A 230,686-nucleotide genomic window follows, 5' to 3' on the forward strand; every position below is an offset into this window, starting at 1 on the left:
CTGCGGAGCCAGTGTCGCCCGCAGATGATCGACCCCCATGATATCTCCGAAAGAGACATTCGCAGGGCCACCCAGCCGGATATACTCTTCCTTGGCCATGGCCGTCAGACGGTCCACGCGCMCCGTCTTTTTGGGCAAGTTGAGCAGAACCGCCGCATCCACGTTGGCCGGAGAACCCATGACGTTCTGAAAAGCGCCATTCAAAGTCACCGCCATGGCGGACTGAGGACCTTTGACTGTGGCATGAGCCTTGCCGGTGATGCCCTGAGAGCGGACACCCGTTAGATCCAGCGTCAGATCTGGAGCGGGATCGTCAATCGGGTTGGAAATCGTTCCTTTTAGATTGAGAGCCTGCACGCTGGCCTGAGCCATGGTGAGTGCACCGTCCAGCCCCAGCCTGACCTGCGGTGGCGCGCCCTGCGGTTCAGTCGTATGGATGGCCAGCGCCAGGTGACCTTTGATGGCCTGCCCGATCAGTCGCTGGAAATCCGAAAGATTTTTGATGCTGACGTCCAGATCACCCAGCGGCACTTTCGCGCCATTCGGGAGGCGGAGTTTCCCCTGCCCCGTCAGGCTGTTCCAGCTCAATTTGTTCAAATCGAGATGGAAAGCACCGTCATCCGTTTTCTGAACAGCCGTATCCAGCGCCAGCGGGGCATGATCCAGTGTTCCATGTGCAGTCAGGGTACCTTGCGGCCGGCCGGGCAAATGCTGGAAATCTGCATCCAGTGCGACTGGGCCCTTGGCGACATCCTTGGTGCCGAACTCACCCTCAAGCCCTGCTTTGACAGCCAGATCATCGGTAGGACCATCGGCCGTTGCCGTCAGGGTCATGTTGCCCAGAAGTGCTGGGCTGGCCTGCCGCAGATCAGGAAGAGCAACCGTTGCTTTGGTTTGCATCGTGTTGCCATGCGCCAGATCGACAACGGCAGACACCAGTAAATGAAGCGCCTGACCGTCCAGACCAAAACTCTTCACCGTCAGAACATTGGCGGGTGACTTGCTGAGCTGAAGCGCCAGATGACCATCCTTGCCAATCAGATGGAGAGCCTGTGGCTGGCCACCCGTAACAGAGATCGTACCTGAGCTCTCAAGTGTCAGATCATCATGATCGGTCACTGGCATGGCAAAATCAGCCGCGAGGGCCGCGCTACCACTCAGATCCGTACTTCCGATCGCGGCCAGAGGATGCAGATCTGGCAGCGCCAGTGTCACATGACCCTTGGCCGCTGGCTTGACATCAACATTGGCTGCGACGTGCATCAAAGGATGATCAATCCTAGCGACAACCGGAAGTGTCGCTGCCAAAGGGTGAGCCGTCACATCCAGCGTCAGAGGCGCCGAAGCCAGAAGCGTTGGCTGGCTTCCGGGAATCCGCAGGCCATCCAGAGCAGCTTGCAGATGTGCAACGGTATCTTCTGGCTTTGCGGCTTCCGTGCCATCGAACGTCGCGTGCAGATGGCCGATGGATGCGCCACCAGCCGTCAGTGCATCAATATCCAGCAGCCCCTGTCCGGCAGGTGCCTTGATCGGACCATGTAGATCCGTGTTCAGAGCTATCGCGTTCCAGCCAATGCCCGGCTTCAATGTCATCGCAGGGGCATTGGCCTTGACGTGCAGGTTCGCGACGTTCGTGTAGAGATTGATCTGCCCTGTAGAAGATGCCGTAATCGGTCCAGCACTCAGGCCGAAATCAAGGACCGCTGCCGTGCGGGGGCCTGCAAGGTTCAGATGCATGTCCACAGGATCAAGCTGCGGAAGCTGTCCGAGTGTGGTTGCAAAGCCGTTGACACCTTCCTTGAAGGTAACGGCGAGAGCCAAACGATCTTTCGGCGTCTGGGCTGAAAGCGTAAGTCCCCCGGCCGCATCCAGACGGGCCAGTTGCAGGGCAATGTCCATCTTGGGCAGTGTCTGCATCGTCACGCCATTCAGGAATGGCGCGATAGACGCAATATGAGCGTGACCATTCAGGCTGAACAGCGTTGCCTTGCCCGTGAAATCAGGACCAATTTCGATCCGACTGACTTTCAGGACATCCAGATCAACCTGAATATTCAGCTTTGATGGGCTGGAACTGGCTTGGGTTTCAGTCGTCTCTGCCGTTGTGTCAGAAATTGGTTTGCGCAGAAGAGCGAGGCGCTCAGCGCTCAGAACCTTGACGTGTGCATCCATGCCCACAAGGGACAGGGGCGACCAGCGAAGTTCAAAATTATCCAGTTCGAGCCAGACGCCCTTGCTGTCCTTCACTGCAAGCCGCGCAAGCTTCAGATGCTGCGGAAGCGCACCGGACAGACCGGAGATCTGCACCATTCCACCCGTGAGTGGACTGACCTTCTGTTCAATCAGGCGCTGGCCCGGACCGATATTGATCCCGATAAGGACGACAACGAGCGCCAGGACAACCAGCCCGAGCGGAACGCCAATGACGAGAGAGACGATCCAGAGAATAATCCTGCGGGCGCGCATCAGAACGTCTCTCCAAGACCAATATACAGTTCCCATTTGTCGCCGTAGGCCGGTCTGTTCATCGGCAGCGCGACATCGACACGAATTGGCCCAATAGGGGTGAAATAGCGCACCCCTCCGCCATAACCCACGCGAAGTGTTCCCTGTCCGGGGCGGGAACCTGTCCCGACCTGTCCGGCGTCCACGAATCCTGCCAAACCGAGGTTCATGGGCAGTCTCTGCCTGAACTCAACTGTCCCGGCATCCAGAGACGTGCCGCCGATGGCGTACTTGGTGCGACCATATTGCGGGCCTACACCCTGATATCGGAAACCACGCACTGTCGCCGGTCCACCGGCATAAAGCCGTTGATCTGGCGGGATCTGATACGTCGAAGCGCCCTGCACGGACCCGACTGTGCCGCGAACCGCTATAACGCTCTTGCCAGGCTTCGTCAGGCCGATCTTAGCCAGATCGAAATAGGTAGAGACCTGCGCGGACAGTAGTGTGAAAAACGATGTTCCGTTCTCCAGCGACACTGAAGGTGTGGCAGATAGAGAGGCCCGAACACCATGTGTGGCCGGATCAATCGGATTTTCCAACTGGGTGCTATCATAGGCCGCACTGAGAGGCGCCGATACGATGAAGTAACTTCGCGTATCTCCGAACTGCTGGATTTGTTCCTGCATACCCATCAGGCCGCCGGAGACATACCAGAACTTGCCGAGACGACGTCCGATGCCACCACGAATGAGGAAGGCGGTCTGATGATAGGAGTACAGAAGCTGACGAATAGCTTCGACACGCAGACTCAGGTTTTGGTTCTTATGCAGGAAGTCCGGTTTGCTGAAATCAGCGTAAACGTCATACCCCAGCCCCTGCTGCGCTGACCCTCCAAGACCCGTAATAAGAGCTGTGAGCTTTAGCTGCTCTGCATTGCCCAGCAGATTATGGTGCGTCCAGGTTGCACCGGCACGCCCACCGAGATCCGTCGAGTACCCGGCCTGCACCGCAACAGTGCGTCTTTTTGCTTCCTTGAAGCTGAAATTGACCGGCATGGCCTGAAGAACGCCAGGCATGAGCGTCTGGCTTGCGGGAAGTGTGATGATGGGCGGCGCATTATGCACCTGAACAGAAGAGAACACGCCGACTGCTGCCAGATCCTGACGGGCAGATTCAATCTTGGAGGGCTGGTAAAGCTGCCCTTCCCGGATCGTCAGACGCCGCCGCAGAAAAGACTGATGCACACGCTTGAGGTCATCCATCCCGATCGGACCAATGACAACCTTCGGCCCTTTCCCCACACGGAAAACGATATCAAGGGTTTCATCATGCGGCTGGAGATAGGCCAGCGGCGTAGAAACATCCGCGACGGCGTAACCCTCTTCCTGCAACTGAGTCAGCAGGTTGCCTTGCGCAGCCAGAACGTCCGAAGCAATCGCAGGTTGACCCGCCTTAAGCTTAAAGGCCTTCTGTTCGTCAGACGTAAGCTCAACCGGCACTCCCTGCCCCGCAGCCTGCCCGGAGGTATCAACCGCTCCCATTTTGTCGGCAGTCTGAGCTTTACTCGAGACCGGGGCCGCACTTCCTTTGGGGGACGGCGCTGTTTTCGGAGCGCCAGAAACGTCTGGTTGAGGTTCTGCTTTCGGTGGCGGTGTCGTCAGGATAATTTTTCCAAGGCGGAACTGGTTCCCCTTGCTGACGGAAATCGTGATGGTGACTTTGGCGTCTTTGGGAAGAGTGTTCAGCACGTCCGGTACGGCCGGATCACGTCCGTCTAGCTCTCGTGCTCCTGCCTTGATAAGAATTGTAACCGTCCCGGCATAATACCCCTGAGACTGCAGTGCCGTGTCCACACGGTCATAATCTGACCTGATACGGCCAGCGAGGGCATAGGGCCCGACGGCATGCGTATTCTGAAGCGATTGCAGCTGGGAGGACGCATTTACAGCGGCATCAAGGTCAGCATTTTTCGTTGGCTGTATCGTGACCTTGTAGGGAACAGCCTGTTCAGCAGTTTCGCCGGCGACAGGCGCCGTATCAGCCTTGGCCCTGGGCGCATGGCAGCAGACTGCCATTGCCCCAATGGCAAGAGAAAGGGAAACAGCAGATGAGCGACCGCGTGACTTCACCGGAGGTCCTGATAATCCGTTTTGAGAAATGATCGACCCCGAAGAGGCCGAACCACGAAAAGCGAACCGATCGGATGTGGCCGCATACCCTTGTGGCAGTACCCCACGACGCACTGTCAAGTCCATGACAGAAAGACCTTTCGAGGCAGGTATACAATGTTCGTAAGACAAACGAGATTGTCTCCAGCGCCTGAAATCCTTATCACTCAGCACCCATGCCCCATCCTGATGCTCAGCCACCACTCGGCCGCCGTCGCCATAACCGACCGATCATTGACGAAAGTGTCAATTTTCCGGACGAACAGGCAACGACCCAGTTCTCTGCTTTCAGTCGCACCGCTTGCGTGACGAGGCTTGCGGCCGTGCTGATCTGGGCATTCTGGGTTTCTGTCATCCAGTTTGTACTCATCCGTCTTCCAGGCTCCGGCAAGGTTCGGGTGCCCCGGATATTCTGGCGCATGATCTGCCGCATTCTTGGCTTGCAGGTCCGCATCGTGGGAACGAGAGCCGGAAAAATCCTTAACGCCAAGGGTGTGCAACAGGGCGAGCGCCCCATCATCTATGTCGCGAACCATTGCTCGTGGCTGGATATTCCTGTTGTCGGTGGCGCACTTCACACGGTCTTTGTCGCAAAGGGTGAAGTGGGATCCTGGCCGTTGATCGGAACCATCTCCCGGCTGGGGAGGACAATTTTCGTCAGTCGCAACCGTCAGAATACGGGCAAAGAACTACAGGAAATGACCGAACGCCTATGGGACGGGGACGACATCGTCCTGTTCCCTGAAGGGACATCTACTGACGGCTCCCGCGTTCTGCCTTTTCTTTCCTCGTTCTTTGCTGTCGCGAAGCCGGGACGGCTGGATCAGGTTGGCACGCCGAAACCCCCTTCAACCCTCGTTCAGCCAGTGTCCATTGTTTATGATCGCTTGGAAGGGTTACCTGTTGGCCGTAGCCGTCGATCCGTCTTTTCCTGGTACGGAGACATGGATCTGACACCTCATCTGTGGTCCTTCTGCCAGTGGCGCTCTATGCGCGCGACAATTCTGCTGCATCCCCCGCTGGACCCGGAAAATTTTCGCTCACGGAAAGAGCTGGCGAACGCCACCTTCAAGGCCGTCAGCGAGGGCGCGGCAAAGCTCCGGCAGGGACTTGTTCCTGACGACCAGAACTAAACCTCATTATCTTTGGATCAAACCAAGGTTTGTCTTGACTTGCAGGCTGGCCCCGCGTCACTTTCAGTTCCATCGATGGGAGCAATTCAGCGTCCATCCGGAGATGGTGATGCCGCTTCAGGCCAGTCTGACATGTCGGTTCAGTCTCATGTTTGACCTTTCCTCTGTCGGGGCGGGCTTGACCCCGCAGCCTCCAGCCCTGATGTGTGTGCCTGATATTGCCAGCCCCGGATTGAAACCTTGACCACCGAGACTTCCGCCTCCGCGCCCGCCCCTGCCGAACGTGCCCGTCATGGCCTGCATGTCATTACATGGGGCTGTCAGATGAACGTCTATGATAGCGCGCGCATGGCCGATGTCCTGCGCCCTCTGGGATATGGCCCTGTCGACACGCCTGAGGCTGCTGACATGGTGATTCTCAACACCTGTCACATCCGTGAACGGGCTACGGAAAAGGTTTTCTCCGAGCTCGGACGACTGCGCAAAATCCGTGATGAGCGGATTGAGAATGGTCAGGATCGCAGCATCATTGCTGTCGCCGGATGCGTGGCGCAGGCCGAAGGGGAAGAAATCCTTCGCCGTGCGCCGTATGTCGATCTGGTGCTTGGGCCACAGACGTACCATCGCCTTCCGGAAATGGTCGCCCGTGCGGCACGCGCCGGTGGTGCTGTCATTGAAACGGACTTCCCAGCGGAACAGAAGTTTGACTTCCTGCCTGCCGAAGCCGCACCGCAGTCCTCGGGAAATCTGACTGCCTTTCTGACCATTCAGGAAGGCTGCGACAAATTCTGCTCTTTCTGTGTCGTTCCCTACACGCGGGGCGCTGAAACCAGCCGCCCTGTCGCATCGGTCATGGCAGAAGCCCGACGTATGGTTGCTGCGGGCGTGCGCGAAATCACCCTGCTGGGCCAAAACGTCAATGCCTATCATGGTGATAACGGCCAAGGCGGGAGCGCTACTCTGGCAGAGCTGGCTGCCGAACTGGGTCAACTGGATGGGCTGGACCGCATCCGGTATATGACCTCACACCCGCGCGATGTGGATCAGAGCCTCATTGACGCGCACCGTGATAACCGTGCCTTGATGCCTTTCCTCCATCTGCCGGTTCAAAGTGGTTCGGATCGCATCCTGAAAGCCATGAACCGTGGCCACACGGCGGATGAATATCGCGAGAGCGTCCGTCGCCTGAGGGAAGCTCGTCCAGATCTGGCACTGTCTTCTGATTTCATCGTGGGGCATCCCGGTGAGACAGAAGAAGACTTTGAAGCGACAATGCAGCTTGTCCGCGATATCGGCTTCGCCATGGCCTACAGCTTCACATATTCCCCCCGTCCCGGCACCCCAGCCGCTGGCCAGCCTTTTCAGGTGGCCGAAGACGTGAAGACCCGTCGTCTGGCAGAGCTTCAGGCCCTTCTGCGTGAACAGCAGGATGCGTTCAATGCAGACATGGTCGGCACGGTTCAGGATATTCTCATTACGGGGAAAGGCCGCAAGCCAGGACAGCTCTCCGGCCGGTCTCCGTATCTCCAGCCCGTTCATTTCGAAGGGCCGGACCATTTGATTGGCACCATCGCCAAGGTGGCCATCACCACTCGCATGACCAACTCACTTGGTGGAACCCTCATCCGGGAGACAGCCTCCGCTTGCTGACAACACCCCCGACGCGCTCCGTCGCCGCCCCTGGTGGCACCGAAGGCAATCGCACCGTCGCATTGCGCTTCAATGACAATATTCTCCTTCAGAGACTTCTGGGAGATCATGACAGGCACCTCGTCCAACTTGAGGAGGGGTTCAATGTCAGGCTTTCATGCCGCGGCAACAAAATCGCCATTTCAGGCGAAACGGATGCCGTAGGCCGCGCTCAGGCGGCTATCGTTGCGCTGTACAATCAGCTCGAACAGGGCGGCACCATCGACAGTTCTCAGGTTGATGGTGTGGTCCGGATGACTGCGCTGCCTACACGGCATCACGAACGCCAACGCGCTGCTGTTCCCCCGGCCCCACCCTCCAGGCAGCAACAGCCTCGTCGCGAAGCAGGTCAGCACAAACCTGCCCCTCAAAATTTCCAGACCTCTCCGACGTCTGCTCCTCTGACCGATCTTCCGGCCATTCGCACCAAACGCGGTGTTATTGCTCCCCGCTCTCATGGGCAGGCCGCTTACATGGAAATGCTGGCCCGCACTGATCTGGTTTTTGGAATCGGCCCTGCCGGAACCGGCAAAACCTATCTGGCTGTTGCTCAGGGCGTTGCCATGCTTCTTGCCGGACAGGTGGACCGGATCATTCTTTCCCGCCCGGCTGTTGAAGCAGGCGAGCGTCTGGGCTTCCTGCCCGGCGATATGCGAGAAAAGATCGACCCTTATCTGCGCCCGCTTTACGATGCCCTGAATGACATGATGCCTGGGGATCAGGTCGTGCGCAGAATGGGCACCGGCGAGATCGAAGTTGCACCGCTGGCTTTCATGCGCGGCAGAACGCTTGCCCATTCTTTCGTCATTCTGGATGAAGCCCAGAACACGACCCCAGCCCAGATGAAGATGTTCCTGACCCGCATGGGTGAAGGCACACGCATGGCTGTTACAGGCGACCTGAGTCAGATTGATCTGCCCAACGGGGTATCATCTGGGCTAAGGGAAGCCGTCGAGACCTTGGAAGGTATCAAGGGAATCGGCATCACTCGCTTTACATCCGTCGATGTGGTGCGCCATCCGCTGGTCGCCCGTATCGTCGATGCCTATGAACAGAAAGCGCCTGCCCCCCTGGATAATTTCCGGGATCGGCCGCGCCGGGATAACAATGGAACCTCCAAGTCGTCACGCCGGTACTGACATCATCATCGAGGACGCCAGATGGCGCTCCTCGGTCTCTGATACCGAGCGCACAATCCGTCGTGCGCTCACCGCCGTCGCCCGTCAGGGTGGCCCGGATTTCAGCCGGTCTCCTGCTCCGTCGATTCTTCTCTCGACAGATCGGATCGTAAAGCGGCTCAATGCCCGCTTCCGTAACAAGAACAAACCCACGAATGTCCTGACGTTCGAACCGGTCTCTCCCTTGCACGGCGGAGACATCATTCTGGGTTACGAGACAGTTCGGAAGGAAGCGGATGCGGCCCACCGCAGCATGCGCGCCCATCTGTCCCATCTCGTTGTTCATGGAGCCCTGCATCTTGCAGGATACGATCATTATCTCCCCGGTGAGGCCCGGGACATGGAAGGGGTTGAAACCCGCACGATGCGCCAGCTCGGTTTTGGCGATCCATGGCGACAGGCAGGAAGACGGGCATGAGCGAAGACACTACGGACCGTTCAGACGACGGTAAAAAGAACTCTCGCGGATTGTTCGGACTATTCGGCCGACGCAACCGCGATCAGGGTCTGCGTGAGTCGATCGCGACACTTGTCCACGAAGCCGCCCAGCCTTTCGAGGAAACGGGAGACGAGCCGGAACTGGACAGACAGGAACGTGCCCTCATCATGAATGTCCTGCGCTTGCGGGACATCACGGCAGATGACGTGATGATCCCGCGCGCAGATATCATTGCCATGTCAGAGAGCATCTCTTTCAACGATGCCCTGGATCACATGCGTCGGGAAAACCATTCCCGCATGCCAGTCTATCGCGGCCAGCTCGACGATATCGCTGGCATGATCCATGTGAAGGATCTGGTGGCGTATGTTGATGACCCTGAGGCGTTCGACATCCGCCCGCTTCTTCGTCAGCCCCTGATGATTGCCCCGACCATTCCGGTGCTTGATCTGCTTCTGCAGATGCGCCAGCGCCGGATGCACATGGCCCTTGTCATTGATGAATACGGCAGCATCGATGGCCTCGTCACGATCGAAGATCTGATCGAGACGATTGTGGGTGATATCTCGGACGAACACGACGACCCTGTAACGACCCCGTGGGTAGAACGCGCGGATGGCTCTTTCGATATTGATGCCCGTCTGCCCGTCCGCCAGCTTGAGGAACGCTTGGGGGCCGTTCTCACCGATGCTGAGCGCGAAGCCGAGATTGAGACGGTTGGTGGGCTTGTCTTCCGTCTGGCAGAGCATGTTCCGGCAAAAGACGAGGTTCTGACCCATGAGAGCGGGCTGGAATTCCGCGTTCTGGATGCGGATGCGCGCCATATTCGAGCTTTGCGGATGCGGGTGCCGGAAGGCTGGGAAAAGAAGCCCCTGCCTGATACAGGACAGCAGGATGACGAACGCGGGTCTTGACGTCTGAGCCAGATCAGCGTTGTGAGTAGGACATCTTGTCCGTAGTGGAGCCTTGTCCATGACCCTTGGCCGTCGTGCATTTCTCGTTGCTGGGCCTGCCCTTGCGGCAGTTGCGTCATTTTCTTCCGCCCATGCGGAAGAAAATGGACTTCCCTCGACTGATCCCCGGATGGGTCCGCGCGTTCTGGGGTCGCCAGATGCCAAGGTTCAGGTCGATGAGTGGTTTTCGCTCACCTGTTCTCACTGCGCTCACTTCGCACAGACCATCTTTCCACAGATCAAGACTAACCTGATCGATACCGGAAAAATCCGGTATCGCTATCATGACTTCCCCTTGGATCAGGTCGCACTTCTGGCCTCAATGCTAGCCCGGTCTCTTCCTGCTGATCGCTACGCCCCTTTTGTGGACGATCTTCTGCGCACACAGGATCAGTGGGCATTCGCTCAAAACATCGATCCCATACAGGAACTGAAAAAGCGCGCCGCCATGGCAGGCGTCTCATCGGCTGAGTTCGACAAGATCAATGCCGATAATGCCCTGCGCGAGGCTATCGTGAACCGGCAGGACCGCGATGGTGCTTTCCTTCAGATCCAGGGTACCCCTTATTTCCGCATCAATGACGCTCCGGCACCGGATGTCGTTTCCAGCTATGATGCGTTCGCCAAGGCAGTTGCAAAGGCTTCCTGAATGACCCGCCCCATGATTTCCCGCCGCTTCATTCTCTCCGCAGCCCCGGCTCTTGCCGTGGCTGGTACGGCAGCCCGTGCGGCAGATGCGCCGCCAGCCCTTCCCGCCAATGACCCGCGCATGGGACCGCGCATCATCGGCAATCCGAATGCCAAGGTGCTGGTACAGGAATGGTTTTCCCTGACCTGCACGCATTGCGCCCATTTCGGAACAGAAGAGTTCCCGAAGATCAAGGAACAGCTCATTGATACGGGCAAAATCCGCTATCAGTTCCATGATTTCTGTGGTGACCGCGTTGGTCTGACTGCCGCCATGGTAGCTCGTTCACTGCCGGAAGACCGTTACGTACCTTTCATTGGTGCGCTGCTCTCCAGCCAGATGCAGTGGGCCTTCGCTTCGGGTGGCGACCCCATGCAACGTCTTCAACAGATGTCAGCTCTTGCTGGTGTCTCCGCTGCCCAGTTCAAGAGCATCAGCGAAGACACGGCGTTCATGCAGGCCATGTTCAATCAGGTGCAGAAGGATGCGGACACTTACAGCATTCAGGGTACGCCGTATTTCCGCTTTAACAACACGCATTACGATCAGGATCCGGAAACCTACGAGAAGTTTGCCGATCTGGTCTCCAAGGCCTCCTGATCTCTTTCAGGGCGTTTCATAAACACCGATGTCAACGCACACCACGACGATCAGCCGCCTGACGATCGGCGGCTTCAAAAGCTTCGCCGATGAGGTGCGCGTTGACATTCTTCCGGGCCTGACGGGCATTATTGGCCCGAACGGCTGCGGCAAATCCAATGTCGTCGAAGGCCTGCGCTGGGCTATGGGGGAAACCTCTGCCCGCGCCCTTCGGGGTGGCGAGCTGGACGATCTGATCTTTGCCGGAACAGGCGCACGTTCCGCCCGGAACATTGCTCAGGTCACGCTTCATCTGACCGGCGCCAAGGGTCTTGCCCCTGCTCCGTTTCAGGATGCTGAAGACCTCGAAATCACCCGTCGTGCAGAGCGTGGCTCCGGTAGCGAATACCGCATCAATGGCCGTGTCATGCGCGCGCGTGACGTGCAGACGCTTTTTGCCGATCTGGCGTCCGGTGCACGTAGTTCCGCCATCGTCAGCCAGAACCGTGTCGGCCAGCTTATCGCGGCCAAGCCGGAAGAGCGCCGCCTCCTGCTGGAAGAAGCTGCTGGCATCACGGGCCTTCATGCTCGCCGCCATGACGCGGAACTGAAACTTCGTCAGACCGAGACAAACCTCTCCCGTGCGGAAGATCTGCGCCTTCAGATTGAAGAGCGGCTCGGCAGTCTCGAAGAGCAGACCGTTCAGGCCCGGAAATATCGTGAGCTCTCCGAGAAGTTGCGTGAAGCCGAGGTTCAGCTTCATGCCCTCCTGCACGCCCGCGCCAATCTTGCCGTACAGCGCAACAAAGATGATCTGGCCAAAGCCCGAGAGGCCCTCCGCAAAGCCGAGCAGGAAGCCGAACACGCCACCATTGCGGAGTTCGAAGCCCGCAAGGCCACCCCACAGGCCAGAGAAGAAACAGACCGTCTTCGCAGCGCTCTGGAACGTCTGAAAGTTCAGTCCGAAACGGCACGAGTGGACGTCACACGTGCGCGGGAAGCAGAGGCCGACGCACTGGCACGCTTCCAGCAGGCCGAAGCAGATTTTACCCGAAGCACTGAACGGCTCTCGCAGGATCGAGCCGCCCAGGCGGCCGCTCTTGCAGATTTGGAAGCGCAGGAAAAGGAACACGCCCAGCTTCCTGAACAGCGCGCTCAAGCCACCGAAGAGCAGAACCGGCTCGCAGCACTTGAGCGAACGCAGGCAGCGTCTCTGGAAGACGCAGTCCGTCTGCGAGACGCAGAAGCGATCCGTCGCGATGGGCTGAAAAGCGCTCTGGATGCTCTGACAACGCGACTTGATGCCGAAACAGGCGCTCTTCAGGCACTTGAAGCAGAACTGACTGCGCTGGAGAAAGATCGGCCGGACGATGATGCCCTGGAAAGCCTGCGCCAACAGGTCGATGTCGCCATCAATGAGGCTGAAGACGCCCGACAGATCGAAGCTGCTACTCTCGCCACGCTTCAGGATGCGCGTCTGGCAATGGAATTGCAGGGCCGTACCCTCGAAGACGGACGGCAACGCCTGACTGTTTTGGAAAAGACCGAGGCGGATCTGAAGCGTCGCCTTCAGGCGGCGACAGACCGCCTGTCTCAGGACCGGAGCGCCCATGCCCAGACAGCAACCGCTCTTCTGACGGATGCAAAGCGCGCCGAGCTTCATGCTCAGAGGGAAAAGACCCTGCAGGCATTGGAAGATATTTCCGCTCGGGAACGCGTAGCGCGACAGGCTCTGGATGAGGCCAATAGCGCATGGCTGGAAGCACGCGCGAAGGCTGAGGAAGGCGTTCAGCGCCATAAGGGTCTTCTGCGTGCGAAAGACAACGCCCAGCAGGTCGCCAGTCAGGCAGCGCAACGCGCAGAAATGGCTCTGCGGGAGCGGGATACCGCCGCGAAAGCTCTCGTACCGGACACTGACGTAGCAGGCCTTCGAGCAGCCGTCACAGGTCTGGAAACGAGACTGGATGCCCTTCAAGGTGCTCTTTCCGAGGCCGAAAAGGCCCTTTCGTCCGCGTCCGAAGCGGAGAGCGCTACCCGTGAGGCTTTGACCCGCACAGAAAGCACGATCCTGCGCCTTCGTTCGGAATGTGAGGGGCTGGAACAGACACTCGCCGCCGTCGCCGCGCAGCCGGACCCGTTGGAAAACAGACTTGATATTCCGGCGGATCTGGCACGGGCCGTCGCTGCGGCATTGGCGGACGGGCTCGATGCCTCGCTCGCGCCCATGACCGTCGCAGCCGACCGTCGGTGGCTTGCTCTCACAGCACTAGCCAGCCCACAGATTGATTCCTGCCCGCCCCTCTCGTCTCTGGTTGCGGCGCCTGACGCTATTAAACGCTGCCTAGACGCCATTTTTCTGTTGGACGATCCCAGGAGAGGAGCCACTCTTCAAACGCATCTCAAGCCCGGTCAGGCGCTTGTCTGCCGGAATGGTGCTCTGTGGAGATGGGACGGTTTCATTCGCTCTGGAGACGCGCCTGATGCCGGAGCTGCCCGTCTGGAGCAGAGACAACGTCTGACACAGGCCCGCGCCCTTCTCACTGAGCAGGAAAAAGGACTTCCGGCCGTACAGAGCGCTTTCCAAGAAGCCCAGCGCACTCGCGTCGAAACGGAACAGACCTTGCAACGTCTTCGGTCGGAACGTTCGGGGCTGGAGCCTGAACTGAGCAAGGCCCGCACGCAGCTCTCGTCACGCGAACAGCAGGCTGCGCTGGCAAAAGGTCGATGGGAAGAAGCGGAACGTCGGCTGTCGGATGCAGAGGCCGCTGCAAAAAGTACACGCTCGGACGCTGACAAAGCGGCAGCCAATTATGACGCCCATCCTTCTCCGGCAGATCTGACGCACACGGCTGAACAGGCGGCTCAGGTCGTGGAGGAGGCTCGAACAGCTCTCACGGCACTGACGCGGGATCTCCAGACAGCCCGGACAGAAACTGAACAGGCTGATCGCACGTTGGATCAGGCCGTTCTGCGTCATGAGACAGCGCAGACACGTCTTCAGGAACTGGAAGACGCTCTGACGCGGCTGGAGCGGGACATCGACGCTCTTCAGACTGAGCTTGAAACCGCAAGAACCACGACAGACCGGCCGGACCTTCCGGATCTGGAGCGCCGTGAAGCCGTAGCTCGTCAGCAGCATCAGGACGCCCGGCAGAAGCTTGAAACCGCGAGCAAGACCACGAGCGACCTCCGCCAGAAGGCAGATCGCCTTTCGGCCGAACTGCAAACTTTGGATCAGTCCGCCACGGCAGCCCTCGCCCGGCGCACGGCGCTTGCTCCACGTGCAGCGGAACTTAAGGCGCTCGTCGAAAAGCTCACGAAAGACCATCAGGCGCAGGCCGCCGCCATTGCAGAACGTCCAGACCCCGCGCTTCTGGAACAAAACGTACTAGAAGGCACGGCGGAACTGGAAGAAACCCGGAAGACACTTCAGACGGTCCGGGAGACTCTGTCTCACCTCGCGCTGGAAGATATGCGCTTAAACGGGAGTATCGCGGCGCTCAGAGGACGGCTATCCGACCTTGCGGGACAGATTTCTCTGGCCGTTCAATCCCATGCGGAACTGGAAGAACGCCGGAATACGCTGGAATACGCTTGGAATAAAGCAGCCCATAGTCCAGTTCGTCTCGAAGCCGCACTGAAGCAGCAGGATCTGGATCTTGAGAAAACCCAGACAGCTTATGATGAAGCCCGCGCCAAAGACGAAGCCACCGATCAGGCCGGGCAGGCTGCGCAGGAGCGTCGTCGGGAGGCTGATCTGGCTCTGTCCTCCGCACGCGAGGCCATTGCCCGCCACACGGAACGCGCTGAACAGGCCGTGGCAGCGCGTGAGCGTCTGTTGACGGAAAGCGACCCGCCAGAAGGCGGCGTTTATCCGTCTGATCTGTCAGAGCAAGCTGAAACGTCCACGCGCCGTCGTCTCTCCCGTCTCACCCGGGAACGGGATGATCTGGGGGCCGTCAATCTGCGGGCCGAGACAGAGTATCAGGACGCCAAGCAGACCGCCGAGACCATCGCCCGCGAGCATGAAGAACTGACGGCCGCCATCAACCGCCTGCGTGGCGGCATTGGGACCATCAATCGTGAAGGACGCGAGAGACTTCTGGCCGTCTTCACGGAAGTAGACCGGCATTTCCAGTCACTGTTCTCACGGATGTTCGGAGGCGGTCGCGCGCATCTGGGTATGGTCGGGAGTGATGATCCACTGGAAGCCGGTCTGGAAATCTTTGCCCAGCCGCCGGGGAAAAAGCTTTCCACCCTTTCCCTGCTGTCCGGCGGCGAGCAGGCCCTGACGGCACTTTCTCTCATTTTTGCGACGTTCCGCTGCAACCCCGCACCGATCTGCGTGCTCGATGAAGTCGATGCCCCCCTGGATGATGCCAATGTGGAACGCTTCTGTTCCCTTCTGGCAGATATGACCAAGGAAGCGGGCACGCGCTTCCTTGTCGTGACCCATCATCAGCTCACCATGGCGCATATGGACAGGCTCTATGGTGTCACAATGCAGGAACGTGGTGTAAGCCGGGTATTGTCGGTTGATCTGGGGCGTGCTGCCGCTCTTGTCGAAGGCTGAAGTCTTTTTTCTTCAATCGAAAATTGACGTTAAGGCGTTGAAGCCTTTTGATAGACAAAACGCCTTGAAAGATCGAACCCATTTTCGTCGAACCACCTCTCCCCGCCCCGATCATGACGCGAATCCGTGACCACGGTATTCGTGTGGTGGGAGACGTGCATGGTGATCTGAACGCATTCCGTCACGCGACTGCGACTGAACGCTTCGTCATCCAGCTGGGAGATCTGGTCGATCACGGCCCAGACAGTGCCGGCGTGATGGAGCTGATGCTTGATCTGCTGGAAACAGATCGCGGGCTTTTTATTCTCGGCAATCATGACCGCAAGCTGGGGCGCGCGCTGGAAGGTCGTCGCCTCAGGCGTGATCCGCCCCTTGAAGAAACACTTCGGCAGTTTTCCCTGCCGGAATATGAAGGGCTGCAGCAGCGCACCTATGAGGCGATTGCTGCAGCTCCGACATGGCTCCGACTTGGACGGGCGCTATTCGTGCATGGCGGGTTCCATACCGCCATGCTGTCCGAAGCGCCTGTTCCGGGTCTGGGCGAAATGTCTGCCCCCCTCTCTCGCGCCCTTTTTGGTGAAACCACCGGCCGCATGCAGCCGGACGGATATCCTGAACGCCGCCTCACCTGGATCAACCGCATTCCGGACGGAATGACGGTCTATGTCGGCCATGACCGCCGCTCGACTGACGGACGCCCCTGGCGCCGGACCGGGCGCCTTGGCGGCACGGCTGTCTTTACAGATCTGGGTGCTGGAAAAGGCGGCCACCTTGCATGGATCGATATCAATGACTTCTGACAGCTCTTCCGCCCTCGCAGAACTTGAGCGCCTGCGTGCCAGCATCGACAATATTGACGCCGCCCTGATTCACATGCTGGCAGAGCGGTTCCGCTGCACAAAAGCCGTTGGCGAACTCAAGGCACGTTCCAGCCTTCCTGCCGCGGACCCCAACCGTGAAGCCCGGCAGATCGAACGCCTGCGCCAGCTTGCGCGGGACGCACATCTGGACCCTGATTTTGCTGAAAAATTTCTGGCATTCGTTATCAGGGAGGTCATTAGACATCACGAAGCGATTGCCGCCCAAGCCCACCACGGTACACGCTGAATGGCCGAACGCCTGCTCCTCGTCCTGCGGCACGCTGAAGCTGGCCCCCATCTTTATTCGGGAGCGGGTGATATCGAGCGGCCACTGACTGCGACGGGCCATCAACAGGCGGCAAGAATTGGTGCTCAGCTTGCGGGGCTGGAGCTACCTCATCCCTTTCAGGTGATTTGCAGTTCTGCCCGTCGAACACAGGAAACGGCAAAGGGCGTTCTTTCCGCTCTGCCTGATACGATTATTCCGCAGATTGAAGGCAACCTCTACGGAGCAGGTCTCGACACCCTTTACGGTTTCATTCACGCGACATCGGATGATATCCGGACGTTGCTCCTCATCGGGCACAATCCTGCCATAGGAACATTGGCTCATGATCTTGCAGGAGCCGCTCTCAAGAATGATGCCTTTGCCGCACTGAGATACGGGTATGCACCAGCAACCCTGACAGTCTTTCAGACAGCAGAAGGCTGGGTCAATGTCCGACCTTCCACTGTTCAAGCCAGTCAGGTTCTTACGCCCTGACTGGCTTAATCAACTACATTCAGGCGCAGAGAAGAGTAAGGCGCCTTTCGGCAGGTTCAGGCTTTACATAAGGTCCAGCCTCAACCACCTCAATTTCGAGCACTCCGGCTTCCGTCGCTGAACGCAGCCCAAGTTCAAGGAGAGCACTGCCGTTCGTCCACCGCATGCCGGACGGATCTGCGGCATACCAACCGTCAGCTTGTTCAGGTTGCAGTAGCATAAGCTCGCGCATGCCCTGCCCATCCCAGAGACGGATTGCTCTCGTCAGAACACCAAGCACCCGCCTGTCATCCAGATAGGGGCCAACCGAATCACACAACCGAGATGCCTGTGACACCAGACGGACAGCACGCGCGCCCCTCGGTAGCGAAAACAGGAAGCGTCCTTCAACCTGCCGCATGGGAGCAATGCGCTGGCCTGCTTGCGTTTCAAGGTGCAAATCATGTGCACGCGTTGTTTCAACTGCGCACGCAACAGTGAGGCCAAGCTGTTCAGAGCGCTGAGCCAGACGGGCATGAACAGGCTCTACGACTGCCCGACCCGTCACCAATGGCGCAGAAGCGTCATGCACCCAGCTTTTCGTAACAGTTGAGAAGTGAGCAATGCTCCCTGGCTGAGCAAAGCTGTTGCGATTTCCTGTGTCGAGATAGCTCTCTGTGTTCAGACCGTTTGCCACGATCACATCATGATGGGCTGTCTCAACATGGTAGTAGTCATAGGACGTAATGTCTGTTGCGTAAGCAATGCTGCCGCCATTTACGAGCATACGCACTGGAATGAACACATCATCCAGATAGAGGCAATGCTCTGGCGTCAGAAGCAGATCCGTATGGGGGGTACCTTCGGCCACAGCACCTGCACAAATGCGGACCGGATATCCTGCCATATCAAGATGTGGCCCTTGGCGAACCTGCGCTTTCTTACTGCCAACCCAACTCAGACGCTCAACCTGCTCGGCACCATCCCGAATGACCACAACATCATCTCCGGCACGCAGGTCTTCAACAGCGACCTCACCAGCCGGTGTCTGGATCAGGCTTCCTCCAAGAAAGCAAACCGGCCCAAGCGCAGCGATTGTTGAACCGTCATCATCTTTTGTCAGGGTTACACCATTGCTGCTGTAATCGCCCTGCATCCGTGTGGAATAAATGGTGTTTCCAGCAGATGTGACGTTCAGATAATAAGCGCCCCCACTGCTGACAAACGTCGCCGTCTCTCCGTCCGAATAGCTCAGTCCGTCTAGATCAATCCGTCCACCTGACAACAAAATCGTCTCACTCAGGGTGCCTCCGCTTTGCAGTGTCAGCACCGCACCTGAGGAAATGACTGTTGTATCGGCAATTGCTCCCGACGCGACATAGAACGAGGCTCCGCTGCGGACCTCAGCATGATCGACAATAGACCCTGGCAGAGCCGACAGAGTAGCGCCCGGGTTCAGCTGTGTATGGGTCAACTGGCCGCCTGAAGACGTAACCTGCATTCCGCCGCTGCTGACGGCTACATTGTAGGCATGGCCGCCGTTCGTAATGGCCTGGAGCCCCCCGGACAGAACAGTCGCATTGTAGGACCTACCTGCGGAGCCGACTGTCAGGGTTCCACCATTACTGATGGTAAGAAAACGATCTTCTCCCCTGTCAGAAACAGTACCCCCACTCACAACAGTCACCCTCTGAACAGAACCACCATTTTCAACGGTCAGAATGTTACCCTCTCCGCTGACGATACCCCCGGAGATTGCCTGACCTGAAGAAACTATCTGAGACATGAAGATCCTGTTTTGATGGAAAAGGAAATCGCAGATTTTCTAAACCTGACGATGTGAAGAGCGCGGGTTGTAGCGGAAACGCATTCAAAAACACAATTTTATTAACAAAAACTTTAAGGCGCGCGGTTTCACGCCGTTTTTAGGTTTCCCTGCTTTTTTTGAGCCCTTCGACGGCCCGACAGGTAGTGTCTCTGGACAGGGAAAACCCCTACACCCTAAACTTTGACTCTTCCCGTCACTCTGCCAGACAGGCGCTTGTTCCATGCACGATCCAAAGTCCGAAACTGCTACCCTTCATGCTGGCGGCGCTTCCATGCAAGCCCCTCTTCTGAAGGGCACCATGGGACCGGACGTCGCGGATCTGCGTGGAATCCAACAGCAGCTTGGTATATTTTCCTTTGATCCCGGCCTGACGGGAACGGCAACCTGCACCAGCAAGATCACATTCATTGACGGGGATGAGGGAACGCTTCTCCACCGTGGCTATCCCATTGAAGACCTGGCTCTCAATGCCAGCTTCACGGAAACTGCTTATCTGCTGCTTTACGGAGAGCTGCCGACAACGGCGCAATATCAGGCTTTTCAGGCTGATATGAACACCCACCGGCTGCTTAACGAGCAGATCCGGAATTTCTTCAACGGTTTCCGCCGCGACGCTCACCCGATGGCGATCCTGTGCGGCACCGTCGGCGCGCTATCAGCATTTTATCATGATGGTCTGGATATTTCACAGGCCGAAGACCGCGATCTCTCTGCCCGCCGCCTGATTGCCAAAGTGCCCACCATCGCCGCATGGGCTTATAAATACTCCATCGGAGAGCCCTTCATCTATCCGGATGAAGAGATGTCGTTCTCCGAGAATTTCCTGCACATGCTTTTCGCCAGACCAGGCAACCACTACCGGGTCAACCCGGTCCTGGCACGCGCCATGGATCGGATCCTGCTTCTACACGCCGATCATGAGCAGAACGCATCAACCACAACGGTTCGACTGGTTGGTTCTACCGGCGCCAATCCATACGCCTGCATCTCTGCCGGCATTGCTGCGCTCTGGGGGCCTGCCCATGGAGGGGCCAATGAAGCTGCCCTAAACATGCTTCAGTCCATCGGAACCCGTGAAGGCATCCCTGCCTTTCTGGAGCAGGTCAAAGACAAAAATTCCAGTGTTCGTCTGATGGGCTTTGGCCATCGCGTCTACAAGAGTTTCGATCCGCGCGCGAAAATCCTACAGGCGACGTGCCATGAAGTGATTTCCGAGCTTGGCCTGGAGCGCGATCCGCTGCTCGACCTTGCCAAGGAACTGGAAAGAGTGGCCACAGAAGACGATTATTTCGTCAGCCGTAAGCTCTATCCGAATGTGGATTTCTACTCAGGTCTGATCCTGAAAGCTCTCGGAATTCCGACAAGCATGTTCACTGTTCTATTCGCGGTTGCGCGGACAGTGGGCTGGGTCAGCCAATGGAAAGAAATGATTGAAGATCCGGCCGGGCGGATTACACGCCCTCGCCAGCTTTACGTAGGGGAAACAAAACGGGAGTTTGTTTCCATGGGTGACCGGGGCTGAAAGGCCCCTACCACACGGGCTGGATTAGCAATCGCAGCCCGGAGTCTGACCATCGGCCTTGCGGACGACATGATGGTCAATCCATTCCGCAACAAGGCGGCGTGCTTCCGTGATGGAAGATTCGGGGTGATGGATACGGTAAAGCGTCGTGCATGCGGCAAAGGCCTGCATGTCCGGCTGACCGACCTCACGCAGTTCCTGATAGGCGGTGACAACTGCACGTTCGCATTTCCGGCCGATCCGGCTGGTTTCGATGCTCACTTTTGATCCTGCTTCAGAAGAGGAAAAACGGTCTTACTCCTTAGGGGGCAAGGCCTGACTGCGCAAGCATAGATTGGGTCCCCCTATAACAGCAACAAGTGCATACGAATTTGGCACTACCCTTTGCGTCTTGTGGCCGGTAAACCACAGAAAACGACGTCAGTGGAGACCATCATGACACAACATGGAGAGAGCCCGATCGCGGGTCGCACCCAGTGGGACCGGGACGCAGCCCTGACCACCGCCCGCATCCTTCTGGAGATCAAGGCCGTCAACTTCCGTCCGGAAGAGCCTTACACCCTGACGTCAGGCTGGAAGTCCCCGGTCTATATCGACTGCCGCAAGATCATCTTCTTCCCGCGTGCCCGCACCAAAATCATGGAGTTGGCTGTTGAGAAGATCGGACGTCACATCGGCTATGAAAGCATCGATGCGGTTGTCGGCGGCGAGACGGCAGGTATTCCGTTCGCTGCGTGGATCGCGGACCGCATGATGACGCCGATGGCGTATGTCCGCAAAAAGCCGAAGGGCTTTGGCCGCAATGCGCAGATCGAAGGTGATGTGCCCGATGGCATGCGCACCCTGCTGGTCGAAGACCTGACGACAGACGGCGCGTCCAAAATCCGATTCGCCAATGCCCTGCGCGATGCAGGCGCCATCGTGAACCATACCTTCGTCGTGTTCTTCTACGGTGTCTTCCCCGGCGCTCACAAAACGCTGGCAGAGATGGACATCTCCCTGCACGCCCTGTGCACGTGGTGGGATGTTCTTGAAGCCTGTGCAGGCGGCGATTATTTCTCTGAAAAGGACAGTGCCGAGGTTCGTCGCTTCCTTGAAGATCCCTGTGGCTGGTCCCGCAAGCATGGCGGTGTTGGCAGCGCCGAAGAAGCGCTGGCGCTCAAGGCCAAAGCAGAAGGCTGACGCCCGTGGGCTCTCCTGCCCTTTTGTCCCGATGCCTTGTTTTTGACTCGGGCATCGGGGGGATGGGTGTCGTTCAGGCTCTGCGCGACATCCTCCCCGCCCTCACGATCGACTATCTGGCCGACACCGCGCTGTTTCCGTATGGGGAACAACCTGATGATCGCCTGACCGGCCGCATCGTCAGCCTGCTCGAAGCGGCCTGCCGTGACGTCCAGCCAGACGTTCTGGTGATTGCTTGCAACACGGCGAGCACTATCGCCCTGCCGGCGCTCCGGGAACGTCTCTCCATCCCCGTTGTCGGATGCGTCCCCCCTATCCGCTGGGCTGGACGTGTTTCCACGACCCGGACCGTTGGTCTGCTGTCCACGTCAGCAACAGCCCGGCGCCCCTATGTGCTGGAACTGCATCGGGAGTTTGCCTCGGATTGTCGTCTCATCACCCATGGTGCGCGTGGACTGGCTGATCTGGCCGAACGCGCCTTTCTGGGCGATGACATTCCGGATGCAGACGTCGAACGCGAACTGACGTGCCTGTTCGAACAGCCTCATGGCGAGGACATCGATACCGTCGGGCTTGGCTGCACGCATTACACATTCCTGATGCCAGCGTTTCAACGCCTTGCACGCCCCAATCTGAACTGGCTTGACCCGGCACCAGCCGTCGCCCGTCAGGTGCGGACTGTGCTTGAGACCTTAGCACCCATCACAACAGACAACGCTGCAGCACCGCCCCGGCTTTTTATGACAAGCGCACCATTCAATGCGCTACGCCTGGAAGCCGCCGTAAGCCGTTTAGGTTTTTCGGAATGGTCTCTTTTCAGCCCGCTCGCACTGACGGCCTGAGAGCAAAGTCTGCGTCAGCCCTGAGCGGACTCACGCAGAACAGAGTTTTTTAGCGCGCCCGATTCACCGTGAACTGAACAGTCTCAATCAGGAGGCGACGCAATTCGCTATCCGGGAAAATGGACAGGGCTTCAACAGCCGCATCCGCATAGACCTGCGCCCGGGCGATCGTCGTATTGATTGCACCGGTTTTCGCAATCAGGTTCAGCGCGTGAGGCAGATCTTCCTCGGTCTGCTCACCTTCCCCGATAACGCGCTCCCAGAACACACGCTCTTCCGGTGATCCGGCCTCGTAGGCGGCCAAGACTGGCAGGGTGATCTTGCCTTCGCGCATATCATCGCCAACGGTCTTGCCCAGAACCTGCTGGTCTGCGGCATAATCCAGCGCGTCATCAACAAGCTGGAACGCCATGCCCAGATTGGTCCCAAACTGCTCCAGAGCATCCTCTTCGGCATCCGGACGCTCGGCCACAACAGCACCGACGCGGCAGGCCGCCGCAAACAGTGCGGCCGTCTTGCCGTGAATGACTTCGAGATACCGTTCAACAGGCGTCGTGAGGTCGTTCTGCACAACCATCTGAAGGACTTCGCCCTCAGCAATCGTTGCAGACGCATCTGACAGGATCGCCATGACCTTCAGGGAGCCGTCTGCCGTCATAAGCTGGAACGAACGGGCGAACAGGAAGTCCCCCACCAGAACGGACGCCTTGTTGCCGAACACGGCATTGGCCGAAGCCAGACCGCGACGCAGGGTGCTCTCGTCCACCACATCATCATGCAGCAGAGTTGCGGTGTGAATGAACTCCACGCAGGCTGCGAGCCCGACATGACGCTGATGGTCAGGGCCTGGCTGATAACCACACAGCCGTGCTGAAGCGAGCGTCAGAAGGGGGCGAAGGCGCTTGCCGCCAGCAGCCACCAGGTGAGCGCCAAGCTGCGGGATCAGGGGGACAGGGCTCTCCATCCGCGCGATAATGGCGCGGTTGCAAGCCAGCATGTCCTCTTCGAGATAGGCTGACAGCGCTGACAGTGCGCTTTCGCCACCTGTACCCTGAACCACAGCTTTATCAACGGTCACGGCAGCATCCGGTGCGGCAGAATCCAAGGGTCTTTACTCCAGTTCCTGCACACTATCCCAGGACTGCCCAGGACCGTGCAGGCACGATATGATGTGGCGTATCCCTGCTCGTTCTTCCTGTCTGGAAAAGCGACCAGGCCATATTAACGCCGGACGACAGGTTGGAATGACCATATGAGCGGCAGCAGGAAGGTGGTCAACCCATTGCAGCCCCCTAAGGCCCATCTGAAGAGCACTTCCCCCCTTTCTGAAAACGAAAGGGACGGAACATTGCTCAACGGACGACTCCACTACCGACAATTTCGGAAGGGCTATCGCACGGGGCTTGAGCCCGTCCTGATGGCGGCAGCGGTCCCTGCACGAGCCGGAGAGACTGTTCTGGAGGCAGGATGCGGTGCAGGAGCAGGCTTGCTATGCCTTGCAGCACGGGTTGCTGGCGTGAGCGGCATTGGGCTAGAGGCCGATGCGGATACAGTACAATTGGCAGCTCACAATTTCCTGAACAACCCATTTCCAGACTCGCGAACATCGCTTTCGGCTCTTCAGGCCGTGCTCCCGACGATCCCATCATCTTTGCGAGCTCTGGCTCCGACAGCCAATGGTCGCTTCCATCACGTGATGGCCAATCCTCCTTGGCACAGCGCGCATGGTACGCCCTCCCCCGACGAACGGCGGCGGTTGGCTCTCAGCGCAGAAGACACCGACCCACAGGCCTGGATCCGCAGCCTCACCCGCTGGGTTCTGCCCGGTGGAACACTGACGTTCATCATATCCGCAGCGATCACGGACAGAGCCTGCCAGACGCTTTTGGAAAACGGGAGCGGTTCAATCCAGCTCTACCCCTTCTGGCCCAAACAGGGGCGGGAAGCGAAGCTGGTGCTAATCCAGGCCATCCACGGCGGCAAAGGCATCTTTCGCCTGCGTCCGGGACTGATTTTGCATGAAGAGGATGGCCGCTTTACCGATGCGGCCGAACGGGTTCTGCGACGGGGAGAGAGCCTGCCCGAAAGCTGACTCTTCCCTATCCGCAGATTATTCGAAGACGCTGCCTTCGAAGGCTTCTTCCCAGGTGCCGGACGTAGAGGCACGGGAGTATTCCGTGGAACGGTTTTCGAAGAAGTTGGCGTGCTCAACAGCGTTCAGCATGTCATCAATCCACGGGAGCGGATTTTCTTCCTCACCATAAACCGGATCAAGACCAAGCTGCGTCAGACGACGATCCGCAATGAAGCGGATGTAACGCTTGACGTCTTCCGAGGACATTCCCTCAACCGGGCCCATTTCAAAAGCCAGATCAATGAACGCGTCTTCATGCTCAACGGTCGTGCGGCAGATTTCCTTCAATTCTTCACGGAAATCTTCCGTCCACAGTTCCGGATTCTCACGAATAAACGTGCGGAACAGACGGATCATGGACAGGCAGTGCAGCGTTTCATCACGCACGGACCAAGAGACAATCTGCCCCATGCCCTTGAGCTTGTTGAAGCGCGGGAAGTTCAGCAGGATCGCGAACGATGCGAAAAGCTGAAGCCCTTCCATGAAGGCGCCGAAGGCCGCCATGGTCTTCGCGATCTCACGCTTGTTGTCGATGTTAAACGACTGCATGAAATCGTATTTGTCCTTCATCTCCTTGTACTTCAGGAAGGCCGAATATTCTGTTTCGGGCATCCCGATGGTATCGAGAAGATGGGAATAGGCCGCAATGTGGATCGTCTCGATGTTCGAGAACGACGACAGCATCATCAGCACTTCGGTCGGCTTGAAGACCTGGCTGTAATATTTCATGTACGCGGAATTCACTTCCACGTCCGCCTGCGTGAAGAAGCGGAAAATCTGCGTCACGAGATGCTGCTCGGCTTCCGTCAACGTACGGTGCCAATCTTTCACGTCATCAGCCAGCGGAACTTCTTCCGGGAGCCAGTGAACGCGCTGCTGGGTTAGCCAGGCATCATAGGCCCACGGGTAGCGAAACGGTTTGTACACCGGGTTCGCAGTCATCAGGTCATAATGCTGCTCGGTCGCTGGCGTTTCGCCAGCATTCGGGGTCGTGTTGCTCATGACCTTACTTTCCTCAAAGACACGTTTTCAGTGCACCTTACCTCTCCTTACGGAAAAGCCACAGACGCACGAATAACGTGTTTTCTCAATATCTTAACCAGGACAAAGGCTTTCCATCAAAGGGCGCTAAGGTACGCAGCCTGTCTGGCCTTTGGGTTTCCTGCTGCTCCAAGCATAGCTTCGGATGCGATCATAGTCACGCGTCACAGCGCAATCTCTTGAAGGACCGGAAGGCTGTAGTTATGCAAAGAACACAATCCTCCCGGCGGAGCTTCCATGCCCCAGAAAACGCGTCGCTTCTGGCCGCGCTCTCACCTTCTCGCGCTGATCCTCCTGCCAATCTGCATCTACCTGCCGGAGTGGCTCGGATTACGCTCCAGCGACCCAATGATGACGACGTCACTAATGGTGCAGAACTCTGCGAATGCCGCGAAGGGACTAATCCCGGGACATCCAGGCTGGATCGACGGTTGCGCAGGCGTTTTCGTAGAAGCCCTCGGCCGACTTGTGGCGCACGACTGGGTGCATGGTGTCATTCCTTGGTGGAATCCCTACAGCGGTGTCGGCATGCCTTTGGCGGGCGAATACCAGCCTGCCGCATTTTTTCTACCATTCGTGCTGTTTCTGGGGCTGCCGAATGGTCTCCTGATGATGAAGTGCACTCTGCAAATCATCGCGGGCCTGTCCACATATGCATTTTTGAAACAGCTGCGCCTCGATCCGCGCGCCGCGCTGATCGGTGGCCTGCTCTATGCTTTCAACGGCACCTATGCATGGGCTTCGGACGGCCCGTCTGAACCCCTCGCCTTTCTGCCTCTCGCTCTCTATGGCGTGGAACGTGCCCGAACCGGGAATTGGGGCTGGCTTGCTCTAAGCCTGACCTATCTCCTGTTGGCAGGCTTTCCCGAAACTGCCTTTCTTTTAGGACTGATCGCGCTCGGGCTTGCAGTTCTACGCTTTTTCCAGACTGCTCCTGGCAGCAGATCCCGCTTTGCCCTTCACATCTGCCTTGGGGGCCTCACGGCTGGTTTGATTGCCGCCCCGCAACTCCTCGCTTTTCTGACATTCCTACCCCATGCTGACATCGGTGTTCACGGCGGCATCAATGATGAGACCCTGCCGCATCAGGCATGGTCGATGCTGCTATTCCCCTACATCAACGGTCCCATATTCTACGGCTCCGAATTGGATGCATGGTATGCCCTAGGAGGCTATTGCGGGCTTACTCTTCCGTTTCTGGCTTTATGCGCCATTGGGGGCAACAACGAGCGAGGGCTGCGCTTCCTGCTGCTCGGCATTTTCCTTGCTGTAGTAGGAAAACAAGCCGGTGTTCCGGGGCTTACTCAACTCGTCGATCTGGTGCCAGGACTTGGACACACCGTATTCTTTCGCCTTTGCGAACCCATGGTGGAAAGCTGTCTGATCCTTCTTGCAGCCTTCGCCCTCGATGACATGTTCCGTGGTGTGTGGCGCCGCAGAGCAATCATCCTGTCTGCTTGTGTGATGAGCGCCCTGATTGTCACGACCTATGGTCTGGATCATCAGTTCCTGACTAAACTTCGTTCGGTTTCCGAAGGAGCAGTTTCCTCCCACATCTATGCAGTAGGATCGCTGACTTTTGGCAGCCTCTGCTTGGCTGTTGTGGTTTTTCTTGCAGTGAGCCGGAAACATCCGAAAATTATTGGAACGGTTCTCTTTTGTGAGACCCTTTTATTGTTCGGATTTCCTCTTCTAAGCGCCTATCCGGAACAACCCCATCCAGACCAACGCCTTATTACGGCACTACAGGGTGAAACCGGCCTACAGCGCTTCGTGACCATTGGCCCGATTGAGCCAAATTATGGCGCTTATCTGCGGATCGCCTCTATCAATCACAACGCCATTCCCACGCCGAAAGCATGGATCGAGCGCCTGAAACAGGACTTCGGCTCAAAAGTCGACGCCGTAACCTTTAATGGCTCCTATCCTTTTGCTGAAAACGGGGATGCCTTTCTGGAAGCCTCTTTAGCCCGGCATCCTGATCTATTTGCCAAACTCGGCGTGTCAGCCCTGCTGGTTCCTCCGGGTCATGGCATACCAAGCATTGCGCCCTACCCCCTAGAAAACCGCCAGCCAAACGGCTTTCCTCTGACGCCAAACGCCCCAGAAGTCACAATCAATATTTCATCATGGGAAAAGCCGGTCAGCCGCCTGGCAACGCTGCAACTGGGCACTTACGCTGGCAACTCGAATGGAATTCTGATCCTGTCCGTTTGTTCCAACACGCAATGCGCAACGGGTCAGACACGGCTGAAAGAGGCCACAGACAACGGCCTGACGTCGATCGAACTGGATAAAATCATTCCAGCCGATGCCCACACCCTGACATTGAGCCTCAAAGAGGCCACCACAGACGTTATGATCTGGTCCACCGTGAAGGATCATGTGGCTTGGCCGCGCATCCGCTTTGAGACAGATGCTGTGCGCGAAGCCATGATGCCCATCCTACACACGGGAACCGGAGATCTCATCCGACTGAAGAGCGCTGCCCCCTATTTTGAGACTGAAGCAGCCTGCACCCTTACTCTGAAAGACCGGGAGACGCTTGCCGCAAACTGCCCGGCGCCGACTTATCTTATCCGTCGCGAGGTCATGCTGCCGGGATGGACGGCCGAGGTGAATGGCACTGCCATCGTCCCGGAAGTGTGGGACGGGTTATTTGAACGTATCCCGCTTCCTGCAGGACCGACCCGGATCCACTTTCATTTTGCACCTCCAGGCGCAACATTCGGATGGATCGCTACAGCACTGGGGCTCATCCTGCTCTGGCTGGGTTTCCGTCGCGTCAGAGCGTCTGACACGCCCTGAGAACATAAAGAAACCCGGCTCCCCAAACGAGGAGCCGGGCTTTTCAAACCGATAGTACCAACCTGCCTTACTGACAGGCGAGGCACTCGTCGTAATCGCCACTGCTCATTTTGCCACGCGGAGCAGCCTGCACGGTAGCTTCGTACTTCTCGTCGTCCAGAATGTCGCTCTTCACGGCCAGCGTGGAGACCGCATCGGCCCGCTGCACTGACAGGGAACGGCAGTAATACAGAGACTTCAGGCCTTTCTTCCAGGCCTGGAAGTGGATCTGATGCAGGTCGCGCTTATGCACATCCGCCGGCAGGAAGAGGTTGACCGACTGTGCCTGACAGATGAACGGCGCACGGTCTGCGGCATGCTCGACAACCCAGCGCTGATCCAGTTCGAAGGCCGTCTTGAAGACGTCCTTCTCATCTTGCGTCAGGAAGTCCAGATGCTGAACGGAGCCTTTGCTCAGGGTGATGTCAGACCACACCTTGTCCGTGTTCTGGCCGCGCTCTTCAAGGATCGTGGTCAGATGACGGTTACGGACCGAGAACGAGCCGGACAGGGTCTTCTGAAGGAAGACGTTGGCACTGATCGGCTCAATACCTGGGCTGGCATTACCCGTGATGATGGAAATGGATGCCGTCGGAGCAATCGCCAGCTTGTGCGAGAAACGCTCCATGAAGCCGTATTCCTCGGCATCCGGGCACGGGCCACGCAGTTCCGCCAGCTTCTTTGACGCCGCATCGGCCTGAGCGCGGATATGCTGGAAGATCTTTTTGTTCCAGACCTTCGCCATCACGCTCTCGAACGGGATCATCCGGGCCTGAAGGAAGGAATGGTATCCCATCACGCCAAGACCGACAGAGCGCTCCCGGGCAGCGGCATACTTGGCACGCGCCATGTCGTCCGGCGCACGGTCAATGAAATCCTGCAGAACGTTGTCGAGGAACAGCATGACGTCCTCGATGAACTGCGGATCGTCCTTCCACTCGTCCCACGTTTCCAGGTTTAGGGAAGACAGGCAGCAGACAGCCGTCCGGTTCTTACCATGATGATCGATACCAGTTGGCAGCGTGATCTCGGCGCAGAGATTGGAGGTCTTGACCTCAAGCCCGGCCAGCTTGTGATGCTCGGGGCGGGCGCGGTTCACATGATCCGAGTAGATGACGTACGGCTCGCCCTGCTCCATACGGGCCGTCAGGATGCGAATCCAAAGCCCACGCGCGGAAACCTTGCGGATGATGCTGTGATCCTTTGGAGACAGCAGGGGCCATTCTTCGTCAGCCTCAACAGCCCGCATAAAGGCATCTGTGACCAGAACGCCATGATGCAGGTTCAAAGCCTTACGGTTTGGGTCACCACCCGTCGGGCGGCGCATTTCCGTGAATTCTTCGATTTCAGGATGCCAGACCGGCAGATACACAGCCGCAGACCCACGCCGCAGGGACCCCTGCGAAATGGCCAGTGTCAGGCTGTCCATCACGCGGATGAACGGAATGACGCCGGACGTCTTGCCGTTACGACCGATGTTCTCGCCGATTGAGCGCAGATTGCCCCAATAGGAGCCAATCCCGCCGCCCTTGGACGCCAGCCAGACATTCTCGTTCCAGAGACCGACAATACCCTCAAGGCTGTCTTCCGCTTCGTTCAGGAAGCAGGAAATCGGCAAACCGCGGGACGTTCCACCGTTAGATAGAATCGGTGTAGCTGGCATGAACCAGTGGCGCGAAATGTAATCATAAATACGCTGGGCATGGCCCTGATCCGCCCCGTAATAGGACGCAACACGCGCAAACAGATCCTGATAATGCTCGCCCGGCAGAAGGTAGCGGTTGTTCAGAGTCGCCTTGCCAAAATCCGTCAGAAGCGAATCACGTGAACGATCCACACGGACGGCATGATGACCCGGAAGCTGCACGACATCATCGAACATGTCCGGCGTTTCTTCCCCCTCCCCAACGGCACGCTCGCCAACAGGATGGTCAACAGGCGGAAGCACGTCATGCGGGCGGTCGGCCGTATGTGGCGTGTCCATCGTCACGTCATGAAGTGTCATTGCGCTCTGCTCCGGCAGTCTAATTTTTTCGATTTGATGCCCCTCCAATTCCACACCCGCGCCCGTCACTGCAAGCGAACTCTTCTCTTGCAAATTGGAAAGAGCTGTGAATTTGGAGTCATCCATATCTAGGGGCATAAACGATCCACACCCCTATATATTGGGGCAATCGCAGAAAACCGCCATAGGTTCCCATTCATCCCCAAGGAGGCTTTTCCTGAGTGGCATCACAACCACACCACACGGCTTTTTCACGGCAACGTTTCCTGTCTGGTCACGTTGGAGACAGCATCCCCCAACACGCGGAGAGCGTCTCATGACCATCAACAAGAAAGCTTCGGCCCACTGGAGCGGCACCATTAAGGAAGGCAAGGGCACCATCTCGACGCAGAGCGGCGCCCTTCAAGATCAGCCTTATGGTTTCAACACGCGATTCGAAGACAAGCCCGGCACCAACCCGGAAGAACTGCTCGGCGCGGCTCACGCCAGCTGCTTCACAATGGCGCTCTCTCTGATCCTTGGTGATGCAGGCTTTACAGCCGACTCCCTCGATACGGAGTCGACAATTTCCCTGGATAAGGTTGGCGATGGCTTTGCCGTCACGAAGGCCCATCTGACGCTTCGTGGCGTGGTGCCGAACGCGACTGAGGCCGACTTTCTCGATGCCGCCAACAAGGCGAAGATCGGCTGTCCGATGTCCAAGGTTCTCAATACAGAGATCACCCTGGACGCCAAGCTCGCCAGCTAAAGTTTAAAGGCTGGGATCAGTTGTCCCAGCCACACTGCGCATAATTACGCAGCAGGTGATCTGCCAGAACGCAGGCCATCATGGCTTCCGCCACAGGCACGGCACGGATACCGATGCACGGATCGTGTCGTCCCTTGGTGCGAACTTCCACCGAATCCCCTGCACTATTGATGCTCGGCACGGGCGTCAGGATTGAACTGGTTGGCTTGATGGCAAAGCGAGCCACGATCGGTTGCCCCGTGGAGATGCCTCCCAAGATGCCACCGGCATGGTTGGATGCGAACTGCGGCCCGGGCGCAATCGGATCAGCATTCTGCTCACCACGAAGAGCCGCGACAGCAAAACCATCGCCGATCTCAACGCCCTTCACGCCATTGATGCCCATCAAAGCACCAGCAAGGTCTGCGTCCAGCTTGCCATAGACTGGCGCACCGAGGCCCGGCGGCAAGCCTTCCGCGACAACTTCAACAGTGGCCCCGATGGACGATCCATCCTTACGGACAGAGTCGAGTAGCTCTTCCCATGGACCAACGCTCGCAGCATCCGGGCACCAGAGCGGGTTGCGCTCCACTTCGTCCCAGTCCCAGCGGGAGAGATCAATAGTCTGACCGCCGATCCCTGTCAGAGCTGCGCGAATCTTCAAGCCTTCCCCAACCAACGTTTTCAGCAGCACACGAGCGACAGCACCCGCTGCGACACGCATGGCCGTTTCACGAGCGGACGAGCGACCACCCCCCCGATAATCACGTATGCCATATTTCAAATCATAAGCAATGTCGGCATGACCCGGACGATAGCTCTGGGCAATCTCACCATAGTCTTTCGACCGCTGATCGGTGTTCTCGATCATCAGCGAGATCGGCGTGCCAGTCGTCTGGCCTTCAAACACCCCCGACAGGATCCGGACCTGATCCGGTTCCCGACGCTGGGTCGTGAAGCGGGACTGTCCCGGTCGACGGCGGTCGAGCCAAGGCTGAATGTCCGCTTCGGACAGCTTCAGGCGGGGTGGACAGCCATCTACGACACAGCCAATGGCCGGCCCGTGGCTTTCACCCCAGGTGGTGACACGAAAGAGTTGCCCGAAGCTGTTGTCTGACATGTCAGTCCCCGGAGCTGACAGCAGCAATGTCCGGAGCTGCCGGGTTCTTCATGCCAACCGTATGGTATCCGCAATCCACATGATGGATTTCGCCCGTCACGCCGCTGGAGAGGTCGGAGAGCAGGTACATGCCCGAACCGCCAACGTCCTTCAGGGTCACGTTACGCTCCATCGGGGCGTTGAGCTGGTTCCACCGCAGGATGTAGCGGAAGTCGCTGATGCCATTGGCCGCCAGCGTCATGATCGGGCCTGCGGAAATACCGTTCACGCGGATATCGTCACGACCCAGATCAGCAGCCATGTAACGCACCGATGCTTCAAGAGCAGCCTTGGCAACGCCCATGACGTTGTAGTGCGGCATGACGCGCTCGGCGCCGAGATAGGTCATGCTCAGGAATGACCCGCCAGCGTTCATCATGGCAGACGCACGACGTGCGACGGACACGAAGGAGTAGCAGGAAATATCCATGGCTTGGAGGAAGGCATCACGCGGCGTGTCGATGTAACGACCACGCAGGTACTGCTTATCTGCAAAAGCAATGGCGTGAAGCACGAAATCAATCTTGCCCCACTTCTTTTCGATCTCGTCGAACGTGGCGTCGATTGCGGCATCATCGCTGACATCACAGGGCAGGACCAGATCAGAGCCAACGCTTTCTGCCAGCGGACGAACGCGCTTGCCAAGAGCCTCACCCTGATAGGTGAAGGCCAGTTCCGCACCCTGTGCAGCACAGGCGCTGGCGATTGCCCACGCGATGGAGTGCTTGTTGGCAACACCCATAATGACACCGCGCTTACCCTTCATGAGGGTGCCGGTCACTGGTGCCGGGATGTTGTCTTCTGTTTCAGACATTGTGGTTTCCTGAATCGCGTTGGCGTGTTAGCGCCGTGGTCGCACAAGAGATGCCAGCAAACAAGAGTAACACGACACTCAATGCCCCTTCGACGGCAGTTTCCAGCCGTAGTGTGGATTTCAGGCCCATGAGGCAGGTCAAGGCATTTGCTCTTCCTTTCTCTATATAGTGCACCCAACGTCATAATTCAGAACCAGAACCTGACAGGGTCTGTTCCGGGTCCCGGACGGAACCGCTATGGTTCTTAAATCGCCCTTTCGGGCCGGCAACGCTGCTTCAGGAGACTTCCATGTCCTCTCTGCCTCTCATCGATCTGACTGCTGATCCGTTCGTACTGTTCGCAGCATGGATGTCAGATGCTGAAGCGTCTGAGCCTAATGATCCCAACGCCATGGCCGTTGCGACATCAACGCCAGACGGTCGCCCTTCCGTCCGCATGCTTCTTCTCAAAGGGGCAGATGAACGCGGGTTTGTCTTCTATACCAACGTGGAGAGCCGCAAGGGTGGCGATCTGCTGGCCAATCCGCATGTCGCCCTGCTGTTCCACTGGAAGTCCCTGCGTCGGCAGATCCGGATCGAAGGACCGGTTACGCAGGTCAGTGACGAAGAAGCAGATGCTTATTTCGCCAGCCGGTCGCCGATGTCCCGTTTGGGAGCCATTGCGTCTGACCAGTCTCGCCCACTGGACGACAGAAGCACTTTTGAAGAACGCCTGAAGGCGGCTGAAGAAAAATACGGCAATGGCCCAATCCCGCGCCCGAACAACTGGACAGGTTTCCGCGTTGCTCCAGACGCCATAGAGTTCTGGCAGGACCGGCCTTTCCGCCTCCATGACCGAGCATTATGGACTCGTGATGGATCTGAATGGAACGTCACGCGTCTTTATCCGTAAAGATAGAGAACACCCTTTTCCCAAGGTGGGGAGCCTTACGTTATGCTTATCGAAATCAAGAACATCCTTCTCCCCCTCACCGGGGCCGACGATCTGGATTCAGTCATGTCGGTGGCCCTGGATTTTGCCCGTCGTTTTGATGCACACCTGTCTGCTGTCGTTGTCGGATCAGACCCGACCGAAGTTGCCACACTCGCTGGCGAAGGCATTTCTGCCGGAATGGTGACGGAAATGATTGATGCGGCGGCCACGGAAGCCCACCGCCGCGCCATCAGGATCCGACACAGCTTCGACAGCTTCGTGCATAATAACGGACTTCGCCGCGTCGAAGCCTCCAAGATCGGCATGTCCATTGGCGGCGGTGTCAGTGCCAGCCTCGAAGTGCTGGACGGCACGGAACATGATGCTCTGACATGGCGCTCACGTCTGGCAGACATGACGCTCGTGCCCAATCTCATTTCAGCCACTGACCCGCGCGCATCAGAAACACTGCATGCCATTCTTTTTGACAGCGGGCGTCCTCTGGTCATTGCTCCGCCCATTGCTCCGAAAACAGTAGGCAGCCGCATTGCCATTGCCTGGAACGGAACACCCGAGTCTTCGCTTGCACTCCGCTGCATCCTGCCATGGGCGCATACCGCGGAAGGCGTTCAGGTTTTGACATGCCAGGAATATCAGCGTCGTGGCCCTACAGGCGACGATGTTGTCCGTTATCTGCGTCTGCACGGCATTTCCGCTACGACACGCGCCTGCGACCCCATCAATAAGGATGTCGGTGCGGGCCTGTTGAAGGGGGCTGAAGATTTTGGCGCCGATATGCTGAGCATGGGGGCCTACTCCCACTCCCGTCTTCGCCAAATGATTCTGGGGGGCGTGACCCGTCATATCCTTGAGAACATGAAACTCACGGTTCTCATGAGCCGCTAATCATGCGTCCTTTTCGGGAGTTCTGCGTTGAAACAGTCATCTGACGTCACAACCAGAACCCCGGAAGGACACATTATGATCTCCCGACTTGCTGGCCCAGCTTTTTGCCTGAGTGCTCTGATCGCCATGCCGGTGCATGCCATGGATGTCCCGCAAGCGCCGGACATTTCGGCTTTTACACTCCAGGAGCCTGCCAAGCGTCTGGGCCTGCATCTTGTTCCGTCCACGACACTCGGCTCTGGCTACAACACAGCTTTTTATTCCCGCGATCAACAGACAGGTGCCCTGACGCTCACGACTGACGGCCTCCAGCCAGTCATTCGTGGAAAGGTCGCTCCGGAGACGCTTTTGCGAGAAAATACCGCATGGTATTTTCAGCAAACGAATTCTGACATGACGGCGACCGTGCACATTGATCAGCTTCCGCGAAATGGAAAAGTGGTCATTGGCCGCCTGGCGAGCACACAGCATCCAGTGGCAGAACTAAATGTTCAGGGCGACCGGGTCTTTGCACTTGTGGATAATGGTACATCCAAGCAGAGCGTTGTGGTCGGCACGGTTTATCCGCATCAGACCATTCGCTATGAAATTCACACGTCTCCGAATGGTCTGATGCACATCATCGTCAACGGAACAGAAAATCACTTCTCATTGCCCTCTGCCGCGATAGCACAGGGTGTATGGTTTGAAGCCGTGGTCGGCGAACAGGGTTGGCATGCGCCAAGTCACGACGATATGGCCCGGGTAACCTTCACCGGCCTTCAGGTTCATCACGAAGCAGCCTGACAGTCTGTCACAAAGTTTTGCGAGCGCCATCTGACCATGCTACCCGACTGCTCATGATATCGCCCGCTCGCATGATCCATGTCTGGTTAGGTGCCTGTCTGCGCTCCACCCACTGGGATGTCGGAGGAACCATCCAGTCCAGAGCGCTTCTGACACAGGCTAATGAGGGAGTCGTCGTTGCTTTCTGGCACCGCTCCCTGACACTGGCGCCCGCGCTCTGGTTCTGGGCCCGCGAAACTGAACCGAGAATAAAACTGCGGGTCCTGATTTCGCGAAATGCCGATGGCCGCCTGATCGCGGACGCCGTCCGCCCATGGGATATCATCGCCATCCACGGGTCCACATCCCGCAAGGGCAAGGACAAAGGTGGCGCCGCCGCCCTAAGGAGCGCCCTGCAGGAATTGAAGCAGGGCGCATTTATCGCCATCACACCGGACGGCCCCCGAGGCCCTGCGGAGAAGGTTCAGCCAGGGATACTGGCACTTTCGCGCATTTCCCGACGTCCCATCATTCCTCTGGGTCTGGCCTGTAACAGCGTTCGCCTGCCCTCATGGGACGGTCTAGCCTTTCCCCTTCCTTTCGGACGAGGATCTCTTGTTGTGGGTGAACCACTTCTCGAACCGGATCCGGAAACGCTCCGTGTTGCCCTCAACACGGTCGCTCGCCAAGCCGAGGACCACGTCCGCCACCAGAACCTGTCTGTAATGGATCGCATCTGGGGGACGGTCGGCACCCTTCTGGCTCCTGCTCTGACAATCATGCTGCGCATCCGCCTGAAACGGGGCCGGGAATTGCCTGATCGTTTGCGTGAAAGAATGGGTCTGGGAGGTGGTCGTCGTCCGGAAGGTGCGCTGCTCTGGATTCATGCAGCAAGCGTAGGCGAAACCCTCTGTGCCCGACCTTTGCTTGATGATCTTCTGGAAAAGCGTCCGGATCTGGCTGTCCTCTTCACAACCGCAACGGTGACTGGCGCGGAAATTATCAGTCGTCACCCCGAATTTGGACATCGCGTCCTGCATCGTTTCATTCCCCACGATGTACCGCGCTGGTTTGGCCGGTTTCTCAAGCGTTGGAGACCAGATGGTGCCGTCTTCGTAGAAAGTGAGCTCTGGCCCGGCATCATTGCAGCCTGCTACCGCCAGACTGTTCCTGTCATGGTGGTGAACGGTCGTCTTTCGGATCGCTCTGCCCGCCGATGGAAAAAAGCTGCCCGCCTCACCCGAAGGATGTTTTCCCGCCTCTCCTGGGTCGCAGCGCGTGGCCCGGAAGATGCTGCACACTTCCGATCTTTGGGTACAAGATCAGTGTATGAAGATGGGGATCTCAAGCAGGACGCCCCCCCTCTCTCATGTGATTTGCATGAGCTAGAACGGCTACAGCGCGTCATCGGAGATCGACCGGTCTTCGTCGCGGCATCCACTCATCCAGGCGAGGAAGAACTGGTACTTGAAGCAGCAGTACTTGCCCGAGAGAAACACCCCGACCTTCTGACCATTCTCATTCCGCGACACCCCAAGCGCGGGGAAGAACTGGCTGCTCGCTTCAATCTGCCCCGGCGATCAGCTGGTCAGGAACCGGGCACCAAAGATCATGGCTGGATTGCCGACACATTGGGGGAACTGGGCCTGTTCTACAGACTCGCGAATTGCTGCTTCCTGGGCAACTCTCTCGCGGGGAAAGGCGGTGGCCATAATCCTTTTGAGCCACTTCGCCTGGGCATTCCAACGGCAACCGGCCCTCTTATGGAAAACTGGCGGGAAGCGGTTAGCCTGCTGCACGATTATCTTCACATCGTTAAGGATATCGATAGTCTGAGCCAGTGGATCACTGAACCTCATGTCACGCCTTCACCCGCAGTGCTTCAGCGCTCCGTGGTGTCCAGACTAAGCCCCCGCATTCTGGAGACACTTGAACGATGAGACTACGGGCTCCGCGATTCTGGTCCGTCCCGAGGGTAGGCCCTGCGGCATTCATGCTGCGCCCTTTGGCAGGAATCGCGACCCGTCTGACCCGTCGCCGCATGACCCGGGAAGGCTATCGAGCCATAGTCCCGGTACTATGTTGCGGCAACGTGACTGCTGGGGGCACGGGAAAAACACCCCTGACACTGGATCTGGTCCAAAGACTGAAAGATCGTGGACATTCTCCGCATATTCTCAGCCGCGGTCATGGTGGCAGAGAGAAAGGGCCGCTGGAGGTTAATCCGGGGCGTTCGAGCGCCCGCGATGTCGGCGATGAGCCTCTTCTTCTGGCAAAAGCCGCGCCAACATGGGTCGGAGCAGACCGTGCCCAGACCGCGAGATTAGCCATTGGCCAAGGCGCAGACTGCCTTGTCATGGATGATGGCTTTCAGAACCCTGGCCTTCACAAAGACCTCTCCGTTCTGGTTGTGGACGGCGTCGTAGGATTTGGCAATGGGCAGGTTATGCCCGCCGGTCCTCTACGTGAACCGGTGCTGGATGCTCTGAAGCGCGCGCAGTGCGTGGTCATCATTGGGGAAGACCGTCACGGGCTGCTGCTCACCCTTCCCCCATTTCTCTTCAAAGCTCAGGCCAGACTGGTTCCCGGCCCTGAAATCCGCGGTCTGCAAGGCCGGAGAGTTGTCGCTTTCGCGGGGATCGGCCGCCCCGATAAATTCTTCACCATGCTGCAGGATGCAGGAGTCTCTCCTGTTCGCTGCCTTCCCTTTCCGGATCATCATGCCTACTCGGCCAATGACATCCAGCGCCTTGAAACGCTGCGTCGGGAATCCGGAACCACGCTCGTGACCACAGCCAAGGATGCGGTCAAACTTCCTCCCGCTTTCCGGGCGCAGGTCACCGTCATCAACGTTGAGCTTCTTTGGGCGGACCCAAAAGCGCCGGACCATATTCTGGATCTTCTGTTCCCTCACTCATGACTTCAATTCCACATCGGGCGGAAGCCCTGCTTGTGCGCGTCCTGCTGGGCTGGCTGCGCATTCTCCCCCCTGCGGCAGCGTCCACACTGGGTGGCTCCGTCGCACGCCATATCGGACCTCTTATTCCCGTTTCCAGAGTTGCCGACCGAAACCTGCAACTGGCCATGCCACAACTGACCCGGGAAGAACGGGGCAGTATCGTCAAAGACTGCTGGGAAAACCTGGGGCGCACCGTGGCGGAGTTTCCGCATGTAGGCCGATTGAAACAGAACACGCCGACGGGCCCAGGATGGCGTGTTGAAGGATCAGAATATCTGGAAGCCACTCGCGCAACGGGGCGCCCGGTCATTTTCTTTTCCGGCCATATTGGTAACTGGGAACTCATGCCCCCGGTTGTCGCGCGATTCGGAATGCCCTTTGCTTCCTTCTATCGGGCAGCCAGCAATCCGATTGTAGATTCCATCATTCATGCCCTCCGCCGCCAAGCTATGCGCATGGATGTTCCGATGTTCCCCAAAGGAGCCCGTGGAGCTCGCTCTGCGCTGAAGCACCTGTCTCACGGCGGGCATTTAGGCGTGCTTGGCGATCAGAAAATGAATGATGGCATCGAGGCCAGTCTTTTCGGTCGTCCCGCCATGACAGCCTCTGCAACCGCCGTGTTTGCCCTGCGGCATAAAGCCTTGATTGTAACCGGACATGTGCGCCGTGAAGGGCCTGCCAGACTGGTACTCGTTGTGGATCCCCCCATTGATCCACAGCCTACCGAGAATCGTCAGGCAGATGTCCTGAAGCTGACACAGCAACTCAATGATCGCCTTCAGGAGTGGATAGAGCAGGAGCCCGGCTCATGGCTCTGGCTTCACCGGAGATGGGACAAGGCGCTGTATCGGAATATGACAACAACATGTTGAGCCATGCAATTTTTGCATGGCAGATTTGTCACAGTGGGGAAAGTTTATGTCGCGGAAAGGGGTTTTGGCGTCATTTTAGATTGTGAAAGGGGCCGTTTGGATTTTAGCCTGACCTTATCGCAATCCACGGGCTCCCCCGCCCCGCTCTGATGAGGACTTTCCTGATGGCGCAGGCAACTCCCCTATACGATCTTTCACCCGTTTCGATGGGCGGTAATGTCGTGACGTTGAGGCAGGGCGTTCTCCCTCGTCACCGCGAATATCTGTCGCGGTGGCTGGAAGCCGGAATGCGGATGGGTCTCTTCGATGCAGAAATCACACCGACGGATTCCGGGGTCACGAATTTCGATGGAACAACGCCCATTGAGCATGTTCTGGTCTGGGTCCGTGAGAACCCGGATCCAGCCTACATGCTCCGCCCGCAAGGGATGCGCTGGGTCCTGATCGATCATCTACGCAATCATGAACTGGGCAGCTACGCCAGCTTCGAACTGGCTCTTCACACCATTCGCCCGGTTCTGCCGCTGGCCGAGACCTACGCAGCCTGATCTGCGCGGTCAGGATCGCCCCTGACACGCCAGTTGGCTTTCAAGAAAAGCCATAAAAAAACACGCGCCAATCGCCATGGACGCGTGTTTCTGTTTCTGAACCAGCAGTATTTTCTCAGCTTGGACGGACCGCAATGTCCCGCGATGCTGGAACAACGATGCGGGCACCACCGCCGCGCTGAATCTGGAAAATAGCCAGCGCGCGCGTGACATGACCGTCGGCGCGCAGACGGAACAGGCCATCCACACCCATATAGCCGTCCGGACGGGTCAACGCCTGAACAGTCGGGCCTCCCTGCTTCATCAGGTTGCCGGCAAGAGCGGCTGCATCATAGGCGAAATCCGTCACAGGTGATGGCGCCTGATGATAAACCGCTTTGTATTGGGCAACGTACCCATTGCGATCCTTGGCATCGGGCGCAGCATACCAGGCACCATGCAGGGCACTGAGCTTGCCGTCGAACGCCTTCCAGAGTGCTGGTCCCATGATCTGCACCTGGTCTGACGTCACTTGGTCAGCATGTAGCGCAGTGATGATGCGCCCTAGCTCCACACCGGTATCTGCCAGCAGAAGAGCGTCAAACGGAGGGGGCGGCACCACTGGCGCAGCAACTGGAGTTGCTGGTGGCTGCGCAGGCGTTGTCGAGTCGGCAGGCGAATCGGCGGTAGGATCAACAGCCGATGGACCGGTCGGCGTCGAAACCACAGGTGTCGGCGGCTGGCGATTGGCAATATCTGAAAGGGATTTCAGGCCATCGTCGATGGTTTGCGCATCCATGGAGTGGAAAACGATCTGCGGATCTTTCAGGCCGTCATCCCGGCAGGCCCGCTGTAGTCCTTCCGCCATCGCATGCCCCAGCGCGCTATCAGGCAAAAAGGCCGCAAAGTTCTTGCGGCCTGTTGCACGCGCAGCGTCCACCATCCGGCGAACCTGCTGCTCCGGGGTCAGTCCCATGACCCAGACGCCGGGTCGGGCCTGCGTGGAGTCGCTGGTAAACGCCAGCACAGGCTTGCCTGCTTCAACAGCCAGCGGCGCGAGAGCCGCAGTTTCTGTAGCCGTTAGCGGCCCAAGGAGCATGGCGTCGCCACGCGTCAGGGCGTCATGGGCAGCCTGAGCTGCGCCACCAGCAGCATTGCTGTCATGAACGTCCAGCACAGGCGAGCCTTGTGAAGACAGAGCCAGCTTGGCTGCATCACGCATTCGCGCACCGATGGCACTGTAGCGTCCCGTCAGGGGAAGGATAAGGCCAACGTCATGCGCACCAGGAGCCTGGCCAGAGCCGGGAATTCCACCCACGCCAGATGTCAAAGAGGAGTTTCCGCCGGAGCAGGCGGCCAGCGTCAGGAAGGTTCCTGCGGCCAGCCCAGTGCTTACACCCTTGCGCAGACGGCTCATCGGTCCAGAATAGGCCCTTGAGTTCGTCACCGAGGATGCAGATGTCCGAAAAGTCATGTTCCGCTGAAACTCCCTTGAGCGATACGGCTGAAACGTTAACGGCCGCCCCGCCTTCGGAGCATGGCCCGAGAGTGGGGGGACAACTGATATTGGTTGCGACGCCGATCGGCAACCTGGCCGATATCAGCGAGCGCGCGATTGAAGCCTTGAACAGTGTTGAAGCTATTTTATGCGAAGATACACGCGTTACGGCAAAATTATTGATGTCGCGCAACATCTCCACTCCCACACGAACGCTTCACGATCATAACGAACAGGATCGCGCACCGTTTTTTGTGGAAAAAATGGTGGCTGGTGCCAGCTTGGCCGTGGTGTCAGACGCAGGTACTCCGCTTGTCTCGGACCCGGGCTATCGGCTCGTCCGGGCAGCGATCGCGGCTGGTGTTCATGTTACGGCCATCCCGGGCCCGAACGCTGTCATCACGGCTCTGACCCTTTCAGGCCTCCCCCCTCTTCCCTTCATGTTTCTCGGCTTTCCAGCGCCACGAAGCGAAGCCCGTAAGACAGGCTTCGCGACGCTTCGGGCCGCAGAACAGGCTGGCGTTCGTTCCACTCTGATCTGGTATGAGGGGCCGCACCGCCTCGTCGAGACACTGGAAGACCTGATCACTGTCTTCGGCCCTGACCGTGAAGCAGCGGTTGGCAGAGAACTGACAAAACGCTTCGAAGAGATGGTGCGGGGAACGTTGGCGGAAGTGCTCGCCCATTTCCAGGAAACTGCACCACGGGGTGAGATTACACTCCTGATCGGCCCCTCAGCAGAGGACGACAGCGGGGCAGACGATCTGGATACGCATCTCCGCGAAGCGCTGACCAGTCATTCGGTGAAGGATGCGGCCACTCTCGTGGCGGGAATTATCAAACTGCCCAAGCGCACGGTTTATGCCCGCGCACTGGAGCTTTCCCGCGAAACAAAGGACTGAACGTCAGTCCTCAGACTTCGGGAGCGTGAACAGAGACTGGGATACGCTCCCGCCCGTCCTGATATCTGACAGTGCGATGCGCGTTGTTCGGCCCTGAGCATCCACGACTTCCCACCCCAAAAGAGCAAGTGGCGCTTCGGAGAACATGAGGGTCAGATTCCCCTCACCGGGGCTTTCTGTTTTTTCGACCTGAAGGTTGATCTGACCGTTCTTACGCTCGAATCCTGTCACCGTGACATCGCCCGAGAGCTTCAGATCAGGCCGTAGCAGCAAACCGAGGGGAGTACGGTCCAGCGGCATAACCGTTACCTGTCCGACGCTCCGGTCCTGAAAAACGACCTTGCCATCATTGGCGACAAGAAGAAGCGGGCTAGGACTGTCATAGTCGAAGCGCATCCGCCCCGGACGATCAAGCGTGGCTGTCCCGGCAACAGCTTTCCCATCTGGTGCAATTTGTTGAAACCGCGCCTGAAGCGTTGTGATCTGCGCCAGCGTATCCTGAACGCGCGCAACCCAACCCTGATCCACAGGACGGAGTTGTGCGGGAACGGCCTGAGCCATGGCAGGCAGCGGAAGGGCTGCTAGGGATATGAAAGCGCTGGCTACAGCCGCGCGGAAGAAAAGACGGTTCATCATGCCTCTGGAACTGCCGATCAGGTCACGGGTTGCAAAAAGCTTCGCACCTGCATTCCATAACGTGTTCCTGCACAAACCGGAAACTGATCGCAGCAGGGCTTAACGCCCTGCGGTGATGCGTCATGACTTCAGATCGATGCTTCTCGGAACAGCGGCTTCACATTTCCGCCCCATGCGCCTTCATACAGGGCAAGCCAGTACTCAGCCTGGTTTGGGCCACCATCTGCAATCAGATGCAGCGGATCCAGGAACTGTGCTTCGTTGCGAACACGGGCGCGAAGTCCCTGCTCCGCAAGAGCCACAACGCGCTTTGCCAGCGCTTTCAGGCCACCGGGGAAGTCAGCCTGCATGCCTTTGGCAGGAACATCCGCACGGAGTTGCTGATAAACCTCCCAAGGCTGTTCCAATACCAGCTTTTCAGCGGCTTCCAATGTTGCGGCATCGTAGAACAGGCCAACCCAGAGCGCAGACTGGGCAACCATCATCTCCGGACGACCGGCGTCCGCGCCACGCATCTCAAGGAACTGCTTGAGCCGCACGTCAGGGAAAACAGTCGTGAGGTGATCCTCAAAATCACCAATAGTCGGCGTCAGACCTTCCAGAGCAGGCTGCGCACTGCCTTCCAGCCAACGCCGGAAAGAGCAGCCACTGGCGTCAATGTTTTTCCCGTCCCGAGCGACGAAATACATTGGCACGTCCAGTGCCCAGTCTACATACTTTTCGAAGCTGAAATCTTCTGCGAAGAACAGCGATGGCTGGCCTGAACGCTGATTATCGGTATCCGTCCAGATACGGGCGCGATTGGAAAGGAAGCCGTTTGCTTTGCCTTCCACAAAAGGCGAGTTCGCAAACAGAGCCGTGGCCAATGGCTGAAGCGCCAGCGACACACGCATCTTGCGAGCCATATCGGCTTCATCACCGAAGTCCAGATTGACCTGCACAGTACAGGTCCGCGTCATCATATCCAGGCCCAGCGTGCCAACCTTGGGCATATAACTGCGCATGATGGCGTAGCGACTCTTGGGCATCCACGGCATCTCGTCGCGCGCCCAGAGCGGCTGGAAACCAAATGGCAGAAAGCCCAATCCGAGTTCAGCAGCAGGACCGCGGATCAGATCGAAATGCTCCTGCATCTCGCTTTGCGTTTCCTGCAAGGAGACAACAGGCGCACCGGAAAGCTCGAACTGTCCAGCGGGCTCCAGAGAAATGGACCGCCCTTTCTGGCTGTTCTGCCCTGCCAGACCGATCAGCGCCTCACCGTCGTGGATCGGAGCCCAGTCCGGCCCCTCCAGTTTCCGCAGCAGCGCACCAATACCTTTGGGTTCATAAGGCGGCGCTGACAACGGTGTACGCCCATCATCCTGCCCCGGCAGTACAAAGCCGAACTTCTCGTGTTCGGTTCCGATCTTCCATTCGGACCGCGGCTTGGAGCCCCGTTCCAGAACCTCGACGAGCTGCGCCCGATTCTCGATCGTTGCGCTATTAGACGTGCCGGGATTGGACATGGCGGTTTTGCCTCGATTTGCGATCGTTGTTCGATATTGATTGAACTTGTAGCACCTCAGACTGTCCTGTCACCCTCAGGCGCCACGACGCAGTGCAAGTCGCGCCAGTCCGGCGCAGACAGCCGTCTCTGCGCGCAGCACCAACGGCCCCAGTGTCAGTGCATGAACAGCAGGATGCTTCTGAAGCATCGCCACCTCTGCATCGGAAAAGCCACCTTCAGGCCCAATGAGAAGAGCAGACGCGACCAAAGGACCATCCGCCCCGGGACGTCGCTCAAGAGCCGCAAACAGCGGCTTGTCCTCAGGCCATTCCGCAAGAACGGATTTCAAGGGCTCCAGCGGCTGGATTTCGGGAATATCCAGCCGCTCGCATTGTTCAGCAGCTTCACTGGCAATCAGGGCAAGACGGTCGAGGTTCAGGCGGTGCGTGTTGGTTCGTTCGGTTACGACGGGCCGAAAACACGTCACCCCGAGTTCAGTCCCCATTCGGATAACGAGTTCTGTCGCATCACGTTTGAGGGGCGCAAACAGGAGTTCCACACCCTCTGTGACCTGAGGGGGGCGCTCTCGCGTTCCCAGCCGCACTGTTCCCTTGTCTTTTCGTAAGGTCTGGATGATGGCATTCCACTCTCCATCTCGCGCATTGAAGACACGTACCGGATCTCCAGTACTCTGCCGCATGACATTGCCAAGATAGTGGGCCTGACTGGCGGGAAGAGGAAGTTCCAGTCCTTCCGTAAAGGGAACATCCGGCACTTCAAGATAAAGACGGGGATCAGATCGGCTCATCCTTTCCCGATAGCGCGCAACAGCCATTGACGGAAGCGCATCTGCCCCTCATCACGTGCTTTGATGAGTGAAACCCGCCCCCATACCGATATCAGCCTGACAGGCTGGACCGGCCGCCTGCCTGAACCATGGCGGTCCTACGCACTTTTGGCCCGACTGGATCGCCCGGTTGGAACATGGCTGCTGTTTCTCCCTGGGGTTTGGGGATTGTTCCTTGCGCCGGATGCCCCACTCGGACTCCGCGTTCTCTACACAGCGCTGTTCGCGTTCGGCTCACTCGTTATGCGCTCTGCCGGATGTGTGGTGAATGACATCTGGGACCGCGATATTGATGCCAAGGTTGCTCGAACCGCGGGCCGTCCGCTTGCCAGCGGTGCGCTCTCCCTGAAGCAGGGCCTTAAGCTGCTGGCCGTTTTACTTCTGTGTGGTCTGGGCGTTCTGGTGTGCCTGCCCCGCGCATGCTGGCTTCTGGCGCCCTTTGCTTTGCTGCTTGTGGCGCTTTACCCTGCGGCAAAGCGTGTGACGTGGTGGCCACAACTCGTCATGGGCTTCACGTTCGGTTTTGGTGCGCCCATGGGCTATGCCGCAGCAGGAGGCGGCCTGGATGGAAATGGTGCGCTGCTGTATGGCGCCGTCATCCTTTGGCAGCTCGGCTTTGATACCATCTATGGCTTCCAGGACATGGAAGATGACGCCCGCATCGGTGTTCGCTCCACATCTCGCCTTATGGAAAAGCGCGCTCAGCCCTTTATTGCCACCTGCTACAGCCTGATGCTTCTGGCGCTGGGACTCGTCGCCATTCATGCCCATCTGCATCTGGGGTTCTGGCTGTTCTTCCTGATCGCCGGTGGACTCCTTCTTCAGCAGGCTCGCACGCTGAACCCATACGATGCGCCAAACTGCCTGCGACAATTCAAGCAGAACGTTCCAATAGGTTTCCTTCTGGCTCTGGCCTTTATCTGCGGAAGACTTTGAACATCATGTCAGTCAGACTGCAGGACCCCGCGGCATTTATCCGCGAGAATACGGCGGTCGAGACCGCCAGACTTGTTCCCGAAATTCCCCTGCATCTGGCAACAGACATCACCCCCATCTGGCAGGCCAGCGAAGCCTTCCTCGAAGCGCATGGTATCGAGCCCCCGTTCTGGGCATTTGCATGGCCGGGTAGTCAGCTTATTGCGCGATATATTCTGGATAATCCGCAGCGCGTTGAAGGCAGAAGAGTTCTGGACGTAGCCTGTGGATGCGGATTAGCCGCCATTGCCGCCGTAAAAGCGGGTGCGTCCACTGCTGCGGCCAATGATATTGATCCCATGGCTCTGGAAGCAACAGCCCTGAACGCTACGCTCAATGCCGTGACAGTAGCGCTCTGTACGGGCGATCTTGTCGGATCGAAACCGGACTGTGATCTGCTGGTGATCGGAGATGTCTGTTACAACGAGGCTATGGCTGCACGCATCATGCCCTGGCTGCTGGAATGTGCCCGCCACTGCGAAGTCTGGCTCTGTGATCCGGGGCGCCATTATGCCCCAAAGCTGGATCTGGACATCCTGATTCAACAGAACGTCCAGACCACTCAGGAGTTGGAAAGTACCGATCAGCGAACGACGACGCTCTTCAGTCTGCGAGGTATTTCCGCCCAAGACTAAGGGCAGATCCCGTTAGCGCGGCAATCATCGCGCCTCCAAGGCAGATGAACGCTGGATGTGGGAAGATCGTGAAAAGAGCTGCAACGAGCAGGGCACCAGTCGTCTGGCCACCCAGTCGTGCGACGGATAGCATGCCACTCGCCCCACCTTCCCGCCCAGCCGGCGCAGACACCATGATGGCCCGATTGTTGGGTGGCTGGAAAAGCCCGAACCCACATCCGGCCAGAAGCGTCCGCCACGCGATCGCAGCGTTGCTCGCGTCCAAGGGCAACAACCAGAGCAACATAAATCCGAATGCTGTCAGGAGCAGTCCGAGCGAGGACAGAACCGAAGCGGGAAAGCGGTCAGCAATCTTTCCCACGACAAAAGACATCACCGCGACGCCAACGGCCCAAGGCGCAATCAGCAATCCAATCGTGGAATCTCCACGATGAAAAGCCGATGCCAAAGTGAACGGCATGGCGACGATGTAGAGGTTGGAGGCTACAAAACCGAGAAATCCGACCAGACACGCCAACAGAAAAGGCCGCCGCGCCAGCAGATCCACCGGGACAATCGGCTCACGCCGTCCCTTTTGGTACCGCAAAAGCAGCCACCAGCAGATGATGCCCGCTCCCGTGAGCAACGATCCTGGTAGAAAATCGCCATGCATCAAGCCGTCCAACCCGATGCCAAGTAAAGCGAAAGAAGCTACGGTCAGAAGGGAACCCGGAATATCTGCCTGCGTCTCGCTGCGCGGTGTTTGCGGCAACGCGAAATGGGCCATGACGAGAGCGGCAAGTGCGAGTGGGAGATTAATCCAGAAAATCCAGGGCCAAGTCGCGACCGAAAGGACGATCGACCCAATCGTCGGGCCAAGAGCGACGCCAATCCCAACAAACAGACCGTTCAGAGCGATGCCCTTACCAAGCTCTGCATGAGGATAAATAAAGCGTACGAGCGCAATATTTACGCTCATGATGCAAGCACCACCAACGCCTTGAAGGGCACGCGCGAGTGTCAGTTCCAGCAGGTTCTGGGACAGGGCACAGCCAACAGACGTAATGAGGAATAGAAAAATCCCAATCTGGCTCATGCGGGCAAAGCCTACTCGAGAGCCAAAAGACGCGAGTGGTAGCAGGCAGGATAGATTGGCGAGCTGATAAGCGTTCACCACCCAGATCGCCCGAGACGACGGGGCGTTCAGATCGTGAGCGATGGAGGGAAGCGCCACGTTTGCTATGGCGTAATCCAGAACGGAGAGAAGCAGCCCGAGAAGAACGGCTGACATGGCTTTGGCACGCTGGGCTCCGTAGAGCCCAGCGTGCCGTTGAGGGTCGACGCCGAGATCACTCTCATCCGCCGCCTTGGCTTTCATCACGATTTAACGTCCCAGATTTCTAAGTTTCTTGCCCGAAAACAGATTGGCCTCAATCGTCTCCAAAGAAACACCTTTTGTTTCCGGAACCATCATGAGCGTGACGAGAACAAAAAGTCCATTGAACGCTGCAAACATAATGAATGTTGATGCTGCGCCCATAGCCACCATGATCATGGGAAAAGTCTTGGAAATGGCCCAGTTCGCAGCCCAGTTCGTCACTGTTGAGCAGCCGATTCCAAAATCACGTCCGCGCGTTGGCTGAACTTCGGAACACAGCGTCCAGACCAGCGGGCCTTCTCCAATAGCGAATCCGGCAACAAACAACAGAACAAATCCACACAGTGCAATCTGTGCCTCAAAGCTTGAAGCCCCGACCGCCAGCAATGCGCCCACGCCAAGGAGCGCAAACCCTGCAATTGCACAGCTTAGAATGAGCAGCGGACGACGCCCCCACTTGTCCACGCAGACAATGGCAACACCCGTCAGGATCATGTTCGTCAGACCAACGAGTGTCGTGGCCCAGATGGAGGCGTTAACCCCGAAATGAGCGGCCTGAAAGACCCGTGGCGCGTAATACAACAGTGCATTGATACCCGTGAGCTGCTGCATGATCTGTAGAAGCATTCCAAGATAGACAGAGCGACGGAAATTGGGGTTGCTCCGGAAAAGACCCAAGCCAGCGTCACTGCTCTTGTGAAGACGAGCCTGAATATCGGCGAGTTCAGCTTCTGCCACTTCTTCGTCAGATCGAAGACTATTGAGCACACGACGCGCATGATCCTTGCGTCCCTGCATCATCAGCCAGCGCGGGCTGTGTGGCAGGATCAGGACAATGCCCAGAAACAGGGTGGCAGGAACGGCCATGATCCCCAGCATCCAGCGCCAATGCTGACCTGTTGCCAGCAGACTGTCAGACACGAAGGCCAGGAAAATCCCGAGCGTGACCATAAGCTGATAGAAGGAAATCATGGAACCGCGCGCAGATTCCACTGTGATTTCAGAGATATAGAGAGGAGCGGCAAACGCCGCCAAACCGACAGCAAGGCCCAGGAAAACGCGCCCGACAATCAGCACCAGAGCAGAAGGTGCCAGCGCGCACAGTAACGTTCCTACAAGGAACAGAACCGCAGCCACGAGCATGGCTCCTGTCCGGCCATAACGGCTGGAAATCCGTCCAGCGACAAGAGAGCCGAACGCCGCCCCCGCCATCATCGAGGATACGATCCACCCCTGCAGGGCATCACTCGCGTGGAAATCTGTAGCGATAAAGGGCAAGGCGCCAGCAACAACGCCGGTATCGAGACCGAACATCAGGCCAGCGAGAGCGGCCATGATACCCAATGCCGTGGCGCGCGCCGTGCTGCGTTGAGGCTCTCCAGAGGAGCCTTCACTGCGAACCGCAGCAATCCCGACCATAATCTGTAATCCTCATCTCTAACTCAGGCCTGACGTAGGGCTTGGCGGCCTTTCTAGGGCCGAACACCATGCACCGCCATAGGCTGGCAGGGGATTAGGTATACGAAAATGGGGAGTTTTGCAGTCCGGTAAAGCGATTTTGTTCCGCTATGCGTTCATTGCATAACGGAACAAAAAAACAGCTCTTACTTGTCCGCGTAAGGATTTGTCGTCCCGCGAAGCTGGATGCGAATGGGCACACCAGGCATATGAAATGTCTCGCGCAGCCCGTTCACCAGATAGCGCTTGTATGCGTCGGGCAACATTTCTGCTCGGGTACCGAAAAGAATGAATGTCGGCGGACGAGCCTTCACCTGCGTCATATAACGCAGCTTGAGGCGGCGTCCATCAACCAGAGGCGGCTGGTGACGGTCCAACATTGCTTCGAACCAACGGTTCAGTTCACCCGTCGTGACGCGCGAATTCCAGACTTCATAGGCTTTCCGGACAGCCGGAAGAAGGCGATTAACGCCTGCCCCGGTCAACGCCGAGAACGTTACCACCGGGATGCCACGAACCTGAGCAAGCGATGTCTCGATCCGGTCTGAAATGGCCTGACGTGTGGCAACGCGATCTTCAACAGCGTCCCACTTATTGAGAGCCAGAACGCAGGCGCGGCCTTCCTTCTCAATCAGACGGGCAATTTGGAGATCCTGCTCGTGCACACCCAGTGTGGCATCGATCGTCAGCACGACGACTTCTGCCATTTTCAGCGCTTCGATAGAGGCGGAAACAGACATGCGCTCAAGGTGCTGCTCAACGCGGGCACGCTTACGCATCCCTGCCGTATCGACAAGCTTGATCGGACCGTGTTCGTCATGCAGATCGACTGAAATCGAATCGCGGGTCAGACCGGCTTCGGGGCCGGTGATCATCCGCTCTTCACCGAGAAGGCAATTCAGAAGCGTGGACTTGCCTGCATTCGGGCGCCCAACAATCGCCAGATGAAGCGGGCCAGCCGGACGTTCTTCAGGCTCTTCACCCTCTTCCGGCTCCTCGTCACGACGACGACGGCGTTCCTGCTTCGGCGCACCGGGAAGACGATCGACGATCTCTCCCATGAGGTCACTGATGCCCTCACCATGCTCGGCAGACAGCGCCAGAGGCGTGCCCAGACCCAGCGAGTAGGCTTCAAGTGCGGAATTGGTCCCAGCCTGCCCTTCTGCCTTATTGGCAATCAGCAGAACCGGACGGTTCTGGCGACGCAGCCAATTGGCAAAATGAGCATCGGTCGGCGTAATGCCAGCGCGCGCGTCGATACAGAAAAGCACCAGATCTGCCATGGAGACGGCAGATTCAGATGATGCACGCATACGGCCGAACAGCGTGTCCGGCGCAGCTTCTTCGAGGCCCGCCGTGTCAATCACACGGATGCGGCGACCGCGCATGAGGGCTTCGCCCTCCTTGCGGTCACGCGTCACACCGGGCTGATCGGAGACGAGCGCCTGACGACGCCCGACAAGCCGGTTGAAAAGAGTGGATTTCCCGACATTCGGGCGCCCGGCAATAACAACTACGGGCAGATTCTCAGAGGTCATTCGTTCAGCCATAGGCCCGCAGAACAGCATCCTGGGACAGCGTCAGAACCAGACCGTCACAGACGATCGGCTGAACCTGGCATGGAGCCGTGGTTTTACGGGTCGATTCAATTTTGCCAGTTACGGCATCAACAATCACCATGCCTTCCTGCGGCAGGGTAGAGAAACAGACCAGCTTGCCGTTTACGAGCAGAGGACCAACCCACTGGATGGCATCCTTCTGCACTTCCTGGCGGCGGAAACGGCGAAGCTGGGTAATCCAGCGCACATGCCCGGACAAACGGTCCAGACAGGCGAGCTGCTGATCGGTAGACAGCACAAACAGCCAGTCCCCACAGATTGTCAGAGGCGTCTGGCCACTGACTTCACGCTCCCATAAACGACGTCCGGAGCGCATATCCACGGCAACAAGAACGTTGGACATGGAAATGGCATATGCCGTGCCATCCTTGATGACCGGAGCCCCGCGGATGCAGGAGAAATCCAGCATGGCGCCCATACCGTTGGCACCGCCAAGGCTATCGCTCCACACCATTTCACCGGAAGCCGCACGCAGGGCTACGAGGTCACCACTGCCGAAGCCTGCCAGAACCACACCATCTACGATAGCCGGAGCAGCCTGACCGAAGATGACGGTGTCCGCACCCGTTGCCTGATACGTCCAGACCTGTCGGCCCGTGGCAGCCTCAAGTGCATAAAGACGCTCGTCAATCGTCCCGAAAACAACAAGACCATCAGCAATCGTGGGGGCAGATCGACCGGGTGTGCCGAGATCGACAGTCCACTTGATCTTGCCGCTGGCAGCATCGACGGCCAATGCCTGCGCAACGCCATCCACAATGTAGAGGGTCTCTCCATCAAGTGCGACGCCGCCACCAATATTGGTAGAGCGGGACTTTCGGGGAGCTGGCTGATGAGACCAGAGCTGCTTCATGCCCGGCCACGTCCACGCCTTCACCACGCCCTGTGCATCCGTGGTGAAAATCCGACCATTTCCGATCACCGGAGGGGACTGAATGGCCCCGCGGCTGTTCGGCATGATCGCCACCATGGACAGGAAGCTCGTCGGGTTCACCTCAGCGCCGATGGAACGGCTCCACTTGAGGTTAGACCCGCTCCAGACGGCATTAACCGCAACATGGTCCGGCGTGCGGTCAGGCTGAAGCCATTCCGTCACGGACTGCGGTGCAGACAGTGTGATGGGCGTATGATCGTCGGGATCGACGGTCAGACCCGCACCAGTGGAAAGCACGTCAACGCGATGGCCAGCCAACATGGGCTTCTCATCATCGTTGAACAGACTGCATCCGCCCATCGCGGTCAGAGCGGCGCCAGAACAGGCAACACGAAGCATCGAGCGGCGGTTCATAGACGCAGAAAAACGGTCAGGACGGCGCATTAACCAGCGTCTCCAAAGGTTTCGAGAAGGGCCTGTGCCCGTGCACGAGCCCCTTCAGGTGCAGATACACTTCCAACAATCTGCGTCAGAAGGCGGCGAGCCTCTTTCTGCTGGTCAGCCGTTGCGTTTGGACGGAGATCCAAAGCGACGAGACCTTCCTGGGCCAGAGCTGACCAGGCGCCACCATTCTGTGCAAGCGCTTCATAGCCGGGACGCAACGTCTTCGGGTCTGCCGTATTGGTCTGAGTATTCAGAACCATGTAACGCGCCATATCCTTCAGGGCAGGCTCGGCGACAGAATCGGACGTGACGCTGTTCCAGGCCTTCAAAGCAGAGGCCAGATCGTGATCCTGCATCTTCAGATCTGCCAGACGCAGGGCGGCATAAGACCGCACGCCAACAGGCCCATGATCTGCCAGATCCTGAAAAGCGGCTTCGGCTTTCTGTGTGACAGCCTTGTCGTGCTTGGGATCAGCCAGCGTCTCCAATGTATTGAAATACTGGGCTGATGCAGCCTGCTGGGCCTGCTTCCGGGCGTGATTCTGCCACTCCCAGACACCGCCGCCAATCGCTCCCACGACGACAACACCTGCCACAACAGCACCCCATCGGCGCGCAGCTGCCCGTAGGCGCTGAAGCCGAATTTCTTCGTTCACCTCTGTGATGAAATCGTCCGCCACCTGGTCCCCTGCTGGATCGGTCTTGTAAAGTTCTTGCGGAACCATACAGGCGCCGCACGTTTGCGGCAAACGCTTCGCTTGAGAAGCTGTTACCAAAAGAAACCGGCCACCAATTTAGGGGTTCCTTAACCCCTGCCGGATAATGCTGCCGGACATGAAAAACCCAGCTTTGCTTCTATTGTCAGTTCTAGTCTTTTGCGCGCTCGCCGGGTGCGCGCCGGACCGAATTGCCTCTGCCATCACCGGAAAAGACTGCAATACAGCCTATCTGTATGATGACGAAAGCTTTTGCTCCCGTCCGGTTGGACCACCCCCGCCCCAGCCATACTGCACCACCAGTTTTGAGGGCACGGAATGCTGGGCAAGGCCGGACCTGATGCCGAATGTCGCGCGCCAGACCTATGAAGGCCCGACTTCTCTCACGCCACAACAGAATCAGGTGCGGATGGGCCAGTGAAAACCCGTCAGTGATGGCCGAGCTTACGTCCCGCAGCAGTCAACTCAGAGGAAAGCTTCTGAAAGGATCCTGCGATGTGTGTCTGGACGGCAGCACTGGCAGAATGAATTCGTGAAATTTTCGCGCTGGCTTCCTGGCTGATGGCAGTCTCTTCACGGTTCGCCTGCCCGGAAACGCATGCATTGTAAGCTCGCGCTTCTTTTTCGTAGGCTGTCACACGGTCCACGCTCTCGTTGTACTGGGCAACGGTCCCGGCCTTCACGACTGGAGATTCCGGCTCGGCACCACATTTTGGTGCACTCCAGCCGGATTCGGCGGCTCCTGCTGTTCCAAATGCAAGCGCAGACAGAAGGGACAGACCGCAGAACGCGGCAACGGGGCGAATCATAAAACTCTCTTTCATGGTCGAAGCGTCGCGCGCCCTACGCCTCGATCAAGGCGCAAATTTGGCAAACCGTCCCGTCGCTTCACCAATCACCTCATCATCCTGCATGACCACCGTTCCACGCACGATGGTTGCCATCGGCCAACCCGTTACATGGGTACCGTCAAATGGTGTCCATCCTGCAGGAGAGACGATCCAGTCGTTGGTGATCTCCCGCTGAGCCTTCATGTCCACAAGCGTGAAATCGGCGTCGAAACCGACAGCCATGCGACCCTTGGTCTGAAGCCCATAGACGCGGGCTGGCCCGGCGGACATCAGATCGACCAGACGTGCCAGAGACAGACGGCCTGCATTCACATGATCAAGCATAACCGGAACAATGGTCTGCACACCTGTCAGACCAGCCGGGCAATTCGGCCATGGGCGTTTCTTTGCGTCCAATGGATGCGGCGCATGATCCGAAGACACAACATCGACACGACCATCCTGGATGGCCTTCCAGCTCGCATCGTAGTGATAGCGATCCCGCAAAGGCGGGTTCATCACGGCAAGGCCACCCAGCTTTTCGTAGCATTCCGGGCCAACCTGCGTGAGGTGATTGACCAAGACTTCAACCGTTGCAACATCCCGGAAATCAGCCATATAGGCGAGCTCTTCCGCTGTAGATGTGTGGAGGATATGAGCAGGACGACCCGTCTTGCGGGCAATCGCCATGATGCGGCGCGTTCCCAGAAACGCACATTCCACATCCCGCCAGACACTATGTGTGGCGTAAGGCTGGCCTTCATGAAACATCGGCTTACGTGCCTGAAGACGGTATTCATCTTCGGAATGAAAACAGACACGACGGTGGCCGGAACGCATGACGGCTTCGATACCTTCGTCGTCCTCGATCATCAGGTTGCCGGTGGAAGACCCAGCGAAAACCTTGATGGCACAAACCCCTGGCTGCTGCTCCAGCATGGCAAGGTCGGGCGTGTTATCACGGGTCGCCCCAATGTACATGCCGACATCAACATGAGCGACCGTGCTGATATGCTCGCGCTTCCAGTCCAGCATCGCCTTGTCCGTCACGCTGGGTGAGGTGTTCGGCATGTCAAAAACCGTTGTGACACCGCCCAGAGCCGCCCCGCGCGTTCCGGTTTCAAGAGTTTCTACCGCAGCGTTTCCGGGATCACGCAGGTGGACATGGCTATCGATCAGGCCCGGCAGGACATGCAGCCCCGTCGCATCAATCACCCTGTCAGCTTCATCGTCGTGCGAAACAGACAGAGAAGCGATGCGGCCGTTTCGGACACCCAGATCGGCCTCCGCTTCTCCCCATGGGAATACACAGCGGCCACCCCGGATAATCAGATCGTAATGCATGGTCTGTCCTTGTCAGTCTGATGGAAACCGCGCTTAGCAAGTGCGGGAAAGTGTCTCGAAAACATCTCCGTCAGCCGGAATGCCTTCAACATGGTGTCGGAACCACAAAGCGTAGAACAACAGCGTCCAGGCCTGCCGGGCGTGACCGCGCTGTGTCGCTGTTGAGAAAATACGTTCGACCTTTTGGGAGGCCATAATGTCTTGGATGCAGGACTGCTGTGCGACCATCGGACCCAGTCGTTGAGACTGCTTTTCGATCCAGGGGCCAACAGGCACGGTAAAACCCTGCTTTGGAGCAAACGGCTTTGCCTGTGGAAGCGCATCCTGAAGCCACCGGCGCAGGAGCCACTTGCCGTATCCATCCCGCACCTTGAAATGATCCGGCAGAGACCAGACGGCCTTGGCCACAACAGGATCCAGCAGCGGTGTGCGCCCCTCAGCAGAATGCGCCATCAGGCAGCGATCCAACTTGAGCAACAAGTCATTGGGGAGCCATTCCGCAACGTCGAGAGCCTGCACTGCGGGAAGTCCCGTCAAACGCTGGGACAGTTCCATGGCCGCGAGCCCCGCGCGCCACTGACGCCCTTGCCCCGGCACACACCGACCAAATGTGCCCGAACGCCAGGGGCCTCTTCCGCCGCGCCACCATGGCTTCATAGCCCGACGATAACGCCCATATCCGGCAAAGAGCTCATCCCCCCCCTCGCCGCTCAGGATCACAGTGACGTCGTTGCGCGCTTCCTGCGCCAGAAACCACGTTGGAATAATCGCGTAGTCTGCCGCAGGATCATCCATGCAGGCCACAATGGCAGGCAGATGGGACCAGACCATTGCTTCTGTGACGGTCAGAACATGATGATCTGCACCAACCGAAGCCGCCAATGCTGCTGCATCGGCAGATTCGTCCGCTTTTCCAGTGTCAAAGCGCGCCGTCCAGGTCATGGGGCGCGGTAGCCCGAGTTTATGAGCGGCAGCGAGAATGGCAGAGCTATCAATTCCGCCCGATAGAAACAGTCCCAGAGGAACATCGGCTCGAAGGTGCGCATGGACACTGTCGGTCAAGGCGGCATCGAGCCTGCGCAAAGCCTGCTCATCCGTCAGGTCAGCGGGAACGGCTTCCGTGGCTTCCTGCAAAGCGTGACGGCGACGCGATTCGACGATCCGCCCATCCACAATTCGCAAGGTTTCACCGGGCAACAGGCGCCGTATTCCCGGAAAAACTGTTTTTTGCCCAGTTGTGAACTGAAGCTGGAGCAGCTCATTCCGTGCCTTGCTTCTGACACGCCGGACACCAAAGCCTCCGGCCAGCAAAGCCTGCGCCTCTGAGGCGAAAGCGATCCCACCTTCGTATTCGGCAATATAAAGTGGCTTGATGCCGAACGGATCACGAGACAGCAGCATTTCGTGCTGGCCCTGCTCGTTCTCAACCGCGGCGATGGCATACATGCCGCGCAGTTCGTGCGTGTAGCCAGTTCCATCTCTCAGCCAGAGGTGCAAAGGCGGTTCACAATCGCTCTTGGTCTGGAAACGATCAGCAGGAAACGTACTGCGAATGTCCGGATCGTTGTAGATCTCTCCATTGGCAATCAACGCCGCATTCCCAACCCGGAATGGCTGGGTTCCACCAGCAATATCCACGATGGACAGACGGCGATGCCTAAGCGCTGCGCCCGGAAGATCCAACCGCCCTTCCCCATCCGGCCCACGGTGAAAAATCGCAGCAGACATCCGCTCCAGCGCGGCTTGATCCGGCGACTTTCCGGGCAGACAGGACAAACCGGCGATTCCACACATCAGGTCAACCCTCCGTCCAGAAATTCGGACCAGCGGGCCATTACAACATCCTGTGCAAACTCGCGCTCGAACCGGGCACGACCATTATGTCGCAAACGCTGGGCAAGAGCTTTATCTTCCAGAATATTCCCGATCTGGGCAGAGAAGGCTTCAGCATCCTCAACGGGAGCAAGAAGGCCATCTTCGGTCCCGCAAAGAATTTCCTGAGGCCCCTGAATAGCACTGCCAACGACAGGGACAGCTGCCGAAAGACCTTCAATCACGACATTTCCAAGCGGCTCGATCCGCGACGGGCAAACCATGACATCACACGCCCGCAGCCATGGCCCACTCTCCGCGACCCAACCCGGAAGATGAACACGGTCTGAAAGATTTTCGCTTCGGATCAGCGCTTCCAGCGTCGCACGCTCCGGACCTTCCCCGGCAATGACGAGATGCACGGCTGGCAGATGGGCCATGGCGCGTATCAGGACATCAAACGCCTTGTTTTCATGCAGACGCCCCAACGCCAGCACAAACGGAACATCGGGAGGCAGGAAATCCGGTCGTACCGGCGTCACAGACGCAAAATCCGTCGCAAAATTTGGTAAGTAATGAACGCGATCCGCGGGCCACCCCTGTGCTTTCATCCAGTCTGCCAGACCGCGGGTATTCCCAATCAGATGCTCGCAGCGCCGATAATTGGACAGATCGTAGTATCCGCCCAGACGCCCCGCTGTCCGCCAGGGACCTGTCGGCAGTTTGCGCGCCGCACGGCTCATCCAGGCCACAACGACATCAGGCTGAAACTCATGCAGGTTCCGCCGCAAGTGCGACCGCGTTCTGACATCCATAGCGCCGCCAAACCTGAACGTATGTGTTTCCACGCAAGCGGCACGCAGACGATCTTCCCGCGCGGAATCATGCCGGATCAGCGCGCGAACAGGGCGCTCATCCTGAGTTTGAGCCATGGAAAGGCGCTCAAAGAACAGTTCCGCCCCGCCTCGTGCCGACCCCGCCATGACATGGGCCACTCTGGCTTTGCGCCCGGGAAAAGAAGACGACACCACAGGCGAAGGCTGGAAAGAAACGCTCATACTTTCTCTATCGGCCATGCAGGGCAGCGCTTCAAGGTCAGGTCCTGAAGGAACCAGCGTTTCCTGCCAGAATGGCTTTGGCAACATCCAGAACCGCTTCGACACTCAGGTCTTCCAAAGACGCTTTTCCTTCCGGACCGGGAGCCACGATTGCGAACGCCTCAGTCCCCGACGGCGCATATTCGGACATGCGGGAGGGCCCGAACAAACCAAGCGTGGGCGTTCCGGCAGCGGCGGCCAAATGCATGAGGCCTGAGTCATTGCCTACAAAGAGCGCACAACGAGCAAGCAGCGCTGCTACTTCTCCAAGAGACCTGTCTCCGCCCAGGTCCAGCGCCTCCGGGAGCGCGTCCAGAACAGGCCTGGCCCGTTCCTTTTCGGCATCTCCCGGCCCATAAAACAGAACAGATCGCATCCCCTGACGACGCAGACCCTCAGCAAGTGCGACAAATCGCTCTGGAGGCCAGATCTTGCCATCCCAGTTCGCCGTTGGCCCCAAAGCCAGCCAAGGGCCACCCGCAAGCAGGTCTTCTGCAGTTTTGTCATGCTGGCTGGAGGTCCAGACCCGCGGCATCGGGGTTTTATGTCGACCAAGCGCGTCACGAAGCTGCTCGATCTTGCGTCCGTCCCGACGCCCCCCCTGGACGATCAACCTTCGACGCGTTCGGAGCGTGAGGCTGAGGAGGGAACCCCGCAGATCCACAACCATAAACCAGCGCGTTCGAATGCATGCAGACCAGAGGTCCAGCCAGTGTCGATCGTGTCGGCGTTTTTCAAGAGTAATAACCCGCTCACAGCGAGGATTTGGTTCGAACAACCCTGCCGCGACCGGTCCACAGACAACGGTAAATACAGCTGCCGGATAGCGTTTTTGCAGAGCATCCAGCACGCCGGTGGAAATGACGGCATCGCCAAGCCTGTTGGACGTGATGAACAGGATCTTCATCAGTCGCGGCGCCACACCGGATCCTTCAGACCATCCACAAAAGCTGTATGAGCCGCCAGCTCTTCTGCATTCGGAAGCGGCATTTTCCGTGGGGTCCGGTTCGCAAGCATATCACCCGCTTCTGCAATACTGCGGCTTCGTGAAGGTCCAGCCAGTCCAAGCCCGCGCTGGCGGCCGCCCATCAGTTCGACATACACTTCCGCCAGCAATTTGCAGTCCAGCAGAGCGTTATGGGTGCCACGCTGAGACAGATCGATGTTGAAGCGCCGACACAGCGCATCAAGGCTAGCAGGCATACCCGGATATTTTTTGCGCGCCATTTCCACGGTATCGATCGCACGACTAGCGTAATCCAGCGGCGCGCGGCCGCATTTTTGCAGCTCGGCGTTCACGAATTTGAAGTCGAAGCGCGCGTTATGCGCGATCATCGGGGCGTCGCCGATAAACTCCAGAAATCCGTCCGCGATTTCTGGAAACTTCGGCGCACCCTCCAGATCTTCAATCCGAAAACCATGCACCTTCGTGGCCTCGGCCGGAATGTCGCGCTCCGGATGCACCATAACGTGGTAATAATTGGTCGTCGGCAGATCATCGATCAGTTCGATGGCCGCGATTTCAATGATGCGATCGCCCTGATCCGGGTCAAAGCCTGTGGTTTCCGTATCGAACAGGATCGAGCGTTTCATGAAGCCTCGCGCAGACGGTGCAAAAGAGCGCGAACCTGCCGGGCAGCAGATCCGCGGGAAAGGCCGGTTCGTATCACGATGTGTGCCCGGCGTCTGCGTTCGTGGTCCGGCATTTGCCGTGCGATGAGGGAACGTGCTTGTGCTTCGCTCATTCTGGCACCCGTTTTCCCGCGCTGATGAATACGGGACAGGCGTGTTGCCATGGGGGCCTCAACCACCACCACCACATCGCATTTCCGGTCTTCACCGATTTCCATCAAAAGCGGAATATCCAGGACGCAGAACGGTTCTTTTCGCGCGCGACAGTGACGCAGGAACCTCTCTCGCTCGGCTTTTACAAACGGATGCATGATGGCCTCCAACGCCTGAAGCGCAGCCACATTTCCAACCACAGCCTGACGCAGGGCCATACGATTCAGAACGCCGTTTTGCACTGCAACAGGAAAGACGCGGGCAATGGCGGGGAGCGCCTTTCCTCTCGGCCCCTGAAGGGCCCGCACAACAGCGTCCGCGTCAAAAACCGGCACACCGGCCCGGCGAAACAGAGCGGCGACTGTACTTTTTCCCGCCGCCATTCCGCCTGTCAGACCGATGATTTTCATGGGTTAGCGCAGACTTGCAGCCAGCAGATTAAAGGTTGCCTCATCGGCTTCCGGATCCACCCCGAACCAGGATCGAAACCCTGCCCGAGCCTGATGAATCAGCATCCCGAGACCATCAACCGTTTGCAGGCCAACTGCTTGTGCCGCTTTCAGGAGCGGTGTCTCCCGCGGAGTATAGACAATATCCGTCACGCACAGACTGGACCCGGCCTGCCGCAGCATTGCACTCCAGTCTATGTCGGCCTTGCCATTCATCCCCAGCGAGGTTGCATTGACCAGAAGTGAGCAGCCGGGAAGCAAAGATGGCCAGTCATACCACTCGACAGCTTCCCCTCCCTTCAGGGCCTCGACCATTGCTTCGGCGCGCGCCATGGTCCGGTTCGCGACCACAACCTCACAGCCGCGATCCAGCAGTGCAGCCGCAACAGCGCGCGCTGCGCCTCCTGCCCCAAGGATTAGTGCTCGGCCAGACAAGGTGACGCCATGTGCGGTGAGGTTGTCACAAAAACCCGTGCCGTCAGTACAGTCACCGATAATCTGACCATTCTCAAAACGCACCGTATTAACGGCTCCCGCACGCCTGGCGGTATCCGTCATACTGCCGCAGGCCCGCATCGCAGCTTCCTTGTGCGGAATCGTGACGTTCACGCCCCGAAAGCCCGCCGCAGCCAGGCCCTTGAGAGCAGCCTCAAAATGTTCCGGTCGCGTGGGAAGTGGCACATACGCCCCGTTCACATCGTGCACCCTGCACCAGTGATTGTGCAGCATGGGCGACCGGGAATGCTCTACGGGCCATCCCATGACACCAGCAAGTTTTGTATGTCCGTCAATCATGCAGGCAGTGTCTCCCAGACCTGAGGCAGAAGTCTTGCGAGACGCTCCGCCCATGCACGTTGCCCCTCCTCATCCGCAATAAGGTCCTGTCGAAGTTCAATTTCCAAATAGGGCAACCCGTTTGCTTCTGCATGCCGGGGGACTGTGTATTCGTTGGTATCGGTCAGGACGTAAGGCTCGTTGTCTCCAACGCAAAGGTCACCTTCTGCCCGCAGAGTATCGATCATCACACGAGCCATCCGGCTATCCTTGTGATGAAGAATGCCGATCTGCCAGGGGCGCCGAACACCCCTCATTTCCGGAGTAAAACTGTGCAGGGCAATCAGCGCCGTCGGGCGCGATGCCCGTTCCGCCAGAACCTCGGCAATTGCATCGTGATAGGGATGAAGGATTTCGCGCTCGCGCCGTGCCCGGCAATGAACAGGCGCTTCACTGTTTCCTGGAACGTGGGTCCCATCACTGACATGCGGCATGGATGTCGGGTGACCCGGCGCGCGATTACAATCGATGACCAGCCGGGAATAGACTTGCTCAATCAGGGGAGAGCCCAGCAGGTCACGCAGAAACCGCCCTACCCCGACGATTCCAATGTCCCATGCAATATGCCGGTGCCAGTCCGGTTCCCCAACGCCCAGAAACTCCAGTGCTTTGGGAACAGCTTTTCCCGCATGGTCACTCACCAGCACAAACGGTGACGGCTGGGTCTCGGGGAACAGGAGGAACGGTGCCGGATCATCGGCACCCAGCAGAGAAAGGGACATCGACTCTTTACGTTGTTAGCCTGCGAGGACGAACAAGGTATGGCGGACCGCATCGGCAGACCAGTCCATATTCCCAATGGCCTCGGCGACAACTTCACCCTTAGCGTTCAGCAGAAGGGACCGGGGCACGCCATGCAGCGCCATGACACTTGGCGTAAGATCTTTCAGATCGTCCGGACGTACATGCTTGATAGACGCCACAAGAGCATCCTGATCCGCCGTTTCCATCATTACAGAGGACGTCGGGTCCACGAGAAGCGGCAGGGCGTCAATCTGGTGTGCATCATAAAAAGCCCGGACCTTGGGCACCGTACTGCCTCGCACGGCAGCCGTCACAATCTGTGGCCCGTCTGCGCCCAGAGCCTTGGCCGTCGCGTTAACGGACGGAAGTTCACGAATGCAGGGCGGGCACCAGGTCGCCCAGAAGTGCAGAACGAAGGGCTTGCCGAACCAATGCGACAAAGAGACTTCCTGCCCCTGCTCATTCTGGAAAGAGAGCGCTGGCAGAGCACGAGGCTTGGCCAGAACGCCGAATGAATTCGGGACAAAAGGTATGCCTTTGTCTTCAGCTGAAGCGCTGAAAACACGGGAAGAAGCGAGCAGTCCGGCGGCTCCGGCGAGCGCGGCACGGCGGGTCAAAGAAAAAGTCATCAGTGGAATTCCTGGTGTCGTCAGAAAATCAAAAATTAGATTCCGGCAAGAACGTCGTGCAGTTGACGCGCTGCATCAGGAGCGGACCAGTTCACACCACCTTCAGCAGCAGCTCGCAGATGACCCGACGAATCAATCACGTATGTGACTGGAATGGCGACGTCGGATGTCTTCAACCATGCTTTGTATGCAGCCTTGTCGATCGTCCATGCCGGGATGTGCTTCAGAGCTGCCGCATCCAGAAATGACGCAACCTTTTCCGGTGTGGCACTGGCTACAGCAGCGGGAATGATGGGACAGTCTGTCCCCAGGGCAGCACAGAAAGCGTCGAGCTTTGGAAGCTCCTGTTTGCAAGGACCGCACCATGTTGCCCACACATGCAGCAGGAACGGCTTACCCCGCATTGAGGCTAGCGATTGCGTTGCCCCTGCTGGGCCAATCAGTTGCAGGGCTACGGGCTCAAGCTGCGGCTTACCCGGCGCCAAACTCCTGACCGAACGAAGATTTTCCTGCTTTCCAGCCCATGCGGCGCCAGACAGGCCGGCAGCCACACTCAAACCGCCTACGCCCGCAATAAATCCACGCCGACCAATCGTCACTGCCATCAAATCACTCGTTCTGCTGTCACTTTCGCCAGAACACCATTACTTTTTCAAAGCTGCAATAACTTTTCTGAACTGCGCCACACTCTCTGGCGTCCCCCAGTCCGTTTCGCCTTCAGTCACTGCGCGAAGACGACCCTCTGCATCAATCAGATAAGTAGACGGAAAGCTCAGCGGCTTGTCACCCAGCCAGCTCTGGAATTCATGAGCATCCGCAGACCACGGATCAATATGGGTCAGATTTTGCGCCTTAAGAAACGCAGCGACGGCATCCGGCCCATGACTGGCCATAGCGACCGGGACGATAGGGCTGTCGTCTCCAAGCGCCTTCATAAAGGCATCCAGCTGCGGCAGTTCATGCTTGCAGGGCGCACACCAGGTTGCCCAGATATGCAGAACAAATGGCGTGCCACGCCAGGCGGACAAGGCACGACTGCCGCCCTCCGGCCGCTGAAGCTTCAATTCCAGCGGAGCAAGACGTGCCGCCGCCGGCTCCAGAGACGGAACAATCGGTTTCGGGCGATCTTCAGCACGTGCGGAATTGCGCAGGCTGGCCGCCGCAGCTAGGCTTAGACCTCCTGAAAGAAGGGTTCGCCGGTCGATCTGCTTCTGTTTCATCCTGTTACGGTTATCATGAAAAACGTTCCTGTCGAAAAAGAAACCGATCCTGCCTCAAGCTTTGAAGGTACGGCTGCCAACCCGCAATGGGGTGGCCGTTTCGCCTCCGGACCGGCTGCGATCATGAGTGAGATCAACGCTTCCATCGGCTTTGATAAAATCCTCTGGCGTCAGGATATCCGCGGCTCTCTCGCACATGCAGCGATGCTTCAGAAGGTCGGCCTGCTGACGGAAACCGAACTTGCGGAAATCCGGCAGGGACTGGGTGATATTGCGCAGGAAATCGGCGAAGGACGCTTCGAGTTCTCCCCGGCCCTCGAAGACATTCACATGAACATCGAGGCACGCCTCTCCGAGCGGATTGGCGAAGCTGGCAAGCGCCTGCACACGGCACGGTCCCGCAATGATCAGGTGGCCACAGATTTCCGCCTGTGGGTGCGTGATGCGATTGACGGCCTTCAGGAACAGACTGCCTCCCTCATGCGCGCCCTTGCGACACGCGCACTGGAACATCACGCAACGCCGATGCCCGGCTTCACGCATCTTCAGGTCGCTCAGCCTGTAACGTTCGGCCATCACCTTCTGGCTTACGTTGAAATGCTCTCCCGCGACCGTGGACGCCTGCGCGATGCACGGGCTCGGTTGAACGAATGCCCGCTAGGATCAGCGGCTCTGGCTGGAACGTCCTTCCCGATCGACCGTGCAATGACGGCAGCAGCGCTGGATTTTGATCGCCCGACGGCCAATTCGCTCGACGCCGTTTCAGACCGTGATTTCGCTCTCGAATTCCTGTCAGCCCTGTCTCTTCAGGCCATGCATCTGTCGCGACTGGCTGAAGAAATCGTCATGTGGGCATCCGCTCCTTTCGGATTCGTAACTCTGTCGGACGCGTTCACGACCGGCTCGTCCATCATGCCGCAGAAGCGTAACCCCGACGCGGCTGAACTGGTACGCGCCAAGATCGGCCGCATTATGGGGAATTTTGTTGGCCTGCTGACTGTTATGAAGGGCCTGCCACTGGCCTACGCAAAGGACACGCAGGAAGACAAAGAGCCTGTCTTTGACGCGACAGAAGCCATGACGCTGTCCCTTGCTGCCATGGACGGGATGATCCGGGACCTTAAGCCCAACACGGACCGAATGCGTGAAGTCGCAGGCATGGGCTTCTCCACCGCCACAGATCTGGCGGACTGGCTGGTGCGTGAACTCCGCGTGCCTTTCCGGACGGCTCATCACGTTACAGGCCGTTTGGTTGGCCTGGCTGAACAGAAAGGCTGTGATCTGGCTGATCTCTCCCTTGCTGAAATGCAGGCCGTGGAGCCGGGCATCACTGCAGGGATTTTTGATGTTCTAACGGTTGAATCTTCCCTCGCCTCCCGCACCAGCTTTGGCGGCACGGCTCCGTCCAACGTTCAGCAGCAGGCTCAGGCCTGGCTGAAAAAACTTGGAGAGACGACATGAAACGTTTTTTGATTCTCGGTCTGACTTTTCTCGCCCTCAGCACCAGCCTGAGCGCCTGTGGAAAGAAAGGTGCGCCACGCCCACCGGGCCCAGACTCTGACGTCACATACCCGCGGAGCTATCCTGCGGAATAACGCTTTTTCTGAGGGATCACTATGTCATGGAGCTGCTTGACCCCGCCGTGGGCCGCTCCATGACTTTAGCTCTCCGCCAAGCGCTTCAAGCACGAGCGGATGAGCCAGAATTTGCTCTGATGTCCACCCCGCAGCGCGCAAAGTGCGAATACCTTCTACCCCATCCCGTTTCGAGAGCTTCTGCCCAGTCTCGTCTTTGATAAGGGCATGATGGCGATAATGAGGTTCTGGCCATTTCATCAAACACTGAAGAACACGATGAATAGATGTCGCTTCATAGAGATCGCGGCCGCGCGTGACGTAGTTGACGCCTTGCATGGCATCGTCATGCGTGACGCAGAGATGATATGAAACGCCTGTGTCTCGTCGAGCCAGCACAACATCCCCGAATTCGTCAGCGCGTCCAGAAATTTTTCCCTCACCAACTTCATACCAGGACGGCACTTCCTGAAGCTCATCAAGCGCGCGTCCCATGTTCAGACGCCAGGCTGGCACACGCCCGGAGATTGACCGGGCGCGTCGAAGACATGTACCCGGATAAACAATGCTTCCGTCTGGAGCACAACGTTCGGAAGCCGCGGCAATCTCGGCACGCGTACAGAAACAGGGATAGATAAGCCCCCTGCTTCTGAGTTCAGACAAAACATGCGCATATTCCGCCAGATGACGGGATTGCTGACGCACAGTCTCCTGCGGCCATAGCCCCAGCCATTGCAGGTCCTCTTTCAGAGCATCGGTAAAAGCCGACGTGCACCGCGCAGTATCAATATCCTCAATCCGCACGAGAAACTGACCGTCCATTCCGGCGGACGCACGCGCATGGAGGGCAGAAACGACATGCCCAAGATGCAGGAAACCAGTTGGACTGGGCGCAAAGCGCGTTACGGGAAACTGCGTCATCAAGCTTTCATCAGGGTTTTCTTGCAGTTCATGAAGTTTACTGAAATAGTCATCTCAAAGAAGCCGACGACGCATGTTTATCGGCGTTTGTCTTAAGTTTTCTACGCCGAAGTTCCCGCATGTGCCGTCCTTCAAAAAAGGAAGCGCGTGGTGCCTGTCAGTAGTCAGCATTTTCCGGCTCTTGTTCTGAATGCGGATTTTCGTCCGCTCTCATACTTTCCGCTGTCGCTATGGTCATGGCAGGAAGCCGTGAAGGCTGTGTTTCTGGACCGGGTATCCGTTCTATCAGAGTACGAAGACGCCGTCGTTCACTCTCCCAGCATGGCCATGCGCCTTCCCAGCGTCATCGCACTGAAAGATTACATTCCCTCAGCACGAAAACCCGCTTTCACACGATTCAACGTTTTCTTGCGGGACAATTTTTCGTGTCAGTACTGCCATGATCGATTGCCGACACATGAGCTGACTTTCGATCACGTTATCCCCCGTGCGAAAGGGGGAAAAACAACCTGGCAGAACGTTGTTACCGCCTGCAGCCCCTGCAATCTCCTCAAAGGCTCCCGCCTCCCCAGCGAGATCGGCATGCACCCCCACCGAAAACCCGATCAGCCCAGCAGCCGCCTTCTTCAGGAAAACGGGAGGACCTTCCCGCCCCACTATCTTCACGAAAGCTGGCGTGATTATCTGTACTGGAACACTGAACTGGAGACCTGACACCACGTTTAGTGTCTCCAACTCCTGCAAGGATCACGTTCCATGCGTACAGGTCTCTTTGTTACCGCTCTCGCGCTGGGTCTCTCTGTTACGGCCCTGCCTGCTTCTGCTGAAACGATCCATCTTTTTGGTCCGTTCAAGGGCGAACATGGTGCAACATCCCCGATCAAAGGGTCTGCGTCTGCCATGCTCGACACAACCAAAAACACCCTGTCGTACCGTTTCGAAGACAACGGCCTGACAGGCCCGGTCAATGCAATTCACCTGCATGGTCCGGCAGCTGAGGGTGAAGATGCCGGCGTAATTGCGCCGATCCCTGGCCCTTACCAGACCCGGATGACGGGAACCCTGACACTGACTGCAGATCAGGTGAAGGACGTGCTGGCTGGCAAAAGCTACATCAACCTGCACACGGAAAAATTCCCATCCGGTGAGGCCCGCGCCCAGCTCACGACTGAGCTGACGGGCCACAAGCACCATATGGAACACTAAGGTCTTTCCAGCCTAGACAAAGGCCTGCTTCTTCCGAAGCTGGCCTTTGTTCTGGATAGAGCTTAACGAGCGTTTATACTCGCTTCAGGTGACCATCCAGTTACCCGAGGCGTAGTTTTATGCGGATAAAGAGAGGATCTGCTTCATCTATCCACCCTCCTTAGCTGCGATGAATTCGAGCCGACACATAAGGTTTCGGCGTGTACGTCAGATCGGGTACCCAGGGCCACGTCGGTTTACGGCGATGATTACCGATATTGACGATATCCTGATTGATAGCCCCCGGCGAAAGCGCCATGAGTGCCGGATTGGCCAGCGGTTTCATGGTTGGGTTGAGATACCCGCATTTCAGAACGACAATGCTGAAATTGGTAGGCTCCAGCCCAATATCCCGGAATGCTTCTGCCGAATGATACAGACGCCGCCGAGCAGAAAGCGTCGCCGTGATACCATTGAATTCAATGACAGCTTCACCTTCATCGGGATGCGAGACCGGCGTGAGATGCTTCACAGTCGCGCGGACATGCACAGGCTTGCACATCACGGGGTCTAAAGTCGCGCCGATGGATAACGGAAGAACTGCGCCAACACCCGCCTTGTAACAGGCATCCGTTGCAGGCCGATCCGTCATGCCACCCAGCAGAACATTCTTCGCGCCAGCCTTTAGCAAAGCCTGAAGGAAAAAAGTCTGGTCAGAGTTTCCGCCACCGCCCGGATTATCTCCGGAATCTGAAATGACCACGGGATGCGTTTTTGACGACATCGCACGGCTGAGACACTCATCGATCGTTCCGGTTGGTGTGCCGAAATGAAAGTCGTGTCGTGCGTCCCAGTATCGCTGCGCCAGTTCCGTAGCGATGCGTTTCTGCTCTTCGACGTTCGTACCTGTGACAACCACGGATGCAGCCGAACGGGGTTCATCAGCCCAGACATATCCAACCAATTGGGAGACATCGAGAATACCCGGAAGCCGATTATATTCCGCCAGATCTGCCCACAGGCGGCGGCCAGGCTCCCATTCTGTGCTGCTCTGCTCCCCCGGAAGCAGCGCCGGTATGCTTGCCCACACAATTCCGGGTCGCAGGCCGTAACGCAGACAATGCGTAAGCATATCCGTAGCCCGCATGACATTCTCGATACGATCAACATGCGGCGCCGTGCGGTATGCCGTCAGAGCATCCAGCGTATCGACACTGCGCTGACTGAGATTACCGTGAAGATCGTAATAGGCGGACAACAGGCAATCCGGCCCGACGACAGACCGCGTTGCGGCATACCAGTCCCCCTCCGCATCATCCATGCCTTCGACACTCAGGGCACCGTGCATAGCCAGGTAAACACCATCCAGCGGTAGGAGCTTGCGCAGACGCTCAAGATATTCTGCTTTCAAAGCCTCATACGTCTTGCGCTCAACTGGGCCGCCTGGTGGTGCGGATGCTTCCAGGGTCGGCAGGAGGTCAAAATCATAGCGATGCAGCGGTTGGGACAGCGGCGCTCCGAAAATTTCATCACCTCGAAGGGTGGTGAACTCCGGCATGCGGGAGCGAATACGGCTGTAAGTGCTGCATTCCGACGCAATCCCACCCACGGCAATCCGGGGCGTACCTTTGAAAGCTGGTATCAGCCCGGTTCCACGATCTTGGGCATACCCCTGCCCTCGTAATGCCAGTAGCCCCGCTGGAAGCATCTTCAAGATCAGTCTGCGACGCACGTCGTTAGCCCTCGTCCTATTGTCCAGATGTTCAAAAAGCAGGAATTGTCGCAGCGCCTTCGAAAGCCCCGCGTGGCTTCAGCAGAAAACCAACGAAACCTTCAACTCCTCTCCATGTCTGACACCGGCAATTCCTTACTCGTTTTGTCCGCCAGAAAATGGCCAGGACACGAACACGCTAAGTCTGAACGAGGTCGATATTGTTTTGCTATAAAAACTAATGTTGCGATTGCTCTAAATCGAGAGCGGTACGAACACCCACACTCTCCGCAACATCAAAAAAAAGGCCTGCCCCATAAGGGACAGGCCTTTTCCAAATGCTAAAGGCTTAAAAGCCTCATTCCCACTCGATTGTTGATATCGACAAAAAACATATATTTATCAGATAATTATAAAAATTAACAGCAACCAATACCATGATTGATGCCATGCTTCGAGTTGAAGAGCGTTAGGCGTTACCTTTTTCCGCACAACAACGATTCGCCACTACCATAAGCGGACGGTGGAAGTATGGCTGGGTCTGGGACAGACGCGACCGTCGGCTTCGGAGCATCAATATCTGGAGAGCTAACGTTCCCGGCGCCCGATGGCCAAGACCGTGCCTATTCCGCCGGGATAGGGCAGCCCGTAGGAAACGCTGATTGCAACCAAATCGATTGGTATGGAAACTCCCCCGTCACGAGCGATCCGGTCACGAGCAACTTATGCCATCAGCTCCGTGACACGTTGGCGGACACGCGGGTGCACGAAAGGACTGTTTAGACGGTCGGTAAAATTGGCATTCGCTATTTCGGCGAGCGTTTGGTCCGCTGGAAAGGCATTGCTTACCGCTTCAAAAGTCAGATACTCGAGTACAACCGTCACAACGCCGTTTTCAGTTTCCACCTCGCAATTCTCGGGAACTGCCCCTGTGACCCCGTGAGATACGAATATCACTCGAACGGCCCAATTCTCCAACGGTGCAACGGCAATTAAATCTTCCGACCTCCGCCGGATTATCTCCTTCAAGGTAGCGAGATGGTCTTCGACATATAACGCGGACAACCGCCCCCCGTGAGCCTCATAGGCTACTATCGACGGCGCGGCTTGCGTCGCCCGCTCGAACTCGCAATCACCGCACTTTCTGCGTGGGAGATTTGGTGCAAAAACAGAGTCACCAAGGCCTCGAGGGACCCAACCATCGTGACGGGGATGTTGCAAGACCCCATAACAATCGACCATTCTTTGCTCGGCAATCCCTGTGGTCGCGGAATTTGCTTCTGCAATAGCAGCGAAGATCGACACCACTTGCGCCTCGTTCAACGCCGGGATTGCATTCGGAAGAGGACCGTCAGCCTGCTCCCTCAGTCGCATGTGTCGACGGAGAAGCGCGCGCAAGCGGTTTGCAATTTCTTTTCTGGCGAGGCCACCAAGCGGCTCAAGCGATGCCAGCAGAGCAGCCAACGCGCTAGCCGCACGTGCGTGATCGGCACGACCCGCCACCCAACCTCGGTCAAAGCGTCGGATCGCTTTAGCATTATTTAGGAATGCACTGCCCGCCACAGGAATACCTGCGTCCCGGTAATTCTGAGCAAGCCAGTCGACCGCTTGGCCGCGCGGGGTAAACTCGTAGGCGAATGTCGGGGGATGGTCGAAGTACGCGAGAATGATCATCTGATAGTGCATGATCAGAAGGTAAGGATCGTGAAGATCCTTGACAAAAATGTCGGTCAGCCAATCCTCAATCGTGCCGCTGCAACCGAGATTTTTTGCGGCCTCCGCCGTTAGTGCGATACTCCCCGCGAAATCGAGGTCACCGAGCAGCTCGGGTTCGTTCTCACTGTCAGCGCCGAAGGCTTCCTGAACCTGAGCCGTCGATATGGATGGAGCGAGACCTAGCCCCGAAAGTATTTTTTGAATGACGTCCCAGCGTTGCGCAAGTCGATCGTCCCTGGCGCCCACAAGTCGGCTGATCTCGGAGGCCGACATTCTGTCGAGTTCCGCAAGGCGAGCCATCCAGCCAGCCTGAGCCAGAAGTTGACGTGCGAAATCATGATCTAGAAGGAATCGGCCTACCAGCGCGGCGTGCATCTCGAAATATCTGTCGGCGGTCCTGCGGGCAATCGCCGCCCACAGTTGATCCTCAGCTACGGCTTCCGCTCGAAACATAAGAGTCTGATGTGGCGACTGGGCAGAGAAAATCATGGTTCTAATAAGCGCCTTCAATTGATTTGAAGGTCTGCCTGCTTGCCGCCACTGGCCGAGTTCCAACGTAAGCCAGTCTGCATGGTCGGCCCGCTCAACTCCAAGGTCCATGAGATGGCCGGCGACAAGTTCGAGAAGATGCTGTTCTCGTTCGGGAGCCAGCGGGATTAACAGACCACGAACGGCTGCAATAAACTCACTACTCATCGCTCGATCCCTTATCCAAAAGCGAATGAGGGAGGACGCCGAGCGCCACTGATAGCCGGTCAAGCGTCACTAAAGTTACATTCCTCTCGCCGCGCTCGCAACTGCTCACGTAGGTCCGGTCAAGCCCAGCTTTTCCAGCGAGCGCCTCTTGCGACAGCCCCCGCGCTTCGCGCAGCGTCTTGAGGTTCCGCGCAAAATAATGCACGAGTTGTGAGCCGTGGTTGGGTCGCATCGTTGAATGTCATCCAGCGGTAAGGCCTTTAAGTCTACGGACTTTGAGTCTCACGCTTTCGATGCTATGAGCTTTTGCTGACGCCCGACAGATGAGGACAGACATGTCGTTCCCAAACACCCCACTGACCGCCGTGTCGCTCTTCTCGGGCGCGGGAGGGATGGACGTCGGTGTACATGAGAGTGGCTTCGAGATCGTTCTGGCGAACGATATCGATCCTGATGCGTGCGCGACATACAGGCTCAACCATGGCGAGATAATTGTCCAAGGAACGATTACTTCGCTGATGCCTACTTTCGACCATCTTGTTGACGTTGATCTCGTTTTCGGAGGCCCGCCGTGCCAAGGTTTTTCGGTAGCGGGCAAAATGGACCCGTCGGACCCGCGAAGCTCGATGATGAAGTCTTTCTTTGACGTCGTTGACATCGTGTCCCCGCGCGCTTTCATTTGCGAAAACGTGAAGGCCTTGGCTGTACTCGCCAAATGGGAGCCTGTGCGACGAGATCTGATGGAACGTGCCAACAAGAAGTATCATGCTGTTTTGGTTGTCTTGAATGCTTCTGACTTCGGCGTGCCGCAAAACCGCGAGAGGATGTTTATTGTCGGCGTGAGAAAAGACGTGATCGGTGGTAGTCGCTCGGCCTTTTCCGCTGCTGTGATAGAGGCAATCGCCTCCCGACAAGCTCCAGCGGAAACGGTCGGCGATCTTGTTCGCCGCTTAGGCCCGGCAGGCTCGACCAAAAACTCGCGCGTCTGCAATGCAAAAATCTCGTTCGCGAAAGCTCCCATTATGCGGAAGTCGCCCTATGCAGGCATGCTTTTTAATGGCGCCGGACGCCCGCTAGCCGCACGAGGTGTCGCCTCAACCCTCCCGGCATCAATGGGCGGCAACAAGACGCCGATAGTGGACGAGGAAGAGATTTTTGCTGGGGCGTCGAGTTTTGTTGAGGAGTATCATGCTCGTCTAACAAAGCGTGGCAAGCCGTTGACCCGTGAGGCACCCAAACGCTTGCGGCGTCTCACAGTAGATGAATGCCTTGCGATCCAGACCTTCCCTGCCGATTACAAGATGCACGGCTCCCGCAGCGCGATGTATCGCCAAATCGGCAACGCTGTGCCCTGTCGGCTTGCCGCTGTCGTCGCTACTACCGTGCGCGAAATACTGGATGCGTCAGACATCGCGGCGCCGCTCGCCGCGCCGGTTCGGTTGGCGGTTAATAATCGCTGATTCTGCCTCAACCTGACGAAGCCTAGGCCACCGACTCATAATGGCGTAGCCAAATTCGGATGAATGCGAGTTGGACTGAAGCGAGAAAGTTGGCCGCCGGTGAGGACAAAGCCAAGAGGACGTCCCTGATTGTCGCATCGGGCGTGGATTTTGCTCGTAAAGCCGCCGCGTGACCGACCAAAAGCTTCCGCATGCCTCCCCCTTTTTGCGCCAGTGGCCTGTGAATGGGCACGAACCACAGTGCTGTCGAGCATATGCTGCCATTCATCAGTCAGACCCAGGTCTGCAAGGGTTTGCAGCAGGGCATCCCAAACACCCTGTTCGGCCCAACGGCGTAAACTGAGTTCCATTTGCCGCAGCGCTCATGCATGTCACGCTTGGGGCATCCAGTGCGCAGGACATGCAGCATACCATTGAGAAACAGACGGTTGTCTCCGGCTGGTCGAGCCCAACGTCCGCGCTCAGGCGGCAGAAGCGGACCAATCATCGCCCATTCCTGATCCGTCAGATCGCCTCGCGCCATACCTGTTCTCTCTGCCCGTTATTCCACAGCTACAAAGGGAATCAGATCTCAGGCAGATCGTATAGACCTTTTGTCGACGCGACCTAGGCAATTCGTTGTTTCATTAACACAACTTAGACATTGAAAAATTGACGAGAATATTAACTCGAAAATTGGGGTTCAAATATTCCCGCATGCCATTTTTCGACCTGTCCGGAAAACAACCGTTTTCTGGACACTTTTGCATTGTTCTCATGACTCCATTCCAAACGAGCCGTCAGTTACCAGTCGCTTTCTCAATGGCTGCAATAAGGTTGGAAAGCTCGCCTTGCTTAGCCAAAATCGTATCGAGCATGCCTCTCACTTCGCTCTCTGGAACGGCTTGGGCGGGCGCGTCCATAAGCCACAATTTCAAGAGACCGCCCAGCCGCCCGAAGTCCCCCCGCAATCGGGTCAGGGTCGAGAGGGTATCAAGGTCAATCATGCTCGGGGGCTCATAGCCAAGGGCCAGCTTCCGAAGCAGGGTTGAAGCAGGAAGCCGTACCTTCCGGGCGGTAAGCTCAATCCGCTCCTTTTCCTCCACTGTCACCTTGACCGGAATACGCTGCCCAGATCGCGGGCCAACATTCTTTTGGCGTCTCTTTTCGGTTTCGGCCATGAGGCTATCCCTCTATTCCGCGTTAAGCCGAAGGCGAATAAGCACGTTGCCGTGTGCACGGCAACCTATCTTGCTTTCAGTGGTTATGCAATTTTGCGCAATTATATGCAAAAATAACGGAACAATAGGCTATTGCTTATGTTCGCATATAATTGCATTTAATTGCCTATATTAGCTTATTTTCGCTTCATGATAGCCTCAGGCCGATGCGTTTAAACACATCGACGGAAGAGAGGCATTCTTTTGGAAAGGAAGAGACGTTTCAATGACGCCAAGCAAAAAAGGTATGGCGCGGGTCAGATTTATCGCCCTGAAGGACGTCATCACCAAAGAGTTGGAACAAGGCTACAACAGAACGGATATCTTCCAAAAGCATTATGATACTCTGCTAATGAGCTACAGCCAGTTCACCCGGCATATCCAGAAGTTCATCGTGCAGCCCTCTCTGGCGTCTTCAACTAATGTTCAGCCGATACCTAACCTCGTCGCAACTCTTCGCTCGACAGTTGAAGAACAACCCTCTCCCAAACGTCATTCCTTCACAGCTCGTCCCGTCCACTTTGATCCCGATCCCGATAAAATCAAACACTGGCTCAGCCCTGTGCCGAAAGATTGAGCGTTTTTCTGCTTTGGTGCACGTACGAGGTACCTCATGGACGTTCGGGAGGCCAATGTCGCATCCGCACAGAAACCCTCATCCCATTTTGGAAGCTTCAGGCACTTACTGCTCGACGAGTTATCCACACCCAAGGGGGTTTTAAGAGTTTTATATAGTTTTAAAGTTTTAGACGCGAAAAGCTCGTTTTTATTCAATTATATCAACTTCTTATAAGTTTGTTCGGTGTGTGATAGACGGCATCTGGTGTGTAATAGACGGTAAACGGTGTGCGATAGACAGTGATCAGTGTGTAATAGACGGCCTATCCACAGGCCTGATCGCTTATCGCCCCACCCAAAACCACCCCATCGACAACCCCATTGGCACCAGCCAGAAGTTCATCAAAAGCTGCTTTTCGATGAAGCATCATCAGTTGAGGCCCCCTCTGCCCCACCTCTTCTCGCAAGACGTAATCAGGCAGGTCATTAGCCGCGATAATCTTACGGAGGATACGGCTGAATTCTTTTAACGAACTGGCGCTACCACTGCGTTCGTAAATCGTCTGGAAGCTCCATCTTGCCTGCCCTTTACCAGCAGCTTGACGTGCCAATCGGTACACAAACCGTCCAATACCCGTGGAAATCAGAAAATAGGCAGGATCGACTGTCAGGACGTCCGGCCTCTTACCGTCAGTAACTTCCTTGTAAATCCATTTCGGAACTTCAATCTCGACACTGGCTACTCTCCCGGTGTCAGTACGCGATATAACGGCATACGAACTGATTAGCCCTTCAGATTCAACTGTGCGTAACACACGCCCATCGAAACGCGACGTTTCTCGCACACTCTTTATGATCGTTCCCTGAAGACGGTCGAGCGCCGCCTCAACCTCAGCAAACTGTCGCGAACCATTGCTCTTGCGACAAAACCTAAGAATGTCGCCGATCCGAGGCCGAAACACACGCCCCGGCTTCTTTCCCTTGCCGTCTCGATAGCGATTCATTGCTTCCGTCAGGTGGGAAACAAGCATTAAAACAATATCATAATCCCAGACCGACGCCATTCCGTCAGGGCCAGCTTTGACCTCCACGTAGCCATTCGGCAAATTATAATGGATCATCCCACCTACCCGCTTCTTGCCTTTAGATACGCGAAACAAAGCCACGTCCATCAGGCTACGGCTATCTCTGGTGCCAACGTCGACCAAGGATGGCACCAAAAAATCGAATTGCGCATCATCCCCTTCTGAAGACCGACTACCATCATTGGAAAGCAATGATGCCGTTTCGCGGGGAGGGCTGCCCTGGCCCGGTTGTCTAGTATGTCGATATGCCCCTCGTCGTTGAGACTGATCTTCGTGGGTGACGCAATTGGCTGTCGGTTTTTTATCCACGAGATCAGGGGACTCAGTGCTCACCTGCATCAATCGCTACAGTTTGGATTGTCATACCGGCCCAGGACGAGAGGCTACGACACCAGACACCTTGCGTGCCTCGATCCACTCCTCAATTTCAGCCAGGTCCCAAGCGACGTTTCGACTGGTAAGAGCAATACGGCGAGGAAAATCTCCTCTCTGCTCCATGTTGAAAATAGTGCGCTCGGCCAACGGTATCATTGCATGAAGCTTTTTCCGGTCGATAAGCGCTTTGCTTTTTACTTTTCCCTCCATGGTCACTTTCCTTTGATATCGTGCAGATGCTTGACGATACCGGCCAGTGCCCGCAGGAACCTGAAAAATAGTTAGAATCTAGTTGTCATTCAGGATATAGTGGGACGATGAAAAAGAGAATGAAGATGCAGGACGCTTTTGATCCGTATCTTGAACGTATGGTTTCACAGTCTGAAACTTCCTCAGGTCGCATCAAAGCCAAGCTCAGTGACAGTTATGCATGGTGTTTCTGCGAACTCTGCGAAAAACCTACTGAATATTCAGCCATTTTAGAGGCGCCAAAGGTCGTTAAACGCCTCCAAAGAAGAAATGCCAAAGTTGTATCGCGGAGAGAGACTATATATGCATCAGCTCAGGAAAGAGCTGATGCATTAGTCTTGCGTTATGAGCAGGCATGCGAAGGCAAATTTGGCCCCTATGAGGCTGCCCGCATGTTGATGCACTACTGCGATATTCCTGAAATGCAGGGAGATCGATCTGTAGATGGCTTTCGAGAACAAATTGAAAGAAAAATGCTATTTGCGGAATGGGCTCGGCATGGTGAGTCCGTTTGGGCCACTAGACTACCGGGGCAGACGGACGGAGATGCAAAACCCAGCAAGCTCTATTGCGAAACACATAATCCAAGACGCAGCGATGATGCCCGCCGCGCTTACCAGCGAGATAGACGCTTCATATTAGAGTATCATGATTTCATTGAGAAAATCTGGAGCCAAGTCATTAACGCCGGTTCTCACCCGACATGGGATATTGAAAGCCATGCTCACGTCAGGAGAGAAGCTCGCCGCCAACTTCAGGCCCTTAAATCGCCCACCAGCATGATCGGCAATTTTCTAACTCAAGGGACTATGAATCAGGCTGAAATAGCGCGTCACCTTGGCGTATCTCGCCAGGCAGTTTCAGCAGCTATCAGACGACGCGCCAAGAAATCAGCCGAATAACGCCAATGTCACCGCTGCCTGATTGTCCATTCATCAATCATGTCAGCCCAATCCTGTAACATTGCTGTTCGCTGCTCGCGATATTCCGCTTTGTTATAGACTGCTCTTACGCCTTTCTGTTCATGAGCAAGGCACTTCTCGATCCAGTCAGTATTATAACCTGCCTCATGCAGCAGAGTGCTTGCCGTCCTGCGCAAATCATGAGGACCAAATTTTGCGAGCGACTTTCCTTCTTTCTGAGCGAGCCTGTGGGTCAGCGTGAGTACCTGATTGAGCGTGGCACTACTCATCGGCTGATCGGTGTCGTAGCGAGACGGCAATATATAATCTGAGCCACCGGAAAACGTCTTCAGTGCAATGAAAATATCGAGCGCCTGTCGCGACAGAAATACCAAATGGGGGTTGCGCCGCTTCATCCGCTCTTTGGGGATCGTCCAAAGCGCCTGACTAAAATTGACCTCGCTCCACGTTGCGTTGGTCAACTCGCTCTTTCGGACCATCGTCAGTAAAAGCAGCTTGGCTGCGGCCCGGATCGACGGGGTAGTGCCGATGCGCTCGATATACTGATACATCAGGCCGATCTCTTCAGGCGTCAGAGCACGATCCCTTGGGTCAAATTTTGCTATGCTGGTTGGACGAACCAGTTCAGCCGGATTTTCGACCTTCTGCCCTCGTTCGATAGCCCACCGGTAGACCTGAAACATCACCTCCCTTGCATGGACGGCTGTCGCTGGAGCGCCACGTTCGACAATGGCATCGGTCAGCGCCCGCAGGTCTTCATGGGTAATCTCCACAAGCTTCTGATTGGCGAATTTAGGCTTCAGCTCACGCTCGTAGACAGATTTGCGCATGTCACGGGTGGAGTCCGCCATCTGATATCCGCGCAGCCATTTCTCGGCCCACGCTCCGAACGTCTCCACGCCCTTGATACGCGCCTTTTCACGAGCTTTTTCCTTCGCAGGTGACTTCCCTGCTGCGATCAGCTTTTTAGCTTCTCCTAATTGCTCACGGGCTTCGGCCAGAGTGATTCCCCCAACGCCATACCGCCCAAAGGTCAGGGTCTCCTGCCTGCCATGAATCGCATAGTTATATCGGAACGATATGCTGCCCGCAGGCGTAACCGCAACGTACAACCCATCGCGGTCATTCACCTTGTAGAGCTTATCCATCGGCTTGAGGTTGCGCAGTTTGGTATCGGTCAACATCGGTTCGTGGCACCCACATAACGATACCATGATCAAAACTGCCAAAATAATCAGAGAAATCTCTTTTTATTCAACAGGTTATTGGAAATTAATACCATAACATCCACAAAGTGTCCGACATGGTATCAACAAAAATCATGGCATCAGACTCAGTCAGTGCCACGCACTATGCCATAAAAAATAACTGCTTGGCGATACCGTTCGGTGCCAGATAATGCCGGACCAAAAAACAAAAAAGCCCGCATTTCTGCGGGCTTTAAGGCACTTTCATGCCGGGTGATGCCACCCTATGCCAGACCCGGAATCATTCCCACTCGATCGTCCCCGGTGGCTTGGACGTAATGTCGTAAGTCACGCGGTTAATGCCACGGACTTCATTGACGATACGACCCGCTACCCGGTTCAGGAATGCAAAGTCGAACGGATAGACTTCGGCTGTCATACCATCCGTGCTGGTCACAGCACGCAGGGCACAGGCTTGGTCATAGGTCCGACCATCGCCCATGACGCCCACGGTGCGGACCGGAAGCAGCACGGCAAAAGCCTGCCAGATGGCATCGTACAGGCCGGCATTGCGGATTTCTTCCAGGTAGATAGCGTCCACCTTCCGCAGAAGATCCAGCTTTTCCTTGTCGATCTCACCTGGAATACGAATAGCAAGCCCCGGCCCCGGGAACGGATGACGTCCCACGATGTGTTCCGGAATTCCAAGTTCACGCCCCAGTTCACGAACTTCGTCCTTGAACAGTTCGCGCAGAGGCTCGACCAGCTGCATATTCATGCGATCCGGCAAGCCGCCAACGTTATGATGGGACTTGATGGTAACGGACGGGCCACCCGTGAAGCTGACGCTTTCAATTACGTCTGGGTAAAGCGTGCCCTGAGCAAGGAACTGTGCGCCACCAAGCTTTGCAGCTTCTTCCTCGAACACTTCGATAAAGAGACGGCCAATGGTCTTCCGCTTGATTTCCGGATCCTTGACGCCTGCCAGTTCACCAAGAAACAGATCAGATGCGTCGCGATGAACCAGACGGATATTGAAGCGACCACGGAACGTCTTGACGACTTCGTCGGCTTCACCGGAACGCAGGATGCCCGGATCAACGAAAATACAGGTCAGTTGGTCGCCAATAGCATCGTGAATCAGCTTCGCAGCCACGGAGCTGTCCACGCCGCCGGACAGACCACAGATGACGCGCCCATCCCCAACTTGCTTACGGATACGGGCGATTTCCAGCTCACGGAAGCCAGCCATCGTCCAGGTCCCGGTACAGCCAGCAACATTATGCGTGAAGTTGCGGATCAGGGCAGCACCATGAGGCGTATGCACGACTTCCGGGTGGAACTGCACGCCATACAGGCGCCGACCTTCATCGGCGATGATCGCAAACGGAGCACCTTCCGAATAGGCAACAGCACGGAAGCCCGGCGGAAGCTGCGTGACGCGATCGCCATGGCTCATCCAGACCTGCTCGCGCTTACCACGAGCCCAAACGCCACGGAACAGAGCGCAATCTTCAGCGATGTCGATATAGGCGCGACCGAATTCACGATGCTCGTGCGTTTCGACCTTGCCGCCAAGCTTCTGGCACATCGCCTGCTGGCCATAGCAGATACCGAGAACCGGGCGGTTCAGGGAGAACACGATTTCCGGAATCGCAGGAGCGTTTTCATCATGGACGCTGGCAGGGCTACCCGACAGAATAATGCCACGTGGATTGAATTCGCGGATCTTTTCGTCTGTCGCCGTGAAGGGCCAGATTTCGCAGTAAACGCCGCTTTCGCGCACGCGGCGGGCGATAAGCTGCGTTACCTGGCTTCCGAAATCCAGAATGAGGATGCGGTCTTCGTGGAGCGTTTCGTCGAGCTTCGCGACGGTGGTGGCGTCCTGCTGGGTCAATGTGATGGCCTCGCGTTCCGTGTTCATGGTGCCTTTTGATGCTCTCCTATAAGGTGTTGTGTCGTCTGCGTCATCCATTCTGCATCACAGGACAGGCACAACATGCGCCCGATCGCTCTTTTTTCTCTTTCTGCCATGGCTTTTCTGGCAGCTTGCGCCACTCCTGACCCTGGAAATGATCCCTCAGGACGGTGGGTAGGCGCGCTCGTCACGGATCAAGGCTCCTGCCCGACCGAACGCACGTCCACGCTCGAAATCCGTGGACGAAAAATCGTTTTTACACCGGGAGACGGCTCTGAGGTTCTCGTGGGAACCTATCAACCTGGCGCACATCACTATCATGCGGAACTTGCCAGCAAGGACATGAATGGCCACCAGACTGCACTGGTTTTTAACGGATATCCCGTTGGCCAGGCGATTGGCGGCACTTTCGGTTCCAGCGCCTGTCGGGCCCACATCACCATGACAAGAAAGTAGAAATTAATTTTCGGAGGGGGGTTGTCAGGTTTTAAAACCGCCTGTAAAACCCCGCCTCAAGACGCACCCGTAGCTCAACTGGATAGAGCACCAGACTACGAATCTGGGGGTTAGAGGTTCAAGTCCTTTCGGGTGCACCATCTTACTTTTGGCTCTGCCAAAAACATATCGTGTCCGCACCCGTAGCTCAACTGGATAGAGCACCAGACTACGAATCTGGGGGTTAGAGGTTCAAGTCCTTTCGGGTGCACCACACGACATCTTCACAAAAAATCAGTGCTGCAACGCCTTAAGAGCGCGATAGACATCTTCCCATTCGTATGGCTTGGGAAGAAACATTGCCTTGTTTGGCAGAGGCCGCTTTTCCTGAAGATAAGCACCAGAGGTCAGCACAACACCGATCTGCGGCCAACGAGCGCCAACCGTCTCAGCCAGATCCAGTCCGTTAATCCGTCCGGGCATATTCACATCAGAAAATACCAAATCAACGGCTTCGCCTTTGGAAAGGATATCCATGGCTTCGTCGGCAGTCGCAGCAAGAATCGGGTTATAGCCCGCATCTTCAAGCATATCCGCAGCCAGGAAGCGCAACAGGGCCTGGTCTTCAACCACCAGAACATTCTTGCGATGCGTCAGATAGGCGTTGCTCGCATGCATGCCACGAGACTGCCCGACAGACGCCGTTCCTTTCCCTGCCATGACATACATAAAGTGCCCCTTTCCGGACCGAATAAAAAGCGGGAACATCACGAATGATGTTTCCCGACCCTTCAAACGCGTCATGCAGGCGATGTTTGCAGAATTATGAAAATTCTTCTGCCATCAACTAGGGAACGAGCGGAGCAGCCAACCCGCCGGGCCCCACATCTGCCGCGACAGCAAGCCCACCGATACCCCACGCTCCGTCAGGCTTTTGAAGCAGAAGCGGAGCGCCGCTCACTCCTTTTGTCGCCTCGCAATCGTGATGGACAAGACCACTGACTGTCACTCCGTTGATATGACAGTCCAGATCGCCGAATGGCACTTCGTTTCTATCTTGCGAATACCCAACCAGCATTGCCCTTGCGCCATCATGCACAGGAATCGCCGGGAGAAGATCCCGCGTCGCGATAACTGGTTCTGACAGCAACAGTGTTGCCCGATCACTGGCCCCAGTAGCGGATTCGTTTTTCGGGTCGTATCCGGGTGGGATAATGAATCGCACAACATGAGCATGTTGGCGGTATGAGCCCCGCGAGTATCCCATCAGCACATGAACATCGCCTGGTCGTATATAAGTGTGCGTTTTCGGCAGCCAGAGACAGTGAGCTGCCGTCATGACTACATTGGGAGCAACGGCAAAACCCGTGCATTTGACACCGAGTCCCGTCTGTACTCGCCCCAGAATTCGCCAGGGTGCCGCACGGACATCAATCAGTTCACGTCTGGCCCCGTCCCCAAGACCGGGCAGAGACGGAAGAGGCTGCGCACAGACCGTTCCCACCACCAGCAGTCCAAGCAGACAGGGCCAGTATTTCATTCCAGATTGTCCGGACCGAATGCGTCAGGCAGCAACTCTGCGAGGGTACGTGTCAGGAGCAAGGCTCCTGTGGGCGAAATCATGTGCACTTTCAGATCAGGCAGGCCGAATTCACGTAGCTTCTGCCGACAGCCGCCACATGGTGTGCAAGGTTGATCTCCGCCCCCTACAATCACGATTTCCTCAATCCGTCGGCCACCAGCGAGAATCATAGCCGAAATGGCCCCGCCTTCAGCACAGGTCCCGAGCGGATAGGCTGCATTTTCGACATTACAGCCTGAATGAACGACGCCCTCACAGCGCAGGGCCGCGCCAACCTGAAAGCGGGAGTATGGCGCATAGGCCCGGGATCGGGCTTCAAGAGCCCGGGAGATCAGTTCTTCCATCATAATTCAGACACTAGCGCCTGTGTGAACAGCTTGGAACATCCAAGCGTCCACGATACGGTAGGAAGATCATGAATGCTCTCTCTTCCGAACCCACGCTCAACGACCTTCTGACAAGCCGCCCTCCTCTGGAGGTCAATGCGCGCGATGGTCTTCTTTTTGAAGGCGTGCCTTTGCACGTCATCGCCGCCGTAGCAGGAACCCCCTGCTGGATCACGGGAGCAGGCACACTGCGCCGCCGGGCAAACGCGCTCAAAGCTGCGTTTGAATCTCGCAGGTTGCCGGTGCATTTCCATTTCGCGATGAAATCACAGGATCATCAAGCCACACTGACGATCCTCCGCGAATGTGGCTATGGCGTCGACATCGTGAGCGGTGGAGAGATGACCCGCGCGCTACATGCCGGGATCAAGCCGGATGGAATCGTCTTTTCAGGCGTCGGGAAATCGGATCTTGAACTTCGCGCCGCAGTGGAACACGGCATCCGGCAGATCAATGTCGAGAGCGTGGAAGAGCTTTATCGCCTGAACGATATTGCACGGGCCTGTGGCAAGGTTGCTCCGGCGGCACTCCGCGTGAACCCGGATGTCGACGCACAGACGCATGACAAGATCAGCACTGGCCGCGCAGGAGACAAGTTCGGGATTGAGCACCGCCGTGCGGTCGAACTGTACGCCGAAGCCTCGGCTTTGGAGCATGTGGAGCTTGTCGGTCTGGCAGTTCATCTCGGCAGTCAGATGCTGACGGCTGAGCCCTTCCGCCAGGGTTATTCCCGTCTGGCCGATATGGTTCGGGAAATTCGTGCCCTAGGGCATACCGTCAAAACAGTGGACTGTGGCGGCGGCCTAGGCATTCGCTATCAGGACGAAATCGCTCCACCACCGGAAATGCTGGCCGGTGTCATTGCCGAAACACTTGGAGACCTTGGGGTAGAGCTCAGCATTGAGCCCGGCCGCTGGCTTTCCGCACCGACCGGAATTCTGCTGTCCCGTGTGATCGAAACAAAAGCGGGCAATCCGGATTTCGTCGTGATCGACGCGGCAATGAACGATCTCGCCCGTCCTGCGCTTTATGATTCTTGGCACGGTATTTTGCCCGTCGCTCCGGCGGCATTCAACGATTCACTCAAGCCGTGGGACGTGGTGGGGCCAGTCTGTGAAAGCAGCGATATCTTTGCCAAGGACCGGGTTCTGCCCGCTTCCCTGAAGCGCGGAGATCTTGTGGCCCTTCTGGATACGGGAGCGTACGGATCCGTCATGAGTTCGACCTATAATTCCCGGCCTTTTGCTGCGCAGGTTCTGGTCGATAATGGTCGCTGGGAGATCATTCGCCAGCGCCAGAGCGTCGAAGACCTGATCGCCGCAGAAACTATTCCGGACTGGCTCCTGCCCGCCCATGGCTGATTCGTTTGCCGCAGCAGCTCGCCTAGCTTCCGTCCGCCGTCGCGCTCGACGCGTTCTGTGGTGGGAACACGCCTGGCCAGCTCTGCGCTGGTCTTTGCTTCTTGCGGCATTCTATCTGCTGGCCTGTCTGGCCCGCATTCCCCAGTCACTGCCTGACTGGTTGCACGCTCTTTTCGAGCTCACAGTCTTAGGAACTGCCTTCTGGCTGGGCGTCAAAGGCCTGCGTGCTATTCCGCAGCCTACGGATGCTCAGGTTGATCGCCGGATCGAGCGCGACTCTCGCCTCGCCTATCAACCCCTTCTGACCTTGGCAGACCGCCCAGCTTACGCAGCAGATGGCGAACAAGGCGCCATCTGGACGCAGCACATTCAGCGTGTGGTTTCTTCTCTGGGGCCGCTTAAGGTCAGCCTGCCAAAGCCAGACGTCACGACGCAGGAAAAACTGGGGCTTATCTCTGTCGCCGCAGCCCTGGCCATTGCGGCCATTCTGAGCGGATCACACTCCCAGTCCCGCTTGCACGCTGGCCTTGTCCCCGGTGTCGATGACGACAGTATTCCGCTCCCGTCCGTTCAGGCCTGGATCGACCGTCCATCCTACGCTCCCGGCGCGCCAGTGTTTCTGTCGCAAACCCAGCAGGGCAATCCCATCCACGTTCCTCAGGGGGCCATTCTGAATGCGACCATCACAGGCACATCCGGGCGTCCGGTTCTTCGGGGGGCGACGTCCATCAGTCATGACCGTCTGGATGAACAGAGCTGGAGCGAAAAAGCCACGTTGCAGCAGACCGGTACTGTTACGCTAAAAGCCCGCGGCCGCACGCTGGGTTCATGGCGCGTGGACGTCGAGCCGGATCTGCCCCCAGTCGTAGCCTGGGACGGAAAACCCGCTCCCCAGAAAGATGACTGGCGCACCAGCCTTCCCTGGCACGTTCAACAGACTTATGGCGTAGCCTCTCTGGAAGCGGAAATCAGACTACCTGACCTGCCTAAAGGCCGCGTCGTGCGTGTTCCAGTGCCACTGAATGGACACCCCAAAGATGCAAAGGGAGAGGCACGCCCAGATCTTTCTTCGGACCCCTTTGCCGGAATGGAAGTCGAAGGTCGCCTTCATGCCGTTAGTGTCTCTGGTCGAGAAAACCACAGTGCTTTTGTTCGCTTCCACCTAGGTTCCCGGAAGTTTTCGGACCCACTGGCACGAGCCATTGTCGCATTGCGTCGTCGGTTGATGCTGGGACAGGAACGCCCCCAGCAGGCGGCAGACGAACTGAAGCTCCTGACGCAGACAACGGATGTCCTCGCCCTTCTCGCCCCGCTAGGCCTCGATATTGCTTCCCTGCAATCCAATGCTCCTGAAGGAGCGGCGGAACAGGTGCCGGGGCAGCTTTGGGCACTGGCTCTGTATCTTGATGATCTCAGCCGGGACGGGCCGGAAATTGCTGATGCAGCCGCGGCCGTCCGAGCAGCACAGCAGAGTGTTCAGCAACAGCTCGATCACATGCAGTCTCTGGGAGAGAAAGGCCATACTCTGGCTGAACAGGAAGAACTTCAGAAGCGCACGAAAGCTCTCAAGGACGCCCTTAACCACCGCATGCAGCTTCTTTTTCAAAAGGCAGCCCAGAGCGGCATCATGATGCCGCAATCTGGCACAAGCTCTGCTGATCCATGGTCAGATCAGATGCAGCGCCTTCAGAATGAAGCATCGCAGGGGCATGGGGATGAAGCATTACGTAAACTCCAGCAGATGGAAGACATGGCCGAGCATATGCGTCAGGCCACGCCGGAAGATCTGAAAGCCCTCGCGGCTCAGATGAAGGCTCAGGAAGAAGCACGCGCGCAACGTGCCGCCCTTCATGATCTGGTTCATCGGGAAACGACCCTGCTGGATCATGCACAGGCCCGTTTGTCTGCCGCCCGCAAGGCCGCTCTGCCGCCTGATCAGCAGGACGGGCATGAAGACATCAGCCAGATGTCCACAGCCGATTTGCTGCGCCAGCTTGGAATGCAGCCTCCGCCGAATATGGAACAGTCAGCATCTCCTAAACCCGCAGCGCCTGTTGATCCCGCGACAGTTGCTGTGCAATCTCCTGAGCGCCGCGCAGATCATGCCTTTCAGCGTGCACTGTCTCGTGTCGATGAAATTCTTGGCCGGCGGGTAAAGGACCTGACAGGCAAGCCCGCCACTGCGTTCGACAAGGCAAAAGCGGATATGCAAGATGCTCGCAAGGCCTTGGCAGACCGTAAGGATGATCAGGCACTTACGGCAGAACAGAAGGCTCTCGCAGATCTGTCTGAGGCCGGAAAGCAGATGCGCCAAAGCCAGAAGTCCGGCGGGTCTGGTCAGGGTAAAGGCGGAAGCCTGAGTTTCATCCCATCCATGGGCGGTGGTGGCTCCGGGCAACAGCAGCATGGCAAGGCTGGACAGCAGGGCGACGGAGGCGATCAGCCTGACGCCGGAGATGACGACGACGGGGACGAAGACCGCAAGGATCAGGATCCACTGGGCCGCAAGCTCGGTGAAGGCCAGAGTGGCAAGGATTCGGACGCCCACATCCCTGATCGTAACGCCCGTGATCGGGCGCGGGACATCGAACGTGAGCTACGTCGTCGCGCTTCCGACAGAACCCGCCCTCAGGGTGAACTGGACTATCTGGAACGTCTTCTAAAGTCGTTTTGAGGCCACAAAAAAAGGTGCTCAGGATTTTCTCCTGAGCACCTTTTTTATACCCAAAACAGATATGTCTCAGGGAACGCGATAAAACGGGTTGGGAAGAAGGAAGCCCTTCTCTGCATGTCCGTCCGCAAGATCAGAAGGCTGATCTCCCAGGCTTGCAATGATCGTATAACCCTTGGCCTCGAGGGCAGCGCGTGCTGGTGCCTTATAGTGCGCCGCATACCCATGAGATGTCATTGGACGCAGATCCAGTCCGTCCCAATGCTTGATTCCAGCCAAATGAAGATTGCGTGCTGTCGCTTCGCGCTCATCTTCATGACGGCCAGTGATGAAGAACACAGCGACATGATTTCGCTCGGCTTCATCAATCAGAGCCAGCGTGGAAGCGAACGCTGGAGCACGGCCGCTCTTTTCCCAGGCAATCGCCCCGCAAGGACCTTTCGGCAGCGCGTCACAGGGACCATTGGCAATATAACCAAAGTTGTCCGCGCGGATCTCGTCCCAATTGGAGAGTGTCGTCTCATCAATATCGAGAACAATAGCCGGCTTGCGAACCTGAGGCGCTCGCTCGGATATCCAATGACGAGCCTGTGCGATCACCGTGTCGAAATCGTGCTGATAATCGCCGCTATCATGATACGCGCTGGCAGCCATGACAGCGTCACCAACGTTGGCAGGCTGCTCGGCGTAGGCTGCAAATGGCGTGAGAGCCGCACTGAAGAAAAGCCCGGTGGCGAGCAGAAAGGAACGGGTCATGGCGGGGCCACCTTTCGCGAAAAGAGAACAAGACCGACCCCAACCAGGGCCAGAGCCGTTCCGATAACGGAAACACCGGGATAACCCAACCCCATGGACAAGGCGACCCCTCCTAAAGCCGCACCAAGCGCATTTCCAAGATTGAAGGCACCAATATTAACCGAGGAGGCCAGGGCGGGTGCATCGTGAGCCGCCTGCATGACGCGCATCTGAAGAGCAGGCATCAGAGCGAATGTCGCTGCGCCCCAGACAAGAGTTGCGATCAGCGCACCCGGCACGGTTTGAGCCGCCCAGGGGAAGAGCAGCATGACGGCCCCTAGAATGGGGAAAAACATGAGCAGACTGCCATCCAGAGAGCGGTCTGCGCTGCGACCACCAATCGCATTTCCGATTGAGAAGCCGACACCAGTCAGCATCAGGGCAACCGTAATGACCAGCGGGCTGGCATGCGTGATGTGCTGAAGAATAGGCGTGATGTACGTGTAGAGCACGAACATGGCCCCTGCCCCGATGGCCGTTGTGGTCAGGGCGAGGAGGACGTTCGCCCTCAGCAACGCCTTGAGTTCACTTGCAACGTCTGGAACAGGGCCTGCCTCTCGAGCGGGAAGAGCCAGTTGCACGGCAATCATGGTCAGAACGCCCAAAATAGCCGTCACACCAAAGGCCATGTGCCAGCCGAAATTCATACCAAGCCACGTTGCGGCAGGCACGCCAACGATATTGGCGACTGTTAAACCCATGAACATGGTCGCAACTGCACTCGCCCGGCGCTCTGGTGCAACAACGGCAGACGCTTCTACAGCGCCCAGCCCGAAGAATGCGCCATGTGCCAGGCTGGTCAGTACACGAGAAGCAAACAGAAGCTCGTAACTTCCTGCGACGGCAGACAGAAGATTACCCGCAACGTAAAGCCCCATCAGGAGTGTCAGGGCGAATTTCCGGCGAAGTCTTGCGAGAAGAAGAGTAATGAAAGGCGCGCCGACCATCACGCCCACAGCGTAAGCCGTTACAAGCCCGCCCGCTTTCGGGACGGTAACCTGAAGGCCCTGCGCAATGACAGGCAGAAGACCCATCGGAGTGAATTCGGTGGTTCCGATGGCGAACGCGCCCACGGCCAGCGCCAATAAAGGCCAGTTCACGGGCAATCTCCGGGATTAACAAGTGTTCGAGGATGATCGAACCATGCCAGTCCCGGAGGCAGAGAACAAGATGAAGGGTTACATCATCCCATTCATGTGCATACCCGGCTCCATGCTGTCCATATGCATGCTCTTGTGTTTCGGATCATCAATCTTGCACTTGTGATCCTGAACTTCCTCACCGGACGCACGGTCCAGAGCATGAGCGACATCGTCGAGAATGACGAAGCCGCCATGATGACCCGGCGTCACCACGATCGTATGGTCACCCATGTTGTCCGCACCGATCAGACGGAAAGGGGACGGATCAAGGGTCTGCACCAGCTTGGCCCGGTATGGATGACCGTAAAGGGAGACTGGGGTCCAGTCCTCACCAATCATGTTCTTGTCGATTTCCCCACGGACGTAGGGCGTCAGACAATCGATATGGATATGAAGCTGGTCCTGCGTCCGGCCATCACGAGAATTGATGGTCAGCGAAAGGTGGTCGTCTGGAACGGGAAAACCATACCCTTCCGGGACCCGATGACGTTCGGACCAGGCTTCAGAGAAATAGTTTGGCGTTTCGGGCTGAAGCAGCGAAGGGTCTTCGATGCCTGGCACTTTCCGCGTCGGGATCAGTAGATACTGACCATGCCCATACAAGTCTTTCAGGAGAGCATAGCCGTCCTGCGGGTCATAAACTGCACACGGATGATGCCGGGCATCCTTCGCACAACGGTCCCCTACGAGTTCCCACAACTTGTTACGGTCATGCCCCGGAACCTTGCCACAGCCGACAAGGCCGGCACCAATCGTGAGGGCCGCACACAGTCCCAATGCAGCCTTAGTCCCGATCTTCATTCTCAAACTCATTCTTCCCTTACCTGAGCCTCAAGCTGCATGGCTGCGGCCAATCGTTCAAAGCGTCGACGGACTGCACTTCCTGCTGCACGGACACTCCGTGCACCGAGGATCAGCACAAGCTGAGGTTCTTCCACCAGCAGGCGACATTCTTCCAGCAACACTTCCGTCCCCGCGCACAGCGTATAGGCCAGACGCAGCGCCAGACCCAGCTTCACAGCACGATCAATTTCAGAGCGGGACAGAAGGCGGCGCGAGGGCTCAATCAGTGGGGAGTCCATCGCCACTTCATAACGCACGGCCAGGGTCAGGCCGATAAATGCGCGGGCGGTGTGTTCAAACCCCACGCCGTGACAATGCATCACACGCTGATAGGTCTGTTCAGCACGATATTCCGGATGATCGTAGGATCCGATATCCGAAAGGGTACAGGTCAGTTGACGCAGACGCTTCTGGGACGGTGTTTCACCCCGAAAAATCGGTGTCGTCCAATCCACGAGCGCCTTGGAAAGCGTCACGCTTCGCGCCAAACGGTCCGCCATTTCCTCCGCCAGCGTCGTCATGGGGTCCTCCGCTGCCACAGAGGAGGCGACGTGCCGCATGTACCAGCCTTCCCGCAGGCCATCCACGCTGAAGACTACCTTGGACGGGCGAACACGCTCCATCAGGCATTTGAGAACGACCGCTGCGAAGGGTGCATCACCCAAGCGCTTACGTGGGGCATTCGGCAGTTTTTCAAGAGTACGTTTTGAAGCGCCGATAACCCAATCTGACATCTCGCGTGCTTCGCCCTCGGAAAGCGTGAAGAGATGGACAAGATTCAGAGGATACTGCGTCCGTGCGATCTGAAGACGTGCCAAGGCCCGGAATGCGCCGCCAACCAGGTACAATGGACGGCCACTCATACCCGGAAGCCAGTTGACCTCCTGAAGCATTTCAGAGGCAATCCGCTCTGCTTCCAGCAGAATACCCTTCGCTCGATCCTGAAGACGAATGACGCCGAGTTTGGTTGTCAGGGCTTCATAATACTGTCCGTCAGCAACATGGATGAGCTCCAGTGAGCCGCCGCCGATATCAGCGACCAGACCATTGGCTTCCGGCAGCCCGCAGAGAACACCACGGGCCGCATAATCTGCTTCCTCAGTGCCTTCGAGCACACGGATGGCCACACCCGGCATTCTTGCACGGATGGCGGAAACGAAGTCAGGCCCATTGGAGGCATCACGCACAGCCGCAGTAGCCAGAACCTCGAAAGGCTCCGCTCCCATGGCCCGTGCGACGGTGTGAAACCGGCCCAACACGTCCATCGCCAAGGTAACGCCCTCGTCGTTCAGGCGACCCGTTGCATCCAGACCGCGCCCCAGCTTGAGCGTAACCTTCTCATTGAAGATGGGGAGCGGATTGCGCGCTACGCCTTCAAAAACCACGAGCCGAACGGAGTTGGACCCGAGATCGACGATGGCGGAGCGCTGTGCAGATGATGACATGAGGTTTCAGTCTTCCAGAATCCGGTCAGGCCGTTCGCGTGGGCGATGGGCCTCCGGAAGAGCTTTTTCCCGTGCGGCCGACCCACGGCCAGACAGGGAGGGATTGTTCATGAAGTACTCGTGTGCGGAGAACGGGTGTGCACCAGGAGACACCCGATGCCAACGACCATCCTTGGAGAGCGTCCAGCTCTGGAGGTTGTCCTTGATATTCATGGTCATGATCTGGCCGAGAATCTGCGCGTGGACTGTTGGGTTGGTGATAGGCACCATTGCTTCTACCCGCCAATCCATGTTTCGCACCATCCAGTCCGCGGAAGAAATGAAAACTTTTGCCTTATGCGACGGCATCCGGTGCCCATTTCCAAACGCAAAGACACGCGCATGCTCCAGAAAACGGCCGACAATGGACTTGATGTCGATGTTGTCAGACAGGCCCGGTACACCCGGACGCAGACAGCAAATCCCACGGATAATCCCGACGATCTTCACTCCGGCCTGTGACGCTTCGTAGAGCAGGTCGATCAGTTCAGCATCAACCAGACTGTTCATTTTCAGCCAGATCCGGGCGGGACGGCCTGCCTTTGCATGAGCAATCTCGTCACGGATGAGTTGTTCAAGCGTGGAACGGATCGTCATGGGAGAGAACGCCAGCGCATCCATTTTTTCCGGCGTGGCATACCCGGTCATGTAATTGAACAGCCGTGCAGAGTCCGAAGCCAGTTTCGGATCGCAGGTAAAGAACGAAAGATCCGTGTAAATCCGGGCTGTAATGGGATGATAGTTCCCAGTCCCGAAATGGGCATAAGAACGTAGCGTCCCGCTTTCACGACGGACGACAAGGCTCAGCTTCGCATGGGTCTTCAGATGCGCGAACCCAAAGACAACCTGCACGCCAGCCGCTTCCAGAGCACGCGAAAGACGGATGTTGGCCTCTTCATCAAACCGTGCACGCAACTCAACCATGGCTGTGACGGACTTGCCGGATTCCGCGGCCTCAATCAGGGCATGAACGATCGGGCTATCCCGTGAGGTCCGGTAAAGCGTCTGCTTGATGGCCAGAACATTCGGATCACGCGCAGCCTGCCTAAGGAACTGCACCACCACATCGAAGCTCTCGAACGGGTGATGGACTACAATATCTTTTGCCCGGATCGCCGCGAAGCAGTCTCCGTCATAATCCAGAATGCGTTCCGGAAAGCGCGGCGTGTAGGGCGGAAACACCAGATCTGGACGGTCATCCACAATCAACTGCTTGAGATCTACAACGCCCACAAAATTGGGCATGACCACGACATCTTCGTCACCAACACCCAGCTCTTCGCCCATTTCGCGCCCAAGCGTTTCGGGGAGTTTGTGATCAAGAGCCAGATGGATCCCAACACCGCGACGGCGTTGCTTGAGAGCTGTTTCGTAAGACCGGACGAGATCTTCCGCCTCGTCTTCAAACTCAACGTCCGTATCGCGGATAATCCGTAGGACACCGGCCGCACCAATCATGAGACCGGGGAACAGGCGATCTGCGAACAGGCTGATCAGGTCTTCAAGCAGGATAAAGCGGATTTCACCCGTGGCATCCTTGCCTGCGCCAACCCGTGACGGAAGGCGAAGGAAACGTGGCACCTGGGCTGGCAGCAGAATCAACCCGTCCATGACATGCTTGCCCGACGCAGGGTCCTTGAGACGCATAACCAGCGCTAACCCCATGTTCGGAATAAACGGCAACGGGTGCGATGGATCGACCGCGAGTGGGGTCAGAACCGGAAAGACGCGCTCATCAAACAGGGCTGAGAGCTGCGCAAGATCAGTCCCATCCAAACCTTCTGTGGACAGGATGGAAATCCCGGCATCTTTCAACTCGTCTTGAAGCTGATGCCAGACCCGCTGCTGCTCTGCGAGAAGAAACCGGGCTTTCTGACGGACGGCCGAAAGCTGCTGAACAGGTGTTGCTCCATCTGGGCTCCGAACGACCAGCCCTTCCCGAACCTGCCCCACCAGACCCGCAACACGTACTGAATAGAATTCGTCCAGATTACTGGCGCTGATGGACAGAAAACGGACACGCTCCAGGAGCGGATTGCGCGAACTTTCGGCTTCTTCGATGACGCGTTGATTAAAGTCGAGCCAGGAAAGCTCCCGGTTGATGAACCGCGCTGGGGATGTTGGCATGTCAGCATAGTCTTCAGCTGTCGGAACAACCATTCTGCGCCGCCGGGCCCGGGTTGCGGCTGGCGTCAGATTCCCCTCTCGTGGCTGGTTGCGCGAACGTCGACGGGGAGTTGGCTTATTATTTTCAGTCGTCACGATGGTCTCTTCCGGGAAGCTCGAACCAAAACCCGTTTAAGATCAAGGCTTGGGAGAAGTGTGTCAAACGTAGGTTTTATGTCATTCCTCTGACATATCAGGCATCAGAAGATCGGGAAGCATTTCTCGCGCCAGCGCCCGTGTAATTGCGGTTCCACGGGCAAGAGCCGCATCATCCAGCCGCTCAACCGCCGAAACCAGAGCATTTCCCGTGCGCGGCAGATGACGCCAAAGCCATTCCGTAACGGACTGCGAAACAACGAGCTGACGATCCGCCAGAAGAGAAAGCAGCAACGTTGCCCGCAGATCGTCTTCCGGCTCCCCTGTGGCCGTCGTTGCGGTCGCACGGAGCCGGCTTCCCAGATCTGGCAGGGAGACATGGCTGCGTGACGGTGGAAGGCGCCCAACCATCAACACCCGGTCCCCCTGCGTCAGCGCGTCATTCAACAGATGGAGCATGGTCGCCTCATCCCCCGGCGAATCGGCATTATCAATTGCAAGGTTTCCCCTTATGCGAATGCGCCCTCCGGAAGAGGCATGAGAAAACAGGCGCGCATCCAGAATGGTCGCATCGTGCTCCTGCGCCCAGACAGACAACAGATGGGTTTTTCCCGTGCCCGCTGGCCCCCAGAGCCACAATCGGCCATCAGGCCACACTTTGCGTGAAAGCCACGCGCGCGCAGGCGCATTTGAAGGGCTCGTGATGAAGCGTTCAGCTGTCATCGCGGTCGGACGACGCAGAGGAAAGGCCATCTGAGGTCCGGCATCGCTTATGGCGCGCCCTTCCTGTCCGTCCTGTTTTGTCATCCCTCATCCCTTTTCATGCCGTTACGCCTTCAATTCAAGCGTTCCGCCCGCGTGCAGGATGCTCTAGAACGGCGTCACGTCAACCAGCGGGAAGCTTCATCATGACCGATCAGCCCGACACCTCACAGGGCGCCAGCTATGCACAGGCTGGTGTAGACATTGCAGCAGGCGATGCCCTGGTCGATGCCATCAAGCCCGCAGCCAAAGCCACGAACCGTCCTGGCACTATGGGCGGACTGGGCGGCTTCGGTGCCCTGTTTGATCTGAAGGCTGCCGGTTTCACCGATCCGGTCCTTGTCAGTTGCACAGACGGCGTGGGCACGAAACTCATGGTCGCGATTGAAGCCGGCAAGCATGATGAGGTCGGAATTGATCTCGTGGCCATGTGCGTGAACGATCTGGTCGTTCAAGGCGCAACCCCGCTGTTCTTCCTGGACTATCTGGCGACCGGCAAGCTCTCCATTGAAGATGCCTCAACGGTCGTGAAGGGCATCGCCCATGCCTGCGCAGAGTCCGGCTGTGCGTTGGTCGGTGGCGAAACTGCAGAAATGCCGGGCATGTATGCACCGGGACATTATGATCTCGCCGGGTTCAGTGTCGGCGCGGCAGAACGCGGCGCTCTCCTTCCTGCGGGCATCCGCGAAGGCGATGCACTGATCGGGATGCCTTCCTCAGGCGTTCACTCGAATGGCTTTTCTCTGGTTCGTGAAGTTGTTCGCCGTTCAGGCCTCGGCTGGAATGATCCGGCTCCCTTCTCTGAGGGGCACACACTCGCCGAAGCCCTGCTGACACCCACGAAGCTCTATGTTCGCAGCGTGCTGGATCTGCACGCCAAGGGCCTGCTCCATGGCTGCGCGCACATTACCGGCGGCGGCCTGCCAGGCAATCTGCCGCGCGTCCTTCCGGAAGGTCTGGGCGCTCGCATTGACGGTTCGTCGTGGGTCGTGCCTTCCGTATTCCGCTGGATGGCAGAAACCGGAAATGTTTCAGCTGATGAAATGCTCCGTGTCTTTAACTGTGGCATTGGCATGGTTCTCGTCACTCCTGAGCCAGAGCGCGTTCTGGCTGAACTGGAAGCCCGCGGAGAAAGCGCTTTCCAGATCGGTGAAGTTGTCCGTTCCGACGAGGCTTATGCCCTGACGGCACCGGTCTCCTTCGCATGATGCAGAAAATGCCCATCGCTGTGCTTATCAGCGGGCGTGGCAGCAACATGCGTGCACTGATCGAGGCCTGTGAAAGGCCGGATTTTCCGGCTCGGATCGTACTCGTGCTCAGCAACAAGCCGGATGCGGCCGGTCTGGAGGTTGCCCGCGCAGCCGGTCTTCAGACGGCGGCCATTGACCACAAGGCGTTCGGGAAAGACCGTGAAGCTCACGAACGCAAGGTGGATGCCGCCATCCGCGCTTCCGGAGCCCAACTCGTCTGCCTTGCCGGATATATGCGTGTCCTGACGCCTTATCTCGTCAACGCCTGGGATGGCCGGATGCTCAACATCCACCCGAGCCTCTTGCCCGCATTTCCGGGCCTGCACACACATGAGGCTGCCATTGCTGCCGGCGCAACCGAGCACGGTTGTACTGTCCACCTTGTGACTGCGGGCGTGGATGAAGGGCCTATTCTTGGGCAAGCGCGTGTGCCGGTTCTGGAGAGTGACACACCCGACGCACTTGCTGCACGCGTACTGGAACAGGAACACGCCCTGTATCCTTCGGTTCTTCAGAACTACATCAACAGACAGTAATCTGGCGGCGGGATGACCGGGAATTTCTCCTTTCATTCCGCTCCTCATTTTATCTGGGCACTGTGTAGTAAAGACACCTCTCAGTTAAATGCCTGCCGATAATGACCGCAGAAACGCTCAGCACCTCCAAAACTCAGTTTTATAATTTGCGGATTGCCTTACTCTGAGTGGGTGCAGATGAGCCCGGATGGCAGTCGGTCATGTGCCCCAACAAGGAAATAAGCACTGATATGAAGTCCGTTTCGTCATTTTTTGCGTTCTGCAAAACAAACCTGCGGCTTCTTGAACTCGCTTATCTTCTCTCAATTGCTGTTATCGGCGTTTTTCTTGTGTACCGCGTCACGCCTGTTAGCGGCGTAGATGAAGAATTCCATTTTTACCGCGCGCAACAGATCGCTCAGGGAAATCTTCTGGCACAGCGTTATTCGGGGCACATGTTCGGAGGTGGGCTCGACACCAGTATGCTGACCTGGGTGCGCTATTTCAATGCAAACCGCGACCAGCATAAGCCATCTGACAGCAATGTCGCTGCGCAGATTGCAAAGGATCTGGAGAACTCCAAAAGAGACCGGGAAGTTGTTCATTTCCCCTCGACCGCTTCATATTCCCCACTGATGTATATTCCCTCAGCCACCGCCATGATAATCGCCAATGCCGGACATGGCGGCGTGGATACAAGATATTACGCTGGTCGTTTAGGGAACCTGTTTGGATACATCGGGATGCTTGCACTTGTCCTTGCGGTGCTGCCCGTAGGGCGACTGGCCGTCCTTGCCCTGATGACCACGCCAACAAGCCTCCATCTGGCGACAACATATAGCGCCGATCCTGTCACCAATCTGGGATCAATGCTGTTCCTCGCCTGCTGCCTACGGGCCCGGATGGCCCCTCCCGAAGACCGGAAAATCTGGATCCGGCTGATTATCGCTTTGGCCGCTCCGCTGGGGCTTTTCAAATTAACCTGCAGCTTTCTAAGTCTCGGCTGCTTTCTTGTGCCGACGAACTCCTTTCCGACCCAGAGAAAATATATCCAATTCTGTATGACGGTCGTCGGATTGAGCCTTGTCTCCGCCGTTGTCTGGAACGGAATTTACCCATTCACTCCTGCGCATTACTGGAATACGGGAGGAGATCCTAAAGTCCAGATCCTGACCATGCTGAAGCACCCATGGTCTTTTGTTCGGGAAATCGCTGAAACTTACCGTGTTGGCTCGCACTGGTGGTGGGAGGACGCATGGGGACGTTTTGGTGGAGGACCAGTGCCACTTTTCTTCAAGATTGGTGAAGGCACTGGGTATGTAGCTATAGCTCTGATTGTTCTACTGGCTCTCGCTGACAAACGGCCCATTTCTAGTCCGCGATCCGGAGTAATCCTGATTGCACTTGGTGCGCTTTATTCTCTCTTAACCCTTCTGGCATTCTACGTTGGCTTCTCTCACCTTGGAGAGGACACTGTTATTTTTATATAAGCTGCGCTGCTATTCTAAGTGGAGTTCTGTTGTTCCTGCCGCGCCAAAACAAGACGTATCAAACGATCTGTGCGGGCCTATTAAGCGCCTATTTCGTTTGCGTTGCGCATGTCTGCATTGAAGCGACAGGTATTTACGCGCGTCTCTGGAACTAAAACAGAGACACCTAAGGGCATGTTACCTTCTTCGCAGGAGTAGCATGCCCACTGCAAACGTAACGTCCCTTTTAAAGAATAAACACGGCTACCAGTAGCGCGCTAGTATGGTCTGCATAACAGCGCCAAATCCTACCCAGAGCCCAACAGCAAGAAGCGCAACTTCGATGGCTTTTGCTTTAGCAACGGACAGAAAATGGGGACTGGATGCAAAAGGAAAGATCAGCACGGAAAATATTGCTGGAGGGATATAATATCTCCCCTGAAGCCCGCCAATATAACTGTCACCAACGGGGGTCCAGATAAGATAGAGAGAAAGGCTGACAGCGCTGACAGTCCCAATAGACACACAAAGGATGAGCGCCTTTCTCAGCAGCTCTTCTCTTCCAATTTTTCGTTTCAGGTAAAGGCAAGAGAAAATAACTACAGAAATGAAAAACATGACTTCGAACTGGTAAAACCAGTCTGGAAGTCGTGCATCAAGCCATCCCAGCACACCGACAAACTGGCCCATCAAGGAATAAGCAGAAACCCTGAATGTGTGCAGAAGCACTGCGATTGTTTTGAACGGGTGAGAAAGAACGAAATGTAGCTGGCGCGCAGCATCAACCCCATCTGCTGAACGAAAAGGGATCTTCGTTGAGTGAACACCCATAACCGACCATGCCAGAGCAGCAATTACGGCAAACACGCATGCACCCACAGCCGAACGCCAGGCCGCCCAAGGAGCAATGATCAGCGGCAGAAACGCGATAAGAATGTAAGGCGGCTTGGATGCAATAATGCATCCCATTAAAAGCGCGAGTGTCGGCCAGAACCATCTATTTTTGTAGAAGTCGTCATTTAATCGCGTCATGAGCGCCGTACAAACTGCACAGGCCGCGATCAAAGGCCCATCCTGAGAGCAGGACGCGAACAACGACAGCGACATCGGCATTGAGATAAATGCTGCAATGATCAGTTGTCCCTGACGGGCAATCGCAAGGGCAAGCATTCCTGCAAGTACGCAAAAGACGGCGTTAGACATGCGTGCCAGATAAAAAGACTTCAGAATATCTTCATGAAGTCTCTTTCCGACTTCAATCCCCACCACTGATGGAAAATAAAAAATCGGAGAATAGATCACCGTGTTGGGAAAGCCTGCTTCCCGCTTCGGACTTTTCCAGCTTAACGCTGCGCTGCCGAAGATACGGTTCCAGTCTACTTTCCGTTCATATCGACCTTTGAGATCATCATATCTGTAAGCGAATACAACGCTGTCTTCAGGAATGACACCACCGCTATCAGAGGCACTGAAACGATGGCCGATCAACTGTCCCTGAGAGATCTGTATGGCTCTCTGAAAATGATTTGGCTCATCGGCGACCTGTAATGGCGGGGTCGCGATCACCAGAAACATCAGGCAGGCAGAGACCAGAAGTCCCCAGACAATAGCCAGCGGATATTTGTAAAGGAAAGAAGTTGTAGCGTCGTTGCCCACAGATCGAACCATGCCTCTCTTCCGTCATCATGCCGCAGAGTGGGCCTGGATGACAGCGGAACCGGGAACGTGTGAAGGCTGACCAGTCGGGGCGTTCAGATACCGTCCCAAATCATTGGAAATGGAGAGCCACAGAGCCTGCGGCTCTCCATTGGCAGAACCCAGACCTTACGGCAGGATTTCTGTCTCAGCGAAGAAGAAAGCGATCTCGTTCTTCGCGTTCTCAAGGCTGTCAGAACCGTGCACGGAGTTTGCTTCGATGCTTTCAGCATAAAGCTTACGCACGGTGCCCTCAGCTGCATCAGCCGGGTTCGTTGCGCCCATGACTTCACGGTGCTTTGCAACAGCGTTCTCAGCCTGCAGAACCTGCACGACAACCGGCTCAGCGAGCATGGAGGACACGAGGCTGCCGTAGAACGGACGCTCCTTGTGAACTGCGTAGAAAGCGCCAGCCTGCTTCTCGGTCAGCTGGATGCGCTTCTGAGCAACGATGCGCAGACCGGCTTCCTCGAACACGGCATTGATCTTGCCGGTCAGGTTACGCTTCGTGGCGTCGGGCTTGATGATTGAAAGCGTGCGCTCGAGAGCCATCTTTCTTCTCCTGTTGGACAAAGGGGTAAATCCCGCCGTTCCACTAGAGCAAATTCGTAGTTCCTGATAGGTCTGTCGCGGTTTTTTCACTCTCCCGACTGATCGAGGCGCCCGTGAGCCTGCTCACCATCACTGACCTGACTCTCCGCATCGCCGGCCGTACCCTGCTGGATGGCGCATCGCTGACAGTCGACCCCGGTCGGAAAATTGGTCTCATCGGAAAAAATGGGGCTGGAAAATCAACACTTCTTGGCGCGATTGCAGGGGATATTGCCCCGGATGGGGGCACCATCACGCTTGCAAATCGGGCCACAATGGGCCGCGTGAAGCAGGAAACACCATCTGGTGACACCTCGCTGATCGACACGGTGCTGGAAGGCGACATCGAGCGCGCGGCCCTCCTTGCCGAAGCCGAGACTGCCACGGACCCTGCCCGTATCGCAGATGTGCATGAGCGCCTGATTGCCATTGACGCCTACACGGCCCCCGCCCGTGCCGGCGCCATCCTGTCGGGGCTGGGCTTCGATCAGGACGCGCAGCTTCGCTCGGTCTCGGACTTCTCAGGCGGCTGGAGAATGCGTGTCTCGCTGGCGACGGCCCTCTTCCTCTGCCCCGATCTCCTTCTGCTGGATGAGCCCACCAACCATCTTGATATTGAAGCCACCCTCTGGCTCGAATCCTGGCTTGCAAAATTCCCTGGTGCGGCTCTGATCGTCAGTCATGACCGATCACTTCTCGACAATACAGTCGATGCCATTGCTCATCTGGATCATCAGAAACTCAGCCTGACGCCCGGCGGCTACGACAACTTCGTGCGCATCCGGACAGAACAGGCCCTTCAGCAAAATCGTATGGCTGAGCGCATTGCAACACAACGTGCACATATGCAGTCCTTCGTCGATCGCTTCCGCGCGAAGGCCACGAAAGCCAAGCAGGCTCAGGCCCGCCTGAAAGCGCTTGAGCGCCTTCCGCAGATTGACAGCGTGGTAGAAGACACGCCGACGCGCTTTTCATTCCCGGAACCGCAGCCCCTTCCCCCACCGATGATCACCCTCGACAATGTCAGTCTAGGGTATGACGGACGGGTGGTTCTCAAAGGGCTGAACCAGCGGCTCGATATGGAAGACCGAATCGCGCTTCTGGGCCAGAACGGGCGCGGCAAGTCCACATTCGCCAAGCTACTGGCCGGGCGCCTTGATCCCATGGAGGGATCTTACAATCACTCGCCAAAGCTCAAGATCGGCTATTTCGCGCAGCATCAGGCCGATGAACTTGTCCTGTCTGAAACACCGATCGACCACATGGCCCGCGCCATGCCTGACGCGACGCCAGTTGCCGTACGCTCACAGCTCGCGCGCTTCGGACTGGATGTTAATCGTGCTGAAACCCGTGTTTCAGAATTGTCGGGTGGGGAAAAAGCGCGCCTTCTTCTCGCGCTCTCCACGCGTGACGCCCCGCATCTTCTCATCCTCGATGAGCCAACCAACCATCTTGATCTTGACGCGCGCGATGCTCTGATCCGGGCTCTTTCCGAATTTGAGGGCGCGGTAATCCTCATCAGCCATGACAGCCATCTGGTGGAATCCGTAGCGGATCGGTTCTGGCTGGTTGAAGACGGAACCATTGCGCCGTTTGACGGCGACATGGCGGAATACAAGGCATGGCTGGTCGAACGCGCTCGCAAGGCCAGAGCGGAAAATACGGAGCGGAACAGAAACGCCAATCGCCCGGCCTTTCAGGAAACGTCTCAGGCGACAACTCCCCAGAAGAAAATTGACCGCAAGGAGCTCACACGAGCGCTGGCCCCGCTCCGCCGGAAAATTCGTGATGCTGAAGCGAAGCTGGCTCAGATCAATCGGGAAAAAGAGAAAATTGAGACCAAGCTTGCCGATCCGGAGCTCTATCAGTCAGGGAATCCCGGCGAAATCGCGTCTCTGAACGCGCATCTCTCGGCTTTGAACACGACGCAGGAGCAAACGGAGGAGCTTTGGCTCGAAGCGCAGGCAGAACTGGAAGAGGCTTCGGCCTGACAGGGCTGCGGATCGATCAGTAACGTCAGGTAGCCTGCTGAAGCTTGCTTTCACCGCCATCAGCACTCCGGGAGAGTATCGTTAGACTACATCAGCCGATTGACCCGCCTTCCCGAAGTCCATAAGCCAACACCGGCTTACAGATTCAGGATGGACCGGCTGATGCCCATTTCGTTTTCCGACCCGAAGGACCGAGACGAGAAGGAACCGCGCGCGCGCGAACTTTCCAAGATTGCCAGCCTTCTACGGATCGCCCTGACTGTGACACTGATCCTATTGGCCGTCTGGCTGATGAAGGATGTGCTGGCAGTCGTCTTTGCGTCCGCGCTGATGGCTGTCGTCCTGCACGGCCTCGCCCGGATCGTGCGGCGCCATGTCTCGTTCATTCCTTATCAGGGCGCTGTTGCTCTTGTCACAGTGGTTATCCTGCTTGCAATGGCAGGCCTTGTCTGGAGCAGCGGCCCGGCGATCGGGGACCAGTTCATTCGCCTCAAGCAGGCACTTGTTCAGCAGTCCGGCGATCTGAAATCGCATCTTTCAGGCTCCACTCTGGGCCAACTCGTTCTGGATCACCTACCAACGGCCGTAGGCGGAAACGATGCAACGTCTGGCAGCCTTGGGTCACTAGGCTCGGGTCTCGCAGGATCCGTGACCGGCATTCTCAGCAGTGCCTTTGGTGTATTGGGTACACTGGCTGTCATTCTGATTGCCGGCCTGTACTTTGCCCTGTCGCCTGCAATTTACATTGACGGCTTCCTGCGCCTCGTTCCTTCCCAGCACCGTGCATCGGCGCGTGAGCTGCTCATGGCTGCTGGAACTACGCTATGGGCATGGACAGCCGGTCAGGCACTCGACATGCTTGTCGTAGGCATTCTCTCCGGCATTGGCCTGTCATTAATTGGCGTTCCTCTTGCTCTGGCGCTGGGTGTCGTTGCCGGCATCTGCAACTTCATTCCCTATATTGGTGCCATTCTGGGTGCCGTTCCGGCCGTGCTACTAGGTCTCTCCATGGGGAGCCAGGAAGCCCTGTTCGTGGCGATTCTTTACAGCGTCATCCAGTTCTTTGAAGGCAACGTCCTCGCACCGCTTATCCAGCGCCGCGCGGTCCATATGCCACCTGCCGTTGCTATTCTGTCCCAGACGGTTTTCAGCACCATTCTTGGCATTCCGGGCCTGATCCTGGCGTCCCCAATTACGGCCGCCCTACTGGCTATGGGAGACAAGGCCACTGCCCCTCTCGAGGATGAAGAACAGACCCGCCGAGACGTTGGCGAAATTTCTGAAGACGAAGCCCGGAAAGACTGAATATTTCGCTTACTCCTGACGTAACGTCATCATTGCAGATGATGCGTCAGGAGGAAGATCAATGACTGCAAAGACCCTGACCATTGGCGAACTTGCCAAAGCCAGCGCAACAACACCCCCGGACATTTCGAAGCTTTGGGACTCATCAAGCCAGCCCGGGCTGAAAATGGCAGACGCGTTTACACGCTCCAGACAATCAGCACGCTGGCACGCATTTTTCTTTTAAAGCGCATGGGATTCAGTCTCGCTGAGATCCGCTCCCTGGAACTGAAGCCGGCATCCCCAAAAGATATCATAGGGACCCAACTTTCCCTGCTGTCAGCACGTATGACAGTATTAGAAAGAACAATTTCCCAACTCCGCACCACCCATCATCTAATCTCTGACCAACTCTCTGGTTCGGAGGGCCAGATTTACGATGGCCCGATGGATCTGGTGGCGTTTTGCCTTCTGCTGCGAGAAGGAGAAGCCATTCTAGAACGGGAAAACATTCAGCCCGTTTTTGAAAAATACTTTACTGCCGAAGAACAGATGGCGTGGCAGACGCAAATGGATCGTCACTTCCCAACTGAAGATAGAACATCCTATCAGGTGCTCTGGGAACGACTTATCGTGCGCTGCGAAGATGCTCTTGCCCGCTCGGTATCCCCATCTGCCCCAGAGGCTCAAAGCCTCGCAAGGGATTGGCTGGAACTTCAGAAGCCTTTGCAAAAGGCCGTGGGCCCGGAACTCTGGCGCAAGACGGGGACAATGTACGAAGACATGCAGGACTGGCAGACACCTGAACGACAGGCGCCTTTCAGTCCTAAAGTGTTCAGCTTTATCCGTGAGGCTGCAATTCTGCGGGCTGGAGCGCCGTGAGAGACGCGTCTTCAAAGGCGTTCATGCGGTATGGGCCATTGTCCTCAAGCTGAACGCCGACGATGTCCGCTTGATGCTTATGCTTCCAGATGGAAATGATGACCGGATGATTGTCTGCGTTATTCATGCGCAGAATAACTTCCCCCTTCGAAGGCGGACGTTCCCCACTGGGGCCCCAGGCCGTCGTGTGCGACTGAAGCCACAGATTGATGTCCTGCACTTCAGCAGCACTCAGATCCCGGCTGACAGGTGCAATAATCTTGCCTTCCGTCACAGGGGGGAACTTCCAAGCGTGGATCAGCGGCCAAGCAACGAACCAGACAATACCAACAGGAATGAAAACCAGTGCACAAAAAGCCAGCAGCAGCTTCTGTTCGCGCCTCATAATGTGTCTCCTGCCCAGCTTTTCAGGGCTTCCGTAATACGACTCACTTCTTCATCCGTCAGCTCTGGCTGGATAGGCAGCGCCAAAATGCGCGCTCCCAGACCTTCTGAGACTGGAAGAGCAGCTCCGTCATGATGCTCGCTGTAAGCCGGCTGATGGTGAAGCGGTTTCGGGTAATAGACTGCCGTCGGGACACCTGCGGCTTTCAGGTGCGCCTGAAGGGAATCCCGTTTCGCCATATCCGGTAGCAACACGCTGTAGATCGCCCAGGCACTTTTGCTGTCAGACACGCGCACAGGTGTTTGAATACCTTCTGGCATGGCGCCGTCATAAGCGCAGGCAATGGCTTCACGCTTGGTCAGCTCATCTTCAAAAGCATCCAGTTTTGCCAGAAGAACAGCCGCCTGAATCGTGTCCAGTCGACCGTTAATGCCAATCCGCTCCACTTCGTAGCGCGTCTTGCCCTCCCCATGCGTTCGCAGGGAACGGTAAAGAGTGGCCAGGTCCTCATCATCCGTCAGAATAGCGCCGCCGTCTCCGTAGCCGCCGAGAGGTTTGGACGGGAAAAACGATAGCGTCGTAGCGCGCGCCTCGTGCCCCAGACGGCGCCCGTGATAAGAGGCCCCGAAAGACTGCGCGCAGTCCGCAATGAGCGTCAGATTTTCCTGGGCCGCAAAAATTTTCAGTTCATCCCACGGCGCAGGCTGACCGAAAAGATCCACCCCGATCAAAGCTCGCGGTTCCAGTTCCCCAGCCTTCTGCACAGCGGTCAGCCGCTCCGCGAGAGACGTCAGACTGATCTGGAACGTATCTGGTTCCACATCAACAAAAACGGGCGTTGCTCCCAAAAGGAGAACAACTTCAGCCGTCGCCGTATAAGTGAAAGCAGGCAGAAAGACAGCGTCGCCCGGTCCGATCTCTTCTGCCATCAGAACCATCAGGAGTGCATCGGTGCCCGAAGAGACGCCAACTGCATACTTCGCACCTCCGAACTCGGCCAGCCGCTGCTCAAGTTCCTCGACCTCAGGGCCCATGACAAAGCGACAGTGCTCAAACACTGCGTCAACACGGCTCTTGATCGCGTCTTTCAAACGAGCCTGCTGTTTGGGCAGATCCAGGAAGGCTATCGGGGTAATCATGCAGTGATCTCCGCATCAGGCTGTGAAAGCGCGACCGCAGACGGCGCCTTTCCATCCCGGTTATGGTTGAATTCCGGCACTAACCGGTGAAATATTTCCATGACAGCTGAAAGATCTTCGCGGTGGCACGCCGCTTCCAGCGCATTCATGGCATCAGTCGCGATATTGAAATCCACGGTCCGAGGAGACGCCATTCTCAGACCGGGCGCATCTGTCGGCACTGGGGCTTCTCGGCCATGAAACAGCTCTTCAAAAAGCTTCTCGCCAGGGCGTAGACCCGTAATCTGGATTTCCACGTCTGTTTCCGGTTTGAGGCCAGCCAGACGGATCATCTGACAGGCAAGATCCATAATCCTGACCGGATCGCCCATATCCAGAACGAAAATGCCGCCCTGCCGGAGACGCTGATCCGTTGTATCTTCCCCGCAAGCAGCTTGAGTGCCACGGACGGCAGCCTGAAGCACCAGCCCCACCGCTTCAGGGATCGTCATGAAGTAACGGGTCATGTCCGGGTGGGTTACGGTCAGCGGGCCGCCATGTTCAAGCTGGCGGCGAAACAGGGGGACGACAGACCCTGTAGACCCCAGGACATTCCCAAAACGCACGGTCACACACCGCAAACCGCCTTTACCAGCACGCGCACGCATATCGAGCGCCTGTCCATAGACCTCAGCGCAGCGTTTGCTTGCCCCCATGAGGCTGGAGGGGTTAACGGCCTTGTCCGTCGAAATCATCACCATCGCCTGCGCACCTGAACGCTCGGCCTCGTCCAGAACAATGCGGGTGCCCACGACGTTGGTCAGAACACCCTCGATCGGATTTGATTCCACGATCGGTACATGCTTGAGCGCGGCGGCATGGAAAATAAGTGCTGGACGGTATTCCATGAAAATTTCGGAGATCCTGCCGCGATCACGCACATCAGCAATAATCTGATGCCGCTGAACCGCAGGATATCGCTCTGAAAGATCCAGATTGATCTGCCACAGCGCATACTCACTGTTCTCAATCAGAAGAATGGCAGCAGGCCTGAACGAAGCAATCTGTCGCGCCAGTTCAGATCCAATGCTGCCGCCAGCCCCCGTTACAGCGATGACCTGACCGGCGATCAGGCGGCTCATCCCTTCGCTATTCAACGCTACCGGAGGTCTGTTCAACAGATCTTCAATGGCGACGGGACGAAGCTCAACACTGTCTGCAGGCTTCAGATCAGTCAGAGAGGGCGTTCTCTGAACATCAACACCATACTCACGCGCCACTTCGAGGATACGGGACAACGGAGCGCCCCGCAGTTCGGACGTGGTGATAACCAACGTATCCGGCAGGCGCCCCGAGGCTGACATCTGCTTCAGAATTTCAGGCGTTTCATCAATCGTTCCAAGAATGGGACAACTGTGAATGCGTCGCCCTGCCTGCTGCGTCCCACCTGTCAGAAGCCCGACAACGCGACGTCCCGCCTGATGATCCCGCTCCATTGCGCGAATGAAAAGATCCGCTTCGTGATCAGCGCCGAGTAACAGCACGCGCTCACGTTCAGCGACCATAAGGCGACGGCGCGCTGTGAGCCGCCAGAACATGCGTAGAGCGCCCAGACATGTCAGGAGGACCAGTGCATGAATGACCGGGAATGTCGTGCTTGGAAGGGGGTAACCAGCCAGGTGCAGCAAAGTTGAGAACAGCGTGGCACTGACAACTGACGCGCAGGCAATATTAAAGAGATCGGAAAGACCGGAAAATCGCCAGTATTGCTGTGCCATACGAAAAGGCAGCCCGCTGACGAGGAGCGTAATCCCCCCGCCCGCCACAAACCATAGCGGATGCAGCAGTCCTCCGTGAGGGTCAGCCAGCCAACGTGCCACAGGGGCTGCCGCTGCGGACACGACTCCATCCAGAAGAACATTGAGAGCGATGCGTCTCGCCTGTGCGGTCGTGCGACCTGTACGGCTGATAGCGCTAGACGGGGCCGGAAACTGAGGGCCAGAAGATGGTGTGACTTTCACGTCTCCCTTATAACGCCAAAACCACTGTTCCCATAAAGTCCGTCCATGCCCTTTTCTTTGTCGTCCTTTCTCTCCGGCCTTACCCTGCTGGACCTGTGTGCAGCAGTCCTGTGCACGGTCCTGGTCGTCCTGATGATTCAGGCCGGAATTATGGACACTCCCGTGCACCGCAGCTCCCATACGCGGCCAACACCCAAAGGCGGAGGGATCGGCATTATCGGAGCTTTTCTGCTCTGCGCGTTACCAAGCCTGTTTCTCAAAGGGCAGCCCATTCTAAATTCGTCCGTCATCGGGATGCTGGCCGGCGTTATTCTACTCGCTGCCGTTTCCTGGCTGGACGATCTGTATTCTTTCAGGGCGCGTTACAAGCTTGGTGCACAGTTCGTGGCCGCCTTTTTGGCCGCGGCTGGAACGGGCGCGTCCTTGCCAATGATGGGAATTTTCATACTGGGGGCCGTGTTTATCACCAATGCCCTCAACTTTATCGACGGGATTAACGGGTTAGCCTCAGGCACGATGATGATCGCCGCGGCCCTTCTGGCGTCAGCAGGGATACAGCCTGTTATTTTCGTGCTGTTCGCGGTGTGCCTTGCGGCATTTCTGCCGTGGAATTTTCCCAAGGCCCGCATTTTTATGGGGGACGTTGGCAGCCAGGCAGGAGCACTTGTCATCGCCTGGGGGGCCATGCAGCCTCTCCACAGTTTGGCGCTCATCGTACTCGCAGTGCTTTCAGGCGTGCTGTGGGATGTCCTCTTTACGCTGGCTCGCCGCACGCGCGTAGGTGATCGACTGACCGTGGCCCACCGTGGGCATCTTTATCAGCTCGCGATCCGCTCCGGACTACCGATGCCGCTTGTAACGACTGTCTATTGGGGATTTGCACTGTGGGGTGCAGTGGCCTGTCTGGCCAATGAGTGGCTCGTAACTGCCCTGCTCATTCTTCTGCCTCAGCTTTGCTGGACAGGATATATCTGCACGCGAGCCAGAGCCCACGTGCAGGATCGTTGGTAATTAGCCAGCGCGACGTGTGCTGATACGCTCGACAGAAGCAGCTGCACGTTCTGCACGAACCGGACGTGTGCCAGAAGCTTCAGCCATGACAGCACGCATCTCACGCAGGAAGGAGGAACCCTTCAGCGTGCGCTGCACGAGTACGGAACGACGGTCCAGCGGGTCAACCTTGCGGCGTGCCAGATCCAGTTCGCCCAGACGATCAAGAGCGCGGGTGATAGCTGGCTTGGAAACCTTGAGCTCTGATGCCAGACCACGAACCGTATGCGCACCGTCACGCAGGTAGCAGGTCAGGAACACAGCAAGCTGGCGGGCAGACAGATCAGGACCATCACGGCGCACCATGGAGACGACGGTGTCGCACAGAAGGTGAAGCATCTGGTCGTTGTTAGCCTGAGGCATTTCTCTCTCCTTAACGGTCTGCCCTGCCTGTTACCCGATCGAGTAACAGGAAAAAGAACATTCGAGCCTTGCCGGCCCGAGGGGTTGTATCTGTGGCTCACCCCATCATGGGATTGAGCGTTGGTCTTCTACATCTGGTGTTTTGAAACGCATCCGCAAGTATGCGGGTTTCAAAACGATTTATGCTGCGGCTAGCAGCTTTCGAACATGGAAGGCCGTATGCCCTATCAGAAGCAGATTTACACCCCATAGTTTTAAGACAATCATATTACGGTTCGTTAAGGATCACCTTCCCGTCAGGTTCTTCACTTCACGAAGACCTGCGAATGTTTGTTATCATTTTAAGAAGCGCACGAAGTGCCAGCGTCTCGCCACCCTCTGGCCGCCCTGGAGAATTGGCGTCATTCCACGCGTAAGTGTCTATATGCAGCCACTTTTGCCCCTCCGGGACGAAGCGCTGAAGGTAGAGAGCCGCTGTAATAGAGCCAGCCATTGGTTTGGATGTTATATTTCCGACGTCGGCTATTTTACTATCTAGCCATGCGTCATAGCCATGCCAGAGTGGCAATCTCCACAAAGCATCCGCAGTATCTGAGCCCGATTCGAGCAGTAATTGAGCCAGTCCATCACTGTTACTGAACACCGCCGGAAGGTCTGGACCGAGAGCTACGCGCGCAGCGCCGGTCAGGGTTGCAGCATCCACAATGTAATCTGGGGCAGATTCAGCGGCTTCCGTTATCAAATCGCACAACACCAGACGCCCCTCTGCATCCGTGTTGCCAATCTCTACCGTTTTTCCGCTTCGTGTCCGCAGAACATCGCCGGGACGCATGGCGTGGCCAGACACACTGTTCTCAACACATCCAAGACGCAGTTCCAGATCAACATCCAGTTGCAGATCAATCGCTGCGCACATGACGGCCAGAAGCAGGGCCGCACCACCCATGTCTTTTTTCATACGCAGCATGCCTGCTGCGGGCTTCAGGTCGTATCCCCCCGTATCGAAGCACACGCCCTTCCCAACAAGAGACAGACGCGGCGCGCCTTCACGGGCTTTCCAGCGGGCCACAACAACAGCAGGCTTGCGTTCAGACCCCTCACCCACCTCTGCCAAACAGGGATACGCGGCCTTCAGGTCATCGCCCTCAACAATGCGAACATCTGCTCCACGATTTTCCAAAGCCCGATAAGCCGACAGCGCCAGATCTTTCGGACCAAGCAGATTGGCGGGCATATTGATCAGATCCCTGCCAAACCAGTTTGCTTTCGCATAGGCAATAACGGTAGCCGCGTCGTCCGGCACAACCAATCGCGTGGTGAATGACCGCACGACCCCGACACGATACTGATATGTTCCCATGGCGAACCCGAGAAGAGCAGTCTCCTGAACGGCGCTTTCCATCCCGTGCGGCAGAAGGCTCCAGTCACCCTCCGGAAGGATCGTTCCCAGCACACCAAAAGCTGTCGGGTCATTCAGGCGCCCCTCATCCACACAAAGCAGAGCCGCTCCCGCCCCACCGTCGCCAGGCAGAAGCGTGAAAGCGCCATCTTTTGATTTGAACCCCTGCGCCATCAGAAAAGATGCGTGCTCGCCTAGGAGACCGGCAATCGTCTTGTCATCCTGCACCTTCACCAGATGCACAACGCGCGGTGTTGGAGCCTCGCTGGCGGAAACAAAAGGGAGCTGGATGTGAGAACTCATGAACCTCTTTCCTTAAAAGATCGAACCTTTTGGCTCGAACGCTTGCTTTTGTTCCGCAGGCACCCGACCATTCACACATGAAGGGTGCACACCGCGGTAACCATTCCGCTCATCATATCATGCCAGCAAGCGTCCGTGCGGCACTTGGCCCAACCAATACGGGCAAGACGCACTATGCTCTGACTCGCATGATGGCTCATTCCTCCGGCATCATCGGTTTTCCGTTGCGCCTTCTTGCGCGCGAAAACTACGAACGCCTGGTCGCGGCCAAAGGGGAGCGTTCCGTCGCCCTTATAACAGGTGAGGAAAAAATTGTTCCTCCAGGTGCGCGATGGTTTTCCTGCACGGTCGAGGCCATGCCACTGGACCGGAAAGCCGAGTTCGTGGCTGTCGATGAAATCCAGCTCGCATCTGACCCGGACCGTGGACACATCTTCACGGATCGTCTCCTCCACGCCCGGGGAACCGTAGAGACACTCTTCCTGGGTGCGGAAATAATTCGTCCGCTCCTGCAAAAGCTGGTGCCCGGAATCGAAATCGACACACGCACACGCCTGTCGAGTCTCGTCAGCACCGGACCGACGAAGCTTTCTCGCCTTCCGCCCCGATCGGCCATCGTCGCTTTCTCGATGTCAGAAGTTTACGCTCTGGCCGAAGTCATACGCCGCCGAAGAGGTGGTTGTGCCGTCATCATGGGGCAACTCAGCCCCCGAACGCGAAACGCCCAGATCGAGCTCTACCAGAACCGGGAAGTCGATTATCTGGTGGCCACCGATGCCATCGGGATGGGGTTGAACATGGATGTGGACCATGTGGCACTTGCCCAGCTTTCCAAATTTGACGGTACAACACCCCGCCCGCTCTTCCCGCAGGAAATAGCGCAGATTGCCGGCCGTGCGGGGCGTGGCATGCAGGACGGTACATTTGGCACCACGGCTGATTGTCCGCCTATGTCTGCCGCAACCATAGATGCCGTAGAACAGCACCGCTTCGATCCGATCCAACGGCTATACTGGCGCAATCACGCACTGGATTTCAGCAATCCCCGGGCTCTTCTCGCCAGCCTTACGGTCGCGCCGCCCTCCCGCGGCCTGATGGCAGGCCGCGTTGCGTCTGACGTTGTGACCCTTGAGTCCCTGATCCTTGACCCGGAAATTCGGGAGGTCGCCAAAGGAAAGCGTGCAACGTCCCTTCTCTGGGAAGTCTGCCAGATCCCGGATTTTCGCAAACTTGGCGATGACAGCCACACACGGCTTTGCGCCCGCCTGTTCCTGCATATCCTCAAAGATGGCGCTGTTCCGGCAAACTGGATGGAAGGACACATCAAGGGTTTCGCGCGCACCGAAGGCGACATTGATACCCTGATGCATCGCCTGACGGGTGTGCGGGTCTGCTCTTATGTGGCCGCCAGAACAGAATGGAGCCGTCACTCATCTGGCTGGCAACAACGCGCCCGGGAAGTAGAAGACCTGCTTTCAGACGCGCTGCATGAGCGCCTGACTTCCCGCTTTGTAGACCGGCGCGCCACGTCCCTGCTCCGCCGGCTGGATGCTGAGACAGATCGCAATCTCCTGTCCGCCGTAACAGCCGATGGAGAGGTGATCGTTGAAGGCCACAGTATCGGCAAGATCCGTGGCTTTTCTCTCCAAACCGACACCACAAACGGGCCTGATCATCAGATCGTTCTCAAAGCCGGGCGCAAAGCTCTTCTGCAGGAAATTCCACGTCGGGTCCGCCTTTTTCAAGAAACGCCAGACAGTGCTCTGTCCCTTGAAACAGAAACCGGCATTCTATCGTGGGACAACATTCCCCTCGGCCGATTGACGGCTGGGAAAACGTTTCTGCAGCCAGCCGTCAGATTGTTTTCCGCTGAGTTCACTGACACTAATCAGCGAATTCAGGTTGAGCAGCGCCTTCTCCGATATGTGGACAGCACACTTCAACGGGATCTCTCCGTTCTCTACAAAGCGCAAAGCGCTGTAACGGATCAGCCTCAACTCAGAGGCATTCTTCATCGATTGCATGAAGACGGCGGTATCTCCTCTGTCATGCCGTCAGATCAGACGCTGCCGCCCCCAGCTCAACGCGCCTTGAGAAAGCTGGGCGTGGAAGTAGGCCGCTTTGCCGTCTTCTGTCCCGCGCTTCTGCGTCCTCGCGCATTGGCCCTCCTGACACTCCTCACTCAACTTCGCCTCGGGCTACCTCTGACGCCACCACCTGCTGGTCGCGTGTCACTACCATGGCACCTGGTGGAAGGCGTTCCAGGTTGGCTCCCGGCAGCCAGAACAGGGATCAGACTCGATATCGCCGAACGCACCGTTACAGAGTTGCAGCACCTGACCCGCAAGCGTGATTATCCTGCCCCTCCGGGCCTCGCCTCGCGCCTTGGAATCAAAGCCGATCTTCTTCCTGAAGTCCTTGGGGCCCTTGGTGTTGCCCACAGACCMCCATCTTCACCCAGCCAATCGCACGCGGGACCACCTGCCCCACTGATGCTCTTGGCAGACCGCCACAACCGGGCAACGCGCAGGAAGACGAAACCGTCAGGAACCTCCAGCAACCCAAAACGCCCCATTGTCCGGCCAGACAGCCCCTTCGCCGCTCTAGCCATTCTAAGAGATCGTGCCGCCTTATGAGTGATGCCTATCAGCGTTTGGATCAGTGGCTGTATTATGCCCGTGTCGCCAAGACACGCCCGCTCTGTGCTACCATTGTCGGCAAAGGCCGTATCCGGGTGAACAGACAGCCGACCAGCAAGCCGCATGCCAAGTTGAGAGTAGGAGATGTGGTTACCCTCCCCCCTCTCAGCCCTGGGGAGGACGTCCGTGTCTGGCGCGTTCTGGACCTTGGAGAGAGGCGCGGCCCCGCGAAAGAAGCATCCCAGCTATACGAGATCGTGAAAGAAGAGCCTAAGAAGCTTGCTTCCTAGGCCAATCCTTCGCATATCATCCCGCACAATATGAAATTGGGCCGCACAGCCGGGCCCGAATGAGGATCGGAGACACCAATGAGCTATGTGGTCACGGAAAACTGCATCAAGTGCAAGTTCATGGACTGCGTGGAAGTTTGCCCCGTAGACTGCTTCTATGCCGGAGAAAATTTCCTCGTCATCAATCCGGACGAATGCATTGACTGCGGCGTTTGCGAACCTGAGTGCCCGGCAGAAGCCATTTTCCCGGACAGCGACAACCGTGCAGCTCCCTGGATCGAGATCAACTCTCGTCTTGCCGCCCAGTGGCCGAACATCACCCGCAAGGGCGAGCAGCCGGCCGATGCGGAAGAGTGGAAGGACAAGCCCGGCAAGGCAGCAATGCTGTCAGAGGCTCCCCACAAGGACTGAGACCTCTTTGCCTTAAAGACATCAAGCCCGGCCATAGTGCCGGGCTTTTTTATTGCGCCACTGCTCAGCCTGCGACTGCAAAGACGTAGAATGCAGCAGGGCCTTCCGAGCCAGAGAGCAGGCATTAAAAAAGGCTGGCTAGGATTTCTCCCGCCAGCCTTTCCTGCCGTGATCCTTTGAAGGATCTTAGCGGGACATCATGTTGATGGCCGTGTCATGCATGATGAACAGCGTGCCGCCGACAATGACGATGACCGATGCTGCTGCAAAGATGAAGCACATCAGGTTCCAGCTCTGCTCATTGCTGGTGTTCAGGTGAAGGAAGAACACCAGGTGAACCACGATCTGAACGACCGCAAGAACACCAAGAGCTGCAAGTGCCATCCCCGGGGCCAGTGCGTGTGTCATGACTGCTGCGAAAGACGCAACAGTCAGGACGACCGCAAGAACGAACCCGATGATGTAGGACTGATAGGAGCCGTGGCTACCATCGTGGGTTGTATGTGCCTGGGCCATTACATCACACCTGCGAGATAGACGAAGGAGAAAACACAGATCCAGACGATGTCCAGAAAGTGCCAGAACAGGCTGAGGCAAGTCAGCTTGTCCATCATCCGCGGAGACAGATCCTGCGGGCCCATCATCTGGACCATCAGAACCGCCATCCAGATCAGACCGCAGGTGACGTGCAGACCGTGCGTTCCAACCAGCGTGAAGAACGCGGAGAGGAATGCAGAACGGTCAGGACCATTTCCTTCTGCGATCATGTGAGTGAACTCAGTCACCTCAAGACCAACGAAGGAGAGACCCAGAACGAACGTCACGGCGAGCCACAGAAGAACCATCCCCTTGTTCTTTGCCAGCGCACTGAGCGAGGCAAAGCCGTAGGTGATGGACGAGAACAGCAGGATAGCCGTCTCGATGCCGACATTCGTCAGATCGAACAGTTCTTTCCCCGAAGGGCCTCCGGCGTACTGGTTCCGGAGGACTGCGAAAGCAGCAAAGATCGACCCGAAGAGAATGCAGTCGGTCATCAGGTAGAGCCAGAAACCGAAGACGTTCGGGCTCTCGTGGTGATGCTCGTGATCGTGACCGTCAGCGTGTGCCAGAGGCGACATGGTTGCTTCGTGAGCCATTAGCTATGCCCCCCTTACTCTGCTGCCTGAGCAGCGGCGATACGACGGGAATAGACTTCCTCGTTGTGCTCGATTTCGCTGACAGGGACGTAGTAGTCGATATCACGGTTTGCACTGCGCATGATCATGGTGACAGCGATACCGATCAGACCAAGACCAGCCATCCACCAGATGTACCAGATTGCACCGAAGCCCAGGATGAAGGCGAACGCACCGATGAAGGCACCAGCAGCGGTGTTCTTCGGCATGTGGATCGGAGCAAGCGGCTTGTTGTGTGCACGACGGCCAAGCTGCTTCTCGGTGTGGAACGTGTCCAGACCGTGAATGTCCGGGATCACTGCGAAGTTATAAGCCGGCGGCGGAGAAGAAATGGACCACTCCAGCGTACGGCCACCCCATGGATCGCCCGTCAGGTCGAGGTTTTCCGGCAGGTTACGGTCACGGATGGAGACGTAAAGCTGCGTGAGCTGGCAGACGATACCCAAAGCGATAACAACCGCACCAGCTTCTGCAATCAGCAGCCACGGACGCCAGTCCGGATTGTCGTAGTGGTTCATACGACGCGTCATGCCTTCGAGACCGAGGACATACAGCGGAACGAAGGCAAGATAGAAGCCAACGAACCAGCACCAGAACGCGCGCTTGCCCCAGGCTTCGTTCAGCTTGAAGCCGAAAGCCTTCGGGAACCAGAAGCCCATACCTGCAATGTAACCGAAATACACGCCGCCGATGATGACGTTGTGGAAGTGGGCAATGAGGAACAGGGAGTTGTGAAGGATCCAGTCAGCGGCCGGCATGGCCATCATGACGCCCGTCATGCCACCGATGGAGAAGGTGATCATGAAGCCGATCGTCCAGTACATCGGAGCCGTGAATTCAACACGTCCCTTATACATGGTGAACAGCCAGTTGAAGATCTTCACGCCAGTCGGGACTGCGATAACCATCGTCATGATACCGAAGAAGGTATTGACGTTGGCGCCTGCGCCCATGGTGAAGAAGTGATGCACCCACACGACGAACGACAGCACCATGATGGAGCACGTAGCGTAAACCATCGTGTTGTAGCCGAAGAGCGGCTTGCGGGAGAACGTTGAGGTAACTTCAGAGAAAACACCGAAGGCCGGGATGACCAGGATGTAAACTTCCGGATGGCCCCAGGTCCAGATCATGCTCAGATACAGCATGACGTTGCCGCCGGCATCGTTCGTGAAGAAGTGCATGCCGAGGTAACGGTCGAGGCTGAGCAGTGCCAGCGTAACCGTCAGAACTGGGAAGGACACCATGATCAGCACGGTCGTGCAGAACGCTGTCCAGGTGAAGACCGGCATCTGCATCCAGCCCATGCCAGGAGCACGCATCTTAACGATGGTCGTGAAGAAGTTCACGCCCGTCAGAAGCGTTCCGACACCGGAGATCTGAACGGCCCAGATGTAGTAGTCAACGCCGACGCCCGGGCTGAACTGCATCTCGGACAGAGGCGGGTAAACCAGCCAACCGCACTGAGCAAACTCACCGATGAACAGTGAAAGGTTGATCAGAAGGGCGCCGACCAGCGTCATGTAGAAGCTGAGCGAGTTCAGGAACGGGAACGCAACGTCGCGCGCACCGATCTGGAGAGGCACCACCAGGTTGAGCAGCCCCGTCATGAACGCCATGGCCATGAAGAAAATCATGATCGTGCCGTGAGCGGAGAAGATCTGGTCGTAGTGGTGTGGCGGAAGGTAACCAGGGTTACCGGCATAGGCCAGCGCAAGCTGGGTACGCATCATGATGGCGTCCGCGAAACCGCGGAACAGCATGACAATTGCCAGGATGATATACATCACGGCAAGGCGCTTATGGTCGACTGTCGTCAGCCATTCACGCCACAGGTAACCCCACTTACCGAAGTAAGTAACGGCACCCAGCACGGCAAGGCCGATGACAGCCACACCCAGGAATGTGCCGACAAGAATCGGCACATCGAAAGGTATGGCTGAAAGGGAGAGTTTTCCGAGCATCTGTCGGTTATTCCTTCATGCCAGTGTCGGACGGTGCAGCGCTGGAAGCGGACTGCATATGCATGACCTTGCCCGTCGTCTTCTCAACCATCATGCCATTGTTGTACTTGGCGACGATGCCGTCGAAGAGATCCGGCTGGACATGCGCGAAGTACTGAACCGGCGCAGCTTCCTGCGGGGCGGAATACTTCGGATATGTCGTGTCATCGAGGTTTTCGCTGCCGCTCTTCACCTTCTCGACCCAGGCGCTGAATTCTTCAGGTGCCATCGCGAGGGTGCGGAACTTCATGTCAGAGAAACCGCGACCACTGAACTGGGAAGCTTCACCCAAATAATCACCGGACTCAGTTGCAAGAAGATGCAGCTGCGTCTGCTGACCTGGCATGGAGTAAATCATCGATCCCAGACGAGGGATGAAGAAAGACGTCATGACGGTGTCAGAGGTGATCTGGAAGTTCAGCGGCGTGTTCGTCGGGACATCCAACTGGTTGATCGTTGCGATCCCCAGATCCGGATAGATGAACAGCCATTTCCAGTCGAGAGAGACCACCTGCACGTTCAGCGGCTTGACGTTGTCAGCCGTCTGAATCGGGCGATACGGGTCGTAAGCGTGAGTGCTGTACCAGCTGATCGCACCGAGAGCGATAATGATCAGGGAAGGTACGCCCCAGATAATATACTCAATCTTAGTTGAGTGATCCCAGGTCGGCAGATACTCGGCCTGGGTGTTGGAAGCACGATACTTCCAAGCAAAGTAAAGCGTTGCGATACAGGTCGGAACCACAACAAACATCATGATGACAAATTCTGCCACCATGACATCGCGGTTCATTTCTGCGATCGGACCGCGCGGCTGAAGCAGATCAACCGTGCAACCCGATAGCATCAGCGCCGGCAACGCTGGGAGATATCGCCAGAGTTTTTTCATCGGTCCTGCTTTCATCATCCGTTCCGGCATGGAGTATTCGCCGGGAAACGGTTTGACACGATAAGGGCCGCATCAGAGCTGCCGAACGCTGCCATAGTCTGCTGCCTTTCTCGTTCGTATCCTGACGTCAGGAACCGGATCAAAGATCCGATCCTGAAATTCATTCAGCATGGGACACGACTGTCCCGGTTCCTCAGGTTTTTTCTGCCTGAATCGCCCGGAAGACAAGGCTTATCACGGATTTCGTGAGGGATAGGACATGACCCTCTCTCCCCTGCAAATGGCTGTTTTTCGCCACATTTGATTTCATTACTGCTTTCATTAAACGATAAAGTTACAATTTTTTAATGTAAACCTTCCCGAATGAGACGGAAATAATTCAAGACCTTTTTAGTCCGCAAACAAGAAAGGGAGCGACATTGACTGTCGCTCCCTCTGGAAACTTTCGAGTAACGCTAATGTACTGTCAGTCGCTATTACTGGAGCGTACACCCGTGAACTGAATAAGAAACTGAAAGAGGTTCACGAAATTGAGATACATCGACAGCGCATCGTAAATGCTTAGTCGAGCAATATCATCCGAAGACGCAAACGACATATATTGCTGGTAGTTAATCTTGATACGCTGGGTATCGTAAGCCGCAAGACCTGTAAAAAGCGCAACTCCGATTAGAGAAACGAGCATTGCCAGCGGTGCACTGTGCAGGAAGATGTTCACAACCATCGCGATCATGAGGCCAATCAGGCCCATGAACAGGAAGGAACCGAGTCGAAGAAGGTTCGCCCCCGTGGTGTATCCCCACAGAGCCATACCGCCGAACATTGCCGCACTGATGAAGAACGTCCGTGCGACGGAAACACCCGTATAACTCAGCAGCAAGCTGGCCATACTGGCCCCCATCGTCGCACTGAAGAGCAGGAAGATCGCCTGCACTGCGGGGCGCGACAGCCGGTTGATCCCGAAGGACAGGACCATCACGAACGCCAGAGGCGCGAAGATCATGATGCCGCCCAGGAATGTCGGCCGCAGCACAAATGCGCCGTTTGAAGTTTCTGCAATGTGAAAGAACAGCGTGCGCAGAGAGGTTTCCGCCACGCCATAAGCAACGAGCCCCGTGACAACGAGGCCAATCGCCATCCAGTTGAAGACGCGGCACATATAGGCGCGGAGACCGGCATCGAGACTGCCTGTGCCTGCCTGAGTGCCGGCCCTGCCGAAGTTGGAATTAAAAGCCATGACACCTTTTCCAGTAAAAGGCCCTTTTAAAAAGGGCGCTTGACGAACCTTACAAGCTCGCCCGTACTTTCCCTGAATGTGGGGCTTTTCACTGTACGGTCAAGAAGACCCTTCATATCTGTGTTTCATTTCCTCGGGAAACGAGCCTCTTGAGACTTTTTGTCGCACTCGACCTCTCCCCCTCCCAGCGCGAAGCGCTTGCTCTCCTCCGTGGAACACTCCCTGGCGTGCAATGGGTGCCTTCGGAAAATTACCATCTGGCCTTGCGCTTCATTGGTGAAATTACCGATCGCTATGTGATGGGCGAGATCGATCTCGCCCTTTCCCGACTGTCCTGGAAGCCGTTCGATATCTCGTTTTCGGGTGCCGGGCTGCGAGAGGGCATAACAGCTGACAGCCTGACAATAGGCATCGAACGATCTGCTGCTCTGGAGACGCTTCAGGCACAAGTGGAAAAAACACTCCGAAAAGCAGGATGCGCGCCTGCCAAACGCCGCTTCCAACCCAGCGTCACTCTCGGCCATCTCGCAACAACGCAGAGAGCTGACGCAGCTCGCTGGGTTCAGAGACATAATCTCTTCAGAAGTGAGCCAATGCCTGTCGAGCACGTTACGCTCTTTGAGAGTCTCCGCGGTTACGACCAGCACGTCTATGTCGCGCAGGCCGAATATGCCTGGCACCCTGAAATGCCACTTCTTCCTGAGGATGAATGATTTCCAGCCCAACGACACAAGATCGCCTGACAGCTCTGGTTCGCGAAGTCCGCGCTTGCCGGGTCTGTGAAGAGCACCTTCCTCTTGGTGCACGTCCGCTGATCCACGTTTCAGCAACCTCCAGGCTCCTGATTGCAAGTCAGGCGCCTGGAACCAAAGCGCATCTCAGCAACACGTCTTTCAAGGATCCGTCCGGAGTTCGTCTCAGAGAGTGGCTCGGGCTCTCGGAAGACATATTCTATGACACCAGACAGGTCGCAATTCTGCCAATGGGTCTCTGTTACCCGGGCAGGCTCCCCAAAGGAGGAGACTGCCCTCCCCGCCCGGAATGCGCACCAATCTGGAGAAACAGGGTTTTATCCCTGATGCCCGCTCTTCGCCTTACACTATTGGTTGGTAGTTATTCCCAGAATCACGTCTTGGGTCGCGGGTCGGTCACGGAGCGCGTCAGGAATTTTCGCCATTATCTGCCTGAGAACTATTTTCCACTGCCTCATCCCTCATGGAGAACGGGTGTCTGGGAAAAAAGAGCACCATGGTTTCAGGATGAAGTCATTCCTGCTCTTCGTGAACAGGTCCAGAAAATCCTTAATTCAGATTGAGATATTAGTGTCGAGCCAGACGTAAAGTATCAACAAGAACGCCCTGTACGCCCGAGATGAAAATCTGGATTCCGATAGCCAGAAGAATCAATGCCGCAAGACGACTGACGATGCGTGCACCGGTGATGCCAAGCATCGAAACAATCCGCTCGGCATAGGCGTATGCGATGGCAACGACGATGCCCATAGCCGTCGCGGCCGCCGAGACTCCCATATAATAGTCGGGCGCGGGCATATGCGGTGGGCATGACGAACTGAGAGCAATAGCGACGGAGATGCTGCCGGGCCCTACCGTAAATGGCATAGCCAGCGGAAAGAATGCACGTTCTTTGAGATCTGGCGCGGCAACAGTTCGGCCGCCCTGAAGAGCCTGCTTTTCTTTCCGGGCTTCACTTGTTTCCGGCTGCTGCAGCATGACCCATGCACGTGAAGCCACAACCAGACCACCCGTAATGCGAAGGGCATTCATGCTGATGCCAAAGAAACTCAGGATCCAGCTACCAAACCAGATGGACACCAACAAAATCGCGAGGGAATTCAGCGCAACGAGCCGTGCCAGTTCGATCACCTCTTTGCGCGTCCGCCCTTCTGTCGCCTGAGCGAAGATCAGAGAGGCACCAAGAGGGTTAATGATCGAGAACAGCGCTGGAAATGCAATCAGCCAACTGTTGACCGCATTGCCCAGACTGGGAGGGAGGCTCATGAACCTGTGGTGCCTGATGCAACATCTGGACGACACGACGCCCGCTTCTTACGAGCCCGCCGCTCTTCTCCCATGAGGAAAGCCCGGATCATGCGATAGTCCTCGGAAAAACAGCAGATCGTCCCTGCCCGCCCTTCCAGACAGACCGTAAGACCCAGGTCATTATAAACCGCCATCAGAGACTGGCCAACACGCACAAATGCAAGTTTTCGGCCTTCCTGACGTGCCAGATCCCTTAGCCGCCAGATAGCCGCAATACAGTTACGCTCGGCTCCTGCCGGATCGCCGAGGCCAATAATGAACTGACCTGTACGGAAAAATGGAATGGCGGCTCGGCCTGCTTCATCATGCAGCAAGCCACTCGGACGATGCGGTCCCAGTTCCTGCAAAGCATGTGACAGGCTTCGATAATGGCTTTCGTTCTCCGCGTTCCAGGCCTCAAAACGAATGCGTGTTCTCCGCATTCCCACCCAGAGCGCAAACAGACCGCAAAGCGCAGACAGCCCAAGAAACCACCGCCCGATCGCCGTGTGCGCGTCATAAATCATGGAGCGCCACCAGATCGGACCCAGATGCCGCTGCACAGCAACCCAACCCACGCCAACAAGGCCCAGCGCCCACAAAGACATTGGCGCCAGCATGGCTGGCGTCAAAGGGGCTACGAGAAGGTGCGCTCTACGGTAGTAGCAGTTTCGGAAAGGTGCGATCAGTAGCATGACAAGGCCCAGCGCTACCGGAGCTTCCCATGGCGCATGACGAAGCACCAGCAAGACAACCGATGCACCAAGAACGCCCAGAGAAACCTTCCATGCAAGAGCGACGCGCTGGGAAAGCCCTAGAGCCAGCCCAACAAGAGCAACGCCCGATACGGTAAGGAACAAGTCTGCAATCTGCGAAACCGCAGCACCGAGTGACGTGCGCAAAGGTGGCAGTTCAGCGACCAGCGCATAAAAGACGAGAAGAATTCCGGCTACAGCCTGAACGCTGGTTGCAATGGTGACAGAGAAGTCCGCTTCGGACTCCCGAACCACTTGGCTCGGACGGATACGCCTTGGTGCCTGCCCAGCAGAAACCAAGGCCTGCTCTCCACGCAGGAACAATTCATGCCCGGCAAACATCAGACCCGCCATAACCAGCGGGATGATGTAATAAAACAGGCGGAAAACGAGGATCGCACCCATGATTTCCGGCACAGGAAGATACGGCCGCAAGGCCAGAAGCATGGCGCTGTCAAAAACGCCAAGTCCTCCTGGAACGCTCGCCACCAGGCCTGCTGTGTAAGACGCGATATAGATGGCAAGGAATGTCCCGAAGCCAAAATGGGCTTCAGGAGGCAACGGCGGCAACACGCTGTACGCAATCAAAGCCGTCGCAGCCATATCAGCTGCACTAACTGCAATCTGTGCGATCGCTATACCCGTGCTGGGAATTTCAATCTCGTAACGCCAGATTTTTACATGTCGACGAATACGAGAGAAAACGACATACGCAGCCAGAATACCCCAGCATCCAAGACCAGCCAGCCGCAGCAGAAAAGCGGGCAGATGGGACAGAACCGGAATGGCATGCGGCTCAATGGTCAGAATGCTTCCGACCAGTGCCAGCGTTCCCAGCAGATAGGTTGCTGAGCAGAAGGCAATGATCTGGGCAATATCCGCAGGGGCGACACCCCAGCTCCGATAAAGCCGAAACCGCACCGCAGCACCCGAAATCGCTGCACAGCCAAGGTTATGCGACAGGACGTAAGAGCAAAACGCCGCAAAAGATGAGCGCTTGAACGAAACATTGGCCCGGACATGCAGACAGGCCAAGCGATCGTAAAACGACAGAATAAAATACGACAGGAGCGTCGCCCCGGCTCCCGCCAGAAGCGCACCATCCGGAATATCGCTAAGGCTTCTGGCAATGTCCCGCAGGGAGAGATTGCGCAGCTCACGCCAGATCACCACAACGGCGGCAATCAAAAGCACGAGCCCGACAATTGCCGGAGCACGTGTCAGCAGTAATTTCCAGCGGCTTTTTACAGGCCCGCTCTCGTCGTCCACGTCAAGAGCAAGCCCATCATTTTGCCAGTCGTCTTCCCGAGGCGGGCMCATCGACGTCAGACCTGAGACGTCCCGGCAGCCGGGCGAGCCAGTGCACCCCGGATCAGGGCCACAGTCTCAGGCAAACCGAAGAGTGACGCGAAAATGCCGAAGCGCGGGCCTTCGCTTTGACCCAACAGCACTTCGTACAGGCAACCGAACCAGGAGCGCAGCTCAGACTTCTCAAAGTAGCGCTTGCCGACCTCGAACACGACATCCTGCACATCGCCAGGAGACGTATGAACAGGGAGCCGTTCCAGAGCGACAGCCAGGTCTTCAAGGCCCTTTCGTTCAGTCTCGGATGGATCACGATAGACCTTGTTCGGGTACACTTGCTCCTGGAAGTACGTCAGAGCACAACGAACGAGCTTGTCGACATACGGATGCGTTTCTGGCGACAGCGTCTCGTCATAGCGACGCAGGAATTTCCAGAGTGTCTCCGGATTGTCTGCGTTTGCCACGTTCGCGAGGTTCAACAGCGCTGTGTAGGAAACCGGGCTGGTATCTTCCGGGCGTACAGTTCCACCGTGAATGAACCAGACCGGGTTTGCCATCAGGTCTACCGGTTCCTGCGTCTCAGCCTTCTGAACCAATGTCAGGTAGTCGTCCGTTGCGCGGGGAATAACGTCAAAAAACAGACGCTTCGCACGCGTAGGCTGCTGATACATATACTGGCCGAGGCTTTCCGGCGTGCCGTAACGCAGCCACTCCTCGACAGACAGACCATTGCCCTTGGACTTGCTGATCTTCTGACCCTGAGCATCAAGGAACAGTTCATAGGTGAGTCCGGCAGGCGGCTGCTTGCCCAGAATACGGCAGATCTTCGAAGACAGCTTCACGCTATCAATCAGATCCTTGCCGGACATTTCATAATCAACACCCAGAGCGTACCAGCGCATGGCCCAGTCGGCCTTCCACTGCATCTTGGCGTGTCCACCGAAGACGGATGTTTCAAACGTCTTGCCCGCTTCATCTTTCCAGACGACCGTACCGGCATCCGGGTCCACCTTGATGATCGGGACCTGCATCACCTGCCCCGTTTCAGGGTGAATCGGCAGAACAGGGGAGTAAGTCGCGCGGCGCTCCGGACCAAGTGTCGGAATAATGGTCGCAACAACTTCATCATGCACTTCGAGCATACGCCGAAGTGCAGCATCAAATGTCCCGCTCGTATAATAGTCTGTCGCGGACGCGAATTCGTAATCGAAGCCGAAACCGTCAAGAAACTGGCGCAGGCGGGCATTATTGTGAGCGGCAAAACTTTCGTATTCACCGAAAGGGTCGGGAACGCGGGTCAGAGGCAGACCCAGGTGCTTTGCCAGCAGTTCCTGCTGCGGCACATTCGTTGGAACCTTGCGCAAGGCGTCCATGTCATCCGAGAACGCGAGCAAGCGGGTCGGACGGCCTGTCAGAGCCTCAAAAGCTTGCCGAACCCAGGTCGTACGGGCCACTTCGCCAAACGTACCGATGTGCGGCAGCCCGGACGGGCCATATCCCGTCTCAAGCAGGGCAGGCACTTTTGGGTCGCGCGCGCCAACATGCGCGGCAATTTTTTTTGCCTCTTCGAACGGCCATGCCTTTGGCAACGGCGCGTCAGGTGCGAGGGGCGGAATGTTATGTGTTCTGGAATTGTGCATGATTACCGGAAAACGTAGGCAGACACGTATCCCGGGTCAAGCAGTACGAGAGCAAACGAAGTTTCTGCACAGGCGTCAAACCATGACGAAATGTGTCAACACCCTCCCGGCAGTGACATGACAGCATACGCAACCTCGTTCTTTCACGGTCTGTTCTTTAAAGCACTCGCTCGCTTCTGCCCTTCCAGTTAGACTGACCGCAATGCCGCGCTCGCCATCTTTCCCATCTCCGTTTGACGCACCCGCTCTTGTCGCGAGACGAGGCCTGTCCTCTCTCCTGACGCCCGATGGTGAGCTTCTTGACCTCCCGGCCGATGAGGTACGGGAAAGATTGGCGCAGCTTCCACCTCCCCTTCTCGTTCATGGCCCGGCCGCCCTGCGCGCCCTTGATCTCACACCGCTATCCCAGCCTGTCCCCTGGTTTGATCTTCTGGATCTCTTTCTGTTCGTGTGTCCCGCCACAACCGTTGCGCCTACCCCGCGCGGACTGGCGATCGCTCTTGGACTGACACCACCAGAAACCACCACGGCGGACCTCCTGCCGCTGCTCTGCGAGACCCTTCTCGGCAAGTTACGGGAAAAAGCTGATACTCCTGAAGGAAAGCGCTTACGGGCCCTCCTGCTCCCGCTGACGCGGGCCGGCTGGATCTGGAGTGGCGAAGTCGCGGATGCCATCGGCACAGCCTCCGATCCGGGCAGTGCGCATCCTTATGATGCCGTACGCGTCTGGCGCCGCCTGCCACGCTGGGAGGAAACAGCCCCCAGACCAGCTCCCGGCAGCCAGCCCGTGTCACCGCAGGCCGCGCGTGAAAGACTACGCCAGATCCTTGGCAAGAATGCAGAAGCACGCCCCGGACAGGCCGACTTTGCATCTGTGGCCACTGCGGCTTTCGAGCCCCGGGAAACGCTCGGATCGCCCAATGTCGTACTTGCTGAAGCCGGAACAGGCACGGGAAAGACCCTTGGCTATATTGCGCCTGCAAGCCTGTGGGCTGAGCAGAATGATGGAGCCGTCTGGGTCAGCACTTACACGCGACATCTTCAAAGGCAGATTGAGCAGGAACTTCATCGTCTCTATCCCGATGAAGCAACGCTCAGACAAAAGGTCGTCGTCCGCAAAGGACGTGAGAACTACCTGTGCCTCCTGAATATGGAGGATCTGCTCAATGCCGCCACCTCTCGGGGGAATGACGGAGCGGCAGCCCTGCTTCCCCTCAGCCTTCTTGCACGATGGGCTGAAGCAAGCCGCGATGGTGATCTGATGGGCGGCGACCTCCCGGGATGGTTCGGTGATCTCTTTGGCCAGGGTACGTTGCACGGTGTGGCAGACAGGCGTGGCGAATGCATCCATGCTGCGTGCCCGCATTACCAAACCTGCTTCGTAGAACATGGTATTCGTCGTGCCAGACAGGCAGATCTTGTTGTGGCCAACCATGCGCTTGTCATGTCGCAGGCGGCCTGGACTGCTCTCGCACCTCCTGGCCTCCCCGATGAAGATGCGACGCCAACGCGATATGTTTTCGATGAAGGGCATCACGTCCCTGAAGCAGCAGACAGCGCGTTTGCCATGGTTCTGTCAGGGCTTGAAACAGCCGAACTCAGGCGCTGGCTCCTCGGTGCAGAAGGAAGCCGATCCAGAGCACGCGGTCTCCTCCGGCGCCTCGATGATCTGGTTGAACGTATTCCGACAATAGACGCTCCACTACATGCCGTGCTGCAAGCTGCCCGAGCGCTGCCAGCTCCGGGCTGGAGCGTAAGACTGAAAAACGGAATGGACGCGCCGGTTCCTCAGGAAGACGAAGCACCCGCGTTTCTTCCGCTCATGGCACCCGAGCCGGAACTGGATAACCCTGCCGAGCTGTTTCTTCAGGCCCTCGATCATCAACTTAAAGCCCGACGCACCCAAGGCCCACAACAGGACACCACATACATCTCCACCGAGTGCGATCTGCACCCCACGAATGATACAGTGCGGACGAGCGCAGAGGACTTGGCCAGAGCGTTGCGGCGCCTTCAAACCCCACTAATCCAGCTGACAAAACGGCTTGAAGCAACAGTAGAAGACGATCCGGAAATGGAAGCCCCCACCCGCCAGCGGATCGAGGCTTTCATCCGGACTTTGCATCGCCGCGCTATCAGCCGCGTTACAGGCTGGGTCGGAATGCTGGATGCCCTTCAGACGCCCCCCGAACCTGACCTGACACCCGTCCATATTGATTTCATCCGGACTGAACGTCTCCCCAGAACACGTGGGACGCAGGGGGACCATGACGTGGGCCTCTATCGTCACTGGCTGGACCCGACAATTCCATTTGCATCGACTATTCAGACCCCAGCTCACGGTCTGCTTTTGACATCTGCCACTTTACGCGATCAGACCGGTTCGGAGGATGGAGAAGAAAGCTGGCATGCGGCCGAGTTGCGGCTTGGGGCCACGCATTTCATGAAGCCACCAATCCGCGCGTCGCTCATGAGCCCGTTCGATTACGCCAAGCAGACACGCGCTTATGTTGTGACCGACGTTTCCGTCGAAATTGCGTCTCTTGCCCATGCATTTCGAGCATTATTCGAAGCAGCGGGTGGGGGAGCTCTTGGGCTTTTCACGGCAATCCGTCGGCTTCGCGAGGTCTATCGTCGCATTAACGAGCCGCTGGAGGCTCAGGGCTTCCCCGTATATGCCCAGCATGTTGATGCGATGGACAACGCGACCCTCGTCGATGTCTTCCGCACGGAAACCCACAGCTGCTTATTGGGCACCGATGCTATGCGGGATGGTGTGGACGTTCCGGGAGAAGCATTACGCATGGTGGTGTTTGAAAAGACACCATGGCCGCGCCCGGATATCCTGCATCGCGAGAGACGCCGCCTTCTTTCAGAAGGCCGACCTGGTGATTATGATGATCGCATCACCAGAATGCGCTTAAGACAGGCTTTCGGCCGCCTGATCCGGAAGGGCGACGACAGGGGTGTTTTCGTGATGCTTGATCGCCGAATGCCGTCTCGCCTGCTCTCAGCTTTCCCGAATGGTGTTGAGGTCCGCCGGCTAAGTCTAGCAGAGACCATCAGTGATATTGCGGAGTTTCTGCCCCCTCCGTTACCAACTTCTTCGAACGACAGTGTGACATAGAGAACGGCGATGTAAACTTCACCGCTTTGCTAGTGTGACCGGATAGTCAGAAGACCAGCGGTTCATGCCGCACAGGAAGTTCCAGCTCTTCTAACCAGCTGTTTCAGTGCCCGTCCTCCGAGAAGACGACGCCGTAGCCACAGCAGCTGGCACACTTCAAATTCTTCCCCCATTTTGGCCAGACAGAGCCGCCTTTTGCTGGAAGAGCAGAAGGTTGGATGCGCCCTAAACGATTTTTTCTACCACGCATTTTTGAACAAAGTACAAGCAGAAGATTCAAAGACCGCTAAAAGAAAAAACCCGCAGTCTCATAAGAAGCTGCGGGTTTTTCTTTGTCATTTGGTCAAATGACAGTCGAACTTAGAAGTCTTTGCTGATCTGCAACCAGAAATTACGTCCGATAACGAACGACGAATAGGTCGAAGCGTCGGTATTCGTTGCGCCATCAGGGAAGAATGGCGGAGCCTTGTCCGTGATATTGTTGATACCCCCCGTGAAGTTCCACGAGTTGTAGCGGTAGCCAAGGGCAATGTCCTGCTGCACCATTGCGGGCGCCTTTACACGACCATACCCATCAGACATCTGCATGAACGACGAGGTGTCGTTGTAATGCAGGCCACCGGTGTAGTTTGCCATATAGGTGAACGAGAACCGGCCATGCTGCCATGTCGCGGTGGCATAATCACGCCAGCGCGGGTTGGATGTGCCGTTCGGGTAATAGATCGCGTTGGTGTAGTGATAATACGGGCCGCCCGGCGTCTGCTGCTGGGAGAAATTGACCAGATTCTGCAAGTTATTGCTAATCGTAATGGAATCCATGCTTGTCAGACGGATCCGATAGTCAAAATCCCAGTCAATACCACTCGTATTCATGGTACCAAGGTTTTGGTTTACAGCCATGACCTGAGAAATCTGCCCGTTAGCTGAGCGACTTACCAAGTTGCAAAGCGCAGTATTGGAGCCGTCGTAACAGTTATTTAGAATATAGTTCGTTGAAAGTGAGCCAACCGTAGAACTGACATTGTAATGCCAGAACGTCACCGAGGTAGACAGGTTCGGGATCCAGCGCGGCGTCAGAACTGCACCAAATGTGTAAGTCCTGCCCGCTTCAGGGCGTAGCTTTGTATTACCACCCTGAATAGTCGCCACCTGCCCTGCACCTTGCTGTGTAAACGTGGCAGGATTCGCCACGCCTGCCCTCATGCAGCTGGCAACGACAACCGGATTAGAGGCTCCAGCGCATGGATCAAGCGATGTCTCGTAGCTCAAGGCCTGCGCACCGTAAAGCTCATTAACATTAGGCTGGCGGAACGAGGTTCCGATCGTACCGCGGAAACGGATATCACGCGTCGGAGCCCAGTCGATGGAAGCCTTCCAGTTCTTGACGCCTCCAAACGTGTTGTAGGACGAATAGCGACCCTGAGCGTCAACGGTCAGATCTTTAGCGAGGAAAGCGTTCTTGAGAAGCTGCGCCTTTCCTTCGAGGTAACCTTCCGTCACGTTGAAACCGCCTGACGTCACGCCCTGCGGGTTCGTCAGCGCCGTCCCTGCCTGGATAGCCGGGTCCGGTGTATAGGTCAGCTGTTCGCCGCGATGCTCCATACCCATCGCGATACCGACATCGCCACCATTAGCCCACGGCATCTTCACGACATGATCGTTATGGATACGCAGGTTAAGATCACGAAGCTGATAATGGCCATGCGTCGTGGTATTAAGGTTGGAGTACTGTGCAGCAGCGGGGGAAAGCGAGGAGAACGGGCTTCCCGCCACACAATTCGGCGTCGATGCACACAGATTGGAATTATACGTCATGCCAGAATCCGGATCGCCGAAGTTCGTTGGCTCCAGACCATAGCTGTTCAGCAGGGCCGGATAGCTGCCCATGTTGCTCTGCTGGTAGGTATACATATTTGAGCCGTACGTATACGAGATGTCGTATTTCCAGCCTTTGTAGATCACGCCCTGTGCGCCAACCTTGGCCGTTAGCGTGTCGCTGGCTGTCTGCGTCTCACGAGGGCCCCACTCATTATAGCGGCGAAGCATCTGGAGATCCTCACCCGTTGTGTTGCCTGGGTAGTTCGACGGGATGGTGAAGGACGTCGGGTAAGGCCCGGTTGCAGACAGTCCACCCTGCACAGGCTCAGCTGCCATGTTGGTCATGGAGTTCGAATGTGAGTACATCACATTCGAATAGAGCGAGAAATGTTCGTTAACGTCGTAATGCGCGTCACCATTCAGGGTCGCATCCTGAAGGTTGTTTGTCAGGGACGTGTCGCGCGCAAAGTTGTAGCGTTTTGTTCCCGGAACCAGATTGCCGTTCAGATCACTCCGGTAGGCATTTTCGGCACCAAAGAACGAGCCATATGGCGAGTAGCTCGATCCAAACCGGTTCTGGGAAGGATCAGCATCATTTCCGATCTGGATGTTATTTCGTGACCAGGAACGGTTGCGCTGACGCACCCCACCTTGCGTCATGTATTGACCGAACACGGTGACGTTACCCTTGCCGTGGTCGAAGTTGAACCCCTTAAAGCCGGAAATTACGCCCTGCGGCGCATCACCATGCCCCGTGATTCCACCGCGTATCGTGATGTTGCCGGTATCCAGATCGTGACGCAGCTTAATGTTGATGACGCCTGACACCGCGTCCGCACCATAAAGCTCTGAACCACCATCCTTCAGAATTTCGACACTCGCCACCTGCTGGATGGGAACAGCATTCATATCAAAACATGACGTCTGACTGTTCAGCGTGGCGCGCTTTCCGTCGATCAGAACGAGAACGCGATTCGTACCAAGGTTACGAATATCAGTGCAGCTGACACCACCACCACCGTTGGTGTCAGTGTTCTGCTGGCTGCTGGACCCTACCGACGGCAGACGCTGAAAAAAATCGGAAAGTGTTGTCGCACCCGTCTGCTGGATTTGCTTAGAAGTAACGATCTGCACCGGGTTGGCGTTGGTGTTGTTTGAGGTTCCCAAAGCCGAACCCGTAACAACCACGCTCTCCTGCGTTCCAGAATCAATGGAACGAACAGCATGAGATCGGTTGACCGCTACAGGCGCAGCAAACTGCGGAGTTGCGACTGGACGAGCCAGCGATGCCGGAGCGGTTGTTGCAGGCGTCGCAGCAGAACGCACCGGACCATGAGTCACAGTCTTATGGCGCACATGTGAGGACGCGTGAGTGCTTTCGGTTGCAGCATGAGCAACGCTTGAAAGCGCGCCCATACCCAGGACCGATGCGCAAAGTAACGTATTGCGACGCGATACGATCATAATGAAACGAAATCCTTCTAAAGGCAGTAACGCCGTTTAGACATTTCATTGCGAAAGTGTCACCCCAACTTCCACCGCATTAGATTGTTACGTGATGGTTTTGTAACAAGCGTTGCATAAGGGTCACATATGCGTCGGGCACATATCAAAGCAATCAAAAAAAGCCGCCCCACCCTGAGGTGAGACGGCTTTTTTCGTAATTATTCGACATATTCCCCAGCTTTTTAAACCCGGGGAATCTGAGGCGTTGGATCAGAAATCCATGTCGCCCATGCCGCCCATGCCACCTGGAGCAGCCGGAGCCTTCTTCTCAGGGCGCTCGGCAACCATGGCTTCCGTCGTGATCAGCAGACCACCAACCGAAGCGGCATCCTGCAGAGCCGTACGGACAACCTTCGTCGGGTCGATGATGCCTGCGCCAACTAGGTCCTTGTACTCAGCGTTCTGAGCATCGAAGCCGAAGTTGTAGGTGTCGTTCTCGAGCACCTTGCCAGCGATCACGGCGCCGTCTTCACCAGCGTTCTCAGCGATCTGACGCAGCGGCGTCTGAAGCGCCTTGCGAACGATCTCGCCACCGATCCGCTGATCGTCGTTATCGAAGGTCAGACCCTTCAGAGCAACAGAAGCACGGGCAAGAGCCGTACCACCACCCGGGACAATGCCTTCTTCAACAGCTGCGCGGGTTGCGTGCAGAGCGTCGTCAACGCGATCCTTGCGCTCTTTCACCTCAACTTCACTGCTACCACCGACGCGGATGACGGCAACGCCACCAGCCAGCTTTGCAAGACGCTCCTGGAGCTTCTCACGATCGTAGTCAGAGGTTGTTTCTTCAACCTGAGCGCGGATCTGGTTGCAACGACCCTTGATGTCGTCGCTGTTGCCAGCGCCTTCAACGATCGTGGTGTTTTCCTTCTCGATGTGAACCTTCTTCGCACGGCCCAGCATATCGAGGGTAACGGATTCCAGCTTGATCCCGATGTCTTCGGAAATAACCTGGCCACCCGTCAGGATCGCGATGTCTTCCAGCATGGCCTTGCGACGGTCACCGAAGCCCGGAGCCTTGACGGCAGCGATCTTCAGGCCACCACGCAGCTTGTTCACGACCAGCGTAGCAAGTGCTTCGCCATCGACGTCTTCAGCGATGATCATCAGCGGACGGCCGGACTGCACAACGCTCTCGAGCAGCGGCAGCATTGGCTGAAGCGAAGACAGCTTCTTTTCATGGATCAGGATGTACGGCGCATCGAGATCAGCCGTCATCTTCTCCGGGTTCGTCACGAAGTACGGGGAGATGTAGCCGCGGTCGAACTGCATGCCCTCGACAACGTCGAGTTCCGTGTGCAGGCCCTTGGCTTCTTCAACCGTGATGACGCCCTCGGAGCCGACCTTCTGCATGGCAGAAGAGATCATCTCACCGATTTCACGCTCACCGTTGGAAGAGATCGTACCGACCTGAGCGATTTCCTCCGGGGAGGTCATCTTCTTGCTGTTCTTCTTCAGCTCTTCAACAACGACGAGGACAGCCTTGTCGATGCCGCGCTTCAGGTCCATCGGGTTCATGCCAGCGGCAACAGCCTTGGCACCCTCGCGAATGATTGCCTGAGCAAGAACCGTGGACGTCGTCGTGCCGTCACCAGCCAGATCGTTCGTACGGGACGCAACTTCGCGTACCATCTGAGCGCCCATGTTCTCGAACTTGTCAGCCAGTTCGATTTCCTTGGCGACAGACACGCCGTCCTTGGTGATGCGCGGTGCGCCGAAGCTCTTGTCGAGAACAACGTTACGACCCTTCGGGCCTAGCGTTACCTTGACGGCATTTGCAAGAATATCAACGCCACGCAGCATACGGTCACGGGCGTCGGCACCAAACTTAACTTCCTTGGCAGCCATGTTCTTAATCTCCTGTTGAGGTTTTTAACGAGAGGAAACGGGGATGGCTTTTCAGCCGATCACACCCATGATGTCGCTCTCTTTCATGATCAGCAGTTCTTCACCGTTGATCTTCACCTCGGTGCCGGACCACTTGCCGAACAGCACCTTGTCGCCTGCCTTGACGTCGAGAGCCACAATCTGGCCCTGCTCGTTCCGGGCGCCCGGGCCTACGGAAACGATCTCGCCTTCGGTCGGCTTGTCCTTGGCGGTGTCAGGGATGATGATGCCGCCAGCGGTCTTTTCTTCACCGGTCAGGCGGCGGACTACAACGCGGTCATGCAGGGGACGAAATGTCGTCATGGATCGCTCCATTTTAGGCCGTGCCCTTCTACAAAGCGACGCGGCCGGGTTACGCGCTCAATTACTGCAGCGCAGTTGGCACTCCCATATCGAGAGTGCCAAAAGACGTAGTGCCGTCACCCGTTTTCGTCAAGAACCATCACTCTCAACAGAAAAAATTTTCTTTCCGTCCAGCAGGGCTTCAGAGCGCCTTTTCTCCAGCATATCCGCCATTTTCTGACCTTTCGTCCTACCATAAAGACGGCGATTGGTCTCAGCCTCCTTCGCATCCTCTGCGGACTTGCGGCGTTTGCGTTCCCGACGAAGATTGATGACGTCGCTCATGGCATCTGCCTTTCCGGCGTTACAGAGACTGGACAGAAATCAATGGACCACAAGCATTCCCAAGAAAAGACCGAGGGCCGCATGATTCGCCTCAAGGCGGCAGACGGCCACGAATTCGAGGCATGGGAGACGGGCTCCCCCGAGTCCACACGCTCCATTGTCGTCGTGCAGGAAATTTTTGGCCTGACCGGACACATCAGGGACGTCTGCTCTGATCTGGCTCAGCAGGGCTTCCATGTTCTGGCCCCTGCCCTCTTTGACCGCGTCAAACCCCATACGGTTCTGGCGTACAACGAGGCAGGCCTGAAGGAAGGGCTGGAATTTCGAAGCGGCATTTCTCCAGATCTGATCCAGCAGGATCTGGAAGCCTGCGCTCAAAAACTGAGACAGGATGATGGTCACCGCCCAGTCGGGATTATCGGCTTCTGCTGGGGCGGCCTCATCGCCTGGCTTGCTGCGACACGGACGCACCACTTTAATGCCGCGGTGGGATGGTATGGTGGGGGTATTGCCAACCATTGTGACACAGCCCCGCACTGCCCGACGCAGCTCCATTTCGGTGGAGAAGACGCGTCTATTCCGCCAGGTGACGTTCAGAAAATTCGCGCAAGCCGGCCGGAAGTCGAGGTCTTCCTCTATGATCAGGCCGGACATGGCTTTGGATGCCCAGAACGTTCCAGCTTCAATCAGGACGCCCGTGATCTGGCCTGGAGCCGGAGCGTCGCGTTTCTGAAGCATCACATCAAGCGTGCGTGAGGCCTGACATGGAAGGCATTGCAGGAAAAATTGTCCTCATCACAGGCGGTAGCAGCGGCCTTGGTGAGGCCACCGCGCGTTATCTCGCAGCACGAGGGGCTTACGTTGCTATCGCTGCCCGGCGCCGGGACCGGCTGGACAAAATTGTCTCCGAACTCGAAGTACTTGGCCAGACTGCACGGGCCTACACACTGGATGTTACGAACCGCCAGAACGTTGCGGACGTTGTAAAAGCCGTTGAGCAGGACTTCGGACGGCTTGATGTCCTTGTGAACAATGCCGGGCTGATGGCGATTGCCCCCATGAAACGACTGATGGTCGACGAGTGGGACCGGATGATCGACATCAACATCAAAGGTGTTCTCTACGGCATCGCCGCAGCACTGCCGATCTTTGAACGTCAAAAATCGGGGCATGTCATCAACCTGTCCTCGGTTGCCGGGATCAAGGTCTTCGCCCCTGGAGGCAGCGTCTATTCAGGAACGAAGTTTGCCGTGCGGGCCATCAGCGATGGCCTTCGTCAGGAGGCTGGCAACGCGTTTCGCGTTACGTCTATCGAACCGGGCGCAGTGGAAAGCGAACTCAAAACGGGCAGTGGCGACAGTGAAAGTCGTCAGCATGTTGAAGCGTTCTACAAGATTGCAATTCCGGCGGAATCCGTGGCGAGGGCCATCGCTTTCGCCATCTCACAACCTGACGACGTGGACATCAACGAGATTGTCCTGCGCCCAACCCTTCAGGAGTTCTGATCATGAGCAACAACCCACTCGAAGCAGATCCAAAGCGTGACGCAGCAATCCGCCGCGAGGCCAAGTTACTTTGGGAAGCTGACGGCAAACCGGACGGCGGCCCTGAAGCCTATCTGGACAAAGCGACGGACCTGATTTCCATCAAGGGCGTTCCCGAGGGCACGCCTGTTGAGGATCTCCCGCCCCCAGAGTTGGCAGATGTTCAGATCGAAGATCCCCGCTTACAGGAAAATCTTGGGGAATTCCCAGAGCGCAGCACGGATCAGGGCGATCACCGCCATTTTCCCGTCGCAGATCGAAAAGAAGAACGCGAACTGTTGGATGATCCCAGCACGGACGCCGGTCAGCCGGGGTACGCTCAAATCGACGAAAAGCAGGAAGGGCGCTGATTGCCCTTCCCTTCTGCCGCCCGTTTTTACACGGGCGGCAAGCCATTTCAGGCTTTGTTCAGAACGCGACCTGCAACGGCATCTAGCTTGGCAACAAGAGCCGGATCGCGTTTCTCAGGTGCGGTGATAATCGCAAAGTCGAGGGCACGCTCGGCGGAAAGGTCTAGCGGGCGCTTCTGACCCAGAACCGGGATCACAGCCTTCACGAGACGGCGGGCATTATCCGCATTCCCCTTCATGACCTTCACCACACCTTCAACCGTCACGCTGTCATGCTCGGTGTGCCAGCAGTCATAATCCGTGACCATGGCCACCGTGGCGTAGGTCATCTCGGCTTCACGGGCGAGCTTGGCTTCCGGCATGTTGGTCATGCCAACAACCGAACAACCCCATGACCGATAGAGCTCGCTCTCGGCACGCGTCGAGAACTGCGGCCCTTCCATGACGATATAGGTTCCACCACGCGTCACCGGAATATCAAGCTTGCGGGACTCCGCTTCCAGCACATCCAGCAGACGAGCGGACACCGGGTCCGCCATGCCGACATGCGCCACACATCCCGTCTCAAAGAAGCTTTTCTCGCGTGCGAAGCTGCGATCAATGAACTGATCGACAAGCACGAAACGGCCCGGCGGCAGTTCTTCCTTTAAAGAGCCCACAGCTGAAAGAGACAGAATATCCGTCACGCCTGAGCGCTTGAGAGCATCAATATTTGCGCGGAAATTCAGACGTGAGGGCGGGATCGGATGACCACGACCATGACGGGGCAGGAAGACGCACTTGATGCCTTCAAACGTTCCGAAAAGGAGCTCGTCAGAAGTTTCGCCCCAAGGTGTTTCGACCCGACGCCATTCTTTGTTTTCCAGACCGTCAATATCATAGAGGCCGGAGCCACCAATAACGCCGATAACCGGCTGGATTTCTGTTTCCGAAGACATGATTGTTCAGTCCGCCCCTGATGAACATGTTTGAGGACCGTTCAGGAACACGAGACGGAAGATTGGCGCAAGTCTCCGCTGATCCGTGTCGAAAAAAAATCACGCAGGCATTTACGAAGCGGCAAGATGCTCTCTGCCATCATCGCGCCACAGAGCGACAGCAGACATGCAGCCAGCCAACTGTTCGTCTTGAGCGCAATTTGCTAGGACACTCCGCGTAACAAGAATTCGTCCTTAGGATGGTAGGGGAGAGAAAAATGGACCAGATCAGCCCCGTTTTTGCTGAACTCGTTCGCCCGGATGTGCCTCATGACACGCTGAAGCGTGAGGCGAAGGCCTGGTTTGAATCTCTCCGGGACCGGATTTGCGCGTCTTACGAGAAACTTGAAGACGAAGCCGCCGAAGGCAATTCCCAGGTCCTGCGAGATCGCACACAACCGGGACGCTTCGTTCGCACGGCGTGGGATCGCCCAGATGGCGGCGGCGGCGTGATGTCCGTGATGCGCGGTCGCGTCTTTGAGAAGGTTGGCGTGAACGTCTCTACGGTCTGGGGCGAATTCTCTCCCGAATTTCGCAAAAATATTCCCGGCGCATCCGAAGATCCACGCTTCTTTGCAACAGGCGTGTCCCTTGTCGCTCATCCCTGCAATCCGCATGTCAGCGCCGCGCATTTCAATACGCGCATGATTATCACGACCAAGGGCTGGTTCGGCGGCGGTGGCGACATTACGCCGATGTTTCCCGACAGCGCCGAAGCCCACAGTGACGCCGACTACTTTCACAAGATGTTCGAAGCGGCCTGCAACAAGCATGATCCGGAACACTATCCGCGTTTCAAGGAATGGTGTGACCGTTACTTCCATTTGCATCACCGTGACGAACCCCGCGGTCTGGGCGGCATCTTCTACGATCAGTTCTCGACCGGCAGCCTTGAGGGTGACTTCGCCTTTACGAAAGACATCGGCATGGCTTTCCACGACGCCTACCCTGCTGTTGTTCGTCGCCGCATGTTCAGTCCCTGGACGGATGCAGACCGAGACGCACAGTTGATCCGCCGCGGCCGCTATGTGGAATTCAACCTGCTGCATGACCGCGGAACCCTGTTTGGCCTGAAAACCGGCGGGAACACGGAAGCAATCCTGATGAGCATGCCTCCAGAAGTCCGCTGGCCGTGATGTTCCGCTCCCCGACCCGCCGTGACTGCCTGAAAGGGCTGGCCCTGCTCGGTGCCGGAAGCGCCATGCCTTCTCTGGTGGCCCGTGCCGCCGATCTGCCTGACGCACATCTCCTTCTTGGCGGAACATTAGCGTCGATCCAGGGGCAGTTCGGGGAACTCGCTGCGGGAGTCATTTCCCGCACGTTGGGGCTCGACGCCCCACTCGAAATCACTCCTGACATTGGTCAGGATGGGGTGCGCGCTGCCAATCTTTTCGATGCCAACAGCGCCCCGGATGGAAGCACGGCCCTGATTGCACCGGGAAGCGTCCTGCTGGCCTCGCTAACCGGTGACTCTCGCGTCCACTATGATTTCGCACGATGGATTCCCCTTCTGACGGCTCACACGACAACTGTCGTGATTGCGCGTGCAGAACTGCACAAAACGCTCCGCAGTCGCCTGAAGGGGTTTTTCCACGATCATCCGGTCCGCTTGGCTGTCTCTCGCCCAACAGGGACCGAACTCGACGCGCTGCTAGGGCTGACGTTACTGGGTCTGCGCCCTATTCCAGTGTCCGGCTTCAGCCGGACGGAAGATGCACTGGAAGCGCTCGCGAACAATCAGGTCGATGCCGTTCAGGTGCTTCCCTATACACTTGATGTCCCGGTAGAGGCCATTCTAGCCAAACTACCGCCAGGCACAGCACCGCTCTATCATACGGGCGACCTGTCAGACACCGGGTCAGACACGATCCCCAATTTTCTGGAAGCCTATCAGGAGGCCCGGCGGCGGCCACCGGAAGGAGCGCTATACCGTGCATGGCAGGCGGTCTCCGCAAGCACCTACACAGCCCTGACCGTTGCCCTTCCCATGCTCACCCCACCAGACATGGTAAAAAGCTGGAAAAAGGCCTGCTGGGACGCGGCTGTAGATCCTACCGTGCGCCACTGGGCGGAAAAACACCATTTCATGCTGGCTGCAGGCGACAACGCTGCGCCCTTCCTCTCTAGGGCAACGCCTGATATTGGCGCGATCCTTGCTCTAAGACGCTGGATTGCCATGAATACGCCCCGCTGGCGCATCGGCCAGGAAACGCGACCGCTCTGACTTTTTACCGACGCTTTGTCCGCAGCAAAATTCGGACCGAGCCATGGTTGGCAGCATGAGGGTGGACAACGGCCAGCACCATGGGCCGGATGTCCGCTCTCTGGAGCCAGAGCGGCAGCTCCCGACGGATCAGTCCGCTCGTGGCGCCACTCCCCAGCCCTGTCACGACTTCAACGCACCGCCAGTTTCGTGCTTTGGCGCGATGCATAAAGTCCAGCAGGCGCTCGAATGCTTCCTGCACAATATACCCATGCAGATCCAGCTTCGCATCGACCTTCAGCTCTCCGCGAGACAGGCGCTTCCAGCTCGTATCATCCAGACCAGGTGATCGAACACCGACCCTGAGGTCCTGTGGTCTGTGTCGACGAAGAACGGGACGTGCCAGCAAGGCACGGAACGACAGATCCTGTTCAGCAGGGGGAGGCGCAACAAGCGGAACCCGAACAGGCTTTACAGCTTCAACTTTCGGTACCGGCGGAGGAACGGGTTTGGGCTTGGGTCTGGAAGGATGCAGCGGCACGATGTCGCGCACGACCATGCGCCACAGGCTTTCCTCCTCCTCTTTCAGAACCCGTTTTGCCACCAAAGACCCCACCTGACCTGATTCAGTCCTGCATCCCGCAAATAACCTGCACTGCGTGTAACTGTTTCCATGCCGATCGAACAATGGAAAAGACGTAATTTCAGGCCTCTCGCAATTTTGGCATCAGGCTCTTCTTCAGAATGTTCGGTCCTACAACTCTATGACTAGCTAAGGTGGCACTGCCCGCTCACGAGAGATCCGAACATTTCAGGCGCAGTATCAATTCAGAAAGAGACCATTATTTTTGTCCGAGCTGCGCCTTGTAGAACCGTCATCAGCGTTCCCAAGTCTTCTCGTAGAGGAGACAGACCGTGAGCAAACTGACCAAAGAAGAACGAGACAGCCTACCTGACGATGAATTTGGTCTTCCTAAAAAAAGGGCCTACCCCATCGACACAAAGGCCCGGGCCCGAAATGCGAAAGCGCGTGCAACGCAGGAGCTTGAACGCGGTCTTCTGACGCAGGAAGAGAGAAATGAAATTGATCAGGCGGCAGATCGTAAATTACAGGAAGAATAATCTAGAATCAGAAACGGCCCCGAATTTCTTCGGAGCCGCTCGCTGACGTCATTGGAACATTCAGTTGGCTTGCGCGCCCCGAAGCGGCGCATCTGCCGGAACATCCTTGAGCGGAATACCCTGATACTTTCCTGTCAGAGTTTTCAGGAAGGCCACAATGTCCGTAACATCCTGCTCTGTGATGTCATGATCCGGTGTCTCATAACGGGCCATGGCACGAACCGCAGCGTCCAGCGTCTTTGCTGATCCGTCATGGAACCACGGGCCTGTCAGTTCCACGTTCCGCAGGTTGGGGACCTTGAAGCGCTCACGATCAGACGGATTGTTCGTGAAAGCAAAGCGACCATCATCCACAGCCGTCAGCTTGGTGTGACGGTCCTCGAAATACGGCCCTTCCAGGCCCAGAATTTCGTAAGCGTCTCCACCGACCGCAACACCGCTATGGCAGCCCGAGCAGCCAATTGCCTTGAAGCGTTCATAGCCACGCTTTTCCTGAGCCGTAATCGCGTCTGCTTTGCCCTTCAGGTACAGGTCAAAGCGGCTGTCTGGCGTGATCAGTGTTTTTTCATATTCGGCGATCGCGTCCGTCACCGTGTTCTTGGTGATATCGTCCGAACCATAGATGGCCGTGAACTGATCAGCATATCCAGGCTCAGCACGCACACGATCGGCAACGGATGCCCAGTCATGAGATCCCATTTCCAGCGGGTTCATCACCGGGCCTGCAGCCTGCTCAGCCAGATCCTTGGCACGGCCGTTCCAGAACTGACCGATATTGAAGACGGAGTTGTAAACCGTCGGTACGTTAATCGGGCCGGTCTGACCATTAATGCCGGTCGCCGTGGTCTGATTATCCACACCGCCCTTGTTCAGGCCATGGCAGCTGGCACAGTTAAGCTGGCCATTGCCTGAAAGCTGCTTGTCGAAGAACAGGGTCCGGCCCAGCTCAGCCTTTTTCCAGTCTACAGCAATTGTTTCCGGGATCGGCTGAAGGACTTCGCCACGGAATTCTGGCGCCACGTCAGAGCTGGCGTAATAGCGCTCACGCTGATCACGTACCCACTTCAGAATGTCCGCACGCTGTTTCTCGTCCAGATGAGCATGGGGATGCATCGTCAGGTAAGCCGCAGGCGGCATACGGTTCTGAACAATCACTTCCTCAATACGGGAAAGCTGTTCAACCGATGGCGGCTTGCCCTGCTGGAATGCTTCAATGATCGGCGCAAACTCAAAATGACGCTGCCCCTGCTCCAGATCACGGCTCATAATCTGATTGGCGAGCGGCAGTTTGAAGTAGAATGGCAGATCGGCGTTGCGCGTGTGGCAGTAGTCACAACGGACTTCTTGAAACGCTGCAAACGCTGTCATGGCGATAGGGTCATGCCGTGTGGGGCTGCTCGCGGGAAGCTGCGGCGCACCAGCATGATCGAAATGCTCAAGATAGGTGACTGTTCCGCCCCAGGCGACAACGCCCAGTGCCACCAGACCGGCAATTCCTTTGGTAATTGTGCTGCGACGCACCGCAAATCTCCTCACTGTCACGAGAATGTGAGGTTTGGAGATTGTAACACAAGAAGTCAAAACGATTGATCCTGTCAGACCTACAGGTCTGACCGATCATTCGTCTTCCCAGTCTTCCTCCCGGGTCCCAATCGCAGCCCTGAGGCGCTTACGGGCGATGTTGACGTAACGTGTGTCTTTTTCCACGCCAATGCCGGACAACCCCTTGCGTTCCGCCGCAATCAGGCTGGTCCCCACTCCCATGAACGGGTCCAGCAGGACCCCGCCCGGCTTGGCGCCATGCAACCGCAGACAAGCTTCCGGCAACGCGATTGGAAACGTCCCGGGATGGCTGAATTTTTCTTTTCGGCTTCGCACGGTCTCATAAGGAATGAACCACGTATCTCCGCGGCATCGACGATCCATCTCATGCTGTCGGCGCGAGATATTGCTCTTGTCCGTAAATGGAACGCCAGCATCCAACCGGGCAACTTTGACGTCCCCTTTTTTCGTCAGATGAAAAATATGCTCGTGATTACGGTTAACAAAGCGGGGTGAATTCAGCGGCTTGAAATGCCCATAAGTAATTTCACCCACCGAAATCGACTTGATCCAGGTGATATGGTTCTGAAGCACAAAGAGCTTCCGCAATCGGGACATCAGTTCAAACGGAAGCCAGGGCTGTGAAGATGATCCAGCGATATTCAGAAAGAACGATCCATCATCCTTCATGATCCGCTTCACACTGGCACAGACGTCTTCCATCCAGTCCAGATAGGCATCTTCCGGCAACTGGTCCTGATAGGTCCGATATTCGATCCCGAGATTATAGGGCGGAGACGTCACCACGACATCCACTGTCTGCGACGACATGCGCCGCAGAACTGTAGTGCAGTCTCCCCGGATCAGCGTATGGGCGCCGAGTGTTTCCCGGCGGCTCCGGATCATGGGGTGGGCGAATCCGCTGGAGGACGCGGCAGCAGAATAACCATCCGCCCATTTTCATGCAGGTTGCCGGCAACATACTGGGCAAAAGCGCCCCATCCGGTAAACAGATCGGCACGTCCCGCCCCCTTGATATCGGTTCCGATATCCTGAGCGAACACGAGGTGCTGCCATGGTGCTGGCTGGCCCTTTGCATCCGGCAGCTTTGTCTCAACCCAGAGCGGCGTCGCAAACGGCACGATCGAGCGGTCAATCGCAACAGACCGCCCCGCGGTCAGCGGCACACCGAATGCTCCTGTCGCGCCCTGTACCAGACTTCCCGTATCTTTGCGGAAGAAAACGTAATTCGGGTTACGCTCCATCATCGCCATCATGCGATCCGGATGCGCCTCCAGCCATGCACGGATGCTTTCCATACTGACAGCAGAGGGAGCCAGCTCGTTATCCTGAACCAGCACCCGCCCAAGCGGCACATAAGGCTGGCCATTCTTGCCGTCATAACCAGCCCGGATCTGTGATCCGTCCGGCAGGATCAGACGACCGGAGCCCTGGATTTGCAGAAAAAACAGGTCCACAGGGCTTTTCAGCCATGCAATTTCCAACCCGCGACCTGCCAGAACACCACCGTCAATCTGGGCACGATCATAATATGGCTTGAACTGACCGTTCTCCCAACGTCCCGTGACCATTTGACCGTTGGTTGCTTTGGCACGAACCAAATCTGTCGGACGCCCATAAAGAGGCGTCTGGTATGGCCCCTCCCGCGTCAGCGATGCCTCAATCTGGGGTTCAAAATACCCAGTGTAAAACGCTTTGGTATCGGTCTCGTAGGGCTGGAACCATGTCTGCAGGTAAGATTTGGCATCCGCAGCACTCTCCAGTCCGGCGCAAGCACCAGACCAGTCTCCAACCTGACGGCCATACGGAAGGGTCTCAGCCCCCCCGAGAGGCGTTTCAGGCGGCAATTGCATCAGCCGATGGCACTCCTGCCGCAGAACAGGCAGGAGCGAAGCGAAATCCTCCCGATCCCACCCCGCGAGTGCATCGAAACCTACAGGCGTCAATGAAACAGAAGATGACGGTTCATTCGACGTGGTGCACCCGGCCAACATGGTCAGGGCAGCCAGACTCAGCAGCTTTTTCATAATAAACGAACTATTTTCAGGCTGGGCGCGATGCCGCAAGACGCCACCTCGCGTCCGACGTCCCGAACTGACGTTCAAACAGCCACAGATCATGGAATTCCGTCACGGCATCCGTGCCCTGTACAGGGTCTCCGTTGCGATCCGTCAGCATATTAACCTGACGGGACACGATCCGAACTTCGATTCGACCAATCTGGGCAGCCGCATCGTCGGTGGGAAGCATCGCATCCAGAATGGCCATACTTTCGATACCCCGCAGATCGCTGCGCTGTGTTTCGCCTGCTTCGGCGCGCGCGTTGATCGCGGAGAGAAAGGCGTCTTCAGTTTCCGGTGTCATCAGACCTGACAGAGCCGCGCGGTCCCCCGCAGCGAAAGCCGGAACAATCTGGCGGAACGTGTTTTCAGCATCCTTAAGAAAAGCCTGAGGCGTAAAACCCGCATCAAGCTGGGTCATACGACCCAGTACGCTGCCCACCCGGGTTGCCGGAGCGGGAATGTCGTATTCGACCTGCGCCACGACAGTTTCCTCACCCCGCTGGCTTGTACCAGGCAGCGGTGGAGGCGTCGGACGGGCGGAAGCCTGCCCACCAGCAGCGAAAACCGGCGGACGCTCCTGACGCACACCCTGCATGCCAATGCGACGCCCCAGCACGCGGTACAGGCGAAAGCCCAAGGCAATCGCCAGAATTGCCAGCACCACGATGTCCCATGGGAACGCGTGGCCGGAATGGCCCATCAGAGCGGAGGGAAGATGAATGTCGTCAGAAGACATGAAGATTATGTTTCACACAGATCGTTGGAATTTCCGTTGTCTTACAGATAGGGCGACAGCGGACCAATCTCAACCTTCCGCATGCAGGAACCCCGTCTTGGCGCGCATGACACATCATGCTACCGCCACTGTATCGCAATCGTTCCATCGCTATCCGCCTCGCGGATCCGGAGACCGTACATGTCCGAGAATACCACCGACAACACTGCACAGAACATGGAAGGCGCTCCGCCGCAGATGCCGCTTGCTGTCAATCTGCAGTACACGAAGGACCTGTCCTTTGAAGTCCCGGCTGGCGCTTCCATTTTCGCAACCCTGCGCGCTGCACCGCAGATCTCCGTGAACATCGATGTTCAGGCAAATCGCCTGGAAGAAGAGCAGCCGGTTTATGAAGTTGCCCTGGCCGTCCGCGCCGAAGCTGCTGAACCCGCAGCAGAAGAAGGTGGCAAGGCTGGCCGCACGGTGTTCATTGCCGAGCTGACCTATGCTGCCATCGTGACTCTCGGCAACGCTCCGCAGGAACTCGTCGAGCCGATCCTGCTGGTTGAAGTGCCGCGCCTGATCTTCCCGTATGTGCGTTCCATCATCAGCGACGTCACCCGTGACGGTGGCTTCCCGCCAGTGGTTCTCCAGCCGATCGACTTCGTGGCACTGTGGCAGGCCAAGCGCGCCCAGCAGTTCCCGGAGCCAGCTGGCGAAGCCTGATCCTTCAGGTGACGAAAGGCCCGAGCCGTTCCAGTGGATCGGGCCACTCCACTGCACGCCAGTCCTTTTCGGTCAGGCGTGCAGCGATGGCCTCTGACAGACAGAGCGCCCTCACACCGGACAGAGCATTTCGCTCCGGCGCACCCAAAGCCTCCATAAAGGCTTCAGCCGTTTTTCCGGAATAAAGAACAACCCCTTCAACACGGTCGCTCAACAAAGCGTCTCGCGCAGCATCCGTAAGAGTTTTCCTCTTCGTCACTGCGTATGCGTCGATGCGCCTGGCCCCCAACGCCACTGCCAGATCGAGACCATAACCCTTGCCACATGCCAGCATAAGGGACTGTCCCGTCAGGTTGTGACGACGGCAGAACTCCAGCAGGGCTTCAGCGTCGCCATCTGCGGCATGAACATTCGAGAAGCCCATGGCGCGAGCATGTTCAGCAGTCTTTGCTCCTACCGTGACCATCAAACGGTCTCGCGGCCAATTTTTGAGAGCGGCCAGCGCATTGGCGCTTGTCAGGGCTACAGCTACGCAGTCAGTCACGGCTGTGGGTTCGTAGGTCTGAATTTCCAGCATCGGGCAAGCAATCGCCTCCCAACCCTGACGCTGAAGGGCCTCCGAGGTAGAAGCCAGACCCGGCTCGGGACGCGTGACCAGAACAGCGCGCCGCGCCATGATCAGGCGCGTGTCATCTCGGCGAAAATTGCTGCTGGCGTATTGCGGCGCAGCTCGTCTGCCAGTTCCGTTCCCATCCGGGCGGCCTCAAGTGGTGCACCAGTGATTTCACGGCGGATCAGGAACGTTCCGTCTTCGCTCGCAACCATACCTGTCAGCTTCAGTACGCCAGCTTCAATTCTGGCATATCCGCCAATTGGCGTTCGGCAGGAGCCGTCAAGCTCGGCCAGCAGAGCACGCTCCGCAGTTGAAACGGCCCGGGCTTCCGGGTCTTCGATGGCAGACAGAAGCTCACGCAGTTCCGTGTCACTCTCGCGTACCGTTACACCGACGATACCCTGCCCTGCGGCTGGAAGCATTTGGTCCGGTTCAAGAACGATATCAACACGGTCTTCCATCCCGAGACGCCGTAGTCCCGCAAGGGCCAGAAGCGTGGCATCACAAGCCCCCGCCTGCAACTTGTCGAGACGCGTCTGAACGTTGCCGCGCAGCAGCCCAAATCGGAGATCCGGGCGACGGCTCAGCATCTGCGCCTGACGACGGACGGACGCACAACCGATCAAGGCGCCCTCTGGCAGAGAGGCATACGGATCAGCCGGGTCAACTTTGGTGGACCGGTCACGCAGGATAATGGCATCCCGGGCGTCTTCACGCTTCAGCGTGCACGCAAGGACAAGGCCGGGAGGAAGATTGGTTTCGAGATCCTTGAGGCTATGAACTGCAAAGTCGATCCGGCCCGCTACAAGAGCTTCATGGATTTCCTTGGCAAACAGGCCCTTGCCACCAATTTCCGCCAGACGCTGGCTGAGGTTCCGATCACCTTCAGTGCTGATCTGATGTTCCTGGAATGCTCCCATGTCACGCAGGACCGGGCAAAAACGGGTCAGACGTGTCAGGAACGTCCGCGTTTGCCACAGCGCCAGCGGTGACGCTCGCGAGCCCACTCTGAGTGGGAGTTTGCGCTGGCCGGACGGGCTGGCGGCATGAGATCGGCGGACGGCTTCCGCCGCGACCTTTTGAAGGGCGTCGGAAGACAGGACGGAAGCATTCATGGACCGCACCTGTAGCTCATTCAGGCGGGGCTGTCATGATATGAGAGACTCGGTCATAATGCATGCCATGTCTGACCCTGCTGCATCCCGCCCCCTTCTGGCGATCGAAACGTCCTGCGACGATACCGCTTGCGCTATTCTGGCCTATGACGGCACCATTCTCGCCGAAGGTGTTCTTTCCCAGAACGATCACGCCATTCTTGGTGGCGTCGTACCGGAAATTGCAGCACGAGCTCATCTTGATGCCCTGCCCGCCCTTGTCCAGTCCGTGCTCGACAAGGCCGCTCTCACCTTGCAGGACATTGATACCTTCGCAGGAACGACTGGCCCGGGCCTGATTGGTGGGCTGATTGTGGGCAGTTCCTATGCAAAAGGGCTGGCTCTCGCACTGGGGCGCCCTTTCATTGCAGTCAATCACATTGAAGGGCACGTCCTGACGGCTCGCCTGCCGTCTCTTGAGGCCGATCTTCAGTTTCCATTCCTGACGATGCTGGTCTCAGGCGGTCACTGCCAGTGCATTTCCGTGGAACAGACAGGCCAGTACGTGCGCCTTGGCGGCACCATTGATGACGCCGCCGGCGAGGCCTTCGACAAAGTTGCCAAAATGCTTGGCCTTGGCTGGCCGGGAGGGCCTGCTCTTGAAAAACTGGCACAGGCAGGCCGCGCTGATGCTTTTGCACTTCCCCGCCCGCTTAAAGGGCGCGACGGCTGCGATTTTTCTTTTTCCGGCCTGAAAACAGCCGTCAGCCGCCTGATTGAGCCCTTGGGATCAGGCGCTCTTCCGCGCCAGTTCGCTGCCGACGTCGCCGCATCCTTCCAGCAGGCTGTGGCAGATGTCATGGCAGACCGTGCGGAACATGCGCTTGCAATGGCGCCTCACACGACTGCACTCGTCGTCGCAGGTGGTGTGGCTGCGAACCGGACCCTTCGCGGTGCGCTGGAAACTATCGCAGACCGCCACGGTATCCCATTTATCGCTCCTCCGCTTCGCCTCTGCACGGACAATGCTGTCATGATCGGCTGGGCAGCCCTTGAGCGCCTCCATGCGGGTGAGCATCCCAACGAAATAGATGTCGCAGCCCGCCCCCGCTGGCCTCTTGCGGAACGTCATCCCGCTCATAGCCCTTCCTGATTCCATAGCCGGAACCCGTCTCCCGTGAACTACAGACACGCCTATCACGCCGGAAATTTTGCGGATTGCATGAAACACGCGATCCTTCTGGTGCTTCTCAAGTCACTCGTGCGCAAACCTGCGGGATTTTGTATTCTCGATACACATGCAGGCTGCGGACAGTATGACCTGTCTTCTGAAGAAGCCCAGAAAACCGGCGAATGGAAAAGCGGGATCGGCCGACTTCTGGACTCGGAAGATCCCGCTCTTCAGGATTATCTATCCGCCGTGCGCGACCTCGGCCTTTATCCGGGATCACCGGCCCTCGCTCGCCACGCGCTGCGCCCCCAGGACCAGCTTGTGGCCTGCGAACTTCACCCTGAAGATGTTCGCCCGTTACGTAGCCTTTTCCGGGATGATCCGCAGGTCTCCATTCATCATCGCAACGGTTACGAAGCTCTGCGCGCGCTTCTCCCCCCGAAGGATCTGAAGCGTGGTCTGGTTCTGATTGATCCACCATTTGAGAAGCTGGACGACTTTACGCAATGCGCTGAGGCGATCTCGCTGATCCGCAATCGCTTTCGCGCAGGCATTGTCGCGGTTTGGTATCCCATCAAGCACCGCACCCCGGTTCGGGCCTTTTACAACACCCTGAGGGATGCAGGCATTCGCGATATTCTTGCGTGTGAATTTCTTCTGCGCCCGGCGTTGGACCCGTCTCGACTGAATGGATGCGGAATGCTGGTCGTAAATGCTCCTTTCGGCTTTGAAGAGGATGCCGCTCGTGTCCTGAATGCGTTGAAGCTGGGGCTTGCGACGGATGACCCGGAAGACGACATGCAGGTGCATATCGAACGCCTGGTAGAGGAATGAACATGAACGGGCGCCATATCGCAGTCATCGGCGCAGGCGCCTGGGGAACGGCTCTCGCATGTGCTGCGGCCCGTACCGGGGCACGCGTTACACTCTGGATGCGAACTCCGGTTCCTGCTGGCGTCCGGGAGCTTCCTCGCTTGCCCGGCATCCAGCTTCCTGAGGCGGTCACCGTTGCAGGTGTTTTCCCAACAGATGCGGACGTTGTGCTTCTGGTTGTGCCTGTTCAGACTGCCCGGTCCGTATCCGTCGCACTGGAAAGTGTTCTCACTCCAGGTGTGCCGGTCGTGACGTGCTGCAAAGGCCTGGAACAGGCGACCTCGCTTCTGCCACTTACTGTACTCGCCGAAACGATGCCTGATCGGCCAACTGCCGTTCTCTCCGGGCCAAACTTCGCCATTGAAATTGCAAAAGGCCTTCCAGCAGCAGCGACATTGGCCAGCACAGATCTGACACTGGCAAAACATCTCACCAGTATCCTCAACTCGTCATCGTTTCGCCTCTATGCCAGTGACGACATTGCTGGTGTGCAGCTTGCCGGAGCAGCAAAAAACGTTGTGGCGATCGGCGCGGGTATTGTGATCGGAGCAGGCCTGGGCGAAAATGGCCGGGCAGCCCTTATCACCCGGGCTGTCGCCGAAATTGCGCGTCTGGCCGAAGCGTTAGGCGGACGTGCTGCCACTCTGGCGGGCCTATCTGGCGTTGGAGACCTGATCCTGACCTGTACCGGGCGGGGCTCACGGAACTACAGTCTCGGTATCGAACTCGGAGAGGGTCGCCCCCTATCGGAAATCCTTGCTTCCCGTACAACGGTTGCAGAGGGCGTTCTCACCGCGCCGGCGCTCGTGGCCCTCGCGCACAAGATGGGCGTGCACGTCCCGATCCTTGAGACAATCACCCATCTGCTTTCAGAAAAACTTACACTGGAAGAGGCCAGAACGCTGCTGCTGGACCGGCCGCCGACGCTGGAATAATCGGTCTTTCAGACGAACAATCCGGCGATCACGGCGCTCATGGCGTTGGAAAGTGTACCGGCCACGACAGCACGAACCGCCAGCTTCGAAACATCCGTCCGCCTGCGCGGCTCCGCACTCCCAAACGCACCAATCAAAATGCCGATGGTAGAAATATTCGCAAATCCACACAGTGCGAAAGACAGGATCGTGATGGTTCGGTGCGATAGGACATGCGCGTGAATCATGGGAGAAAGATTTACGTAGGCGACGAACTCGTTGAATGCGATTTTCTGGCCGAGCAATCCACCCGCCACCACACACTCAGACCACGGCACGCCGATAAGCCACGCGAAGGGCGCAAAAACGTAACCGAGGATTTGCGCGAGAGACAGCCCGACCATCGCCAGAAGACCATCTGTCAGGGCAATAATGCCAACAAAGGCGATCAGAACCGCCCCGACTGCAACCGCGATCTTGGCACCATTCATGGCACCTTCGGCCAAAGCCTCAAACATGCTGTGATGGCCATGATCCGCCCCAGCAATTTCTGCACTGACATGCCGCGGGCCGGGGAACAGAACACGTGAAAACAGCAGTCCACCCGGAATAGCCATTGCAGACGCAGCGAGCAGATTCTCCATCGGAACCCCTAGCGACGCATAACCTGCCAGAACCGAGCCAGCGATGGATGACGTCCCGCTACACAGAACCGTCGCCAGCTCTCCAATAGAGAGACCGGCGAGACAGGTCTGGAGCGCAATCGGCATTTCACTCTGGCCAAGGAAAATGGTCAGAACGGCTGAAAAGGATTCCAGCTGTGTGGTGCCAAGAATTTTCGCGAGAGCACCACCGATGACGCGCGACAGAAACTGAAGAACACCCCAGTGTTGCATCAGCCCCAGCAGCGCTGCGACATACACGATTTCAGGCAGAACCTTGAGAGCGAAGATAAATCCTCCGTCCCCGAAAACCGTGTCCATTTTCGGCCCTACAAGACCACCGAAAAGGAAGGCACTTCCCTGATCCCCGTAAGACAGGACCTTGGTCACAGCGCCGGAAATCATGTGGAGCCCATGTGCCCCGGCGGGAATCCAGAGAATTACGGCTGCGATAGCCACCTGAAGGGCTAAGGCACGCGCAACCAGTTTCCAGTCGATCGCCCGCCAATTCGTGGAAAATAACGCGCCAAGACAGAGAAGACCGGCCATGCCGATCAGGACGCGCAGGATCACGAAGGCAAGCTCCCTTTCAAAAACAGAACGGTTGCACAACCTGTCTGCATGACAGCGCCATGTCCAGCCCCGCTCTCGCCTCTTTAGCAGTATGATATTACAGTAGATGAAAATGAGGGGGAGAAACCATGACCTGCGCCTATGATTTCCACCTGCCCGGGCTCTCTGGGGAAACGATCGATCTTTCCCAGTTCCGTGGTCGGCCACTCCTGATCGTCAACACGGCCTCAAAATGCGGCTTTACCCCCCAGTATGAAGGCTTGCAGCATCTGTGGTCCCTCTATGGGCGCGACTACCCGGATGGCATGACCGTTCTCGGCGTACCTTCGAATGATTTTGGCGAGCAGGAGCCTGGCTCGGCAGAAGAGATCAAGACATTCTGCCACCGCAATTACGGGGTCTCATTCCCTATGGCGGCCAGAGCCCATGTCAAAGGGCCAGATGCCATCCCGCTCTTCAAATGGTTGGGGCAAGAAGGCGGATTTTTATCTCGCCCACGCTGGAATTTTTATAAGTACCTCGTGAACCGCGAAGGGCATCTCGTGCGGTGGTTCACACCGCTTTCAAAACCGACGCCCGGACGGGTAGAAGAGGCCGTCCGCCGGATTCTTCTCGATCACTGAATTATATGGTGCCCCGGTTTCCGACCGGGACAGCGCCTCTTCAATCAGGCGGACATTGCGCATGTCAGCCTTGAACACGGTATCGAACAGATCCCCCATTAGCGGAACAACACCAACTACCGCTTCAATGCCGACATTAAGCAGCATCTTGCGCACGGTTGCTGCTCCCACACCCATCCGGTGGCCTTCCCAGACAATATAGAGGGACAGGAGCGTTCCAAGAGCCAGCCCTCCTCCGGGAATGAGCCCCAAGACCGTATCAACACCCGCTCTCAAGCGAAGCCCGGGGATTCGGACAGCCGAGTTCAGAACCCAGGCCAGACGCTTGAGCCGCTCCAGCCTTCGTAAGAGTTCTGCGGTGTCTGATGGAGATGAGGAAAATGCGGTTTTGACCATGATACAAAATAACACGCAGACGGGATCGAGAGTTTCCTCTTTTTCCTTGACGCAGCGTATCAAAAAACGCGAGCCTCATGACAGGAATATGACAGGAGACTTCTCATGACAGCGTCTCTCCTTCGGCCCATTCTGCCACTTCTGGTCGTTGCTGCCCTTGGCGCCTTCACGCCTTCTGTCGCACATCACGTCACGAGCTTTCTGGGCCTGCCCGGCATCTTCTGGGCGAGCGTCATGCTGACGCTGGAAATCGTTCTGCTTTGTATCGGTCTGGCTGCCGTTCGCCCTTCCATGACGCGTCCTTCGGAAAAACTTTACGCGCGCGAGACTGTTCTTCGCTAAAAATCGTTCCTTCTGGCTTCAGGAGGATATGTTACCCGTCAGCGGGATACGCTAGAGACAGGAAATGCTTCGCAATTTCCTGACAGTTGGCAGCTGGACCATGCTTTCGCGTGTTCTGGGCCTGATTCGTGACCAGCTTCTTGCTGCCTTCCTTGGAGCCGGCCCTGCACAGGACGCCTATCTGGTGTCCCTGCGCCTGCCGAACATGTTCCGGCGACTGTTCGGAGAAGGCGCGTTCAACGCAGCCTTCGTGCCGATGTTCACCGCCAAGTATGAGACTGAGGGACGCACCGCAGCCCTGCGTTTTGCGGGGCAGGCCCTGTCCGCCCTGGTGGCATGGCTGGTGATCCTGACGATCATCTGTGAACTGTGCATGCCCCTCATCATCTCGATTCTTGCCCCCGGTTTTCAGGGCGAGCGTTTTGAGATGGCCCTGACGCTGACACAGATCACTTTCCCCTACATGGTCATGATCTGTGCGGCGGCTCTAGTTTCCGGTGTGCTGAATGGTCTGGGAAAATTCAGCGCTGCATCCGCTGCCTATCTGAGTTTCAACATCATCGGCATCGCAGCGATCTTTCTGGGGGCCTATGTCTGGCACAGTGTTGCCCTGACCAGTGCGTGGGGTGTCGTTATTTCGGGCATCGTTCAGCTGGGTGCCCTCTACTGGGCCGCTCATCGTGCCGGTGTCGCGCCGCATCTCGTCCGCCCCAGCTTTTCAAAAGACATCCGTGGTCTGATGCGCCGGATGGGACCGGGCCTCGTCGGATCGGGTGTCACACAGATGAACCTGATGGTGGACACGATCATTGCCACCAGACTGCCCGTTGGCTCCCCGTCGATTCTGTACTTCGCGGACCGGATCAACCAGCTCCCTCTTGGCGTTCTTGGTGCTGCTGCGGGTACAACCCTTCTTCCGCTTCTCACCCGACACGTGGCCAACAACGACCGCGCTTCCGTACATGCCAGCCTGAACCGGGCCCTCGATTACGCCCTGCTTTTGACGCTTCCCGCAACGATGGGCCTGATTGCACTGGCTCCCTCGATCATGGCTGGCCTGTTCAGCTACGGTCACTTCACGGTCGCAGATGCACTGAAGTCCGCCCAGTCCCTGCGGGCCTACGCCCTTGGGCTTCCAGCATTTGTACTCATCAAGGTCTTTTCGCCCGGCTTTTTCGCGGAAGGGGATACCAGCACGCCGGTCCGGATTGGTTTCTTTACCCTTGGATTAAATCTGGCGCTCAATCTGGCGCTCTACAAACCACTGGCTCATGTGGGCCCTCCACTGGCCAGCACGATTGCAGCGGTCGTGAACGTTGCCATTCTGGCCGTGCTTTTGCATCGCCGTGGCATCTTCCAGCCTGACCCACGTCTGAAAAGCCGCTCAGCCCGCATAATCGGCGCCTCTCTCATGATGGCCCTCTGGGTTGCCGCAGCACAAAAATTCGCTGCTCCCGACCTGCCGAACTGGCACGGAATCTGGCGCCTGAGCATGCTGGGCGCACTGATCGTGTTCGGAGGCGTGGTCTACGCCATTTCTCTCGACGCCCTGAAGGTTCTGAAACTCAGTGACGTGCTCGCAGCGTTGCAAACGCGCATCGCCAGAAGACGCACACGCTAAGACACTGATCCTGCCGGTTCACACACCGGCAGGGACACGGTAGTTTCCCCTCCCCTCCTCATATCTCACCACCGGAGACCGGACCCATCGGCACGTTCATGCCCCTGCCTTCTGCCGCCAATGCCACGCCTTCCATGGCGCAATGGTTCGCGCTCAAGCATCAGGAGCCAGATGCTCTTCTGTTCTTCCGAATGGGTGATTTCTACGAGCTGTTCTTCGCAGATGCCCAGGCAGCCGCGATGGCACTCGATATCGCGCTGACAGCACGGGGCAATCACAACGGCGAGCCGATTCCCATGTGCGGCGTTCCGGTCGCAGCGGCACCGGCCTACCTGTCTCGCCTGATTCGCCGAGGCTTTCGCGTCGCTGTTGCTGAGCAAACGCAGGCACCGCAAAAAGGCCAGAAAGGCCCGCTTCCCCGCGCGATCGTCCGTGTCGTCACTCCGGGCACTCTGACGGAAGACGAACTGCTCGAAGCTGGTCGCGCCAATCTGCTTCTGGCTATTGCCCGCTCCGGAGACCGCCGCTCCAAAATGATTGGCGCAGCCTGGATCGATATTTCTACAGGCGCGTTCGAGACAACGTCCGTGCCTGAAGTCGCCCTTCCAGAGCTGATGGCCCGTCTGGACGCTGCGGAAGTTCTTTCCGATCCAGAGCTCATCCCGGCAGACCACGCCAGCCGGCTTGCACCAGTCGCTGTTCCGCCGTCTCTGGATAGCGCCCGCACTCTGATTTCCCGTGCCTACGGGGTGGCACAGATTGATGCGCTCGGAGACTTCCCGGACGAGCAGGCCATCGCCTGTGCCATGGCCCTTCACTACGTTCAGCGCAGTCAGGCCGGAGCGCTTCCCAGACTCTCGCGCCCGATGCCGCAGGGCATCAGCGGCGTGCTCGGGATCGACCCAGCAACCCGCGCCAGCCTCGATATTCTGCGTACCCGTGATGGGGAGACAAAATACAGCCTGTTCGGTGTGATCTCCCGCACTGTCACAGCAGCAGGCTCCCGCCTGCTCTCTCAGTGGATTTCCTCTCCACTCACTGACGCCATCACCATCACCGAGCGTCAGAACGCATGGCTGTGGCTTCAATCCGTTCCGGGTTTTACAGCCGCATTGGGCGATATTCTCAAACGCACACCAGACCCGGCTCGCGCACTCGGCCGCCTGTCAGCAGGACGTGGCCAACCGCGCGATCTCGCATCCATTCGCGATACTTTGATTGCCGCTGACGACCTGACAGCCCTTTTCCAGCCGGCCTGTGATAAGAGCACACCGTCTCTGATCCGCACGCTGACGGCCGGCCTTTATGGCCGCGCCGATGCCCTGTTGGACACGCTGAAAGCTGCCCTTGCGGAAGAATTGCCTGCACGCATCGAGGACGGTGGTTTCATCGCCGTCGGATTTGATGCTGAGCTGGATCGATACCGGACACTCCGGGACGAAAGTCGACGGATTGTCGCTGCACTTCAGGGGCGCCTCTCCGAAGAGTACGGGATCAGCAATCTTAAGATCCGCCATCATGCCCAGCTGGGTTACGTCATCGAGGTCCCTGTTGCAGCCGGGGCGAAGCTGAAAGAACGACCTGAACTTTCTTTCCGACAAGGCACAGCCAGCCTCGCACGCTTCTCGACCGAAGAACTCGCTGCGCTGGACCGCGCCATTCTCGAGGCTGCAGACAAAGCGAGCACGCTGGAGCGCCGCCTTTTCACATCGCTCTGCACCCGTATTCTCGAAACCCCCGCGCTGGACGAAGTCGCAGAATATCTTGCCCTGACAGACGTCTTACGATCCTGCGCAATTCTGGCAGAGGGAGGATCGTGGTGCCGCCCAACTGTCACGGACGATACCGATTTCGAGCTTGTCGCTTGCCGACATCCCGTTGTCGAAGCCGCCCTCACAGAAACCGGCAGCGCGGACGCACGCTTCATTCCCAATGACTGCGCTCTTCCCCCAGAACACCGCGCCATGCTCCTCACCGGCCCGAATATGGCGGGTAAATCCACATTCCTCCGCCAGACTGCGCTTGCCGTGATCATGGCGCAGGCCGGGCTGCCGGTTCCGGCGAAAAGCGCCCGTATTGGTGTTGTGGATCGGCTGTTTTCCCGTGTGGGTGGTGCAGACGATCTGGCGCGTGGGCGTTCCACCTTCATGGTGGAAATGACTGAAACCGCTGCCATCCTCAATCAGGCCGGTCCCAAATCTCTTGTCGTCGTCGACGAAATCGGACGTGGAACGGCAACGCTGGATGGTCTCTCCATTGCCTGGGCTACGCTTGAGGCGCTTCACACCCAGCTTGGCTCGCGCACGATTTTCGCTACGCACTTCCATGAGCTGGGTGCTCTGACCGAGTTTCTGCCGCGTCTGGCTCCGTACACTATGGCCGTCAAAGAGTGGCGGGGCGAAGTCATTTTCCAGCATGAAGTGCGTCCTGGCTCAGCCCGGAAGAGCTGGGGCCTGCATGTGGCCAAACTGGCCGGGATTCCGCAATCGGTGGTGAACCGTGCTTCCCGGCTTCTCAGCACATTCGAACGTGAACAGGCTGAAGCTCGCTCTTCGCTGCCTTTGTTCGAAGCCGTTGCAGACGCATCAGAAGATGCCCCGGAGCCGCAGGTTCTGCACTCTCCGGCCCTCGATGCGCTCACGACCATCAACCCTGATGATCTCTCTCCCCGAGAGGCGCTAGCCGCGCTATATGATCTTAAACGCCTCGCTACAGGAGACAGGACTTGAAAAGTGCTGGTTTCTGGGGCGAAAGTCTTCCCTCCCCTTTCGCTGACGATACGGATACGACCCTGTCTGACCGCAAAGCCATGACCCCGTCGCTGCAAACAGCTCTTCAGACTGCCGCCGCACAGGGGCTGACGTCCCGAGATGACGTCCTCTCCATCCTTCGTCGTCATCTTGGCAATGGCCATGCAGATATCCGCATCAGGTTCGAAAAGCGCCTGATCTCGGGGATTGATGCGGCGCGCGCGCTCGCGGCTCAGGCCGATAGCGTTGTCTGTGCGCTGGCTGATCTTTCTGCCGCGCAGGACAATGCGTCCTCCGAAGAGCCACTCTGTCTGTGTGCCACTGGCGGCTATGGAGCAGGCCTTCTCGCCCCTTTCAGCGATATCGACATTCTGTTTCTCATTCCGGAAGATGCGTCTCCGGCCCTGACCACACGCATTGAGTTCATTCTCTATGCCCTCTGGGATCTTGGCCTCCGAGTCGGCCATGCGACGCGCTCCATCAGTGCCTGCATCAAGGACGTGGCCGAAGATCTGACCATCCGCACGGCCCTTCTGGACCTGCGCCCCCTTTATGGTGATCGGACGCTCGCCCGTAATCTTCGCTCCGCCCTTGGCGCGGACCTCCAGAACGACACGCTGTGCGATTTTGTCCGTGGCAAGATTGAAGAACGTGAGCTGCGCCATCGCCGTTTTGGCGACAACCCCTACATGGTTGAGCCGAACATCAAGGAAGGCCGCGGCGGCCTCCGTGATCTTCAAACGCTGAACTGGATGGGCCGTGCCGCTCTTGGCTGCGCCATTACAACGCCAGACCAGAGCACAGCCCCTGCCGAAGCCGTCCCGACACCATCCTTTATTTCCTTTGGCCTCCTGACCAACCGTGAAACCCACCGCGCCCGGCGCGCGTGGGATTTTTTCTGGACGGTCAGGCTGCACCTTCACTACATCACCGGCCGCGCGGAAGAGCGACTCACCTTTGACGTTCAGCCCGTCATCGGTGGCCGGATGGGCTATGCCACGCACGGACGTCAGCGCGGTGTCGAACGCTTCATGCGACACTACTTCCTGACGGCACGAGACGTCATGCGCCTGACGCATGTTCTTCAGCCGATCGTGCTGATGCGCCTGCAGGATCAGGCCAGCGACACTCATCCGGAAGCACTCCCGGGGCCAGAAGGCTTCGAACGTATTGCCGGACGTCTCTGCCCTGTTGATCCGGTCACGTTTGCGAAGAACCCGCGTGACATGTTCCTAATGCTGGACTGCGCGCGCCGGCATGATCTGGAACTGCACCCACTTGCCATTCAGCAGCTTATCCGCAACGAACGGCATGCCGTTGAACTGCGGGATGATCCGGAAACAGCGCAGATCTTTCTCAATCTGCTCTGTGAACCGAGTGCGGATGAGACAAAGACCGTTCCGTTCTGGCTTCCCATTCTGAACGAAACCGGCCTGCTCGGTCGCCTGCTGCCGGACTGGTCACGCGTTGTCGGCCAGATGCAGTTCGACAGCTATCACATCTATACGGTGGACGAGCACATCATCGAGGCCGTCCGTATGATGGGCCAGATCGAAGCGGGTCATATGGCGGATGAGATCCCGCTGGCTTATGGGCTCGCCAAGGATCTGCGCTCACGCCGGGCCCTTTATGTCGCGGTTCTTCTCCATGACATTGCCAAGGGCCGTGGCGGCGATCATTCGGAGCTCGGGGCGGATCTGGCCCTCACCATCTGCCCGCAACTGGGTCTGGATCCTGAAGAGACAGAGACAGTTTCGTGGCTCGTTTTGCATCATCTGCTGCTGTCCCAGACAGCATTCACCCGAGACATTGATGATCCCCGGACGATCCTTGATCTTGCAGACACCATTCAGTCTCCGGAACGCCTACGCCTTCTCCTCCTCCTGACAATCGCTGACATGCGCGCCGTCAGCCCCAAAGTCTGGAATGCCTGGAAAGCCACGCTTCTACGTGAGCTGTTTTCCCGTGTAGCAGAAGTTCTGGAAGGCGGACTGGCCGCAACGGAGCAGGACGGCCGCGTCACGCATGCTCGTGAATTGGCCCGGGATGGTCTGAGCTCACTGCTGCCAGAAAGCAGTATCGAGCACTTTCTGGCTCTCGGATATCCCAGCTACTGGCTCGGTTTCGACACCGATACCCACATGCGCCATGCGCGCATGATCCACGATTCGGACCGATATCGCTCACCGGTCACGGTCGAGGCTTATCCAATCCCGGAACGCGGCGTAACAGAGCTCACAGTGCTCTGTGCTGACCATCCAGGACTGTTCTCACAGATTGCTGGCGCCCTTGCTGTCGCAGGCGCATCCATCGTGGATGCCCGCATCCATACCCTCAGCGATGGCATGGCTCTGGATACTTTCTGGGTTCAGGACGCTGATGGATGTTCCTTTGAAGATCCTCACCAGCTTGGTCGTCTTAATCATCTGGTCGAGCAGGCCCTGTCTGGTCGCCTTGACCTGAAGAAAGGTATCGCGGAGGCGCGTCATCGCGGAGCCTCCCGTCGGATGCGGGCCATCCATGTTCCACCCCGTGTAGTGATCGATAATACCGCTTCGGACCGGCACACCGTCATCGAGATCAACGGTCGTGACAGATCTGGCCTGCTCCATGACATCACAACGACGCTGAGCGAGCAGTCGCTTCAGATCTCCTCTGCTCACATTACCACCTATGGAATGCGGGCTGTGGACGTTTTCTATGTTCGTGACCTTCTAGGCATGAAGATCACAGATCCAACGCGCCTAGCCCATATACGTGAGACACTCCTTGCTTCCCTGACGCCACAAACCGTCAAGAAGGCTGTTGCTGCGCCCACTTCCTGAGGTTTTCGGCCACCTGTTCCACAACGGGTGGCCACGCTTCTGGCAGGAAGCCTTCTGGCCTGAACTGCCGCACATTCTGGTACCAGGGAGTGGTTTTCCAGCGCCAGTCACCGCCTCGGCGATTCAACAGCCAAAGCGGGCGACCCACGGCACCGGCCACGTGTGCCACCGCAGTATCCACACTAATAACAAGCGAGCACCGTCCTACGGCGTTTGCAAGCTCTTCAGATGTTTCGAGAGAGACCTTTTCCATCCACTTCGGGCAACTTCCCTGCTGAAGAGATACAAAACGAACGCCCTCAACACGTTGCAACGGCTCCAGCCATTCCAGGTTTAAAGAGCGACGCCGATCAAACCTGTAAGACGGATTTCCCGCCCAGCAGAGTCCAACAACCCTCGGCTCAGGGATCGACGCGGACTCCAGATAGGGCGCTGCTCCTCCCTGGTCTGCCAGCCCCAGAACAAATGGTAAGCTCAGAAGACTGATTTCTCCCGCAACAGGTCCTTCTGGTTCCAGAATCCGAGCATGGTCCATCAAGGGCATCCGGCTTACTAACGAATCCACTGGGAAACGCAGTTGGAGAGGTCGTCTGGCGGCGGCTAAAGGCAAGAACCTCAAAAACTGGATGCTATCTCCCAGACCCTGCTCTGCCGTCACGGCAATCGGCAATTCACCCTCGGAGCCGTCCCACGCTGGAGAAGACTGCGGCGTGTTTAGAAGGCAATGTCGACTTTCAAATTCCTGCCAGCCTTCCGAAAACTCACCTTCTCCCAGCAAAATAGTCGCGTGATTGAAGCGAGCCTGGGCTTGCTCGTAACCAGACGTCCGACCAGCGATGACCGAAAAAAGCCGCTTGGCTGTCTCTTCCTCGCCCATCTCCATCAGAACCGTTCCAAGGTTATTGGCGACCCGGGCATCCTCGGGAGCAAAGCCCAGTGCTTCTTCCAAGGCGTGGCGTGCTTCCGGCAAATTCCCAAGAGCCATCTGAACCAAACCGAGACTATTCAAAGTTGCTCCGGTTCGGGCTCCCAATTCACATGCCTTTTCCAAAGCCTGTAGGGCTGACTCTAAAAGCCTGCTTTCAAAAAACGCCGCTCCGAGATTAGCCCAGCCACGCCCATCGCGCGGCGCACGTTGCTTCACTCTGTCAAAACAGAAAAGTGCCTTATCTGGACGCCCGTCCTGAAGATAGATTTCACCAAGCCTTGTGAAATATTCGACATCGTCTCGCGCAAGGGCGCACGCTTCCTCCAGAGCTTCACAGGCCGCTTTACGTTGCCCCAGAAGCAAAAAGACTTCGGCACTCGCGGCATGGGCGCGCGGGTCAGCAGGCTGCAATGTTCGCGCTACGGAGAGAGCCGCACGTGCGGGTTCAGAGTGACCCTCTGCAGCGAGTGCCAACCCCAATGTGATATGAACACGCGCTGATCTTGATGCTGGAAGGCCACCAGACTGCAAAGCCCGTCCCGCCATCGCAATAGCAGTCGCATTCTGTCCGCGAGCACGAGCCAGACAGGCCATGCCGTGCCACGCATCAGGTTGCCTAGGGTCATGAGCCAGGATGTCACGAAAGGATTTTTCAGCGCTCGCGAGGTCGCCTCTGGCGAAGCAGTCAAAAGCAAAACGCGTCGGATCTGGCTTGTGATGACCTGTCATCCGTCAGTGATGCGGCCAAATGCCCTGAAAATCCATTCCTTCGAGAAGATTTCGGCAAGACGCCCCAAAGAAACACCGTGAGGCGTTAACGAAATTTTCAGACTCTGGGCGTCATAACGTCTTGTAACAAGACAAGCCAGAGGCGTCTGACCATGCATCTTGAACAACGGACAGGCAGCGTTCCGGGCCTGGTTTATGCAACTGTGCGCCAGGGTATGACCACGCGCACGTTCCCTATTGAAATCAGACAGACTGCATCCGGTCATTACATTGCCCGCATGCCCGACCAACGCTGGTCCATTGAATGCATGACCGTAGATGCGGCGTTGCTTATGCATGCAGCCGTGCTTTTCCCGGTTGAACATGAACACGCCCCATGGCTGTCCAACCCACGACCGGCACTGTCGCCCGTGCAACGTCATGCAGCCCGCATCCTTTCTTCGAAAACCCGAGAAGAAAAAACGGAGCGAGAAGCCACGCTGGATTATTAGTCCTGTTTGAGGCTTGCCAAATTTTCTGGACGGGCCGATGTCTGGAGCTATGAAAAGCCGGTTTTTATATTCCGTCGCGAGCGCCCTTCTGGGCGCTGCTGGTCTGTTCTCTTCACCTGCTTATGCAGACCATCCGTGGAAAGATGCTCCGCAGTCAGCACAGATTGTTGCTGATGCTGCGCTTGATCGTGTTCGGCTTGGCTCCCTACTTCCACATGGCGCAGACACTTTCCTGGCTTTGAGTGAAGAGGGTCGCCCTGTTTTACTCGATTCCCAAAATCACACTCATCCGTTTCCGATTGATGCCGCTGCGCAGGAACAAATCCCACCTCTCGCATTTCTGACGCAGGCAGGATCGGATTACTGGGGCCTGACAGTGTCGCCTCAGGCTAAGCTTGTTCATCTCTCTGTGGATGGAAAGCTTCTTGGAGAAGTCCCCTTCGTCGGCGGAACGCTGAAAGGCAGTAATCTTACGGCACTTCAGGTCCATGGCAGCTTTGCCTATGTGACGGACGAAGGAAAACCGGCCCTCGTTGTCGTTTCCCTGAAGGACGGTAAAGCACAGCGCTTTCTGCCCTACGATCCCTCCGTCACAGGACGCAGACCATTCACGCGCAACGCACAAATTACCAACGGACCAGACGGGCACCCTCTGACTGGCGGAAATGTTCGGTTTTTGGCGCTCGACGCAAAGGGGCAATGGCTGTTTTACATGCCTGCCTGCGGCCCCCTGTATCGGATTGACGCTTCCCTCCTGACAGATCCGGCTTTCACGCCCGTTGAGCAGCTTGATGGCATTGTGGAATGGCGTGATACCCCGAGCCTCGGTGGCATCACCCTAAGCCCTGAAAACGTCTTCTACATGTCTGACCTTACGGATGGCGCTCTCCTTCAGTTCGGCAGCGAACGCAATCCCCTGATCCTCATTCGGGATACTCGCCTTCTGGAGGCTGGAGCACTGGCGGTTTCTGACAGCCATCAGGTTGCGGTTCTGACATCAGAAGATGGAAAACCCCACATTCTTCGCATCGCCTTGCCATAGAAGGTCGTGATATAAACTTCCCATGCGCTACCGATCTACTCGCGGCGACCTGACCGCCGACGCACCCAACTTCTCCGACATCCTCCTTGCCGGCCTTGCTGGAGACGGTGGTCTCTACATGCCGGAGAGCTGGCCAAAAATCAGCGCCCAGACGTTCCGTGAATGGCGCACGCTCTCCTACGCGGACCTGACTGCCGAAGTCATTTCGCTGTTTTCCGAAGGCGCCATTGACCGCGATACTCTTCGCGACATGGCCCGGGACGCCTATGCGGGCTTTGATCACGCCGCTGTCGCGCCGCTTTGCGAAGTGGAGCAGGACCTTTTTTCACTTGAGCTGTTCCATGGTCCTACGCTCGCATTCAAAGACATGGCGATGCAGATGCTCGGCCGCCTGTTCGATCATGTCCTGACCCAGCGGAACCAGAAAGTTACGATCGTCGGTGCAACATCCGGTGACACCGGCTCGGCTGCCATCGAAGCCTGCCGTGGCCGCGAGCGCCTGTCCGTCGTCATTCTTCACCCAAAAGGCCGGACGTCAGAAGTTCAGCGCCGCCAGATGACAACGGTTCCGGACGACAATATCCTGAACATTGCCGTCGAGGGTGACTTCGATACCTGTCAGGACATGGTAAAGGCCCTCTTCGCAGACACGACGTTCCGCGACGAAGTCTCTCTTTCCGCCGTCAACTCCATCAACTGGGCCCGCATCGCCGCCCAGATCCCGTATTACGTCCGGGCAGCACTGGCATTGGGCGCACCAGACCGCGAAGTGTCTTTCTCCGTTCCGACCGGCAATTTCGGCAATGTGCTGGCAGCCTGGGCCGCACGCCAGATGGGCCTCCCAATCCGTCGCCTGTGCATTGGGTCGAACCGCAATGACATTCTCACGCGCTTCCTGATTGAAAACGATATGAGCGTCCGTACGGTGGAGCCAAGCCTCTCGCCGTCCATGGACATTCAGGTCTCGTCCAATTTCGAACGTCTGCTGTTCGAACTTCTGGACCGCAACCCGACGCGTTGCGCTGCGATCATGAAAGAATTCCGTGAAACTGGCCGAATGGCCGTACCACACGATGCGTGGACGCGCATGAAAGACGTCTTTGACGGCATGACGCTCAGTGATGAGCAGACCAGCGAAGCCATGCGTCACTTCTACAGCGAAAGCCTCTATCTGGCGGATCCCCATACGGCGATCGGCCTGGCAGTCGGCAAGCGCTTCCAGGAGCCGGGCATTCCGATGGTCGCTGCAGCCACTGCACATCCTGCCAAATTCCCGGATGCTGTTTTCGCAGCGACCGGAATCAAGGCTGCTCTGCCGCCTCACCTCGCTGACCTTTTCGAGCGCCCAGAGCGCTATGACACCATGAGCAGTCAGCTCGCTGGTATTCAGGATGCGGTTCGCAGCCATATCCGCCGCCACTGACAGGCTTGTTCCTTCCTACAGGCTCCCCATCTCAGGGAGCCTGTCTTTTTATGATTTTACGGAAACTCATGCCCGATACGATTGAAGTCACCACGCTCGACAACGGTCTGACCATCATCACGGAACGCATGGAACGCGTTGAGACCGTATCCTTCGGCGCCTATGTTTCGATCGGCACACGCGACGAAACTGCAGAAAACAACGGCGTCTCCCACTTTCTCGAGCATATGGCCTTCAAAGGCACAGAAAGACGGTCCGCAGCCCGTATTGCCGAAGAGATCGAGAATGTCGGTGGTCATATCAATGCTTATACTGCGCGGGAAACCACCGCGTATTACGTCAAGCTCCTCAAGGAGGATCTGACGCTTGGTGTAGACATTATCGGGGACATTCTTACACACAGCACGTTTCTGGATGCTGAAATCGAGCGTGAGCGTGGTGTCATCCTTCAGGAAATCGGTCAGGCCAACGATACACCCGATGACATCATTTTCGATCACTTCCAGGAATGCGCTTTCCCGGCGCAACCGATGGGCCGCCCGACGCTAGGGACGGAAGAACTCGTTTCAGGCATGACGCGTGAGACGTTGATGGGCTACATGCGTGAACATTACACCACGCGTAACATTACGATCGCCGCGGCCGGCAACCTGCATCACCAGCAGGTCGTGGATCTCGTAAAAGAACACTTTGCCGATCTCCCCACTCATCAGACCCCAACGCCCCGCAATGCGGACTATGCCGGCGGTGACATCCGCACCACACGCGAGCTGGATCAGGCCCACCTGGTGATGGGTTTTCCATCCGTCAGCTATCACCACCCTGATCATTACGCTGTCATGATCCTGTCCACTCTGTTGGGCGGCGGCATGTCTTCGCGGCTCTTTCAGGAAATTCGCGAACGTCGCGGGCTGGTTTACAGCGTCTATTCGTTTGCCTCTCCATTCAGCGACAGTGGTCTGTTCGGACTTTATGCGGGAACGGGCGAAGCTGAAGTGGCTGAGCTGGTGCCGGTCATGATTGACGAACTCAAGCGCCTTCAGGACGGCCTGACACCTGAAGAGCTTTCTCGTGCCCGGGCGCAGCTCAAATCATCCCTGCTCATGTCTCTGGAGAGCACGGGTAGCCGGTGTGAACAGCTGGCACGCCAGATCCAGGTTCATGGCCGCCCCGTTCCTGTCACGGAGACAGTCGGCAAAATTGATGCCGTAACGGAAGCTGACATCCTACGGGTTGCGAAGACCATCTTTGCAGGCACTCCAACTTTCACGGCTATCGGGCCCGTGAAGAATGTGCCCGCCATTGAAGACATCACTGCGAGGCTTGCTGCATGACCACTACGCCCATTGAAGCCCTCCTCGCCGCTGCCAAACGACATGGTGCCGATCACGCCGATGCCGTGTTCATCAGAAATGAATCCGAATCCGCGATGGTTCGGAAAGGTGTCCCTGAAGGCATAGAGCGCTCAGAAAGTGTCGCGCTTGGTCTCCGTGTTTTCCGGGGCCAAAAAGCCGCATCAGTGTCAACGAGTGTTCTGGATGAAGCCGAGTTTGATCGGCTGGCAGAACAGGCCTGTGCCATGGCGCTCGTCGTGCCAGAAGATCGCTTTGGCGGTCTTGCGCCTGACAGCATGGTTGGACATTTTGATGCGTCCGGTCTGGATCTGGAAGACACGGCAGCACCGCACATGGACGCGCTCTTGGCACGCGCTCGGGAAGCAGAAGACGCTGCCCTGGCTGTATCGGGTGTTACCAACACGAACGGCGCTTCTGCCGGACATGGCCGCACAATTATTGCGCTTGGTACGTCTGCGGGCTTCATGGGGCGTTACAGCCGTACAGGGCACTCCATCAGCGCCAGCGTACTGGCGGGTGATGGCGCGCTGATGCAGCGGGACTACGCTCATCACGGCACTGTCCATTTGGAAGATCTGGACGCGCCTGCCCTTATCGGCCGTGAGGCAGGAGAACGTGCTGTCTCGCGCGTGAACCCGTCTCGTCCGAAGACTGGCACATACAGCATCATTTATGATCCGCGGGTTTCCTCCAGCCTGTTGGGTCATCTGGCGAGTGCCATCAATGGCGCATCCGTTGCGAGAGGCACGTCATTCCTGAAAGAAGCCATGGGGAGGCGTATTCTGTCCGCTGGCCTGACAGTTCGTGACGACCCTCGCCGTATTCGTGGTGCGGGCTCGCGCCCCTTCGACGGTGAAGGCTGCCCTGCGACAGCTCTGGATCTGATTTCGGACGGCGTTCTCACCACCTGGCTGCTGGATTCCAGAAGCGCTCGTCAGCTTGACCTGCGGTCCAACGGGCGCGCAAGCAGAGGCGTTTCAGGTCCGCCGAGCCCAAGTGTGACAAATCTTCATCTTGAACCGGGTGATCTTTCCGCAGGGGATCTGCGTTCCGATATAAAGGAAGGGATACTGGTCACGGAACTCATGGGATCATCCATCAATATGCTGACGGGTGATTACAGCCGAGGGGCTTCCGGCTTTATGATCCGTAACGGCGAGCTTGCTGAGCCTGTTGCGGAACTCACGATTGCCGGAAATCTTCGGGACATGTTCTCCCGTATGGTTCCAGCCAGCGATCTTTCCTTCCGGAGCAGCGTGAATGCGCCGAGCATCCGGATTGATGGCATGAGCATTGCAGGACTTTGATGCGTAATTTTCGTCTTTTCTCCGTCGCCTGTGCGCTACTTTGCGTGCTGGGTTCCGCCGATGCCCGTCCGGGTGGCGGCGCCTCTATGGGGAGCCGTGGTTCACGCACCTGGAGTGCGCCTCCACGGACATCCATCACGCCGAGCTGGACACGCCCAATGGACCGGACAATGGCGCCGCAGTCCAACTATGGTGCACAGACCGCTCCTCGTCCGATGGCACCCATGACGCCGGGTTATCGCCCGTCCTTTCCAAACCGCCATCCGTTCATGACAGGTTTTGCAGGAGGCCTGCTGGGCGCTGGTCTGTTCGGAATGCTGAGTGGACATGGGTTCTTTGGTGGCATGAACGGCGGCACGTCATTCCTTGGATTTTTGTTCCAGGCATTCGTGATTGGTGCGCTGATTATGTTCGTTCTTCGGCTGTTTAATCGTCGCAAGACGGCAGCAAACGGAATGTCTGGCAGCCCTCCGTTTAGTGCGGCTGGAGCAAACGCTCCCGTTACGTTGAGCAACGATGATTATACCAGCTTCCAGCGTCTCCTCCTTGATATCCAGGCGGCCTGGAGTGCACAGAACACGCGTGCGCTTTCCAGCATGACCACACCGGAAATGGCTGGATACTTCAACGAACAGCTTTCTGACCTCGCCAGCCGTGGCGCACGTAACATTGTCTCCAATGTTCAGTTTCAGCGTGGCGATCTGTCTGAAGCCTGGCGTGAACGCAACCTGACCTATGCGACGGTTGCCATGCGTTATTCCATGACGGACGTCACGACCGACTCATTTGGCAATGTGATCGATGGAAGCTCAACAGAGCCCGTAACCGTTACGGAACTCTGGACGTTTGTCCGCGCAGACGGGCGCGGGAACTGGATCCTTTCCGCCATCCAGCAGGCTGGCTGAAAGCCCGTTCTTAGAAACGGATCAGTGTAATCACATAGAAAATTGCAGCGAGGGTAATAACCCCTCCTGCAATTCCGACGATACGGCTCTGACGCCGTTTCGCTGCGAGATCAGGCATCGTTGTTTTCATGACAGCAGAACCCGATCCACCAGAAGACCACAAAATAGAAAAAACAAATAAGCCAGCGAGTATCGGAAAGCGAAGCGCGCTGGCTTGTCTTTTGTCAGGCTCACGCCCGTTGCATCCTGCTGGTCCATCAGCACACGCAAGGCACATAGGATGAAGCCCAGATCGAGCAGACTGGTCGTCACTGTGTAAAACATTCCGCATTCATGCGCGAAAGATGGCCACAGTGAGACGGCCGTGAGGATGAATGTATAAAGAAGGATCTGCCAGCGTGTGTGACGGGCGCCTTTGACGACCGGCAGCATCGGGATCCCCGCTTTGTCGTAATCCTTGCACGCGTAGAGCGACAGAGACCAGAAGTGCGGTGGCGTCCAGAGGAACACGATGGCGAACATGGCAACGGGCAGAACTGCCATGGAATTCATGGTCGCTGCCCAGCCGATCATTGGAGGAAACGCCCCTGCGGCACCACCAATCACGATGTTCTGTGGCGTGCTTCTCTTGAGCCACATCGTGTAAACTACGCTGTAGAAAAAGATCGAGAACGCCAGAATACCTGCGGCAAGAGCATTTGTGGCAAGCCACAGCACGACAACAGACAGCACGGACAGCGCGATACCATAAACCAGCGCGCTATCCGCTGGCATTCTGCCATCAGGTATCGGGCGTACATTGGTTCGGCGCATGACTGCGTCGATATCGCGGTCGTACCACATATTGATCGCACCGGCGGCGCCAGCACCGATACAGATGCACAGGATGGTAATGAGACCAATGGGGATGGATGGCCACTGGGGAGCCACAGCCATGCCCGCAGCGCCCGTAAACACAACAAGGGAAATAACGCGCGGCTTCAGCAGAGCCAGCCAGTCCTTGAGCGACGAATCACCTTTATCGCCCAGAACGGAAAAAAGCCCCGAAGGGGCTAGAGGTGTTGCTTCACTCATGCTTTGGCCCGGGCGCGCCCGGTCTCCTTGATCAGGAAAAGTCCGAGTATGCCGAATGTCAGTAGGCTGAGGCCCATCAAGCCTTCTCCGACCACCATCAGCGCTGGCGTCAGAGAGCAAAGAGCACCCACAAAGGTCAGGCCTGCATGCATGCGGCTCAGTGGAGACGGAATATGGTCCGGGAGCACACGCATCATCCAGGCATAGAAACCACCACAGAGAGCCATGATGCCGCCAAATGCCGCGGCTGAATGATCTGTTCCATGGCCCGGCATGAACTCTGCAATCCAACCCGCTGAGAAAAGGATCACACTGCCCAGCGCCCAGAGCGTCGTTCCGTCCAGTTCCTGCCGCTGCTTCCAGACGTCAACGCAAAGCGCAGTGACCAGCAGGATTGACGGTATAAGCTGCGTCAACACCACGAGGCTTCCCTGCACTGCTGCAGGCACACCACCGAAGAGGCCGTCCATCCAGAAGAGCGGGCCCACGACAGCCATCACGCCAAAAGCATACGGAGCCAGCCGGTCAGCCAGTCCCGGCTTATTCCGGCTGGATGACAACAGATAGCAAACCAACCCCAGCGCTGGGGTCAGCATCAGAGATGTTTCTGGAAGATGAAGCATGCTGACCAGCTCATGAGCAGCATTGGCCGGAGCACCATTGATCATCATCCGCGTCATGATTGCAGCAAGGACAGGCGCGACAATCGTCACACCGGATGCTGTCGCAAGCATGGACCAAGCCAATGGAGAGAGCTTCCGGAACTGAAGAACACGCCCTTCGAGAAAAGTTGTGATGACATCCAGCGCAACAGCGAAAACACCCACGGCCCAGAGCGCAAGTGCAATGATTGGCTGGATTGGAAGAAGCACAATGCCGGATGACAGGAAACAGAAGCCCGTCAGTGTCAGAGCCGGAAGAGTCGTTCTGTCTGTTCCAAGCTCGGCAGGGAGGAGCCACTGGCCGAATCCACCGAGCGCAGCCGGGCAGATTACAAAGAAAGCCATCAGAATGCCGTGGCAGAACGCCTGCCCGGCAGTCGGATGAATCTGAAGGAATGGCAGAGCCAACGACCCACCCAGAAGACCAGCAAACAGTGCCAGTAAAATAAAGGATGCGCCGATCCGTCTATTGGAAAGAGCGGGGGTAGAGTCGAAGGCCTGATAAGTCATGATCGCGTAGTCGGTCCCTGCCAAGGAATACCGCAGCGAGCGTCGGAATACTCGGCGCCGGCTTAACCGGAGCCATACGCCGATCAGGCGACCAGGGCTGCGGCGTCGCTTTTACTCTCGCATTGCGGCAATGTCACGAGTGTAAACAGCCCGGCAGGTGGAACAGGCGTCATAGTCGCGCGTTTCAGGTCTTCCGGCGGCAGAAGAGACTCGATTGCGAAGTCTGGATGCCACCCCAGCGAACGGGACGCACGGGCCATGCCGCGCTCTACCGTCAGGCGTAGCCCACCTGTTGCAAGAAAGTGGTTCACAAACAGGATGTGACCGCCTGGACGAACAACACGCTTCAGTTCGGCGAGAAGACGATCAGGATGCGGGACGACAGACGCCACGAACATCGCAACGGCGATATCAAAGCTGTTGTCTTCGAAAGTCGTGGCTTCTGCATCAATTTCCAGCAGGTCATCGACATTGGTCAGACGGTCCTGAAGAACGCGCTGACGTGCGCGGTCAAGCATATCTTCCGACAGATCAATGCCGGTAATGCGTTTATCCGGAGAATATGACGGCAGCGCGAGACCTGTCCCAACGCCGACTTCAAGAACCCGCTCTCCTGGGAGGGCGTTTACGGCTTCAACAGCCCTCTTGCGTCCATAGCCGGAGATACCACCAAAAACAGTATCGTAAACTCGCGCCCATCGACGATAGGCCGCCTTGACGGCCTCCGCATCCAGTGCAGAACGCGGGGAGAGGGTTGAAGACATAATATATGCGACCTTCTGTGTCCGCTCCCCATCAAGACTGGAGAGCTTGTCCGGAAACTTCGTTCAGTTGGGTCCTTCTTGCCCTTCCAGACATGCATCTGGCAAGACACGCGTTGCGGATGACGGGCGAGTTACCCGTTTTTCACCGTTTTGGAGGTCCCGGATGCTGAATTTTCTGCTGATCGTGCTCTGCCTCGTTACATGGGCCGGCGTCTACGTGTTCCATTTTCGGGGAAAAATCACGGAATGGTGGGATAATCGTTTTGTAAAGGACAAACCACCGGAAGCGCAGCACGAGCCTGCACCCGAGTTGCGGCTTCCTATCCGCTATGATGCGGTGCCCCCTGAAACAGAGAAAAAAGACGCCTGAGCTGTACCGCCCAGACGTCTTTCTTGTTCCTTCACTTCAGGATGGATAGCGCCGCTCAATCGCATCCCAAACCAGCCCGGCACTGTTGATGCCCTCAAAGCGATCCAGTTCCTGCAAGCCTGTCGGAGACGTCACGTTAATCTCCGTCAGCCAGTCCCCGATCACATCAATACCGACGAAAATCAGGCCGTGATCACGAAGGTACGGACCGATCGAATCACAGATCTCCCGATCCCGCTCCGTCAGTTCCACACGTTCTGCGCGCCCGCCAACATGCATGTTTGACCGCGCTTCACCCGTAGCAGGAACGCGGTTAATTGCACCGATTGGCGTACCATCCACGAGAATAATGCGCTTGTCACCCAGACGGACAGCGGGCTCGTAGCGCTGGATCATCAACGGTTCGTTGGTGCGGGCAAAGTGCATTTCCAACAGAGCCTTCAGATTTTCATCATCCGGCTTGATACGGAAAATTCCTGCACCACCATTGCCGTAAAGCGGCTTGACGATGATGTCTCTGTGCTGCTCGCGGAATGCCAGAATATCCCGGCTATCCCATGCAACCAATGTCGGCGGCATAAGGTGCGGAAAATGCGTGACAAGCAGCTTTTCCGGGGCATTCCGGACGGCGACTGGATCATTCACGACCAGTGACAGTCCCTCGCCCACCCCATGAACGTGCTCAAGCATATGGGTCGCGGTGATGTACCCCATGTCAAACGGCGGGTCCTGCCGCATCAGAATCACATCGGTCTCGCCCAGCGGAAGAATTTCTTCTTCCCCAAACGTCGCATGATCTCCGCGGACACGGCGAACCTCAACCCGGCGCGCGCGCGCCTGAAGGCGGCCGCCCTTGCCCTGGCCTTCAATCAGACTGAGCGTTGTTACAGGATAAACCCAGAGCTCGTGTCCACGCGCCTGCGCTTCAAGCATGAGGGCAAAAGTGGAGTCGCCATCGATGTTGACCTGTTCTAACGGGTCCATCTGTACGGCGACCCGGAGTGAGCGGGACATGTCGGAAACTCCGGCTAAGGAAAAATGGGATTTTATTCTGTAGCGGCCAGAATGGCTTTTTCAAAGCCACCCACAGCTCGCTCTCAAAAGATGTCGGCCCGGCTACGCAAAGCGGCCATAGCCTGCACTGTCGGTGTGGTCAGGGGAGATGGAAGCTCACCCAAAGGAAACCAGCTAAAATCACTATGCTTTTCTGGCTCCATAAGCCTCGGCGTTCCGGTCAGTTTCGTCACCAGATAGACGGGAGCGATCCAATGCGTACCGCTCTCCCGATCGGACTGCTCGACCAGACACAGCATGTCCCGAGCCTGGATCGTAATGCCCAGTTCTTCTGCAACTTCCCGTTCGACAGCACGCGAAACAGGCTCAAACAGATCTACTTTACCGCCGGGCAGTCCCCAGCATCCGGCTTCGGGCGCCTTTTTACGACGAATCAGCAGAAGCTTTCCATCCACGAGAATGGCAGCGCCACATCCAACACTCGGTTCAGATTGCACGACGCCCTCTTTCAACCCTGTGGCTCAGGATAAGTGATTTTGAGAATTTCGATTTCGACAGGGCCGCGAGGCGTCTGCAACATGCCCACATCCCCGACACGGGTTCGCATCAGGGCACGTGCGATGGGTGAAATGAGACTGACCTCCCCTCGCACCAAGTCCGACTCGTCTACACCGAGGATCGTTACGGTGTGTTCGACATCGTCCTCATCGACATAGGTCACGGTCGCGCCAAAAAAGACCCGATCCCGCGTGGTCTGCGCCGCTGGATCAACGATCACGGCATTTTCCAGTCTCTTTCCCAGAAACCTCAGACGGCGGTCGATCTCTCGCAATCGGCGTTTGCCGTATTGATAATCGGCATTCTCAGATCGATCCCCATTGCCTGCGGCCCAGGAGACGATTTCGACAATGCGCGGACGCTCTTTCTGCGCCAGCTCCTTGAGTTCCGCTCGCATCACCTCCGCGCCGCGCGGGGAAAGATAATGAGAGAGTGGTATTTTTTCAGACATCAGAGCGCCTGAACCCGAAAGCACATCCGACCACCAATCCGTGTTTTCGGTTTGAGGAAATGGAGCCCGCTGGCGACAACATCAGTCTGATTAATGGCGTCTGTCATGTTCGTAACGGGTTCCACAGCGACAAACGGGCTATCTAGGGAGGTAAAGACGACCACGTGCTTGAAGATTGGGTCTGCCTCAACCGTCACTGCCAGCCCATCGTCCAGACGCTTCAAAACAACCCGCCCGCCAAATCCTGCAAAGCAGTTATCGATAAAACGATCATGAGCAGGCTTGGGCGTATGAAAAGACCACTCCTCGTCACAGGGAACACTCTGCGCAGGCAGGCCATCCGGAGACGTCAGCCAGACCTTTTCAGCGTCAAATGACAGCGTTGCGTTTTCATCTGCGGCGAGAAATGGATGAAAACCAAACCCGACTGGCTGCTCCGCCTCACCCCGATTTTCAATGGCAATCTGCACGTCCAAACCTGCGTCTGTCAGTTGGTAAGACAGAGCAGCACGATAGGCGAAAGGCCACGCTTGATCATTGTCCTGCGGGACGTGATCGAGCGTCAGTACGGCATGGCCTTCCCCTTGATGAGCAACAGTCCAGGCCTGCTCCCAGGCATTGCCGTGAATCGTATGCGGATGATCCGCCATGTTCGGAGCCAGATCATAACTCTGGCCGCCGAACGAAAAGCGCCCATTGGCAATACGATTTGAATACGGAATCAGAGGATACGCACCGACTGCTACTCCGTTCAGTGCGCGCAAAGCGTCATTCGGGGTTGGAAGAAAAATATCTTTTTCATCCCGCTGCCAGAGGCCGACAGAGCCTCCGGTTTCGGGAAGAATAGTGAGCCGGCTCTTGCCGCAACTCAGTTCAATCATGACAGTCTGCAATCCTGATAATGGCGGTCGGTCATGGGCAACCCGGGGCCCTCATATAGCCGGATCAGCGACGCCCGCCACGTTTGCGCTTGTTCGGGTCATAACCGCCCCCGCCCGGCCCGAGGGGCGTTGGGCCTTTTGGCTTTTTCCCGCCCCCCGGTCGCCCGGCGGTAGACGTTGCCAGCGGCGGTGGCTCCAGCCCCATATCAATAGCTTCCAGACGCCGCACCTCATCACGCAGCCGGGCAGCCTGCTCGAAGTCCAGATTGGCGGCGGCTTCGCGCATCCGCTTTTCCAACTCCTGAATCGTAACAGGCAGAGACTTGCCAACGAATTCTTCCGTGTCGCCAGCATCGTCAGGCGCAACAGTGACGTAGTCCTGCTCAAAGATAGATGACAGCGCATCACCAATCTTGGAACGAACCGTCATAGGCGTAATCCCATGAGCGTCGTTCCACTCGGTCTGCCGGGCGCGTCGCCGAGCGGTTTCCTCAATCGCGAATTTGAGGCTATCCGTCATCTTGTCCGCATACAGCAGAACTCGACCATCTACGTTACGGGCTGCACGGCCGATTGTCTGGATCAACGATGTCCGGGATCGCAGGAATCCTTCCTTGTCTGCATCCAGAATGGCGACGAGGGCACATTCCGGAATGTCGAGACCTTCTCGCAGCAGGTTGATCCCGACCAGAACATCAAAAGCACCCAGACGCAGATCACGAATAATCTCGATCCGCTCCAGCGTATCCACATCAGAATGCAGATAACGCACTTTGATCCCCGCTTCGCCCAGATAATCCGTCAGATCTTCCGCCATCCGCTTGGTCAGCGTTGTGACAAGAATGCGTCCGCCCTTGGCAATCGTCTCACGCGCTTCGTGCAGCAGATCATCAACCTGACCTTCCACGGGCTTCACATCTGTTACCGGATCAATCAGACCTGTCGGACGAATAATCTGCTCGGCAAACACACCCCCCGTCTGTTCCATTTCCCATGGTCCAGGCGTTGCCGAGACAAAGATACTTTGCGGCCGGAAAGCATTCCACTCACCAAAGGCGAGCGGGCGATTATCAATGCAGGATGGCAGCCGGAATCCAAAGTCAGACAGGACAGATTTTCGCGCCCTGTCTCCGCGCTCCATGCCGCCAATCTGTGGCACTGTGACGTGGCTCTCATCTACAATCAGAAGAGCATCTTCCGGTAGATATTCGAACAACGTCGGCGGCGGATCACCGGGGCCACGGCCTGAGAGGTAACGGGAGTAGTTCTCAATCCCTTTGCACGCCCCCGTCGTTTCGATCATTTCCAGATCAAACGTCGTCCGCTGTGACAAGCGCTCCGCCTCCAGCAACTTTCCTTCTTCGGTAAACTGCGCAAGCCGCTGCCGGAGCTCGTTCTTGATCCCGATCATGGCCTGATTCAGCGTTGGACGCGGTGTCACATAGTGGGAATTTGCGTAAACGCTTATCTCAGCCAGATCAGCCGTTTTGTTTCCCGTCAGAGGATCAAACTCGGTGATCTGATCGATTTCATCCCCGAACAGAGAGACACGCCAGGCGCGGTCTTCATTCTGAACAGGGAAAATGTCGATCTGTTCACCGCGCACACGGAATGTCCCGCGCTCAAAGGCCGCATCGTTGCGACGATACTGAAGCTCGACAAGGGCTTTGATGAGCTTCTCGCGATCAATCTCGCCGCCCACCTCAAGCCGGACGACCATCTTCGAATACGTCTCAACCGAACCGATACCGTAAATGCAGGATACGGACGCAACGATGATAACGTCATTCCGCTCCAGCAGAGCCTGCGTTGCCGCATGGCGCATCCGATCGATCTGTTCGTTGATCTGGCTGTCTTTCTCGATATACGTATCTGACCGTGGAACATAGGCTTCCGGCTGATAGTAGTCGTAGTACGAGACAAAATATTCGACAGCATTATCGGGGAAAAACTGCCGCATCTCGCCGTAAAGCTGGGCAGCCAGCGTCTTGTTTGGCGCAAGGATCAAGGTAGGCTTCTGTGTCCGCTCAATGACCTTGGCCATGCTGAACGTCTTGCCCGACCCCGTCACACCAAGCAGAACCTGATCCCGCTCTCCCGCCTCTACACCCTGAACAAGCTCCCCGATTGCGGTGGGCTGATCCCCTGCGGGCTCATAGTCAGCCTTGACCACAAACTTCCGCGTCTTCGCCTTGGTGGGCTGCTTTTCAGGGATGAATGCCGTCAGGGGCATTTCGGTCGCATTGCGGAGCGCGGAAGGTTTTTTGGCCATAGGGTCCAAGATGGGAAAGAAACGGGAACATCACAAGAGCGTCTCACCGGGCCTGTCGTTTCGTTCTGCAATGACGAATGATGAAAATCGTGATGATTGCCAATCTTCTGTTTCCAGAACCAAAGCCACTGCGCCAAGCGCGTGTCCCGGGAATACAGAAATCTGCGAAACTCAATTTATGACATAACATTTCTAAAAATGGATAGTGAGACTCGTTTTCTCGCGCTATTGAGGCGAGCACATTTCGGAGGGAAGACCGATCATGGACGTCCAGACGATCGAGCAGACGTACAATCAGCTTCAACAACAGGCCCAGCAATCCGCCCAGGCGCTTCAGTCGCTGGGAGGCAAGATGCAGACTGCCGCACAGACCGGAGACTTGCAGGCTCGTGAGTGGTCTCTGGACCTGCGTGAGTTGGCTCTGTCCTTTCAGGCGGAGCAGCAACAGGTCACCAACCTGCTTCAGCAATTGCACGCTGCACTCGAAAATGCTGCGAACAGCCAACTAGAGACGATCACTGCATCATCGTCCTACACTGCTCAACCACCCGTTCAGGCTGTTGAACAGGCATCTGACAACGGATTTTTCTCCAATATCCTTAACTCCGGTTTTGCGCGCTCCGTGGAAGCCGGTGCAGGGTTCAGCATTGGAAATGATCTGATCAAAGAGATTTTTTAAATCTCCCAGTTCTGATGCAGAATGAAGGGGGCACGTGCGCCCGCTGCACAACGGACACGCTCCTTTGCCAGCATCTTCCGCCACAACATCATGCGCCCACGCATTGACCGTATTCAGCCTAAAGCGCTAACCCACAACAGACTCATGCGGCCAGATGACTGGCGCGGATCGGTACCAGAACCGAGATCAGGAAAACCATGACTACAGCCCTCATCACAGGAATCACCGGCCAGGACGGCGCATATCTCAGCCAGCTTCTGCTTGGAAAAGGCTATCGCGTTGTAGGTCTCCTGCGTCGCTCTGCCTCTGCAGATGTAGTCGGAGAGAGACTTCGCTGGCTCGGAATTATTGACGATGTTGAATTGATCGATGGCAACCTGACCGATCTTTCGTCCTTAATCCGTATCATGGAAACTGTGCGACCGGACGAGATTTACAATCTCGCAGCTCAGAGCTTCGTCGCGGCCTCCTGGCAGCAGCCGCTTCTCACGGGAAATGTAACGGGCATAGGCGCCGTCAACGTTCTGGAAGCGGCGCGTATCGTGCAGAGCAAGGCCAGATTCTATCAGGCATCTTCGTCTGAAATGTACGGCCTGATCCAGCAGCCGGTTCAGAACGAAAATACGCCGTTCTACCCCCGCTCACCCTACGCCGTTGCCAAACTTTACGCTCACTGGATGACAGTGAACTATCGTGAGAGCTTCGGGATGCATGCTTCATCGGGCATCCTCTTCAACCATGAGAGTCCCCTGCGCGGCATCGAATTCGTAACCCGCAAAGTCACGGATGGCGTCGCACGTATTAAACTGGGGCTGGCAAAGGAACTGCCGCTCGGTAACCTGGACGCAACGCGTGACTGGGGGCATGCCCGCGATTACGTTCGCGCCATGCACCTCATGCTGCAACAGGACACGCCGGACGACTACGTCGTCGCTACCGGCCGTACCACCAGTATTCGCGACCTTTGTCGCATCGCATTCTCTTACGCAGACCTCAACTACGAAGACCATGTGGTCACAAACCCGGCCTTCCTGCGTCCAGCCGAAGTAGAAGTTCTACTGGGGGATGCAAGTAAGGCCAAAAGAGTTCTTGGTTGGGAAGCCGAGACAACGCTTGAAAGCATGGTTGCCGAAATGGTGGACGCTGACCTCGCCCGCCATCGCAACCGGGCGACTATTTAAGGACGCTTCATGCGTATTCTTGTTACGGGCCAGCGGGGCTTTGTCGGGCAGCATTTAAAAGACCGGATGAAGGCTCGCTTTCCGCAAAGCGAGATCCTTTCTTCCAGTCCAGACATCCGTGACGCAGAAGCGGTTGATACCGCTATTGCGGCCTGTAAGCCGGACCATTGTATTCATCTTGCGGCCATATCAAGCATCGGCGACGCCAGGCAGGACCCTAATCATGCCTGGCAGGTCAACCTGCACGGCACGCTCCATGTTGCACGAAGCATGCAGCGCCATGCCCCGGAAGGCACAGTCCTTTTCGCCTCAACGGCTGAAGCCTACGGCTCCACATTCCAGCGCGGCCTTCCCGTCACGGAAAATGCTCCCCTTGCTCCTGGCAATACTTATGCAGCAACAAAAGCCGCAGCCGACCTTGCTTTGGGCGCCATGGCGAAAGAGGGCCTGAATGTCATCCGGATGCGGCCATTCAATCACACGGGTCCAGGCCAGTCAGTCGATTTTGTCGTCCCGGCTTTTGCCTCGCAGATTGCTCGCATTGCCAAGGGACTTCAGCCGCCGGAAATTCACGTAGGTAACCTTGATGCCCAACGTGATTTCCTGGACGTACGGGACGTCTGCGATGCGTATCTTGATGTCCTGATGACCGCCCCCTCTCTCGAACGCGGTACAATCCTCAATCTCTGCTCCGGACAGACACGATCCATTCGGTCCATTCTGGACGATCTGATCGCTATCAGCGGGATCAAGGCTGATATTATCATCGACCCCACCCGCCTGCGCCCTTCCGACACCCCTATCGCACGCGGCGATGCCACCCTCGCCAGAAGCACTCTCGGATGGGCCCCTCTTATTCCATGGCTGCAAACGTTGGGCGATATTTACAGAGACAGCCTACAGCAAGCTACCGCGAATGGTCTGTCACTATGAAGGACGTTACTGTTCGCCCTGTTCGATCACTCTATATTCCAGCATTTGACGGGAAACTGCTCGCTGGAGCAGGATGTTCTACCAACTCTGGTTCGTTGTGGAGATCTGAAGGGTCTGCCCTTCCCAGCGACATCCATGATCTCAGCGGGCCTGCAGATTGGGTCTTGGCCGAAAACGATGTACCGAAGAGACTACGCCGTCCAGCTGTGTTTATTGACCGTGATGGCGTTATCAACCGCGATCATGGGTGGGTTGGAACACGCGAGCGCTTCGAGTGGGAACCAGACGTTCTCGAAACCATCGCTCAGATGACGGATAGCGGCCATCATGTTTTTATCGTCACAAACCAGTCGGGCGTTGCCCGCGGCTTATACACTGAAGACGATCTCAAACAGCTTATGGACTGGGTCATCGAGAATATCCGCAAACACGGTGGCACCATTGATGACTGACGATACTGCCCCATGCATCCAGAAGCGGTGGTGGAACAGTATCGGGGGCAGAGTCCTGACCGTAAGCCAGCACCCGGAATGATTTTAGACTTAATCACACGATGTGAACTGGACCCGGCCCGATGTGTGATGTTTGGAGACCAGCCTACCGATATTCAGGCGGCTGACGCTGCTGGCATTGAAGGTATTCGCATTGGTCCGTCCACTCTCGCCGAACTGGCTTCCCACAGAGGCTCATTCCAATAAGTGCAAATATTCACGCCTCAGTAGTAGTGGCTTTGTGTGTCCATATCAAGAACCCAGTAACGGCGAGGCTTTTAGATTGGACTGTCACGCAGGCAGGTTGAAGAACACAGACCTTTCCCCATTCTCTCAAAGACGTCTAATATCTGCCTCTGCTTCAGATGCGATCTGATCGGTGGCGTCCTGATCAATTATGTCAAAAACAAAGTAATACCGAGAAATAAATAACAATTTATCGACACCTGGTAAGTTAGCCCCTCACCCTTGCTCACCCAAGGACACTTATTCTACAATCATCACTCAAAATACCTTGAATGACTGCCGTTTTCTTCGGCTCTACTGAAGCTAGCCTGGACCCATGAACAAAGATTACATTATCTGGATCGACGTTGAAGACATCTTTCAGTACTTCGAAAACAATGCGCGCCCCAGCGGAATTCAGCGCGTTGTCTTTGAAATACTGCATGTCATTCGGCAGCAGGCTGCCCAGAAACCTGGTATTGGCCGCATTGTTCTGACGCGCCGCGGCCAAGGGGAGACACACCTTCTCTCCTCCGTCTCTTTTGAGGAACTGGAAGCTCTTTTTTCTGTCCGTTCGGAAGAAAAAATTGCCTCTACACGCAAAACCGCACCCAAAAAACGACAGAATGCTCGTTCGCTCCTGCGCGGACTCCGTCACGCATTGATCCGGCGCCTTGAAAGTCTGCCGCCAGAACTCGCACGTCCTCTTCTGAATATTGCTGTCAATCAACTGCGTGCATTGCAGTTACTGAAACGTTATGCACGTTCGAAACTGCACCGCACATCTTCTGCGCCCGCTCAACCAGCGCCCGTTACTCAGCCTTCTGCTGCCTCTGTATCAGCGGATTCTGATGCCTCCCCTCAGCCGGGTGATATTTTCCTGATCCTTGGTGCCGCATGGTCCGAGCCAGACTTTGGAGAGCGTCTGGCGCGCCTCCGCAAGGTCTTCGGCGTTAAACCTGTTCTCCTTGTTTACGATCTCATTCCTGCCGTCAGGCCGGAATGGTGTGCCCTCTCTCTGATCTGCGATTTCCGACACTGGCTGGACACGACCCTGCCACAGTGCGGACGCCTCCTGGCAATCAGCCACTCCACAGCCAACAGTGTCGAGGAATATGCTCGCAAACAACGCCTGACATTGCAGGGCCCGGTCCAGACTATTCCGATTGGCAGTGGTTTTGGGCCTCCTCGACACGCTGAAGGCGAAAGACCCAAAGGACTTCCCGCAAAAGACAGCTATGTGCTGTTCGTTTCGACCCTTGAAGCCCGCAAAAACCACCTGCTGGCGTTTCGGATCTGGCGGCGTATGGTCATTGACCTGCCGCGAGATCAGGTTCCGACGCTCGTTTTTGCAGGACGCGTTGGCTGGCTGGTTTCTGACCTCATGCAGCAACTTGAAAACACGGAATGGCTCCGCGGGAAAATTCGCCTTCTGCGCGACCCCAGTGACGATGAACTAGCCCACCTTTACGACGGCTGCATGTTCACTCTTTTCCCGTCTCTCTATGAAGGCTGGGGCCTGCCGGTTACCGAAAGTCTCGTGAATGGCCGCCCCTGCGTGGCATCCAATTCAACTTCCATTCCGGAAGCTGGCGGTCCGCTGACCCGTTACTTTGATCCGGAAGATTTTGACGATGCCTATCGTGTTGTACGCGGGACAATCGAAGACAGGGCCGGCTTGAAAGTCTGGCAGGATCAGGTCCGCACGCAGTTCAAACCCGTTCCGTGGGAAGACAGTGCAAATGCCGTGCTGGACGCCTGTCATGCCGCCTATCTGAGCGGGGACCAATCATGACGCTCTGGGTAGATATTGACGACCTTCTGTTCCACCTTCTGCATCACAGTCGACCGAGCGGAATTCAACGTGTCGTTTTCGAGATCAGCGCAGGATTGCGGGAACTCCGCGGACATGAAGTCCAGTTCGTTCGCCGGGGCCCAGACTCCGAAGACCCTCGCGGTTTCCGAACTGTGGACTGGACGTCTATTGAGACCCTGTTCCGGCAGATCATGGAAGGCAAGACGGCCAAAACGGGCTCTTCCTCCCCCGGATCATTTCCCGTTACACCACCGATCGACAAAATTGCCTCAAAGGACGTTCTGACAACCTTCTTTAGAGCAGAAAGCTGGGCACTCCGGGAACTCAGCACGCTACCCCGCGCCCTTGCTCACCTTGCTCTGGACATGGGCCGCTCCAAGATAAAGGAACGTCAGAAAGGGCAATCCTCCATCCAGTACGATGAAGGGACCAGGCTAGCTGATGCCGCCCAGCCCGGCGATGTTTTTCTGACTCTTGGAGCGCCCTGGCATCATCCAAACTATGTTCAGAGCATCCGATGGATGCGTGATGAACTGCGTATGTCGTTCGGAATGCTCATGCATGATCTGGTTCCGGTTCGTCATCCCGAATGGTGCGACCGTGGGATTATCATGACCTTCAAGGCCTGGCACAGCGCAATTCTACCACTGGCAGACATGATTTTCGCAAATAGCGATGCCACAGCGCGCGATGTGCAGTCCTATCTGGCCGAACAGGACATTGGCACCAATGTCACCGTTCAGACCATTCCGCTGGGTACGGGCTTTGGTCTCGCGGATGCTCCCATGGCTCCTGAACCCGTTGTGCAGGAACCATACGTCCTCTTCGTCTCCACCATCGAAGCCCGTAAAAACCATGTCCTGCTTTTCCGGGTCTGGCGCAAACTGCTTGAGGACATGCCCGCAGAAAGCGTCCCCACTCTCGTCTTTGCGGGACGAGAAGGCTGGCTCGTTTCAGATCTCATGCAGCAGCTTGAAAACGCTCGCTGGCTGGATGGGAAAATCCGTTTCGTTCAAAATCCTACTGATGCCGAACTGCGACGTCTGTACGCTGATTGCAGCTTCACGATCTTTCCTTCATTTTTCGAAGGCTGGGGCCTGCCGGTGACAGAAAGTCTCTCCATGGGACGCCCTTGCCTGGCATCAGGGACAACATCCATTCCAGAAGCCGGGGGAGAGCTCACCCGCTATTTCAACCCCGACAATATCAACGAGGCCTACACGCTCGTTCGTAAGACCATTGAGGATGCCGATGGCCTGAAAGCCTGGACTCAACAGGTGCGTTCAGACTTCAAACCCGTTCCGTGGAACGAAAGCGCCAAAGCTATTCTTGACAAGATAAACTAACGATACCTTCGATCATCACCTTGAACAAAATTTAAAAAAGGGTGTTTCCGCATGGGAGACACCCTTTTTGCGTTCAGAGTGAGGATAGCGCAGGTGGCACCTTGGCTTTGGCCAAAGCTTCTTTCTGTCGCTCAGCCAGAGCATTCACATCGAAGCCTTCAATGAGTTCTTGGAACATCTGATGCCAGTTCAGACGAGCTCCCAGACGTAGGAAAGCGCTTCCCAAACCGATCGCCGAACGATCCATCAGAACAAACTCGCGCGGCAGCTTCACACCGCCCGTTCGCTTCAGTCCATCATAGACCCGTTCCAGAACCTGCTTGGCTTCCGCCGGATCATTGCTCTCCTGCATGGAGCAGACCCGATCCGTCATGAGCGGCCGATAGAAGAAGCGTGCCCACTCGTTCAGAACTTCAGCCGTCTCACGTGACAAGCCTTCAAAGCCCCATTTGCTATAGGCGTGGAAGGCTTTGTCTTCGTCGTTATCCCGAAGCGCCGCAAACAGATCCACAACACCTTCGACAAAGCGAGGGGAAAAAATGCGGACGGCCCCGAAATCCAGCAGGTTCAGACCGTAATCATCGCGCACGGTGAAATTGCCCATATGCGGGTCACCGTGAATGACACCATAGCGATAAACCGGTGTGTACCAGGCGCGGAACAACGCCCGCGCCATATCGTCCCGCTGTTCCTGTGTCGCCACAGACGCCAGAACCGCCTTCATGCCACGACCAGACACCCAGTCCATCGTCAGAAGACGCCCGGTGGACAGTTCCTCAATGGGGGCCGGAACGGTCACAGTCGGGGTTTCGGACAGCATGTCCCGATACAGGCGCAGATGGCTGGCTTCCCGACGATAATCCAGTTCTTCCCGAAGCCGGTCAGATAATTCGGTGTAAACCTCGTCCTGACGGATCGTTGTCTCAAACCGCTTATACACGCCTAGAGCCGCACGGAACTGCCGCAGATCGGAATCCACCGCGCCCTGCATGTCCGGATACTGGAGTTTGCAGGCCACTTCGCGTCCATCAACCAGACGGGCACGATGCACCTGCCCCAGAGACGCCGCCGCAACGGCTTCGTGACTGAAGGAGCGAAAGTTCTTTTCCCAGCCAGCACCAAGTTCCGCCATCATCCTACGGCGTACGAAGTTCCAGCCCATTGGGGGGGCATTAGCTTGAAGGTGAGCAAGTTCTTCCGCGTATTCATCCGGCAGGGCGCCGGGAATAGTAGAAAGAAGCTGAGCGGCCTTCATGAGCGGCCCCTTCAGATTGCCAAGCGAGGACTTCAAACCTTCCGCGTGGACACCTTTATCGGTCTTAATGCCAAGACGGTTACCAGCCAGGCGCGCAGCGATGCCGCCGACTGCACCAGATGTCCGAGCCATCCGGCGGAGTTCGCCCATCAAACCGGTATTATCGAGATCGCGCGCCATGGTATTTTCAGCCCTCCTGCTCGAGCTGATCAATCAGACCCGAGATCACATCCAGTCCTTTACGCCAGAAACCCGGATCCGTCGCATCAAGACCGAACGGAGCGAGAAGTTCTTTGTGGCGTAGTGTTCCGCCTGCTTCGAGCATGGTGCGATATTTATCAGCAAAACCGTCTGGCTGATCTTGGTAAACACCATACAGCGCATTCACGAGACAATCCCCGAACGCATAGGCATATACGTAGAACGGCGAATGCACGAAGTGCGGAATATAGGACCAGTAGGCGTCGTAGTCCGGTGTGAAGTGGAACGCCGGGCCGAGGCTGCGTTCCTGCACGTCACGCCAGATGGCACCAAGCTGTTCGGCTGACAGCTCGCCTTTAGCCCGTTCATCATGCACACGAACTTCAAACTGATAGAACGCGATCTGGCGGACTACCGTGTTCAGCATGTCCTCCACTTTCGCTGCCAGAAGATGACGGCGGCGCTTCGGATCAGTTTCCCGGTCGAGCAGGGACTGGAATGTCAGCATCTCACCAAAAACTGACGCTGTTTCAGCCAGCGTCAGAGGCGTCGCGGAGTTCAGATAACCCTGTTTCTGGCCCGCAAGGATCTGGTGCACCCCATGCCCAAGCTCATGAGCCAGCGTCATCACGTCGCGGGCACGACCATGATAGTTCATCAGAATATAAGGATGGACAGAGGGTACTGTTGGGTGTGCGAACGCCCCCGAAGATTTACCCGGCGCAGCTTCCGCATCAATCCACGGGTGCGTCAGGAAGCAGTTTACCAGATCGCCAAGCGCCGGATCGAAACCCGTATAGGCATTCAGGACGATCTCCTTGCCATTCTCCCACGGAATAATCGTGTCAGCCACGCCCGGCAGAGGTGCGTTCCGGTCCCAGTGTTCCAGCTTTTCCAAACCGAGCCACTTGGCCTTCATCGCGTAATAACGATGGGAAAGGCGCGGATAAGCCTCATCAACGGCGCTGACCAGCGCGTCCACAACTTCGTCTTCAACCATATTGCCACGGTTGCGACTGCTGGACGGGCGCGGATAACCACGCAGCTTGTCCCCGATCGCCTTATCCTTGGCGAGGGTATTGGTGATCATCGTCAGAAGGCGGGAATTGTCCGCCAATACAGTGCTAATCTGCTCGGCAGCCGTGGCTCGCTTCTCGCGCTCTGAGCTCGTCAGGGTATTGAACGCGGCGCCCAGCGGCTTGATCTCACCATCGAGCGTGACGGTCAGGCTCGCCATTGTCTCGTCAAACAGCCGGTTCCAGGCACTTCGTCCCGTTACGGACTTGTCCATCAGAACCTGCTCAACTTCATCCGAGAGCTGATAAGGACGGAACACCCGCAGATCCCGCAGGAACGGCTGCCATTTGGCCATTTCTGGCGCCGCTGACACTTTAGCAAGAACGTCGTCCTCCAGACGGTTCAGTTCCAGCGAGAAAAAGAGCAGGTCAGCGGAAATGTCAGTGACACGCTCCTGAACGCCCTGCGTGAAGCGGCCCCAGACCGGATCTGTCGTATGTGCGGCAAAACCCAGCTGGGCGAAGGAGCCGATGCGCCCCAGCCCTTCCTCGATCCGCTCATACTCTGCGAATGCCTTCGCCAAAGCAGCACCTTCTGCCTGACCGAGCTTGCCTTTCCAGGTTTCGCTGAAAGTCTTTGCCACAACCGTCAAAGACTCGAAATCTTTTTCAATCGCAGGGTCTTCCAGCGACGCATAGAGATCGGACAGGTCCCAGCGGGGCGGCGTAGCGCTCTCGGCAGGAGGAGCGGACGGGCCAGCAGGCGCGAAAGGGTGCAGACTGTTCATACCCTGAATTTAGACTGCTGAGCCGCTTGGTCAAACGGGTGCTTAATGACAAATCCGTAGTAATTGCACTCAGCAGATCGGAGAGCGCGGTTTCAATCTGCCAGACGCAACGCCGCTTCAAGATCTTCGATTGTATGTTGGCTAAAAACCTGGATGCCATTCTGCCGCAAGAGAGCTGCCGTTACCCCCGCACCGGCATGTTTATGGCCTGTAAAGCTGCCATCATAAATCGTCTGGCTTCCGCAGGACGGACTGCCCTCCATCAGTAATGCAAACCTGCATCCCTGCATTTGAGCAACGTTGAGCGCGATGCGTGCACCGGCGACGAATTCATCCGTAACGTCCGCTCCGGAAGTATCCATGACGCGCGCCTCGCCCTTCAGGACATTTCCGCCTGTCTGACACTCTTCTATCTCTGCTGGAGGCCGCGGCACAGACATGCCACCCGCCAGTTCCGGACAAACCACGATCAGTCGCCCCTCGTCCTGCCATCGTTGAAGCGCAGGATGCAGAAGGGTTTTTGCCTTACCATCATATCGGACTGGTTGACCCAACAGACAGGCACTGACCAGAATTCTATTATTCACAAGCGGCAATATCCTGCTCTTAATTCAAACCTTGAGGCATCTGCCCCAATACGAACGTCGCAAATTCATCCGGGCGGACATAGCTCTTAAAAGCATCACGAACGCTCTCAGGGGTCGCGGCCTGATAGGCTCTGGCAGCATCGTTCAAATGCTCCCAGCCAAGTCCGCGCAACATCAGATTTGCGTCCCTGCGACTGGGCGCCACCATGGTCGCGTTTGAGATAATCATTTCGCGGATCAGATGTGCTCTGGCCCTGTTCAGTTCCTCAACGGGGACTGGCTTTGCTGCCATGCTTTGCAGTTCTTGCAAAACATGCTGCCGCGCGACCTTCACGGAGCCCGGATCAGCCCCGAAACTCACACTGTAGGTTCCAAAATTTTTCTGGGCAAAGACCATCGATCCGACAGTATAAACATATCCCGTTCTGATCCGCAGATCCTGATACAGGCGACTGTCAGGGCCGTTGATTAACATGGTATCAGCCAGCATCATGTTGTAACGCTGAGGATCATTCCATCCGTGGGCATTCGCCTGTGCGATAATCACCATATTCTGTGACCGAACAGGATCATTGATGGACTGGACTTCCGGAAGGGTACGCAATGGAAGGGCTGGCAAATCCACATCTGGCTTTGGTCCACGGGCTTTCCAACCCCCAAAGGCCGCTGTGATCTTTCTACGTGCCTCTTCAACGGAAATGTCACCAACAACTTCTATCGTCGTCATATCTGGCCGATAGACGGACGTGTAATAGGACAGCACATCATCACGGGTCAGATCCGATAGTGTCTTCACGGTTTGCATGCGACGAGAGGGAAAACCCTCCGGCATCAATGTGTTCGTGATGCTTCGCTGGAAACGATAGGCAGGCATCTGCTCAGCACCTGCCTGCAGACGGATCATGTTCTGACGTATCAAATCAAACGCGTATTGGGGGAACGCCGGATGCAGTTCCAGGTCTGCCAAAATGGTAAGGGCGGCACCGAAATCCTGTGTCCGGCTCCGAATGGAAAAATTGGTACCGCCTCTTGCAGTAGCTGCCAGATCATCCAGATTTTTCTCCAATGTCTCCCGGTCTCGTGTAACTGAGCCGAACGAAAACAACTGACCTGTCAGGGCGGCAACGCCCTCTTTTCCGGTTGGGGCCTGCATGTCAGGGTCGGACTTTATGTACCCAAACAAAAACACCGTTGGACTGACATGCCTGGTTCGCACCAGCACCCGCAGACCGTTTGGAAGCATGAAGTCTGCATCCGGCGCGTCGTAGATTGGGGGCGCGGGAACATTCTCAATCGGCTTGGCCCAATCAGGCAGCGGCCCTGTCGCGCCCGCCTGACCGCCAAAGGATTCTGCACCACCAAAGCCTTTTCCTGCTGGCGAAACTGCATGATCTGATACCAGCATCGTCACCGCAACGGCACGTTCCGGATCCAGCAGTTTACGCGCCAGAGCATTGACGTCCTGCACAGTCACTTTCGCAAAACGATCGTAGACAGCATCGGGGCTATCGAAATTTTCTGCTGTCAGAGCGGCAGACCATTGGCTAGCGAGCCCTGCAATGGAGTTCTTTTCAAAATCTTTAGAGGAAAGCGCCCCTTTTTTCATACCCTCGAGCACATCCGCCGATACACCCTTGGCCCGAATTTCAATAAGTGTCGCCTTGAGAAGGGCCATAGCCGCCTTTGGGTCGCCCCCCTTGGGAATTGTCAAAGATGCTTGAACGGTTCCCGTGTGAAGCCCCCGGGCGATACCCAAGTCCGCCGACAGTGCCTTATGTTGCAGCACCAATTTGTAGAGGGGCCCACGACGGTTCGAAAGAACTGCGTCCAATAGAACTGCAGCCGGAGCATCACTATCGCGAAGAGTGGGCCCTCTCCAGAACAACCCAACCCCATCGACCGCATAATTTGACTGCATACTCAAGGACTGGGGAACAACCGGCGCAACAGGAGCCTTCGGGCGCTCTGGAAGCGGATGTGCGGGAATAGACCCGAAGATCTGTTCAACATGCTTCAGGGTCGCAGCCGGATCGACATCTCCGACAATAACCAGAACAGCATTATTGGGCACATACCATTTACTGTAGAAATCTCGTAGGAGCTTCACGTCTGTCGCCTCGAAAGACGGCCGGGTTCCTAACGGCGAATGATCGTAGCCACTGTTTTCAAACAGAATAGAATTCATTTGTTCTTTCAGCCTGAAATTAGGGCTCGAAAGATCCCTGGATACTTCCTGCTCGATCGCACCCCGCTCTTTCGCCCAGAGCCCTGCATCCAGTGAGAGATGCTGCATCCGGTCCGCTTCCATATGCAGGACAACATCCAGATCCTGCGCCGCTATCAAACAGTGGTAACGAGTCAGGTCGGTTTGCGTAAAAGCATCGAACTGACCTCCCAGCGTTCCTATAACTGTTAAAAGCTGATTTCCGCTGAGCGTTGGCGTCCCGCGGAACATCATGTGCTCAAGCGCATGGGCTGTTCCTGGAAAGCCTTTCGGAGCCTCAGCAGACCCAACCATATAGGTCAGTTGCACGCTGACAGCAGGCGCGATCGGATTGCGGACCACAACGACCCGCAAACCATTTGGCAAAGTTTCGCGCCCAACGTCTGCGCCATAAGCCGTTGAGCAGCCCAGACCCGCAAGCAGGGAAATCGCTAGAAATGTCTTTTGAAAAATATGCATCGACATGACTTCATCAGTGTATCGGTCAATGTAACGTAACAGTTACAAACCCCAAGTCATGTGGATATTTTGTGACCCGCCTTCTGCGGCGGGGCTATCGCCTCAGCATGCCAAGAACCATGCTGAGGCAACAATGTTCAGTGACGGATGACTTCGTGAGTGTTCTCGTCATCACCTTCATCATCTTCGTCATCGTCTGGAGGACCAGCAATCTCGTCGTCATCCACGAGACGACGCGGATCAATAGCGCGCCAGTCGCGCTCCATGGGTGTCGCCCGATTGGCAACAAAGTCATCCAGTTCCGTGGACGACTTCCAGCCATCATCTCCCGCATCAACAACTTCCGCGTTCTCACCAAAAGCCATCCAGCTTTCCAGCACTTCACGACTTGTCGCACCGGAAACACGGCAGCGCTCAATACTGTCTCGCACATAGGCGCGGGCATAAGCATTGGCGTGCATCAGGTCCATGAAGTCTTTTACAACTTCTACAGTGTCATCTTCGGATGCACCGGAGAGATCGATGATCCTGACACTCCAGGACTGGCCCTGCCCGGCGGTTTCTGTTCCGGGGTTTTCGGGTTCGTCACTCATGAGACCTCCTGTTCGGCTTTTGCCTTGTTCAGCAGAAATTCACGCCCAACCTTGACGCGAAGCGTGCCGTCATAGGCCACGATGTCTGCCGTTGCATAGGTTTCGGACCAACGATCCGGAATAAAAGAGCCACTGCCGACAACATCAATCGGCGCATGAGCATCCCGCATGCTCGTGCACTTGGACACATTGAACCCTGACGACACCGTGATTTTCACCTTCGGAAAACCGGCCTCGTTCAGAGCTTCGCGCATCCGCCAGATTGCAGCAGCCGAAACACCCGTGCCAACCAGATCCCGCAGTTCTGCGTCAGAGCGGTAACGACGGATCGTGCCCGGCGTGTAGCGTTCCAGCACGGCGTAAGACGACTGTGGGTCCAACCCTTCCAGAAAGCGCCCACCATGCGTATCGAGGCGGACACTCAACTGCCCGGCAGCAGCTTTTTCCGGGAAACGTCGACACACTTCCAGCGCATCCGTCACTTCCTGCCCGAAATAGTCTACCAGAATGGTCAGGGGGTCATTCGGGTACACCTCAGCATACATCTCGGCCGCCCGGAGCGTTGAACCGGCATAACCGATCAAGGCGTGCGGCATCGTCCCAAGGCCATGCTCCTGCCCAAAGAAGCCTGCCGTTGCGTCGTTGGCATTACCAATGAAACCACGCGCCCCTTCCCTTTGGGCGGCACGGGAGCCGACGGCTGCCGCATAGCCCATTTGTTCCTGCATCTCGTAGCCCGCGCAATGGCGCGCTTCCATCGCCAGAAACGGGACTTCCGGTAATGCCATGGCCATCTGGTAAGCATTGTGGGCAGCCACGCAAGCAGCGCCCAGGCGTTGAAGGACGAGAGTTTCCAGAGGAGCCAGTTTTGTGAACGGGCCAGTCAGATACAGAAGCGGTTCACCCGCGCCGACCCACTGCCCTTCTTCATAAACTTCGCGGATATGGAGATCGAAATTCTGGGCCTTGGCCACATTCCGCAGCCAGGTCACTGCTATGCCACAGGCCGCAATGACCGGGCGGCGGATAAAAACCGCATAGGTGACTTTCGCGTCACCAAAATGTTCGACGATTTTTCGGGTTCGCCCGAAGTAGGCGTCTGTCCTGGATTCAATTGTTTTTTGATCCAGCGGGCCAATGGCACCGCTGGACCGTTCTAATGCGCTTTGAGAAACGGAAGAATTCATTCCTGCTTTCCTGCTCGTCGGCCTGTCAGTTCATGCGCAAGTAGAAACGCCATTTCAAGCGACTGTTCCGCATTAAGGCGCGGATCACAGAATGTTTCATACCGATCACCCAGATCAGCTTCCGTCAGACACTGGGCACCACCAATGCATTCGGTCACATCCTGACCTGTCATTTCAAGGTGGATACCACCCGGACGACGGCCTGCGGCTTCAAACACATCGAAGAAACCAAGCACTTCACCCAGAATGCTCTCGAACGAACGCGTCTTGACCTTGCTGGATGTCGTGGTGGTGTTGCCATGCATCGGGTCGCAGAGCCATGTGACCGTACGACCCGTCTTGATGACGGCATCGAGCAGCGGCGGGAGATGCTCGCGAACCTTATCCTTGCCCATGCGCGAAATCAGCGTGATTCGGCCGGCTTCATCGTTCGGGTTCAGGATTTCGAGCAGCTTCTCCAGATCCTCAACTGTGGTTGTCGGACCAACCTTGATGCCGATCGGGTTCTGAACGCCACGCAGGAACTCGACATGCGCGCCATCCGGCTGACGGGTGCGATCCCCGATCCACAGGAAATGCGCCGAGCAGTCGTAGTAGTCACCACTGGTGCTGTCGATCCGCGTCAGGGCCTGCTCATATGGCAGGAGCAGCGCCTCGTGAGAGGTGTAGAATTCCGTCTCATCAATCTGGGATGCGGCACTGTCGAAACCGCAGGCGCGCATGAATGACAGCGTTTCATCAATACGATGCGCCAGATCCTGATAGCGCGCTGCGAGCGGTGAGCGCTCCACAAAGCCGAGGTTCCAGCTATGGACCTGATGCAGGTTTGCATAGCCGCCGTTTGCAAACGCACGCAGGAGATTCATAACGCCAGCGGACTGGAAATACCCCGTTTCCATGCGGGCAGGATCAGGAATACGGGAAGCCGCCGTAAATTCTGGACCATTGATGATGTCACCGCGGTAACACGGCAGCGTCACACCATCGATCGTTTCCGTATTGGACGAGCGCGGCTTGGCATACTGACCCGCCATACGGCCAATCTTCACGACAGGCACCTTGGCGGCGAATGTCAGAACCACAGCCATCTGAAGCAACACGCGGAAGGTGTCGCGGACGATATCAGCCGTAAATTCATCGAAGCTTTCCGCACAGGCCCCACCCTGAAGCACAAAGGCTTCACCGCGGGATGCTGCGGCCAGACGTGTCTTCAGACGGCGGGCTTCACCCGCAAAAACCAGCGGGGGATATCGATGCAGACGAGCCTCGACAGCAGCAAGCGCAGCTTCGTCTTCATAAGACGGGGCCTGGACGATCGGACGGGAACGCCAGCTTGCAGGAGACCATGACATCGTGTTGGTGGACGTCTGGGTCTTGGTCGAGGGGTGCATTGAATGCCCTCCGGGGGTCGGGAAGTGAACAAAATTGCGGGGCGCTGTTTATGGCTGAAAAAGCGCCGGGTTGATAGCGCGAAAAGTTAGATTGTAACGCATGGCACCTGTCTGCTGATGGAATGTTTCACGCACAGGGGAAACGCCATGCCACGCCAGCCGGGAAGCCCCACCCCAGACCACGACATCTCCATGCCTCAGATCAAAGCGCCTGAGCGGGTCTGTCTTTAGCATACCGCCAAAAGCAAATCGGGCTGGAACGCCCAGAGAAACAGACACAATCGGAGATGCCAGGTCGTCTTCATCCCGATCCTGATGGAGCCCCATCTTCGCGCCCGGCTCATAGCGGTTCACCAGACAGGACGTGGGAGAAAAATCTGGAAACCCTGCCTCAACTGCTGCGGCTACAGCGATGTGACGAAATATATCCGGCATCTCCGGCCATGGATGACCAGTCGACGGGTCTTGCCGAACATACCGATATCCGCGCTTGTCCGTGTACCACCCACAGGCTCCACAACTGGTCATGGCGACGGACATAGGCCGACCACCCGGCGTCATCATGAAGCGGAAAGGGGAAGCGTGAGAGAGGAGATGGACATGCTGCAACAGCTTTTCTGCAACGGAGTCGGCAAAGCTAGGGAGCCAGACCGCACCGCTTCCAAGGTCCGTACGGCCCCGCATTCCAGCAAAGAGATCCTCCACGTCTTCCTCCTGCTCCGATAATTCGAGATGAAAAGAACTCTTGAACCTCAGCCCAAGCGGACCAATTATAAAAAAATATGCGGTTCTGCTTTCCATATGGTGATGGGGCCGTTGATTTCCATGAATTGGCTCAGGACCAGATCCCATGCTGCCCTCTTCCCGCTTTTTCTGCCACGCCCTGCTGGCAACTGCTCTACTGGGAGGGGTGGCTCAGGCGCAGACTGCCACTTTCGGCCAGCCTTATGATGCAGCGCCCTCGCAGAACACCACTCAGTCCCAGGTGCCTGGCGCCGAACAGAAAGCCAATGGTGGCGAGCATTTCCGTGCCCGCGGTCATCGGTCCCTCCCGCCTGGTTACCAGGATGCCCCGAGCACGGAATTCGAGCACGGGCCAGATCCGGATCATGAAGCCGGTGTGGAGCGCGATAGCGTAACGGGGGCTAATCTTTCCAAATTCGGGTCGGCCTATCAGGGTAGCAACAACACCCAGTCTGGCCAGCTCGGTGATGCCACCGGCAACGGCTATGTGGCTCCACGCGGCAACGGCTGGTAAAACGAAACCAATCTTCAGCGCCGGGGTTCTGCTCTTCAGGATGCGGCTGGTATCATCCAGCCAGATCGTATGAGGAGCAGACTCCATGCCGTATATTACTGCTACTGACGGAACGAGCCTTCATGTGAAGGATATGGGCGTTGGACGCCCGGTTGTTCTGATCCACGGCTGGCCACTGACCGGCGACATGTGGGAAAAACAGACCCTCGCTCTTGTCGAAGCCGGCTACCGCGTCATTACCTATGACCGTCGCGGCTTTGGTCTCTCAGGCCACCCCATCAACTGCTACAATTATGACGTTCTGGCTGATGATCTTGCCGTCATTCTGGAACAGCTTGATCTATGGGACGCAACTCTCGTTGGCTTCTCAATGGGCGGCGGCGAAGTGGCCCGCTATCTGACACGCCATGGCCGAGCCAGAATTTCCAAGGCCGTCCTTTTGGCATCCATCGTTCCGTTCCTGCTGAAGACCGCCGATAATCCTGATGGGGTGGATATCTCCGTCTTTGACGGTATCAAGCAGGAAATCCGACAGGATCGTTTTGGCTTCCTGAAGAGCTTCCTTCCAGGTTTTTATGGCACAACGATGCTGCACCATCCGGTCAGTGAAGGCGTGCTCGACTGGTCCTTCACGCTGGCAAGCATGGCGAGCCCAATGGCGACGCTCGATTGTGTGGATGCCTGGGGAAAAACGGATTTCCGCGGGGACCTTCAGTCCTTCACCATTCCGACGCTCATCATCCATGGAACGGCTGACTCGGCAGTCCCGGCCGATATCGCCGGACGCCGGGCTGCCGATATGATCCCGGGATCGATTTTCCGTGAATATGACGGGGCGCCACATGGGCTGTTCCTGACCCATGCCGAGCAGGTCAATGCAGACCTGCTGGAATTCCTGGCGTCCTGACCTCCCGGCTCAGGTCGTTGCCCTGAGAAATGCCCTGCTGGTCGGCAGTTCTGACTGCACGATCAGCAGGGAACCAATCGCCAGAACCAGATCATGGCGAATGGACGGGTCCTGAGACGCCCGCTCAAGGGCATAAAGCTCTGTCAACGTGGGCTCAATTGTTGCGGCTGTATGGGTAAGCGGTAATTTCCGACGCAAGAGATTTCGGATCAGACCATCCACCGCTGCCACAGCGGTCTCCGGCAGACTGCCATGCTGAGCCAGCTTGCGCAGCATCAGCACGTTACGCCCCACTGTCATGACCGAGAGAGTGCCACGTAGCATTTCCTCCGCCCGATCACTCTCCAGAGAGCCAGCGAAGCGAACCGCACGTTCCATGCTCTGCGTGCCATCATTGATCCAGACATATTCGTCCATCACAACACCCGGTAACGCCAGTCGCCGCAGACTGCGCTTAAGCTGATAGCGAAGAACTTCCGCGGCCCGACGCGGCGTAAATGGCAGAACCGCACGGAAGATGACCACACCGGCCCCGAGACCGAGCAGCAGCGCAATGGTCGTATTGAGCCATGACAACTCATCCATACGCCCCTGATTGTCCATGCCGAGCAGGAAAGGAAAGAACGTGCCGTAAGACGCCGCCATCACTGCCGTGCCCGGGTTCCGGGTCGCAAGACCGCCGAGCATCATGAAGAAGCCCACTGTCAGACAGAAAAACGCATAGCTGGCTGTGACCGGCATCACGACAAAGACGGGAATGACACTGGCGAGTGCCGCGAAAACGGCTCCGTAGAAGAACGCCGCGCTGAGCAGGACGGTATTTTCAAAAGTTGCAAAGCGGGCACAGACCACCGCAATGAAGGTCAGGAAGACGCTTCCCTGCGGCCAGGCCGTCACTTCCCAGACATACGCCCCGAAAAGAAGCGCAGCCATGGTCCGCACCCCGTTTCGGGCAGCCGCTCGCCAGTCCGTATTCCGGGTCAGGCGATGACGTTCGGAAATCGGGGCACCATCTACGCTGGCGCGATAGGAACGCAGTGTTTCACAGAGGTCCGAAATCATGACCTCCACGCCGGTCAGAATAATGCCTTCATTCAGGGAATCTTCATCGTCGCGTGGCAAAACTGCCTGCATTCGGCCTCGACATTCAGCAAGTAAGGCTTCTGTCTGAACAAGAGCTGCAATGCCGCGACGATCGCTTTCCAGACGTGCTGGCAGCCCTTCAAGGGCAACCCCCATGTCGTGAAGAAACGGAAGAAGTGCTTCCGGAATATGAGACACAGACGTCATACGCGTCTTGAGCCCTAGTCCGCGCGACAGAACACGCGCCACGAGGCCCAGCGTCACATAGGCATGTTCGACCTCGTTGCCCTGACTGCGAATTTCGATCCGGGAGAACTCGATCTGATCGCTTGATGCCTGAAGCGATCCCATGAGGGCACAGAGCGTATCTGTGGCGTTGGCTTTCTGGTTCAGAACATCCGTCAGGGCACCACTGGCTTTTGTGAGAATAGCCTGTAACCGCTTTCGCAGTTCTTCCCGGGCGCGGTCTGCCACATTGGGAACGAACACCATTCCCATGACCGTCTCGCAGATCACGCCCAGAAAAATGTATGTTCCGCGCGCCATGGCGATATTGAACACATTGTCCGGCTCCTTGACGGCGCCAAGGGCAATGATGGTGCAGGTATAACCGGCAAGAACGAGTGCATAGCCTCGGAAGTTATGCGTCAGGGTGGCAAACCCGGCGCAAAGCCCGACCCAGATCGCCAAAGCGGGAAGAAATAGCCAAGGGTATTGCGGGAACATTCCCATCAGGGCGATGGCGGCAACCATGCCAACGACCGTGCCGACAAGACGCCACCGACCCTTGGAAATACTTTCTCCGCGGGAGTTCTGGGCCACAATCCAGACCGTCATGGCGGCCCATTGTGGCTCACCAAGCTCCATCCACAACGCAATGGCTAGAGCCAGCAGGGAGGCGATCGTCGTGCGCAGGGCGAACATCACGGACGTGATGGACGGCGCAAACAGCCAGCCGAGCTTCACGCCTGCACCTGCCCTGCTGTGTAATGGCTCATGATCTTCAGGGGCAACAAAGGATCGTCATGAGCCATCGGAGTATCAGTTCTGCTTGTCGGAGGAAGGAGGAACATGGCGCGTTGGCGTCCGCATGGTTACGAACTCCTCCGCACTTGTAGGGTGAAGGCCGATCGTGCGGTCAAGATCTCGCTTGGTCAGACCTGCTGTGACGGCAATGGCCAGCCCCTGAATGATCTCTGGTGAATCCGGTCCGATCATGTGGGCACCAAGCACGACCTGACTTTTTGAATCCACAACCAGCTTCATGAATGCCTTGCCCTTACGACCAGACAGCGACTGGCGCATCGGCGTGAAGGACGAGGTGTAGATATCAAGTGTGTGGTGTTCGGCAGCCTCTTCTTCGGTGAAACCCACCGAAGCGAGCGGCTGGCTGAAGAACACGGCTTTGGGTGTCGTGGCAAAAGACCACTCACGCCCCGTCTCACCGAACAGACGCTCCGCCAGAAGATGACCCTCGGCGATAGCTGTCGGCGTAAGGTTATAGGTATCGGTCACGTCCCCAATGGCATAAATGCCCGGAACGTTCGTCTTTGCATCTTCAATGCGCGTGACAATGCGACCGTCTGTAGCCTTAACCCCGGCCAGATCCAGCCGCAGGGATGTCAGGTTTGGATGGCGTCCTGTCGCCATGAAGACGCAGTCGGTTTCGATGACCTTTCCACCCCTTAGGTGAAGACGATACCCTTCAGAAGTCTTCTCAATCCGCTCCGGTGTGCTGCCCGGATGAGACGTGATGCCATTCAAGGGCACCAACTCTGCCATATGGCGACGCAGTTCCTCGTCAAACCCACGCAGCGGCAGATCCTGTCGATAAACGAAGTCCACCTGCGAGCCGAGGCCCGCAAAAATTCCTGCGAATTCAATTCCGATATAGCCGCTGCCAATAATGGCAACGCGCTCGGGCCGGTTCTCCAGATGAAACGCATCATCCGAAACAATCGCGTGCTCCGCACCGGGAATATTAAGGCGCGTCGGTGCACCACCCGTCGCAATGACGATGTTCTTTGCGCGAACGGTCTGAACCGCAGCATCCGGAGCAAGCTGGGACGGGCCGATTTCAACCGTGTTCGCATCCACAAAGCGCGCATCGCCCGTGAAAAGCTCAACGCCAGCTTTCTTCAGCATTGAGACGTAAATGCCATTCAGGCGCTCGATCTCGCGGTCCTTGGCATCAATCAGCGTGCGCCAGTCATGCGGTCCCGGCGTCACGTCCCAGCCATAGGCGCGGGCATCGTCGATCTCGCGGCCATACTCCGCCGCATAAACCATCAGCTTTTTCGGCACGCAGCCGAGATTAACGCAGGTTCCGCCCCAGTGACGACGCTCCGCAATCGCGACGCGCGCGCCGTTCTGGGCAGCAATACGCGCACAGCGTACCCCGCCCGATCCGGCTCCGATGACGAAAAGATCGAATTCCTGCATAAATCCCGGCCTTCCGTGCCTGTGGTCTCAGCGCTCTGCGAACGCCTTTTCGACAACGTAAGAACCCTGACGGCTCATGTTGCCTTCCTCAAAGCCCATACGCTCCAGAAGCGCTTCCGTATCTGCCAGCATTTCCGGCGAACCACAGATCATGACGCGATCATGCTCAGGGTCGAGCTTGTCGATGCCCAGATCCTCGAAGATCTTGCCACTTTCGATCAGCTTCGTAATGCGATCCGTGACGGCATAGTCTTCACGCGTCACAGCCGGATAGTACTTCAGCTTGTCGGCAACGAACTCACCCAGAAACTCATGCTCCGGCAGTTCGTGGCGGATGTGGTTCTCGTAAGCCAGTTCGCCCGAAATACGGACTGTGTGGCTGAGGATCACGTTCTCGTAACGCTCGTAAGCGTCCGGGTCCTTGATGAGGCTCATGAACGGCGCCAGGCCTGTGCCTGTGGACAGGAAGTACAGGTTACGACCTGGCTTCAGGTTATCAAGAAGCAGTGTCCCCACCGGCTTGCGACCGATCAGAACCGTATCGCCCACTTTCACATGACGCAGACGGGACGTCAGCGGCCCCTCCGGCACGGCGATGGAGAGGAACTCCATGTGGTCTTCGTAATTGGCCGATGCGATAGAGTAGGCGCGCAGAAGCGGCTTGCCCTCGACCTCAATGCCAATCATCGCGAACTGGCCGTTCTCGAACCGCAGGCCCGGATCACGCGTTGTGGTGAAGCTGAAAAGACGGTCCGTCCAATGATGAACGGTCAGAACCTTTGCAGGATACAGATGAGCGTATTCCTTGCTGGGTTCAGCCAGACGATACTGTTTCGGATGGCCTTCATACGGCGTCAGGCCCGTAATGGGTTCGTCGATCTCAGGAGTCGGGGCGGCAAAACTCGGGGTGGACATATCGGTTTCTGTCTCCGGTGTGGCACGGATAACAGGTCTCGGACCTGATAAGAGCCGGACCTTTTAGCGCAATCATCACGTTTCGGAAAACCCATGCGCGTTGAACCTGCTAGCCGAATGACGCAAAAGTCTTTTCATGACAGACGACTCCGTGAGCGACGCCCCCCTCTCTCCCGCCGAACGTGCCCTGAACCAGGCTGTAGCCGATTTCGGGACACCTCTGGATATTACCCCTCGTGAGCGGCCAGCCCTGCTCCGACAGGTCGCCCGGCGGCTTGAAGGCAATGAGGCGACCCTCCCCCACGAGGCCTTGATCGACGCGCTGTGCGTCGTACGGCGTAAGACATGGGCGTCCCAGCTCATGAACGTGGCCCGCCGTGCTGGTGAAATCTGGGTCACGAAGGCAGACACACAGGAAGCTGCCGCACGCACGCACGACCCCCGTGCCGACATCGCGGCTCTGCGCCTTACGCTAGAGGATGTGCTGGTCTCACGCTGGCAGGATCTGGGAGACTCGCCACGCAGCGTTCTCGAAGAGGTTCGTGCCGATCTTGCAGATGCCGGACTGATCCTGTCTGGCGGCCAGCTTGAAAAGCTTTCCCGCAGTATTGCGAGCGCATTCGGAAGCGTTGACCTCGGCTTCGAAGACGATCTCCGCCTGGCGGAAGAGCGCCGTGCCCGCGAACAGGCTGACATTCAGGCTCGTGCAGAACGTCGCCGGGAGCGTGAGCTCGAACGCCTGAAAGAGTGGGAAGCCAATCTTGCCGGGTTTGAAGAAGTCCCGGGCATTCTCCATTGTTCCCGGCGTGAAGCGTTGCGATGGGTGGCGGAAAACCGTCTTCCCATTGCCAAGCGCGAAACACGTGATGACGGCATCGAGCTGTTCTTCTTCGATCCAGACGAACTGAAGAAGCTTCGTGCACGCCTTCCCGAGTGGCGCAGCGGCACACCGGATCGTCCGGAGAAGCTGGAACGTGGCACCAAAGTCGGCAATGCCGCCATTGCCCGCGTTGCAGCGCTGGATCGTTTTGCAGCTCATTTCCGCACGGCGCGTTCTCTCAAACGCCGCATTACCCTCGTTACGGGCCCGACCAATTCGGGGAAATCCTACACAGCGCTCAATGCGCTCGCTAATGCAGAAAGTGGCCTGGCGCTCGCCCCTCTTCGTCTCCTGGCGCATGAATTCCGGGAAGCTCTGCTGACCCGTGGCGTCCCCGCATCTCTGGCCACGGGCGAAGAGCGCATTGAAATGCCCGGTGCCCGCCACCTGGCAGCAACGGTCGAAATGTGCCCGTTCCATAAGCCGGTGGACGTCGCTATCATTGATGAGGCCCAGATGCTGGCGGACCCGGATCGGGGTGCAGCATGGACAGCTGCGATCATGGGTGTGCCAGCTCGGCACGTGTACATTCTTGGCGCTGCGGATTGTATCCCGCTCGTCAAACGGATTGCCGAACTCTGTGACGATCCGGTGGACGAGATCCATCTCGAACGAAAAAGTCCGCTCAAAGCTGGCGGAACGGTTCATCTCAGCGAATTGACGGTCGGCGATGCCGTCATTGCGTTCTCACGGCGTGAAGTTCTGGACATGCGGGCCGAGCTTATGGCCCGTGGACGCCGGGTGGCCGTTGTTTATGGCGCCCTCAGCCCGGAAGTGCGCCGCGCGGAAGCCGCCCGTTTCAACAATGGCGATGCAGATATTCTGATTGCGACAGACGCTATCGGAATGGGATTGAACCTCTCCATCCGCCGCGTTGTCTTCAGCGCCCTACGCAAGTTTGATGGGCGTCAGACCCGCGATCTGATCTCGCAGGAGGTCAAACAGATCGGTGGTCGTGCTGGCCGCTATGGCAAGCATGAGGAAGGCCTTGTCTGCGTTCTTGCAGAATCTGGAAGCCCGACTTTCGTTCGCCACATGCTGGCAGCCCCTCCGGAACCCGTGACGGAGCTGCGGCCACTGGTCCAGCCAGACTCAGACATCGTGCGTGCCGTTGCTGAAGAAATTGGCAGCGACAGCCTCTATGGCGTTCTGACACGCATCAAGCACGCTGTTCTGCGTCCGGATGATCCAAACTACCGTCTGGCGGACATGGAACAGTCTCTCGAGATTGCAGCAGCCCTGGAGGGCGTAGAAAACCTCGATCTGACCATCCGCTGGACCTACGCCATGTGCCCGATTGATGAGCGGGACAATGGGATTCAGCGTCTGGTGAGCTGGGCAGCGGATCACGCTGCTGGCCGCCCTGTGCCGCCACCGGGAACGGGTCGCCTGCCTCATCCAGAGCAGGCAGGCCGTGAAGAGCTGGAACGAGCCGAAAAGCGCCATAAGCGCCTTGTCGCCTGGCGCTGGCTCGCATTGCGCTTCCCGGAAGCCTATCCCGCGCAGCAGAACGCTGAGATCAACACGTCGATCCTGAATGACTGGATTGAGCAGGTTCTGCGCACCCAGAGCCGGATGCGCGAAAGCCAGAAACAGCAGCGCGGCGGGTTTACGCCGAGAGGCCGGGGCGACAAGCCGTTTGCCGGAAAGTCAGGGCACCCGGCGAAGCATGGCTTCAAGAAAAAAGGGAAGCCTGGCGGCTTCCCCCGGAAACGAAGCTGAAAAACCGCTCCGAGGGGCACGAAACATCCTGCCCTTCGGAGTACCTTAGCCTTCGGCGGCTTCCTCAGCCTGTCGGACGCGCCGTTCTACCCATTTCTGGGCCTGCAATTTGATGAGCGGACTCAGCTGCCGATACAGGTTGAGGAACATGCTTTCATCGGGTGTCAGCGTTTCCTGAATTTCCTTGTACGCCATGCCGGTCAGGAGCACTTCAGCATCCACCCCGAGGGCCTCAGCCAGTGCGCCCAGATGCTTACCGACATGCCCGGAGCGCCCGGTCTCCCAAAAAGCTACAGCCGAGCGCGAAATTCCGACCCGATCTGCGAGCTGTTGCTGATTCAGTCCAACCATTTCCCGAAGAAGACGGATACGGCGTCCAAGCTCCAGTCCCGGGGAGACCCGCTCTGGCCCATTTTCTTCCGTAGGTTGAGTCATTTTTTTCATCCCAAGCATCACCGTACCTTCAAGCACCTGAAACGCACGCTCTTCAGATTGAGAAGGTATCAACAAGCCCGCAGCTATCGGAAAAACTTCATCAATTTGCAAATAATTTTTATCCGCCCCCGAAGTTAAAAATAATCTGACAGGTCGAATTAAAGCGCCAGATACTTAAGATTCAACAAAAATAAAAATATTTTTAAAACTGCTGTTATTTTTGACTATCAATAACTGTTGCAGTCAAAACAACCATAGCGTTTGCACTCTGTGAATTCAGAGACAGTTCTCCCCGCTGCCCAATAGACCAGGATCGAACATCCTCCAGATTTTTCACGAAATGACTTTCAACATCCATGCCTGAGCCAATACAGGCCATTCGGGTCATAGCCATAGGCGCAAACCGTATTGCATTGCCCTTAATCACGGCATGGCCCATCAGTCTGTTACAGCCCCCAAACCCTGAAACGCGACCATTTTGATCCAGCGTTAATATAGGCTTTCTAACCGCCTGCTCTAATGGCTTGCCATCCAGAGCCTGTACACTCCAGCTTCCATAAAGGGATGGCGCTACACTTGAATAGACGCGCCGAACGAGAATATTCGGCTGATCAGGCCCATGAAAATCTTCAGTGGTGAAAAGCAGCGTATTCCCTACGCGAATTTCTGCACGCAAAGCATATCGGAACCCACTTTTCAGCACGGGATAACGCAACGTGTAAGCAATCGGGCCCGGATGAAGAATATCCTGACGACTCTCCGCCAGAATAATTGCCGGAGCATCTGCGCGGGAAATATCTTCCAGTTGAACTGTCAGAACAGCCCCGGCCGGAAGCGCCATACGCTCCCGATACGTCACCGTCCCGCTCAAGGTTTCCAGAGGATCAGCCTTTGCCACCTGCACAAAGGCGCTTCCTGCCACAAGGGAAAGAGCGAAACGGCGTGTCATCATGTTAGAAACGGTCCTCAGCCAATACGAGTTAATCCACCCATATAGGAACGCAGCACTTCAGGAATGGTTATGCTGCCATCTTCATTCTGATAAGTTTCCATGACAGCAATCATGGTCCGGCCCACGGCCAGCCCGGAACCATTCAGCGTATTCACGAAGGCCGGACCGTTCTCGGACCGATACCGCGCCTTCATACGACGCGCCTGAAAGGCCCGGGTGTTGGAGCAGGAGGAAATCTCGCGCCAGGCCTGCTGCGCAGGAATCCACGCTTCCAGATCGAACGTCTTGGCCGCACCAAAACCCGTATCGCCAGCACACAGCAGAATACGGCGGAACGTGATGCCAAGGCGTTCCAGAATGGTCTCGGCAGCCTGCGTCATGCGCTCATGTTCGGCATCGCTGTCTTCAGGCTTCACGATGGAAACGAGTTCGCATTTCGTGAACTGATGCTGGCGCAGCATCCCGCGAACATCACGGCCCGCAGAGCCTGCTTCAGAACGGAAACACTGGGACAGTGCCGTCAAACGGATCGGCAGCGCATCGGCGGCCAGAATATCGCCCATTACAGAGGCCGTAAGCGGAACTTCAGCGGTCGGGATCAGCCAGCGACCATCTTCCGTACGGAAGGAATCCTCAGCAAACTTCGGCAGCTTGTCGGTGCCGTACATCGCCGCATCATTCACCAGAAGCGGAACACTGGTCTCGCTGTAACCAAACTCGGTCGTATGCGTATCCAGCATGAACTGACCCAGCGCACGCTCCAGACGGGCCAGCGCGCCACGCAGAACGACAAAGCGTGTCCCGGACAGCTTGGCGGCCGTCGGGAAGTCCATCAGGCCAAGAGCTTCACCCAGCTCGAAATGCTGCTTCGGCTCGAACGTGAATTCACGCTTCTCACCACGATAATGAACGACGACGTTCTCATCCTCGCTCTTCCCATCAGGAACAGATGGGTCAAGCTGGTTAGGCAGGGACGCCAGAACATCATCGATGTTCTTTTCGATGATGGCCGCACGCTCTTCCAGACCCGTAATCCGATCACGCAGTTCGACCGCCTGCGCTTCCAGAGCGGACGTATCGGCGCCAGTGCGCTTGCCCTGCCCAATTTCCTTCGCCAGCGTTTTGCGGGTCGCCTGAGCCTCCTGCAACGCGGCCAGAGCGGCGCGACGCTCTTCATCTTCCGAGACGATTTTCTGCCCCACCGGTGACAGGCCCCGACGCTCAAGAGCAGCGTCAAATGCGGCCGGATCGGCGCGCAGGGCTTTCAGGTCATGCATGGTTCAGGGCTCCGTCAGTCTTCTTCGTCAGTCACGGGCTTCGGCTCAACCAGCCGCGCCACAAGAATGGATACCTCGTACAGCGCCACAAGCGGAATGGCGAGGCTCAGCATGGTAATGGCATCTGGCGGGGCAATCACGGCCGCCACGGCGAAGGACGCCACCACCGCATAACGGCGGAATTTCTTGAGCTGCGCCGTCCCGATCAGCCCCACACGCACCAGCAAGGTCAGGATCACCGGAAGCTCGAAGCAGATCCCAAATGCGAGGATCATCTTCGTTACGAGCGTCAGATATTCAGACACCTTGGCTTGAAGTTCGATGTCCATTCCACCATTGCCCGATGTCTGGAACGACAGGAAGAACTTCCAGGCAAACGGGAACACGACGTAATAGGCCAACGCGGCGCCAATGGTGAACATGACGGGCGTTGCGACGAGGAACGGTGCAAACGCCTTCTTCTCACTGCGATACAGGCCAGGCGCGATGAAAATCCACGCCTGAATGGCAATCATCGGAAAAGACAGGCACGTCGCGCCAAACACCGCCACACGAATATACGTGAAGAACGCCTCATAAAGCGCCGTATAGATCAGGTGTGGCTGCTCACCCTTCTCGCGCATGATGTTGCCAAGAGGAGCCGCCAGAAACCGGTAAATATCGCCTGCAAAATGATAGCAGATCGCAAAGGCGATCACGAACGTGGCAATGGACCAGATCAGTCGACGTCGAAGCTCGACAATATGGTCGAGCAGCGGCATCGGGGTGTCCTGGATCGTATCGGAGTCCGTCATGCGTCTTTCTCCGCGCTCGAAATGGCAACGCGCCGGCCATGATGAAGCGCACGGACAGGCGGTAGAATATCGGGCGCCCGCCACCGGGGGCGCTCATGCATCAGGCGCCGTGCTGTTGCGGGTGGAAGGATGGATGGCGCGTCCACAATGTCATCATTGAGCTCTTCTTCCGCCTGATCCTGCACCATCGCGTTGTAGGGGCGGCTCTCACCACCGCCAAAAGACGATGGAGGCATCGGTGGAGGAGCCGGGACCCGTGGCAGATCGTTGACACTGGAGGACGACACTGCTGCGCCGCTGGTATCAATGTCCAGGCTACGGCGAATGGAATTATCGCTATCGATCGCCTTAGTGACACGGTCCCGCAGATTGAAGTTCTTCAGATCCCGAAACTGATCCCGCGCTTCAGACAGGTCCGCTTCCCGTACCATATCGTCAATATGAGACTGGAATTCACCAGCCATCCGGCGCATCGCCTTGATACCGTTCGAGAGTGTACGAATGGCAACCGGCAGATCTTTCGGCCGAATGAAAACCATTGCCACGACGACAAAAAGGGCAATTTCAGAGAAACTGAAGTCAAACATGCAACAATCCTAGCCCTTCCCGTCAGTCTCGCCTACGGGTGAAGACGCATCCGGTGCTGCTTCAGTGGGAGCCCTGTCCAGCAGGAAGTCTTCACGCTTCGGCAATGACCCGATATCGAGCAGTCCGAAACTCTCCAGAAAGATGGGTGTCGTTCCCCAGAGAACGGGACGCCCGGGCACTTCCTTTCGGCCTTTCGGCGCAATCAGACTATCTTCCAGCAGCGCATCCAGAATAGCCTGCCCCAGGGATACACCACGGATCGCTTCAATTTCTGCCCGTGTGCACGGCTGGTGATACGCAATAATTGCCAGCGTTTCCATTGCCCCCCGGCTGAGCCGACGGGGTTTCTCCACGATCTTGGTCAGCGCAGACGCATATTCCGCGCGCGTCCGGAACTGCCAGCCTCCAGCCACTTCAACAAGCTCAATAGCACGGGTCGCATAACGCTCTCCCACTGCTGCCAGAGCTTCCGTAGCCGCGATTTTCAGACCCTGTGTACTTAGAAGGTCCGCAATGATGGAAAGGCGCACCGGCTCAGGGCTGGCAAAAACAAGTGCCTCCACCAGCAGGCAGGCGCGCTCCATATCGGAAGCCATCACGAGACTGCCCGCCATTCAATTTCAGCAAAAGCCTCTGGCTGTCGGAGTTCCACCGCACCACCCTTAGCCATTTCCAGTCCGGCAAGTAGCGTTCCCGCAAGAGCGGCATTGCGATCATACGGACCGGCCTCCAGCCCTTCCCCCAGATGTTCGGGCAGAAGGGACGTCAGCGTCTGCCAGTCCGCCACGGCATCTGTGCCCAGCATGCGGCGCAGACGGGCTAAGGCATCCTGCACGCTCCAGTACCGGCGGGTGCGTGGCGCATAGACACGTTTGCGGTTCGTACGTCTGCGGGCAGAGAGATAAGCTGTAATCAGCGCTGACAGGTCCACTCTCAGACCCGAACGGTCAATCTCGGTGTGGTCTTCCCCTTCACCGCGACGGAACACATCCATACCAAGCCTGGGTTGTTTCATGAGCCAGGCTGCGGCTGCACGCATACGTTCTAGTTCGAACAGACGCTCCTGAAGCTGCTCCACCGCTTCTTCAGCGTCTTCCCCGTTATTTTCTGCGGGAAGAAGCAGTTTGGACTTCAACCAGGCGAGCCAAGCCGCCATCACCAACCAGTCTGCTGCCAGTTCAAGCCGCAGTGCCCTTGCTTCCACGCGGGCCTGCTCCACAACGGACAGATACTGCTCGACAAGCTGAAGAATGGAGATTTTTGCGAGGTCCACCTTCTGGGACCGGGCGAGGTCAAGGAGCAGATCCAGCGGCCCCTCGAACCCGTCCAGCGTCAGATGCAGAACCTCGCTCAAGCCCGGCCTCTCAGAACTGTGCCGGAGTGCAGGCGATGGACTGTGCGTGCAGCTTCACGCAATACGCCCGGGCAGCCTTCAGATCCGCGAAGCCACCAATACGCAGCCGCACAAACGTCTTGTCCCCATGAGCAGTCTTCTCAAAGAGCGGTGAATGACCTGCGAACAGTCCAGGTGCCTGATGGCGCAGTGTGTCCCACTCCTTGCGCGCTGCGGCCTCACTGTCGAGCGCGGCAAGCTGAACTTCGCGTGCACCGCCAGCCTCAGCCTTCGGAGCAGCAGCCGTTTTCTGCTGAGGAACAGCATTTTCTGGCTCAGCCACAGGCGCCGGAAGGGGCTTCTGCACAGGCTTTGGCGGAACAGCTTTGTGAACAGGCGCATCAGGGGCCTTAGGCTGCGGCTTGATGGCTGGAACCTGCTTGGGCGCTGGAGCCTCTTCAGGCGTTTCGGCGTCCGCAGGCGCTGAAGCGGCATCTTTGCTTTCAGGAGCCGCGGGAGGCACAGCCGACGGTTCAGCGGCAGCCTTGTCCTTGCCTGTTGCAGCATCTGGAGCAGCCGGAGCCGCACCGTCAGGAGGCGTAGCGTCAGCGGGCGCTGCTGGCTTGTCCGGCTGAGCCGCAGGAGGCGTCCCGGGCTGCACACCATACTGACGAGCCAGCGCCTTCGCGTCCGGCTGTTCCGGTCCCGGAGCAAGATGCGCTTCCCCGTTGCCTGTCAGATCCGTATCGCCGCTATCACTGCCCATGATCTGCATTCCTCCGGGATCGGTTGGAACGTCTTTCACAGGGCCTGGCGGTGGGCCGATAATGGGAATTCCGCCGTGATGGCCTCCTGTCAAAGACCATCCTCCGACAGCGAGCAGCAACACGGCGCCGATGCCGATGGCACCACCGACAAGCTTTCGCGTCGCCGGATCACTGCCAAGAAGGGACGCAAGGCCACCGGCGCGGCTCGCCGTCTCCGGCGCTGCCGCCGCACGACGACGCGGTGGGGCGTCATCATCGTAGTCGTTGCTCAGGCGCTCACGCTCCGCACGCGGGGCAGACGACGGGCGGGGAGAAGAAGGTCCCGCGCCGTAATCACCCGGATCCCGGAAATCGCGATCATTCTCGCTGTCAGGGCTCATCGCATTTCCTCCACTGGCACAACGCCAAGAATGGTCAGTGCGCAACGCAGGGTGCTGGCAATCGCAGAAACAAGCGCCAGTTTTGCCAGGCTCGTCTCACGATCATTCTCATGCAGAAAGCGCAGGGTCGTGTCTTCGCGTCCACGATTCCACAGTGTGTGGAAATCAGACGCCAGATCAATGCAATACGTTGCAATCCGATGCGGTTCACGCGCTGCAGCAGCCGCTTCGACAGAACGCGGGAAAGACGCGATACGGTGCAGAACGGCCAGTTCCACGTCTGATGTCAGACCGGAAAGATCAACAGTTACCAGCGCTTCAGGCGTCACGGATGCGGCACCAAACATCGCTTCTGCTGAACGCAGAACCGAGCGGCAGCGGGCGTGAGCGTACTGAACGTAAAACACCGGGTTATCACGCGTCTGGGCGACAACAGCGTCCAGATCGAATTCCATCTGTGCATCAGCCTTACGGGTCAGCATCGTGAAGCGCACGGCATCACGTCCGACTTCATCCAGCAGATCGCGCAGCGTCACGAACGTGCCCGCACGCTTGGACATACGGACTGGCTCGCCGTTCTTCACAACGCGCACAATCTGGCACATCACGACTTCAAAGCCGGTCTTGCCMTCCGTCAGCGCCGAAATTGCAGCGCGCATGCGGGAGACGTAACCGCCGTGATCCGCACCGAGCACGTCAATCAGAACGTCTGAGTTCTCAGCCTTCTGAGCGTGATATCCGATATCATTGGCGAAATAGGTGTTGGTGCCGTCAGATTTGCGAAGTGCACGATCCTGATCGTCCCCAAAATCTGTAGAGCGGAACAGGGTTTGCGGGCGCGGTTCCCAGTCTTCGGGGGTCTTGCCCTTGGGTGGCTCAAGCACGCCTTCATAAAGCAGGCCCTTGCTTTCCAGCTTGGCAATCGCGGCATCAACCCGCCCGCTCGCCAGCGTTTCCGCTTCACTGGCGAAGACTTCATGGGAGATGCCCAACCCTTCCAGATCCTCGCGAATTGCGGCCATCATCTGCACCAGCGTTTCAGCGCGAATGATATCGAACCAGACAGACGGATCAGCCGGGCTGCCATCATCGTTGGCGAGAGCGCGACCATGCTTTTCAGCAATACTCTCTGCAACCGGGATCAGATAGTCACCCTGATACTGCAAACCATTCGGGGTCAGCGGGCTGAACGTGTCAGCATCGATGTCCGTGCCGATAACCTGCAGGTAACGCCAGTAAGTTGCCCACGTCAGGGCAACAACCTGCGTGCCGGCGTCATTGATGTAATATTCGCGCGTGACCTTGTAGCCTGCCGCCTGCATCAGGTTTGCAAGCGCATCCCCCACCACAGCGCCACGACAATGACCCACGTGCATCGGGCCAGTCGGATTGGCGGAGACGTATTCAACATTGACGCGCGTTCCCTGCCCAATCGAGGAACGACCGAAGGCTTCACCGGCCTCCAGAACAGCCTTCGCTACTCCCTGAAAGACATATGGCTTGAGCGTCATGTTCACGAATCCAGGACCGGCGGCTTCAGCATGATCTATGTCTGGCAGGTCGGCGAGTTTCTGCACCAGTTCTGCCGCAATCTCCGCTGGCTTGCGCTTGGCTGGCTTTGCGGCCAGCAAAGCAGCATTGGTCGCCATATGGCCATGGGACGGGTCACGCGGCGGCGTCACTTCAACGCGCTGCACCACCTCTTCCGGCAGGCCGGGGACAACGGACCGCAGCGCCTCGCACACCTGGTCTCTGGCGCGGGCAAAAAGGCAGTCAGTCGTATGGGCAGTGGGTGCAGCGACCATTTCAGCTCGATTCCTGTAACCTGTATCGTCTTGGAGGGGCTTTATCAGCCCAGCACGGAGAGGTCCGTCAACCGTCGATGTTCTTCCATCGCGAAACGATCGGTCATTCCGGCGATATAATTGGCCACCAGACGCCGTCGTTCCATATCATCTGCGGCCTTGGCACGATCCTTGAGCGGGTCTGGCAGAAGGCCGGGCTCTTCTGAAAGGATCGTAAAGATTTCAGCCAGCGCGATCTTCGCTTTACGCGCCATGCGATTAACCCGCCAGTGGCGATACATGCGGGCATAAAGAAATTTGCGGATAGCCTTGTTCTTTTCCCGCATCTCGGGACTGAACGCCACAACCGCATGATCGGCATGGCGAATATCATCCGCGGACTGCGGATCAAGAGCCTCAAGATTACGGCGCGTCTGATCCGTGAGATCCGTCGCGAGGGCGTTGATCACCACGCGGATTGTCTCATGACGGACACGCTGTGCCTGATCCATCGCTTCGCGACCCGTGCGACGCTCCATCTCACGCGACGCCCGAAGCGCATCACCCACCAGGGGAAGATCTTCAATATCATCGAAGGTTAGAAGACCGGCTCTCAGCCCGTCATCCAGATCATGGCCGTGATAGGCAATATCATCCGACATGGCTGCAACCTGCGCTTCGGCTGACGCGTAGCTGCTGAGATCAAGATGATGGCGCGCATCATATTCAGCCAGATAAGGCGTTGGGCGCTTTACCGGGCCGTTGTGCTTCGCCAGCCCTTCCAGCGTTTCCCATGTCAGGTTCAGACCATCGAAAGCGTGATAACGCGTTTCAAGCGACGTCACGAGGCGAAGGGACTGCGTGTTGTGATCGAAACCACCCCAATCCTGCATGGCAAGGGCCAGAGCATCTTCTCCGGCATGACCAAACGGCGTGTGACCCATGTCATGGGCCAGCGCGAGAGCTTCTGTCAGGTCCTCATTCAGGTCGAGGCTTCGGGCAATCGAACGGGCAATCTGGGCAACTTCCAGGGAATGGGTCAGACGGGTGCGAAAGAAATCACCTTCATGATTGATAAACACCTGCGTCTTGTACTGAAGTGTCCGGAAGCCGGCGGAATGCAGGACGCGATCCCGGTCCCGCTGCCATGGAGAACGGACAGGGCTTTCTGTCTCCCGGTAGAGTCGGCCTCGCGCACCTTCTTCCTGAACCGCATAGATGGCAGGCATCAACACACTCCCCTGATGATCCTTAGGCGCGGAAAGCACTCTAATTGCTGGATCAAACGCCTCATTCTACGACAGGCTCCCTTCAGCGCAACTCTACCCCTTTGCCCCTGACCCCAGTCTGACCATATAATCAGGACCAGAACCGTCCTGCCTTTCAGCAGACCTCCAGAAACCGGGAACGAGCAATGTCCGAAACCCCTTCCTTCACCATGTCTGCCAGTGCGGCGGCACGGATTGTGGAAATCATTTCCGCCCAGCCGGAACCCGAAGGGCTGGCTTTGCGCGTCGCTGTTCTGGCGGGAGGCTGCAATGGCTTCCAATACCAGTTCAAGCTGGATCGCACGAAGAACGATGATGACGTTCTGATCCAACGTGATGGCGCGACTGTCTATGTCGATGAAACCAGCCTCGATCTACTTGAAGGCGCTGAACTGGAATTCGTCGACAAGCTGATGGGCGCGCACTTCACGGTCACGAACCCCAATGCCGCTTCAGCCTGTGGTTGCGGTACAAGCTTTTCGCTGGCCTGACAGAATGTCCTTTACCTTCGCAAGCTGGAACATCAATTCCATCCGCGCCCGCGCACATCTCGTTCAGGACTGGCTGGAGCGTCATCCGGAGTGCGACCTGCTCTGCCTTCAGGAAATCAAATGTGAGGACAGCCAGTTCCCGGCAGCTTTCAAGGACGCAGGCTATCACGTCGCCACGACAGGCCAGAAAGCTTACAACGGCGTAGCGTTCATTAGCCGCCGCCCATTTGACGTTACAACGCACACCCTGCCCGGCTTCGATGACCCCACGGCACGTTATATTGAATGTGAGCTCGATGGCCTGACGATTGGTAACCTCTACCTTCCCAACGGAAACTCCGGCGGAGAAGACGGGTACAGCAAAAAACTCGCGTTCTTTGAGGCTCTTGCAGTTCGGGGAAAAGAGTTTCTGGAAAGCGAAAAGTCATTCGCCTTCATCGGAGATTACAACGTCTGCCCCACAGATGAAGATCTCGCGCCCAAAGCCCTTTCGCCTACTGATGCGCTGGTGCGACCCGAAACCCGCGCAGCCTTCCACCGCCTGCAATGGCTTGGCCTGACAGACGCTCTACGCGCTATTCACCCAACTGGTCGTCACTACACATTCTGGGACTATCAGGCAGCCGCGTTCCAACGGAACTCAGGTCTGCGCATTGACCACGCCCTCCTCTCCCCGCGCGTCACCGAACGGCTTGTTTCGTTCACGATTGACCGTGACGAACGTTCGGCTGAAAAAGCTTCAGACCATGTCCCGGTCATTGTAACACTCCGCTAGATAAAAAAAAGCCGCCCCCTGAGGAGCGGCTTTTCCATTTCAACCCCGCGGCAGATATGGCGGCGGCCTGTGAGCTTGCACTCGGGCCAGATGGCCTGGCATCCACTGATAGCCATTTCCGACCCATTTCCACTGCCCCGGGACCCACTGCATGGTTCGTGCATGCGGCGGAATCCTTTCATTGGGAGGATGTGGCGGTGGAGGCGGCGTCTGGCGATACGGGCCCTGATAAGGAACGAATTGGGCTTGGGCCGTTCCGCTGATGGGTGGCAGAGCCATGGCTCCGACAAAAAGCGCCGACACGGCGAGCAAGCCCGACAGATGTTTCAACATAGCGTCTCACTCCTCTTACAAAAGGCGCTGCGTAGGAGTGCTACATTGCTGCCCTCACAAGGCAGTGATCAGGCGGAGTTGTGGCGGAAAAAAGATTCTCTGCTGCAATATGCAACAGCCGTTTCAATACTTTAGCCATGATGCCAGGCAGAGCCGGTGTAGAAAAACCGTCCCAGCCCGACCGTAAAAATCAGACACCCGTAAAGACTGTGTTCCAGACAGACCAGCTTCAATGACCGGTGCCGCCCGTAATCCCGGGCAAAGATCAGACCACCCAGCGTGGTCATGACAACAGCGATCCAGTTCAGGAAGATCACATGGGCAAACCCGAACGCCAGAGCACTCGCAAGAACCGTTCGTTCTGTTGATCCGAAGACAACGCTGTAACGCCGAAAAAGAAATGCCCGGTACAGAACTTCCTGAGGCCAGACGGATAACAGAGGATACAGCCCCATGATCATCAGCCAGAAAAGTGGCTTTTGCCGTGGGAGGCTGAGAAAAGTGTCCGGCCACAGACACCATGCCAGCAACACAACAAGCGGCGCGAGAAGCGCAAATCTCACGAGAATACCCCGCACCTCAAATCGAAACTGATGCGGGTCAGGCCGATCTTGCCGCATCCAGGCAAATGCCAGCAAAGCAGCGATCCAGATCAGCCCGAACAAGAGCCCGGCTCGCCGCTCCATCAAAATCAGAAGGGGGCCACCTCCGTAAAGGGCCAGAAATTCCGTCCCTAAACGAAGTCGATTTAGGATAGAGGGACCATGAGAAGAGGACATACCGGGATCTTCCAAAAGACTCTGTCACACCTCATGATCTCACAGGCTCCCTCCCCCTGACAGCACAACCCAAAGGCCAAAACCACGCTGGCCGATCATGCAGACAGTGACTCTGCCTCCTGCCAGTTCGTAGGAGAGGCCTTCTCAGGGCGGCTTGGCTGACCAATTTCCCGCAAGGGCATTCCCGCTTCGACCCGCTGCTCGATATCTTCTAGCGAGCAGTCTTTGGTTTCTGGCACAAACACATAGCCGATCACGAAGAAAACCGCATTGAAGCCGGCCAGTAGCCAGAACACGCCATAGTCGTTAATCGCCCCCATGACAGACAGAAAGACGTTGCTGATCAGCCAGTTCGTGATCCAGTTGGCGAATGTGGAACAGGCAATTGCGAGAGTACGTCCCTGCAGCGGCTGAATTTCCGTGCACATTGTCCAGGGAATGGGGCCTTCCCCAAACGCATATCCAAGAATGAACAGGACAAGCAGACTGACAATAGCGATCTGCCCAAACATCCCGCCAACATGCAGGTAAAGCAGAGTTCCAAATACGCCGAGACTTAGAGATGCCACGACAGTGCTGACAAGCAGCAGAGGGCGCCGCCCCCAACGGTCAATCAGAACAATAGCGGCAAACGTTGACACCATATTGGCCAGTCCAAGCAGCGTTGTGCACCAGACGGCAGCCGATGTGGAGAAACCCAGATGCTCCAGAATATGCGGTGCGTAGTACATCAGGATATTGATGCCCGCGAGTTGCTGAAAAATCTGTAAACCAATCCCCAGAGCAAAAGTCTTTCGGAACCCGGAAGAAGACTTCAGCAGAGCAAACCCGTTCCCCTCTGTTTTGCGCAGGTTTTCTTCAATGCGGTTGAGTTCTTCCGTCGCCCTTTTCTTGGAACCACGCACCTTCTGCAGAACCGTATGAGCTTCCTGTCGACGCCCACGCATGGCTAGCCAGCGCGGAGAATAGGGAACCTGCAAAGTTGCAAGAATGAAGACAACTGTCGGAACAGCCAGAATTCCGAGCATCCACCGCCAATGGCCGCCATAAGACAGCAGACTGTCTGATAGCAGTGCCAGCAGCATGCCTGCTGTAATGACAAGCTGATACATTGAGATCATCTTGCCACGTCGGCTTTTTTCCGTGATTTCAGCGATGTAAAGCGGGGCCGAAAAAGAGGCAAAACCAACCCCCAGCCCCAGACAGACACGTCCTGCAATCATGACGGGGATGGAAGAGGTCAGCGAGCATAAGGCCGTGCCGAGCAGGAAGAGTAATCCTGCATAAAACATCGCTCCGCGGCGCCCTCGATGATGAGACAGCGGAATGGCGAGTAACGAGCCAGCCGCAGCTCCAAGCATCAGGGAAGAGACGATCCATTCCAGCGCGCGTTCGTTGGCCTGAAGGTCTGCCCCCATAAATTTCAGGGCCCCAGCAATGACACCAGTATCCAGCCCGAACATCAAACCGGCCAGGCCGGCTGCACCAGCAAAAAGAAAAGCATTTCGCCGCCCCTGTTGCACCCGACCCTGCACAGTGACGCCGTCTCGTTCCGGAAGGGAGCTACTCACCGAAAAACCTTTCTTGATCGCTACAGATAGCTACAGAAACGGTCGTTCCATGGAAAAGTTTTCCATCAATGAAATCATATTCCACCCTTCTTCAGAGATACATTCCTTACACAAATACAGTTCAAAAACTCTACCAAATCAGGTTGGTTTGATACTTATAAAATTCTGAAACAGTGTTTTTATACCAACCAACTGCAATCTTATCTCCAATAAAAAAGCCGATACTCCATCAGGAGCATCGGCTTTTCCGTTCCGAAAGCTGAAAGGCTTACTTTGTGACGGCAGGCTTCGGCTTTGGCAGATCCAGCGCCAGATGCAGTTCCTTCAGACGCGCTGGCTCAACCGGAGCCGGTGCTTCCATCATCAGGTCTTCGCCGCTCTGGTTCAACGGGAAAAGAATGACTTCACGGATGTTCGGCTCATCAGCCAGCAGCATCACGATACGGTCCACACCCGGAGCGGCACCACCATGCGGCGGAGCGCCGTAACGAAAGGCGTTCAGCATGCCACCAAAGCGCTCTTCCACAACTTCCGGGCCATAGCCTGCGATCTCGAAAGCGCGCAGCATGACTTCCGGCAGATGGTTCCGGATTGCGCCGGAGGACAGTTCCACGCCGTTGCAGACGATGTCGTACTGGTAGGCGTTGATCGTCAGCGGGTCCTGCGTGTTCAGCGCGTCCAGACCACCCTGTGGCATGGAGAACGGGTTGTGGGAGAAGTCCACCTTGCCCGTCTCTTCGTTGAGCTCGAACATCGGGAAGTCCACAACCCAGCAGAAGCGAAACGCGTTCTTCTCGATCAGGTCCAGCTCTGTCGCGACCTTGGTGCGGACAACACCGGAGAACTTTGCAACTTCGTCACCCTTGCCAGCAGCGAAGAACACGGCATCACCAGCCTTCAGGCCGCAGATCTCGCGTATGCTCTCGACGCGCTCAGCTTCAAGGTTCTTGGCAATCGGGCCCTTGCCGCCTTCTGCCTCGAAAATGATGTAGCCCAGACCACCTGCGCCGCTCTCACGAGCCCAGGTATTCAGCTTGTCAAAGAAACCACGCGGACGATCACCCGCACCCGGTGCCGGGATCGCACGGATCTGACCACCGGAAGCCGCAATTTTGGCGAACAGACCAAAACCGGAATCCCGGAAAGCATCCGTCACGTCCTTGATGATCAGCGGGTTACGCAGATCCGGCTTGTCGGAGCCGTAGTCGCGCATGGCGTCGGCATACGGAATGCGCGGGAATGCGCCGTCCGTGATCTTCCAGCCTTCCGGCGTGAACTCGTTGAACACGCCAGCCAGAACCGGCTCCAGAACCGTGAAGACGTCTTCCTGCGTGACGAAGGACATCTCGAAATCGAGCTGATAGAACTCACCCGGGCTACGGTCAGCGCGTGAGGCTTCATCACGGAAGCACGGTGCGATCTGGAAGTAACGGTCAAAACCCGCCACCATGGCAAGTTGCTTGAACTGCTGCGGAGCCTGTGGAAGCGCGTAGAACTTGCCTGGATGCAGACGTGCCGGCACGAGGAAGTCACGCGCACCTTCCGGGGAAGACGCCGTCAGGATAGGGGTCTGGAACTCGGTGAAGCCCTGCGCGATCATGCGCTGACGCAGGCTGGTGATGACCCGGCTGCGCAGCAGAATGTTCTGGTGCATCTTCTCGCGACGAAGATCGATGTAACGGTACTTCAGGCGCAGTTCTTCAGGATAGTTTTCCTGACCGGCCACCTGAAATGGCAGAACAGCCGCGTTGGACCGCACTTCGAGTTCTTCTGCAAGAACTTCGATGTCACCCGTCGGCAGGTTCGGGTTCCGCTGGGAACCCTGACGGACCACAACCTTACCGGTGACGGTAATGACGCTCTCAACGCGAAGGCGCTCGGCCTTTTCCAGCAGGTCCGTGCCAGCCGGGATAACAACCTGTGTCACGCCATAATGGTCACGCAGATCGATGAACAGCAGACCACCATGGTCGCGCTTGCTGTGCACCCAGCCGGACAGGCGGACGGTCTGTCCGGCGTCCTGTTCACGCAGGGCGCTACAGTCATGGGTGCGGTATGGATGCATGTCGGGCCTCTTCAACGTCCTGGCGGATAAGTGGGCGCAGGAAGCCGGGACGGCCCGCTCATGTCAAGCTTCGTGCGCGGTTCAGACCTTTTCCTGCACAAAACCTTCGAAATCGACGGCGGCTCTGGCCATGTCATACGCATGACCCGCGCCCGCCAGCGCAACGGGCTTTCCATCCTTGAGATAGGTCGCAAGGAAGCTGAAGCCCTTGATATCCCCTTCAAGGCTGACGTTATCGAAGCTCTCGCCCCAGCCCAGCAGCTCAATTTTCTTGCCGAATTGCTGCGTCCAGAACCAGGGCGTTGGCAGATGGGTTGTTTCATGTCCCATCATGGCCAGGGCAGCGATACGCCCCTGCACCTGCGCATGGCGCCAATGCTCGATTCGCCGAGGTTTACCTTCATGGAGGATGGCAGACGCGTCACCTGCCGCATAAACACCGGGAGCAGCCCGCATTAGATGATCTACGACGATTGCTCCGTCATCATCCCGATCCAGCCCCTGCACAAAGTCCGTTACGGGCGTTACGCCGATGCCAGCCAGAATGAAAGAGGCTGGCAGCTTCATGCCGTCCTCCAGTTCCACCCCTTCGGCCTTTTTCTCTCCGTAAATTTTCACGACTTTTGCGTCGGAAATGAACGCCACGCCATTTTCTTCGTGTAACTGGCGCAGACGCGTTCCAATCTCTCGACCAAAGTGTTTTTCCATCGGCACGTCTGTGGAGGCGATGACAGTCACTCCCACACCGCGCTGTCGCAGGCATGAAGCCACTTCCAGGCCTATGAAACTCGCACCGATGATCGTTACGGCCTGATCCGGGTCAATAACCCGGGCAATGTCTTCCGCATCCTGCTCCCTATGCAGCGTAAAGACGCGCTTCAGATCTGCGCCAGGAATGTCCAGACGCTTGGACCGCGCGCCCGTTGCGATCAGAACATGATCGCCAGACACGCTCGTTCCGTCTGATAATTCAACCTTCTTGGTAGCGGGATCGAAGGTCTGGATGGTTGCGTGCTTCAGACCAATACGGTGCTGGCCATAAAAAGATTCGCTTCGGAGCGAAGGAGCATGCGCTTTCTCCGGCTCGCTCAGCAATACGGTCTTACTCAGCGCGGTCCGGTCATATGGACGGTGCTTTTCTTCCGTCACCATCGTGATTTTCCCGGCAAACCCCTCCTGACGGAGCGCCACCGCAGCCATCAGGCCTGCTGCACCGGCGCCAAGGATCAGGACGGTTTCATCCTCCTGACGCGCTGATGGCACATCCCGCTTCATGGGGCTGGTGCCGACCAACACACGACCGTCAACAATTTCCACCGGATACCGCGGCAAGGGCTCAAGGGCGAGCGGCTCTACGAGACTGCCGTCAACGGCATCGAAAACCGCCTTATGCCAAGGACAGACCAACACACTGCCTTTTTCCGTCTTGCAGAACGCACCCTGCTCCATCGGCGCTTCCTTATGGGGGCACTTGCCGCCCAAGGCATGCACCTCCTCGCCGTCCTTCACCAGAACAACCGAAGTCCCCTCAATGGAAAAAGAGGCAATCTGTCCCTCTTCCAGATCCTTGAAGGCGACTAGGTCGCGAAAATCATTGGTGCTCATCGGACAGCCCCTGAAAATAGTGGAAAATCTCGTTACAGAAACAAACGCAGCATAGGCATTCGGGTTGGCAAACAGCAAAAAACCCGCCGGACTAAGCCCGACGGGTTTTCGTGATGCGACGTCTATTTAGGCGTAACATTGTGCGCCTTTAGAACATGTCGTCGAAGCCACCGCCGTCTCCGCCACCACCGAAGTCTCCGCCGCCGCCGCCGCCAAAGTCGGAATCTGTGAAGCCACCGCCAGCATCCGTTCCAGCGCCACCAAACGGATCGGAACCAGCGTCACCATAGTTGTTGTTGATGATGGTTTCGCCACCACCGCCAAAAGCACCGGCATCTCCACCAGCATGATGATCGCTGAACAGACCTTCAAGCGCATTCGCTGCCATCATGCCGCCAGCCACGCCGGCAGCCGTGGTGAGAGCGGAGCCAAGGAAGCCCGATCCACCGCGCTGGAACATGCCAGGCTGATATCCTGGCGGATAACCATACTGCTGCTGCGGCTGGAAGTTTGGCGGAGGCATGGCGCCACCTTGAGCTCCCCAGCCCGGAGGCGGAGCAGAAGCCTGCTGGCGGTTGTTGTTGCCACCGCCGAACAGACCACCAAACAGTCCGCCACTTCCGGAAGGACGGCTCTGCTGAGCCTGCTGAAGCTGCTGCTGTGCCTGCTGGAGCTGAAATTCCAGCTGACGGATACGGTTCTGCGCCTGAGCAAGAGCTGCTTCCTGCACAACTGCCATCTGCGTCACGCGATAACGGGCTTCCGGATATTTCTGGAAGTTATCAGCAATGAAGCGATCAGCCTCAGGGTCGATCGGCGGAAGAGCTGGCATCTGCTGCTGGCTGAAGCCACCTCCCTGCTGCGCACCGCCAACACGGCCAATAAAGCGGGAAATGACTTCGCGTTCTTCGTTGTTCATCGTCTTTGATCCTTCCAGACGAAGAAGTTACGTTCTCCCCCATCATATGAGGCACCAGCGCTCAATCGACAAGGGATCGACCTGCAGCTCCATCAGGCCTGTTACTAAATTAGAAGTAACGCACCTGACTGCTTCCAAGGCTCACGACGACCTGCATATCATGCAGTCAAACACAGTGTCTGATCTTTAGTTTCATGCTGGGGCTGCCCGGGCCTTTCCAGCCATTCCCGTGTCATAGCGATTCGTCCATTTGACGAGGACATCCGCGATGTCACGGCTGCATCCAAGCCGACAGCAAGCCACGTCGAATCATGTGATGGCCGGAGCTTTCCCCTGAACGAAATTGCTGCGGATGTGTATTCGACCTTTTCCACTCTTGCGGCTCAGACAAAAGACATGCCTCCGTGCTGGAAGTAGCAACCGGAATAAGCGCCAGCTCTGGCTGATAAAGCCGCATTTGATAAGGCTGGCATCGAATTTTCAACGATCTAGCAGTCCAATAACCCCGCTCACTTCCGGTTATGGACCTCAGGCTGTAAGGTAACCGCCAATTTTGCCAACCGGAGCCTATTGAATTGTCTGCGACCCGGCCGCTCAGCTTTCAGGACCTGATCCTGCGCCTTCATCAATTCTGGTCTGAGAAGGGCTGCGCTATCCTGCAGCCCTATGACACAGAAGTCGGAGCCGGAACGCTCTCCCCTCATACGACCCTGCGCGCGCTGGGCTCGAAGCCATGGGCTGCGGCCTATGTGCAGCCCTGCCGCCGCCCGTCGGACGGTCGTTATGGCCAGAACCCGAACCGCCTCCAGCACTATTACCAGTATCAGGTCCTGCTGAAGCCAACCCCGGAAGAGAGCCAGAACCTGCTTCTGGAGAGTTATCGCGCCATCGGGATTGATCCCGAAAAGCACGATATCCGATTCGTGGAAGACGACTGGGAAAACCCGACGATCGGCGCCTGGGGGCTGGGTTGGGAAGTCTGGTGTGACGGCATGGAAGTCACGCAGTTCACGTATTTCCAGCAGGTTGGCGGTATCCCGACCGTCATGCCTTCTACCGAACTGACTTACGGGCTGGAACGGCTGGCCATGTATGTTCAGGGCGTTGAGAACGTTTATGACCTGGACTTCAACGGCAAGGGCCTGAAGTACGGGGACGTGTTCCTGCGTGCCGAGCGCGACTATTCCCGTCACAACTTCGAACTGGCCGACACGCAGATGCTGCTCACGCATTTCAACGATGCGGAAAAAGAGTCCATCCGTCTGGCAGAAGCTGGCGTCGCGCAGCCTGCATTCGACCAGTGCCTGAAGGCTTCCCATTATTTCAATCTTCTGGATGCCCGCGGCGTGATTTCCGTCTCTGAACGCGCATCCTATATCGGACGCGTCCGGACGCTGGCGAAAGCCTCCTGTGAAGCGTGGCTTGCTGGCGAGGAGGAGACGTCCAATGGCTGAACTGTTGCTTGAACTGTTCTGCGAGGAAATCCCGGCCGGCATGCAGCCCAAAGCTGCCAGCGAACTCGGTGCCCTGCTGACCAAAGCACTCGATGGCCTTAACCCGTCCGGTATTCAGACGTTCTACGATACCCGCCGCATCGCGACCGTCCTGAACGTCGATGCCGAAATCCCGGCTCGTACCGTCTCCGAGCGTGGCCCCCGCGAAGGCGCTCCGGAAAAGGCTCTGGAAGGCTTTACCCGCAAGCATGGCGTCACAGTTGATGAACTGACGCTGGAAAACGGCTTCTGGGTTCTCAACAAGCAGCTTGATCCCGTGAGCGCGGAAAGCCGCATCGCCGAAGCTGTGCCAGACCTTTTGTGGAAATTCCCTTGGGCCAAGTCCATGCGCTGGGGTGCAGGCTCAAACTTCTCATGGGTGCGCCCGCTCCGTCGCATCACCTGCCTTCTTGACGGCAAGGTCGTTCCCTTCTCGCTCGCCCGCGATGGCGACGATGCCCACGGCCTCAAGTCCTCCAACCTGTCCGAAGGTCACCGCTTTCTGGCGCCCGGCGGGTTTGAAGTCCGTTCGGCAGATCACTGGCTGGAAGAGCTGGAAACACGCTCCGTCATCGTTGACGCGGACAAGCGCCGCGACATGATCCGTACCGGTGTTCACCGTCTGGCTGAACAGCAGGGCATTACGGTTGTGGAAGATGAAGGACTGGTCGATGAAGTCGCCGGTCTTGTCGAATATCCAGTTCCGCTGCTGGGCCGCATCGACGACGCATTCATGGACCTGCCCGCCGAAGTCATGCAGGTCTCAATGCGCATCAATCAGCGCTATTTCGCCCTGCGCAATGCGGACGGCAAAGCCGCGCCGTTCTTCGCCTTCGTCGCCAACCTGCCGTTCAAGGATGGCGGCAAGCTGACGATCGCCGGAAACGAGCGCGTTCTGCGTGCCCGTTTCGCCGATGCCCGTCACTTCTGGGATCTGGATCGCAAGACAAAGCTCGCGGACCGCGTGGCAGCCCTCGATGCCGTGACGTTCCATGCGAAGCTGGGAACGCAGGGCGAGCGCGCCAAGCGAATTTCCGATCTTGCAGGAACTGTCGCTTCTGCCATGGGCCTGAGCGCAGAGCAGATCGCACAGGCAAAGCGCGCAGGCCTGCTATCTAAAGCCGATCTGACGACCGGCATGGTCGGCGAATTCCCCGAGCTTCAGGGCGTCATGGGCGGCTATTACGCGGCACATGATGGCGAAGGCGACGCCGTTTCAAAGGCGGTGGCCGAGCATTACATGCCGCGCGGCCAGTCCGACGATACGGCAAAAGCGCCTGTCTCGATTGCCGTGGCCCTTGCGGACCGTCTGGATCTGCTGGCTGGCTTCTTTGCCATTGGCGAGACACCCACCGGCTCCGGAGACCCGTACGGCCTGCGTCGCGCTGCACTGGGTGTGATACGGACCATTCGTGACAACGGTCTGCGTCTGGATCTGACGGACCTCTTTGCCAAGGCGGCAAACGGTCGCACCGGCGGGGAACTCGCCAAGCTGCCGGACTTCATGGCAGACCGTCTGCGCGTTCAGCTCCGCAGCGAAGGCGAACGTCATGACGTTCTGGCCGCCACCCTGGCAGGCGGTCTGGATGGCGATCTTGTGCGCCTTCTGGCTCGTACCTCGGCCCTGTCGGACATGATCCAGACGGAAGACGGCAAGAACCTTCTCGCCGCAGCCAAGCGCGCCGCCAACATTCTGCGCATCGAAGACAAGAAGGACGGCCCTCACAAGGGAACACCGGATGCGTCTCTCTACGCACAGGATGAAGAGCGCGCTCTGGCAGATGGTCTAAACAGTGCCGTGCCTGCGATCGAGACGGCCCTGAAAAACGAGCGTTTCACCGATGCGATGCAGGCGATTGCAGCCCTGCGCCCGACATTGGACCGCTTCTTCGATGCTGTTACCGTCAACGCCCCGGAAGCCGACATTCGCGCCAACCGTCTGAAGCTTCTGGCGACTTTCCGCACGACCACAGCCCTGATCGCCGATTTCGGTCAGATCGAGGGCTGAGCCTGATGGGAGCGTGGTGGTCCGGCCCAGTCGCCACGTTCCTCAACACGGACCCGGATCGTATTGGAGAGCGCCTCGCCCATGAAGCCGCGCGCAGGCGCTTCTCCAGCGAGCCTCAACAACTCCGTGCCTGGGCCACCCAACTTGATTATCTCCGCACCACGCTCACCGCTCTGCCGCAAACGGCAGGCTGGCAAATTCTGTTCGAATTCCCCATTCCCCGCCTAGGCGGCCGGATCGACACTGTCCTCATTTCCCCGGATGCGACATTCGTTCTGGAATTCAAGGTTGGTGCTTCTCGATTCGACGCCGCGGCTCTTGCCCAGACTGAAGGTTACGCGCTGGACCTTCAGGACTTTCACGCAGGCAGCCGTCATCACCCGATCATCCCCATTCTAATTGCGACAGAAGCCGCACAACCCGCTCAAACATCGCCGCTCCTGTTAGGATCTGGCGTCACGCCAGTTCTGAAGTGCAATGCTACAAACCTGACGAAGCTTCTGTCGGATCTCGCGCGCCGGACATTGCACTCCGTAGCGCCCATGCGACCAGAGGACTGGGAAGAGGCCCCCTACAATCCCGTCCCAAGTATCGTTGAAGCGGCTCGCCTCATCTATTCCACGCACAGCGTTGCCGATATCCATACAGCGAGAGCAGACGCGACCAATCTGACCCTGACGTCAGACCGCATCACGGAACTCCTTGAAACCGCGCGAAAACAGCACCAGAAAACAATCATTTTTGTCTCGGGCATTCTTGGCGCCGGGAAAACGCTTTGCGGCCTCAAGGCTGCCTTCGGCACGGCGGAGCCCGATAACTCCGCCACTTTCCTCACGGGCAACCCAACGCTCGTCCATGTTCTGCGTGAAGCGCTGACCCGTGATGCCGTGGCACAGGGTCAGAAACGCGCAGCCGTAGAACAGCGCATGGAATCCACCATTCAGTCCCTGACCAAATTCCGGGATTACCATGTTGGGCGCACCTCAGAGTGCCCGCCAGAACGGATCATGGTCATCGACGAAGCCCAGCGTTCCTGGAATGCCGATCAGGCCATTCGCAAAAGCGCACAGCGGCCTGTTCGCCTGACGCAGTCTGAACCCGCGCATCTCCTCGACATCATGCACCGGCATGCCGGATTTGCGGCCATCATCTGCCTTATCGGACAAGGCCAGGAAATTCATGATGGCGAAGGCGGCCTGGCCTGTTGGGGAGACGCTCTGGCAAGCCGCCCTGAATGGCAGATCCACGCATCACCGGATGTTGTCAGCTCCACTTCTGCCCTCACCACCCTGTCTCCGTCCTTACCGGTTCAAAAAGAGCTCTCCCTGCACCTCACAGTGCCGGTCCGCTCCCTTCGGGACACTGCAACACCCCGATGGGTGAATGCTGTTCTGGACGGAAATGTCTCTCTCGCCCGCAATATTGCGGAGAACGCCAATCTTCCATTCCGTCTGACGCGAAATCTTCCGAAGCTACGCAAAGCCCTGCGAGAACGAGGCCGCCTGACCTATCGCTGCGGCCTAGTTGCCAGCTCTCAAGCCAAACGATTGCGTGCGGAGGGCCTCGGTGCAGAACTGGCTCACATGGACTCTAACGCAGTCGCTCAATGGTTTTTGAACCGCTGGGTTCCAGACAAAGACGTTCGGGCGTCCGATGCGCTGGAAACTGTCGCCACTCAATTTGCCATTCAGGGTCTGGAACTGGATTTTGTCGGCCTTTGCTGGGATGGAGATCTCATCCGTACAGGCTATCCACAACGTTGGCAGCCCCGGCGCTTTAGCGGGACCACATGGCAGACCGTTAAATCCTCGGAAAAAGCCCTCTGGTCCCTCAATACCTATCGCGTGCTGCTGACCCGCGCGCGCTATGAGACCATCATCTGGGTACCGGAAGGTAATCTCGATGATCCGACACGTTGCCCAGAGACACTGAATGGCATTGCTGACTTCCTGCTGGCATGTGGCATTGCCCCCTTAAAAGGTGCGGAAACTCTTCAAACAGTCGACAGACGCCTTCTGGATGTATGAAGGAATAATCAGGCGACCCGCGTCTCCCAAACGTGACTGCCTTTAGCGCACAAGATCGGCCATATCTGAGTACCGTCATTCACGCTGCTCAGATGAAAGAGGCACAGCCATGCCCGGCATTTCCGCCCCTCAGACAACCGAAGCTCTGGTTATTCATGAAAAGGGTGATCTGCGTTTAGAGACAGTAGCCGTCCCACCGCTCAAGACGGGCCAGGTGATGGTACGTCCAGCCTGGGGTGGGATCTGCGGGTCGGACATGCATTATTTCCTGCATGGCGGGGCCGGAGCATCCGTTCTGCGAGAGCCGATGATTCTTGGTCACGAGGTTTCCGGAAACGTAGAAGCTGTCAACCCGGACGAAACACGTTTCAGGATCGGGGATGCTGTCGCCATCCATCCGGCTCGCCCGTGTGGACATTGCCCTGAATGCGAACGAGGCGCGAAGCACCTGTGCCGGAACATGCGCTTTTTTGGCAGCGCCGCGTTTCTGCCCCATACGAATGGCGGTTTCCGGCGCGAGATGGTCGTCGAAACATCCCAGCTTTATCCCCTGCCGTCAGGGCTGGACGTGAAACGTGCCAGCCTTGCCGAGCCATTCTCAGTCGCTCTCCATGCTATCACGCGCGCCGGCAATGTCGCAGGCAAACGCATCCTGGTTCAGGGGGCTGGGCCCATTGGCGCCCTGATTGTCGCAGGCCTCAAGGTCGCGGGAGCTACAGAGATCGTCGCAACCGATCTTCAGGACTTTGCGCTTGATGTTGCTCGCAAACTGGGCGCGACCACGACCGTCAACACCGGCCGTGACAGTCATGATGAAGAGTACGAAATCGTCTTTGAGGCCACCGGAGTCATACCTGCCCTCCCGACTGCAATCGCTCGTACACAGAAAGGCGGCATTCTCGTACAAGTCGGGATTTTCCCACCGGGCGATGTACCTGCCCCCCTGGGACAAATCATCGCGCGGGAAATCGACTATCGCGGGACATTCCGCTTCGATGAAGAGTTTACAGAGGCTCTGAAAATCCTCGCGGGTAATCCATGGATTGCGGACGGTCTCATCACCCACAGCTTTCCATTGGCTCAGTACAAAGACGCTTTCGACGCCTCGCTGGACCGCAAAAGCTCATCCAAGGTTCTCCTGGAACTGTAAGGGATCAGTCGTCTTCGTCTTCAAAGCCTGGGTCGCGCTCATTGCGATGGACCCAGGCTGACATCAGAAGCCCAAAGCCGAACATCATCGTCAGCATGGCTGAACCGCCATAGGAAATCAGCGGGAGCGGCACACCACCGACCGGAATAGCGCCCATCACCATCGAAAGATTGACGGCACAGTACAGGAAGAAATCCATTGCGATGCCGAGCCCGAGCAGTCGCCCGAACTGATTGCGGCTACGCATGGCAATGAGCATTCCTCCCAGTGTGAGGGTGGTCAGCAATCCAATGACTGCGATGCCCCCTGCAAAACCCCATTCTTCGCCGATCATGGTGAAAATGAAGTCTGTCTGTTTTTCCGGAAGAAAGTTCAGCTGCCCCTGGCTGCCATGCAGATATCCTTCCCCCCACATTCCGCCCGAGCCAAGCGCAATCTTGGACTGAATGATGTTGTAGCCGGCCCCCAGAGGATCATGCTCCGGATGCAGGAAGGTATCGATCCGGGCCTTCTGGTAATCATGCAAATGGCCGTAAATAAATTTTCCAAGGAATGGAATTGGCGCCACGAGAAGAACGATTTGCCATAGCCGCATGCCTGCAGCGAAAAACAGCGTTGCACCAATAACGCCAATAATCGTCGCAGTCCCAAGATTGGGTTCCTTGAGCACCAAAACGACCGGCAGAAGCGTCAAAATGGCAGGCATTATCAGGCGCAGCGGGTTCCCCATCCGCTCGTTACCAATCCGGTGAAACCACGTAGCAAGCATCAGGATCAGGCCAATTTTGGCGAACTCTGAAGGCTGGAACTGCATTCCTGCCAGATTGATCCAGCGTTCGGCCCCCTTACCCACATGCCCCATTCGCAGCACGAGCCCAAGCAGCAGAATGGACAACAAATAGACGGGAACGGCCATGATGCGCAGAATGCGTGGGCTGACCAGCGCCACTGCAATCATCATGACCAATCCAAAACCGAACCGAACCATTTGCGGCCCAGCGAAAGGTTTGGCTGATCCGCCACCGGCCGAATACAGCGCCACATACCCAACACCTGCCAGCAAACAGACCAGCAGTACATACAGCCAGTTGACCTGAAGCAGCCGGGCCATAGGGCGGAAATCAGGCTCAGCACGCAGGAGCCGCTTGTCAGATTTCAGAAAGCCAAATGTGTTCATGACTCCGCCCCTCACCCTTGCTCCGGTTCTGCCTGCGCAACAGTCTGCCCGGGAGGTCTGGATTGATTGGATGGATCACGAAGCAAAGTGTCTGTCATGATCTGCTTGGCCAGTGGAGCGGCTTCATCTGCGCCTGCATTGCCGTGTTCCACCACGACTGAGACTGCATATCGTGGGTCATCATATGGGGCGAAACAAATGAATAGGGCATGAGGACGATACTCCCATGGCAAGCTCATGGAATTAAAGTGCCCTGACTCACGCAAAGCTCGGGACACGCGCCGCACCTGAGCTGACCCGGTTTTCCCCGCCATCTGGACATCGGGCAGATCCAAACGAGCTTTCGGGGCCGTGCCATGTTGCTCATTCACGACCGCAAACATACCTGCGCGAACAACATTCAAATGTTCCTGCGGAATATCCACTGTCGGAGCGGCATCCAAAGAAGCCAGTCCTGAAATCTGGTCATTCGTTGCGCGGATCAGATGCGGTTGAACATTGCGACCTGAAGCAATCCGGGACACGTAGGTTGCAAGCGCCAAGGGCGTGACCTGCACAAAGCCCTGACCAATACCCGCATTCACCGTATCACCGCCATTCCAGTGAAAGCCGTGCTGCTGTCGCCATTCCGGCGTCGGGATGACACCTGCGCGGACATGCGGCAGCTCAATATCGAGTTTCACACCCAGCCCCATGGCGTTCCCGACGGCCTTGATCGGGTCCATGCCACAGCGGCGGGCTACTTCGTAAAAATAAACGTCACAGGAAAATTTGAGGGCTTCACGCATGTTGATCATGCCGTGTCCCCATTTGTTCCAGCAGTGGAACCGCACGCCACCCATATCGAAATAGCCGGGGCAATTGAAACGGTCCTGCGGTGTCACGGCACCAGCCTTAAGGGCGCCCATCGCCACTGCGGGCTTGAAGGTGGACCCAGGCGGATACAGCCCGGAAACAGCCTTGTCTACGAGTGGCGTCCGCGGATCATTCGCCCACTCATTCCACTGCGCATGGCTGACACCGGAATCAAACAGGGAGGGATCGAAAGACGGGGTACTGACCATCGCCAGCACTTCACCATTCCGGCAGTCCATGACCACAGAGCTGGCGACGCGATCACCCAGCCGCTCTAAAACCTTTGACTGGAGGCCGACATCCAGAGTGAGGCGAACATCCTCCCCCTGCTGGCCTTCCACACGGTCAATCTCTCCAATCACACGCCCCAGCGCATTGACTTCCATTTCAACAGACCCCGGATCTCCACGAAGAACCGATTCCTGCGTCTGCTCTATGCCAGCGCGCCCCACGCGCATTCCTGGCAGAGACAACGTCGTGTCCTTGGCCACATCGTCTTCATTCGGCGGAGCGACGTAACCGACAATATGCGCCGTCAGATCCTGAAATGGATAGAGCCGGGTGGACCCGACATCGACGAGAACACCCGGCAATGAGGGCGCATTCAGCTCAATCCGCGCCATGTCATCCCATGACAGGAATTCATGGAGCGTGACCGGAACATATTTATGAACATGCTTCAGATCGCGCTCAATGCGAGCCCGATCATGCTCATCAAGCGGCACAATCTGTGCAAACCGTTCGATGACAGAGGCGATATCTGTCGTTTCTTCCGGCATCAGGAGCGCGCGCCAGCTAACCTTGTTATCAGCAAGAGCCACACCAAAGCGGTCATGGACGGTTCCACGCGCGGGGGCCAGCAGACGCTTGCTTGTGCGGTTACGCTCCGCAAGCTGGCGGAGATGGTCGCCCTCAACGGTCTGAATATTATAAAGCCGTCGCCCCAAAGCCCCTAGAACACCTGCCTGAACCGCCATCACCACAAGCGCACGGCGC

General features: G+C 57.1%; 204 protein-coding genes, 2 tRNA genes and 2 pseudogenes (1 of these 208 cut by a window edge). 92 read left to right on the top strand and 116 right to left on the bottom strand.

What is annotated here, in order from left to right; genetic code table 11:
* Positions 1 to 2,466: pseudogene (locus KP708_RS07850) on the bottom strand (hypothetical protein); the annotation flags it as partial.
* Positions 2,466 to 4,577, bottom strand: coding sequence for a BamA/TamA family outer membrane protein (locus tag KP708_RS07855; RefSeq protein ID WP_215748793.1), 2,112 nt, complete (start codon positions 4,575 to 4,577; stop codon positions 2,466 to 2,468). The pseudogene KP708_RS07850 and the gene KP708_RS07855, both read right to left, overlap by 1 nt.
* Before the next feature lie 215 nt (positions 4,578 to 4,792).
* Here KP708_RS07855 and KP708_RS07860 point away from each other — a divergent pair, with 215 nt between their 5' ends.
* The 11 genes from KP708_RS07860 to KP708_RS07910 all read left to right on the top strand — a co-directional run bounded on the left by KP708_RS07860 (position 4,793) and on the right by KP708_RS07910 (position 17,471).
* Positions 4,793 to 5,749 carry a 1-acyl-sn-glycerol-3-phosphate acyltransferase gene (locus KP708_RS07860; protein ID WP_215748794.1) on the top strand — a complete coding sequence of 319 codons (957 nt, stop codon included), beginning with the start codon at positions 4,793 to 4,795 and terminating at the stop codon, positions 5,747 to 5,749.
* Positions 5,750 to 5,989: 240 nt separating this feature from the next.
* Positions 5,990 to 7,399 (top strand): tRNA (N6-isopentenyl adenosine(37)-C2)-methylthiotransferase MiaB, encoded by a 1,410-nt coding sequence (miaB, locus tag KP708_RS07865; RefSeq protein WP_083956298.1) that lies wholly within the window; start codon positions 5,990 to 5,992, stop codon positions 7,397 to 7,399.
* A complete protein-coding gene (locus KP708_RS07870; RefSeq protein WP_215748795.1) occupies positions 7,393 to 8,577 on the top strand; it encodes a PhoH family protein in 1,185 nt (394 codons plus the stop codon). The genes miaB and KP708_RS07870 overlap by 7 nt, the downstream gene beginning before the upstream one ends.
* The gene (ybeY, locus tag KP708_RS07875; protein WP_202206657.1) at positions 8,546 to 9,034 is read left to right on the top strand and encodes an rRNA maturation RNase YbeY; all 489 of its coding nucleotides are present in this window, start codon (positions 8,546 to 8,548) and stop codon (positions 9,032 to 9,034) included. Before KP708_RS07870 ends, ybeY begins: the two co-directional genes overlap by 32 nt.
* Positions 9,031 to 9,969: a hemolysin family protein gene (locus KP708_RS07880; RefSeq protein WP_215748796.1), complete on the top strand. Its 939-nt coding sequence runs from the start codon at positions 9,031 to 9,033 to the stop codon at positions 9,967 to 9,969. Before ybeY ends, KP708_RS07880 begins: the two co-directional genes overlap by 4 nt.
* A gap of 58 nt (positions 9,970 to 10,027) precedes the next feature.
* Positions 10,028 to 10,657, top strand: a complete 630-nt coding sequence (locus KP708_RS07885) for a thioredoxin domain-containing protein (RefSeq protein WP_215748797.1) — start codon at positions 10,028 to 10,030, stop codon at positions 10,655 to 10,657.
* The gene (locus tag KP708_RS07890; RefSeq protein ID WP_052750010.1) at positions 10,658 to 11,296 is read left to right on the top strand and encodes a thioredoxin domain-containing protein; all 639 of its coding nucleotides are present in this window, start codon (positions 10,658 to 10,660) and stop codon (positions 11,294 to 11,296) included. It begins immediately after the preceding gene.
* Between the two features lie 28 nt (positions 11,297 to 11,324).
* Positions 11,325 to 15,848 (top strand): AAA family ATPase, encoded by a 4,524-nt coding sequence (locus KP708_RS07895; RefSeq protein WP_215748798.1) that lies wholly within the window; start codon positions 11,325 to 11,327, stop codon positions 15,846 to 15,848.
* A 113-nt stretch (positions 15,849 to 15,961) separates the two neighbouring features.
* Positions 15,962 to 16,648 carry a metallophosphoesterase gene (locus KP708_RS07900; RefSeq protein ID WP_215748799.1) on the top strand — a complete coding sequence of 229 codons (687 nt, stop codon included), beginning with the start codon at positions 15,962 to 15,964 and terminating at the stop codon, positions 16,646 to 16,648.
* Positions 16,638 to 16,955, top strand: a complete 318-nt coding sequence (locus KP708_RS07905) for a chorismate mutase (protein WP_215748800.1) — start codon at positions 16,638 to 16,640, stop codon at positions 16,953 to 16,955. Before KP708_RS07900 ends, KP708_RS07905 begins: the two co-directional genes overlap by 11 nt.
* Positions 16,956 to 17,471, top strand: coding sequence for a histidine phosphatase family protein (locus KP708_RS07910; RefSeq protein WP_215748801.1), 516 nt, complete (start codon positions 16,956 to 16,958; stop codon positions 17,469 to 17,471).
* 19 nt (positions 17,472 to 17,490) lie between these two features.
* Here the strand turns inward: KP708_RS07910 and KP708_RS07915 are convergent, their stop codons facing one another.
* Positions 17,491 to 19,236: a Hint domain-containing protein gene (locus KP708_RS07915; RefSeq protein WP_252347208.1), complete on the bottom strand. Its 1,746-nt coding sequence runs from the start codon at positions 19,234 to 19,236 to the stop codon at positions 17,491 to 17,493.
* A 262-nt stretch (positions 19,237 to 19,498) separates the two neighbouring features.
* Between KP708_RS07915 and KP708_RS07920 the strand changes: the two genes are divergently transcribed.
* Positions 19,499 to 20,800, top strand: coding sequence for a citrate synthase (locus tag KP708_RS07920; RefSeq protein WP_215748802.1), 1,302 nt, complete (start codon positions 19,499 to 19,501; stop codon positions 20,798 to 20,800).
* Positions 20,801 to 20,824: 24 nt separating this feature from the next.
* Here the strand turns inward: KP708_RS07920 and KP708_RS07925 are convergent, their stop codons facing one another.
* A complete protein-coding gene (locus KP708_RS07925) occupies positions 20,825 to 21,061 on the bottom strand; it encodes a hypothetical protein (RefSeq protein WP_046899580.1) in 237 nt (78 codons plus the stop codon).
* A 174-nt stretch (positions 21,062 to 21,235) separates the two neighbouring features.
* Here KP708_RS07925 and KP708_RS07930 point away from each other — a divergent pair, with 174 nt between their 5' ends.
* Together KP708_RS07930 and murI are read left to right on the top strand one after the other, a co-directional pair.
* Complete coding sequence (locus tag KP708_RS07930; RefSeq protein WP_215748803.1) at positions 21,236 to 21,982, top strand: orotate phosphoribosyltransferase; 747 nt, start codon at positions 21,236 to 21,238, stop codon at positions 21,980 to 21,982.
* 5 nt (positions 21,983 to 21,987) lie between these two features.
* Positions 21,988 to 22,824, top strand: coding sequence for a glutamate racemase (murI, locus tag KP708_RS07935; RefSeq protein ID WP_215748804.1), 837 nt, complete (start codon positions 21,988 to 21,990; stop codon positions 22,822 to 22,824).
* A 49-nt stretch (positions 22,825 to 22,873) separates the two neighbouring features.
* Here the strand turns inward: murI and KP708_RS07940 are convergent, their stop codons facing one another.
* The gene (locus KP708_RS07940; protein ID WP_086634068.1) at positions 22,874 to 23,929 is read right to left on the bottom strand and encodes a polyprenyl synthetase family protein; all 1,056 of its coding nucleotides are present in this window, start codon (positions 23,927 to 23,929) and stop codon (positions 22,874 to 22,876) included.
* Positions 23,930 to 24,076: 147 nt separating this feature from the next.
* Between KP708_RS07940 and KP708_RS07945 the strand changes: the two genes are divergently transcribed.
* Entirely contained in the window at positions 24,077 to 24,916 is an 840-nt protein-coding gene (locus tag KP708_RS07945) for a tRNA1(Val) (adenine(37)-N6)-methyltransferase (RefSeq protein WP_252347209.1), read from the top strand.
* 18 nt (positions 24,917 to 24,934) lie between these two features.
* Here KP708_RS07945 and KP708_RS07950 read toward each other — a convergent pair whose 3' ends face one another.
* Positions 24,935 to 25,960, bottom strand: a complete 1,026-nt coding sequence (locus tag KP708_RS07950) for a ribonucleotide-diphosphate reductase subunit beta (RefSeq protein WP_046899852.1) — start codon at positions 25,958 to 25,960, stop codon at positions 24,935 to 24,937.
* A 276-nt stretch (positions 25,961 to 26,236) separates the two neighbouring features.
* Between KP708_RS07950 and KP708_RS15740 the strand changes: the two genes are divergently transcribed.
* On the top strand, positions 26,237 to 28,807 hold the full coding sequence (locus KP708_RS15740) for a YfhO family protein (protein ID WP_252347210.1): 2,571 nt from the start codon (positions 26,237 to 26,239) through the stop codon (positions 28,805 to 28,807).
* A 67-nt stretch (positions 28,808 to 28,874) separates the two neighbouring features.
* Here KP708_RS15740 and KP708_RS07960 read toward each other — a convergent pair whose 3' ends face one another.
* Complete coding sequence (locus tag KP708_RS07960; protein ID WP_252347270.1) at positions 28,875 to 30,728, bottom strand: ribonucleoside-diphosphate reductase subunit alpha; 1,854 nt, start codon at positions 30,726 to 30,728, stop codon at positions 28,875 to 28,877.
* Positions 30,729 to 31,167: 439 nt separating this feature from the next.
* Between KP708_RS07960 and KP708_RS07965 the strand changes: the two genes are divergently transcribed.
* Positions 31,168 to 31,599: an OsmC family protein gene (locus tag KP708_RS07965; protein ID WP_086634066.1), complete on the top strand. Its 432-nt coding sequence runs from the start codon at positions 31,168 to 31,170 to the stop codon at positions 31,597 to 31,599.
* 16 nt (positions 31,600 to 31,615) lie between these two features.
* Here the strand turns inward: KP708_RS07965 and aroC are convergent, their stop codons facing one another.
* Entirely contained in the window at positions 31,616 to 32,698 is a 1,083-nt protein-coding gene (gene aroC / locus KP708_RS07970; RefSeq protein WP_215748806.1) for a chorismate synthase, read from the bottom strand.
* Position 32,699: 1 nt separating this feature from the next.
* Complete coding sequence (gene fabI, locus KP708_RS07975; protein ID WP_034881234.1) at positions 32,700 to 33,551, bottom strand: enoyl-ACP reductase FabI; 852 nt, start codon at positions 33,549 to 33,551, stop codon at positions 32,700 to 32,702.
* Positions 33,552 to 33,841: 290 nt separating this feature from the next.
* Between fabI and pdxH the strand changes: the two genes are divergently transcribed.
* From pdxH to KP708_RS08010, 7 genes are all read left to right on the top strand, one after another.
* Complete coding sequence (gene pdxH / locus KP708_RS07980; RefSeq protein ID WP_215748807.1) at positions 33,842 to 34,444, top strand: pyridoxamine 5'-phosphate oxidase; 603 nt, start codon at positions 33,842 to 33,844, stop codon at positions 34,442 to 34,444.
* 42 nt (positions 34,445 to 34,486) lie between these two features.
* Positions 34,487 to 35,371: a universal stress protein gene (locus KP708_RS07985; RefSeq protein ID WP_046899585.1), complete on the top strand. Its 885-nt coding sequence runs from the start codon at positions 34,487 to 34,489 to the stop codon at positions 35,369 to 35,371.
* A gap of 75 nt (positions 35,372 to 35,446) precedes the next feature.
* Positions 35,447 to 36,157 carry a polysaccharide lyase family 7 protein gene (locus tag KP708_RS07990; RefSeq protein ID WP_215748808.1) on the top strand — a complete coding sequence of 237 codons (711 nt, stop codon included), beginning with the start codon at positions 35,447 to 35,449 and terminating at the stop codon, positions 36,155 to 36,157.
* A 53-nt stretch (positions 36,158 to 36,210) separates the two neighbouring features.
* On the top strand, positions 36,211 to 38,076 hold the full coding sequence (locus tag KP708_RS07995; protein WP_215748809.1) for a glycosyltransferase N-terminal domain-containing protein: 1,866 nt from the start codon (positions 36,211 to 36,213) through the stop codon (positions 38,074 to 38,076).
* Positions 38,073 to 39,056 (top strand): tetraacyldisaccharide 4'-kinase, encoded by a 984-nt coding sequence (gene lpxK, locus KP708_RS08000; protein ID WP_211509157.1) that lies wholly within the window; start codon positions 38,073 to 38,075, stop codon positions 39,054 to 39,056. Before KP708_RS07995 ends, lpxK begins: the two co-directional genes overlap by 4 nt.
* On the top strand, positions 39,053 to 39,967 hold the full coding sequence (locus tag KP708_RS08005) for a lysophospholipid acyltransferase family protein (protein ID WP_215748810.1): 915 nt from the start codon (positions 39,053 to 39,055) through the stop codon (positions 39,965 to 39,967). The genes lpxK and KP708_RS08005 overlap by 4 nt, the downstream gene beginning before the upstream one ends.
* Before the next feature lie 164 nt (positions 39,968 to 40,131).
* Positions 40,132 to 40,515: a hypothetical protein gene (locus KP708_RS08010; protein WP_174694759.1), complete on the top strand. Its 384-nt coding sequence runs from the start codon at positions 40,132 to 40,134 to the stop codon at positions 40,513 to 40,515.
* A 115-nt stretch (positions 40,516 to 40,630) separates the two neighbouring features.
* On the opposite strand, the gene KP708_RS08015 is transcribed toward KP708_RS08010, so the two are convergent.
* Positions 40,631 to 41,968 (bottom strand): penicillin-binding protein activator, encoded by a 1,338-nt coding sequence (locus tag KP708_RS08015; RefSeq protein WP_371822651.1) that lies wholly within the window; start codon positions 41,966 to 41,968, stop codon positions 40,631 to 40,633.
* A 92-nt stretch (positions 41,969 to 42,060) separates the two neighbouring features.
* On the opposite strand from KP708_RS08015, the gene rsmI reads away from it, so the two are divergent.
* A complete protein-coding gene (rsmI, locus tag KP708_RS08020) occupies positions 42,061 to 42,894 on the top strand; it encodes a 16S rRNA (cytidine(1402)-2'-O)-methyltransferase (RefSeq protein ID WP_215749402.1) in 834 nt (277 codons plus the stop codon).
* Between the two features lie 3 nt (positions 42,895 to 42,897).
* On the opposite strand, the gene KP708_RS08025 is transcribed toward rsmI, so the two are convergent.
* The 3 genes from KP708_RS08025 to KP708_RS08035 all read right to left on the bottom strand — a co-directional run bounded on the left by KP708_RS08025 (position 42,898) and on the right by KP708_RS08035 (position 45,851).
* Complete coding sequence (locus KP708_RS08025; RefSeq protein ID WP_215748811.1) at positions 42,898 to 43,530, bottom strand: outer membrane lipoprotein carrier protein LolA; 633 nt, start codon at positions 43,528 to 43,530, stop codon at positions 42,898 to 42,900.
* 128 nt (positions 43,531 to 43,658) lie between these two features.
* On the bottom strand, positions 43,659 to 45,035 hold the full coding sequence (locus KP708_RS08030) for a glutamate--cysteine ligase (protein ID WP_215748812.1): 1,377 nt from the start codon (positions 45,033 to 45,035) through the stop codon (positions 43,659 to 43,661).
* A 75-nt stretch (positions 45,036 to 45,110) separates the two neighbouring features.
* Positions 45,111 to 45,851, bottom strand: coding sequence for a 16S rRNA (uracil(1498)-N(3))-methyltransferase (locus tag KP708_RS08035; RefSeq protein ID WP_215748813.1), 741 nt, complete (start codon positions 45,849 to 45,851; stop codon positions 45,111 to 45,113).
* 36 nt (positions 45,852 to 45,887) lie between these two features.
* On the opposite strand from KP708_RS08035, the gene ubiA reads away from it, so the two are divergent.
* Entirely contained in the window at positions 45,888 to 46,799 is a 912-nt protein-coding gene (ubiA, locus tag KP708_RS08040; RefSeq protein ID WP_211497937.1) for a 4-hydroxybenzoate octaprenyltransferase, read from the top strand.
* Between the two features lie 5 nt (positions 46,800 to 46,804).
* Positions 46,805 to 47,473, top strand: coding sequence for a methyltransferase (locus KP708_RS08045; RefSeq protein WP_215748814.1), 669 nt, complete (start codon positions 46,805 to 46,807; stop codon positions 47,471 to 47,473).
* Here KP708_RS08045 and KP708_RS08050 read toward each other — a convergent pair.
* From KP708_RS08050 to KP708_RS08070, 5 genes are all read right to left on the bottom strand, one after another.
* Complete coding sequence (locus KP708_RS08050; protein WP_046899597.1) at positions 47,442 to 48,830, bottom strand: MFS transporter; 1,389 nt, start codon at positions 48,828 to 48,830, stop codon at positions 47,442 to 47,444. The genes KP708_RS08045 and KP708_RS08050 overlap by 32 nt on opposite strands.
* A 6-nt stretch (positions 48,831 to 48,836) precedes the next feature.
* Positions 48,837 to 50,249 (bottom strand): sugar porter family MFS transporter, encoded by a 1,413-nt coding sequence (locus tag KP708_RS08055; RefSeq protein WP_215748815.1) that lies wholly within the window; start codon positions 50,247 to 50,249, stop codon positions 48,837 to 48,839.
* 185 nt (positions 50,250 to 50,434) lie between these two features.
* A complete protein-coding gene (der, locus tag KP708_RS08060) occupies positions 50,435 to 51,826 on the bottom strand; it encodes a ribosome biogenesis GTPase Der (RefSeq protein ID WP_215748816.1) in 1,392 nt (463 codons plus the stop codon).
* A gap of 4 nt (positions 51,827 to 51,830) precedes the next feature.
* Entirely contained in the window at positions 51,831 to 53,225 is a 1,395-nt protein-coding gene (locus KP708_RS08065) for a PQQ-binding-like beta-propeller repeat protein (RefSeq protein WP_215748817.1), read from the bottom strand.
* Positions 53,225 to 53,950 carry a tetratricopeptide repeat protein gene (locus tag KP708_RS08070; protein ID WP_215748818.1) on the bottom strand — a complete coding sequence of 242 codons (726 nt, stop codon included), beginning with the start codon at positions 53,948 to 53,950 and terminating at the stop codon, positions 53,225 to 53,227. Before KP708_RS08070 ends, KP708_RS08065 begins: the two co-directional genes overlap by 1 nt.
* Positions 53,951 to 54,059: 109 nt before the next feature.
* Here KP708_RS08070 and KP708_RS08075 point away from each other — a divergent pair, with 109 nt between their 5' ends.
* Positions 54,060 to 54,362: a hypothetical protein gene (locus KP708_RS08075; RefSeq protein ID WP_202206633.1), complete on the top strand. Its 303-nt coding sequence runs from the start codon at positions 54,060 to 54,062 to the stop codon at positions 54,360 to 54,362.
* Between the two features lie 7 nt (positions 54,363 to 54,369).
* Here KP708_RS08075 and KP708_RS08080 read toward each other — a convergent pair whose 3' ends face one another.
* From KP708_RS08080 to KP708_RS08135, 12 genes are read right to left on the bottom strand one after another with little or no spacing between them, the layout of a single operon-like run.
* Positions 54,370 to 54,750, bottom strand: a complete 381-nt coding sequence (locus tag KP708_RS08080; protein WP_202206632.1) for a hypothetical protein — start codon at positions 54,748 to 54,750, stop codon at positions 54,370 to 54,372.
* 45 nt (positions 54,751 to 54,795) lie between these two features.
* A complete protein-coding gene (locus KP708_RS08085; protein WP_215748819.1) occupies positions 54,796 to 56,115 on the bottom strand; it encodes a dihydroorotase in 1,320 nt (439 codons plus the stop codon).
* Between the two features lie 33 nt (positions 56,116 to 56,148).
* Positions 56,149 to 57,909: an asparagine synthase (glutamine-hydrolyzing) gene (gene asnB, locus KP708_RS08090; protein ID WP_215748820.1), complete on the bottom strand. Its 1,761-nt coding sequence runs from the start codon at positions 57,907 to 57,909 to the stop codon at positions 56,149 to 56,151.
* Positions 57,909 to 58,985, bottom strand: coding sequence for a glycosyltransferase (locus KP708_RS08095; protein ID WP_215748821.1), 1,077 nt, complete (start codon positions 58,983 to 58,985; stop codon positions 57,909 to 57,911). Before KP708_RS08095 ends, asnB begins: the two co-directional genes overlap by 1 nt.
* 37 nt (positions 58,986 to 59,022) lie before the next feature.
* Entirely contained in the window at positions 59,023 to 59,931 is a 909-nt protein-coding gene (locus tag KP708_RS08100) for a glycosyltransferase family 9 protein (RefSeq protein WP_215749404.1), read from the bottom strand.
* Entirely contained in the window at positions 59,931 to 60,617 is a 687-nt protein-coding gene (gene dnaQ / locus KP708_RS08105) for a DNA polymerase III subunit epsilon (RefSeq protein WP_211507494.1), read from the bottom strand. Before dnaQ ends, KP708_RS08100 begins: the two co-directional genes overlap by 1 nt.
* The gene (gene coaE / locus KP708_RS08110) at positions 60,614 to 61,219 is read right to left on the bottom strand and encodes a dephospho-CoA kinase (RefSeq protein ID WP_215748822.1); all 606 of its coding nucleotides are present in this window, start codon (positions 61,217 to 61,219) and stop codon (positions 60,614 to 60,616) included. Before coaE ends, dnaQ begins: the two co-directional genes overlap by 4 nt.
* Before the next feature lie 3 nt (positions 61,220 to 61,222).
* A complete protein-coding gene (locus KP708_RS08115; protein WP_215749406.1) occupies positions 61,223 to 62,053 on the bottom strand; it encodes a shikimate dehydrogenase in 831 nt (276 codons plus the stop codon).
* Complete coding sequence (locus KP708_RS08120; RefSeq protein ID WP_215748823.1) at positions 62,050 to 62,814, bottom strand: N-formylglutamate amidohydrolase; 765 nt, start codon at positions 62,812 to 62,814, stop codon at positions 62,050 to 62,052. Before KP708_RS08120 ends, KP708_RS08115 begins: the two co-directional genes overlap by 4 nt.
* Before the next feature lie 15 nt (positions 62,815 to 62,829).
* On the bottom strand, positions 62,830 to 63,465 hold the full coding sequence (locus tag KP708_RS08125; RefSeq protein WP_215748824.1) for a TlpA disulfide reductase family protein: 636 nt from the start codon (positions 63,463 to 63,465) through the stop codon (positions 62,830 to 62,832).
* 35 nt (positions 63,466 to 63,500) lie between these two features.
* A complete protein-coding gene (locus KP708_RS08130) occupies positions 63,501 to 64,070 on the bottom strand; it encodes a TlpA disulfide reductase family protein (RefSeq protein WP_215748825.1) in 570 nt (189 codons plus the stop codon).
* Positions 64,071 to 64,109: 39 nt separating this feature from the next.
* The gene (locus KP708_RS08135; RefSeq protein WP_215748826.1) at positions 64,110 to 64,685 is read right to left on the bottom strand and encodes a TlpA disulfide reductase family protein; all 576 of its coding nucleotides are present in this window, start codon (positions 64,683 to 64,685) and stop codon (positions 64,110 to 64,112) included.
* Positions 64,686 to 64,700: 15 nt separating this feature from the next.
* On the opposite strand from KP708_RS08135, the gene argH reads away from it, so the two are divergent.
* Complete coding sequence (argH, locus tag KP708_RS08140) at positions 64,701 to 66,146, top strand: argininosuccinate lyase (protein ID WP_215748827.1); 1,446 nt, start codon at positions 64,701 to 64,703, stop codon at positions 66,144 to 66,146.
* Complete coding sequence (gene lptM, locus KP708_RS16075; protein ID WP_408735626.1) at positions 66,143 to 66,280, top strand: LPS translocon maturation chaperone LptM; 138 nt, start codon at positions 66,143 to 66,145, stop codon at positions 66,278 to 66,280. Before argH ends, lptM begins: the two co-directional genes overlap by 4 nt.
* Before the next feature lie 24 nt (positions 66,281 to 66,304).
* On the opposite strand, the gene gluQRS is transcribed toward lptM, so the two are convergent.
* On the bottom strand, positions 66,305 to 67,180 hold the full coding sequence (gene gluQRS, locus KP708_RS08145) for a tRNA glutamyl-Q(34) synthetase GluQRS (RefSeq protein WP_215748828.1): 876 nt from the start codon (positions 67,178 to 67,180) through the stop codon (positions 66,305 to 66,307).
* Positions 67,181 to 67,330: 150 nt separating this feature from the next.
* Here gluQRS and KP708_RS08150 point away from each other — a divergent pair, with 150 nt between their 5' ends.
* Positions 67,331 to 67,894 (top strand): HNH endonuclease, encoded by a 564-nt coding sequence (locus KP708_RS08150; RefSeq protein ID WP_046899613.1) that lies wholly within the window; start codon positions 67,331 to 67,333, stop codon positions 67,892 to 67,894.
* A 42-nt stretch (positions 67,895 to 67,936) separates the two neighbouring features.
* The gene (locus KP708_RS08155; protein ID WP_046899614.1) at positions 67,937 to 68,386 is read left to right on the top strand and encodes a CHRD domain-containing protein; all 450 of its coding nucleotides are present in this window, start codon (positions 67,937 to 67,939) and stop codon (positions 68,384 to 68,386) included.
* Positions 68,387 to 68,546: 160 nt separating this feature from the next.
* On the opposite strand, the gene KP708_RS08160 is transcribed toward KP708_RS08155, so the two are convergent.
* The 3 genes from KP708_RS08160 to KP708_RS08170 form a co-directional block, all read right to left on the bottom strand.
* On the bottom strand, positions 68,547 to 70,097 hold the full coding sequence (locus KP708_RS08160; protein WP_215748829.1) for a M81 family metallopeptidase: 1,551 nt from the start codon (positions 70,095 to 70,097) through the stop codon (positions 68,547 to 68,549).
* A gap of 702 nt (positions 70,098 to 70,799) precedes the next feature.
* Positions 70,800 to 72,488 (bottom strand): hypothetical protein, encoded by a 1,689-nt coding sequence (locus tag KP708_RS08165; protein ID WP_215748830.1) that lies wholly within the window; start codon positions 72,486 to 72,488, stop codon positions 70,800 to 70,802.
* Positions 72,481 to 72,720 (bottom strand): helix-turn-helix domain-containing protein, encoded by a 240-nt coding sequence (locus tag KP708_RS08170; RefSeq protein ID WP_215748831.1) that lies wholly within the window; start codon positions 72,718 to 72,720, stop codon positions 72,481 to 72,483. The genes KP708_RS08165 and KP708_RS08170 overlap by 8 nt, the downstream gene beginning before the upstream one ends.
* Positions 72,721 to 72,823: 103 nt before the next feature.
* Here KP708_RS08170 and KP708_RS08175 point away from each other — a divergent pair, with 103 nt between their 5' ends.
* The gene (locus tag KP708_RS08175) at positions 72,824 to 73,948 is read left to right on the top strand and encodes a DNA cytosine methyltransferase (protein WP_215748832.1); all 1,125 of its coding nucleotides are present in this window, start codon (positions 72,824 to 72,826) and stop codon (positions 73,946 to 73,948) included.
* 271 nt (positions 73,949 to 74,219) lie between these two features.
* Here the strand turns inward: KP708_RS08175 and KP708_RS08180 are convergent, their stop codons facing one another.
* Positions 74,220 to 74,471, bottom strand: a complete 252-nt coding sequence (locus tag KP708_RS08180; RefSeq protein WP_215748833.1) for a transposase — start codon at positions 74,469 to 74,471, stop codon at positions 74,220 to 74,222.
* A 256-nt stretch (positions 74,472 to 74,727) separates the two neighbouring features.
* Complete coding sequence (locus tag KP708_RS08185) at positions 74,728 to 75,108, bottom strand: plasmid mobilization protein (protein ID WP_215748834.1); 381 nt, start codon at positions 75,106 to 75,108, stop codon at positions 74,728 to 74,730.
* A 265-nt stretch (positions 75,109 to 75,373) separates the two neighbouring features.
* Between KP708_RS08185 and KP708_RS08190 the strand changes: the two genes are divergently transcribed.
* Positions 75,374 to 75,724: a TraK family protein gene (locus tag KP708_RS08190; RefSeq protein ID WP_215748835.1), complete on the top strand. Its 351-nt coding sequence runs from the start codon at positions 75,374 to 75,376 to the stop codon at positions 75,722 to 75,724.
* Positions 75,725 to 76,028: 304 nt separating this feature from the next.
* On the opposite strand, the gene KP708_RS08195 is transcribed toward KP708_RS08190, so the two are convergent.
* Both KP708_RS08195 and KP708_RS08200 read right to left on the bottom strand, forming a co-directional pair.
* Positions 76,029 to 76,982, bottom strand: coding sequence for a replication initiator protein A (locus tag KP708_RS08195; RefSeq protein ID WP_252347212.1), 954 nt, complete (start codon positions 76,980 to 76,982; stop codon positions 76,029 to 76,031).
* Between the two features lie 168 nt (positions 76,983 to 77,150).
* Positions 77,151 to 77,375, bottom strand: a complete 225-nt coding sequence (locus KP708_RS08200; protein ID WP_215748837.1) for an AlpA family transcriptional regulator — start codon at positions 77,373 to 77,375, stop codon at positions 77,151 to 77,153.
* A gap of 107 nt (positions 77,376 to 77,482) precedes the next feature.
* On the opposite strand from KP708_RS08200, the gene KP708_RS08205 reads away from it, so the two are divergent.
* A complete protein-coding gene (locus KP708_RS08205) occupies positions 77,483 to 78,316 on the top strand; it encodes a helix-turn-helix domain-containing protein (protein WP_252347213.1) in 834 nt (277 codons plus the stop codon).
* Between the two features lie 8 nt (positions 78,317 to 78,324).
* On the opposite strand, the gene KP708_RS08210 is transcribed toward KP708_RS08205, so the two are convergent.
* Together KP708_RS08210 and guaA are read right to left on the bottom strand one after the other, a co-directional pair.
* Positions 78,325 to 79,521 carry a site-specific integrase gene (locus KP708_RS08210; RefSeq protein WP_215748838.1) on the bottom strand — a complete coding sequence of 399 codons (1,197 nt, stop codon included), beginning with the start codon at positions 79,519 to 79,521 and terminating at the stop codon, positions 78,325 to 78,327.
* Positions 79,522 to 79,825: 304 nt separating this feature from the next.
* Positions 79,826 to 81,448, bottom strand: a complete 1,623-nt coding sequence (guaA, locus tag KP708_RS08215) for a glutamine-hydrolyzing GMP synthase (protein ID WP_215748839.1) — start codon at positions 81,446 to 81,448, stop codon at positions 79,826 to 79,828.
* Between the two features lie 75 nt (positions 81,449 to 81,523).
* Here guaA and KP708_RS08220 point away from each other — a divergent pair, with 75 nt between their 5' ends.
* The 3 genes from KP708_RS08220 to KP708_RS08230 all read left to right on the top strand — a co-directional run bounded on the left by KP708_RS08220 (position 81,524) and on the right by KP708_RS08230 (position 82,151).
* Positions 81,524 to 81,898, top strand: a complete 375-nt coding sequence (locus KP708_RS08220) for a hypothetical protein (protein ID WP_202206619.1) — start codon at positions 81,524 to 81,526, stop codon at positions 81,896 to 81,898.
* Positions 81,899 to 81,961: 63 nt separating this feature from the next.
* A tRNA-Arg gene (locus KP708_RS08225) sits at positions 81,962 to 82,038 on the top strand.
* Positions 82,039 to 82,074: 36 nt separating this feature from the next.
* Positions 82,075 to 82,151, top strand: a tRNA-Arg gene (locus tag KP708_RS08230).
* Positions 82,152 to 82,171: 20 nt separating this feature from the next.
* Here the strand turns inward: KP708_RS08230 and KP708_RS08235 are convergent.
* From KP708_RS08235 to KP708_RS08245, 3 genes are read right to left on the bottom strand one after another with little or no spacing between them, the layout of a single operon-like run.
* The gene (locus KP708_RS08235; protein WP_252347214.1) at positions 82,172 to 82,681 is read right to left on the bottom strand and encodes a response regulator; all 510 of its coding nucleotides are present in this window, start codon (positions 82,679 to 82,681) and stop codon (positions 82,172 to 82,174) included.
* Positions 82,682 to 82,724: 43 nt separating this feature from the next.
* Complete coding sequence (locus tag KP708_RS08240) at positions 82,725 to 83,417, bottom strand: serine protease (protein ID WP_215748840.1); 693 nt, start codon at positions 83,415 to 83,417, stop codon at positions 82,725 to 82,727.
* Positions 83,414 to 83,806: a cytidine deaminase gene (locus tag KP708_RS08245; protein WP_215748841.1), complete on the bottom strand. Its 393-nt coding sequence runs from the start codon at positions 83,804 to 83,806 to the stop codon at positions 83,414 to 83,416. Before KP708_RS08245 ends, KP708_RS08240 begins: the two co-directional genes overlap by 4 nt.
* A 68-nt stretch (positions 83,807 to 83,874) precedes the next feature.
* On the opposite strand from KP708_RS08245, the gene lysA reads away from it, so the two are divergent.
* Both lysA and KP708_RS08255 read left to right on the top strand, forming a co-directional pair.
* Positions 83,875 to 85,206: a diaminopimelate decarboxylase gene (gene lysA / locus KP708_RS08250; protein WP_215748842.1), complete on the top strand. Its 1,332-nt coding sequence runs from the start codon at positions 83,875 to 83,877 to the stop codon at positions 85,204 to 85,206.
* Positions 85,199 to 87,880: a DUF4175 domain-containing protein gene (locus KP708_RS08255; RefSeq protein WP_215748843.1), complete on the top strand. Its 2,682-nt coding sequence runs from the start codon at positions 85,199 to 85,201 to the stop codon at positions 87,878 to 87,880. Before lysA ends, KP708_RS08255 begins: the two co-directional genes overlap by 8 nt.
* Positions 87,881 to 87,946: 66 nt before the next feature.
* Here the strand turns inward: KP708_RS08255 and KP708_RS08260 are convergent, their stop codons facing one another.
* The 6 genes from KP708_RS08260 to KP708_RS08285 form a co-directional block, all read right to left on the bottom strand.
* Positions 87,947 to 88,633, bottom strand: a complete 687-nt coding sequence (locus tag KP708_RS08260) for an HAD family acid phosphatase (protein ID WP_215748844.1) — start codon at positions 88,631 to 88,633, stop codon at positions 87,947 to 87,949.
* Entirely contained in the window at positions 88,630 to 89,772 is a 1,143-nt protein-coding gene (locus tag KP708_RS08265) for an MFS transporter (RefSeq protein WP_202206613.1), read from the bottom strand. Before KP708_RS08265 ends, KP708_RS08260 begins: the two co-directional genes overlap by 4 nt.
* A gap of 78 nt (positions 89,773 to 89,850) precedes the next feature.
* Positions 89,851 to 90,615, bottom strand: a complete 765-nt coding sequence (locus KP708_RS08270) for a CDP-diacylglycerol diphosphatase (protein WP_215748845.1) — start codon at positions 90,613 to 90,615, stop codon at positions 89,851 to 89,853.
* An 8-nt stretch (positions 90,616 to 90,623) separates the two neighbouring features.
* Positions 90,624 to 92,102, bottom strand: a complete 1,479-nt coding sequence (locus tag KP708_RS08275) for a Ppx/GppA family phosphatase (RefSeq protein WP_215748846.1) — start codon at positions 92,100 to 92,102, stop codon at positions 90,624 to 90,626.
* Between the two features lie 6 nt (positions 92,103 to 92,108).
* A complete protein-coding gene (locus tag KP708_RS08280) occupies positions 92,109 to 94,301 on the bottom strand; it encodes an RNA degradosome polyphosphate kinase (RefSeq protein WP_215749409.1) in 2,193 nt (730 codons plus the stop codon).
* Positions 94,302 to 94,484: 183 nt separating this feature from the next.
* Positions 94,485 to 95,210 carry an HdaA/DnaA family protein gene (locus KP708_RS08285; RefSeq protein ID WP_215748847.1) on the bottom strand — a complete coding sequence of 242 codons (726 nt, stop codon included), beginning with the start codon at positions 95,208 to 95,210 and terminating at the stop codon, positions 94,485 to 94,487.
* 101 nt (positions 95,211 to 95,311) lie between these two features.
* Here KP708_RS08285 and purM point away from each other — a divergent pair, with 101 nt between their 5' ends.
* From purM to KP708_RS08300, 3 genes are all read left to right on the top strand, one after another.
* Entirely contained in the window at positions 95,312 to 96,373 is a 1,062-nt protein-coding gene (gene purM, locus KP708_RS08290) for a phosphoribosylformylglycinamidine cyclo-ligase (RefSeq protein WP_215748848.1), read from the top strand.
* Entirely contained in the window at positions 96,370 to 96,951 is a 582-nt protein-coding gene (purN, locus tag KP708_RS08295; RefSeq protein ID WP_046899627.1) for a phosphoribosylglycinamide formyltransferase, read from the top strand. The genes purM and purN overlap by 4 nt, the downstream gene beginning before the upstream one ends.
* Positions 96,952 to 97,181: 230 nt before the next feature.
* Positions 97,182 to 98,420, top strand: a complete 1,239-nt coding sequence (locus tag KP708_RS08300; protein ID WP_215748849.1) for a DUF2142 domain-containing protein — start codon at positions 97,182 to 97,184, stop codon at positions 98,418 to 98,420.
* Positions 98,421 to 98,663: 243 nt separating this feature from the next.
* Here KP708_RS08300 and KP708_RS08305 read toward each other — a convergent pair whose 3' ends face one another.
* Positions 98,664 to 100,067 (bottom strand): DUF2142 domain-containing protein, encoded by a 1,404-nt coding sequence (locus KP708_RS08305; protein WP_215748850.1) that lies wholly within the window; start codon positions 100,065 to 100,067, stop codon positions 98,664 to 98,666.
* Between the two features lie 156 nt (positions 100,068 to 100,223).
* Complete coding sequence (ndk, locus tag KP708_RS08310) at positions 100,224 to 100,646, bottom strand: nucleoside-diphosphate kinase (RefSeq protein WP_046899630.1); 423 nt, start codon at positions 100,644 to 100,646, stop codon at positions 100,224 to 100,226.
* Positions 100,647 to 100,759: 113 nt separating this feature from the next.
* Here ndk and KP708_RS08315 point away from each other — a divergent pair, with 113 nt between their 5' ends.
* The 4 genes and pseudogenes from KP708_RS08315 (at position 100,760) to KP708_RS08325 (ending at position 104,842) form a co-directional block, all read left to right on the top strand.
* Positions 100,760 to 102,676, top strand: coding sequence for an ABC-F family ATP-binding cassette domain-containing protein (locus KP708_RS08315; protein WP_215748851.1), 1,917 nt, complete (start codon positions 100,760 to 100,762; stop codon positions 102,674 to 102,676).
* 162 nt (positions 102,677 to 102,838) lie between these two features.
* Positions 102,839 to 103,981 carry an AI-2E family transporter gene (locus KP708_RS08320; RefSeq protein WP_215748852.1) on the top strand — a complete coding sequence of 381 codons (1,143 nt, stop codon included), beginning with the start codon at positions 102,839 to 102,841 and terminating at the stop codon, positions 103,979 to 103,981.
* A 135-nt stretch (positions 103,982 to 104,116) separates the two neighbouring features.
* Positions 104,117 to 104,182, top strand: a pseudogene (locus tag KP708_RS15745) (hypothetical protein); the annotation flags it as partial.
* Positions 104,183 to 104,308: 126 nt separating this feature from the next.
* Positions 104,309 to 104,842 (top strand): TipAS antibiotic-recognition domain-containing protein, encoded by a 534-nt coding sequence (locus KP708_RS08325; RefSeq protein ID WP_252348090.1) that lies wholly within the window; start codon positions 104,309 to 104,311, stop codon positions 104,840 to 104,842.
* On the opposite strand, the gene KP708_RS08330 is transcribed toward KP708_RS08325, so the two are convergent.
* The 3 genes from KP708_RS08330 to KP708_RS08340 are packed head-to-tail and all read right to left on the bottom strand — an operon-like array spanning position 104,802 to position 108,315.
* Complete coding sequence (locus tag KP708_RS08330; RefSeq protein ID WP_215748853.1) at positions 104,802 to 105,227, bottom strand: hypothetical protein; 426 nt, start codon at positions 105,225 to 105,227, stop codon at positions 104,802 to 104,804. The two genes, KP708_RS08325 and KP708_RS08330, sit on opposite strands and share 41 nt — an antisense overlap.
* Positions 105,224 to 106,366 (bottom strand): DegT/DnrJ/EryC1/StrS aminotransferase family protein, encoded by a 1,143-nt coding sequence (locus tag KP708_RS08335; RefSeq protein ID WP_215748854.1) that lies wholly within the window; start codon positions 106,364 to 106,366, stop codon positions 105,224 to 105,226. Before KP708_RS08335 ends, KP708_RS08330 begins: the two co-directional genes overlap by 4 nt.
* Positions 106,363 to 108,315, bottom strand: a complete 1,953-nt coding sequence (locus KP708_RS08340) for a polysaccharide biosynthesis protein (protein WP_371822677.1) — start codon at positions 108,313 to 108,315, stop codon at positions 106,363 to 106,365. Before KP708_RS08340 ends, KP708_RS08335 begins: the two co-directional genes overlap by 4 nt.
* Before the next feature lie 96 nt (positions 108,316 to 108,411).
* Between KP708_RS08340 and KP708_RS08345 the strand changes: the two genes are divergently transcribed.
* Positions 108,412 to 109,377, top strand: coding sequence for a glycosyltransferase family 4 protein (locus KP708_RS08345; RefSeq protein WP_215748856.1), 966 nt, complete (start codon positions 108,412 to 108,414; stop codon positions 109,375 to 109,377).
* Here KP708_RS08345 and KP708_RS08350 read toward each other — a convergent pair whose 3' ends face one another.
* Together KP708_RS08350 and KP708_RS08355 are read right to left on the bottom strand one after the other, a co-directional pair.
* Complete coding sequence (locus KP708_RS08350; RefSeq protein WP_046899636.1) at positions 109,378 to 109,779, bottom strand: MarR family transcriptional regulator; 402 nt, start codon at positions 109,777 to 109,779, stop codon at positions 109,378 to 109,380.
* Between the two features lie 310 nt (positions 109,780 to 110,089).
* On the bottom strand, positions 110,090 to 111,481 hold the full coding sequence (locus KP708_RS08355) for a leucyl aminopeptidase family protein (RefSeq protein WP_215748857.1): 1,392 nt from the start codon (positions 111,479 to 111,481) through the stop codon (positions 110,090 to 110,092).
* Between the two features lie 77 nt (positions 111,482 to 111,558).
* On the opposite strand from KP708_RS08355, the gene KP708_RS08360 reads away from it, so the two are divergent.
* The 3 genes from KP708_RS08360 (at position 111,559) to fdxA (ending at position 114,821) form a co-directional block, all read left to right on the top strand.
* Positions 111,559 to 114,117, top strand: a complete 2,559-nt coding sequence (locus KP708_RS08360; protein ID WP_215748858.1) for a helicase-related protein — start codon at positions 111,559 to 111,561, stop codon at positions 114,115 to 114,117.
* Positions 114,114 to 114,410, top strand: coding sequence for an RNA-binding S4 domain-containing protein (locus tag KP708_RS08365; RefSeq protein ID WP_202206597.1), 297 nt, complete (start codon positions 114,114 to 114,116; stop codon positions 114,408 to 114,410). The genes KP708_RS08360 and KP708_RS08365 overlap by 4 nt, the downstream gene beginning before the upstream one ends.
* Before the next feature lie 78 nt (positions 114,411 to 114,488).
* A complete protein-coding gene (fdxA, locus tag KP708_RS08370; protein WP_202206596.1) occupies positions 114,489 to 114,821 on the top strand; it encodes a ferredoxin FdxA in 333 nt (110 codons plus the stop codon).
* Between the two features lie 186 nt (positions 114,822 to 115,007).
* Here the strand turns inward: fdxA and cyoD are convergent, their stop codons facing one another.
* The 5 genes from cyoD to KP708_RS08395 form a co-directional block, all read right to left on the bottom strand.
* Positions 115,008 to 115,337, bottom strand: coding sequence for a cytochrome o ubiquinol oxidase subunit IV (cyoD, locus tag KP708_RS08375; RefSeq protein ID WP_046899641.1), 330 nt, complete (start codon positions 115,335 to 115,337; stop codon positions 115,008 to 115,010).
* On the bottom strand, positions 115,337 to 115,957 hold the full coding sequence (gene cyoC, locus KP708_RS08380) for a cytochrome o ubiquinol oxidase subunit III (RefSeq protein ID WP_046899642.1): 621 nt from the start codon (positions 115,955 to 115,957) through the stop codon (positions 115,337 to 115,339). The genes cyoD and cyoC overlap by 1 nt, the downstream gene beginning before the upstream one ends.
* A gap of 14 nt (positions 115,958 to 115,971) precedes the next feature.
* Positions 115,972 to 117,960: a cytochrome o ubiquinol oxidase subunit I gene (cyoB, locus tag KP708_RS08385; protein ID WP_202206595.1), complete on the bottom strand. Its 1,989-nt coding sequence runs from the start codon at positions 117,958 to 117,960 to the stop codon at positions 115,972 to 115,974.
* A 7-nt stretch (positions 117,961 to 117,967) separates the two neighbouring features.
* A complete protein-coding gene (gene cyoA, locus KP708_RS08390) occupies positions 117,968 to 118,906 on the bottom strand; it encodes a ubiquinol oxidase subunit II (protein ID WP_211498049.1) in 939 nt (312 codons plus the stop codon).
* Between the two features lie 448 nt (positions 118,907 to 119,354).
* Complete coding sequence (locus KP708_RS08395; protein WP_215748859.1) at positions 119,355 to 120,125, bottom strand: Bax inhibitor-1/YccA family protein; 771 nt, start codon at positions 120,123 to 120,125, stop codon at positions 119,355 to 119,357.
* A 149-nt stretch (positions 120,126 to 120,274) separates the two neighbouring features.
* Here KP708_RS08395 and thpR point away from each other — a divergent pair, with 149 nt between their 5' ends.
* Entirely contained in the window at positions 120,275 to 120,838 is a 564-nt protein-coding gene (gene thpR / locus KP708_RS08400; RefSeq protein WP_215748860.1) for an RNA 2',3'-cyclic phosphodiesterase, read from the top strand.
* A complete protein-coding gene (locus tag KP708_RS08405; RefSeq protein WP_215748861.1) occupies positions 120,835 to 121,440 on the top strand; it encodes a uracil-DNA glycosylase family protein in 606 nt (201 codons plus the stop codon). The genes thpR and KP708_RS08405 overlap by 4 nt, the downstream gene beginning before the upstream one ends.
* Before the next feature lie 4 nt (positions 121,441 to 121,444).
* Here the strand turns inward: KP708_RS08405 and KP708_RS08410 are convergent, their stop codons facing one another.
* Genes KP708_RS08410 through KP708_RS08420 form a run of 3 tightly spaced genes read right to left on the bottom strand, consistent with a single transcriptional unit; the run spans position 121,445 to position 125,864 of the window.
* On the bottom strand, positions 121,445 to 122,143 hold the full coding sequence (locus KP708_RS08410; protein ID WP_046899648.1) for a MarC family protein: 699 nt from the start codon (positions 122,141 to 122,143) through the stop codon (positions 121,445 to 121,447).
* Complete coding sequence (locus tag KP708_RS08415) at positions 122,140 to 124,239, bottom strand: lysylphosphatidylglycerol synthase domain-containing protein (protein ID WP_215757164.1); 2,100 nt, start codon at positions 124,237 to 124,239, stop codon at positions 122,140 to 122,142. Before KP708_RS08415 ends, KP708_RS08410 begins: the two co-directional genes overlap by 4 nt.
* Positions 124,240 to 124,244: 5 nt before the next feature.
* Positions 124,245 to 125,864, bottom strand: coding sequence for a lysine--tRNA ligase (locus tag KP708_RS08420; RefSeq protein WP_215748863.1), 1,620 nt, complete (start codon positions 125,862 to 125,864; stop codon positions 124,245 to 124,247).
* Between the two features lie 202 nt (positions 125,865 to 126,066).
* Between KP708_RS08420 and KP708_RS08425 the strand changes: the two genes are divergently transcribed.
* The gene (locus KP708_RS08425; protein WP_215748864.1) at positions 126,067 to 128,991 is read left to right on the top strand and encodes an ATP-dependent DNA helicase; all 2,925 of its coding nucleotides are present in this window, start codon (positions 126,067 to 126,069) and stop codon (positions 128,989 to 128,991) included.
* Positions 128,992 to 129,351: 360 nt separating this feature from the next.
* On the opposite strand, the gene KP708_RS08430 is transcribed toward KP708_RS08425, so the two are convergent.
* From KP708_RS08430 to KP708_RS08445, 4 genes are all read right to left on the bottom strand, one after another.
* Positions 129,352 to 132,273 (bottom strand): TonB-dependent receptor domain-containing protein, encoded by a 2,922-nt coding sequence (locus tag KP708_RS08430; RefSeq protein WP_215748865.1) that lies wholly within the window; start codon positions 132,271 to 132,273, stop codon positions 129,352 to 129,354.
* Positions 132,274 to 132,525: 252 nt separating this feature from the next.
* A complete protein-coding gene (gene groL / locus KP708_RS08435) occupies positions 132,526 to 134,163 on the bottom strand; it encodes a chaperonin GroEL (protein WP_064274005.1) in 1,638 nt (545 codons plus the stop codon).
* Positions 134,164 to 134,214: 51 nt separating this feature from the next.
* The gene (groES, locus tag KP708_RS08440) at positions 134,215 to 134,505 is read right to left on the bottom strand and encodes a co-chaperone GroES (protein ID WP_046899653.1); all 291 of its coding nucleotides are present in this window, start codon (positions 134,503 to 134,505) and stop codon (positions 134,215 to 134,217) included.
* A 129-nt stretch (positions 134,506 to 134,634) separates the two neighbouring features.
* The gene (locus KP708_RS08445) at positions 134,635 to 134,829 is read right to left on the bottom strand and encodes a DUF4169 family protein (protein ID WP_215748866.1); all 195 of its coding nucleotides are present in this window, start codon (positions 134,827 to 134,829) and stop codon (positions 134,635 to 134,637) included.
* An 81-nt stretch (positions 134,830 to 134,910) separates the two neighbouring features.
* Between KP708_RS08445 and KP708_RS08450 the strand changes: the two genes are divergently transcribed.
* The 3 genes from KP708_RS08450 to KP708_RS08460 are packed head-to-tail and all read left to right on the top strand — an operon-like array spanning position 134,911 to position 136,723.
* Positions 134,911 to 135,585, top strand: coding sequence for a dienelactone hydrolase family protein (locus KP708_RS08450; protein WP_252347217.1), 675 nt, complete (start codon positions 134,911 to 134,913; stop codon positions 135,583 to 135,585).
* Positions 135,586 to 135,593: 8 nt separating this feature from the next.
* Positions 135,594 to 136,334, top strand: a complete 741-nt coding sequence (locus tag KP708_RS08455) for an SDR family oxidoreductase (protein WP_215748868.1) — start codon at positions 135,594 to 135,596, stop codon at positions 136,332 to 136,334.
* 2 nt (positions 136,335 to 136,336) lie between these two features.
* Positions 136,337 to 136,723 (top strand): DUF2934 domain-containing protein, encoded by a 387-nt coding sequence (locus KP708_RS08460; protein WP_215748869.1) that lies wholly within the window; start codon positions 136,337 to 136,339, stop codon positions 136,721 to 136,723.
* 47 nt (positions 136,724 to 136,770) lie between these two features.
* On the opposite strand, the gene KP708_RS08465 is transcribed toward KP708_RS08460, so the two are convergent.
* A complete protein-coding gene (locus tag KP708_RS08465; protein ID WP_099210368.1) occupies positions 136,771 to 137,661 on the bottom strand; it encodes an S-methyl-5'-thioadenosine phosphorylase in 891 nt (296 codons plus the stop codon).
* Positions 137,662 to 137,918: 257 nt separating this feature from the next.
* On the opposite strand from KP708_RS08465, the gene hemF reads away from it, so the two are divergent.
* Both hemF and KP708_RS08475 read left to right on the top strand, forming a co-directional pair.
* On the top strand, positions 137,919 to 138,836 hold the full coding sequence (gene hemF, locus KP708_RS08470; protein ID WP_215748870.1) for an oxygen-dependent coproporphyrinogen oxidase: 918 nt from the start codon (positions 137,919 to 137,921) through the stop codon (positions 138,834 to 138,836).
* Positions 138,836 to 139,924, top strand: coding sequence for a hypothetical protein (locus KP708_RS08475; protein WP_252347273.1), 1,089 nt, complete (start codon positions 138,836 to 138,838; stop codon positions 139,922 to 139,924). Before hemF ends, KP708_RS08475 begins: the two co-directional genes overlap by 1 nt.
* Positions 139,925 to 139,928: 4 nt before the next feature.
* Here KP708_RS08475 and KP708_RS08480 read toward each other — a convergent pair whose 3' ends face one another.
* Complete coding sequence (locus KP708_RS08480) at positions 139,929 to 140,507, bottom strand: Smr/MutS family protein (RefSeq protein WP_215748872.1); 579 nt, start codon at positions 140,505 to 140,507, stop codon at positions 139,929 to 139,931.
* 311 nt (positions 140,508 to 140,818) lie between these two features.
* Between KP708_RS08480 and KP708_RS08485 the strand changes: the two genes are divergently transcribed.
* Entirely contained in the window at positions 140,819 to 141,025 is a 207-nt protein-coding gene (locus tag KP708_RS08485) for a hypothetical protein (RefSeq protein WP_215748873.1), read from the top strand.
* A 60-nt stretch (positions 141,026 to 141,085) separates the two neighbouring features.
* On the opposite strand, the gene KP708_RS08490 is transcribed toward KP708_RS08485, so the two are convergent.
* From KP708_RS08490 to KP708_RS08505, 4 genes are all read right to left on the bottom strand, one after another.
* Positions 141,086 to 142,546, bottom strand: coding sequence for a cytochrome-c peroxidase (locus tag KP708_RS08490; protein WP_064273998.1), 1,461 nt, complete (start codon positions 142,544 to 142,546; stop codon positions 141,086 to 141,088).
* 96 nt (positions 142,547 to 142,642) lie between these two features.
* Positions 142,643 to 143,473: a site-specific DNA-methyltransferase gene (locus tag KP708_RS08495; protein ID WP_046899662.1), complete on the bottom strand. Its 831-nt coding sequence runs from the start codon at positions 143,471 to 143,473 to the stop codon at positions 142,643 to 142,645.
* On the bottom strand, positions 143,470 to 144,615 hold the full coding sequence (locus KP708_RS08500; RefSeq protein WP_215748874.1) for a murein transglycosylase A: 1,146 nt from the start codon (positions 144,613 to 144,615) through the stop codon (positions 143,470 to 143,472). Before KP708_RS08500 ends, KP708_RS08495 begins: the two co-directional genes overlap by 4 nt.
* Before the next feature lie 16 nt (positions 144,616 to 144,631).
* Positions 144,632 to 145,387 carry a Tim44/TimA family putative adaptor protein gene (locus KP708_RS08505; RefSeq protein WP_211496507.1) on the bottom strand — a complete coding sequence of 252 codons (756 nt, stop codon included), beginning with the start codon at positions 145,385 to 145,387 and terminating at the stop codon, positions 144,632 to 144,634.
* Between the two features lie 180 nt (positions 145,388 to 145,567).
* On the opposite strand from KP708_RS08505, the gene secB reads away from it, so the two are divergent.
* Entirely contained in the window at positions 145,568 to 146,092 is a 525-nt protein-coding gene (secB, locus tag KP708_RS08510) for a protein-export chaperone SecB (protein ID WP_046899665.1), read from the top strand.
* A 4-nt stretch (positions 146,093 to 146,096) separates the two neighbouring features.
* Here the strand turns inward: secB and KP708_RS08515 are convergent, their stop codons facing one another.
* Positions 146,097 to 146,768: a uroporphyrinogen-III synthase gene (locus KP708_RS08515; RefSeq protein ID WP_215748875.1), complete on the bottom strand. Its 672-nt coding sequence runs from the start codon at positions 146,766 to 146,768 to the stop codon at positions 146,097 to 146,099.
* Positions 146,769 to 146,770: 2 nt separating this feature from the next.
* Positions 146,771 to 147,820 carry a hydroxymethylbilane synthase gene (gene hemC / locus KP708_RS08520; protein WP_064273994.1) on the bottom strand — a complete coding sequence of 350 codons (1,050 nt, stop codon included), beginning with the start codon at positions 147,818 to 147,820 and terminating at the stop codon, positions 146,771 to 146,773.
* Positions 147,821 to 147,878: 58 nt separating this feature from the next.
* Here hemC and tsaD point away from each other — a divergent pair, with 58 nt between their 5' ends.
* Genes tsaD through KP708_RS08535 form a run of 3 tightly spaced genes read left to right on the top strand, consistent with a single transcriptional unit; the run spans position 147,879 to position 150,778 of the window.
* Complete coding sequence (tsaD, locus tag KP708_RS08525) at positions 147,879 to 148,952, top strand: tRNA (adenosine(37)-N6)-threonylcarbamoyltransferase complex transferase subunit TsaD (RefSeq protein WP_215748876.1); 1,074 nt, start codon at positions 147,879 to 147,881, stop codon at positions 148,950 to 148,952.
* 24 nt (positions 148,953 to 148,976) lie between these two features.
* Positions 148,977 to 149,804: a 23S rRNA (adenine(2030)-N(6))-methyltransferase RlmJ gene (locus KP708_RS08530; RefSeq protein ID WP_215748877.1), complete on the top strand. Its 828-nt coding sequence runs from the start codon at positions 148,977 to 148,979 to the stop codon at positions 149,802 to 149,804.
* Positions 149,801 to 150,778 carry an NAD(P)H-dependent glycerol-3-phosphate dehydrogenase gene (locus tag KP708_RS08535; protein WP_215748878.1) on the top strand — a complete coding sequence of 326 codons (978 nt, stop codon included), beginning with the start codon at positions 149,801 to 149,803 and terminating at the stop codon, positions 150,776 to 150,778. The genes KP708_RS08530 and KP708_RS08535 overlap by 4 nt, the downstream gene beginning before the upstream one ends.
* Before the next feature lie 8 nt (positions 150,779 to 150,786).
* Here KP708_RS08535 and KP708_RS08540 read toward each other — a convergent pair whose 3' ends face one another.
* Positions 150,787 to 152,031, bottom strand: a complete 1,245-nt coding sequence (locus tag KP708_RS08540) for a NupC/NupG family nucleoside CNT transporter (RefSeq protein WP_252347220.1) — start codon at positions 152,029 to 152,031, stop codon at positions 150,787 to 150,789.
* 89 nt (positions 152,032 to 152,120) lie between these two features.
* Here KP708_RS08540 and KP708_RS08545 point away from each other — a divergent pair, with 89 nt between their 5' ends.
* Complete coding sequence (locus KP708_RS08545) at positions 152,121 to 152,615, top strand: glutathione peroxidase (protein ID WP_046899671.1); 495 nt, start codon at positions 152,121 to 152,123, stop codon at positions 152,613 to 152,615.
* Here KP708_RS08545 and KP708_RS08550 read toward each other — a convergent pair.
* Positions 152,556 to 153,011: a DUF4112 domain-containing protein gene (locus tag KP708_RS08550; RefSeq protein WP_215748880.1), complete on the bottom strand. Its 456-nt coding sequence runs from the start codon at positions 153,009 to 153,011 to the stop codon at positions 152,556 to 152,558. The two genes, KP708_RS08545 and KP708_RS08550, sit on opposite strands and share 60 nt — an antisense overlap.
* A 105-nt stretch (positions 153,012 to 153,116) precedes the next feature.
* Here KP708_RS08550 and KP708_RS08555 point away from each other — a divergent pair, with 105 nt between their 5' ends.
* From KP708_RS08555 to KP708_RS08570, 4 genes are all read left to right on the top strand, one after another.
* Positions 153,117 to 153,353 carry a hypothetical protein gene (locus KP708_RS08555; protein ID WP_046899673.1) on the top strand — a complete coding sequence of 79 codons (237 nt, stop codon included), beginning with the start codon at positions 153,117 to 153,119 and terminating at the stop codon, positions 153,351 to 153,353.
* Between the two features lie 64 nt (positions 153,354 to 153,417).
* Positions 153,418 to 154,974, top strand: coding sequence for a murein biosynthesis integral membrane protein MurJ (gene murJ / locus KP708_RS08560; RefSeq protein WP_203548525.1), 1,557 nt, complete (start codon positions 153,418 to 153,420; stop codon positions 154,972 to 154,974).
* Positions 154,975 to 155,072: 98 nt separating this feature from the next.
* Entirely contained in the window at positions 155,073 to 157,703 is a 2,631-nt protein-coding gene (mutS, locus tag KP708_RS08565) for a DNA mismatch repair protein MutS (RefSeq protein WP_215748881.1), read from the top strand.
* Positions 157,700 to 160,549, top strand: coding sequence for a [protein-PII] uridylyltransferase (locus tag KP708_RS08570; RefSeq protein WP_215748882.1), 2,850 nt, complete (start codon positions 157,700 to 157,702; stop codon positions 160,547 to 160,549). Before mutS ends, KP708_RS08570 begins: the two co-directional genes overlap by 4 nt.
* On the opposite strand, the gene KP708_RS08575 is transcribed toward KP708_RS08570, so the two are convergent.
* A complete protein-coding gene (locus KP708_RS08575; RefSeq protein WP_215748883.1) occupies positions 160,518 to 162,206 on the bottom strand; it encodes a lipopolysaccharide assembly protein LapB in 1,689 nt (562 codons plus the stop codon). The two genes, KP708_RS08570 and KP708_RS08575, sit on opposite strands and share 32 nt — an antisense overlap.
* Positions 162,207 to 162,358: 152 nt before the next feature.
* Here KP708_RS08575 and KP708_RS08580 point away from each other — a divergent pair, with 152 nt between their 5' ends.
* The 6 genes from KP708_RS08580 (at position 162,359) to KP708_RS08605 (ending at position 168,729) form a co-directional block, all read left to right on the top strand.
* The gene (locus KP708_RS08580) at positions 162,359 to 162,697 is read left to right on the top strand and encodes a hypothetical protein (RefSeq protein ID WP_233126245.1); all 339 of its coding nucleotides are present in this window, start codon (positions 162,359 to 162,361) and stop codon (positions 162,695 to 162,697) included.
* 37 nt (positions 162,698 to 162,734) lie between these two features.
* Complete coding sequence (locus tag KP708_RS08585) at positions 162,735 to 163,739, top strand: major royal jelly family protein (protein WP_252347221.1); 1,005 nt, start codon at positions 162,735 to 162,737, stop codon at positions 163,737 to 163,739.
* A gap of 22 nt (positions 163,740 to 163,761) precedes the next feature.
* On the top strand, positions 163,762 to 165,162 hold the full coding sequence (thrC, locus tag KP708_RS08590) for a threonine synthase (protein WP_211496518.1): 1,401 nt from the start codon (positions 163,762 to 163,764) through the stop codon (positions 165,160 to 165,162).
* A 68-nt stretch (positions 165,163 to 165,230) separates the two neighbouring features.
* Positions 165,231 to 166,496, top strand: a complete 1,266-nt coding sequence (locus KP708_RS08595) for a pitrilysin family protein (protein WP_064273984.1) — start codon at positions 165,231 to 165,233, stop codon at positions 166,494 to 166,496.
* Positions 166,493 to 167,824, top strand: coding sequence for a TldD/PmbA family protein (locus KP708_RS08600; protein WP_215748884.1), 1,332 nt, complete (start codon positions 166,493 to 166,495; stop codon positions 167,822 to 167,824). Before KP708_RS08595 ends, KP708_RS08600 begins: the two co-directional genes overlap by 4 nt.
* On the top strand, positions 167,824 to 168,729 hold the full coding sequence (locus KP708_RS08605) for a TIM44-like domain-containing protein (protein WP_215748885.1): 906 nt from the start codon (positions 167,824 to 167,826) through the stop codon (positions 168,727 to 168,729). The genes KP708_RS08600 and KP708_RS08605 overlap by 1 nt, the downstream gene beginning before the upstream one ends.
* Before the next feature lie 126 nt (positions 168,730 to 168,855).
* On the opposite strand, the gene KP708_RS08610 is transcribed toward KP708_RS08605, so the two are convergent.
* The 3 genes from KP708_RS08610 to KP708_RS08620 all read right to left on the bottom strand — a co-directional run bounded on the left by KP708_RS08610 (position 168,856) and on the right by KP708_RS08620 (position 171,739).
* Complete coding sequence (locus tag KP708_RS08610) at positions 168,856 to 169,803, bottom strand: heme o synthase (protein WP_099210406.1); 948 nt, start codon at positions 169,801 to 169,803, stop codon at positions 168,856 to 168,858.
* The gene (locus KP708_RS08615) at positions 169,800 to 170,975 is read right to left on the bottom strand and encodes a cbb3-type cytochrome c oxidase subunit I (protein WP_215748886.1); all 1,176 of its coding nucleotides are present in this window, start codon (positions 170,973 to 170,975) and stop codon (positions 169,800 to 169,802) included. The genes KP708_RS08610 and KP708_RS08615 overlap by 4 nt, the downstream gene beginning before the upstream one ends.
* 83 nt (positions 170,976 to 171,058) lie before the next feature.
* Positions 171,059 to 171,739: a class I SAM-dependent methyltransferase gene (locus tag KP708_RS08620; RefSeq protein WP_215748887.1), complete on the bottom strand. Its 681-nt coding sequence runs from the start codon at positions 171,737 to 171,739 to the stop codon at positions 171,059 to 171,061.
* A 163-nt stretch (positions 171,740 to 171,902) separates the two neighbouring features.
* Between KP708_RS08620 and KP708_RS08625 the strand changes: the two genes are divergently transcribed.
* Positions 171,903 to 172,109 (top strand): hypothetical protein, encoded by a 207-nt coding sequence (locus KP708_RS08625; protein WP_215748888.1) that lies wholly within the window; start codon positions 171,903 to 171,905, stop codon positions 172,107 to 172,109.
* Between the two features lie 36 nt (positions 172,110 to 172,145).
* Here KP708_RS08625 and gshB read toward each other — a convergent pair whose 3' ends face one another.
* From gshB to uvrB, 5 genes are all read right to left on the bottom strand, one after another.
* A complete protein-coding gene (gene gshB, locus KP708_RS08630; protein WP_215748889.1) occupies positions 172,146 to 173,123 on the bottom strand; it encodes a glutathione synthase in 978 nt (325 codons plus the stop codon).
* Positions 173,124 to 173,206: 83 nt separating this feature from the next.
* The gene (locus tag KP708_RS08635) at positions 173,207 to 173,620 is read right to left on the bottom strand and encodes an NUDIX domain-containing protein (RefSeq protein ID WP_215748890.1); all 414 of its coding nucleotides are present in this window, start codon (positions 173,618 to 173,620) and stop codon (positions 173,207 to 173,209) included.
* Positions 173,621 to 173,631: 11 nt separating this feature from the next.
* The gene (greB, locus tag KP708_RS08640; RefSeq protein WP_215748891.1) at positions 173,632 to 174,132 is read right to left on the bottom strand and encodes a transcription elongation factor GreB; all 501 of its coding nucleotides are present in this window, start codon (positions 174,130 to 174,132) and stop codon (positions 173,632 to 173,634) included.
* Positions 174,132 to 175,013 (bottom strand): aldose 1-epimerase, encoded by an 882-nt coding sequence (locus KP708_RS08645; RefSeq protein WP_215748892.1) that lies wholly within the window; start codon positions 175,011 to 175,013, stop codon positions 174,132 to 174,134. Before KP708_RS08645 ends, greB begins: the two co-directional genes overlap by 1 nt.
* A 64-nt stretch (positions 175,014 to 175,077) precedes the next feature.
* Positions 175,078 to 177,285, bottom strand: coding sequence for an excinuclease ABC subunit UvrB (gene uvrB / locus KP708_RS08650; RefSeq protein WP_086634559.1), 2,208 nt, complete (start codon positions 177,283 to 177,285; stop codon positions 175,078 to 175,080).
* 262 nt (positions 177,286 to 177,547) lie between these two features.
* Between uvrB and KP708_RS08655 the strand changes: the two genes are divergently transcribed.
* From KP708_RS08655 to KP708_RS08680, 7 genes are all read left to right on the top strand, one after another.
* On the top strand, positions 177,548 to 177,964 hold the full coding sequence (locus KP708_RS08655; RefSeq protein ID WP_202206557.1) for a hypothetical protein: 417 nt from the start codon (positions 177,548 to 177,550) through the stop codon (positions 177,962 to 177,964).
* A gap of 197 nt (positions 177,965 to 178,161) precedes the next feature.
* Complete coding sequence (locus KP708_RS08660; protein ID WP_202206556.1) at positions 178,162 to 179,145, top strand: GDP-mannose 4,6-dehydratase; 984 nt, start codon at positions 178,162 to 178,164, stop codon at positions 179,143 to 179,145.
* A 9-nt stretch (positions 179,146 to 179,154) separates the two neighbouring features.
* On the top strand, positions 179,155 to 180,078 hold the full coding sequence (locus tag KP708_RS08665) for a GDP-mannose 4,6-dehydratase (protein WP_215748893.1): 924 nt from the start codon (positions 179,155 to 179,157) through the stop codon (positions 180,076 to 180,078).
* Entirely contained in the window at positions 180,075 to 180,530 is a 456-nt protein-coding gene (locus KP708_RS15750; RefSeq protein ID WP_252347223.1) for an HAD-IIIA family hydrolase, read from the top strand. The genes KP708_RS08665 and KP708_RS15750 overlap by 4 nt, the downstream gene beginning before the upstream one ends.
* A gap of 12 nt (positions 180,531 to 180,542) precedes the next feature.
* Entirely contained in the window at positions 180,543 to 180,776 is a 234-nt protein-coding gene (locus KP708_RS15755; RefSeq protein WP_256445233.1) for an HAD hydrolase-like protein, read from the top strand.
* A gap of 355 nt (positions 180,777 to 181,131) precedes the next feature.
* Positions 181,132 to 182,589: a glycosyltransferase family 1 protein gene (locus KP708_RS08675; protein ID WP_215748894.1), complete on the top strand. Its 1,458-nt coding sequence runs from the start codon at positions 181,132 to 181,134 to the stop codon at positions 182,587 to 182,589.
* Positions 182,586 to 183,956 carry a glycosyltransferase family 1 protein gene (locus KP708_RS08680; protein WP_252347225.1) on the top strand — a complete coding sequence of 457 codons (1,371 nt, stop codon included), beginning with the start codon at positions 182,586 to 182,588 and terminating at the stop codon, positions 183,954 to 183,956. The genes KP708_RS08675 and KP708_RS08680 overlap by 4 nt, the downstream gene beginning before the upstream one ends.
* A gap of 73 nt (positions 183,957 to 184,029) precedes the next feature.
* On the opposite strand, the gene KP708_RS08685 is transcribed toward KP708_RS08680, so the two are convergent.
* The 8 genes from KP708_RS08685 to alkB form a co-directional block, all read right to left on the bottom strand.
* Positions 184,030 to 185,391, bottom strand: coding sequence for an AarF/ABC1/UbiB kinase family protein (locus KP708_RS08685; RefSeq protein WP_215748895.1), 1,362 nt, complete (start codon positions 185,389 to 185,391; stop codon positions 184,030 to 184,032).
* A 7-nt stretch (positions 185,392 to 185,398) separates the two neighbouring features.
* Positions 185,399 to 187,216 carry a M3 family oligoendopeptidase gene (locus KP708_RS08690; RefSeq protein WP_215748896.1) on the bottom strand — a complete coding sequence of 606 codons (1,818 nt, stop codon included), beginning with the start codon at positions 187,214 to 187,216 and terminating at the stop codon, positions 185,399 to 185,401.
* A gap of 92 nt (positions 187,217 to 187,308) precedes the next feature.
* Positions 187,309 to 187,803 carry a DUF523 domain-containing protein gene (locus KP708_RS08695; RefSeq protein ID WP_215748897.1) on the bottom strand — a complete coding sequence of 165 codons (495 nt, stop codon included), beginning with the start codon at positions 187,801 to 187,803 and terminating at the stop codon, positions 187,309 to 187,311.
* A gap of 19 nt (positions 187,804 to 187,822) precedes the next feature.
* The gene (locus tag KP708_RS08700; RefSeq protein ID WP_215748898.1) at positions 187,823 to 190,486 is read right to left on the bottom strand and encodes a pitrilysin family protein; all 2,664 of its coding nucleotides are present in this window, start codon (positions 190,484 to 190,486) and stop codon (positions 187,823 to 187,825) included.
* Positions 190,487 to 190,623: 137 nt separating this feature from the next.
* The gene (locus tag KP708_RS08705; protein WP_215748899.1) at positions 190,624 to 191,079 is read right to left on the bottom strand and encodes a hypothetical protein; all 456 of its coding nucleotides are present in this window, start codon (positions 191,077 to 191,079) and stop codon (positions 190,624 to 190,626) included.
* Positions 191,076 to 192,266 carry a nicotinate phosphoribosyltransferase gene (locus KP708_RS08710; RefSeq protein WP_215748900.1) on the bottom strand — a complete coding sequence of 397 codons (1,191 nt, stop codon included), beginning with the start codon at positions 192,264 to 192,266 and terminating at the stop codon, positions 191,076 to 191,078. The genes KP708_RS08705 and KP708_RS08710 overlap by 4 nt, the downstream gene beginning before the upstream one ends.
* Entirely contained in the window at positions 192,263 to 193,657 is a 1,395-nt protein-coding gene (locus KP708_RS08715; protein WP_202206547.1) for a class II 3-deoxy-7-phosphoheptulonate synthase, read from the bottom strand. Before KP708_RS08715 ends, KP708_RS08710 begins: the two co-directional genes overlap by 4 nt.
* A gap of 48 nt (positions 193,658 to 193,705) precedes the next feature.
* Entirely contained in the window at positions 193,706 to 194,362 is a 657-nt protein-coding gene (gene alkB / locus KP708_RS08720; protein WP_215748901.1) for a DNA oxidative demethylase AlkB, read from the bottom strand.
* 145 nt (positions 194,363 to 194,507) lie between these two features.
* On the opposite strand from alkB, the gene KP708_RS08725 reads away from it, so the two are divergent.
* Both KP708_RS08725 and KP708_RS08730 read left to right on the top strand, forming a co-directional pair.
* A complete protein-coding gene (locus KP708_RS08725) occupies positions 194,508 to 194,915 on the top strand; it encodes a hypothetical protein (protein WP_215748902.1) in 408 nt (135 codons plus the stop codon).
* Between the two features lie 85 nt (positions 194,916 to 195,000).
* Positions 195,001 to 195,822 carry an alpha/beta fold hydrolase gene (locus KP708_RS08730; protein WP_202206544.1) on the top strand — a complete coding sequence of 274 codons (822 nt, stop codon included), beginning with the start codon at positions 195,001 to 195,003 and terminating at the stop codon, positions 195,820 to 195,822.
* 9 nt (positions 195,823 to 195,831) lie between these two features.
* Here the strand turns inward: KP708_RS08730 and KP708_RS08735 are convergent, their stop codons facing one another.
* From KP708_RS08735 to KP708_RS08745, 3 genes are all read right to left on the bottom strand, one after another.
* Positions 195,832 to 197,871, bottom strand: a complete 2,040-nt coding sequence (locus KP708_RS08735; protein WP_215748903.1) for an FUSC family protein — start codon at positions 197,869 to 197,871, stop codon at positions 195,832 to 195,834.
* 75 nt (positions 197,872 to 197,946) lie between these two features.
* A complete protein-coding gene (gene gorA / locus KP708_RS08740; RefSeq protein ID WP_215748904.1) occupies positions 197,947 to 199,347 on the bottom strand; it encodes a glutathione-disulfide reductase in 1,401 nt (466 codons plus the stop codon).
* Between the two features lie 27 nt (positions 199,348 to 199,374).
* On the bottom strand, positions 199,375 to 200,262 hold the full coding sequence (locus KP708_RS08745; RefSeq protein WP_202206541.1) for a ferredoxin--NADP reductase: 888 nt from the start codon (positions 200,260 to 200,262) through the stop codon (positions 199,375 to 199,377).
* A 136-nt stretch (positions 200,263 to 200,398) separates the two neighbouring features.
* On the opposite strand from KP708_RS08745, the gene KP708_RS08750 reads away from it, so the two are divergent.
* Positions 200,399 to 202,864 carry a helicase-related protein gene (locus KP708_RS08750; RefSeq protein ID WP_215748905.1) on the top strand — a complete coding sequence of 822 codons (2,466 nt, stop codon included), beginning with the start codon at positions 200,399 to 200,401 and terminating at the stop codon, positions 202,862 to 202,864.
* A gap of 45 nt (positions 202,865 to 202,909) precedes the next feature.
* On the opposite strand, the gene KP708_RS08755 is transcribed toward KP708_RS08750, so the two are convergent.
* The 10 genes from KP708_RS08755 to KP708_RS08800 form a co-directional block, all read right to left on the bottom strand.
* Complete coding sequence (locus tag KP708_RS08755; RefSeq protein WP_237389836.1) at positions 202,910 to 203,299, bottom strand: helix-turn-helix domain-containing protein; 390 nt, start codon at positions 203,297 to 203,299, stop codon at positions 202,910 to 202,912.
* Positions 203,300 to 203,513: 214 nt separating this feature from the next.
* Positions 203,514 to 204,251 carry an META domain-containing protein gene (locus KP708_RS08760; RefSeq protein ID WP_215748906.1) on the bottom strand — a complete coding sequence of 246 codons (738 nt, stop codon included), beginning with the start codon at positions 204,249 to 204,251 and terminating at the stop codon, positions 203,514 to 203,516.
* A 14-nt stretch (positions 204,252 to 204,265) separates the two neighbouring features.
* On the bottom strand, positions 204,266 to 205,528 hold the full coding sequence (gene serS / locus KP708_RS08765) for a serine--tRNA ligase (protein WP_215748907.1): 1,263 nt from the start codon (positions 205,526 to 205,528) through the stop codon (positions 204,266 to 204,268).
* Between the two features lie 14 nt (positions 205,529 to 205,542).
* Positions 205,543 to 206,322 carry a twin-arginine translocase subunit TatC gene (gene tatC, locus KP708_RS08770; RefSeq protein WP_215748908.1) on the bottom strand — a complete coding sequence of 260 codons (780 nt, stop codon included), beginning with the start codon at positions 206,320 to 206,322 and terminating at the stop codon, positions 205,543 to 205,545.
* On the bottom strand, positions 206,319 to 206,909 hold the full coding sequence (gene tatB / locus KP708_RS08775; protein ID WP_086634579.1) for a Sec-independent protein translocase protein TatB: 591 nt from the start codon (positions 206,907 to 206,909) through the stop codon (positions 206,319 to 206,321). The genes tatC and tatB overlap by 4 nt, the downstream gene beginning before the upstream one ends.
* Positions 206,910 to 206,918: 9 nt before the next feature.
* On the bottom strand, positions 206,919 to 207,524 hold the full coding sequence (gene scpB / locus KP708_RS08780; protein ID WP_215748909.1) for an SMC-Scp complex subunit ScpB: 606 nt from the start codon (positions 207,522 to 207,524) through the stop codon (positions 206,919 to 206,921).
* Complete coding sequence (locus KP708_RS08785) at positions 207,506 to 208,264, bottom strand: ScpA family protein (protein ID WP_086634581.1); 759 nt, start codon at positions 208,262 to 208,264, stop codon at positions 207,506 to 207,508. The genes scpB and KP708_RS08785 overlap by 19 nt, the downstream gene beginning before the upstream one ends.
* 10 nt (positions 208,265 to 208,274) lie before the next feature.
* The gene (locus tag KP708_RS08790) at positions 208,275 to 209,390 is read right to left on the bottom strand and encodes an SPOR domain-containing protein (protein ID WP_215748910.1); all 1,116 of its coding nucleotides are present in this window, start codon (positions 209,388 to 209,390) and stop codon (positions 208,275 to 208,277) included.
* On the bottom strand, positions 209,387 to 211,195 hold the full coding sequence (argS, locus tag KP708_RS08795; RefSeq protein ID WP_215757165.1) for an arginine--tRNA ligase: 1,809 nt from the start codon (positions 211,193 to 211,195) through the stop codon (positions 209,387 to 209,389). The genes KP708_RS08790 and argS overlap by 4 nt, the downstream gene beginning before the upstream one ends.
* A gap of 44 nt (positions 211,196 to 211,239) precedes the next feature.
* Entirely contained in the window at positions 211,240 to 212,403 is a 1,164-nt protein-coding gene (locus KP708_RS08800) for a deoxyguanosinetriphosphate triphosphohydrolase (RefSeq protein WP_215748912.1), read from the bottom strand.
* A 185-nt stretch (positions 212,404 to 212,588) separates the two neighbouring features.
* Between KP708_RS08800 and KP708_RS08805 the strand changes: the two genes are divergently transcribed.
* Together KP708_RS08805 and xth are read left to right on the top strand one after the other, a co-directional pair.
* Positions 212,589 to 212,933: an iron-sulfur cluster assembly accessory protein gene (locus KP708_RS08805; protein ID WP_046899719.1), complete on the top strand. Its 345-nt coding sequence runs from the start codon at positions 212,589 to 212,591 to the stop codon at positions 212,931 to 212,933.
* Between the two features lie 4 nt (positions 212,934 to 212,937).
* Positions 212,938 to 213,708, top strand: coding sequence for an exodeoxyribonuclease III (xth, locus tag KP708_RS08810; RefSeq protein WP_215748913.1), 771 nt, complete (start codon positions 212,938 to 212,940; stop codon positions 213,706 to 213,708).
* A 39-nt stretch (positions 213,709 to 213,747) separates the two neighbouring features.
* On the opposite strand, the gene KP708_RS08815 is transcribed toward xth, so the two are convergent.
* From KP708_RS08815 to KP708_RS08840, 6 genes are all read right to left on the bottom strand, one after another.
* Positions 213,748 to 214,041 carry a hypothetical protein gene (locus tag KP708_RS08815; protein ID WP_215748914.1) on the bottom strand — a complete coding sequence of 98 codons (294 nt, stop codon included), beginning with the start codon at positions 214,039 to 214,041 and terminating at the stop codon, positions 213,748 to 213,750.
* Positions 214,042 to 214,172: 131 nt separating this feature from the next.
* Positions 214,173 to 214,820 (bottom strand): CPBP family intramembrane glutamic endopeptidase, encoded by a 648-nt coding sequence (locus KP708_RS08820; protein WP_215748915.1) that lies wholly within the window; start codon positions 214,818 to 214,820, stop codon positions 214,173 to 214,175.
* A 95-nt stretch (positions 214,821 to 214,915) separates the two neighbouring features.
* Positions 214,916 to 216,391 (bottom strand): sugar porter family MFS transporter, encoded by a 1,476-nt coding sequence (locus KP708_RS08825; protein WP_215748916.1) that lies wholly within the window; start codon positions 216,389 to 216,391, stop codon positions 214,916 to 214,918.
* Between the two features lie 268 nt (positions 216,392 to 216,659).
* On the bottom strand, positions 216,660 to 218,456 hold the full coding sequence (aspS, locus tag KP708_RS08830) for an aspartate--tRNA ligase (protein WP_202206526.1): 1,797 nt from the start codon (positions 218,454 to 218,456) through the stop codon (positions 216,660 to 216,662).
* 81 nt (positions 218,457 to 218,537) lie between these two features.
* Positions 218,538 to 220,061 carry an FAD-dependent oxidoreductase gene (locus KP708_RS08835; protein ID WP_215748917.1) on the bottom strand — a complete coding sequence of 508 codons (1,524 nt, stop codon included), beginning with the start codon at positions 220,059 to 220,061 and terminating at the stop codon, positions 218,538 to 218,540.
* 148 nt (positions 220,062 to 220,209) lie between these two features.
* The gene (locus tag KP708_RS08840; protein WP_215748918.1) at positions 220,210 to 220,980 is read right to left on the bottom strand and encodes a DUF2076 domain-containing protein; all 771 of its coding nucleotides are present in this window, start codon (positions 220,978 to 220,980) and stop codon (positions 220,210 to 220,212) included.
* 575 nt (positions 220,981 to 221,555) lie between these two features.
* Between KP708_RS08840 and KP708_RS08845 the strand changes: the two genes are divergently transcribed.
* From KP708_RS08845 to KP708_RS08860, 4 genes are all read left to right on the top strand, one after another.
* Positions 221,556 to 222,434: a glycine--tRNA ligase subunit alpha gene (locus KP708_RS08845; protein ID WP_046899728.1), complete on the top strand. Its 879-nt coding sequence runs from the start codon at positions 221,556 to 221,558 to the stop codon at positions 222,432 to 222,434.
* Positions 222,427 to 224,481 (top strand): glycine--tRNA ligase subunit beta, encoded by a 2,055-nt coding sequence (gene glyS, locus KP708_RS08850; protein WP_215748919.1) that lies wholly within the window; start codon positions 222,427 to 222,429, stop codon positions 224,479 to 224,481. Before KP708_RS08845 ends, glyS begins: the two co-directional genes overlap by 8 nt.
* Positions 224,482 to 224,486: 5 nt before the next feature.
* A complete protein-coding gene (locus tag KP708_RS08855; protein WP_215748920.1) occupies positions 224,487 to 226,508 on the top strand; it encodes a DUF2075 domain-containing protein in 2,022 nt (673 codons plus the stop codon).
* A 109-nt stretch (positions 226,509 to 226,617) separates the two neighbouring features.
* The gene (locus tag KP708_RS08860; RefSeq protein ID WP_215748921.1) at positions 226,618 to 227,658 is read left to right on the top strand and encodes an L-idonate 5-dehydrogenase; all 1,041 of its coding nucleotides are present in this window, start codon (positions 226,618 to 226,620) and stop codon (positions 227,656 to 227,658) included.
* 4 nt (positions 227,659 to 227,662) lie between these two features.
* Here the strand turns inward: KP708_RS08860 and rodA are convergent, their stop codons facing one another.
* Positions 227,663 to 228,835, bottom strand: a complete 1,173-nt coding sequence (gene rodA / locus KP708_RS08865) for a rod shape-determining protein RodA (RefSeq protein WP_064273947.1) — start codon at positions 228,833 to 228,835, stop codon at positions 227,663 to 227,665.
* A gap of 11 nt (positions 228,836 to 228,846) precedes the next feature.
* Positions 228,847 to 230,686 carry the 3' portion of a penicillin-binding protein 2 gene (gene mrdA / locus KP708_RS08870; RefSeq protein ID WP_215748922.1) on the bottom strand. 86 nt of this gene lie beyond the right edge of the window, so the window shows 1,840 of its 1,926 coding nt (coding positions 87–1,926); the start codon falls outside the window, past its right edge; its stop codon occupies positions 228,847 to 228,849.

Source organism: Gluconobacter sp. P5H9_a, from assembly GCF_018812085.1.
Lineage (GTDB): Bacteria > Pseudomonadota > Alphaproteobacteria > Acetobacterales > Acetobacteraceae > Gluconobacter.

Bases quoted from the DNA above. Each gene is read 5' to 3' on its own strand.
- KP708_RS07860 (WP_215748794.1), top strand. From the start codon at position 4,793: ATGCCCCATCCTGATGCTCAGCCACCACTCGGCCGCCGTCGCCATAAC.
- ybeY (WP_202206657.1), top strand. From the start codon at position 8,546: ATGGAACCTCCAAGTCGTCACGCCGGTACTGACATCATCATCGAGGAC.
- KP708_RS07880 (WP_215748796.1), top strand. From the start codon at position 9,031: ATGAGCGAAGACACTACGGACCGTTCAGACGACGGTAAAAAGAACTCT.
- KP708_RS07885 (WP_215748797.1), top strand. From the start codon at position 10,028: ATGACCCTTGGCCGTCGTGCATTTCTCGTTGCTGGGCCTGCCCTTGCG.
- KP708_RS07890 (WP_052750010.1), top strand. From the start codon at position 10,658: ATGACCCGCCCCATGATTTCCCGCCGCTTCATTCTCTCCGCAGCCCCG.
- KP708_RS07895 (WP_215748798.1), top strand. From the start codon at position 11,325: ATGTCAACGCACACCACGACGATCAGCCGCCTGACGATCGGCGGCTTC.
- KP708_RS07900 (WP_215748799.1), top strand. From the start codon at position 15,962: ATGACGCGAATCCGTGACCACGGTATTCGTGTGGTGGGAGACGTGCAT.
- KP708_RS07905 (WP_215748800.1), top strand. From the start codon at position 16,638: ATGACTTCTGACAGCTCTTCCGCCCTCGCAGAACTTGAGCGCCTGCGT.
- KP708_RS07910 (WP_215748801.1), top strand. From the start codon at position 16,956: ATGGCCGAACGCCTGCTCCTCGTCCTGCGGCACGCTGAAGCTGGCCCC.
- KP708_RS07915 (WP_252347208.1), bottom strand. From the start codon at position 19,236: ATGTCTCAGATAGTTTCTTCAGGTCAGGCAATCTCCGGGGGTATCGTC.
- KP708_RS07920 (WP_215748802.1), top strand. From the start codon at position 19,499: ATGCACGATCCAAAGTCCGAAACTGCTACCCTTCATGCTGGCGGCGCT.
- KP708_RS07930 (WP_215748803.1), top strand. From the start codon at position 21,236: ATGACACAACATGGAGAGAGCCCGATCGCGGGTCGCACCCAGTGGGAC.
- KP708_RS07945 (WP_252347209.1), top strand. From the start codon at position 24,077: ATGAGCGGCAGCAGGAAGGTGGTCAACCCATTGCAGCCCCCTAAGGCC.
- KP708_RS07950 (WP_046899852.1), bottom strand. From the start codon at position 25,960: ATGAGCAACACGACCCCGAATGCTGGCGAAACGCCAGCGACCGAGCAG.
- KP708_RS15740 (WP_252347210.1), top strand. From the start codon at position 26,237: ATGCCCCAGAAAACGCGTCGCTTCTGGCCGCGCTCTCACCTTCTCGCG.
- KP708_RS07960 (WP_252347270.1), bottom strand. From the start codon at position 30,728: ATGTTCGATGATGTCGTGCAGCTTCCGGGTCATCATGCCGTCCGTGTG.
- KP708_RS07965 (WP_086634066.1), top strand. From the start codon at position 31,168: ATGACCATCAACAAGAAAGCTTCGGCCCACTGGAGCGGCACCATTAAG.
- aroC (WP_215748806.1), bottom strand. From the start codon at position 32,698: ATGTCAGACAACAGCTTCGGGCAACTCTTTCGTGTCACCACCTGGGGT.
- fabI (WP_034881234.1), bottom strand. From the start codon at position 33,551: ATGTCTGAAACAGAAGACAACATCCCGGCACCAGTGACCGGCACCCTC.
- pdxH (WP_215748807.1), top strand. From the start codon at position 33,842: ATGTCCTCTCTGCCTCTCATCGATCTGACTGCTGATCCGTTCGTACTG.
- KP708_RS07985 (WP_046899585.1), top strand. From the start codon at position 34,487: ATGCTTATCGAAATCAAGAACATCCTTCTCCCCCTCACCGGGGCCGAC.
- KP708_RS07990 (WP_215748808.1), top strand. From the start codon at position 35,447: ATGATCTCCCGACTTGCTGGCCCAGCTTTTTGCCTGAGTGCTCTGATC.
- KP708_RS07995 (WP_215748809.1), top strand. From the start codon at position 36,211: ATGATATCGCCCGCTCGCATGATCCATGTCTGGTTAGGTGCCTGTCTG.
- lpxK (WP_211509157.1), top strand. From the start codon at position 38,073: ATGAGACTACGGGCTCCGCGATTCTGGTCCGTCCCGAGGGTAGGCCCT.
- KP708_RS08005 (WP_215748810.1), top strand. From the start codon at position 39,053: ATGACTTCAATTCCACATCGGGCGGAAGCCCTGCTTGTGCGCGTCCTG.
- KP708_RS08010 (WP_174694759.1), top strand. From the start codon at position 40,132: ATGGCGCAGGCAACTCCCCTATACGATCTTTCACCCGTTTCGATGGGC.
- KP708_RS08015 (WP_371822651.1), bottom strand. From the start codon at position 41,968: ATGACTTTTCGGACATCTGCATCCTCGGTGACGAACTCAAGGGCCTAT.
- KP708_RS08025 (WP_215748811.1), bottom strand. From the start codon at position 43,530: ATGATGAACCGTCTTTTCTTCCGCGCGGCTGTAGCCAGCGCTTTCATA.
- KP708_RS08030 (WP_215748812.1), bottom strand. From the start codon at position 45,035: ATGTCCAATCCCGGCACGTCTAATAGCGCAACGATCGAGAATCGGGCG.
- KP708_RS08035 (WP_215748813.1), bottom strand. From the start codon at position 45,851: ATGGCTGTTGCGCGCTATCGGGAAAGGATGAGCCGATCTGATCCCCGT.
- ubiA (WP_211497937.1), top strand. From the start codon at position 45,888: ATGAGTGAAACCCGCCCCCATACCGATATCAGCCTGACAGGCTGGACC.
- KP708_RS08045 (WP_215748814.1), top strand. From the start codon at position 46,805: ATGTCAGTCAGACTGCAGGACCCCGCGGCATTTATCCGCGAGAATACG.
- KP708_RS08050 (WP_046899597.1), bottom strand. From the start codon at position 48,830: ATGAAAGCCAAGGCGGCGGATGAGAGTGATCTCGGCGTCGACCCTCAA.
- KP708_RS08055 (WP_215748815.1), bottom strand. From the start codon at position 50,249: ATGGTCGGGATTGCTGCGGTTCGCAGTGAAGGCTCCTCTGGAGAGCCT.
- der (WP_215748816.1), bottom strand. From the start codon at position 51,826: ATGACCTCTGAGAATCTGCCCGTAGTTGTTATTGCCGGGCGCCCGAAT.
- KP708_RS08065 (WP_215748817.1), bottom strand. From the start codon at position 53,225: ATGCGCCGTCCTGACCGTTTTTCTGCGTCTATGAACCGCCGCTCGATG.
- KP708_RS08070 (WP_215748818.1), bottom strand. From the start codon at position 53,950: ATGGTTCCGCAAGAACTTTACAAGACCGATCCAGCAGGGGACCAGGTG.
- KP708_RS08075 (WP_202206633.1), top strand. From the start codon at position 54,060: ATGAAAAACCCAGCTTTGCTTCTATTGTCAGTTCTAGTCTTTTGCGCG.
- KP708_RS08080 (WP_202206632.1), bottom strand. From the start codon at position 54,750: ATGATTCGCCCCGTTGCCGCGTTCTGCGGTCTGTCCCTTCTGTCTGCG.
- KP708_RS08085 (WP_215748819.1), bottom strand. From the start codon at position 56,115: ATGCATTACGATCTGATTATCCGGGGTGGCCGCTGTGTATTCCCATGG.
- asnB (WP_215748820.1), bottom strand. From the start codon at position 57,909: ATGTGTGGAATCGCCGGTTTGTCCTGTCTGCCCGGAAAGTCGCCGGAT.
- KP708_RS08095 (WP_215748821.1), bottom strand. From the start codon at position 58,985: ATGAGCGTTTCTTTCCAGCCTTCGCCTGTGGTGTCGTCTTCTTTTCCC.
- KP708_RS08100 (WP_215749404.1), bottom strand. From the start codon at position 59,931: ATGAAGATCCTGTTCATCACGTCCAACAGGCTTGGCGATGCCGTCATT.
- dnaQ (WP_211507494.1), bottom strand. From the start codon at position 60,617: ATGAAACGCTCGATCCTGTTCGATACGGAAACCACAGGCTTTGACCCG.
- coaE (WP_215748822.1), bottom strand. From the start codon at position 61,219: ATGAAAATCATCGGTCTGACAGGCGGAATGGCGGCGGGAAAAAGTACA.
- KP708_RS08115 (WP_215749406.1), bottom strand. From the start codon at position 62,053: ATGATTGACGGACATACAAAACTTGCTGGTGTCATGGGATGGCCCGTA.
- KP708_RS08120 (WP_215748823.1), bottom strand. From the start codon at position 62,814: ATGTCCCTTTCTCTGCTGGGTGCCGATGATCCGGCACCGTTCCTCCTG.
- KP708_RS08125 (WP_215748824.1), bottom strand. From the start codon at position 63,465: ATGACTTTTTCTTTGACCCGCCGTGCCGCGCTCGCCGGAGCCGCCGGA.
- KP708_RS08130 (WP_215748825.1), bottom strand. From the start codon at position 64,070: ATGGCAGTGACGATTGGTCGGCGTGGATTTATTGCGGGCGTAGGCGGT.
- KP708_RS08135 (WP_215748826.1), bottom strand. From the start codon at position 64,685: ATGAAACAGAAGCAGATCGACCGGCGAACCCTTCTTTCAGGAGGTCTA.
- argH (WP_215748827.1), top strand. From the start codon at position 64,701: ATGAAAAACGTTCCTGTCGAAAAAGAAACCGATCCTGCCTCAAGCTTT.
- lptM (WP_408735626.1), top strand. From the start codon at position 66,143: ATGAAACGTTTTTTGATTCTCGGTCTGACTTTTCTCGCCCTCAGCACC.
- gluQRS (WP_215748828.1), bottom strand. From the start codon at position 67,180: ATGACGCAGTTTCCCGTAACGCGCTTTGCGCCCAGTCCAACTGGTTTC.
- KP708_RS08155 (WP_046899614.1), top strand. From the start codon at position 67,937: ATGCGTACAGGTCTCTTTGTTACCGCTCTCGCGCTGGGTCTCTCTGTT.
- KP708_RS08165 (WP_215748830.1), bottom strand. From the start codon at position 72,488: ATGAGTAGTGAGTTTATTGCAGCCGTTCGTGGTCTGTTAATCCCGCTG.
- KP708_RS08170 (WP_215748831.1), bottom strand. From the start codon at position 72,720: ATGCGACCCAACCACGGCTCACAACTCGTGCATTATTTTGCGCGGAAC.
- KP708_RS08175 (WP_215748832.1), top strand. From the start codon at position 72,824: ATGTCGTTCCCAAACACCCCACTGACCGCCGTGTCGCTCTTCTCGGGC.
- KP708_RS08180 (WP_215748833.1), bottom strand. From the start codon at position 74,471: ATGGCGCGAGGCGATCTGACGGATCAGGAATGGGCGATGATTGGTCCG.
- KP708_RS08185 (WP_215748834.1), bottom strand. From the start codon at position 75,108: ATGGCCGAAACCGAAAAGAGACGCCAAAAGAATGTTGGCCCGCGATCT.
- KP708_RS08190 (WP_215748835.1), top strand. From the start codon at position 75,374: ATGACGCCAAGCAAAAAAGGTATGGCGCGGGTCAGATTTATCGCCCTG.
- KP708_RS08200 (WP_215748837.1), bottom strand. From the start codon at position 77,375: ATGGAGGGAAAAGTAAAAAGCAAAGCGCTTATCGACCGGAAAAAGCTT.
- KP708_RS08205 (WP_252347213.1), top strand. From the start codon at position 77,483: ATGAAAAAGAGAATGAAGATGCAGGACGCTTTTGATCCGTATCTTGAA.
- KP708_RS08210 (WP_215748838.1), bottom strand. From the start codon at position 79,521: ATGTTGACCGATACCAAACTGCGCAACCTCAAGCCGATGGATAAGCTC.
- guaA (WP_215748839.1), bottom strand. From the start codon at position 81,448: ATGAACACGGAACGCGAGGCCATCACATTGACCCAGCAGGACGCCACC.
- KP708_RS08220 (WP_202206619.1), top strand. From the start codon at position 81,524: ATGCGCCCGATCGCTCTTTTTTCTCTTTCTGCCATGGCTTTTCTGGCA.
- KP708_RS08235 (WP_252347214.1), bottom strand. From the start codon at position 82,681: ATGACGCGTTTGAAGGGTCGGGAAACATCATTCGTGATGTTCCCGCTT.
- KP708_RS08240 (WP_215748840.1), bottom strand. From the start codon at position 83,417: ATGAAATACTGGCCCTGTCTGCTTGGACTGCTGGTGGTGGGAACGGTC.
- KP708_RS08245 (WP_215748841.1), bottom strand. From the start codon at position 83,806: ATGATGGAAGAACTGATCTCCCGGGCTCTTGAAGCCCGATCCCGGGCC.
- lysA (WP_215748842.1), top strand. From the start codon at position 83,875: ATGAATGCTCTCTCTTCCGAACCCACGCTCAACGACCTTCTGACAAGC.
- KP708_RS08255 (WP_215748843.1), top strand. From the start codon at position 85,199: ATGGCTGATTCGTTTGCCGCAGCAGCTCGCCTAGCTTCCGTCCGCCGT.
- KP708_RS08260 (WP_215748844.1), bottom strand. From the start codon at position 88,633: ATGACCCGTTCCTTTCTGCTCGCCACCGGGCTTTTCTTCAGTGCGGCT.
- KP708_RS08270 (WP_215748845.1), bottom strand. From the start codon at position 90,615: ATGAAGATCGGGACTAAGGCTGCATTGGGACTGTGTGCGGCCCTCACG.
- KP708_RS08275 (WP_215748846.1), bottom strand. From the start codon at position 92,102: ATGTCATCATCTGCACAGCGCTCCGCCATCGTCGATCTCGGGTCCAAC.
- KP708_RS08280 (WP_215749409.1), bottom strand. From the start codon at position 94,301: ATGGTTGTTCCGACAGCTGAAGACTATGCTGACATGCCAACATCCCCA.
- KP708_RS08285 (WP_215748847.1), bottom strand. From the start codon at position 95,210: ATGACAAAACAGGACGGACAGGAAGGGCGCGCCATAAGCGATGCCGGA.
- purM (WP_215748848.1), top strand. From the start codon at position 95,312: ATGACCGATCAGCCCGACACCTCACAGGGCGCCAGCTATGCACAGGCT.
- purN (WP_046899627.1), top strand. From the start codon at position 96,370: ATGATGCAGAAAATGCCCATCGCTGTGCTTATCAGCGGGCGTGGCAGC.
- KP708_RS08300 (WP_215748849.1), top strand. From the start codon at position 97,182: ATGAAGTCCGTTTCGTCATTTTTTGCGTTCTGCAAAACAAACCTGCGG.
- KP708_RS08305 (WP_215748850.1), bottom strand. From the start codon at position 100,067: ATGGTTCGATCTGTGGGCAACGACGCTACAACTTCTTTCCTTTACAAA.
- ndk (WP_046899630.1), bottom strand. From the start codon at position 100,646: ATGGCTCTCGAGCGCACGCTTTCAATCATCAAGCCCGACGCCACGAAG.
- KP708_RS08320 (WP_215748852.1), top strand. From the start codon at position 102,839: ATGCCCATTTCGTTTTCCGACCCGAAGGACCGAGACGAGAAGGAACCG.
- KP708_RS08325 (WP_252348090.1), top strand. From the start codon at position 104,309: ATGACAGTATTAGAAAGAACAATTTCCCAACTCCGCACCACCCATCAT.
- KP708_RS08330 (WP_215748853.1), bottom strand. From the start codon at position 105,227: ATGAGGCGCGAACAGAAGCTGCTGCTGGCTTTTTGTGCACTGGTTTTC.
- KP708_RS08335 (WP_215748854.1), bottom strand. From the start codon at position 106,366: ATGATTACCCCGATAGCCTTCCTGGATCTGCCCAAACAGCAGGCTCGT.
- KP708_RS08345 (WP_215748856.1), top strand. From the start codon at position 108,412: ATGCCCTTTTCTTTGTCGTCCTTTCTCTCCGGCCTTACCCTGCTGGAC.
- KP708_RS08350 (WP_046899636.1), bottom strand. From the start codon at position 109,779: ATGCCTCAGGCTAACAACGACCAGATGCTTCACCTTCTGTGCGACACC.
- KP708_RS08355 (WP_215748857.1), bottom strand. From the start codon at position 111,481: ATGAGTTCTCACATCCAGCTCCCTTTTGTTTCCGCCAGCGAGGCTCCA.
- KP708_RS08365 (WP_202206597.1), top strand. From the start codon at position 114,114: ATGAGTGATGCCTATCAGCGTTTGGATCAGTGGCTGTATTATGCCCGT.
- fdxA (WP_202206596.1), top strand. From the start codon at position 114,489: ATGAGCTATGTGGTCACGGAAAACTGCATCAAGTGCAAGTTCATGGAC.
- cyoD (WP_046899641.1), bottom strand. From the start codon at position 115,337: ATGGCCCAGGCACATACAACCCACGATGGTAGCCACGGCTCCTATCAG.
- cyoC (WP_046899642.1), bottom strand. From the start codon at position 115,957: ATGGCTCACGAAGCAACCATGTCGCCTCTGGCACACGCTGACGGTCAC.
- cyoB (WP_202206595.1), bottom strand. From the start codon at position 117,960: ATGCTCGGAAAACTCTCCCTTTCAGCCATACCTTTCGATGTGCCGATT.
- cyoA (WP_211498049.1), bottom strand. From the start codon at position 118,906: ATGATGAAAGCAGGACCGATGAAAAAACTCTGGCGATATCTCCCAGCG.
- KP708_RS08395 (WP_215748859.1), bottom strand. From the start codon at position 120,125: ATGGCTTTTAATTCCAACTTCGGCAGGGCCGGCACTCAGGCAGGCACA.
- KP708_RS08405 (WP_215748861.1), top strand. From the start codon at position 120,835: ATGATTTCCAGCCCAACGACACAAGATCGCCTGACAGCTCTGGTTCGC.
- KP708_RS08410 (WP_046899648.1), bottom strand. From the start codon at position 122,143: ATGAGCCTCCCTCCCAGTCTGGGCAATGCGGTCAACAGTTGGCTGATT.
- KP708_RS08420 (WP_215748863.1), bottom strand. From the start codon at position 125,864: ATGCACAATTCCAGAACACATAACATTCCGCCCCTCGCACCTGACGCG.
- KP708_RS08425 (WP_215748864.1), top strand. From the start codon at position 126,067: ATGCCGCGCTCGCCATCTTTCCCATCTCCGTTTGACGCACCCGCTCTT.
- KP708_RS08430 (WP_215748865.1), bottom strand. From the start codon at position 132,273: ATGATCGTATCGCGTCGCAATACGTTACTTTGCGCATCGGTCCTGGGT.
- groL (WP_064274005.1), bottom strand. From the start codon at position 134,163: ATGGCTGCCAAGGAAGTTAAGTTTGGTGCCGACGCCCGTGACCGTATG.
- groES (WP_046899653.1), bottom strand. From the start codon at position 134,505: ATGACGACATTTCGTCCCCTGCATGACCGCGTTGTAGTCCGCCGCCTG.
- KP708_RS08445 (WP_215748866.1), bottom strand. From the start codon at position 134,829: ATGAGCGACGTCATCAATCTTCGTCGGGAACGCAAACGCCGCAAGTCC.
- KP708_RS08450 (WP_252347217.1), top strand. From the start codon at position 134,911: ATGATTCGCCTCAAGGCGGCAGACGGCCACGAATTCGAGGCATGGGAG.
- KP708_RS08455 (WP_215748868.1), top strand. From the start codon at position 135,594: ATGGAAGGCATTGCAGGAAAAATTGTCCTCATCACAGGCGGTAGCAGC.
- KP708_RS08460 (WP_215748869.1), top strand. From the start codon at position 136,337: ATGAGCAACAACCCACTCGAAGCAGATCCAAAGCGTGACGCAGCAATC.
- KP708_RS08465 (WP_099210368.1), bottom strand. From the start codon at position 137,661: ATGTCTTCGGAAACAGAAATCCAGCCGGTTATCGGCGTTATTGGTGGC.
- hemF (WP_215748870.1), top strand. From the start codon at position 137,919: ATGGACCAGATCAGCCCCGTTTTTGCTGAACTCGTTCGCCCGGATGTG.
- KP708_RS08475 (WP_252347273.1), top strand. From the start codon at position 138,836: ATGTTCCGCTCCCCGACCCGCCGTGACTGCCTGAAAGGGCTGGCCCTG.
- KP708_RS08495 (WP_046899662.1), bottom strand. From the start codon at position 143,473: ATGATCCGGAGCCGCCGGGAAACACTCGGCGCCCATACGCTGATCCGG.
- KP708_RS08500 (WP_215748874.1), bottom strand. From the start codon at position 144,615: ATGAAAAAGCTGCTGAGTCTGGCTGCCCTGACCATGTTGGCCGGGTGC.
- KP708_RS08505 (WP_211496507.1), bottom strand. From the start codon at position 145,387: ATGTCTTCTGACGACATTCATCTTCCCTCCGCTCTGATGGGCCATTCC.
- secB (WP_046899665.1), top strand. From the start codon at position 145,568: ATGTCCGAGAATACCACCGACAACACTGCACAGAACATGGAAGGCGCT.
- KP708_RS08515 (WP_215748875.1), bottom strand. From the start codon at position 146,768: ATGGCGCGGCGCGCTGTTCTGGTCACGCGTCCCGAGCCGGGTCTGGCT.
- hemC (WP_064273994.1), bottom strand. From the start codon at position 147,820: ATGAATGCTTCCGTCCTGTCTTCCGACGCCCTTCAAAAGGTCGCGGCG.
- tsaD (WP_215748876.1), top strand. From the start codon at position 147,879: ATGCATGCCATGTCTGACCCTGCTGCATCCCGCCCCCTTCTGGCGATC.
- KP708_RS08535 (WP_215748878.1), top strand. From the start codon at position 149,801: ATGAACATGAACGGGCGCCATATCGCAGTCATCGGCGCAGGCGCCTGG.
- KP708_RS08545 (WP_046899671.1), top strand. From the start codon at position 152,121: ATGACCTGCGCCTATGATTTCCACCTGCCCGGGCTCTCTGGGGAAACG.
- KP708_RS08550 (WP_215748880.1), bottom strand. From the start codon at position 153,011: ATGGTCAAAACCGCATTTTCCTCATCTCCATCAGACACCGCAGAACTC.
- KP708_RS08555 (WP_046899673.1), top strand. From the start codon at position 153,117: ATGACAGCGTCTCTCCTTCGGCCCATTCTGCCACTTCTGGTCGTTGCT.
- murJ (WP_203548525.1), top strand. From the start codon at position 153,418: ATGCTTCGCAATTTCCTGACAGTTGGCAGCTGGACCATGCTTTCGCGT.
- mutS (WP_215748881.1), top strand. From the start codon at position 155,073: ATGCCCCTGCCTTCTGCCGCCAATGCCACGCCTTCCATGGCGCAATGG.
- KP708_RS08575 (WP_215748883.1), bottom strand. From the start codon at position 162,206: ATGACAGGTCATCACAAGCCAGATCCGACGCGTTTTGCTTTTGACTGC.
- KP708_RS08580 (WP_233126245.1), top strand. From the start codon at position 162,359: ATGCATCTTGAACAACGGACAGGCAGCGTTCCGGGCCTGGTTTATGCA.
- KP708_RS08585 (WP_252347221.1), top strand. From the start codon at position 162,735: ATGTCTGGAGCTATGAAAAGCCGGTTTTTATATTCCGTCGCGAGCGCC.
- thrC (WP_211496518.1), top strand. From the start codon at position 163,762: ATGCGCTACCGATCTACTCGCGGCGACCTGACCGCCGACGCACCCAAC.
- KP708_RS08595 (WP_064273984.1), top strand. From the start codon at position 165,231: ATGCCCGATACGATTGAAGTCACCACGCTCGACAACGGTCTGACCATC.
- KP708_RS08600 (WP_215748884.1), top strand. From the start codon at position 166,493: ATGACCACTACGCCCATTGAAGCCCTCCTCGCCGCTGCCAAACGACAT.
- KP708_RS08605 (WP_215748885.1), top strand. From the start codon at position 167,824: ATGCGTAATTTTCGTCTTTTCTCCGTCGCCTGTGCGCTACTTTGCGTG.
- KP708_RS08610 (WP_099210406.1), bottom strand. From the start codon at position 169,803: ATGAGTGAAGCAACACCTCTAGCCCCTTCGGGGCTTTTTTCCGTTCTG.
- KP708_RS08615 (WP_215748886.1), bottom strand. From the start codon at position 170,975: ATGACTTATCAGGCCTTCGACTCTACCCCCGCTCTTTCCAATAGACGG.
- KP708_RS08620 (WP_215748887.1), bottom strand. From the start codon at position 171,739: ATGTCTTCAACCCTCTCCCCGCGTTCTGCACTGGATGCGGAGGCCGTC.
- KP708_RS08625 (WP_215748888.1), top strand. From the start codon at position 171,903: ATGCTGAATTTTCTGCTGATCGTGCTCTGCCTCGTTACATGGGCCGGC.
- gshB (WP_215748889.1), bottom strand. From the start codon at position 173,123: ATGTCCCGCTCACTCCGGGTCGCCGTACAGATGGACCCGTTAGAACAG.
- greB (WP_215748891.1), bottom strand. From the start codon at position 174,132: ATGTCTGAAAAAATACCACTCTCTCATTATCTTTCCCCGCGCGGCGCG.
- KP708_RS08645 (WP_215748892.1), bottom strand. From the start codon at position 175,013: ATGATTGAACTGAGTTGCGGCAAGAGCCGGCTCACTATTCTTCCCGAA.
- uvrB (WP_086634559.1), bottom strand. From the start codon at position 177,285: ATGGCCAAAAAACCTTCCGCGCTCCGCAATGCGACCGAAATGCCCCTG.
- KP708_RS08655 (WP_202206557.1), top strand. From the start codon at position 177,548: ATGGACGTCCAGACGATCGAGCAGACGTACAATCAGCTTCAACAACAG.
- KP708_RS08660 (WP_202206556.1), top strand. From the start codon at position 178,162: ATGACTACAGCCCTCATCACAGGAATCACCGGCCAGGACGGCGCATAT.
- KP708_RS08665 (WP_215748893.1), top strand. From the start codon at position 179,155: ATGCGTATTCTTGTTACGGGCCAGCGGGGCTTTGTCGGGCAGCATTTA.
- KP708_RS15750 (WP_252347223.1), top strand. From the start codon at position 180,075: ATGAAGGACGTTACTGTTCGCCCTGTTCGATCACTCTATATTCCAGCA.
- KP708_RS15755 (WP_256445233.1), top strand. From the start codon at position 180,543: ATGCATCCAGAAGCGGTGGTGGAACAGTATCGGGGGCAGAGTCCTGAC.
- KP708_RS08675 (WP_215748894.1), top strand. From the start codon at position 181,132: ATGAACAAAGATTACATTATCTGGATCGACGTTGAAGACATCTTTCAG.
- KP708_RS08680 (WP_252347225.1), top strand. From the start codon at position 182,586: ATGACGCTCTGGGTAGATATTGACGACCTTCTGTTCCACCTTCTGCAT.
- KP708_RS08685 (WP_215748895.1), bottom strand. From the start codon at position 185,391: ATGGCGCGCGATCTCGATAATACCGGTTTGATGGGCGAACTCCGCCGG.
- KP708_RS08690 (WP_215748896.1), bottom strand. From the start codon at position 187,216: ATGAACAGTCTGCACCCTTTCGCGCCTGCTGGCCCGTCCGCTCCTCCT.
- KP708_RS08700 (WP_215748898.1), bottom strand. From the start codon at position 190,486: ATGCATATTTTTCAAAAGACATTTCTAGCGATTTCCCTGCTTGCGGGT.
- KP708_RS08705 (WP_215748899.1), bottom strand. From the start codon at position 191,079: ATGAGTGACGAACCCGAAAACCCCGGAACAGAAACCGCCGGGCAGGGC.
- KP708_RS08710 (WP_215748900.1), bottom strand. From the start codon at position 192,266: ATGAATTCTTCCGTTTCTCAAAGCGCATTAGAACGGTCCAGCGGTGCC.
- KP708_RS08715 (WP_202206547.1), bottom strand. From the start codon at position 193,657: ATGCACCCCTCGACCAAGACCCAGACGTCCACCAACACGATGTCATGG.
- KP708_RS08725 (WP_215748902.1), top strand. From the start codon at position 194,508: ATGCTGCCCTCTTCCCGCTTTTTCTGCCACGCCCTGCTGGCAACTGCT.
- KP708_RS08730 (WP_202206544.1), top strand. From the start codon at position 195,001: ATGCCGTATATTACTGCTACTGACGGAACGAGCCTTCATGTGAAGGAT.
- gorA (WP_215748904.1), bottom strand. From the start codon at position 199,347: ATGCAGGAATTCGATCTTTTCGTCATCGGAGCCGGATCGGGCGGGGTA.
- KP708_RS08745 (WP_202206541.1), bottom strand. From the start codon at position 200,262: ATGTCCACCCCGAGTTTTGCCGCCCCGACTCCTGAGATCGACGAACCC.
- KP708_RS08750 (WP_215748905.1), top strand. From the start codon at position 200,399: ATGACAGACGACTCCGTGAGCGACGCCCCCCTCTCTCCCGCCGAACGT.
- KP708_RS08755 (WP_237389836.1), bottom strand. From the start codon at position 203,299: ATGACTCAACCTACGGAAGAAAATGGGCCAGAGCGGGTCTCCCCGGGA.
- KP708_RS08760 (WP_215748906.1), bottom strand. From the start codon at position 204,251: ATGATGACACGCCGTTTCGCTCTTTCCCTTGTGGCAGGAAGCGCCTTT.
- serS (WP_215748907.1), bottom strand. From the start codon at position 205,528: ATGCATGACCTGAAAGCCCTGCGCGCCGATCCGGCCGCATTTGACGCT.
- tatC (WP_215748908.1), bottom strand. From the start codon at position 206,322: ATGACGGACTCCGATACGATCCAGGACACCCCGATGCCGCTGCTCGAC.
- tatB (WP_086634579.1), bottom strand. From the start codon at position 206,909: ATGTTTGACTTCAGTTTCTCTGAAATTGCCCTTTTTGTCGTCGTGGCA.
- scpB (WP_215748909.1), bottom strand. From the start codon at position 207,524: ATGGCGGGCAGTCTCGTGATGGCTTCCGATATGGAGCGCGCCTGCCTG.
- KP708_RS08790 (WP_215748910.1), bottom strand. From the start codon at position 209,390: ATGAGCCCTGACAGCGAGAATGATCGCGATTTCCGGGATCCGGGTGAT.
- KP708_RS08800 (WP_215748912.1), bottom strand. From the start codon at position 212,403: ATGCCTGCCATCTATGCGGTTCAGGAAGAAGGTGCGCGAGGCCGACTC.
- KP708_RS08805 (WP_046899719.1), top strand. From the start codon at position 212,589: ATGTCCGAAACCCCTTCCTTCACCATGTCTGCCAGTGCGGCGGCACGG.
- xth (WP_215748913.1), top strand. From the start codon at position 212,938: ATGTCCTTTACCTTCGCAAGCTGGAACATCAATTCCATCCGCGCCCGC.
- KP708_RS08815 (WP_215748914.1), bottom strand. From the start codon at position 214,041: ATGTTGAAACATCTGTCGGGCTTGCTCGCCGTGTCGGCGCTTTTTGTC.
- KP708_RS08820 (WP_215748915.1), bottom strand. From the start codon at position 214,820: ATGTCCTCTTCTCATGGTCCCTCTATCCTAAATCGACTTCGTTTAGGG.
- aspS (WP_202206526.1), bottom strand. From the start codon at position 218,456: ATGCATCCATACCGCACCCATGACTGTAGCGCCCTGCGTGAACAGGAC.
- KP708_RS08835 (WP_215748917.1), bottom strand. From the start codon at position 220,061: ATGAGCACCAATGATTTTCGCGACCTAGTCGCCTTCAAGGATCTGGAA.
- KP708_RS08840 (WP_215748918.1), bottom strand. From the start codon at position 220,980: ATGAACAACGAAGAACGCGAAGTCATTTCCCGCTTTATTGGCCGTGTT.
- glyS (WP_215748919.1), top strand. From the start codon at position 222,427: ATGGCTGAACTGTTGCTTGAACTGTTCTGCGAGGAAATCCCGGCCGGC.
- KP708_RS08855 (WP_215748920.1), top strand. From the start codon at position 224,487: ATGGGAGCGTGGTGGTCCGGCCCAGTCGCCACGTTCCTCAACACGGAC.
- KP708_RS08860 (WP_215748921.1), top strand. From the start codon at position 226,618: ATGCCCGGCATTTCCGCCCCTCAGACAACCGAAGCTCTGGTTATTCAT.
- rodA (WP_064273947.1), bottom strand. From the start codon at position 228,835: ATGAACACATTTGGCTTTCTGAAATCTGACAAGCGGCTCCTGCGTGCT.